Origin of the sequence: Acinetobacter higginsii (assembly GCF_000369525.1) — a bacterium.
Taxonomy (GTDB): Bacteria; Pseudomonadota; Gammaproteobacteria; order Pseudomonadales; family Moraxellaceae; genus Acinetobacter; species Acinetobacter higginsii.
The window spans coordinates 2,413,387-2,623,269 of the sequence record NZ_KB850072.1 but is presented as its reverse complement, the minus strand read 5'-3'; the positions used below and the strand labels follow the sequence as shown (position 1 = coordinate 2,623,269).

General features: G+C 41.4%; 188 protein-coding genes, 7 tRNA genes, 1 pseudogene and 1 riboswitch. Of the genes and pseudogenes, 122 read left to right on the top strand and 74 right to left on the bottom strand.

The genetic code is table 11. From position 1 onward, the window contains the following. Window positions 1-205: 205 nt before the first annotated feature. From F902_RS18470 to hisG, 5 genes are all read left to right on the top strand, one after another. Window positions 206-1,654 (top strand): RNA polymerase factor sigma-54, encoded by a 1,449-nt coding sequence (locus tag F902_RS18470; RefSeq protein WP_005205749.1) that lies wholly within the window; start codon window positions 206-208, stop codon window positions 1,652-1,654. Window positions 1,655-1,826: 172 nt separating this feature from the next. After that, complete coding sequence (gene hpf / locus F902_RS18465; protein ID WP_004655596.1) at window positions 1,827-2,168, top strand: ribosome hibernation-promoting factor, HPF/YfiA family; 342 nt, start codon at window positions 1,827-1,829, stop codon at window positions 2,166-2,168. Window positions 2,169-2,305: 137 nt separating this feature from the next. After that, entirely contained in the window at window positions 2,306-2,557 is a 252-nt protein-coding gene (ibaG, locus tag F902_RS18460) for a BolA family iron metabolism protein IbaG (protein ID WP_005151378.1), read from the top strand. A gap of 6 nt (window positions 2,558-2,563) precedes the next feature. Then, a complete protein-coding gene (gene murA / locus F902_RS18455) occupies window positions 2,564-3,823 on the top strand; it encodes a UDP-N-acetylglucosamine 1-carboxyvinyltransferase (RefSeq protein WP_004804524.1) in 1,260 nt (419 codons plus the stop codon). Beyond that, window positions 3,820-4,509: an ATP phosphoribosyltransferase gene (gene hisG / locus F902_RS18450; RefSeq protein ID WP_005151374.1), complete on the top strand. Its 690-nt coding sequence runs from the start codon at window positions 3,820-3,822 to the stop codon at window positions 4,507-4,509. Before murA ends, hisG begins: the two co-directional genes overlap by 4 nt. Window positions 4,510-4,554: 45 nt before the next feature. On the opposite strand, the gene F902_RS18445 is transcribed toward hisG, so the two are convergent. Continuing rightward, window positions 4,555-5,427 (bottom strand): sigma-70 family RNA polymerase sigma factor, encoded by an 873-nt coding sequence (locus F902_RS18445; RefSeq protein ID WP_005205748.1) that lies wholly within the window; start codon window positions 5,425-5,427, stop codon window positions 4,555-4,557. Window positions 5,428-5,432: 5 nt separating this feature from the next. Beyond that, a complete protein-coding gene (locus F902_RS18440) occupies window positions 5,433-5,864 on the bottom strand; it encodes a carboxymuconolactone decarboxylase family protein (protein ID WP_005205747.1) in 432 nt (143 codons plus the stop codon). 256 nt (window positions 5,865-6,120) lie between these two features. Here F902_RS18440 and hisD point away from each other — a divergent pair, with 256 nt between their 5' ends. Next, window positions 6,121-7,410 carry a histidinol dehydrogenase gene (hisD, locus tag F902_RS18435; protein ID WP_005205746.1) on the top strand — a complete coding sequence of 430 codons (1,290 nt, stop codon included), beginning with the start codon at window positions 6,121-6,123 and terminating at the stop codon, window positions 7,408-7,410. 62 nt (window positions 7,411-7,472) lie between these two features. Continuing rightward, entirely contained in the window at window positions 7,473-8,558 is a 1,086-nt protein-coding gene (gene hisC, locus F902_RS18430) for a histidinol-phosphate transaminase (RefSeq protein WP_005205745.1), read from the top strand. A 14-nt stretch (window positions 8,559-8,572) separates the two neighbouring features. Here hisC and F902_RS18425 read toward each other — a convergent pair whose 3' ends face one another. Continuing rightward, on the bottom strand, window positions 8,573-9,916 hold the full coding sequence (locus F902_RS18425; RefSeq protein ID WP_026057494.1) for an anthranilate synthase component I family protein: 1,344 nt from the start codon (window positions 9,914-9,916) through the stop codon (window positions 8,573-8,575). A gap of 509 nt (window positions 9,917-10,425) precedes the next feature. Between F902_RS18425 and filA the strand changes: the two genes are divergently transcribed. From filA to filF, 6 genes are all read left to right on the top strand, one after another. Continuing rightward, entirely contained in the window at window positions 10,426-11,475 is a 1,050-nt protein-coding gene (gene filA, locus F902_RS18420) for a putative pilus system protein FilA (protein ID WP_005205743.1), read from the top strand. 363 nt (window positions 11,476-11,838) lie between these two features. Then, window positions 11,839-12,672, top strand: a complete 834-nt coding sequence (gene filB, locus F902_RS18415) for a putative pilus system C39 family peptidase FilB (RefSeq protein WP_005205742.1) — start codon at window positions 11,839-11,841, stop codon at window positions 12,670-12,672. A gap of 44 nt (window positions 12,673-12,716) precedes the next feature. Continuing rightward, the gene (filC, locus tag F902_RS18410) at window positions 12,717-13,865 is read left to right on the top strand and encodes a putative pilus system protein FilC (RefSeq protein WP_005205739.1); all 1,149 of its coding nucleotides are present in this window, start codon (window positions 12,717-12,719) and stop codon (window positions 13,863-13,865) included. Between the two features lie 15 nt (window positions 13,866-13,880). Continuing rightward, a complete protein-coding gene (gene filD / locus F902_RS18405) occupies window positions 13,881-15,545 on the top strand; it encodes a putative pilus system OmpP1/FadL family transporter FilD (protein ID WP_171061074.1) in 1,665 nt (554 codons plus the stop codon). Then, window positions 15,545-16,780: a putative pilus assembly protein FilE gene (gene filE, locus F902_RS18400; protein ID WP_005205735.1), complete on the top strand. Its 1,236-nt coding sequence runs from the start codon at window positions 15,545-15,547 to the stop codon at window positions 16,778-16,780. Before filD ends, filE begins: the two co-directional genes overlap by 1 nt. A 19-nt stretch (window positions 16,781-16,799) precedes the next feature. Next, window positions 16,800-18,791, top strand: a complete 1,992-nt coding sequence (gene filF, locus F902_RS18395) for a putative pilus system protein FilF (protein WP_005205733.1) — start codon at window positions 16,800-16,802, stop codon at window positions 18,789-18,791. A 41-nt stretch (window positions 18,792-18,832) separates the two neighbouring features. Here filF and F902_RS18390 read toward each other — a convergent pair whose 3' ends face one another. Further along, complete coding sequence (locus F902_RS18390) at window positions 18,833-19,381, bottom strand: NUDIX hydrolase (RefSeq protein ID WP_005205731.1); 549 nt, start codon at window positions 19,379-19,381, stop codon at window positions 18,833-18,835. A 121-nt stretch (window positions 19,382-19,502) separates the two neighbouring features. Here F902_RS18390 and F902_RS18385 point away from each other — a divergent pair, with 121 nt between their 5' ends. From F902_RS18385 to fghA, 7 genes are all read left to right on the top strand, one after another. Next, window positions 19,503-20,117: a CoA pyrophosphatase gene (locus tag F902_RS18385; RefSeq protein ID WP_171061072.1), complete on the top strand. Its 615-nt coding sequence runs from the start codon at window positions 19,503-19,505 to the stop codon at window positions 20,115-20,117. Between the two features lie 24 nt (window positions 20,118-20,141). After that, entirely contained in the window at window positions 20,142-20,669 is a 528-nt protein-coding gene (locus F902_RS18380; protein ID WP_171061075.1) for a gamma carbonic anhydrase family protein, read from the top strand. Window positions 20,670-20,800: 131 nt separating this feature from the next. Next, window positions 20,801-21,499 (top strand): tRNA (adenosine(37)-N6)-threonylcarbamoyltransferase complex dimerization subunit type 1 TsaB, encoded by a 699-nt coding sequence (gene tsaB, locus F902_RS18375; RefSeq protein WP_005205726.1) that lies wholly within the window; start codon window positions 20,801-20,803, stop codon window positions 21,497-21,499. 8 nt (window positions 21,500-21,507) lie between these two features. Further along, complete coding sequence (locus F902_RS18370; RefSeq protein ID WP_005191372.1) at window positions 21,508-22,329, top strand: undecaprenyl-diphosphate phosphatase; 822 nt, start codon at window positions 21,508-21,510, stop codon at window positions 22,327-22,329. Further along, window positions 22,329-23,138 carry a class I SAM-dependent methyltransferase gene (locus tag F902_RS18365; protein ID WP_005205725.1) on the top strand — a complete coding sequence of 270 codons (810 nt, stop codon included), beginning with the start codon at window positions 22,329-22,331 and terminating at the stop codon, window positions 23,136-23,138. Before F902_RS18370 ends, F902_RS18365 begins: the two co-directional genes overlap by 1 nt. A 203-nt stretch (window positions 23,139-23,341) precedes the next feature. Then, on the top strand, window positions 23,342-24,787 hold the full coding sequence (locus F902_RS18360) for a C13 family peptidase (RefSeq protein ID WP_005205723.1): 1,446 nt from the start codon (window positions 23,342-23,344) through the stop codon (window positions 24,785-24,787). Then, window positions 24,756-25,595 carry an S-formylglutathione hydrolase gene (gene fghA / locus F902_RS18355; protein ID WP_005205721.1) on the top strand — a complete coding sequence of 280 codons (840 nt, stop codon included), beginning with the start codon at window positions 24,756-24,758 and terminating at the stop codon, window positions 25,593-25,595. Before F902_RS18360 ends, fghA begins: the two co-directional genes overlap by 32 nt. 89 nt (window positions 25,596-25,684) lie before the next feature. Here fghA and F902_RS18350 read toward each other — a convergent pair whose 3' ends face one another. Further along, the gene (locus tag F902_RS18350; protein ID WP_005205719.1) at window positions 25,685-26,692 is read right to left on the bottom strand and encodes an OmpA family protein; all 1,008 of its coding nucleotides are present in this window, start codon (window positions 26,690-26,692) and stop codon (window positions 25,685-25,687) included. A 117-nt stretch (window positions 26,693-26,809) separates the two neighbouring features. Beyond that, window positions 26,810-27,085 (bottom strand): DUF2218 domain-containing protein, encoded by a 276-nt coding sequence (locus tag F902_RS18345; protein ID WP_004655547.1) that lies wholly within the window; start codon window positions 27,083-27,085, stop codon window positions 26,810-26,812. A 181-nt stretch (window positions 27,086-27,266) separates the two neighbouring features. Between F902_RS18345 and rpe the strand changes: the two genes are divergently transcribed. From rpe to F902_RS18275, 14 genes are all read left to right on the top strand, one after another. Then, on the top strand, window positions 27,267-27,953 hold the full coding sequence (rpe, locus tag F902_RS18340) for a ribulose-phosphate 3-epimerase (RefSeq protein WP_005205717.1): 687 nt from the start codon (window positions 27,267-27,269) through the stop codon (window positions 27,951-27,953). A 369-nt stretch (window positions 27,954-28,322) separates the two neighbouring features. Beyond that, complete coding sequence (locus F902_RS18335; RefSeq protein ID WP_005205715.1) at window positions 28,323-28,748, top strand: hypothetical protein; 426 nt, start codon at window positions 28,323-28,325, stop codon at window positions 28,746-28,748. A gap of 70 nt (window positions 28,749-28,818) precedes the next feature. Beyond that, a complete protein-coding gene (locus tag F902_RS18330; RefSeq protein ID WP_005205713.1) occupies window positions 28,819-30,840 on the top strand; it encodes a multicopper oxidase domain-containing protein in 2,022 nt (673 codons plus the stop codon). Continuing rightward, window positions 30,827-31,729: a copper resistance protein B gene (locus F902_RS18325; protein WP_005205711.1), complete on the top strand. Its 903-nt coding sequence runs from the start codon at window positions 30,827-30,829 to the stop codon at window positions 31,727-31,729. The genes F902_RS18330 and F902_RS18325 overlap by 14 nt, the downstream gene beginning before the upstream one ends. 82 nt (window positions 31,730-31,811) lie before the next feature. Further along, window positions 31,812-32,312 carry a hypothetical protein gene (locus tag F902_RS18320; RefSeq protein WP_005205709.1) on the top strand — a complete coding sequence of 167 codons (501 nt, stop codon included), beginning with the start codon at window positions 31,812-31,814 and terminating at the stop codon, window positions 32,310-32,312. A 1-nt stretch (window position 32,313) separates the two neighbouring features. After that, entirely contained in the window at window positions 32,314-32,859 is a 546-nt protein-coding gene (locus F902_RS18315) for a hypothetical protein (RefSeq protein ID WP_005205704.1), read from the top strand. 168 nt (window positions 32,860-33,027) lie between these two features. Continuing rightward, entirely contained in the window at window positions 33,028-33,345 is a 318-nt protein-coding gene (locus F902_RS18310; protein ID WP_004655532.1) for a DMT family transporter, read from the top strand. 17 nt (window positions 33,346-33,362) lie between these two features. Continuing rightward, window positions 33,363-33,851 carry a methylated-DNA--[protein]-cysteine S-methyltransferase gene (locus F902_RS18305; protein WP_005205701.1) on the top strand — a complete coding sequence of 163 codons (489 nt, stop codon included), beginning with the start codon at window positions 33,363-33,365 and terminating at the stop codon, window positions 33,849-33,851. Window positions 33,852-34,200: 349 nt separating this feature from the next. Continuing rightward, window positions 34,201-35,421, top strand: a complete 1,221-nt coding sequence (argJ, locus tag F902_RS18300) for a bifunctional glutamate N-acetyltransferase/amino-acid acetyltransferase ArgJ (protein ID WP_005205699.1) — start codon at window positions 34,201-34,203, stop codon at window positions 35,419-35,421. 143 nt (window positions 35,422-35,564) lie between these two features. Further along, complete coding sequence (gene nadA, locus F902_RS18295) at window positions 35,565-36,629, top strand: quinolinate synthase NadA (protein WP_004655525.1); 1,065 nt, start codon at window positions 35,565-35,567, stop codon at window positions 36,627-36,629. 143 nt (window positions 36,630-36,772) lie between these two features. Then, window positions 36,773-36,849 (top strand) — tRNA-Pro (locus F902_RS18290). A gap of 68 nt (window positions 36,850-36,917) precedes the next feature. Then, window positions 36,918-36,994: transfer RNA gene (locus F902_RS18285), tRNA-Arg, on the top strand. Window positions 36,995-37,030: 36 nt separating this feature from the next. Continuing rightward, window positions 37,031-37,106, top strand: a tRNA-His gene (locus F902_RS18280). Between the two features lie 4 nt (window positions 37,107-37,110). Further along, a tRNA-Pro gene (locus F902_RS18275) sits at window positions 37,111-37,187 on the top strand. 377 nt (window positions 37,188-37,564) lie between these two features. Here F902_RS18275 and F902_RS18265 read toward each other — a convergent pair. Beyond that, window positions 37,565-38,200 carry a type VI secretion system amidase effector protein Tae4 gene (locus F902_RS18265; RefSeq protein ID WP_005205695.1) on the bottom strand — a complete coding sequence of 212 codons (636 nt, stop codon included), beginning with the start codon at window positions 38,198-38,200 and terminating at the stop codon, window positions 37,565-37,567. Continuing rightward, window positions 38,190-38,615: a PAAR domain-containing protein gene (locus F902_RS18260; RefSeq protein ID WP_241862161.1), complete on the bottom strand. Its 426-nt coding sequence runs from the start codon at window positions 38,613-38,615 to the stop codon at window positions 38,190-38,192. Before F902_RS18260 ends, F902_RS18265 begins: the two co-directional genes overlap by 11 nt. Before the next feature lie 305 nt (window positions 38,616-38,920). Between F902_RS18260 and F902_RS18255 the strand changes: the two genes are divergently transcribed. The 3 genes and pseudogenes from F902_RS18255 (at window position 38,921) to F902_RS18245 (ending at window position 41,894) form a co-directional block, all read left to right on the top strand. After that, window positions 38,921-39,388 (top strand): DMT family transporter, encoded by a 468-nt coding sequence (locus F902_RS18255; protein WP_005205692.1) that lies wholly within the window; start codon window positions 38,921-38,923, stop codon window positions 39,386-39,388. Window positions 39,389-39,471: 83 nt separating this feature from the next. Beyond that, a pseudogene (locus F902_RS18250) lies at window positions 39,472-40,108 on the top strand (nuclease-related domain-containing protein). Between the two features lie 181 nt (window positions 40,109-40,289). Then, entirely contained in the window at window positions 40,290-41,894 is a 1,605-nt protein-coding gene (locus F902_RS18245; protein ID WP_005205689.1) for a GMC family oxidoreductase, read from the top strand. 39 nt (window positions 41,895-41,933) lie between these two features. Here the strand turns inward: F902_RS18245 and ntrR are convergent, their stop codons facing one another. From ntrR to F902_RS18225, 3 genes are all read right to left on the bottom strand, one after another. After that, complete coding sequence (ntrR, locus tag F902_RS18240; protein WP_005205688.1) at window positions 41,934-42,689, bottom strand: ADPR responsive transcriptional repressor NtrR; 756 nt, start codon at window positions 42,687-42,689, stop codon at window positions 41,934-41,936. A 328-nt stretch (window positions 42,690-43,017) separates the two neighbouring features. Continuing rightward, complete coding sequence (locus F902_RS18230) at window positions 43,018-44,505, bottom strand: nicotinate phosphoribosyltransferase (RefSeq protein ID WP_005205687.1); 1,488 nt, start codon at window positions 44,503-44,505, stop codon at window positions 43,018-43,020. Between the two features lie 18 nt (window positions 44,506-44,523). Next, window positions 44,524-45,408, bottom strand: coding sequence for a phosphoribosyltransferase family protein (locus F902_RS18225; RefSeq protein WP_005205685.1), 885 nt, complete (start codon window positions 45,406-45,408; stop codon window positions 44,524-44,526). A gap of 355 nt (window positions 45,409-45,763) precedes the next feature. Between F902_RS18225 and F902_RS18220 the strand changes: the two genes are divergently transcribed. Next, window positions 45,764-46,939 carry a zinc-binding dehydrogenase gene (locus F902_RS18220; protein ID WP_005205683.1) on the top strand — a complete coding sequence of 392 codons (1,176 nt, stop codon included), beginning with the start codon at window positions 45,764-45,766 and terminating at the stop codon, window positions 46,937-46,939. 71 nt (window positions 46,940-47,010) lie between these two features. Here the strand turns inward: F902_RS18220 and F902_RS18215 are convergent, their stop codons facing one another. From F902_RS18215 to betI, 4 genes are all read right to left on the bottom strand, one after another. Further along, a complete protein-coding gene (locus F902_RS18215; protein ID WP_005205682.1) occupies window positions 47,011-47,793 on the bottom strand; it encodes a TorF family putative porin in 783 nt (260 codons plus the stop codon). A 66-nt stretch (window positions 47,794-47,859) separates the two neighbouring features. Further along, window positions 47,860-49,554 carry a choline dehydrogenase gene (betA, locus tag F902_RS18210; RefSeq protein ID WP_005205679.1) on the bottom strand — a complete coding sequence of 565 codons (1,695 nt, stop codon included), beginning with the start codon at window positions 49,552-49,554 and terminating at the stop codon, window positions 47,860-47,862. A 90-nt stretch (window positions 49,555-49,644) separates the two neighbouring features. After that, the gene (gene betB, locus F902_RS18205; protein ID WP_005205677.1) at window positions 49,645-51,117 is read right to left on the bottom strand and encodes a betaine-aldehyde dehydrogenase; all 1,473 of its coding nucleotides are present in this window, start codon (window positions 51,115-51,117) and stop codon (window positions 49,645-49,647) included. After that, window positions 51,110-51,736 carry a transcriptional regulator BetI gene (gene betI / locus F902_RS18200; protein WP_004804724.1) on the bottom strand — a complete coding sequence of 209 codons (627 nt, stop codon included), beginning with the start codon at window positions 51,734-51,736 and terminating at the stop codon, window positions 51,110-51,112. The genes betB and betI overlap by 8 nt, the downstream gene beginning before the upstream one ends. Before the next feature lie 264 nt (window positions 51,737-52,000). On the opposite strand from betI, the gene F902_RS18195 reads away from it, so the two are divergent. Both F902_RS18195 and F902_RS18190 read left to right on the top strand, forming a co-directional pair. Further along, window positions 52,001-53,611 carry a BCCT family transporter gene (locus tag F902_RS18195; RefSeq protein ID WP_005205675.1) on the top strand — a complete coding sequence of 537 codons (1,611 nt, stop codon included), beginning with the start codon at window positions 52,001-52,003 and terminating at the stop codon, window positions 53,609-53,611. Window positions 53,612-53,728: 117 nt separating this feature from the next. Further along, complete coding sequence (locus tag F902_RS18190; protein WP_005205674.1) at window positions 53,729-55,789, top strand: choline transporter; 2,061 nt, start codon at window positions 53,729-53,731, stop codon at window positions 55,787-55,789. A 50-nt stretch (window positions 55,790-55,839) separates the two neighbouring features. Here the strand turns inward: F902_RS18190 and F902_RS18185 are convergent, their stop codons facing one another. From F902_RS18185 to mqo, 3 genes are all read right to left on the bottom strand, one after another. After that, window positions 55,840-56,295, bottom strand: a complete 456-nt coding sequence (locus F902_RS18185; RefSeq protein ID WP_005205672.1) for a hypothetical protein — start codon at window positions 56,293-56,295, stop codon at window positions 55,840-55,842. A 37-nt stretch (window positions 56,296-56,332) separates the two neighbouring features. Beyond that, window positions 56,333-57,574: an MFS transporter gene (locus tag F902_RS18180; RefSeq protein WP_005205670.1), complete on the bottom strand. Its 1,242-nt coding sequence runs from the start codon at window positions 57,572-57,574 to the stop codon at window positions 56,333-56,335. Window positions 57,575-57,653: 79 nt separating this feature from the next. Further along, window positions 57,654-59,294 carry a malate dehydrogenase (quinone) gene (gene mqo / locus F902_RS18175; protein WP_005205668.1) on the bottom strand — a complete coding sequence of 547 codons (1,641 nt, stop codon included), beginning with the start codon at window positions 59,292-59,294 and terminating at the stop codon, window positions 57,654-57,656. Window positions 59,295-59,911: 617 nt separating this feature from the next. On the opposite strand from mqo, the gene F902_RS18170 reads away from it, so the two are divergent. The 4 genes from F902_RS18170 (at window position 59,912) to F902_RS18150 (ending at window position 63,727) form a co-directional block, all read left to right on the top strand. Then, window positions 59,912-60,925, top strand: a complete 1,014-nt coding sequence (locus F902_RS18170) for a DUF1852 domain-containing protein (RefSeq protein ID WP_005205667.1) — start codon at window positions 59,912-59,914, stop codon at window positions 60,923-60,925. A gap of 27 nt (window positions 60,926-60,952) precedes the next feature. Next, window positions 60,953-61,981 carry a methionine synthase gene (locus F902_RS18165; RefSeq protein WP_043540958.1) on the top strand — a complete coding sequence of 343 codons (1,029 nt, stop codon included), beginning with the start codon at window positions 60,953-60,955 and terminating at the stop codon, window positions 61,979-61,981. 87 nt (window positions 61,982-62,068) lie between these two features. After that, on the top strand, window positions 62,069-62,560 hold the full coding sequence (locus tag F902_RS18160; RefSeq protein ID WP_005205662.1) for a flavin reductase: 492 nt from the start codon (window positions 62,069-62,071) through the stop codon (window positions 62,558-62,560). A 609-nt stretch (window positions 62,561-63,169) separates the two neighbouring features. Continuing rightward, complete coding sequence (locus tag F902_RS18150) at window positions 63,170-63,727, top strand: TetR/AcrR family transcriptional regulator (protein WP_005205660.1); 558 nt, start codon at window positions 63,170-63,172, stop codon at window positions 63,725-63,727. A 79-nt stretch (window positions 63,728-63,806) separates the two neighbouring features. Here F902_RS18150 and F902_RS18145 read toward each other — a convergent pair whose 3' ends face one another. The 5 genes from F902_RS18145 to F902_RS18130 all read right to left on the bottom strand — a co-directional run bounded on the left by F902_RS18145 (window position 63,807) and on the right by F902_RS18130 (window position 72,011). Continuing rightward, window positions 63,807-64,547 (bottom strand): hypothetical protein, encoded by a 741-nt coding sequence (locus F902_RS18145; protein ID WP_005205658.1) that lies wholly within the window; start codon window positions 64,545-64,547, stop codon window positions 63,807-63,809. Window positions 64,548-64,619: 72 nt separating this feature from the next. Continuing rightward, window positions 64,620-67,316: an nSTAND1 domain-containing NTPase gene (locus F902_RS18140; RefSeq protein ID WP_005205656.1), complete on the bottom strand. Its 2,697-nt coding sequence runs from the start codon at window positions 67,314-67,316 to the stop codon at window positions 64,620-64,622. Window positions 67,317-67,524: 208 nt separating this feature from the next. Continuing rightward, on the bottom strand, window positions 67,525-68,808 hold the full coding sequence (locus F902_RS18135) for a ribonucleotide-diphosphate reductase subunit beta (protein ID WP_005205654.1): 1,284 nt from the start codon (window positions 68,806-68,808) through the stop codon (window positions 67,525-67,527). A gap of 143 nt (window positions 68,809-68,951) precedes the next feature. Next, window positions 68,952-69,083 carry a hypothetical protein gene (locus tag F902_RS22225; RefSeq protein WP_004804753.1) on the bottom strand — a complete coding sequence of 44 codons (132 nt, stop codon included), beginning with the start codon at window positions 69,081-69,083 and terminating at the stop codon, window positions 68,952-68,954. 93 nt (window positions 69,084-69,176) lie between these two features. Then, window positions 69,177-72,011 (bottom strand): ribonucleoside-diphosphate reductase subunit alpha, encoded by a 2,835-nt coding sequence (locus tag F902_RS18130; RefSeq protein ID WP_005205652.1) that lies wholly within the window; start codon window positions 72,009-72,011, stop codon window positions 69,177-69,179. A gap of 544 nt (window positions 72,012-72,555) precedes the next feature. Between F902_RS18130 and bfmR the strand changes: the two genes are divergently transcribed. Both bfmR and bfmS read left to right on the top strand, forming a co-directional pair. Next, complete coding sequence (gene bfmR / locus F902_RS18125) at window positions 72,556-73,272, top strand: response regulator transcription factor BfmR (RefSeq protein ID WP_004655457.1); 717 nt, start codon at window positions 72,556-72,558, stop codon at window positions 73,270-73,272. A 108-nt stretch (window positions 73,273-73,380) separates the two neighbouring features. Further along, on the top strand, window positions 73,381-75,021 hold the full coding sequence (gene bfmS, locus F902_RS18120) for a sensor histidine kinase BfmS (RefSeq protein ID WP_004804758.1): 1,641 nt from the start codon (window positions 73,381-73,383) through the stop codon (window positions 75,019-75,021). A 113-nt stretch (window positions 75,022-75,134) separates the two neighbouring features. Here bfmS and F902_RS18115 read toward each other — a convergent pair whose 3' ends face one another. Then, window positions 75,135-75,491, bottom strand: a complete 357-nt coding sequence (locus F902_RS18115; RefSeq protein WP_004804760.1) for a hypothetical protein — start codon at window positions 75,489-75,491, stop codon at window positions 75,135-75,137. A gap of 92 nt (window positions 75,492-75,583) precedes the next feature. After that, complete coding sequence (locus F902_RS18110; RefSeq protein ID WP_005205650.1) at window positions 75,584-77,002, bottom strand: GGDEF domain-containing protein; 1,419 nt, start codon at window positions 77,000-77,002, stop codon at window positions 75,584-75,586. A gap of 397 nt (window positions 77,003-77,399) precedes the next feature. Here F902_RS18110 and ndhC point away from each other — a divergent pair, with 397 nt between their 5' ends. From ndhC to F902_RS18030, 16 genes are all read left to right on the top strand, one after another. Further along, on the top strand, window positions 77,400-77,951 hold the full coding sequence (gene ndhC, locus F902_RS18105; RefSeq protein ID WP_004804766.1) for an NADH-quinone oxidoreductase subunit A: 552 nt from the start codon (window positions 77,400-77,402) through the stop codon (window positions 77,949-77,951). A gap of 6 nt (window positions 77,952-77,957) precedes the next feature. Next, window positions 77,958-78,635 carry a NuoB/complex I 20 kDa subunit family protein gene (locus tag F902_RS18100; RefSeq protein ID WP_004655450.1) on the top strand — a complete coding sequence of 226 codons (678 nt, stop codon included), beginning with the start codon at window positions 77,958-77,960 and terminating at the stop codon, window positions 78,633-78,635. 88 nt (window positions 78,636-78,723) lie between these two features. Then, window positions 78,724-80,511: an NADH-quinone oxidoreductase subunit C/D gene (nuoC, locus tag F902_RS18095; protein WP_004804769.1), complete on the top strand. Its 1,788-nt coding sequence runs from the start codon at window positions 78,724-78,726 to the stop codon at window positions 80,509-80,511. Between the two features lie 12 nt (window positions 80,512-80,523). Further along, window positions 80,524-81,033 (top strand): NADH-quinone oxidoreductase subunit NuoE, encoded by a 510-nt coding sequence (gene nuoE / locus F902_RS18090; RefSeq protein ID WP_004804770.1) that lies wholly within the window; start codon window positions 80,524-80,526, stop codon window positions 81,031-81,033. Further along, a complete protein-coding gene (gene nuoF, locus F902_RS18085; protein WP_004804772.1) occupies window positions 81,030-82,355 on the top strand; it encodes an NADH-quinone oxidoreductase subunit NuoF in 1,326 nt (441 codons plus the stop codon). The genes nuoE and nuoF overlap by 4 nt, the downstream gene beginning before the upstream one ends. 11 nt (window positions 82,356-82,366) lie before the next feature. Beyond that, window positions 82,367-85,051, top strand: coding sequence for an NADH-quinone oxidoreductase subunit NuoG (gene nuoG, locus F902_RS18080; RefSeq protein ID WP_005205644.1), 2,685 nt, complete (start codon window positions 82,367-82,369; stop codon window positions 85,049-85,051). 3 nt (window positions 85,052-85,054) lie between these two features. Continuing rightward, on the top strand, window positions 85,055-86,071 hold the full coding sequence (gene nuoH / locus F902_RS18075) for an NADH-quinone oxidoreductase subunit NuoH (protein ID WP_004804775.1): 1,017 nt from the start codon (window positions 85,055-85,057) through the stop codon (window positions 86,069-86,071). Window positions 86,072-86,089: 18 nt separating this feature from the next. After that, window positions 86,090-86,632: an NADH-quinone oxidoreductase subunit NuoI gene (nuoI, locus tag F902_RS18070; protein WP_004655439.1), complete on the top strand. Its 543-nt coding sequence runs from the start codon at window positions 86,090-86,092 to the stop codon at window positions 86,630-86,632. Continuing rightward, complete coding sequence (gene nuoJ, locus F902_RS18065; protein WP_171061079.1) at window positions 86,632-87,150, top strand: NADH-quinone oxidoreductase subunit J; 519 nt, start codon at window positions 86,632-86,634, stop codon at window positions 87,148-87,150. Before nuoI ends, nuoJ begins: the two co-directional genes overlap by 1 nt. Next, window positions 87,150-87,458, top strand: coding sequence for an NADH-quinone oxidoreductase subunit NuoK (gene nuoK, locus F902_RS18060; protein ID WP_004655436.1), 309 nt, complete (start codon window positions 87,150-87,152; stop codon window positions 87,456-87,458). Before nuoJ ends, nuoK begins: the two co-directional genes overlap by 1 nt. Continuing rightward, complete coding sequence (nuoL, locus tag F902_RS18055) at window positions 87,455-89,350, top strand: NADH-quinone oxidoreductase subunit L (RefSeq protein WP_005205642.1); 1,896 nt, start codon at window positions 87,455-87,457, stop codon at window positions 89,348-89,350. Before nuoK ends, nuoL begins: the two co-directional genes overlap by 4 nt. A 1-nt stretch (window position 89,351) precedes the next feature. Next, window positions 89,352-90,950: an NADH-quinone oxidoreductase subunit M gene (gene nuoM / locus F902_RS18050; protein WP_005191270.1), complete on the top strand. Its 1,599-nt coding sequence runs from the start codon at window positions 89,352-89,354 to the stop codon at window positions 90,948-90,950. Between the two features lie 3 nt (window positions 90,951-90,953). Continuing rightward, window positions 90,954-92,450 (top strand): NADH-quinone oxidoreductase subunit NuoN, encoded by a 1,497-nt coding sequence (gene nuoN, locus F902_RS18045; RefSeq protein WP_004804782.1) that lies wholly within the window; start codon window positions 90,954-90,956, stop codon window positions 92,448-92,450. A 106-nt stretch (window positions 92,451-92,556) separates the two neighbouring features. After that, window positions 92,557-93,192 carry a uracil phosphoribosyltransferase gene (upp, locus tag F902_RS18040; protein WP_017402053.1) on the top strand — a complete coding sequence of 212 codons (636 nt, stop codon included), beginning with the start codon at window positions 92,557-92,559 and terminating at the stop codon, window positions 93,190-93,192. Window positions 93,193-93,315: 123 nt separating this feature from the next. Further along, entirely contained in the window at window positions 93,316-93,606 is a 291-nt protein-coding gene (locus tag F902_RS18035; protein WP_005191262.1) for a cold shock domain-containing protein, read from the top strand. 351 nt (window positions 93,607-93,957) lie between these two features. Then, complete coding sequence (locus F902_RS18030) at window positions 93,958-96,069, top strand: TonB-dependent receptor (RefSeq protein WP_017402054.1); 2,112 nt, start codon at window positions 93,958-93,960, stop codon at window positions 96,067-96,069. Window positions 96,070-96,118: 49 nt separating this feature from the next. Here F902_RS18030 and gigC read toward each other — a convergent pair whose 3' ends face one another. Next, window positions 96,119-97,003, bottom strand: a complete 885-nt coding sequence (gene gigC, locus F902_RS18025) for a LysR family transcriptional regulator GigC (RefSeq protein WP_005205639.1) — start codon at window positions 97,001-97,003, stop codon at window positions 96,119-96,121. Window positions 97,004-97,087: 84 nt separating this feature from the next. On the opposite strand from gigC, the gene F902_RS18020 reads away from it, so the two are divergent. Then, window positions 97,088-97,849, top strand: coding sequence for a ferredoxin--NADP reductase (locus F902_RS18020; protein ID WP_005205637.1), 762 nt, complete (start codon window positions 97,088-97,090; stop codon window positions 97,847-97,849). Between the two features lie 22 nt (window positions 97,850-97,871). Here the strand turns inward: F902_RS18020 and F902_RS18015 are convergent, their stop codons facing one another. Then, window positions 97,872-98,294 (bottom strand): hypothetical protein, encoded by a 423-nt coding sequence (locus tag F902_RS18015; protein ID WP_004804795.1) that lies wholly within the window; start codon window positions 98,292-98,294, stop codon window positions 97,872-97,874. 203 nt (window positions 98,295-98,497) lie between these two features. Here F902_RS18015 and F902_RS18010 point away from each other — a divergent pair, with 203 nt between their 5' ends. From F902_RS18010 to F902_RS18000, 3 genes are all read left to right on the top strand, one after another. Beyond that, complete coding sequence (locus tag F902_RS18010; RefSeq protein WP_004804796.1) at window positions 98,498-98,698, top strand: hypothetical protein; 201 nt, start codon at window positions 98,498-98,500, stop codon at window positions 98,696-98,698. A 229-nt stretch (window positions 98,699-98,927) separates the two neighbouring features. After that, window positions 98,928-100,565, top strand: coding sequence for a mechanosensitive ion channel (locus F902_RS18005; protein ID WP_005205634.1), 1,638 nt, complete (start codon window positions 98,928-98,930; stop codon window positions 100,563-100,565). A 213-nt stretch (window positions 100,566-100,778) separates the two neighbouring features. Then, the gene (locus F902_RS18000) at window positions 100,779-100,958 is read left to right on the top strand and encodes a hypothetical protein (RefSeq protein ID WP_004804800.1); all 180 of its coding nucleotides are present in this window, start codon (window positions 100,779-100,781) and stop codon (window positions 100,956-100,958) included. Window positions 100,959-101,008: 50 nt separating this feature from the next. On the opposite strand, the gene F902_RS17995 is transcribed toward F902_RS18000, so the two are convergent. Beyond that, window positions 101,009-102,205, bottom strand: coding sequence for a BaiN/RdsA family NAD(P)/FAD-dependent oxidoreductase (locus F902_RS17995; RefSeq protein WP_005205631.1), 1,197 nt, complete (start codon window positions 102,203-102,205; stop codon window positions 101,009-101,011). 141 nt (window positions 102,206-102,346) lie between these two features. On the opposite strand from F902_RS17995, the gene F902_RS17990 reads away from it, so the two are divergent. Then, a complete protein-coding gene (locus F902_RS17990) occupies window positions 102,347-102,712 on the top strand; it encodes a DUF4870 family protein (protein WP_004804804.1) in 366 nt (121 codons plus the stop codon). Window positions 102,713-102,756: 44 nt separating this feature from the next. Here F902_RS17990 and F902_RS17985 read toward each other — a convergent pair whose 3' ends face one another. The 4 genes from F902_RS17985 to F902_RS17970 form a co-directional block, all read right to left on the bottom strand. Next, window positions 102,757-103,623: a 1-aminocyclopropane-1-carboxylate deaminase/D-cysteine desulfhydrase gene (locus F902_RS17985; RefSeq protein WP_005205629.1), complete on the bottom strand. Its 867-nt coding sequence runs from the start codon at window positions 103,621-103,623 to the stop codon at window positions 102,757-102,759. Window positions 103,624-103,689: 66 nt separating this feature from the next. Then, a complete protein-coding gene (locus F902_RS17980; RefSeq protein ID WP_005205627.1) occupies window positions 103,690-104,853 on the bottom strand; it encodes an HlyD family secretion protein in 1,164 nt (387 codons plus the stop codon). A 23-nt stretch (window positions 104,854-104,876) separates the two neighbouring features. Continuing rightward, entirely contained in the window at window positions 104,877-106,523 is a 1,647-nt protein-coding gene (locus F902_RS17975) for an MFS transporter (RefSeq protein WP_004804807.1), read from the bottom strand. A gap of 13 nt (window positions 106,524-106,536) precedes the next feature. Further along, entirely contained in the window at window positions 106,537-107,085 is a 549-nt protein-coding gene (locus F902_RS17970; protein ID WP_005205624.1) for a TetR/AcrR family transcriptional regulator, read from the bottom strand. Window positions 107,086-107,269: 184 nt separating this feature from the next. On the opposite strand from F902_RS17970, the gene F902_RS17965 reads away from it, so the two are divergent. The 4 genes from F902_RS17965 to F902_RS17950 all read left to right on the top strand — a co-directional run bounded on the left by F902_RS17965 (window position 107,270) and on the right by F902_RS17950 (window position 110,054). Next, window positions 107,270-107,947 (top strand): DUF1345 domain-containing protein, encoded by a 678-nt coding sequence (locus tag F902_RS17965; RefSeq protein ID WP_005205622.1) that lies wholly within the window; start codon window positions 107,270-107,272, stop codon window positions 107,945-107,947. Window positions 107,948-108,048: 101 nt separating this feature from the next. Continuing rightward, a complete protein-coding gene (locus tag F902_RS17960) occupies window positions 108,049-108,816 on the top strand; it encodes a class I SAM-dependent methyltransferase (RefSeq protein ID WP_005205621.1) in 768 nt (255 codons plus the stop codon). A gap of 103 nt (window positions 108,817-108,919) precedes the next feature. Beyond that, window positions 108,920-109,528 carry a hypothetical protein gene (locus F902_RS17955; RefSeq protein ID WP_005205619.1) on the top strand — a complete coding sequence of 203 codons (609 nt, stop codon included), beginning with the start codon at window positions 108,920-108,922 and terminating at the stop codon, window positions 109,526-109,528. 7 nt (window positions 109,529-109,535) lie between these two features. After that, a complete protein-coding gene (locus tag F902_RS17950; protein WP_005205618.1) occupies window positions 109,536-110,054 on the top strand; it encodes a hypothetical protein in 519 nt (172 codons plus the stop codon). Window positions 110,055-110,163: 109 nt separating this feature from the next. Here the strand turns inward: F902_RS17950 and F902_RS17945 are convergent, their stop codons facing one another. Next, entirely contained in the window at window positions 110,164-111,786 is a 1,623-nt protein-coding gene (locus tag F902_RS17945) for an oleate hydratase (protein WP_005205616.1), read from the bottom strand. Window positions 111,787-112,145: 359 nt separating this feature from the next. Here F902_RS17945 and F902_RS17940 point away from each other — a divergent pair, with 359 nt between their 5' ends. Beyond that, window positions 112,146-112,769, top strand: coding sequence for a LysE family translocator (locus F902_RS17940; RefSeq protein ID WP_005205613.1), 624 nt, complete (start codon window positions 112,146-112,148; stop codon window positions 112,767-112,769). A 61-nt stretch (window positions 112,770-112,830) separates the two neighbouring features. On the opposite strand, the gene F902_RS17935 is transcribed toward F902_RS17940, so the two are convergent. From F902_RS17935 to metG, 3 genes are all read right to left on the bottom strand, one after another. Beyond that, entirely contained in the window at window positions 112,831-113,808 is a 978-nt protein-coding gene (locus F902_RS17935; RefSeq protein ID WP_005205611.1) for an MBL fold metallo-hydrolase, read from the bottom strand. Between the two features lie 129 nt (window positions 113,809-113,937). Further along, a complete protein-coding gene (locus tag F902_RS17930; protein ID WP_005205608.1) occupies window positions 113,938-114,627 on the bottom strand; it encodes an SEL1-like repeat protein in 690 nt (229 codons plus the stop codon). A gap of 97 nt (window positions 114,628-114,724) precedes the next feature. Then, a complete protein-coding gene (metG, locus tag F902_RS17925; protein WP_005205606.1) occupies window positions 114,725-116,782 on the bottom strand; it encodes a methionine--tRNA ligase in 2,058 nt (685 codons plus the stop codon). 204 nt (window positions 116,783-116,986) lie between these two features. On the opposite strand from metG, the gene F902_RS17920 reads away from it, so the two are divergent. Beyond that, on the top strand, window positions 116,987-117,454 hold the full coding sequence (locus tag F902_RS17920; RefSeq protein WP_005205604.1) for a hypothetical protein: 468 nt from the start codon (window positions 116,987-116,989) through the stop codon (window positions 117,452-117,454). A 26-nt stretch (window positions 117,455-117,480) separates the two neighbouring features. Here F902_RS17920 and F902_RS17915 read toward each other — a convergent pair whose 3' ends face one another. Further along, window positions 117,481-117,978, bottom strand: a complete 498-nt coding sequence (locus F902_RS17915; RefSeq protein ID WP_005205601.1) for a hypothetical protein — start codon at window positions 117,976-117,978, stop codon at window positions 117,481-117,483. A 109-nt stretch (window positions 117,979-118,087) separates the two neighbouring features. Between F902_RS17915 and F902_RS17910 the strand changes: the two genes are divergently transcribed. Both F902_RS17910 and F902_RS17905 read left to right on the top strand, forming a co-directional pair. Next, window positions 118,088-118,624 carry a GNAT family N-acetyltransferase gene (locus tag F902_RS17910; protein ID WP_005205600.1) on the top strand — a complete coding sequence of 179 codons (537 nt, stop codon included), beginning with the start codon at window positions 118,088-118,090 and terminating at the stop codon, window positions 118,622-118,624. A gap of 187 nt (window positions 118,625-118,811) precedes the next feature. Then, window positions 118,812-119,261 (top strand): hypothetical protein, encoded by a 450-nt coding sequence (locus F902_RS17905; protein ID WP_005205598.1) that lies wholly within the window; start codon window positions 118,812-118,814, stop codon window positions 119,259-119,261. 95 nt (window positions 119,262-119,356) lie between these two features. Here F902_RS17905 and F902_RS17900 read toward each other — a convergent pair whose 3' ends face one another. After that, entirely contained in the window at window positions 119,357-120,037 is a 681-nt protein-coding gene (locus tag F902_RS17900; RefSeq protein WP_005205596.1) for a hypothetical protein, read from the bottom strand. Window positions 120,038-120,301: 264 nt separating this feature from the next. On the opposite strand from F902_RS17900, the gene apbC reads away from it, so the two are divergent. Together apbC and F902_RS17890 are read left to right on the top strand one after the other, a co-directional pair. Then, window positions 120,302-121,531, top strand: coding sequence for an iron-sulfur cluster carrier protein ApbC (gene apbC / locus F902_RS17895; RefSeq protein WP_005205594.1), 1,230 nt, complete (start codon window positions 120,302-120,304; stop codon window positions 121,529-121,531). Window positions 121,532-121,677: 146 nt separating this feature from the next. Next, entirely contained in the window at window positions 121,678-122,556 is an 879-nt protein-coding gene (locus tag F902_RS17890) for a 5'-methylthioadenosine/S-adenosylhomocysteine nucleosidase (RefSeq protein ID WP_005205592.1), read from the top strand. 24 nt (window positions 122,557-122,580) lie between these two features. Here F902_RS17890 and F902_RS17885 read toward each other — a convergent pair whose 3' ends face one another. After that, window positions 122,581-123,138 carry a DUF2062 domain-containing protein gene (locus F902_RS17885; RefSeq protein ID WP_017402057.1) on the bottom strand — a complete coding sequence of 186 codons (558 nt, stop codon included), beginning with the start codon at window positions 123,136-123,138 and terminating at the stop codon, window positions 122,581-122,583. 316 nt (window positions 123,139-123,454) lie between these two features. Here F902_RS17885 and F902_RS17880 point away from each other — a divergent pair, with 316 nt between their 5' ends. The 11 genes from F902_RS17880 (at window position 123,455) to F902_RS17830 (ending at window position 141,352) form a co-directional block, all read left to right on the top strand. Continuing rightward, a complete protein-coding gene (locus tag F902_RS17880) occupies window positions 123,455-124,048 on the top strand; it encodes a LysE family translocator (protein ID WP_004804846.1) in 594 nt (197 codons plus the stop codon). 106 nt (window positions 124,049-124,154) lie between these two features. Beyond that, window positions 124,155-124,724: a dCTP deaminase gene (gene dcd / locus F902_RS17875; RefSeq protein WP_003653416.1), complete on the top strand. Its 570-nt coding sequence runs from the start codon at window positions 124,155-124,157 to the stop codon at window positions 124,722-124,724. 359 nt (window positions 124,725-125,083) lie between these two features. Continuing rightward, window positions 125,084-128,062, top strand: a complete 2,979-nt coding sequence (locus F902_RS17870; protein WP_005205587.1) for a two-partner secretion domain-containing protein — start codon at window positions 125,084-125,086, stop codon at window positions 128,060-128,062. Window positions 128,063-128,148: 86 nt separating this feature from the next. Next, window positions 128,149-129,852, top strand: coding sequence for a ShlB/FhaC/HecB family hemolysin secretion/activation protein (locus F902_RS17865; protein ID WP_005205585.1), 1,704 nt, complete (start codon window positions 128,149-128,151; stop codon window positions 129,850-129,852). A 420-nt stretch (window positions 129,853-130,272) separates the two neighbouring features. After that, window positions 130,273-132,615 carry a hypothetical protein gene (locus tag F902_RS17860; protein ID WP_005205582.1) on the top strand — a complete coding sequence of 781 codons (2,343 nt, stop codon included), beginning with the start codon at window positions 130,273-130,275 and terminating at the stop codon, window positions 132,613-132,615. Between the two features lie 12 nt (window positions 132,616-132,627). Next, window positions 132,628-133,386, top strand: a complete 759-nt coding sequence (locus F902_RS17855; protein ID WP_005205580.1) for a DUF6160 family protein — start codon at window positions 132,628-132,630, stop codon at window positions 133,384-133,386. A gap of 23 nt (window positions 133,387-133,409) precedes the next feature. Continuing rightward, window positions 133,410-135,893 carry a hypothetical protein gene (locus F902_RS17850; protein ID WP_005205578.1) on the top strand — a complete coding sequence of 828 codons (2,484 nt, stop codon included), beginning with the start codon at window positions 133,410-133,412 and terminating at the stop codon, window positions 135,891-135,893. A gap of 17 nt (window positions 135,894-135,910) precedes the next feature. Next, the gene (locus tag F902_RS17845; protein WP_005205576.1) at window positions 135,911-137,740 is read left to right on the top strand and encodes a hypothetical protein; all 1,830 of its coding nucleotides are present in this window, start codon (window positions 135,911-135,913) and stop codon (window positions 137,738-137,740) included. A gap of 81 nt (window positions 137,741-137,821) precedes the next feature. Then, window positions 137,822-138,685 (top strand): hypothetical protein, encoded by an 864-nt coding sequence (locus tag F902_RS17840; protein ID WP_017402059.1) that lies wholly within the window; start codon window positions 137,822-137,824, stop codon window positions 138,683-138,685. Between the two features lie 34 nt (window positions 138,686-138,719). Beyond that, the gene (locus F902_RS17835) at window positions 138,720-140,153 is read left to right on the top strand and encodes a hypothetical protein (RefSeq protein ID WP_005205573.1); all 1,434 of its coding nucleotides are present in this window, start codon (window positions 138,720-138,722) and stop codon (window positions 140,151-140,153) included. A gap of 158 nt (window positions 140,154-140,311) precedes the next feature. Next, a complete protein-coding gene (locus F902_RS17830) occupies window positions 140,312-141,352 on the top strand; it encodes a hypothetical protein (protein WP_005205571.1) in 1,041 nt (346 codons plus the stop codon). A gap of 66 nt (window positions 141,353-141,418) precedes the next feature. Here F902_RS17830 and F902_RS17825 read toward each other — a convergent pair whose 3' ends face one another. After that, on the bottom strand, window positions 141,419-142,348 hold the full coding sequence (locus tag F902_RS17825; protein WP_005205569.1) for a tRNA dihydrouridine synthase: 930 nt from the start codon (window positions 142,346-142,348) through the stop codon (window positions 141,419-141,421). Window positions 142,349-142,427: 79 nt separating this feature from the next. Continuing rightward, window positions 142,428-143,237 (bottom strand): cytochrome C assembly family protein, encoded by an 810-nt coding sequence (locus tag F902_RS17820; RefSeq protein ID WP_005205568.1) that lies wholly within the window; start codon window positions 143,235-143,237, stop codon window positions 142,428-142,430. 147 nt (window positions 143,238-143,384) lie between these two features. On the opposite strand from F902_RS17820, the gene ffh reads away from it, so the two are divergent. Both ffh and F902_RS17810 read left to right on the top strand, forming a co-directional pair. Beyond that, entirely contained in the window at window positions 143,385-144,797 is a 1,413-nt protein-coding gene (gene ffh, locus F902_RS17815) for a signal recognition particle protein (protein WP_005205566.1), read from the top strand. Between the two features lie 160 nt (window positions 144,798-144,957). Next, window positions 144,958-145,545 (top strand): RBBP9/YdeN family alpha/beta hydrolase, encoded by a 588-nt coding sequence (locus F902_RS17810; protein ID WP_005205564.1) that lies wholly within the window; start codon window positions 144,958-144,960, stop codon window positions 145,543-145,545. Here the strand turns inward: F902_RS17810 and F902_RS17805 are convergent. Then, window positions 145,515-146,258 (bottom strand): pantothenate kinase, encoded by a 744-nt coding sequence (locus tag F902_RS17805; RefSeq protein ID WP_005205562.1) that lies wholly within the window; start codon window positions 146,256-146,258, stop codon window positions 145,515-145,517. The two genes, F902_RS17810 and F902_RS17805, sit on opposite strands and share 31 nt — an antisense overlap. A 15-nt stretch (window positions 146,259-146,273) precedes the next feature. Next, window positions 146,274-147,050 carry a biotin--[acetyl-CoA-carboxylase] ligase gene (locus tag F902_RS17800; protein ID WP_005205560.1) on the bottom strand — a complete coding sequence of 259 codons (777 nt, stop codon included), beginning with the start codon at window positions 147,048-147,050 and terminating at the stop codon, window positions 146,274-146,276. 6 nt (window positions 147,051-147,056) lie between these two features. On the opposite strand from F902_RS17800, the gene F902_RS17795 reads away from it, so the two are divergent. Beyond that, complete coding sequence (locus F902_RS17795; protein ID WP_005205558.1) at window positions 147,057-147,857, top strand: sulfite exporter TauE/SafE family protein; 801 nt, start codon at window positions 147,057-147,059, stop codon at window positions 147,855-147,857. Between the two features lie 7 nt (window positions 147,858-147,864). On the opposite strand, the gene F902_RS17790 is transcribed toward F902_RS17795, so the two are convergent. Further along, entirely contained in the window at window positions 147,865-148,407 is a 543-nt protein-coding gene (locus tag F902_RS17790) for a GTP-binding protein (RefSeq protein ID WP_005205550.1), read from the bottom strand. A gap of 14 nt (window positions 148,408-148,421) precedes the next feature. Then, window positions 148,422-149,387, bottom strand: coding sequence for a hypothetical protein (locus tag F902_RS17785; protein ID WP_005205548.1), 966 nt, complete (start codon window positions 149,385-149,387; stop codon window positions 148,422-148,424). A 352-nt stretch (window positions 149,388-149,739) separates the two neighbouring features. Between F902_RS17785 and F902_RS17780 the strand changes: the two genes are divergently transcribed. From F902_RS17780 to ligA, 4 genes are all read left to right on the top strand, one after another. Beyond that, entirely contained in the window at window positions 149,740-150,435 is a 696-nt protein-coding gene (locus F902_RS17780; protein ID WP_005205546.1) for a GntR family transcriptional regulator, read from the top strand. 10 nt (window positions 150,436-150,445) lie between these two features. Beyond that, entirely contained in the window at window positions 150,446-153,895 is a 3,450-nt protein-coding gene (smc, locus tag F902_RS17775) for a chromosome segregation protein SMC (protein WP_005205544.1), read from the top strand. 1 nt (window position 153,896) lies between these two features. Beyond that, window positions 153,897-154,901, top strand: a complete 1,005-nt coding sequence (locus tag F902_RS17770; RefSeq protein WP_005205543.1) for a cell division protein ZipA C-terminal FtsZ-binding domain-containing protein — start codon at window positions 153,897-153,899, stop codon at window positions 154,899-154,901. Window positions 154,902-154,972: 71 nt separating this feature from the next. Then, entirely contained in the window at window positions 154,973-157,000 is a 2,028-nt protein-coding gene (gene ligA / locus F902_RS17765; RefSeq protein WP_005205542.1) for an NAD-dependent DNA ligase LigA, read from the top strand. A gap of 70 nt (window positions 157,001-157,070) precedes the next feature. Here the strand turns inward: ligA and F902_RS17760 are convergent, their stop codons facing one another. Continuing rightward, window positions 157,071-158,126 carry an SDR family oxidoreductase gene (locus F902_RS17760; protein ID WP_005205541.1) on the bottom strand — a complete coding sequence of 352 codons (1,056 nt, stop codon included), beginning with the start codon at window positions 158,124-158,126 and terminating at the stop codon, window positions 157,071-157,073. A gap of 353 nt (window positions 158,127-158,479) precedes the next feature. Between F902_RS17760 and ftn the strand changes: the two genes are divergently transcribed. After that, window positions 158,480-158,944 carry a heteropolymeric bacterioferritin subunit Ftn gene (gene ftn, locus F902_RS17755; RefSeq protein WP_005205540.1) on the top strand — a complete coding sequence of 155 codons (465 nt, stop codon included), beginning with the start codon at window positions 158,480-158,482 and terminating at the stop codon, window positions 158,942-158,944. A gap of 101 nt (window positions 158,945-159,045) precedes the next feature. On the opposite strand, the gene F902_RS17750 is transcribed toward ftn, so the two are convergent. The 7 genes from F902_RS17750 to benA all read right to left on the bottom strand — a co-directional run bounded on the left by F902_RS17750 (window position 159,046) and on the right by benA (window position 167,217). After that, entirely contained in the window at window positions 159,046-160,314 is a 1,269-nt protein-coding gene (locus F902_RS17750; protein ID WP_005205539.1) for an OprD family outer membrane porin, read from the bottom strand. Between the two features lie 45 nt (window positions 160,315-160,359). Continuing rightward, window positions 160,360-161,718 carry an aromatic acid/H+ symport family MFS transporter gene (locus F902_RS17745; protein WP_005205538.1) on the bottom strand — a complete coding sequence of 453 codons (1,359 nt, stop codon included), beginning with the start codon at window positions 161,716-161,718 and terminating at the stop codon, window positions 160,360-160,362. Window positions 161,719-162,190: 472 nt separating this feature from the next. Beyond that, a complete protein-coding gene (benE, locus tag F902_RS17740; RefSeq protein WP_005205537.1) occupies window positions 162,191-163,384 on the bottom strand; it encodes a benzoate/H(+) symporter BenE in 1,194 nt (397 codons plus the stop codon). Window positions 163,385-163,440: 56 nt separating this feature from the next. Beyond that, window positions 163,441-164,226, bottom strand: a complete 786-nt coding sequence (benD, locus tag F902_RS17735; RefSeq protein WP_005205536.1) for a benzoate diol dehydrogenase BenD — start codon at window positions 164,224-164,226, stop codon at window positions 163,441-163,443. A 21-nt stretch (window positions 164,227-164,247) separates the two neighbouring features. Beyond that, the gene (gene benC / locus F902_RS17730; RefSeq protein ID WP_005205535.1) at window positions 164,248-165,264 is read right to left on the bottom strand and encodes a benzoate 1,2-dioxygenase electron transfer component BenC; all 1,017 of its coding nucleotides are present in this window, start codon (window positions 165,262-165,264) and stop codon (window positions 164,248-164,250) included. A 73-nt stretch (window positions 165,265-165,337) separates the two neighbouring features. After that, window positions 165,338-165,838 carry a benzoate 1,2-dioxygenase small subunit gene (benB, locus tag F902_RS17725; RefSeq protein WP_005205534.1) on the bottom strand — a complete coding sequence of 167 codons (501 nt, stop codon included), beginning with the start codon at window positions 165,836-165,838 and terminating at the stop codon, window positions 165,338-165,340. After that, window positions 165,835-167,217 carry a benzoate 1,2-dioxygenase large subunit gene (gene benA / locus F902_RS17720; RefSeq protein ID WP_005205531.1) on the bottom strand — a complete coding sequence of 461 codons (1,383 nt, stop codon included), beginning with the start codon at window positions 167,215-167,217 and terminating at the stop codon, window positions 165,835-165,837. The genes benB and benA overlap by 4 nt, the downstream gene beginning before the upstream one ends. A 249-nt stretch (window positions 167,218-167,466) precedes the next feature. Here benA and F902_RS17715 point away from each other — a divergent pair, with 249 nt between their 5' ends. Continuing rightward, the gene (locus F902_RS17715; RefSeq protein WP_005205529.1) at window positions 167,467-168,426 is read left to right on the top strand and encodes a LysR family transcriptional regulator; all 960 of its coding nucleotides are present in this window, start codon (window positions 167,467-167,469) and stop codon (window positions 168,424-168,426) included. A 78-nt stretch (window positions 168,427-168,504) separates the two neighbouring features. Here the strand turns inward: F902_RS17715 and F902_RS17710 are convergent, their stop codons facing one another. Then, complete coding sequence (locus F902_RS17710; RefSeq protein WP_005205526.1) at window positions 168,505-169,080, bottom strand: peroxiredoxin; 576 nt, start codon at window positions 169,078-169,080, stop codon at window positions 168,505-168,507. A gap of 134 nt (window positions 169,081-169,214) precedes the next feature. Here F902_RS17710 and F902_RS17705 point away from each other — a divergent pair, with 134 nt between their 5' ends. The 8 genes from F902_RS17705 (at window position 169,215) to F902_RS17670 (ending at window position 175,930) form a co-directional block, all read left to right on the top strand. Beyond that, a complete protein-coding gene (locus F902_RS17705) occupies window positions 169,215-169,544 on the top strand; it encodes a DUF6176 family protein (protein ID WP_005205524.1) in 330 nt (109 codons plus the stop codon). Between the two features lie 30 nt (window positions 169,545-169,574). Next, entirely contained in the window at window positions 169,575-170,309 is a 735-nt protein-coding gene (locus F902_RS17700; RefSeq protein WP_017402063.1) for an alpha/beta hydrolase family protein, read from the top strand. 330 nt (window positions 170,310-170,639) lie between these two features. Next, entirely contained in the window at window positions 170,640-171,935 is a 1,296-nt protein-coding gene (gene bioA, locus F902_RS17695; RefSeq protein WP_005205520.1) for an adenosylmethionine--8-amino-7-oxononanoate transaminase, read from the top strand. Beyond that, entirely contained in the window at window positions 171,922-173,076 is a 1,155-nt protein-coding gene (locus tag F902_RS17690) for an 8-amino-7-oxononanoate synthase (RefSeq protein WP_005205518.1), read from the top strand. The genes bioA and F902_RS17690 overlap by 14 nt, the downstream gene beginning before the upstream one ends. After that, window positions 173,073-173,882 carry a malonyl-ACP O-methyltransferase BioC gene (bioC, locus tag F902_RS17685; RefSeq protein ID WP_005205516.1) on the top strand — a complete coding sequence of 270 codons (810 nt, stop codon included), beginning with the start codon at window positions 173,073-173,075 and terminating at the stop codon, window positions 173,880-173,882. Before F902_RS17690 ends, bioC begins: the two co-directional genes overlap by 4 nt. Window positions 173,883-173,886: 4 nt before the next feature. Then, window positions 173,887-174,390, top strand: coding sequence for a hypothetical protein (locus F902_RS17680; RefSeq protein WP_005205514.1), 504 nt, complete (start codon window positions 173,887-173,889; stop codon window positions 174,388-174,390). Then, on the top strand, window positions 174,391-175,029 hold the full coding sequence (bioD, locus tag F902_RS17675) for a dethiobiotin synthase (RefSeq protein ID WP_005205513.1): 639 nt from the start codon (window positions 174,391-174,393) through the stop codon (window positions 175,027-175,029). Between the two features lie 235 nt (window positions 175,030-175,264). After that, complete coding sequence (locus F902_RS17670; RefSeq protein WP_005205512.1) at window positions 175,265-175,930, top strand: hypothetical protein; 666 nt, start codon at window positions 175,265-175,267, stop codon at window positions 175,928-175,930. Between the two features lie 73 nt (window positions 175,931-176,003). Here F902_RS17670 and F902_RS17665 read toward each other — a convergent pair whose 3' ends face one another. From F902_RS17665 to F902_RS17645, 5 genes are all read right to left on the bottom strand, one after another. Further along, the gene (locus F902_RS17665) at window positions 176,004-176,423 is read right to left on the bottom strand and encodes an ExbD/TolR family protein (protein ID WP_004804909.1); all 420 of its coding nucleotides are present in this window, start codon (window positions 176,421-176,423) and stop codon (window positions 176,004-176,006) included. Between the two features lie 14 nt (window positions 176,424-176,437). Further along, on the bottom strand, window positions 176,438-176,866 hold the full coding sequence (locus tag F902_RS17660) for an ExbD/TolR family protein (RefSeq protein WP_005205511.1): 429 nt from the start codon (window positions 176,864-176,866) through the stop codon (window positions 176,438-176,440). Window positions 176,867-176,877: 11 nt separating this feature from the next. After that, on the bottom strand, window positions 176,878-177,753 hold the full coding sequence (locus F902_RS17655; protein ID WP_005205510.1) for a MotA/TolQ/ExbB proton channel family protein: 876 nt from the start codon (window positions 177,751-177,753) through the stop codon (window positions 176,878-176,880). Between the two features lie 40 nt (window positions 177,754-177,793). Beyond that, complete coding sequence (locus F902_RS17650) at window positions 177,794-178,507, bottom strand: TonB family protein (protein ID WP_004804915.1); 714 nt, start codon at window positions 178,505-178,507, stop codon at window positions 177,794-177,796. A gap of 153 nt (window positions 178,508-178,660) precedes the next feature. Then, complete coding sequence (locus F902_RS17645) at window positions 178,661-181,345, bottom strand: TonB-dependent receptor (protein ID WP_017402065.1); 2,685 nt, start codon at window positions 181,343-181,345, stop codon at window positions 178,661-178,663. Window positions 181,346-182,004: 659 nt separating this feature from the next. Here F902_RS17645 and F902_RS17635 point away from each other — a divergent pair. Genes F902_RS17635 through F902_RS17610 form a run of 6 tightly spaced genes read left to right on the top strand, consistent with a single transcriptional unit; the run spans window position 182,005 to window position 191,513 of the window. Next, a complete protein-coding gene (locus tag F902_RS17635; RefSeq protein WP_005205508.1) occupies window positions 182,005-183,789 on the top strand; it encodes an ABC transporter substrate-binding protein in 1,785 nt (594 codons plus the stop codon). A gap of 11 nt (window positions 183,790-183,800) precedes the next feature. Beyond that, complete coding sequence (locus F902_RS17630) at window positions 183,801-185,618, top strand: ABC transporter substrate-binding protein (RefSeq protein WP_005205507.1); 1,818 nt, start codon at window positions 183,801-183,803, stop codon at window positions 185,616-185,618. A gap of 26 nt (window positions 185,619-185,644) precedes the next feature. Further along, the gene (locus tag F902_RS17625) at window positions 185,645-187,663 is read left to right on the top strand and encodes a M3 family metallopeptidase (protein WP_005205505.1); all 2,019 of its coding nucleotides are present in this window, start codon (window positions 185,645-185,647) and stop codon (window positions 187,661-187,663) included. Between the two features lie 12 nt (window positions 187,664-187,675). Then, on the top strand, window positions 187,676-188,614 hold the full coding sequence (locus F902_RS17620; protein ID WP_004804925.1) for an ABC transporter permease: 939 nt from the start codon (window positions 187,676-187,678) through the stop codon (window positions 188,612-188,614). 10 nt (window positions 188,615-188,624) lie between these two features. After that, window positions 188,625-189,767, top strand: coding sequence for an ABC transporter permease (locus F902_RS17615; protein WP_005205504.1), 1,143 nt, complete (start codon window positions 188,625-188,627; stop codon window positions 189,765-189,767). A gap of 12 nt (window positions 189,768-189,779) precedes the next feature. Next, window positions 189,780-191,513, top strand: coding sequence for an ABC transporter ATP-binding protein (locus F902_RS17610; RefSeq protein ID WP_005205503.1), 1,734 nt, complete (start codon window positions 189,780-189,782; stop codon window positions 191,511-191,513). Between the two features lie 55 nt (window positions 191,514-191,568). Here F902_RS17610 and rluB read toward each other — a convergent pair whose 3' ends face one another. Genes rluB through F902_RS17595 form a run of 3 tightly spaced genes read right to left on the bottom strand, consistent with a single transcriptional unit; the run spans window position 191,569 to window position 193,949 of the window. Beyond that, complete coding sequence (gene rluB, locus F902_RS17605) at window positions 191,569-192,516, bottom strand: 23S rRNA pseudouridine(2605) synthase RluB (RefSeq protein ID WP_004804930.1); 948 nt, start codon at window positions 192,514-192,516, stop codon at window positions 191,569-191,571. Between the two features lie 42 nt (window positions 192,517-192,558). Further along, window positions 192,559-193,158: an SMC-Scp complex subunit ScpB gene (scpB, locus tag F902_RS17600; RefSeq protein WP_005205502.1), complete on the bottom strand. Its 600-nt coding sequence runs from the start codon at window positions 193,156-193,158 to the stop codon at window positions 192,559-192,561. After that, window positions 193,155-193,949 (bottom strand): segregation and condensation protein A, encoded by a 795-nt coding sequence (locus F902_RS17595; RefSeq protein WP_004804932.1) that lies wholly within the window; start codon window positions 193,947-193,949, stop codon window positions 193,155-193,157. The genes scpB and F902_RS17595 overlap by 4 nt, the downstream gene beginning before the upstream one ends. A 246-nt stretch (window positions 193,950-194,195) precedes the next feature. Between F902_RS17595 and F902_RS17590 the strand changes: the two genes are divergently transcribed. Next, window positions 194,196-194,912, top strand: coding sequence for a GNAT family N-acetyltransferase (locus tag F902_RS17590; RefSeq protein WP_005205501.1), 717 nt, complete (start codon window positions 194,196-194,198; stop codon window positions 194,910-194,912). 191 nt (window positions 194,913-195,103) lie between these two features. Continuing rightward, a complete protein-coding gene (locus tag F902_RS17585; RefSeq protein WP_005205500.1) occupies window positions 195,104-195,610 on the top strand; it encodes a hypothetical protein in 507 nt (168 codons plus the stop codon). 105 nt (window positions 195,611-195,715) lie between these two features. On the opposite strand, the gene F902_RS17580 is transcribed toward F902_RS17585, so the two are convergent. Next, on the bottom strand, window positions 195,716-196,333 hold the full coding sequence (locus F902_RS17580) for an L-threonylcarbamoyladenylate synthase (protein WP_004804938.1): 618 nt from the start codon (window positions 196,331-196,333) through the stop codon (window positions 195,716-195,718). Window positions 196,334-196,421: 88 nt separating this feature from the next. After that, complete coding sequence (locus F902_RS17575) at window positions 196,422-197,084, bottom strand: elongation factor P hydroxylase (RefSeq protein WP_005205499.1); 663 nt, start codon at window positions 197,082-197,084, stop codon at window positions 196,422-196,424. A gap of 96 nt (window positions 197,085-197,180) precedes the next feature. Here F902_RS17575 and F902_RS17570 point away from each other — a divergent pair, with 96 nt between their 5' ends. The 6 genes from F902_RS17570 (at window position 197,181) to lysM (ending at window position 200,919) form a co-directional block, all read left to right on the top strand. Beyond that, a complete protein-coding gene (locus F902_RS17570; RefSeq protein WP_005191036.1) occupies window positions 197,181-197,741 on the top strand; it encodes a YceD family protein in 561 nt (186 codons plus the stop codon). Between the two features lie 74 nt (window positions 197,742-197,815). Then, window positions 197,816-198,001 (top strand): 50S ribosomal protein L32, encoded by a 186-nt coding sequence (rpmF, locus tag F902_RS17565; RefSeq protein WP_004638135.1) that lies wholly within the window; start codon window positions 197,816-197,818, stop codon window positions 197,999-198,001. 197 nt (window positions 198,002-198,198) lie between these two features. Then, window positions 198,199-199,185: an ACP S-malonyltransferase gene (gene fabD, locus F902_RS17560; protein ID WP_005205498.1), complete on the top strand. Its 987-nt coding sequence runs from the start codon at window positions 198,199-198,201 to the stop codon at window positions 199,183-199,185. Then, window positions 199,182-199,916 (top strand): 3-oxoacyl-ACP reductase FabG, encoded by a 735-nt coding sequence (gene fabG / locus F902_RS17555; protein WP_004804947.1) that lies wholly within the window; start codon window positions 199,182-199,184, stop codon window positions 199,914-199,916. The genes fabD and fabG overlap by 4 nt, the downstream gene beginning before the upstream one ends. A gap of 86 nt (window positions 199,917-200,002) precedes the next feature. Beyond that, window positions 200,003-200,239, top strand: a complete 237-nt coding sequence (gene acpP / locus F902_RS17550; RefSeq protein WP_004655272.1) for an acyl carrier protein — start codon at window positions 200,003-200,005, stop codon at window positions 200,237-200,239. A 206-nt stretch (window positions 200,240-200,445) separates the two neighbouring features. Then, window positions 200,446-200,919: a peptidoglycan-binding protein LysM gene (gene lysM / locus F902_RS17545; RefSeq protein ID WP_004804950.1), complete on the top strand. Its 474-nt coding sequence runs from the start codon at window positions 200,446-200,448 to the stop codon at window positions 200,917-200,919. A 68-nt stretch (window positions 200,920-200,987) separates the two neighbouring features. On the opposite strand, the gene F902_RS17540 is transcribed toward lysM, so the two are convergent. Further along, window positions 200,988-201,755 (bottom strand): hydroxymethylpyrimidine/phosphomethylpyrimidine kinase, encoded by a 768-nt coding sequence (locus F902_RS17540; RefSeq protein WP_005205495.1) that lies wholly within the window; start codon window positions 201,753-201,755, stop codon window positions 200,988-200,990. 93 nt (window positions 201,756-201,848) lie between these two features. On the opposite strand from F902_RS17540, the gene F902_RS17535 reads away from it, so the two are divergent. Continuing rightward, window positions 201,849-202,523 (top strand): HAD-IA family hydrolase, encoded by a 675-nt coding sequence (locus tag F902_RS17535; RefSeq protein WP_005205493.1) that lies wholly within the window; start codon window positions 201,849-201,851, stop codon window positions 202,521-202,523. Window positions 202,524-202,570: 47 nt separating this feature from the next. Here F902_RS17535 and ribB read toward each other — a convergent pair whose 3' ends face one another. Next, window positions 202,571-203,230 (bottom strand): 3,4-dihydroxy-2-butanone-4-phosphate synthase, encoded by a 660-nt coding sequence (ribB, locus tag F902_RS17530; RefSeq protein ID WP_005205490.1) that lies wholly within the window; start codon window positions 203,228-203,230, stop codon window positions 202,571-202,573. A 99-nt stretch (window positions 203,231-203,329) separates the two neighbouring features. Continuing rightward, window positions 203,330-203,487, bottom strand: a riboswitch (FMN riboswitch). Between the two features lie 185 nt (window positions 203,488-203,672). Between ribB and F902_RS17520 the strand changes: the two genes are divergently transcribed. Together F902_RS17520 and F902_RS17515 are read left to right on the top strand one after the other, a co-directional pair. After that, the gene (locus F902_RS17520; RefSeq protein ID WP_004804958.1) at window positions 203,673-203,897 is read left to right on the top strand and encodes a hypothetical protein; all 225 of its coding nucleotides are present in this window, start codon (window positions 203,673-203,675) and stop codon (window positions 203,895-203,897) included. A 1-nt stretch (window position 203,898) separates the two neighbouring features. Beyond that, window positions 203,899-205,071 (top strand): hypothetical protein, encoded by a 1,173-nt coding sequence (locus tag F902_RS17515; protein ID WP_005205488.1) that lies wholly within the window; start codon window positions 203,899-203,901, stop codon window positions 205,069-205,071. Here the strand turns inward: F902_RS17515 and F902_RS17510 are convergent. From F902_RS17510 to F902_RS17475, 8 genes are all read right to left on the bottom strand, one after another. Continuing rightward, complete coding sequence (locus F902_RS17510; RefSeq protein ID WP_005205487.1) at window positions 205,068-206,858, bottom strand: patatin-like phospholipase family protein; 1,791 nt, start codon at window positions 206,856-206,858, stop codon at window positions 205,068-205,070. The two genes, F902_RS17515 and F902_RS17510, sit on opposite strands and share 4 nt — an antisense overlap. Window positions 206,859-207,046: 188 nt before the next feature. After that, window positions 207,047-207,427: an aspartate 1-decarboxylase gene (gene panD / locus F902_RS17505; RefSeq protein WP_005205486.1), complete on the bottom strand. Its 381-nt coding sequence runs from the start codon at window positions 207,425-207,427 to the stop codon at window positions 207,047-207,049. A 139-nt stretch (window positions 207,428-207,566) separates the two neighbouring features. Beyond that, window positions 207,567-208,148, bottom strand: a complete 582-nt coding sequence (gene pth / locus F902_RS17500) for an aminoacyl-tRNA hydrolase (RefSeq protein WP_004804964.1) — start codon at window positions 208,146-208,148, stop codon at window positions 207,567-207,569. A 19-nt stretch (window positions 208,149-208,167) separates the two neighbouring features. Beyond that, window positions 208,168-208,464 carry a 50S ribosomal protein L25 gene (gene rplY / locus F902_RS17495; RefSeq protein ID WP_004663523.1) on the bottom strand — a complete coding sequence of 99 codons (297 nt, stop codon included), beginning with the start codon at window positions 208,462-208,464 and terminating at the stop codon, window positions 208,168-208,170. Window positions 208,465-208,561: 97 nt separating this feature from the next. Further along, complete coding sequence (locus tag F902_RS17490) at window positions 208,562-209,515, bottom strand: ribose-phosphate pyrophosphokinase (protein WP_004804966.1); 954 nt, start codon at window positions 209,513-209,515, stop codon at window positions 208,562-208,564. Between the two features lie 37 nt (window positions 209,516-209,552). After that, window positions 209,553-209,627: transfer RNA gene (locus F902_RS17485), tRNA-Gln, on the bottom strand. Between the two features lie 84 nt (window positions 209,628-209,711). Beyond that, a tRNA-Gln gene (locus F902_RS17480) sits at window positions 209,712-209,786 on the bottom strand. A gap of 18 nt (window positions 209,787-209,804) precedes the next feature. Beyond that, window positions 209,805-209,879, bottom strand: a tRNA-Gln gene (locus F902_RS17475). Window positions 209,880-209,883 lie beyond the last annotated feature (4 nt).

Sequence of the window (209,883 nt, the reverse complement as noted above, 5' to 3'; positions counted from 1 at the left end):
ATCTGAGCTAAGGCTTTTATAGAAGGTGTAAAGAAAAGTCCTTTCTGACAATTTTTGATAAATATTATAAAAGATTGGACGTGTGCTAGTTTTTTGAACAGATTAGTCAGTTGAAAAGCTTTTTCCTTGTATGCGGAAACATTGCTTTATGTTATAAATATTTTTATAGGCATGTTTTTTGCTTATTTTAATAAAAGGAAAGACTATGAAATTATCTGTTGGATTGAAAGTTGCGAACAGCTTATCGTTAACTCCTCAATTGCAGCAGGCCATACGTCTTTTACAGTTATCCAGTTTAGAACTGGAACAAGAAATTCAAATCCAGTTAGACAGTAATCCATTACTTGAAAAAATAGAAGATATGGGGACCATGGAAAGTCTTTCTTCACTAGAAGAAAAAGAGAATGGAGACTTAACCACTGAACTGAATGCTGATCATCTTCCAAATGATTTACCCGTTGATACTGAATGGGATGATATTTATACCCATCAATCTACTGCGTTGGCCTCACCAGAATATGAAGAAAGAGAAGACAATCGTCAGGTACATTTAAGCCTCAAAGAGCATATTTTAGATCAAGTCAATCTCTTGCATTTTTCAACGGTAGATAAATTGATTGCATATTGCATCGTAGACTCCCTTGATGATAAAGGATTCCTCGACGCAGAGTTGGATGACATTTTACTTGCTGTTTCCCGTCTTTTACAGGAAATGGAGAGTGAGGAAGAAGTTGAGCAAGATGAAATTATTGTTGTTTTAAAACATATTCAACGTCTTGATCCTATTGGTGTCGGTTCCAGAAATTTAGCAGAATGCTTGAAAATCCAACTTGAAACTTTTAATGAAAAAGTTCCTTATCTAGCTGAAGCTAGAAATTTATTGAAATACTATGAGTTATTGATTTCGAATGATTTGAATAAGTTGTTAAAGCAAACAGGGTTATCTAAAGAGCAATTAAAAAGTGCCGTTGATTTGTTAAAGACTTTGAAGCCTTATCCTGGGTTAGAGTTCAATCAACAAGAATCTGAATACCAAGTTCCTGATGTAGTCGTGTCGAAGAAAGATCAACATTGGCAAGTTCAGCTTAACCCTGATGTATTGCCTAAGTTACGCATTAATTCTTTTTATTCAGGCATGATTCGTAGAGCTGATCAAAGTGATGATAATGTCTATTTGCGCAATCAAATGCTGGAAGCGAAGAATTTTATCAAGAGTATTGATGAGCGTCATAAGACATTGTTGAAAGTAGCAACCTGCATTGTTGAGCATCAGAGAGCTTTTTTGGAGCAAGGCCCAGAAGCGATGAAGCCTTTAGTACTTCGTGATGTGGCAGAAGAAGTTGAATTACATGAGTCGACCGTATCTCGTGTGACAACCAATAAATATATGCTGACACCACGTGGTTTATTTGAATTGAAATACTTCTTTTCTAGTCATGTTGGAACAACAACAGGTGGTGAGGCTTCATCGACGGCAATTCGAGCCATGATTAAAAAACTCGTTTCAAGCGAGAATCCACGTAAGCCTTTGTCGGATAATGCAATTGCTGAAATGTTGAAGAATGAAGGGATTGAGGTGGCTCGACGCACGGTGGCAAAATATCGTGAATCGTTACATATTGCCTCATCTTCTGAAAGAAAAGTCTTGATCTAAATTTCAAGGTGTGACTATTCTAGGGGTTCATTATTACGGAATAATGAATTTTTTTAATGATCACTAGAGGAATCGCTGAAATGATTTAATGGATATTGAACCACTGATAATGTGCATTAAATTTGCTGAAGCGATTTTCTTGTATCCTGAGAAAAAGGTGAGGGATAGAATTATGCAAATAACGATTCGTGGGCACCATTTAACCATTACACCAGCCATTGAAGAAAATATAAAAGAAAAGTTTAGTCAAATGACCAAGCATCTAGATCAGGTCAATAGTATGCAAATCAAGCTGGCTAAAGATCATCAAATTGACAAACGTTCACACAAAGGTAGTGCAAATCATATCGCTGAAGCGATTATACGTTTGCCAGGGGTAGAACTGTTTGCACAGGCGACAGCCGATGATATGTATACTTCAATTCGAAAACTGACAGACAAATTAAAACGCCAGCTAGCAAAACATCGGAAAATTCAATGTTCGTACCAACATGAACTGGCACTTTTGAGTTAATTTTTTATTTTGTATAAGAGGCTTTTTGTGAAGCCTCTTTTTTTATTGATAAAAAAAGAAACTGCTTACTGAATTATGTGAAAAAGTTATAGTAAAATAGCTGGTTTTACACCAATGGTTGTATAAGAGGCCTTGTAATGAATAGTGAGCAGCTCACGCAAATTTTAAAAGAAGCTTTCCCTGAAGCAGAAGTAGCAGTGAGCGGTCAAGCTGGGAAATTTGACCTTCGTATTGTGGATGATCAGTTTGAAGGTAAGCGTACCGTTGCTCGTCAACAAGCCGTTTATGCACCTCTAAATTCTTATATTGCGAGTGGCGCAGTTCACGCTGTTACGATTCGCGCAATGACAAAAGACGAATGGCGCAAAGCAAGCCTTTTCGGAGCTTAAATATTAATGGATAAATTTTTAATTACGGGCGGTGTTAAGCTCGAAGGTGAAGTACGCATTTCTGGTGCTAAAAATGCTGCTTTACCTTTACTTGCAGCAATGATCCTTGCTGACTCTCCGATTAAGCTAACCAATGTACCTAATCTAAAAGATGTAAACACATTGGTTAAGTTGATTGCTGGTCTTGGTGTGACCATGAGCTATGAAGGTGAAACGGTTTGTGCTGATGCATCAACATTGGATAACCAGTTTGCACCATATGAACTCGTACGCACCATGCGTGCATCTATTTTGGTGCTTGGTCCTTTGTTAGCGCGCTATGGTAATGCAAAAGTATCATTACCAGGCGGCTGTGCAATTGGCTCACGTCCAGTCGATCAACACTTAAAAGCTTTAGAAGCTTTAGGTGCGCAGATTGAAGTTGAAAATGGCTATGTCCATGCTTCAGTTGATGGTCGTTTGAAAGGCGGTGAAGTTGTTTTTGATATGGTGACCGTTGGCGGTACCGAGAATATCTTGATGGCTGCGGCACTGGCTGAAGGTGTGACCACGATTCGTAATGCTGCTCGTGAACCTGAAATTACCGATCTTGCGCAAATGTTGATTAAGATGGGCGCTAAAATTGAAGGTTTAGATACAGATACTTTAGTTGTTACTGGTGTTGAAAGTTTGCATGGTTGTGAATATGCCGTTGTTGCAGACCGTATTGAAACAGGTTCATATTTAGCTGCCGCTGCCATTACTGGTGGACGAGTGAAGACTACCCATACTGATCCTTCATTATTAGAAGCAGTATTGGATAAGTTTGAAGAAATGGGTGCTGAAGTCACGCGTGGTGATGACTGGATTGAATTGGATATGCAGGGCAAACGTCCTAAAGCCGTGAGCTTTAGAACATTACCGCATCCAGAATTTCCAACAGACATGCAAGCGCAAATTATGGCAGTCAATGTGATTGGACGTGGCTTTGCAACGATTTCTGAAACCATTTTCGAAAACCGTTTTATGCATGTACCAGAACTTTCACGTATGGGTGCGAATATCCAAGTGGAAGGACATGATGCGGTGGTAACAGGTGTGGAAACACTTCAAGCTGCACCTGTCATGGCGACAGATTTACGTGCTTCATTTTCACTTGTTTTAGCTGCTTTGGTTGCTGAAGGTGAAACATTGGTTGACCGTATCTATCACATTGATCGTGGTTACGAACATGTGGAAGAAAAATTGCAAAGTTTAGGTGCTCAGATTAAGCGAGTAAAAGGATGAATGACTTAAGAAACGATGATCCAAATTTTGACGTAATGGGCAATTTTGATCATGGTTTAACTTTAGCACTCAGTAAAGGTCGTATCTTAAAGGAAACTTTACCCTTGCTTGAAAAGGCGGGTATTAATTTACTTGAAGATCCAGATAAATCACGCAAATTGATTTTCCCAACCACGCACAAAAAAGTTCGTATTTTGATTCTACGTGCTTCTGATGTTCCGACTTATGTTGAGAATGGTGCAGCAGACTTTGGTGTAGCGGGTAAAGATGTATTGATGGAACATGGTGCGCAACATGTTTATGAGTTGCTCGACCTAAAAATTGCCAATTGTAAGTTGATGACGGCGGGTAAAGTCGGCATGGAACGACCAAAAGGCCGTTTAAAGATCGCGACCAAATACGTTAACTTGACTCGTCAATACTATGCAAGCCTCGGTGAGCAGGTGGATGTCATTAAGCTATACGGATCAATGGAACTTGCACCTTTGGTTGGGTTGGGTGATTACATTGTTGACGTGGTTGATACAGGTAATACTTTACGTGCTAATGGCTTAGAACCATTAGAAGAAATTTGCAAAGTTTCTTCACGCTTAATCGTCAATAAGGCGAGCTTTAAGCGTAAGCAAGCGGTGTTAAATCCGATTTTGACGCAACTCGAACAAGCCATTAAAGCACGTCAAAACTAAGTTTTAGATTGAATTGAATAAAAAGGTCAGCTTCGGTTGGCCTTTTTATTTGAGTTTATCTGGATTACGTAAAGAATAAATGCTTTGCAGTTGTTGCTGATCATTGAAAGCAAAAGTAAGTACCATGACACAACAATGGTCTGAGTCATAGAGTTTAAAACCGACACTGCCATTGATATGGCACATTTCCCAAGAGAGCTCTGTCCACGCCTGAAAAAGTAAGCGTTCAAAGAAACGTAATATAGGTGGTTGGCCAATGAAAGGCTGTCGAATAGCTGAGACTTTACCACCGCCATCCGCTGCAAATTGGATCTCGTCACTAAGTAACTGTGTGAGTTGATTCAGGTCGTGTGAATGAATGGCGACCTTGAAGGCATTGAGTAAGTTGATTTGCTGCTGAGTCGGATGATTCGAGAGAACGTTCGGTTCATCCGCAATTCGTTTCCTGCTACGGGCCACCAATTGTCGACAATTACTTTGTTGTTCCCGAAGGATTTCTGAAATTTCAACATAATCAAGATTAAAAATGTCATGTAGTAAATATGCTGCACGTTCTTTAACTGAAAGCTTTTCAAGAATCAAAAGAAAAGCAGTAGAGAGGGTATAGTCGGATTCGACCGAGAATGTTTCTGTATGATGATAGGGTTCAGGTAACCATGTTCCCGTATATTCAGTTCTAGACCTGTGGTGAGCGCGGAGTAGATCAATGCAATGGCGTGTGCATACAGAGGTCAGCCAAGCTTGAGGATTGAGAATATCTTGCTTAGGTTGCTGTTGCCATTTTATAAAAATATCCTGTAAGACATCTTCAGCATCACTTGTTGTCCCTAATAGTCGATAAGCAAGACCGAACAGGAATGTTCGGCTTGTCTCAAAAATAGTTAAATCTTGTTGGCTAATCATGCCTGATGCTTTCATAGATGTTAATGCTGTGAAATTGCAATTCGATTCCACAAATTAATCATGCCAATCAGTAAAGTTAAAGCTGAAATTTGCGGCTCACTGAAATATTTTAATAGTGTTATACGGAAAGGCTCATAATCAGTGAGCGGGTGTAAAGTCGTGAGTGCTTCAACCCAAGCAAAGGCGGCTTTTTCCTGATCTGTATAATCATTGCAATGTCGCCATACCACCAAACGGTCCAAACGTGATTGTATTTCACCATCTTCCAAAGCTTCTGTGATATGCATCTTCACACAAAAAGCACAGCCATTGATTTGTGAGGCGCGTAATAGAACAAGATGATAAAGCGAGCGATCTATCAAAGCTGAATCGAGAATGTTTTGATGGACTTGATAGAGATGATGAATTGACTCTGGTAAGTGTTTTTTAGGATGAATATTGAGTGTCGTCATTATAGTGTTCCTGATTAAAATCAACGTAGGTATTCATTTGACGACTCAGCCTTTTGTTTTGTGACAAATGGAATAAAAAAAATTTAACTTTTGTTTTTGATAGCTAAATGTTTTGATTAAAAAGATAAAAGTAGAGATTGTGGATTGATCGAAGAACCTTCTCTTTCTGATTGATTTTTTTAGCCTATATTGTGCCCACAAGTACACTGAAAAAGAGTAAACTTAGCGCTCTCTTATTCGCCTTGTGGGTAAATTGATGCGACGTTTATCGACTCAGGATCAAAATTTTAAACAGACATTTGCTGAACTTTTAGCATTTGAAACGGTTAATGATCCTCAATTAATTCAAACTGTAGATCAAATTATTGCTGATGTACGTCAGCATGGTGATGATCATGTGCTTAAATTAACGCAACAGTTCGATCGACATCCAGCGCATCAATTCTCTGATTTAGAACTGACTCAAGCACAGCTCAAAACTGCATTTGATGGTTTAAGTGTTGAAATCCGTGAAGCATTAGAGCTTGCTGCAAAACGCATTCGTTCTTTCCATCAAGCACAAAAGCAGGAAGGTTGGACCTATATCGATGAGTTGGGTAATACCTTAGGTCAAAAAGTCACACCTTTGGATCGTGTAGGGATTTATGTGCCTGGCGGATTAGCCTCTTATCCATCATCGGTACTTATGAATGCTTTGCCTGCACATGTTGCAGGGGTTCCTGAAATTATTATGGTGGTTCCGGCACCAAATGGTGAGTTGAATCCATTGGTATTAGCAGCTGCCTATTTAGCTGGGGTGAGCCGAGTGTTTACCATTGGTGGTGCACAGGCCGTTGCAGCATTGGCTTATGGAACACAAACCATTCCAGCAGTAGACAAAATTACCGGACCAGGCAATCGATTTGTAGCAGCCGCAAAACGTGCGGTGTTTGGTCAAGTCGGTATCGATATGATTGCAGGCCCTTCGGAAATTCTGGTCTATGCCGAAGGTGAAAATAATGCTGAATGGCTAGCCATGGATGTCTTGTCTCAAGCTGAGCATGACACCGTTGCACAAGCGATTTTCATTACCCCAGACGAAACGCTGTTAAATGCGGTTGAAGCTGCGATTGAAAAACATTTAACTGAATTACCAAAAGCCGAAATTTCCAAAACATCGATTCAAAATCGTGGTGCATTGGTATTGGTAAAAGATCGTGCAGAAGCAATTGAATTGATTAATCAGGTGGCACCAGAGCATTTGGAACTTTGTCTTGATGATGCTGAATTGATGAGTCAGGAGATTCGTCATGCGGGTGCAATCTTTATGGGACGTTATACCCCAGAAGCCATTGGTGATTATTGTGCTGGTCCAAACCATGTCTTACCGACATCGGGTACTGCACGTTTTTCTTCACCGCTCGGTGTTTATGATTTTCAGAAACGCTCTAGCTTAATTATGTGCTCTGAAGAGGGTGTGAAGAGCTTGGCAAAAGCAGCCGATGTTCTGGCAGTGCAAGAAAATCTTGATGCCCATGCGCGCTCAGCCCGTTATCGTTACCAATAACCGATTCAAAGATTGATAGGGGCTGGTTAGCCCCTTTTTTTAGGATACATGAGAGTAGAACAATGACGTTTACAGCAGAACAAATGCGTTTTTGGAGCCCCGAGGTTCGTGAATTAGAGCCTTATGTACCCGGTGAGCAGCCTAAAATTCAAAACTTACTCAAACTCAATACCAATGAAAACCCATATCCGCCATCACCAAAAGTGGTAGAAGCAGTGCAAGCTGTTTTAGCAGATCATGCTGATGCCTTACGTCTATACCCTGACCCAGACGCGACGGCGTTAAAGCAGGCGATTGCCAAGCAGCAGCATGTTGATGTGGCTCAAGTCTTTGTCGGTAATGGGTCGGATGAGGTACTGGCACATATCTTCAAAGCTTTTTTTATCCAGAAACAACCGATTCTTTACCCAGATATTACCTATAGTTTTTATCCTGTTTATAGCCAGTTTTTTGCAACTCAAACCAAGCAGATTCCTTTGAATGAAAACTTCGAAATTGATGTATCGGATTATGCGCAGGAAAATGGCGGTATTATTATCACCAATCCGAATGCCCCAACCAGTATTGCGCTAGGCTTGGAACATATTGAACAAGTGCTTAAAGCAAATCCAGATCGTGTGGTCGTGATTGATGAAGCCTATGTTGATTTTGGTGCTGAGTCAGCAGTGCAATTGGTCAATCGCTATGAAAATTTAGTGGTTTGTCAAACGACATCTAAGTCTCGTTCACTGGCGGGCTTACGCGTTGGTTTTGCTATTGCACAAGCACATTTGGTTGCGGCACTTGAAGCTGTAAAAAATAGTTTTAACTCCTATCCAATCGATCGTTTTGCCATTGCAGCGGCCGTGGCTTCATTCGAAGATCAAGCTTATTTTGAAGCGCAATGTGCCAAAGTGATAGAGAGCCGAGAAAAATTAGTAAGTGATCTTACAGCTTTAGGCTTTGAGGTATTGCCTTCGAAAGCCAATTTTATCTTTGCCACACATCCGCAACATGATGCTGATCAGCTCGCTCAACAATTGCGTGAACAGGGGATTATTGTGCGTTATTTCAATAAGCCGCGCATTAATCAATTCTTGCGTATCACGATTGGTACAGATGAACAAAACCAGCGTTTAGTCGATACGCTTAAAACGCAAATTTTATAAATCTGTATTGACGCTTATTGTTCAGAAGTCTGCCATGTATTGAGTAAATCAAGCATGGCAGAAATTTTATCAAAGCATTCTTGATATTCTGCTTCTGCATCAGAGGCAATGGTGATGCCGCCACCCGCCCACATCGATAATTGATCTTGATATTTTTGAATACTACGAATCAAGATATTCCAGCAACCAGTACCATCGAAATTAAAATAACCTAAGCTACCACAATAGGCACCACGCGGTGCACCTTCTAATTCTTCAATGATTTGCATAGCACGAATCTTCGGTGCACCTGTGATTGAACCACCTGGTAAGGCAGACAATAACATTTGCATTGGATTGATGTCTGCTTTTAAAGTTGCCGTAATTTCGCTGACCATATGATGAACTTGATTAAAGCTTTCAATTTCAAATAATTTGGTTGTTTCAACAGAGCCTGTTTCAGCATAGACACTCAAGTCATTGCGGAGCAAATCGACAATCATGACATTCTCAGCCTGATCTTTTTCAGAGTGGCTGAGTTTATCCTTTGAGATCTGATCTTGTTGTGGATCGTCAAAACGTGGCATGGTGCCTTTGATTGGACGTGTTTTAATTTCTCGGTTGTCCTTGAATTCAATAAACAGTTCAGGAGAGCAACTGAGCAATTCAAAATCATTGATTTTGAGATAACCCGCATAGGGGGCTTGGGTGAGTTCCCATAAATCATGGGCACGACTTAATAATGAACCTTGTACATGCGCTGTAAATTCTTGAGTCAAGTTAATTTGATAACAATCCCCCGCTTTGATGTACTCTTGAACTTGGTTGAATGCAGTGAAGTACTGCTGTTTCGTCCAACGAGGGTGGCATTGCTGATTTAAAGATAGTGCATTGAGTTGTTTTGGTGTATTGATCAAATCGGAAATGTGTTGATAGATACTTTCAGCCTGAGCTTCATCACTATAAAAGTACCATTCACCTTGCTGAAACTTTAAAAAGCTGGTGTATTGACCCAAGAAAAAACTTGGCTGTGGGCATGCATCAATTGTTGTAAATTGATCTGCACTATAGTCATAACTAAAGAAGCCAATATATCCACCATAAAATCCATCAGGATGATCAGAAGAGGAGGTGCCATCAAACTGAGAGAAGTCGAGGAGAGAGCGTACTTCTGATTTGATTTGATATTGATTGAATTGTATTTGTTGAAATTGTTGAAGCTTAGATTGCTGAAAAATTAGAAACTCTTTGGGTAAAAATGCAATAACAGGTGCACCTTGGTCATGCAAATAAACTAAGCCAGTCAAATCAAACAGTCGGGACAGAAGCTCAAATGCAGAAGTGAGTTGCGTGTTAAGCTTTTGCTGAAAATAAGACATAAAACGGAAATACTGGCTATACATTTGAAGAGAGAAATTGTACTACATCCAAAAATATCAAACTGATGTTTATCCTACTGTTTGATGAAAAAACGGATGCTTTTGCGCGAAGATTGCTTAGATCAAATAAATGATGTATTTATCAGATTAGAATGAATAAAGCACTTTTGTTAACACTTCTTATCTGATTTTTGACGATGATAAATGGTCAATAGATTTAGGTTTAGATTTGATGTTCAAAAAATATAATAAAAAATCATGAATAATTACATGTTGTTGTCACGATTTTTTTGAATAGTTTGGATTGAGTGTTTTATATGCCGTTTGTCGGTTAGTGCATAAAAATCAGTTAACAGGAGTTGAACATAAAATAACAAACAGGTAATTTAGTAATTGCTAAGCGAACTACTCAAGGATTGGAAGTTCAAGTTGTCATTTAAGAATAAAACGACCGTGGACAGTTTAGAGTAGTGTAAGTCAAAAAATAAATGCTCTTGGGAGAGTGCTCAATGAAAATGTTTACTAAACTAGCTTTAGTTTCTTCAATGGCGATTAGCGCAAATGCAATGGCTATGCAGTCAATGGATGATGCTGCACTAAGCGCTGCAACAGGTCAAGATGGTATTAATCTTGGTATCGGAATTTCCAAAATTGAAATCGACAAAGTCTTAATCCATGATAATGATGGTTTAGCGACAGATGCAACAATTAGTGGTGGGGTTGCTAGCTCAACTAACCCAGCGATTGCTGGTGGTACAGCGACTGCAGGTGCGATTGTTGTAAATGATATTTCTATCTCGGCTCCAGAAGCGGTTGATGCAAATGGTGTGGGCACAGGTAGTTATGATACATCACGTATGTTGGCAACTGGCAATTTAGCAGATATTCGAATTGACTCAGATGCTGGTGCTGGTAATGGTAATACAGCATTCTTGAATATTGCTGCAAAAGTTTCAGGTTTAGATATCAGTATTGGTGAAATTGGTGTTTCTGCTTCAACAGGTGGCAATACTGGTACAGCAGGTTCTTCTGGTACAGGCATCCGTCGTGGTAATGATACTGCTAACTATAATGCAATTTTATCGGGTTTAACTTTAAAAACTGGTCAAATGAATGCTAACATCCAGTTGGGTGCAGCTCCTCAAGGTGCGATGATCGTATTAGATACCAAAATGGTTGGTGGTTTAGAAATTAAAGATCTTGGTATTCTAGATAACTCTACAAATGGTGCTACGATTGCGACAGGCGTAACGACAACTGCTGCTGGTGAAATTCGTCTTGATAGCATTAAAGTTGCTGATGCTAGTGGTACGGATCTGTCTGTAGATGCTAAAGTGAGTGTTTATGGTCCAAGCGCTGCGAATAATGGCTTCTTGAAAATTGTAACAGGCACAACTAGCCCTGGAACAGACGTTTACATTAAGGGTGTTCATTTGGGTAGTGCTGCTGCTGCATCAATTGGTGATGTCGAAGTTCAAGGTATGCGTACTTATTACAACCCAACTCATGCTTTTGGTGCTGATACTATGGGTACAGCAATTACAATTTCTGGTCACTAATCAGTTTAGTAGCCAAAACAAAAAAAGCGCTTTATGCGCTTTTTTTTTATTTAAGTAAAAATCCTGATCAATAAATTAATAAATGGGTTGCTTATCAAGACGACTTTGCAGGTTTAAGAACTTGGATTGTTATTTTTAATAGGTTATATAAGTAATTTATTGTTGTGAAAGAGTTGCATTAAAGGTGGTAATTGTTTAATTGTGGGCTTAATTATAAAAAAATAACATTCCGTCAAAAAAAACCAAAAAAAAGATGTATTTTCTTATAAAAAAAGGTATCTTCAACTTGCAAGGATGGAGTGTCTTGGACACTAAAAATAAAATGAATAAGGCAAGTGCTGCCATTGTTAGAAAAAGAGACTTATGTTAGAGATCGCTTTAGGCTCGGCATTGATGTATTACTTTACAACGCAAGCCTTTGAAATAGAAAAAAAACCAGAGGGGACTGTATTCTATACAGAAACTTTGGATTCTCGTAACCCTTCGTTCACACGGAATCATCGCGAAGCAGTGGTGATTAAGCCGGCCGTAGAGGAGCAGTTTCGTGGAATTGTTCGCCAAGCTTATGATTATAGCTGTGGTTCAGCAGCATTAACGACACTGTTAAATGGTTTTGGTGGTTTACAATTAACTGAACAACAAACAATGAGCGGTCTACTCCAATATGGAGAGTATCAGCGTATCATTGAGCGTCGAAGTTTCTCCTTATTAGATATGAAACGTTTTGTCTCCGCTCTAGGGATTAATAGTGGTGGCTATCGTGGGGAGTTTTCTGATCTTACCTCTTTGAAACAACCAGCGATTGTTCCTATTACCTATGCTGGCTTTAAACATTTTGTTGTATATAAAGCGTATAAAGATGGAAGGGTTTATGTTGCTGATCCTGCATTAGGAAATATCAGTTTCGATGAGAACCGATTTAAAGATATATGGGACAACAATACATTATTTATTGTTGATATTCCTCAGCAATATCAAAAGAGTTTGTTGGCATTACAAGATGCGGATATGCGCCATGTTGAAGATGCAACCGTAAATCGTTATGCGCTTGCTGAAATTCAATTTCCGACACAAAAACTGGAGCGCCTTGCAGATAAGGCTTCGACAATGCGTCGAGTATTAGATGCGGATCCAAGCTCAGCTACTTATAACCAACCAATTACGACCTATATGCGCTTATATTACAAGCGGAAGTAATTTAGAAAAATCAGTAAAATTAATGTAATAGGATGCAAAGTAAAATGAATCATACATGGATGAAAATGAGTGTGTTGGCCTTAAGTTTAAGTGCGATCACATCTACACTTTACGCAGCAGAACAACAACCTACCACTGAACCTGTAACCTCTGAGGCGGATCAGGTGTCGGTAGCGGATGTACAGGGGAATACGATTGCTGAAAGCCCAGCAAGCGCTGTTGTGAATAATAGCTCGGTTGTTGAGGGAAGTCAGGCTGATCAGGCTGCAAGTGCTTTACAGAAAAAAGAAAGTGATGCAACTCAAGAAACAAATTTACAAGAAGTGTTCACTTCAAATGAGCGTCAGTATTCATTAATTAAAAAAGGTATTTTTTCATCATACTATGATTTGGATTATACCTATTATCGTGATAGTCGTCTTGATTTAGCAATGAGTGATAGTAATAGTTCGCTATCAAGATTGCGTGTAGAGGAAGATGCTAACCATACTTTAACCAATACGTTTACAGTTCAATATGGCGTATTAGATAACGTGACATTATCAGCATCTGTACCTTTTGTAGCTAAAAAAGAACTTTTAAAAGATCAAACAACGGCTGGATTAGGTGATATTAATTTTGGTGCTCGTTGGGAACCATTTCCTTTAAAACAGGGCCGTTTGCCATTGGTTCTATTTGGTAGCTTATCAACTAAAACAGGTGATAGCCCATATGAGGTAGGAGTAGATGAGCTATCAACAGGTAAAGGTTATTATTCAGTTGGTGCTGGAGCAAGTACACGTAAATATATTGATCCTGTTGTATTATTTGCATCGGTTTCAACTAGTTATGGTCTAAAAGAGTCTGGACTCAATCAATTGCGCGGAAGCCGTGTTTTAGAAAGCTTTGATCCGGGCCTCAGCGGTGGATTCTCTTTTGGTTTTGCTTATTCATTTAACTATGACGTGTCATTGACCATGTCATATCAACAAAGCTTTAATACTGGAGCAAAATTCTATTTCGAGAATGATGAAAGTTATAAATCTGCTGACCAGAGTAGTGCTATGTTGTCATTTGCTTTAGGGGTGCGTGTATCGCCTGAAACCATTGTCAATGGTACTGTCGGGATCGGTTTAACGGAAGATGCGCCAGATGTATCACTAGGCTTATCTTTCCCGCTTGATATCATAGGTTTTGGTAAAAAAGCTCGTTAAGGAGATGTAATAATGGTGAAACACCTTAAATTATGTCCATTAACGATAGCAATTTTTTTTGCTGGACTATCGAGTGCTACTCATGCACAACTTGGGCAAGACTTATCAGTAGATTTACGTTCTTTGGCTTTAGGTAATGCAGTTACTGCAGATCCTCCTGGTATTAGTGCAGTTCACTTCAACCCTGCTGCACTTGCTAAACTAGACGGTTTACAAACCGATGTACAAGGGATTCTCGCTAATTTTGCAATTAAACGTGATTATTCTGCACCTGCAGGCTATAACGTTTTTGGTTATTCGGATGACCCATTGGTATGTAATGATGGGCCTGAAGTTGATGCAAATATTTGTACAGATTTTAAAGGGACGGTGAGTGGCGATGTCGAATATGCCAGTATTTATGTTCCTATTTTAAAGAAAATTGTAGATTTAGGGCCTAATTCTCCATTGGTTGCACCGACAGCAGGTATTTCTTATAAACCACCAGGCTCTAAAGTGACATATGCGACAGCAATTTATGCGCCGCTTGTTGCAGGTTTTGGTGCAGAGGATGGTAATCCAAGTAACTATATGGGGCAACAGGTTGCCTTAGAGCGTATTACCTATTTATCACCTTCATTTGGTTATCAGGTCAACGATAATTTGTACCTAGGGGCATCATTTGGAATGTCCTATCAAGCGATTGCGATGAAAACGGACTTACGTTTCCCTAATGAGTTAATTGGGGTATTACGTATGGTCGATGAAGTGGTATGCGGACCATTTAAAGAAAATGGTGACATTATTACAGATTTACTGCTATTTGGTATGTGTAATGCTAAAGAGGGGATGAATCCATTTAGTAAAGTTGGTGCCTTAGATGTATCACTTGAGCAATCATTAAGTCCAAGTTATAACCTAGGCTTGCTTTGGGAACCTACTGATGATTTTAGCTTTGGGATGGTTTATCAAAGTGAAGCGAAAATGCGTTTGCATGGGAAATACTTAATTAATGTGGCTCAGGCACCTAGAGATTTGATTGCAGGTCTTAATTCATCTGCTACGGGTCAAATTCTTGCAGCAATTTTAGGGTTTCCAAGTTATGCCCCAGCTGTAGAATCAGGTTTGTTAGCCATGGATTTTAAATATCCACAGCATTTTAAAGCTGGGATTAAGTATAAAATATTCCCTGATCTTCAAATGAATTTCGATTTGGGGTGGACTGATTTCTCGGCATGGGATAAGTTTCGTTTTGAGTTTGATCGACAAATTTCATTGTTAAAAGTTGCTAAATTATTATCTGCTGATGTAACTGATCGATCATTGTCTTTGCCATTAAAATTTCAGTCCTCTTGGCGTTGGGGAATAGGTTTTGAGTATTCTGCAACAGATCGTTTGAAGCTGCGGATGGGTTATGAACCGCGTACTAGTTCGATTCCAGATGATAAACGAAATACGATGGTACCGATTAATAATGCTCAATTATTTGGTTTGGGCCTTGGTTATCGTTTCGATCCTGATACAGATATTGATTTATCCGTTGGTTTCTTACGCAGTCGTGATGATATTCCTGCAAATACAAGTAGTCTATCCAATAAAACAGGGGTGGATAACCTGTTATTAAATCCTTATGCAGGTTTGAATGTAAAAACAAATACAAAAGTAACTTTACTTGGAATTAACTACAGAACAAGATGGTAATGCAAAAGAAAATGATCCTTCAACCAAGACTTGTAATTTCACTTATATATTTAATGATTGCAAGTACTTCGGTTGTTTACGCAGATGGTTTTTATACAATTATTGGGCCTGATGGTCGACCAATGGTTGTACCGATGAAACTTGGAAAAAAACAAGCTGAGCCTAATCAGCAGAAACAACAAGTTCGTACTGAAAAAACTGCTCAGCTAGCTCCACCTATTGATCATTCTAATCCAGTAAAGACGGTTGCTGTGCCTATTGAGCAGCAAACGGTTGAGTACACTCAACCAATTGAGCTCCCGAAAAAACAGTTCAAGACAATTAAAAACTTTGAAGTTCCTGAGGCTATAAGAGAACCAATGCCTCCTTCTATAGTGATTGATAAGCGAACAACAAAGGTTCCAGTTTTACCTGTTGAACAATCAAATGTGATTCAAGCACCTACAAGCCAGTTGAAGATAGAGAACTCAGCGACAGAAAAGAAATCAACAGCCATAGAAGAAAAGTCACAGAATCAAAGTGATTCAAATTCTTCAAATAAGGGGGAGCTATCAACTGGATTTAGTCAGGTTGATGGTGTTGATTATGTCAATAATGAATATTTAGAAAATCAAGAATTTAATCTTGATGGCAAAAAACGCTTTTATACGATACCAGACGGCACTGGGCGTACTGAAACGATAGAACGAAAAAAAGGAGTGAGCCGTTCAGTTCTTGATAAGTTGTTGAATCGTTCGCAACAGTCAGTAGCTCCAATCGCATTATCTACTACTTATGTACGTTTATCGAGTGAAGATTTAAAGGTTGCTTTTGAAAATGATCGCTGTTTTCTAGATGGCTATAAGAAATCAATCAAAACCCTTGCACTGAAAAAAGATGTTGGACTTTGGCCTAGAAAACCGTTGAAGGAAACATTCGAATACGAGTTGGTCAAACTAGATTCCTCACCTCAATATATGCAAATCGATTCGTATTCTCCTCGTAATGAAAAGCCAGTATATTATTGGCCTCTAGTCGTATTTTTAGATGAAAATGGTTGTATAGAAGAGGGAGTCAGCGGATTTAAAAATAGTGAAACTGCTGCAACAGCGTTACAACATTCAGCTATACAAGGTGTGATAAAGATACCTAAAGAGGCACGTTATATAATGATGACCCCATTAGCCTCAGCAATTGATGTTTCTGAACAAGAATTATCAAATCAAGGACAGATCAAAATTTCTGTTTTACAGTAAGCATGGATAGGATGAACCAATGATGAACAAAAAAATATTATTGCCATTTGCATTTTCAACATTGGCTATTTTTCTACATGGTTGTGGTGGTGAAAGTAGCAAAATCAATGAGGATCCAACAAAAGGTGTAACAGGCGTTACTTCAAATACCAGCTGTAGTGTGACTGCAGAGGACTGTCTACAATTTGTTTTAGATTATCCTATTTCTGGGCTAAATTTTGATTGTAGTAGCGATAAAGTTAATCACTTTGCAACAAAGTTGGACGGTAATATTGTTACGGGTGCCTGTAAATTAGGTGATAGTGTTACTTTTTATATTCAAGGTGCAGCAAGTCCTCGTAAAATTAGTTTGGGTACTATTCAACTAGATAATATTTCTAAAATTAAACTAGCACTGTTTCCGCGTATTCGAGTTATAGATTTCGCTACGGCACTCACGGGTAAACAAGCTTCATTAAATATAAATGATGAAACAATACGTGTTGCTATGGCCTTAGTGAAAATTTTCCAGAGTGCTGGTTTAGAACAAGATCATAATGTGATTGGAGATATTCAACCAACAGACATTAGTCGTGAGAAAAAGGATCAATTATCCACGATAAGTAAAGATGTCGGTGCTGCTGAATTGGCAAATGGTGAATATGCTGAAATTTTAAAACCATGGTTAGATGTAACCCCTGTTTCTGATGAGCAAGCATTTACAATGGTGACTCAGCTTCTCAATTTGAGTAATTCAGGTATTTGGCAAGCTGATGTACCAATTTATAAAGCTGGTAGTGATGGTACGGTTACCCAAACCCTTAATGGAAGTGGGGTACGACCAGATGGATTCTTTGGATGTAATAAAGCTGTCTATGCGGACTGTATGAAAGCGAGTAATACTTTACTACATTCTATGGGGAGTTTCTTTTTACTCTCGGATCGTCAAGGCTATACGCTTGGTTCTGGTCAACAATGGCGTGGTTCTGCAACTTTGGTAGGAAGTTATGTGACATTGCCGTATATTTTAACAACGAAAGTTAAGCCAAATAGAATGCAGATTAATGCACAAAATGCATGGTTTAATTCGATTAGCCAAGAAGTAAATCCAAATCAACCTTTACGCTTAAGTTTGAGTGCTAATACAACAGATGATGTATTGATTAATCAAGGTAAATTGATGAATGGCAATACAATTGCTGGTACAGAACCTGTTTATAAACAGTTGGTAAAAGCAAAGGATACAGATACCGTTGAGAGTAATCGTTTGGGGGTATGGCAACAAACGATCAGTGGCGATGCTTATAAAGGAACGATTGATATCTTTAAAGTGAATCCATCAAGTTATTTGGATAAAAATATTTTCCAGACAAAGGCAAATGTTAAGTCTGGAAAACCATATCTATTCCCTCTATATGCCACTTTAACGTTTAAATTTAATAGTAAAGATACAACTTTCCCTGCCGTTGATATTGGAATTATGATTGATGAGCAAGGTGATATTCGTACTGATATTAAAAAAGATTCTACCTCCACAGATATGTCAGGAAATTGTGCAAAAACACAGACAAATAATGCGGATGGTACAATTACAGATGAATTTGGTGAAACCCAATATCGTATTGGTACAACAGGTGCAACGCTATTTTCAACTAATGATAAGTCGATTACTGTACGTATGATTTTGTCTAATCCAAAGTTTGGATTGATTGATGGCAATATGTTTGGTTTGAACCTTACGGAAAGCACTGGTGCTAAGATTAATATTCATAATTTATTAAACGGGCAGGCAACAGGAATCAACCTAACAGATTTTTCTAATAATACCGTACCTTGGTCAAACTTTTATGCTGCAGCTCAAGCTTCATATATAGAAATATATGATAAATTAGCAGATGATACAGCACGGAATGCCTATGTGAAGCCAACGGATGAGGAACGTGCATTGGCAAAACGTGTATCTGGTACAGTAAGTATTAAAATTGCAGACCAAAAGATCCCTGCATGTAATGCCATTAAAATAAAGTCTTAAGTGAATGATTAAAAAAGACCGCAATGGCGGTCTTTTTTATTTTAACCCGTATGGTCGAGTCGTGTTCCCAGCGTTTCTAAATGGGTTGGAAAAATCCCTGTTTTACGATCCGCAAAATAATGTCGGAGTGTTTGTTCTACACTCGGAAAAGCCAATTCGGTCCAAGGAATTTCATGTTCTTCAAACAAACGGCATTCGATACTTTCTTCACCCGCACCAAATAAGCCTTGTTTTAAATGCGCTTTGAATAGGACATAGATTTGGCCAATACGTGGGATATTGTACATACAATACAGCTGTTCGATTTCTACTTCGGCCTCGGCTTCCTCACGGGTTTCACGTGCCGCACCTTGCTCCATGGTTTCAAAGAGTTCCATATAACCAGCAGGTAAGGTCCATAAACCATAACGAGGTTCGATTGCCCGACGACATAACAGCACTTTGTTATCCCAAAGGGCCAAAGCACCACAAATGACCTTGGGATTTTCATAGTGAATGTTGCCACAGTGAGTGCAGACAAGTCGTGATTTATGATCACCTACTGGAATTTTTGCTTCAGTTTGATGTCCACACGCAACGCAAAAGCTCATAATTATCATCGGCCGTAGAGATAGCTCAGCATAACTGAATTTTGATGACTTCGCATCATGATCTATGATTGCACCGAAAATTTCAGCTATGATGCTGATTAAGGAAAAAGAGAACAAAGAGATGAGTCATATGGAAGAACCATCGTTAATACAGCTTTTACAACAACGGTTGCGTTTTTCCAAACGGATCCAGCAGGCGGACGCTGCGGTTTTGATTGCAATTACCCAAGAGCCGCAACCCAAAGTTTTACTGACCCGCCGTTCAATGCAACTGTCGCAACATGCCGGGGAGGTATCATTCCCTGGTGGCAAGCGTGATCCGAGTGATACCAGTAATATCGTGGTTGCCTTACGTGAGGCACAGGAAGAAACAGCCTTAAATCCCTTTGATGTAAAGTTGTTAGGTGATTTACCGATTCAACGTGCACGAAGCGGTCTCTCGGTTAAACCGATTGTGGGATTAATCCCTGCTCAGGTCGAATTAATCGCTCAGCCAACCGAAATTGATCGAATCTTTTTTGCACCTTTACAAGAGTTGATGGATGCTCAGCCTTTGCCTTATGAAGTCCGATTGGCACGGCAGTCGCTTTATTTTCCAAGTATGCAGGTGGAAAGTGAAATTGTGTGGGGGCTGACAGCTCGGATGCTGATTTCCTTATTTCAATATGGATTGGGCTATCAAAAGAGTTGGCCATTCTTAGTGAATCCGCCTCATTTTGGTTTATCTAAATTCTAATTTTTTTAAGAGTTGTTGATCATGATGTATACCTATCAGGAATTGAGTCCAAAAGCGTTACATGAACCTTGGGATGGCTGGGTTGCTCCAACAGCAACAGTAATTGGTCAAGCAGAATTGGGTCGTCAGGTGAGTATTTGGTTTGGCGCTGTGGTTCGTGCCGATAATTGTGTGATAAGAATTGGTAATTTTTCCAATATTCAGGAAAATGCAGTATTACATACTGATGCAGGCATCGAATTGAATGTGGGTGAATATGTCACGATTGGGCATAAGGTGATGTTGCACGGTTGTACGATTGGCGATAATTCCTTAATTGGCATGAATGCTGTAATCCTCAACAATGCAGTGATTGGCAAGAATTGTATTATTGGAGCCAATGCACTGATTCCTGAAGGGAAAGTGATTCCTGACAATTCAGTCGTGATGGGATCACCGGGTAAAGTAGTGAAAACGCTGGATGAGCAGGGCGCTGCCCGATTGCGTTTAAGTGCATTGCATTATGCAGAACATTATAAAAATTTCTTAGATTTAGAGCCGTTCCAGTTTTAATCATTTCAGTGTAATCAGCCAAGTTTATGCTTGGCTTTTTTATGGCGATAAAAAGACAATAACTCGCCTATCGCGTTTGAGTGGAGTATGATACTCGACGTTTTTTATCTCTTTTTCTCTAAGGTTTTTGCATGAAGTTGCTTGCATTGGAAACTGCAAATGAGCAGTGTTCTGTTTCATTAATTGATGATACTCAAGAACTCTATTTTCAATTGGATGAGCGAACCAAGGCACAAACTCAAACCATTTTACCTTTAACGGAACAAGCCCTGTTGCAAACTGATACGCAATTGGCTGACTTAACTGCGATCGCGTTTAGTCGTGGTCCTGGTTCATTCAGTGGTGTACGCATCAATGCGGCGGTAGCACAGGCCTTAGCGTGGTCGCAAGATTTACCTGTTATTCCTGTTTCAAGTTTACAGGCTTTGGCGCAGGCGGCTTATCGTCTCAATGGCTTAGAGCAGGTGACAGCCGTTCTCGATGCGCGTATGCAAGAAGTCTATATTGCCAATTTCAGTCTAGATGAGCAGGGCATGATGCAGGCCATTGATGATGAGAAATTGTTAAGTTATGAGCAGGCCACAGCGTATTGTCAATTTACAGCGATCGGTTCGGGTTCAGAATTAATTAAGCCAACTGACATAGACTCAGAAGCGGCTTCCAATCAGCACACGTCAAATGTCAACATCAAGGCAACGGCGCAGGACATTGCAACGATTGCCCGCGTATATGCGGCACAACAAAAATGGGTCGATGCTGAATATGCGCTGCCTGTGTATTTACGTGATGATGCTTGGAAAAAAATTCCCGAACAAGGTAAAGCGAACTAAGGTTAATTATGGATCTTTTATTGCTATTTAAAGCAGCAATTATGGGGTTGGTGGAAGGGATTACCGAATTTCTACCGATTTCAAGTACAGGGCATTTGATTTTAACTGGTCAACTGTTAGATTTCTGGACTGTTGAAAAACGAGATATGTTTGCGGTGGCTGTACAGATTGGTGCAATTGCAGCCGTGATCTATGAATATTGGGGTAAATTGTGGGGTGCACTGATTGGCGCACTCACAGGACAAGAACAAGGTCGCCGTTTAAGTCTGAATCTGATTATTGCCTCGATTCCAATTGTGATTATTGGTTTGACCTTCGGCGATGTGGTTAAAGCCTATTTATTTAATGCGATTACCGTTGCGATCGCCTTGATTATCGGCGGTTTTATTATTTTATGGGCGGAACGTCGTCCACATCAGATTGTCACTCAAGAAGTGGATGATCTGAGTTTTAAGCAAGCGACTTTAATTGGTTTGATTCAGTGTCTGGCTTTGATTCCCGGAACGTCTCGTTCAGGCTCGACCATTATTGGCTCATTATTCTTAGGCGTATCACGTAAAGCGGCAGCTGAGTTTTCCTTCTTTTTAGGGATTCCAGTGCTGATGGGTGCAGGCTTACTGGATATGTACAAGATGCGTCATGAATTGCACAGTAATGATATGGCAGTGTTAGCTGTCGGTATCATTGTTGCCTTTGTTTCAGCTTTGGTGGTGATTCGCGCTTTGATTCGTTATGTATCTAAGCATGACTTCACCGCATTTGCTTACTACCGCATTGTATTTGGCTTATTTATCTTGGCAACATGGTGGACTGGTTGGGTGCATTGGTAATGCAAATGCGATGTTGGTATCCAGCGGAATGTGAGCAGCAATTTCTGCAATTGCAAACACGTTTAGCTGAGCTGAATGTACAGCTCAATGGGCAAGTTGTAGAAAAGATTAATGCACGTTTTTTACGTTTGAATCCTGACATGGTATTGATTTTGGATGAGGATGGACTCAGTCTCGCTGCCAATGGCATGAAAATGCAACCTGATTGGCGTGCTGAAATTCCTCGTCTGAAAAGAGCTAGCCTGAAATCTGAAATGATTGCCAGAGCCTGTCAGTTGGGTGAAAAGCCAACCTTAATTGATGCCACCGCAGGTTTAGGTCATGACAGTTTATTGATGGCCTATCTGGGGGCGGATGTTCGTTTAATTGAGCGCCATCCGATTCTGTTTGTGCTATTGGAATATAGCAAAGCCAACGCTGAGCAAGATCCCTTTTTACAAAGCTGTATGCAGCGGATTGAGCTGATTTATGCAGATTCCAATACCTATTTACAGCAATTAGGTCAGCAAGGCGAGCAGGTGGATGTGGTGTATTTAGATCCAATGTTCCCACAGCGTGATCAGAATCAACAAGCAGTCAAAAAACAGGCACAAGTCAAAAAACAAATGCAATTGTTGCATATGTTGTTGCCTGAAGATGGCGAGATGGATTTAGGCGATCAGCTGCTACATCTAGCGCAGAAAATTGCCAAACGTGTCATTGTGAAGCGTCCACGCCATGCCGTTTATCTGGCAGATCAAACCCCTGATCATCAATGGCTCGGTGATGCCTGCCGTTTTGATGCCTATTTTCCAAAAGGTCAAATTTGAATCAGAATTGAATGATTGTTTGGCTTGCGTCAATGCTCGGTAAAGATTTGTGATATAGTGCAAAAGCATGATTGCTAAAAAATTCTTGTCGAGCTTACACTACAGTCACGCATCGCGTCTTTTAGGAAAAGTACTGTCCATTCAATGATTAGAATGGCATATTTTCAGTTTAGGCTTGAAAAGAGAAACTCCCGAAGAATTTTATGATCGACCTCAAACCCTCTATTAATATCTGGCATGATTTTAAAAGTAACCAAATTGCTGGAATGTGGTTGTTCCTCGGGTCACGTCGCTCCTTACAGATCGTTCATCCCTCGATTACCCAACTGATTATTTGGGGAGTTCTCGGAGGATGTACCAACTCTTTATATAGCTGGTTGGTGGCTGGGCAAGTGGGAGAGTTTAACTCCCAAGGTCTGATTGGTTATGCGCTTTGGCCGTTTATTGCGCTCATTGTCGGTATTTTCCTTTCGCAACGCATGAACCAACCGCGTCTGATGCTGGTACCTGCCTTGTTATGGTTGGTGCTGGATACCAATATTCTACTGTTGCAATGCATCATTCAGTATTTGGGCTCGAACGGCTATCTCAATTTTATTCCTGACAGTATTTATAACGGCTTCCTGCCCCCCTTATTTGTTGGACTGTTTGTTTGGCAAAGTTTGGCTGTGATCTGGGTTTTTTCACGTGCCTTGAATTGGCCGTGGTGGGAACGTGCCTTGGTTTTTGTCGCAACCATTGCCACTATGGTGGTTTGGCAGCTTTCAGTGAAAGATCAGCCGATTTGGAAAGTTGAAGCAACGCCGCCAAGTTTTGCTGAAGATGCTTTCTATGCACAAAGTCATTTGTTAGATAAAGCGTTGGATCAGATTCAATATGGTGATATCGCCAAAAGTCATTGGTACTTTATGGGGGTGGCAGGTGATAGCTATGTGGATGTGTTTAAATCTGAAATTGAGCGGATAAGAGAACAGTTTGATACGCGTTTTGGCACTTTCGGGCGCTCGATTATGCTGATTAATAATCCTGCAACACGCTTAGATGTTCCCATTGCCTCTAAAACCAGTATGGAATTGGCTTTACGTCGTATTGGCCAGCAAATGAATCGGGATAGTGATGTCTTGTTTCTGTATATGACCTCACATGGTGAGCGTAATCATTTTGAAATTGAAAATGCACCTCTGGATTTAGATCAGGTTGATCCTAAATGGTTAAGAGAAACCTTGGATAAATCGGGGATTCGCTGGCGTGTGATCGTGATTTCAGCCTGTTATTCTGGTAGTTTTATTCCTGCATTACAGTCACCTGATACTTTAATTATTACCGCATCTGCTGCGGATAAAACCTCATTTGGCTGTAATAATGAAGCGGATTATACTTATTTTGGTCGAGCGTTCTTTGATTTGGCGATGCGCGAACAATATTCAATGAAAACTGCATTTGAACAGGCTAAGCAAACGGTAACCAAATGGGAAATTGCACAGGGCGTAGAACCTTCTGAGCCTCAGTGGGCGATTGGACGCAATATGGAACTGATGTTGCCACAGCTTGAGCCCTATTTATTTCCAACTCAGAATATCGCTTCAACAGATATAACCAAAACACAGGATGATGAACATGCAGCTACTGCAAAAAAACCGCTGTTTTGAGGGTGAGCAACGTATTTATCAGTTGGAATCTCAACATTTAAATGGAAGCAGTAAGGTGGGTGTTTATATGCCTCCTGCTGCTTTAGCGGGGAAGCCTTGTTCAGCTTTGTTTTATCTTGCGGGGCTGACCTGTACCGAAGAAACCTTTGCCATCAAAGCACATGCGCAACGAATGGCTGCTCGATTAAGTCTGATTTTGATTAGTCCTGATACTTCTCCGCGTGGAGATGATGTGGCTCAAGGTGATCACTGGGATATTGGCCAGGGTGCTGGCTTTTATCTCAATGCAACGCAACAGCCTTGGGCAGCGCATTATCAGATGGAGTCCTATCTGGTTGATGAACTGTATGCACATGTCTTGCAAGAATTACCTGTGATCGAAAACCAAATCGGTATTTTCGGGCATTCAATGGGTGGACATGGCGCTCTAACCTTGGCCTTTAAATACCCAGAGCAATTTAAATCGGTTTCGGCCTTTGCGCCAATTTGTGCACCGAGTCTCTGTCCTTGGGGTGAAAAGGCATTTAGCCAGTATTTAGGTCCTGATCAACAACAATGGCTCGCACATGATGCGACGGCTTTGGTTCAGCAAAAGGGCAGTGTATTTGATGAAATTTTAATTGATCAAGGCTTAGATGATCAGTTCTATGCGCAATTGAACCCTGAAAAGTTTAAGCAAGCTTGTCTGGATGCAGGGCAACACCTAACTTTACGCCAACACAAAGGCTATGATCACGGCTATTACTTCATTCAAAGTTTTATCGATGATCATTTACAGTTCCATGCGATTCAATTAGAAAAAAATTAACAACCGAAAGGTTCTACTTAGGGGCTGTTGTTTGAGCCTATAACATAAGGCATAGCTGAAATGCCAACAGCCCCTAATTTGTTAGCGCATTATAATTTTACTAATTCAACTCTTCTATTTTTTGCTTTACCAGCTTCACTCTCATTACTGGAAACCGGTTTGGTATCGCCAAAGCCTTGCGCCTTTAAACGAGATGGATCAATCCCTGCATCGGTTAATGCTTTGACAACAGTTTGTGCTCTTGCCTGAGAGAGTTTTAAATTATGTGCGGACTCACCTGAGTTATCGGTATAGCCATTAATTTCAAGTTTTAGCGCGTCATCACTTTTTAATAAGTTCAGTATTTGGGTAATTTGTTCATGTGAATCTGCTAACAGTGTGGCTTTATCTGTTTCAAAGTTAATCTGTATATCAACTTTATTATTTTGATCTAAAGCTGTTTTTAACTGGTTTGCAGACAGGGCTTGTGCGGTGATTTCTATAGGTCGGGTTTCTAAAACCAATAACCCCGCTGAGAGCCCGCTTTGAGTGATTTGAAACCAGATATCTCGGTGATTTTGATGAATCACATAGCTTTGTGTCGGATTGTTATAAATATCCCCTAATCCATCCACATAAGCTACACCATATTTTTCTGAAAGTTGGGTGCTGAGTTCTGTCGGAATTTTACTGTCTGTAATTTTTTTGCCGCCTAAGCTGCCAATAACCGCATCCAAATTACGCTGTAGCTCCAAGAAGGAGGCTTGTTTGTTATTTTCTTCAGCATCGATCCGTCCATTGAAAAGTTTACCCTCAACTTTCTCAAGTTTGTCTCCGACCCAAAACTCCATTTGAGCGAAGTTTTCAGTAGATTGATGCGCAAAATGATAGCCTTTAGGCAGTTGAATAAATGGAAAATCTCCAAGTTCAACATTCGAAATCGGAATTTGATCGATACTGAAGCTATCGGTTTTTGTTTGTACTTCAGCTGATTGATGTTCTGTAGTCGCCGCACTTGTCTCGGCTGCCTCTTGTTTTTCTGGTTTTTTACTACAACCGATGGTCGTTAGGCTGAAGATTGCAGTCATTAGCATGACGGATGAAAATTTCTTATTCATATGCTTTCCCTATTAAAGGCATACATGATATCCAAAACAAAATACTATTTTTAATTTTAAGCAGACAGATTGAATTGAAATACTGATCTGCCTGCTGATTTAACACTTTTCAGTTTTTTAACTATGCTGCCATTCAGCAACAAATTCTTGTTGTGCCATACGGTTTAAATGATCCAGTACCACCTGTTCTAGACGCGCTACATCTTCTTGTTGATTTTCAATCAGTACAGCCAAATGTTGTTCCTGTGGTGTAAGTGTAACAGTAGCCGTCGGCATAAAAATTTTTGAATGGGTTTCGGTTTCCAAGACTTCAAACTTATGTTTCCAATGGTTCAGTAAGCGCTTACTGATTCGTTTTCCTTCAGTGGTTGTGATTTGAGTCGTACTGTTCATGTTTTAGACATCCTCTTATTTCACTCCATACCATAGCAAAGCTGAGAAAAGATAAAAATAGTTCAGATGCAACGCGTTGTTGCAAGTTTGCAATGTCCTAATAATGACTTTGTAACAGACTTAAGTTCGCTAAATTTGCTATAATCCTTGCATTATTTTCTTAGAGTTTGCCAGGTCGTCCATGTCCAAGCCTTATTTAATTGCGCCTTCGATTTTATCTGCTGATTTTGCACGTTTAGGTGAAGATGTAGAGAAAGTTCTAGCTGCGGGCGCAGACGTTGTACATTTTGATGTGATGGACAACCACTATGTACCTAACCTGACTTTTGGTGCAGGGGTATGTAAGGCACTGAAAAACTATGGCATCAAAGCGCCGATTGATGTGCATCTCATGGTTTCGCCTGTTGATCGTATGATCGGTGATTTCTTGGAAGCCGGTGCAGATATTATTACCTTCCACCCAGAAGCAACGGATCATATTGATCGCTCGTTACAGTTGATTAAGGCTGGTGGCGCCAAAGCAGGTTTGGTGTTCAATCCTGCAACGCCGTTGCACTATCTTGATTATGTATTGGATAAAGTAGACCAAATTCTATTGATGAGTGTAAACCCAGGCTTTGGTGGGCAAAAATTCATTCCAATGACTTTGGAAAAGCTTCGTCAAGCACGCAAAATTATTGATGCCAGTGGTCGTGATATCCGTTTAGAAGTGGATGGCGGTGTAGGGCCGGCCAATATTCGTGAAATCGCAGAAGCAGGTGCAGATATGTTTGTTGCAGGCTCAGCAATTTTTGGTCAGCCAGACTATAAAACTGTGATTGATCAAATGCGTGCAGAGTTGGCACAAATTGGTGCAAAAGAAGTTTAGTATTTTCATTCTATTATTCACATAGTCTTGTGGATAACTTTGTTTATAACTCGGTGGATAACCGTGTTGATAACCAAGTGGATAAGATGTTGTTAAAATAAACAAAATGATTTCAGTTGTTTATATTGACAACAAAATGATGAAAAAAGGACAGTTTTCTGTCCTTTTTTTGTGCATTAACTTATTCATTTTGCTTTATTTTTGCTCATGCTTGTTGATGTGCCGTTTAGCTCGATAAAACAGCAGCTTGGAGCGGGGTTTGGGTGGGATGATCGAAATTCAAATACAAAGATGATTGTGTATAACTGCAAAAGAAATTATCCTAGGCAGATTAAGTTATTTTTTTGATGATTGGAATAAGGAACATAAGTGCAACTTCTTAAGCGATACAAACGCCTGTGGTTTGTATTCCTGATGATATTTTTCATCGGGGGAAGTGGTGTGGCTGTTGCCGCTGTTCAAGCGATTCAATCCGATCAAAATACTTCAACGGTTATGCCAAGCATGGCGTGTCACGATCAGCAAATGATGGATCAACATCATCAGATGCCAAGTTCGAAAAGTGACTCACTCAGTTCAGCACAGTGCCATGATGGGAAAATGCATAGCGATCAACATTGTCTGGACTGCAATAGTACCTCACATTGTCAAAGCATAAATCTGGGATTAGATCAAAACAGCCCAAGTTTAGCATCTTCACCATTTTTAGAGCTCAGCACACGTACCAATACGGACTATCAAGCTCGACACCTTGCTGGTTATTGGCAAGAGATTTTACGCCCTCCTAAAGCCTGATCTGTCTTTACTCGGCTCTTTCTATCCATGAACAGAGCAATTTGAAAAGTTAACAGATTAGGAAATTATCATGTCTTCAAAACTATATGCTGGTGTTGTCGCTAGCTTAAGCCTATTGTTTGCGCCTTATACTTTGGCTGCTATTAAAGAATATCATCTGAACATTAATGAAGGGATGGTGAATATCACTGGCAAGCCCGTCAAACGCATTACCGTAAACGGTAAATTTATCGCCCCGCTCTTAGAATTTGAAGAGGGTGATGAAGCGGTCATTCATGTGCATAACCAACTCAAAAATCAAGATACCTCTTTGCATTGGCATGGACTGTTGTTGCCTGGATTGATGGATGGTGTACCAGGTTTTAATGGTTTCCAAGGAATTAAGCCGAATGGCAGCTTTGAGTACCGTTTCAAAGTACGTCAAAACGGCACCTATTGGTATCACGCACATAGCAAAGGGCAGGAACAAGATGGTTTGTATGGCGCGTTGGTGATTTATCCAAAAGGCAAGCAATCTGTTGCTGCACATGAGAAAGCTGAACGTGATTATGTGGTGATGTTGTCGGATTTCCATGAAACGGAAAGTGACAAGATCATGGCGAATTTGAAAAAGTCTGCTGAATACTACCAAAACCATCGTGAAACACTGGGTGATGTCTGGAAACAAGTTAAAACGCAGGGTTTAAAAGCCACATGGCAAGACCGTTCCGCATGGAATCAGATGCGTATGGCCAAAACCGACATGGGCGATGTAGACGGCTATACCTTCTTGGTCAATGGTCAGACACCACAACAAAACTGGACCGGTGCTTTTAACGCGGGTGAAAAAGTACGTTTACGTTTTATCAATGCTTCTGCAATGTCTTTCTTTGATGTGCGTATTCCCAACTTAAAAATGACTGTGGTCAGTGCCGATGGCCAGCCCGTGAAACCTGTTCCTGTGGATGAATTCCGTATTGGAACAGCCGAAACTTATGATGTATTGGTTGAGCCCAAACAAGCCCATTATCAGATTGAAGCAGAGTCGATTGACCGTACTGGCTTTGCCATTGGCTCACTGCACAATAGCATGACGCCCAATACACAAAAGGTTCAGATCCCTAAAGCGCGTCCACGAGCTTTATTAACCATGGAAGATATGGGCATGGATCATGGTGCGCATGGTCAAATGAATATGGGCAATATGGATCATAGCCAGCATCAGATGTCGCAAGATAAGGCGAAGACTGCAACGACTTCGCAGCCTGCTATGGATCATGGTGCACATGCTCAAATGAATATGGCGAATATGGATCATAGCCAGCATCAGGTGTCGCAAGATAAAGCGAAGACTGCAACGACTTCGCAGCCTGCTATGGATCATGGTGCACATGCTCAAATGAATATGGCGGATATGGATCATAGTCAGCACCAGATGCCGCAAGACATGGCGAAGACTGCAACAACTTCGCAGTCCACTATGGATCACAGTGCACATGCTCAAATGGATATGAGCAATATGGACCATAGCCAGCATCAATCAACTGCCACTACGGACACTTCAAAGACGGATACCGTGCAGGGTTGGGCCAATGCAGCAACGCCAGCAGGTCATAAAGCGTTAAGTTATGCAGATTTGCAATCTTTAAAGCCACAACCTGAAAGCTATAGCCGTCCAGCAGAACGTGAAGTGGTAATTCGTTTGGGTGGAACCATGGAACGTTATATCTGGACCATTGATGGCAAGAAATTTAGCGATCCTGACTTTAAGCCTTTAACCGTACGTTATGGCGAGCGTATCCGACTCAAATTTGTCAATGACAGTATGATGGCGCATCCGATGCATTTACATGGCATGTTTATGCAACTGGAAAATGGTCAGGCACCTCAAGATATGCCAAATAAACATACTCTAGTCGTACCACCGGGTAAGACCGTTACGGCTTTATTGACTGCGGATGAAATCGGTGAATGGGCGATCCATTGTCATCTGTTGTATCACATGAGTGCGGGCATGATGAGTAAGTTAATTGTCGCCAATGTGGATGACAGCAAAGCAGCACAAACAACACCAGTTCAATCATCTCAAGGAGCGAGCCATGCACATCACTAAGCAATCTTCTAAGATGAAACGTTATACACAATTATTGGCGATTGGTGGCATTGTCTCTTCTTTCAGTGCATTGACCTATGCACATGAAGGACATGATCACTCGATGCAAATGGATATGTCGGCACAGCAGAACATGACAATGAATGCATCGATGCCGATGGACCATTCACAGCATCAAAGCCCAAGCATTTCCCCTCAAACGCAGAATCAAGATGGGCATGCTGACCATTATAAGGAACATGGTGGACAGATTTATCAGTCGACGCAGTTAGATACGCAATGGCTACTTGATGAAGATGGGCAGGGCACGCTCAAGTCCAAGTTAAAAACTTGGGTGGGAACTGATGAAAATAAATTATTCATCATCGCGGACTATGCCAAGGCCGAGTCAGAAAAATCGGAGCAAAGTCTGGCTGCGCTATACAGTCGGAATATTGCAGATTTCTGGGATGTACAAGCTGGGGTAAATTATCGCTATAACCCTGAACGTGAGGTGGATAAGGAACAATTTGAGGGTGTTGTTGGTTTTCACGGCATGGCGCAGTATTTCTTCGAAACCGATGCGCATCTGTATGTCGGACAAGACCAACAATGGCGCTTTGTGTTGGAAACAGAACGAGATTTGTTGCTGACTCAAAAGTTGATTCTGCAACCATATCTGGAAATGGAATGGGTACTGCGCGATGAATCCAAGTATGCTGCTAAAACAGGCCTTGCCGATGCAGAAGTGGGGGTTAAAACCCGCTATGAAATCGTCAAGAATCGAGTGATGCCTTTTATCGATGTTGGCTATGGTTATAGCAAAGGGCGTAAGGAAACCAACTGGCAAACCGCCAGTGACTCCAAAACCGGTTGGGTCTATGGTGCTGGTCTGTCGCTAAAGTTCTGATATTTTGTTTAAAATGTCATTTTTTCGAGATACTGTTGGTTTATACTGACAGTATCTTTTTTGAGTCATTCATGGTGCATAAATGGCTTTAGAACAACAAGACAATCCAATAATAGATAAACTAAACGCGTCGACTAACTTGAGAGAAAAATCTCAACGTGTGTCGGCTTCTCAGCTTGAGTTGATTCCTGCCGATGGCAGTATGAATGTGAGTTTTTACTATATCCCTCATATGAGTAGTGCTGTAGAAGAGCAGCGCGTAAGAAAAGCATTACTGCCTTTTTCAGATCAACTCATTGAACACTGTATTGATTTAGAAGCACGCCATTTAGCCCTCTATCATCAGGACTCGATTGCTGAGGTGACTGCCGCATTACAGTGTTTGAATCTCGGTGCGGAATTACAGCAAACCATGCCGCATTATGAACCGATGGAACTGGCGACCTCTAAACCACAAGTCGCTCAGAATAAAGATCAGCAGCAGGATGGAAATGCATTCAGTTTGATTCAGCAGTTCTTTTCAGCTGTTTTAGAACGATTTAGGCAATGGATAAAAGCCACACAAAATAAACAGGATCAATAACATGCCGAGATGGATGTATGGCTTGCTGGTGATTGCACTCGGTTGGATGCTGTGGACAAAATGGATTAAGCCTACACCTGATATCAGTCAGATTACGACTCAGCAAGGGGTACAAGTTGTGGCCTTAGAAAATTATGAAGGCTCATTTCGTGTACTGTCGAGAGCAGATTATCACTTAGGGCGTGAAGCTGAGTTTTCTCCTATGGATATTGCCGTAGGTTGGGGAGAAATGGCCAATCCTCAGGTCTACAAACAGCTTGATATTTCCCAAAGTAACCGCTGGTATCGTTGGTCTGTCGATCATGAGCCACCCATTCCTCTACGGCAGATTGCAACACATAGTGCCAATATGCATCTGGTCGCCGCCAATGCCACAATTGCAGCACAAATGAAAAAAATTAAACAAGATGATTTGGTGTATTTAAAAGGCTCACTGATTGAGATTCAGGCCAAAGATGGTTGGCGTTGGAAGAGTTCTTTATCTCGAGAGGATACGGGTAATGGTGCATGTGAGTTGATGCGGGTCGATCAGATTATTTGGCAGTAATGCATTTGAATAGAATGCTTATCTTTTCAATGTCTTAGTGGTTTTAGATACATAACAAATCACATGATTTTCATGTTTTACAGTACACTGCTGCACCTAGGAGGACGACCTCCCTCGAAAGAATCACGTTGGGACGACCCGACACTCGATAAAGTTGAGCGTAATAAAATGGCATGGGCAATTTTAATTTTGGCAGGTATTTTTGAAGTTATTTGGGCATATTCCATGAAAATGTCTGAAGGATTTACCAAGTTAACGCCAAGTATCGTGACCATTGTTTTCATGATTTTAAGTGTGGTATTACTTTCGATGTCGATGCGGACTTTACCACTTGGAACGGCCTATACCATCTGGACGGGAATCGGGGCAATAGGATCATTTGTTGTCGGCATTTTGATCTTGAATGAACCGATGACGGCTATGCGCATGATCGCAGCGGTATTAATTGTTTCAGGTCTTGTATTGATGAAGTTATCATCAAATTAATGATTGAGGAGAGCGTGATGCAACTGGTGTATATGTACATGGATTCTCCTGTGGGTGCATTAAAGCTGGTTGCTCATGATCAGGCGCTGGTCGCCGTGATGTGGGACAATGAAGACCATAAACGGGTGCGGCTTTCTGAGCTGATTGAAGATCGCCAGCATCCAATGCTGCATCGCGTCAAACAACAATTAGAACAATATTTTGCAGGACAACGTCAGCAGTTTGATTTACCACTTGATTTTCAAGGCACTGCATTTCAGCAACAAGTCTGGCAGGCTTTATTGAGTATTCCTTATGGGGAAACACGCAGTTATAAAGACATTGCTATTCAGTTGGGCAATGAAAAAGCGGTTCGTGCTGTTGGAGCAGCCAATGGGAAAAACCCGATTTCAATTATTGCGCCGTGTCATCGGGTGATTGGTTCGAGTGGGGCTTTGGTGGGTTTTGCAGGTGGTTTGGATAAGAAGCAGATTTTACTCAGTTTAGAGCAAAGCCAAATTCCATAATCTGTAGTGTTAATACTCGATTTTCATTTCTTTTTGGAATAAGCTACTTAACAGATATGAATCGACATATTTTATGACTTGAACCGTAACTCAGTTATTAGCGAGGCGGTGTCTTGCTTAGTGTAATTCAATATTAGGAATAACCTTCGGTTCGAGTTACTTTGGTTTCGCCCAAAGTAACCAAAGGCATTGTCATCTACAAAACCTGTTCACTTGTTGCATTTGTTTTATCTATCGCAGAAACGGGATATTACAAATACCACGCAGGTTGTAGATGACCTTTCCGAGTCTCATATATAGGGTATGTATTCATTTTCTTTTTCATAACAAATTGAATGGAAGTTTAAAAATGGCTGTTGGTGACGTAACAATGCCACTTATGCATGTGGTGCAGGGTGTAAAAATTGGCTCAACTGAGGCGTATGTACGTTATCCAAATCGACGAGATTTAGTCATTTTTGAATTTGCCGAAGGCTCAAATGTTGCAGGGGTATTTACCCAAAGCGCTTTTGCAGCTGCGCCTGTTCAATTGAGTAAAAAGCATTTAACAGAAAATACCCCACGTTACTTGATTATCAATACGGGCAATGCCAATGCTGCAACAGGAACAGTTGGTTATAAAAATGCAGAAGCGACTTGTGCCAAATTAGCTGAGTTAACCGGGGTTCAAGCCAATCAGATTTTACCGTTTTCAACTGGTGTGATTGGTGAGCAACTCCCGATTGAACGTTTAGTACAAGGCATTCAACCTGCATTAAATGATTTAAATGCAGATCGTTGGGCGGACGCGGCATCAGGCATCATGACCACAGATACCACACCAAAAGGTGCATCTGAACAGTTTGAGCTGGATGGTGTGACTTATACCATGACGGGAATCAGCAAAGGCGCTGGCATGATTCGTCCGAATATGGCGACCATGCTCAGCTTCGTTGCAACCGATGCCCCGATTAGTGCTGAATTGGTACAGCGTTTATTGCAAACTACGGTTGAGCATTCTTTTAACCGCATTACCATTGATGGTGATACCTCGACCAATGACTCTTGTATCTTTGTCGCAACGGGTCTAGCTGGTGGTGCTGAAATTCAGAGCCAAGATGATGCACGTTATCAACAAGTGCTTGATGTGCTTGCACGTATTATGAATCGTTTGGCGCAATTGATTGTGCGTGATGGTGAAGGCGCGACCAAGTTCATTACCGTTCAGGTGGAAGGCGGAGCCAATACCCAAGAATGTTGTGATGTGGCCTATAGCGTTGCTGAGTCACCGTTAATTAAAACGGCTTTATTTGCCTCAGATCCAAACTGGGGTCGTATTGTGATGGCGATTGGTAAGGCGGGTGTGCCAAACCTAGACAGTAGCAAAGTTCAAGTTTGGCTTGGTGATGTACAAATCTGCTTGGATGGTGGTGCAAACCCTGACTATACCGAAGAAGCCGGCGCAGCCGTCATGGCTGAGAAAGAAATTAGCATTCGTATTGACCTTGGTCGTGGTACAGCAAAAGATACGGTTTATACCTGTGACTTTTCTTACGACTATGTCAAAATTAATGCCGATTATCGCTCATAAATTTGCGTTATAATAAAGCCTCCACAGTGGGGCTTTTTTTATAAGCTAGTTTGTGGATGAGGTGATTTTTCCCAAATGATCACGCCATTACCCACGTTAAAAGTTTGCAGTGATGCAAGCACGCAGGATAGAGAAGACGTTTTATGAATGATGCGAATTTAATTGCGAACGAAGCCAAAAATATTGTGCAGGCGCATTTAGATCGTTTGGGCGAGCCAAAGGACAATAGCCTTAGCCCAGAAGTGAAACAAGAAAAGTTTGCCCAAATTGCAGCAGAGTTGAAAAAACGCAATGCAGTGCTTGTGGCTCACTATTACTGTGATCCGGAAGTGCAAGAGCTTGCCGAACTGACAGGTGGCTGTGTTTCTGATTCATTGGAAATGGCGCGTTTTGGTCGTGATCATCCTGCAACAACGCTTGTGGTGGCAGGCGTGAAGTTTATGGGCGAAACTTCAAAAATCTTATCCCCTGAAAAAACCGTGTTGATGCCAACCCTAGAAGCAACCTGTTCACTCGATTTGGGCTGTCCTGTCGATGAGTTCACTGCATTCTGTGATCAGCACCCTGATCATACCGTGGTGGTCTATGCCAACACCTCGGCGGCTGTGAAAGCACGTGCCGATTGGGTGGTGACTTCAAGTTGTGCGGTAGAGATCATTGAGCACTTGGACAGTTTGGGTGAAAAAATTATTTGGGCACCTGACCAGCATTTAGGTCGCTATATTCAAAAGAAAACTGGCGCTGAAATGTTGTTGTGGGATGGTGCATGTATCGTGCATGAAGAGTTCCGTGCGCGTGGTATTGCGCAAATGAAAGCACTCTATCCAGATGCTGCAGTATTGGTTCACCCTGAGTCACCTGAATCGGTGGTAGATATTGCTGATGCGGTGGGAAGTACCTCGCAATTGATTAAAGCAGCACAGACCTTGCCGCATAAACAAATGATCGTGGCAACAGATCGCGGCATTTTCTATAAAATGCAGCAAGCCGCACCAGATAAAGAATTATTTGAAGCACCAACTGCAGGTGAGGGTGCAACGTGTCGTTCATGTGCACATTGCCCGTGGATGGCAATGAACGAATTGGATGGTATTTTGCATGTATTACAGCATGCTGATCAAGAAATACACGTTGATCCAGCCCTAGCTGAACGTGCGAAATTACCCTTAGATCGAATGTTGAACTTTAGTGCTTCTTTGAAACGCTAAAATGTCTGAAAATGCTTGTTAAATATACATTTGATAAGGATTTATTAGTTTTTTGGAAAATAGGTGTTGACGTTCTAAGGCGTCGCGCCTAGAATGCACACCGTACCGCACGATGTGCGATACACTAAAAGCTGAAAAGAAATCGGAGCATAGCACAGCCTGGTAGTGCACCTGGTTTGGGACCAGGGGGTCGTAGGTTCGAATCCTACTGCTCCGACCATTTAGAATATGTTGAAAAACATAGTTTTAAATATCGGCGAAGTATCGTGATAGTATTATCATCGTTATGCGCCTGTAGCTCAGTTGGATAGAGCATCCGCCTTCTAAGCGGATGGTCACAGGTTCGAATCCTGTCAGGCGCGCCATTTGGCAGCTTGGTATATAGAATCAAAGTTTTGATGGTGGATGTAGCTCAGTTGGTAGAGCCCTGGATTGTGATTCCAGTTGTCGCGGGTTCGAATCCCGTCATTCACCCCAATTTCGGAGCATAGCACAGCCTGGTAGTGCACCTGGTTTGGGACCAGGGGGTCGTAGGTTCGAATCCTACTGCTCCGACCATCATCTTAAAAGATGAGATAAAATACCGCTAAGTTAGCGGTTTTTTTACGTCTGGATTTTTTGAAGTTAATAGCTCAAATTGAGTCCGTAGCCATAGGTCGAGGCGTACCACATTAAAAATATATGTGTAAGGAAAAATAAACTGAAATAGAAAAATAGAATTATTTTTTTTATTTTTTGAATCGCGTAGCAATAACTTAATGCAATTGTCATAAGTATTATTCCCCAAAACCAATATTTGAGTATGGAAATAAACTCGGTACTGCATCCTTCTTTGCAGGGGATTTTTCCTGTAAAAAAAATAAATGGATCATATGAAAACTGCATAATTGCTAAAATAAATATTACCCCTACAATTGGGTATAGAATTTTTTTTATCATTTGACCTCAAAGAATAATATACGTTTAGCCTTTCCATAATCTGCATAGCTATATGGGCCAAGGCTCATCCTGCTAATACCGATAGTGAAGCGCCAAAAAACTGTCCAATTATCTGTTAATTTTGATTTATTCCATAAATCGATATGTCCACCGCTCGCTGCATCTGCACTTTCATCATCGCGTTCCCAATACTCTCCGAAAAATATAATTCCTGTTTTACCTTTGATTTTTGATTGCCAATCTCTCCCTGTTATGACGATTGCAGGGCCAATACCACAAACAGGTCTTGTTTGAAGCCAGGTCGCCATTTCATTTGCTCTTGTTGCTGCCGCTTTATTGTTTAATACAATACGACCAAGTGTAGGCGCTTTCCCTTCAGGTTTAAGATTGTTCTGAGAAAAAGTAGTCATCTTTACACCTACTTTATGCAAAGTCACGCTCATTCGAATTGCACATTGATTTTCAAACCCTTTCGGGGCTTGTCCATTAATGTTATAAGGTGGAGTTTTGTCACTATAGTAATTATCCCATAACTCTTTAAAGGTAATTGGAACGATTCCCACCATACTACAAGCCGCAACAGAGCCTCGTTTGGGATTTGTTTTAACTGTTCCCGATTGATTAACTGGCATCGCCACCACGCTTGGTGAGTGCTTCTTCACCTAAATAGAGCTTATAAGAAGCATGTCCCTCTGTTTCAATCCGTGGCAGTTTCCCATCAGCGCCAATTGTGCCTTGAAAGATTTTACCGTCAGCTGTTTCAATCAAGTAGGGCATACCTTCGGCAAAACTAAACTCAGCTGCCACTTGCTCATCGAAAACTTGAGGGCTGATGGTATTGAGGAAGTTGCTAACAGCGGATGAATTATTCGCGCCTGCACCGATTCCGTTATCTCTCACCACAAGGCTTTGATTCGGGAAAAAAGTTGCACCGCAAGTGGCTTTGTCACCTGCCATAATAATTGTTCTAGTGCCTGCCATTAAAAAGCCTTTGCCTGAGGATTGAGCTGTAGCCATCACTTGGTATTTGGGGCAATAGTGCTTCATTCCTTCTACATGTGCTGGAATCCCTTCAATGAGATGTGATCTGCCTCTTGTACTATGCCACCGTGGTCTGTATGACAACCTTTGGTGATGAGTGCCTTCATTATTTTATCCAGTAAATAATATTCAGTTATTTGAAAAATTTGTTTTAATAAAACGAATAAATGGTTTCTTTACTTGGTTTGGCTATTCAAAGTAAAGTGGAATGCAAACATTGTCCTGATGAGTTAATAGGAAGTGGCTAAAATGGTGAGTTAAGCTGGGTATTTGCGATATGATTAAATCAAAATAAAAAAGAGAAAATGACCATGCAAAACCTTAGTTATGTCTTTATTAGCATATTGGGAGGTTTGATCGTTCCATTACAGCTCGCAATGGTAAATACTTTTAGAAATACAAGTGGTGCTTCTCAAATTCAATCAACTTTTGTGCTTTATATTGGTGGAGCAATTGCATCACTAATTATTGCATTAATCGTTGATGGGACTATTAAACCTCCGTTATACCAACAAACCTCATGGTGGATGTGGTTTCCAGGTTTTCTTGGCTCTCTTTATATTCTTTGTATGTTTCTTGCAGCTCCTCAAATAGGAGCAACAAATACATTGTTATGGGTTTTCTTAGGACAAATGCTCTTTGCAACGATTATTGATAGTACTGGATTTCTAGGAATGCAAATTAGAAAAATAGATGGATTAAAGCTGTTAGGTCTGTTTTTTATCCTTATGGGTGGTTTGATTCTAATTTATAATGAATATAAAAATATAAATAATTAAGTGAATATTAATAAAATATATTTTAAAATTTTAGATCTTTTTTGTTCTTAATAAATTAAATTTAAAATTACTGGGGAATGAATATGCTTTTATATTTTATGTTTTTCATTATTATTCTTTCTATTATCACTTATTTGAACTCACCATATTTTAAAGGAAGAATAGGGGAGTTGATGGTTTCGGCTCATGTAAAAAAGGGATTAGGAGAGGAGTACATGTTATTAAACAACGTGACAATCGCCTGATGGCGAGCAAGGCACAACTCAAATTGATCATATTTTAATAAGTCCTTATGGGGTTTTTATTATAGAAACGAAGAACTATACGGGGTGGATTTTTGGTGATGTTCGACAAAAACAATGGACGCAAAAGATCTATAAGAAAAGCTATAAATTTCAAAATCCTTTACATCAGAATTACAAACATAGCAAAGTGCTAGAGATGGTTCTAAATGACGTGTTAGATCCACAATATTTGCACTCGGTTATTGTTTTTACGCCTCGCAGTGAATTTAAAACAGAAATGCCTGAAAATGTGTTTCGAGGTAAGGCTTGGCTGAAATATGTGAAAAGTTTCAATGAGGAGGTGATTAGCCCCATGAAACAGAAAAGAATTCGCTATCGTATTGAAAAAGAAGTATTGGAACAATCGTGGAAAATAGATCGTCAACATGTTGAGTATCTGAAACAGAAAAAATTAGAGAAAGAGAAATTAAGTTAGCTTTTAAATAAGATTGCATTTTTACTGCAAGGGCATTGCTTGATTTGGCTATTGCGCTTTGAGGATGATCCAGTTAAGTTGCTTATATTGATATGAATTGGTTAGACAACTACAACAGTATTTAAATGCCGTGTTCGGCATAATGCTTCCACTTTTTAAAAAGAAAAAACAGAGTATAGCGATGACAGAAACAGCTTTTGATTTTGTAATTATAGGTGGTGGTTCAGCAGGATCGGTACTGGCTGGGCGATTATCAGAAAATCCAAATATTTCGGTATGTTTATTAGAAGCTGGTGGTGATGGCAACAGTTGGTTGGTGAATACACCTTCAGCAGCAGTGATTAGTATTCCGACTAAAATTAATAACTGGGCTTTAGAAACCATTCCACAAAAAGGATTGAATGGCCGAAAAGGTTATCAACCGCGAGGTAAGTGCTTAGGTGGTAGTTCTGCCATCAATGCAATGGTGTATATCCGTGGGCATCGCAGTGACTACGATCATTGGGCTGCTTTGGGTAATGCGGGATGGTCTTATGATGATGTTTTGCCATATTTTATAAAATCAGAGCATAACGAGCGTATTCGTAATGAATATCATGGGCAGCATGGTCCACTTAATGTCAGTGAATTACGTTCAGATAACCCTTATCAAAAAACTTTTGTTGAAGCTGCGAAGCAGGTGAATTATCCGCTAAATGATGACTTCAATGGCGCAGAACAAGAAGGACTTGGGGTATATCAGGTCACGCAAAAAAATGGTGAACGCTGGAGTGCTGCCCGAGGTTATTTATTTCCTCATTTAGGCCAGCGCACCAATCTACATGTGATTACCAAAGCCTTGGTGTCAAAAATTGTGATTGAAAATGGTCGTGCTGTTGGGGTCGAATATAAACACAATGGACAAAGCACGGTTGTTCGTGCCAAGAAGGAAGTCTTATTGTCAGCAGGGGCATTCCAGTCACCACAAGTCTTGATGCTATCTGGTATTGGTCCACGTCAAGAGCTTGAAAAGCACGGTATTGCTGTCGTTAAAGATTTGGCCGGTGTGGGTGAAAACCTGCATGACCATCCAGACTTTATTTTTGCTTATAAGACCAAGCAAATGGAGGGAACCTTTGGGGTGTCAGTGGGTGGAAGCCTAGATCTAGTCAAGCAGATTGGACGTTATCGTAAAGAGCGTCGCGGTTTGATCACCACCAATTTTGCTGAGTGTGGTGGTTTCTTAAAAACTCGTCCTGAGCTGGATAAGCCAAACTTACAACTGCATTTTGTGATTGCTGTGGTAGATAACCATGCGCGCACCATGCATATGGGACACGGGATTTCATGCCACGTCTGTTTGTTGAATCCGCGTGCGCGTGGTTCAGTCAAACTCAGTGGTAAACATGTGGATGATCCATTGCTGATTGACTTTAAATTCCTTGAGGATGAACAGGATCTTCAGGATATGGTCGATGGTTATAAAGTCACGCAAAAGTTAATGAACGCACCCGCTTTAAGTGAAAAAATTAAAGAGGATATGTTTACCGCCAATGTGCAGTCTGATGATGAAATTCGTGAGATTTTACGCCAACGTGTCGATACGGTGTATCACCCAGTCGGCAGTTGTAAAATGGGTGTGGATGAGATGGCCGTGGTTGATCCTGAACTGAAAGTCTATGGTATTGAGGGACTGCGAGTTATTGATGCCTCCATTATGCCAACCGTGGTGAATGGTAATACCAATGCACCGACGATTATGATTGCTGAAAAAGCGGTGGACTTAATTCGTCAAACGTGGAAGTAAACTTAAACGATCAGTAATTGGAGCTAAGCTAGAAATATCTTAGCTCTTTTCATTTTCAGCGTTGTTGCGTGGCGTTTCCAACATACGTGGAAAGGTGAAGTTATAATTTTCCAGTGCATAGCGAAACAATTGAGCAGGGCGCTTGCCGACAATTTTTTGCTGTCCCGTTTCTTCAACTGCACCTGCTTCCTGCATACGCCGTCTGAATGATTTTTTTTCTAATGTATGACCTAAAATAATTTCATAAATGGTTTGTAATTCGGTCAGGGTAAAAAGCTCAGGCATGAGACTGGCGGGTAGAGCGGTGTAACGGGTTTTATTGCCAAGGCGATCATAAGCGAGTTGGAGTAGCTGTTGATGATCAAAAGCTAAATCCAGCTGTAATGCCTGATCGATTGGAAGCCATTGACTATGCTCAGTGGTGTGACTTGCTTGAATTTCGAATTTGTCAAAATCAATCAGGGCAAAATATAAAGCGGTAATGGACCAGCCGCGTGGATCACGATGTTGATTGCCAATGGTTTCGACTTGTTCTAGGTAAGGGGAATGAATCCCTGTTTTTTCAAGTAGTTTGCGGTGGGCTGTTGCCATTAAGTCTGGGTCGGTTTTTAAATCGACAAAACCACCTGGTAGCGCCCATTTGCCTTTTTCGGGAAAGTTGGAGCGCTGAATCATTAAGACCTGTAATTGACCTTTTGCCACAGAAAAAATTGCCATATCGACTGTAAACAGTGGGGTGTCATAGTCTGTTTTTCGGTAGTGGGCAAGGTATTCCTGTTCGGACGTATAGGTCATTTGGCGTTATCTCATGGATGAGTGAGTCAAGTATAAAGGTTTTTATAGATTTGAATGTGCTGTTTATAAATGAAAAATAGTTCTGCTTGTTTCGGCATAGCAACATTCGTCATCGAGAAATCAAAACTTTTGTGTATTGGCAATTGCATACTTTTGGGGATAAGGCCTAAGCAAAAACTGTTCATTGCTGCGGTTAGTTGATGCTGCATCCTGAGCCCAGTTCAAAATAGCATTCTGAATTTCGTGCAAGATTGTTAAATGCGCGGCATCCATGCCGCCTGTCATGATGTAACGTAGATGAACTGCAAATTAGAGGTCTTGATATTGCTTAGACCAATCTCTCCCGAATTTGATCAAGCGAGCATTCTCTTAACAATTGACCATTTTCAAATACTGTTTGCAGTGCCCCCATCTTCTCCTGTTCAAAGCTTTGTTGATCAAAGAGCTCAAAACCATTTTCGGTTTGTTCAACCCGTAATAAGCCCTTGGCTGATTTCTTAACACCCGAGTCGGTCACTGGGTCTTTAAACAGTTCGCGACCGACGCCATTGACCTGTCCCCAAGTGGCTTTTACCGCAAAACCAAAGCTATCGCGAGTCAAATAGTTATAGGTATAGCTGCCAATTCCAAAAACCAGATTGTTGGAAGCAAAGCCTTTGGCTTCCAAACCGTTTAAGATATTTTGTGCACGTTCTAGGGTAATTGAGTCACCATAGATTAAGCCAACACGCTCATTTAGTACTTTATAGCCTTGCGCTGTTTCGGTACCACCAAAAATCTCCCATAAACATTGCACTGCACCTTTATAAGCGGGACTATCTCGCTCTGCATCAGGATCGCCACAGATAATTTTCACGGGATCACCTGAGTCGGGACGAAACACCACTTTGGCGAGTCCGAGGGCATTCGGTTGGCGTTTTAAAATCTCTGCTTTTAATTCCACGCTAAACTCGGTAATCACACGCCAGAAATCCCAAGTATCTGAGACGATACTGACCACACCGGTAGGATAGAGTTCACAGATCAAACGTCTAAAGGTCTCGATTTCACTTTCTTCACTGCCCATACACATTACACTGTGTTCTGTTGCAGGCACTGAAACACCGACGACACCAGTGGCGTTATAATATTCTTCAGCATAGTCAATTGATGCAACTGAATCGGTACCGATAAAACTGGTCAAGTGCCCCACGCCTGATTGGGCTGCATCATAGATCCCACTCATCCCACGGCTACTAAAATCATGGCCTTGAACAGCAACAAAGTCTAAAGGTGCACCTGTTTTTTCTGCATATTGGGTCAACAAGCGTTTGTATTCATAGGCAATGCTGGCGGTGGTACAGCTTTTCCAGAGTTCGGCACTGAGCACGGTTTCAATATAGTTGGTTAACCAAAAGAAATTCGGATCAGTATTGATGATGGTCAATACTGGTACTTTGATATTGACGCGGCTACCTTCTGGCAAGGCTTTAATTTTTAATGGTAAATAACCAAGATCGTGCAAGGCTTCGATGTGCTCGACGGGCACAGCACCTTCACCTAAAGCGTTGTCCATACGGCGTTTATAGGCTGCCACCACTTTGGCTTTAGCTTGATTGAAGAAGCCTTCATTCCAAGTTTCAATCAGAAAGTGTTTGATAAAGCCTTGCAGACCAAAGAACACAATCTTGTCATCAAAGTCAGGCAGCATTTTGGCTAAACGTGATGAACGCGGGGTAAAGTTGGCATAGACGTATTCAGTTCCCACTGGATACTGGCGACGGTGGTCTGCTTTATAGAAATCAATTGCATTGAGTGGGTTAATTTTAATACTCATTTTTATCGGCCTTTTGCTTTAATCTTGATTTTGAAAATTGATGATGTTGAGTTTGCTTGCTTCTGCTTGTGGCAGGCTATTGCTGGTAAAGAGCTGATCGACCAAGCCATCAAATACCGCGAGACCTTTGCTAAAAATGCCATGGGTGACATACAAAATAATGTTTTGGCAATTTAGGCTGCGTAGTTGTTTGGCAATACCAATAAAGGTGGCACCACCATCGCAAATATCATCGGTGATCACGGCTGTTTTTCCTGTCAAATCAGGGCTATCCACCGCCGTTGTGCTAATTTTTCCAGTGCTTGGATCGCGTTTCTTTTCACAGTGAATCACGTCAATGGTCTGTTGGCGTTGCGGATTGATGCCGTTTGCAATCGCTTGGGTGCGTTGTGTTGCGCCTGCATCAGGGCAGATCAATACCGTATTGTCGGCGCTTAAAATCTGCATCAATGCTGGGCTTTGCTGGATAATCTCAATCGGTTCGATATTGATCACCGTTTGGAAGCTGGTATTTTTGCGTAACAGCTCAAGCGTCACTGGGCTATGACAATCCCACACCACAATTTTCTGACGTTGTCCTGCAAATTTTTCGCTATTGCTATTCAATAGCTTGGTCATTAAATCTAGAGAGAAGGCCTGACCTTGTGCACAGATACGGTCTTGACGTGCATAGGGAAAATAAGGGATTTCCACCGAAAGGCGAGTGCCTTGTTGCAGTAACACATTTTCCAGTAATAGATAATCCATCACATCAGTGCTGTTTTGTAGTGAGGCTTTGATCTGCGTGTCAGCTTGTAATTGGTTCAATAACTCAGGTTGTAGTTGAATATGACGTTCACCACCTGAAAACTGCAAAAACTCGATGGGAACATTGGCTTGAGCTGTCATAAGTTGAATCGTCATTTTTAGTTTCTCTTTTATAGTGGCTTAAAGCCAGTAAATATATAGTGTCATAAAGACACTATTAAATGCAAGGTTTAAATCTGATTGTTTTAATAAAAATAGGGAAGCAATTTAGAAAAATAGATTCATCTATTTGAAGTTAAAAGAGAATAATTTTTAAACTTTTTTTGAATCAATTGAGCGATTTTAAAATACATCATTTGCTGACTTTATTACTGCGATATATTGATATTTAGGTCATAGTTTTTGACAATTATCCTTGTCAGGATTGAGTCATGTGTTGTTTGCTTGGTACAGCAACGGGTCAAAGTGCTAAAAGCGAACAATGGGAATAAAACAAAAAGGAAAGCATCCTATGAAATCTCTGATTTGTCATAACGCTGAGTTAAAACTGGAAGACAGCCTTCAATTGGTTCCTGCGAAGGGGCAAGTCTTACTTGAAGTGGTACGTTGTGGTATCTGTGGTTCTGATTTACACATGCAACATCACTGCGATCATATGCATGATTTGGCAGCGCGAGTTGGCTTTAATGGGGTGGCAAAGTCCTCGGATAAATTGGTTTTCGGGCATGAGTTCTGCGGCAAAGTCTTGGATTACGGCCCAAAAACACGCCGTAAATTGAAAGCCGATACTTTGGTTTGTGCTATGCCTTTATTAAATGTCGATCCACAAGGCTATGTGCCGACAGGGCTGTCACCGAGTGCTTCAGGTGGTTATGCAGAACAGGTCTTGGTGCAATCCAGTCTGATGTTTGAAGTGCCGAATGGTTTAGATGCGGACAGTGCCGCACTGACTGAGCCGATGGCTGTTGCGCTGCATGCAGTACGTCGTAGTCGAATCAAGAAAAATGAGCCTGCCATCGTGATTGGCTGTGGCCCTGTCGGTTTGGGTGTGATTATTATGCTCAAAGCAGCGGGTGTCAAAACCGTAGTCGCCAGTGATTTTTCACCGAATCGCCGTCGCTTGGCCGAGCAGTGTGGTGCAGATATCTTGATTGACCCTAAACAGCAATCGCCATTTAGCAGTTGGAAAGAGCTTGGCTTATTAGGCAATGTCTCAGAAGCGATTAATATGGGCATGGGGATTTTTGATAAGGTTCAGACCTACTCATTACCGTGGGTGAATGCCATGCGTGTCGGGGATAAACTCGGGTTACTGCCAAAACGTCCGGTGATTTTTGAGTGCGTGGGTGTGGCTGGGATTATGCAGCAGATCTTGGAAGGTGCACCGCTATTCTCACGTATTGTTGGGGTGGGGGTTTGTATGCAAAGTGACAAGATCGAACCTGCGTTGGCGATCAATAAAGAATTGGAAATCCAGTATGTGCTGGGTTATACCCCACTTGAGTTCCGTGACACCCTGCATATGATTGCGGAAGGTAAAGTTGATTGTTCACCATTGATCACGGGTGTGGTCGGTTTGGAAGGCGTCGGCAATGCTTTTGAGGCGCTGCGTGATCCAGAGCAACATGCCAAAATTCTGATTGATCCAAAACGTGCAGGTTCAACGATTGAACTGATCAAGCCTTAATATCCAAGATTTTAAAAAGCCGCTTGCAGTGAAGCGGCTTTTTTATGTCAGAAGACTTGATCTAGCTAGGATTAGAAACTTTTAGTCAATGACAGGGTCACAGTTGAATCAATTGGATTGGAGACTTTGGCGTTGGGATTACCATTGCTGTATTGCTGATAAAAACCGTCTTTATCCCATGCTTTGCTATAGGTCAAACTGCTTGAAAGGCTGTATGGCAGTTCTTTGTTGACAGCAAAACTGACATCTTGGAAGCTGGCTGCAGAAAAGTTTTTAATGCGTTGATTACCATAATGGGCATCGACAGACCAACCTTGCGTAATCGGTTGGTGCCAATTGACATCCAAATAGCCTGAACCACGTGAATGCTTATTGTTACCGACGCCTAAGGTATCCGAGTTATTGCCGAAATAATCTTGGGTATAGGTCATCGCATATTTAACGCTAAGCGGCCCATAGCTAATCTCAGGGATAATTTCCCCATAATCAAAACGGGTATTGCCGGTATCCGCAGTGGTTTTTGCCCCAGGATAATAGTAATAGGCGACTTTGGTACCAATAGTTAAATCACCAAAACTGCGGCTATAACCCGTATATACATCCCACTCGACCGAGGCATCACGAATAAAATGATCACTTACCGTCGATGCCCAAGTCCCTGCATAAAAACCGTTGGCATGGTTGTAATCCAGTCCACCTTGTAAGGCAGGTTTACCCCAAGTTTGTTGAAAACCGCGAGAAACGTATTGACTGGCCGCAGTGATATTGGCCGAGTAGGGTGAGGTGGTTTCAGTGGCGTGGGTGCTTTGAAAATAAAAAGCCAAAGGTGCAATTAAAAATAAGGTTTTTTTCATCATTTCTCCCTGAATGAAGTAAAACCCGAAGCTCAGCTTCGGGTATCCCCTAAAGGAATTTCTTGCTTATTGTATTGGACGTAATGGCGCTTGACGTACAGGTGCTGTACCCGCTTTGTAATAAGCCGCGTCAGAACGAGGGAGTTTTTGACCACGGATTTGATCGGCAATTTTTTCTGCGATCATAATCGTGGTGGCATTCAAGTTACCGGTAATGATCAACGGCATAATTGAGGCATCGACTACACGTAAGCCTTGTACGCCGTGAACACGACCTTGACCATCAACCACCGCCATGTCGTCTTCACCCATTTTGCAGCTACATGAAGGATGGAATGCTGTTTCCGCGTGGGTGCGTACGAATTCATCTAGTTCTGCATCCGTTTGGATATGTTTACCCGGACTGATTTCCTCACCACGATACGGATCAAGTGCAGGTTGCGCCATAATTTCACGAGTGATACGGATCGCGTCACGAAATTCACGCCAGTCTTGTTCAGTTGACATGTAGTTGAACAGAATACTTGGATGCTCAAACGGATCTTTTGATTTCAGCTTAATGCGACCACGTGACGGTGAGCGCATTGAACCGACATGCGCTTGGAAGCCATGCTCTTTTACTGCATTACTACCGTTGTAGTTAATCGCAACAGGTAAGAAGTGATACTGGATATTCGGCCAGTCAAACTCTTCCGAGCTACGGATAAAACCACCCGCTTCGAACTGGTTGCTTGCACCCACACCTGTGCCATTGAATAACCATTCAGCACCGATTGCAGGCTGGTTGTACCATTGCAAGGCAGGGTAGAGTGATACTGGTTGCTTGCATTGATATTGCAAGTACATTTCCAAGTGGTCTTGCAGGTTCTCACCCACACCCGGCAAGTCATGCACGACATCAATATCCATCGATTTCAGGAAGTTGCTTTCACCCACACCTGAGCGTTGCAAGATTTGTGGCGATGCAATCGCACCTGCACAGAGCAAGACTTCACGTTTCGCTTGTGCCTGTTTCATATTGGCTTGGTCTGCGCCAATAATATATTCCACACCCACTGCCTGTTTTTGATTAAACAAGATTTTATTGGTGGTGGCATGGGTGACGATGGTTAAATTCGGGCGACCTTTGGCCATATCTAAATAACCACGGGCAGTACTTGAGCGACGACCTTTTGGGGTCACAGTACGGTCCATTGGGCCAAAGCCTTCTTGTTGATAACCATTTAAGTCATCGGTACGTGGATAACCTGCCTGTACGCCTGCTTCAACCATGGCATGGAACAAGACATTGTTGCCATTTTTAGGGGTTGCGACGGATACAGGACCTTGGTCACCGTGGTAGTCATTACCACCGATATCACGAGTTTCAGCTTTTTTGTAGTACGGCAAGCAGTCTGCATAGGTCCAGTCTTCCAGACCTTTCATGGTTGCCCACTGATCCAGATCCATGGCATTACCACGGATATAGCACATGCCATTAATCAATGAAGAACCACCTAAGCCCTTACCACGACCACATTCCATACGGCGATTGTTCATGTGTGGTTCAGGATCGGTTTCATAGGCCCAGTTATAGCGACGGCCTTGTAAAGGAAAAGCCAAAGCGGCTGGCATTTGAGTACGGAAATCTAAACGGTAGTCTGGGCCACCGGCTTCCAAAAGTAAAACAGTCACGTCTTTGTCTTCAGTCAGACGTGTTGCGAGCACATTTCCGGCAGATCCTGCGCCAATGATAATGTAGTCATATGCTTGAGTATTCATCGTTATCCCTTTTCTATTCTTGAGGATGCCGAGGCAATCATGGGATTGCTCGGCATTGAGGATTAATTTTGAGGGTGAAAGCTGAGTGCATTAGAAAATGCTGTGATATTCACCTAACTCAACTTGAACAGATTTGATACGGGTGTAATGGCCTAAAGTGGTTAAGCCATTTTCACGGCCAACACCAGATTGCTTGTAGCCACCCACTGGCATTTCCGCAGGCGATTCGCCCCAGGTATTGATCCAGCAGATACCTGCTTCAAGTTGATGAATCATACGATGTGCTTTAGTGATGTCTTGGGTTACCACACCTGCAGCTAGGCCAAAGGTGGTGTCATTGGCACGACGGATCACTTCTTCCTCAGTTTCATAGCTGAGAATGCTCATCACTGGGCCAAAGATTTCTTCTTGTACAATCGCCATATCATCTTGGCAGTGGCTGAATACCGTCGGGAGTACATAAGCACCTTTGGCAAGATCGCCTTCAGTGGCACGGCCACCACCGATTAATAGTTTTGCACCTTGCTGTTTGCCTGACTCAATGAAAGACAATACTTTTTCCATATGCGGAAAACTGGTGAGAGGTCCGAAGTTGGTTTGCTCAGCCATCGGATCGCCGATACGGATGCGTTTTACCCGTTCTACAACCGCTGCTTCAAAATCCGCAAGCAAGGCTCTGGGTACAAACACACGGGTACCATTGGTACAGACTTGACCCGAGCTAAAGAAGTTTGCCATCACTGCGATATCCGCAGCACGGTCGAGGTTGGCATCATCACAAATAATCAGCGGTGATTTACCACCCAGCTCCATGGTCACTTCTTTCAAAGTCGAACCCGCGGCACTGGCCATCACTTTCTTGCCAGTTTCTACACCACCCGTGAACGAGATTTTTTCAATCACAGGATGCTCAGTCAGCCATTGACCGATATCACGACCCGCACCTTGGACCACGTTAAATACGCCGTCTGGTACGCCCGCTTCGGTATAGATTTCAGCAAGTTTAAATGCAGTCAGTGGGGTGGTTTCGCTTGGTTTGAAAATCATGGCATTACCCGCTGCTAGGGCAGGCGCAGATTTCCACATTGCGATTTGAATTGGATAGTTCCAAGCACCGATACCAGCCACTACACCGAGGGGTTCACGACGAGTATAAAAGAAGCTTGATTCGCGCAGTGGCACTTGCTCGCCTTGAATCGCGGTTGCAAGACCTGCGTAGTATTCGAGTACATCTGCGCCTGTTACGATATCCACAGTTGAGGTTTCGCTATAGGCTTTACCGGTATCGAGGGTTTCGAGCTGGGCAAGTTCATCATTACGTTCACGTAAGATATCAACTGCACGACGTAAGATGCGTGAACGCTCCATCGCCGTCATCGCTGCCCAGATTTTTTGGCCTTGTTGTGCGCTTTGAACAGCCGCTTCAATGTCTTGTTGTGAGGCTTGTTGAAGTGTTGCGATCACTTCACCGTTGGCAGGGTTAATGCTGTTAAATGTTTTGCCACTGGTCGCTGCGACATAACGTCCGTGGATATATAACTGGTGAACTTGTGCATCACTCATTCTGTTTCTCCTGCAAAGGCTTGTTCGCAAATTGAATTTGCGTTTTTACATAATCGTAAGCAATGGAACGGGCCAGTTGGCTGTCAAACTCGTCGTGACTACTTAAACTGCCGCGTAACCATAATCCGTCAATCAAAGCTGCTAATCCGCGAGCAGCGATGCTTGCCTGTTGTTTATCATCGACCAACATAAGAAAATAATGTTTCAAGTTGGAATACAGGCGTTGATCATTAATTCGTTGTAAACGTCCAAGTTCGGGAAGGTGCATACTGGCAGACCAAAAGTCTAACCAGACCCGCATGGCTTGTTTGTTGACCTGACTGATATCGAAGTTGGAATCAATAATGGCCTTGATCTGGCTTTCTGGATGCGTATCTGCTTCGGCTTTGTATTGGTCAGTCTTTTGACGCAAAACGTTGAGCATTTCTTGCATACAGGTATTGATCAATCCCTGTTTGTCACCGAAATAGTGGCTCACAATACCAGTCGATAGTTCGGCCTTTTTTGCAATCTGTGCAATGGTGGTATTGGATAACCCCACTTCAGAAATTACATAAAATGCGGCGCTAATAATTTCTTCACGTCGCACATGCTCTGGTTTTACTCTACGCTTTGTCATGCTTATCCATTTAAAGCCCTGCCAAGGTGCTTTTTATTCAACATTTCTCGATGTAGAGCATCATAACATTTTTTTATCATACTTTTTATTGATTGAACGTTCAATCAATAAAAAGTATAATCTGTAAAAATCAATGAATTTTTGATTGGAAAGAATAGAAGTAGCGTAATAAATCAAAGATTCTTATGGATAAGGCGATAAGCAGAATTGAACACTTATCACATTATTTTTTAAGAAAAAACACCAATTGCAAGGAGCAAGAACATGGTGTCAGAAAGTAATGAAGGGTCCCCATCTGAACCTATACGTTTAAATTTGTTTGTTTTTTGGAGCTCCGCAATCAGTATCGGCATTTTTGGCCTATTGTTTGTGTTGTTTCCACAGCGCAGTCAGTTCTGGTTAACCTATATACAAGGGCAGGCCAATCAATTGTTTGGTTGGTATTACATGCTGGTAATCGTGGTTTGTTTAGGTTTTGTTGCTTGGCTGGCCTTTTCTCGGGTTGGGCAGATTCCATTAGGCAAAGATGATGATAAACCTGAGTTTGGCTATTTGGCTTGGGTGTCGATGCTGTTTTCCGCAGGAATCGGGATTGCCTTGCTCTATTACGGTGTAGCTGAACCCGTTGACCATTTTATTCGACCGCCAGAAGGTCAGGGTGGAACCATTCAAGCCGCACGTGATGCCATGATGTATAGCTTTTTACATTGGGGCATCCATGGTTGGGTGTTGTATGCCTTATTAGGTGTGACACTCGGTTATTTTGCTTTTCGTCAGAATTTGCCATTGGCGTTGCGCTCTGCACTGTATCCAATCTTTGGTGAACGTATTCATGGTTTGATTGGTGATTTTGTTGATGGTTTTGGGATTTTGGCCACGGTCATTTCTCTGGTCACCAACCTTGGTATTGGTGCTTTGGTGCTGGTCTCGGGCGTGCATTATCTCTTACCTGAAATTCCAAACAATCAAACCACACTGATTACGGTGGTGTTGCTGATGATGTCAGTGGCGACCATTACCACCGTGGTTGGAATTGAAAAGGGCTTGGCGTGGTTGTCGCGTATTAATCTGCGTTTACTCTATGCCTTATTGTTATTTGTGTTTTTAACAGGCCCTACCAATCATTTACTCAATGGTTTGGTGCAGAACATGGGCGATTATCTCGATCATTTTCTGGCAAAAAGCTTTGATATGTATCTCTATAACAGCAAAGCAGGTGAGTGGCTAGGTTCATGGACGGTGTTCTATTGGGCATGGTGGATTGCATGGGCGCCATTCGTGGGCATGTTTATTGCGCGTATTTCCAAAGGCCGTACCATTCGCGAAGTAGTGTTGGGTGTCTGTCTGATTCCGCTCGGTTTTACCTTGGCTTGGATCTCGATTTTTGGCAACACTGCAATCTATTTTATTCTGGAACAGAAGCAAAAAATCCTCGGTGACTTGGTGCTGACAGACCCTGCTTTGTCCTTATTTAAGCTTCTCGAATTTTTACCGTTCAATCCCTATATTGCTGGGATTGTTGTTGTGATTTGTTTCGTATTGTTTTTGACCCCTGTGGGTTCTGGTACACTCATGATCGCAAATCTGTCCTCGAAAGGGGGTAGCAATGAAAGTGATTCACCGATTTGGTTGAGAATTTTCTGGTCTGTGGTGATTACCATTGTCAGTATCGGCCTGCTGTTGGCAGGGAGTTTTCACTCCATGCAAAGTGCGGTGGTGCTGTGTGGTTTACCATTCTCCGTTATTATTTTGCTCTACATGTTTGGCCTTGCCAAAGCATTAAAACAGGATCAATTCAGTCCTATACCACCGCAAGTGATAACGCAGGACACTCCGCCATCACACGTTATCACGGATAAATCAGAAACATTGTAATTCGGGCGAATGACTTTTATTTTTCATTTTTTATTCATTCAAGTCTTTTCATTGATTGAACGATGAAAAGACTTGAATGAATATTTTCTTTTTCTTCTCTAATTCCTTGAGGATTGTATGGCAACAGATAATCCAAGAGCGGTTGATGATGCTACATTAGCGAATAAAGACCATTTAAATCGTGTGGTCTTTTATGTTTCAGCTCTACTTATTTTAACATTTGCACTGGTTACGATTTTTTTTAATGACTTTGCCAACCACTTACTTAATGTGGTGCTGGCTTGGGTCAGTGATAAATTTAGCTGGTATTACCTCTTAGCCGCAACGCTGTATCTGATTTTCGTGATCTTTATTGCCTGCTCGCGTTATGGTGATATCAAACTGGGTCCGAAGCACTCCAAACCTGAATTTAGCCTACTGAGTTGGTCGGCCATGCTGTTCGCAGCAGGGATCGGCACAGACTTAATGTTCTTCTCGGTGGCTGAGCCGCTGTCTCACTATATGAATCCCCCAGTGGGCGAAGGTCAAACCTATGAAGCGGCCCGTCAAGGCATGGTCTGGACGCTGTTCCACTATGGCTTAACCGGTTGGGGCATGTATGCGCTGGTCGGGATGGCATTGGGTTATTTTAGTTATCGCTATAACCTACCTCTGACCATTCGTTCTGCTTTATACCCGATCTTTGGTAATAAAATTGATGGGCCCATCGGGCATACCGTCGATACAGCCGCCGTTATTGGGACCATCTTTGGTATTGCCACCACCTGTGGTATTGCAGTGGTGCAGATCAATTATGGCCTGCATGTGCTGTTTGACGTACCTGAAAATCTATGGATTCAGATCGCCCTGATTGGCCTTGCTGTGATTGTCACGATTATTTCGGTGACGGCAGGGGTCAATAAAGGCATTAAGGTTTTATCCGAAATCAATATTTATGCCGCGATTGGCTTGATGTTATTCGTTCTGTTCCTTGGCAATACCGAATTCCTGCTCAATGCCTTGGTACAAAACTTTGGTGACTATATCAGCCGTTTCCCAAGCTTGGCCTTGGAAAGTTTTGCCTTTGATCGACCTAAAGACTGGATGAACAGTTGGACTTTGTTCTTCTGGGCATGGTGGGTAGCATGGTCGCCATTTGTGGGGCTGTTCTTGGCACGGATTTCACGTGGTCGTACCATTCGTGAATTCGTCTGCGGCACCTTGATCATTCCTTTATTGTTCACGATTACTTGGCTGTCTATTTTCGGGAATAGCGCCTTATATAACGTGATTTTTGAAGGCAATACTGCACTGGCACAAACCGTATTGACCGATCCTGCACATGGTTTTTATGACTTGTTAGCGCAATATCCGGGCTTTGCCTTTATTGCGGGGATCGCGACCATTACCGGCTTACTGTTTTACGTGACTTCAGCCGATTCAGGCGCATTGGTACTGGGTAACTTTACCACCAAGTTTTCCAATGTTGATAATGATGCACCACGTTGGCTTCGTATCTTCTGGGCAACTGCGATTGGCTTGCTCACCGTGGCGATGCTGATGGCCAATGGGATTACCGCACTGCAAAGTGCCACGGTGATCATGGGCTTACCGTTTAGCTTTGTGATGCTGTTGGTCATGGCGGGCTTATATAAATCCTTACGCTTAGAGGATTATCGTAAAGCCAGCCGTAGCCTGAATGCTGCGCCTGTGGTCGGAAACGTCGACATCTTGAACTGGAAACAGCGTTTGTCCCGTGTCATGCATCATCCGGGCAGTAGTGAGACTCAACGCATGCTCGATAGCGTATGTAAGCCTGCAGTACAGACCGTGGCAGATGAGTTGGTCAAGCGTGGCATGAATGTCGAAGTGACGCAGGGGGAAGTTGAAGAAAGCGAGAGCCTGTATCATCTTGACCTCACTATTTATATCGAAGAAGAACATAACTTCGTGTATCAGATCTGGCCGGTACGTTATATCGCACCGACCTTTAGTGAGCGTGGTAAACGCGGTAAGCAGTTCTATTACCGTCTGGAAACTTTCTTATATGAAGGCTCTCAGGACAATGACTTGGTTGGATATACCAAAGAACAGGTGATTAATGACATCTTGGATAAGTATGAACGGCATATGACCTTCTTGCATATCAATCGCATTAGTCCCGGTAACCGTCCTTTGTATCCCGATTCACAAGATTAATTGTGGCAATAAAAAACCTCACGTCATGTGAGGTTTTTTTATGTGCTGAATTATAGGGCACCGTATTTTTGCCAAGTCTCACCTGTTTCATAAGGGGCATAATGGCTTTTCAGCTCGTGCAGAGACTGGCTTTGATAAATTGCAAAGATGATCATAATCAAAAACAGGCTGATCAACTTAATGGCGCGTTTATTTTTATATTCGCCTGAATAGAGATAGAAAATACAATAGAAGGCAATCATCAGATAGGTACAAAACAGCGAGTTAAACACTAGATAGACCAGCAATACGGCAGTGATGGCCAAGGCAATTCGATTCTTTAAGATGTTTGGACGCAAGCTCAGAATATTTAAAATTAAAAGACCGAATGAGGTCCAAAACAGATAGGCATGACCGCCAATCACCACAATATAGGTCGATTGTAGCCACAGCAGGACCAGCCATACAAAGACGGAAAAAATAATAAATTTAGAGAGGCCTGAAGACGCGGGCAAAGTGTGTTTCATATGATATTGGTTTTTTAAATAGCTGTTTGTTGGGGGATTAAAAACGAAACTTCAATAAATCTTTGGTTTTGATCTTGGTCAGTAGTACACAGAACAAAGACAGTGAACCACCAATCAACATTGCTGGCACCACGCTGAAAAAGCGTGTCATCACACTGGACTGCAATGCGCCCAGCTCATTACTGGACGTGACAAAGATGCCATTAATGGCAGCGACACGTCCAAGCATGTCTTTGGGTGGAATCAATTGCAGTATGGTTTGACGAATAATTATGTTGATGCTGTCACATGCCCCCATAATAATGAGAACTGCGATGGAAAAATAGAGGTGTCTGGTAACAGCAAATAACAAGGTGCATAGCGCAAAGCCTGTGACGGCAATCAGCATGATCTGCCACGGTCTGGATTTGGGTGGGTAACGCACCAAGATCAGCATCATGATCAAGCCACCAAATGCAGGCGCAGCACGTAATAGACCAAAACCATCGGCACCGACATGCAAAATATCTTGGGCAAAAATGGGCAGCAGCGCGATGATGCCGCCAAAGAAAACAGAGCCGAGATCGAGAAACATCGCCCAAAAAATAATTTTGGTTCTAAAAATAAATTGTAGTGCGTCTTTTAGACTCTGAGTTACCGACGCCGTTTGGATTTGTGGGAAATCGCGTTTCTGCAAGCACCACAGTGCCATACTACCGATCAGAAAAAGCGCCACAATCACGGCAAAAGTAATATCCAAATTGAGATGGGCCAACAGGAAACCGCCCATCACGGGTGCCAGTATGCCGCAAGCTTGCCAGCACATGCTGGTCCATGTCGCTGCATTGGTATACAAATGCTCGGGTACGACAAAAGGACGTAAAGAATTAAAGCAGGGACTGTATATGCCGCGAATACAGCCAAATAAAAATAGAATACTCAAGCATGAGATTAATAATAAATTTGCACTGATGGTTTGAGTGTGGAAAAGATCAAAGCTGATCCACAAAGCAATCGATAAGGGGATGGCAAAGCTAAAGCTGATCTGCAAAATACGCTGCCGATTAAAACGGTCAGCAATATAACCACCCCACAAAGAGAGGACGAGAAAGGGCAAAAAATCCATGATCCCGACCAAGCCGAGGATAAGCGGATTCTTGGTAATTTGATACAGATAATACGCGATCAGGACTTCTTGAATCAGCACCGCAAAAGTCAGGCAGCATTGATTGATGGTCAATAACGTGAAGTCACGACTGGCAAATGCAGCAAAAGCAGAATGAGGTACAGCAGAGGACATAAGGCGTAGATTTAAAACATACAAATAAAGAAAAAGGGAAGAGCTGAAACTCCTCCCTTTTCGAGATGCTTAGCGTTACTTATTGAGCAACAGCTTCAGCTTTAACAACTTTCTTAGCAGGAACTAAGTTTGCTGGAGTCGTATAGTTCAAGCCCAAAGTTGAACTTGAGTACTGACGGATTTGATCTAACAACGCTGGATCGGTTGAAAGGTCTTTACCATAAGAACGTACGATTTCATGTAACTTAGCATTCCATACACCTTTGGTTTGCTCAGGGAATGCTTTTTCAAGCAAGTTAAGCATAATGTAAGGTGATGTAGACGCACCCGGAGAAGCACCTAACAATGCAGTTACAGACTTATCTTTAGATGCAAAGATTTCTGTACCGAATTGCAATTTAGCAGGTTTGCCCGGCTCTTTTTTGATGATCTGAACGCGTTGACCACCTTGTTGTAAATGCCAGTCTTTTGGATCAGCTTCAGGGTAGTATTTTTTCAACTCATTGAAACGATCTGCATCAGACATTAACACTTGGCTTACGAGGTACTGAACAAGATCAGCATTTTGCAGACCAATTGCAGCCATAGGCAACACGTTGTTTTTGTTGGTCGATGCAAGCAAATCAAGCTGTGAACCATTTTTCAGGAACTTGTTTGAATAAGTTGCGAATGGGCCAAACAACACATATTTTTTACCGTCGATATAACGAGTATCGATATGTGGAACAGACATCGGAGGCGCGCCAAGATCAGCACGACCATACACCTTAGCAGTGTGTTTTGCCGTTACTGCTGGGTTGTCAGTTACAAGGAACTCACCACCTACAGGGAAACCAGCATATTGTTGCGCTTCTGGTAAGCCAGTCATTTGCAATAATTTAATTGCAGCACCGCCCGCACCAATAAATACAAAACGTGTTTTCACATGATCAACTTTGCCAGATTTCAAATCTTTGAAAGCCACAGACCAAGTGTTGTCATCGTTTTTGCTGATGCCTGTCACTTCAGTTGAAGTGCTGAGTTTGAAGTTTGGACTCTTTTCAAGGTTGCCAATCAACTGCTTGGTGATTGCACCGTAGTTCACGTCAGAACCAACGTCCATACGAGTTGCAGCCACTTTTTGTTGAGGATCACGACCGTCCATCACCAATGGTGCCCATTGTTGAATTTCAGCTTTGTCCTCACTCATTTTCATACCAGCGAATAACGGGTTTTGAACCATGGCAGCATAACGCTTTTCCATGAAATTCACGTTATCGCCCCATACGAAAGCAATGTGTGGTACTGGGTTAATGAAGGTCGTTGGTGTTTCGAGTACACCTTGCTTCACTTGGTATGCCCAGAACTGTTTGGCAATTTCAAACTGACCTGCCACGTTTACAGCTTTAGAAATGTCCATTTTACCGTCTTTTTCTTCGGTATAGTTCATTTCCATAAAGCCTGAGTGGCCTGTACCCGCGTTGTTAAAACCGTTTGAACTTTCTTGTGCAACAGCATCAAGACGTTCATACATGCGGATATTCCAGTCGGGTTGTAACTCGTTGAGGTAAGTACCTAAAGTGGCACTCATGATCCCGCCGCCGATGAGTACAACATCGACAGTTGGTTCGTTACTGGTGGTTTTAATTGCCTTAGACGCAACTGGTCTAAAAAGAAAGGCAATTGCAATAATAATTAATACTACGAGTAGTACTAATAAATATTTCCAAAATTTTTTCATTCAATTTACCTTAAAAATTAAATGACGCTCTATATGACAAGCGATATAGAGAGAAAGAATTTAAATGATGATACAGGCGCAATAAAGGCACATCAGTACGGCAAGGGATCGCCTTAACACTGATGTTGAAGAAGTTAGTTCATGAATTTTACTTTAATTTAGACGGTATTTTGGTTGAACTAATGTTTCAAAATGTACAAATCAAGCCGACTTTGATGATTTATTGTGTGTAAAATGTAGAAAGTTCTAGTAAATCTTAGACTTATGGTTTAGAGAGATCAGTCACTATTTGACCAAATAGGATGATTTAGATAATAACAAAATGCGCAGTTAAGCATCAATGAGTGATGTAATCGAAGAGCGCAATGCCGCTTGGTATGATTTATATGCACCCTATGTTTTCTCCAGATCAGTCCGAAATCCCCTGAGCGATATTCATCTTTCTACGGGTCATCAACCGAGGATGCTGAGCCATTTTCATCTCAGCAAATTTATTAAAGTGAATTTCATTCATTTTCGACTTAGATTAAATCATTTTTATTCAGCTAATGATTGCGGTATAAATCACTCTATACAGAAATTTAGATTTATCTCAGAAATTAGGGTGGCGGATTAAAATGAGTAGCGCATTTAATTTTACGATCAAGAGTATTCGTTTTGATGAGAACTATTACCCATCAGAAAATACCCGTATTACAACCAACTTTGCCAATTTGGCTCGTGGTCAAAGCCGCCAAGAAAATCTGCGTAATACCCTAAAAATGATCGACAATCGTTTCAATACCTTGGCGCATTGGGATAATCCAGAAGGGGATCGTTATGCGGTCGAGCTTGAGATTATTTCTGTTGAGATGAAGGTTGAAGCGGGCACTGATAGCAATGCATTGCCTTTGATTGAAATTTTAAAAACCAATATTGTCGATCAAAAAACCAATGAACGGATTGAAGGTATTGTGGGAAATAACTTCTCTTCTTATGTGCGTGATTATGATTTCAGTGTGTTATTGCTTGAGCATAATAAAAATCAGTCTGGATTTAGCACACCAGAGAACTTCGGCGACTTACATGGCAACTTGTTTAAGAGCTTTATTGAGTCAGAGACTTACAAGGCAAACTTTAAAAAACCGCCTGTGATCTGCCTCAGTGTTTCCAGCAGCAAGGTCTATCAACGTACTGAAAACCAACATCCAGTATTGGGTACGGAATATCTGCAAGATGAATATTCATTAACGGATGAGTATTTCCAGAAAATGGGCTTAAAGGTGCGTTATTTCATGCCGCCAAATAGTGTTGCGCCGTTGGCCTTCTATTTCTCTGGGGATTTGTTGGCGGATTACAGCAATCTGGAATTGATCAGCACCATCAGCACCATGGAAAGCTTCCAGAAGATTTACCGTCCTGAAATTTACAATGCCAATTCAGTGGCAGGCAAATCGTATCAACCAAGTTTGAGCAACCAAGATTATTCACTGACTCGCATTGTATATGACCGCGAAGAACGTAGTCGTTTGGCGATTGAACAAGGGAAATTTGTTGAAGAACAATTTATTAAACCTTATCGAAATATTCTGGAACAGTGGTCTGCCAGTTATGCAGCACAAAGCAACTCGCAAAAAAGTTACGCGCACTAATTTATTGAAAATATAAGGTTATTGATGATGAAAAGATTATTACCAACGTCGACTGCGGGTAGCTTACCGAAACCGTCTTGGCTAGCAGAGCCTGAAAAGCTTTGGTCACCATGGAAATTGCAAGAGCAGGGTCTGATTGAAGGTAAACAGGATGCTTTACGTTTGTCTTTGCATGAGCAGCAAGTGGCGGGCATTGATATTGTCAGTGATGGCGAGCAAACCCGTCAGCACTTTGTGACGACATTTATTGAGCATCTTACGGGTGTTGATTTTGAGAAACGTGAAACGGTGCGCATCCGTAATCGTTATGATGCTAGTGTTCCGACTGTAGTCGGTGCTGTATCTCGTCAAAAGCCTGTTTTTGTTGAAGATGCCAAGTTCTTACGTCAGCAAACCAATCAACCAATCAAATGGGCGTTGCCAGGACCAATGACCATGATTGATACATTGTATGATGCACATTATAAAAGCCGTGAAAAATTGGCATGGGAATTTGCCAAAATCCTGAATGAAGAAGCCAAAGAGTTAGAAGCGGCGGGTGTAGATATTATTCAATTCGATGAACCTGCTTTTAATGTGTTCTTTGATGAAGTAAATGACTGGGGTGTGGCGACTTTAGAGCGTGCGCTTGAAGGTTTGAAATGTGAAACTGCGGTGCACATTTGCTATGGTTACGGCATTAAAGCCAATACAGACTGGAAAAAGACCCTCGGTTCTGAATGGCGCCAATATGAAGAGGCTTTTCCAAAGCTACAACAATCAAAACTTGATATCATCTCGCTCGAATGTCACAACTCGCGTGTGCCGATGGATCTGATTGAATTGATTCGCGGTAAAAAGGTAATGGTCGGTGCGATTGACGTGGCGAGCAACACGGTTGAAACGCCAGAAGAGGTTGCCGATACCTTACGTAAAGCACTTCAGTTTGTCGATGCAGATAAGCTGTATCCATCAACCAACTGTGGTATGGCACCTTTGGCGCGTGATGTTGCGCGTGGCAAGCTGAATGCATTAAGTGCAGGTGCAGAAATTGTTCGTCAAGAACTGCAAGGCTAAAATGCACTGATGTTGTGAGGTTGAAAGGGCGAGTATGCGCGCCCTTGATACCACCGCAAAGCTCGGGTTTAATTGAGGAATAAAGTGATGGTTGAAGCAACAGATTTTAGAGATGCAATGTCTTTACTCACCAGTGCAGTTAGTGTGATTACCACCACTGGCATGTCTGGTCGTTATGGCTTTACTGCATCTGCTGTATGTAGCGTCACAGATACGCCTCCGACTTTATTGGTGTGTATGAATCGGGCATCGAGTTCACATGTGCATTTCGTCGACAATAAAATCTTAAGTGTGAATGTGTTAAGCGCAGATCATCAACATATTTCTAAAGCCTTTTCGTCTAAGTTAAGTCCAGAAGAACGTTTTAAACACGGTGCTTGGTCAGAGTTGGAAACAGGTGCGCCTGTTTTGGATGATGCCTTAGTGAATTTCGATTGCGAGATTGATCAAATTCAGGAAGTGGGAACGCATACGATTTTTATTTGTCGTATTGTGGCGGTTCAACAAAGTGGACATGATCAAAGCTTGGTTTATTTTAATCGTGCTTATCACCAAGTGGGGCAAACTGAAGTCGCTTAAAGCATGATGCTTTAAGCCGATTGGTTGATTATTAAAATACATTTATATCATAATTTAAAAATAATAAACAATATAATTCATTGAAAAATAATAATAAAATCACTTTGGCCCAAAGTGTAACGTTGACACCCTTAAACTCACCGATTATTCTTTAAGCGCTGGCCTACATCGCCAGCCGGTTTTAGCAGACCGTTTCCTAAGTACATTGAAAAAATTCGTTTTTTTGATGTAGACTTGTTCGTCCCTCTTTTGTAGCGGTAGGGCGAAAGGGGGACGCCTTCGGGCGTGCTGATTCTTAGGTTCAGTCTGCTAACCCTCTTTCTCCCTGCCACCATAATCTTTATGTCTTGGCAGCGTTCCGAATTTTGTAGGAGTTGGCCATGCACTGTATTTTTATTCTTCTTCATTAGTCTTTGACGCCGTTTGATTGCCTTTAGGCTTTTCAAGCGCTGCTTTGTCGCGACTAAAAATCATATCAACAATAAAACTTAAGATGCGCTCAGGCCGTCTTATCGGGTCTTTGCATGCCTTTTTTTGCTTATTGCAGCATAAATGGCTGCTTGATCGGGTTGAGCAACAACAAAAAAATTATTCAATCATGGAAATGATATGCCACCTTTTGCTTTGACTTATCGTGCTTTAAAAGTCTTGGATACCTCGCAAACGCTGTTTAACCAAGATGGCTTTCATCATGTTGGGGTCGACCTGATTATTGATGAGTCTAAAATTGCCAAAGGCACCTTTTATAAATACTTTCACTCCAAAGAGCATTTGGTTGAAATGACGCTAAGCTTGCAGAGAACGGCGCTGAAGAAAGCAGTCCGTTCAATTCTCTATGCCAATAAAAACCTATCGGGGCGTGAAAAACTGAAACGGATTTTCTTTCTGCATGCTGATGTAGAAGGGATGTACCATTTATTGTTTCGGGCGGTTTTTGAAATTAAAGCACGTTATCCAAAGGCGTATGAGATGGTGGTGGAGTACCGAAACTGGTTGATTCGTGAAATTTATATGTTGTTAGTCAGAATGGAGATGAGTGTTACCAAAGCAGATGCACAGATGTTTTTATTTGTGGTAGATGGGGCAATGGTGCAGTTGTTGAGTGGTCGTAAAGTGGATAAAGGGAAATTGTTGGAGGGGTGGTTGGTGGGGGGTAAAGCTATTTAAGAAAAGTTTCTTAAAATTTAATTTTTATATTTTAGAGTAAAATATATTTTTTATAATACTGAAAAACTTAAATAGTATTTTAATTTAATTGTATTATTTCTTTTTTGTTTTTTTTGAAGTTGATTACATATTCTAATATTGTAATTCTTCTCTCTAAGTCTGAAGACTTTAAGTTGGCATGAATCGAAAAGAAGTAAAGTATTATTATGCTGATGGAGAGAGTAATAATGATTTGTTGCAATGAATCTAAATTGTTAATATCGAATATTCCCTTCTCTTTCTTTAGTTGAGTTGAAATTGTCGTTAAACCTAAGAGGGTTGCTGGGAATAAACCTATTTTACTTATTTGCCCAGTAATATTGGTTGTTCTTTTATTGAAATCTCCTAATTCATGTTTTAATTCTAGTGAGGTAAGCTCTAAATGGTGGAGATCAAAGTGTATTAATTTGTTAATTACTTCTATGTCAACTTCTGTTGTTTTCTTTATTCGATTGAATATGATTTTTAAAGGGTTTTTTAATGTTTTACATATTATTTTAAGGTTTGTTAATATTCCAATAAGAGGGCTTATTATAATTAATGAAAGACCTATTGCTGCTAGAAATGCTGCGGATGCTTCTAGTGTCTCATTTTTTGATGTTAAATTTATTACTAATACAAGTGTGATTGAAAATATACAAAGTATTATCCCTGTAATTAGAGCCGATATGTCAACATTGGAGGTTTTTGGGGGGTATTTCTTTTTGAGATCCTCTTCATTTTTAGTTATCTCCTCTAAAATACTGTAGATTTTATTGCTTGTTTCTAATTTTAGATTCATGATTTTCCTTAAAATGTATTTTTGAAAAATGATAATGGAATAAGAGTGAATCTGAGTATAAAATAAATTACTTTAACTCTTATTTTCTAAATAGCTCTGTGCAAGCGAATTATATCTTAATAGGGCTCTTACATATCTCTGTCCAGATGATAGCCTCCAATCCTTATTTAGTTCTGTTGACATAGCTATTGCTAGAGAATCTAAATCCTCTGATAATGTTTGCTGTAATGTTTGTAAAAGTATAATTGTTTCTGCCTTTGAAACATAAGTGGATAGAAATGATTCGACATCTAAGTCTGAATATTTTGAAGGGAGTAATTCAATGTTTTGCCCATTTCTTGTGCATATACCAAGATTTATTAAATCTAATATAATATTCCTTAATCCTTTTTCAGAGCTGTTAATGGTTTTTTCGTTTCTTAATCTTTTAATTAGATCTATAGCATTTTCGAATGAGCTTGCTGCTAAAAATAATAAATCTCTTTTTATTAGATTTCTAGCATTTCCGAAATCTGAAGAATAATCATCTTTATTATATATTTTATAGGTTTTCCCTAAAGAACTAATTAATCCTGCATATTTTAAATAAGATAATATTCTATTAAAATATGCGTTAGGAGTGTCACCTTTGCTTTTAAAATAAATTTCATCCAAAATAGTTGTGATATCTTTTTGAGTAATATATTCTGAATCATTTGAGTTTTTTGTTAAAGATAGGCACTTTGTATAAACGAGATGTCCCAGAAGTTGATCACGTATTTTCTGAGGGAGTTCATTAACCTTACATGTTAATTTGTATGTATTGTTTTGATCTTTTTCTATTAATGAAAAAGATTGAAGATCCATTAAGATATTTTGTAAAGTTCCTTTGCTATAGGAGCTTGATTTAATCAAGTTGTCAAAAGTTGAGTTTTCAGTTTGATTAATAAGATGTATTAATTTATTTGCTATCGTAAAGTTGGCAGTTGGCATATAAGCCCATGAAATAATAGGAGCTTCATTTGTCTTTAAGTAGTCTCTAAATACATCCCAATAAACAGAAATTTTCTCTCCCGTCTTAATTAAAAGTCTATCTGATATTAGCCTTGAAACTGTACTATCTCCAAATTCCTGTGTTGTTTGATATCGATCTACAGGTGAGTTTTTGGCTACATATTTTAAACAATCAACATCGCGAGAGGGTCTTTCTAGATCTTCATCGAATAAAGTTTTAATTTGCATTTGGCTAAGTAATAAAAGCTCTTGTGAAATACCTTCATTAATTTTTTTAAAAAGATGAATACATAGTTTTTTTAATAACCATGGATATCCTTGAGCTTGTTGTATAAGTCTTCTCTTTAATGGACGAGTAATCTTTATTCCAAAGCTTTCTTCAAATGTTGCAATCATTCGGCTAGAGTCTTTCTCATCAAATAATTTTAATTTTTTTTCAGTTCTATGATCTTTAAGCTCACTCCATAGGCTGTATGCAGGGTTATCATCACCTAAGAAAATTCCATTTCTCCATGAGAATCCAACTACTAGATTACTTCTTGCAGCAGAAACATCTAGACCAAATCTTTTAAAGGCTCTAAATAATCCGAATAAATCTTCTTTCATAAAAACTTCTTCAAATTGATCGAAGAAAATAACTAGAACTTTACTATGAGAGCTTAAATATTCATTACATCTATAAAAATCATTTCCACTTAAAATTTCGTCTATATTTTCTACTTTAAAATCTATATCTAATTCTATAAAGTTTTCTTTTATAGCTGCATTAAATGCTTTGGTAACGGCCTCTGCAACAAATTTTGGCCCCCGCGCAGAGCGAATATCTACAGGAAAAAGAAAGAGTTTGTTTTTCCATTTTATATTTGTAAATCGATGTGCCAAATTGGCTACCAAAGATGATTTTCCATTACCAGAAAGTCCTGTTAATGATAAAACTCTACAATCAGTTTTATCTTCACGAACAGCTTCTAAAAAATCCCAAATTTCCTTTTGTATGTCGCCTCTACCAACAAAGTCTTGAGGTCTACATGGTTTATAATCCATAATATCATCTGCAACAATAATATTACTTATAATTTCTTTTGGTTGATGTGAAACAGTTTCTTTTTTTACCTCAATGTTCCCCTGTTTCTTTAAATCTAAGCCAATAAACTTATTTTCTTGATCTAATATTTGTTTAAGTACATCTTGACTGGCTTCATTACCTAAACTTTGATAAATAAGACTAGTAGGAGTTCCATTTTGGATTTCTTGGTAGAGCCAATGAGGTGAAATTTCTGGATGAATAAGCAGAGTCGCCGATGAAAAATTTGGTTGAATTTGAGATAGCTCTACATCTTTAATGTGACCTGAAGCAATTAATGCTGCTAAAATTTCGTTGCTATCATAAAAGGAAAAATCTGTTTTTCTTTTTTTATAAGTTTCAAGGACATCTTGAGCGTCTTTACCTAGCTTAACTGTTGAAAACAGGGCTATAGAATCAAAACCAGCTCTAAAGCTTTGGCTGAAACATAGGTCTATGATTTTAGAATCTATAGTTGCTTTTTCATTGTAAAATTTACATTCTACATAAACTGTTTTATCTGATGGGATGTGAATAGCTTGAATATCTACTTCCATACCACTTTTACGCACCTCATATCCAGTGATTTTATAAGATTGTTTTTTCAGGATCTCGGCACATAAATTTTCGAAGAATTTCCCTCTTTCAGTTGTGGAATAGTTACTTGGAACAGAAATTAGAATGAATTTATCTAAAGGAGTTATTTTATTCATATTGATTAGTACGCAGTTATTGAGATTCTTAATATCGACTTAATTTTAAAAATCAAATATAAGTCTGAATACATCCATAAATCTTTAAATTTTATCTTTTTATAAAACAAAGAAAATATACCTAAATTTTATAATTAACGACTGTCATGTTGTTACATAACAGCCGTTTTATTATTTACCACAACTCATGTGTCGTGTGGCATTCAACTTACCAGCTTAACGCACCACCAGTTTGGTAGTCTGTTACACGCGTTTCAAAGAAGTTCTTCTCTTTACGCAAGTCCATCATCTCAGACATCCAGCCAAACGGGTTGGTTACACCAGCAAACTGCTCAGGTAAACCAAGTTGTGCTAAACGACGGTTACAGATGAACTTCAAGTATTCTTCCATCATGCTTGCATTCATACCCAATACACCACGTGGCATCGTGTCACGCGCATATTCGATCTCAAGCATCGTGCCTTCAAGAATCATTTGAATCACTTCTTCTTGGAACTCAGCCGTCCACAAATGCGGGTTCTCGATCTTGATCTGGTTGATCATGTCGATACCGAAGTTCAAGTGCATAGACTCATCACGCAAGATGTACTGGAACTGCTCAGCAACACCATTCATCTTGTTACGACGACCCATACTCAAGATTTGAGTAAAGCCACAGTAGAAGAAGATCCCTTCAAGAACGCAATAGAACGCGATCAAGTTGCGCAATAAACGTTGGTCGTTTTCAGGCGTACCTGTATTGAAAGTAGGATCACTTAAAGATTGAGTGTACTTCAAGCCCCACGATGCTTTACGTGCAACAGATGGAATCTCGCGATACATGTTGAAGACTTCGCCTTCGTCCATACCCAGAGATTCGATGCAGTATTGATAAGCATGCGTGTGAATCGCTTCTTCAAATGCTTGACGCAAGATGTACTGACGGCATTCAGGGTTAGTAATGTGACGATAGATCGCCAACACCAAGTTGTTTGCAACCAATGAGTCCGCAGTCGAGAAGAAACCCAAAGAACGCATGATGATGGTACGCTCATCTTCAGTTAAGCCATTTTCAGACTTCCAAAGCGCGATATCATGGTTCATGTTGACTTCTTGCGGCATCCAGTGGTTTGCACACCCGTCAAGATACTTCTGCCAAGCCCACTCGTATTTAAACGGAACAAGCTGGTTTAAGTCAGCGCGACAGTTGATCATTGCTTTATCATCAACCTGAACACGCTGTGCACCCATCTCAAGCTCTTCCAAGCCAGGTGCAGCATCTAAATGTTCTAAGGCAGCAGATGCTCGTGCCAACGAATCGGTTGGATTTGTTGATCGCACGGTACTGGTTCCAGCGGGTTGTGCAGCAGCCACGCGCGGCGATGATTGCTCTGAATCAGATACCACTTGCGTATTAACCGTTTTTTGCGTGTCGATGGGCGCAGACTTGTGTTCAGGTGCAGTCGGTTTTTGCGAATCATCTTCAAAATCGTCCCAACTAAGGATAGACATATTCATTCTCTCTTCGTTGCTTTATATCTTTTATTTAGACATCTCAAGCAAGGAGATGTCCTACTATACGCTCAATTTGTGTAAGCAAAATTAAGTTTTATTGACTGAAATTTTAAAAAGTGACCAATGGACACCGATAATCCCTAAAACTTATTTTGCTTACGCTGTTGTTTACGTATTTTAAAAAATGCGTAAACCATTGGAATATAAAACACTAAAAAGGCACAGATCAGGACTATCACACCAAATTGATAATTATGACTGAGATGGAACATAATCTATGCCTCAATAGAAACTTCTCTTGCGGAGCTTTAGTCGCTCTTCACCTCTCCTAAAAGGAGAGGGAATTTATTGAGAGAGGTGTGAAATTACTGACAAGCTTCGCAGTCTGGGTTGTCAATTGAACAGGCCAATGGCACTGGCGCTGCTGTTGAGAAACCATCATCTTCAGTTTGAACTTCAGCTTTTTCTGCTACAACCGCTGCTGCCGCAACCACAGGCGCTTCAACCGATGCTGGTTTAACTGCATTCAGTGCACCCGTGTTAATGGTTGATTTCTCAGCCGATGTTGCACCTAAAGCTCGGAGGTAATAAGTTGTTTTAAGACCACGTAACCATGCCATCTTATACGTGATGTCAAGTTTCTTACCATTCGCGCCAGCGATGTAAAGGTTCAATGACTGTGCTTGGTCGATCCATTTTTGACGACGTGATGCAGCATCTACGATCCAGCGAGTATCCACTTCAAATGCAGTCGCGAAGATTGCTTTTAATTCTTCAGGAATACGTGCAATCTTTTGAACTGAACCTTCGAAGTGTTTTAGATCATTGACCATGACGGTATCCCAAAGACCACGTTCTTTTAATGCACGAACAAGGTAAGGGTTGATCACTGTGAATTCACCAGAAAGGTTCGATTTCACATACAAGTTCTGGAACGTTGGCTCAATTGATTGAGACACGCCACAAATGTTAGAGATGGTTGCAGTCGGTGCAATCGCCATCACATTTGAGTTACGCATACCGTCTTTTTGAACTTTGGCACGTAAAGTGTCCCAGTCTAAACGTTGAGTACGATCCACTTCGAACATACGCTCTGGGCGTGATTTCGCAACGATTTCTAAAGAGTCGATTGGCAAGATACCTTGATCCCACAATGAACCTTTAAATGTTGAGTAAGCACCACGTTCAAGCGCAAGGTTACTTGATGTTTCGATTGCGTAGTAGCTGATCACTTCCATCGATTCATCAGCGAAATCAACGGCTGCATCTGAACCATAAGCAAGATTCATTTCATACAATGCATCTTGGAAGCCCATGATCCCCATACCCACAGGGCGGTGTTTCAAGTTCGACGTTTTCGCTTGTGGTACAGCATAGTAGTTAATGTCGATTACGTTATCGAGCATACGCACCGCAGTTTTCACTGTACGAGCAAGCTTTTCACGATCTAATACGCCACCTTGAACGTGTTGTACAAGGTTGATCGAACCTAAGTTACAGACTGCGATTTCATCTTGGTTTGTGTTTAAAGTGATTTCTGTACACAAGTTAGATGAGTGAACCACGCCCACGTGTTGTTGTGGTGAACGTAAGTTACATACGTCTTTGAATGTGATCCACGGGTGACCAGTTTCGAACAACATCGAAAGCATTTTGCGCCATAAATCTTTAGCACGTACTTTCTTGTGTAGCATGTTTTGTTCTTTTGCTACAGCTTCGTAGTGTGCATAACGCTCAGCGAATTCTGCGCCAGTTAAATCATGCAGGTCTGGTGTTTCAGACGGTGTGAACAAGGTCCATTCAGCATCTTCAAACACACGTTGCATGAACAAGTCAGGAACCCAGTTCGCTGTGTTCATGTCGTGGGTACGACGACGGTCATCACCTGTGTTTTTACGTAGCTCTAGGAATTCTTCAACATCCAAGTGCCAAGTTTCAAGGTATGCACAAACTGCACCTTTACGCTTACCGCCTTGGTTTACTGCAACGGCTGTATCGTTCGCAACTTTAAGGAACGGAACCACACCTTGAGATTTACCGTTGGTGCCTTTGATATAAGAGTTCAATGCACGTACAGGTGTCCAGTCATTACCTAAACCACCCGCCCATTTTGATAGCATCGCGTTGTCACGCATTGCACCATAAATGTCATACAGGTCATCACCGATGGTGGTTAAGTAACAGCTAGATAATTGCGGACGCAATGTACCTGAGTTAAAGAGCGTTGGTGTAGAAGCCATGTAGTCGAAGCTAGACAATAAGTCATAGAACTCGATTGCACGATCTTCTCTGTTTTCTTCATTGAGCGAAAGACCCATTGATACACGCATAAAGAATAATTGTGGTAATTCAAAACGCACGCCATTTGAATGGATGAAGTAACGGTCAAATAAAGTTTGTAGACCTAAATAGGTGAATTGGTTTGAGCGTTCTGGTTTGATCGCAGCAGCCAATTTTGCAAGGTCAAAATCAAGCAAGTCTTTAGAAAGAAGATCAAGCTCAATACCTTTCTTCAAGAAGGTTTCTAAAGCATCACCTTCTAAGGTGTCTGTCGGTAGACCGAGGAACTCTAAACCTGTGCTAACGAGTTCGCTACTAAGTAAACGCGCAGTCACATAAGTATAGTTTGGCTCTTGTTCGATACGGGTACGCGTTGCCATCATCATGGTGGTCGCGATATCGCTTTCTTTTACGCCGTTATATAAGTTCTTCACCGTTTCATCAAGAATGGCTTGAACATCAATTCCCTCTAGACCTTCACTTGCAGTTTCAATGGTGGCTGTAAGCGCATCCAAATCCAATGGTTGGAGCTGACCATTGGCATCTGTAATTTGAAGGGTAGGGTGATGGTTCGCACCAGTTTGCTGACGAGCACTTGCGCGTTGGTCACGATAAATGACGTAGGCACGTGCAACTTTTTGCTCGCCTGTACGCATCAATGCCAATTCAACTTGGTCTTGAATTTCTTCGATATGAATCGTACCGCCAGAAGGCAAACGACGATTAAATGTGTTCATTACCATTTCAGTCAGTTGAGTGATACGGTCATGGATACGACTTGAGTCAGTACCTTGTTGACCTTCAACAGCTAAAAATGCTTTCCCAATCGCAACAGAAATTTTCTCGGCATTAAATGTCGCAATCTCACCGGTGCGCTTAATGACCTGAAGTTGGCCAGGAGTAGAAGTGATGATGCTCATGTCAGCATAGCTCCATTATCATCTATTTTTATGTTCATGGACCGTTTGAATCGAGCAAAAAGTATGCCACGATGTTTGAGGGATAAACACAATACTTAGTGGTTAAAGTTTATTTTCAACACAAGATACGGGATTTTTTGCAGTAGATCAATCCTTGACTTTTTACTAATTTTTTTTTCATGTGTTAACTGCTGAAATCACAGTCACATAGCATATCAAAGCCGTTAAAAAAGGCTTATAGATAACTCTGTGGATAACTCAAAAAACAGACACTTAAATTGTTTTGGGTGAATAAAGAAACAAATTGTTTAACATTGGCACAAAATCTATACTAAATATTCATCCTGTCGGAAAAAGCATAGAGAGCTGAAAAATATATTAAAATTCATAATTTTAATAAAAATATAACAAAAGGGGTTAGGCGTGTATCAGTTTGGTGAACGCCTACTTGTTTACAATGTAAACGTGTGTATATTGCAAAACATAAACCAATGTATCTGTCAGATTTCATAGATAGATTCACTCAGATTTTAGGGGCAAACAAATGAGCCAAGAAGAAAAGTTACCGAAGATTTTGATCGTAGAAGATGACGAACGCTTAGCACGTTTAACACAAGAGTATTTGATTCGTAACGGTTTAGAAGTTGGAGTCGAAACGGATGGTAATCGTGCAATTCGTCGCATTATCAGCGAGCAACCAGATTTAGTGGTTCTCGATGTGATGTTACCAGGCGCAGATGGCCTAACCGTTTGTCGTGAAGTACGTCCGCATTACCATCAACCAATTTTGATGCTTACTGCACGTACTGAAGATATGGATCAGGTTCTTGGCTTGGAAATGGGTGCAGACGATTATGTTGCGAAACCTGTTCAACCACGTGTGTTATTAGCGCGTATCCGTGCTTTATTACGCCGTACTGACAAAACAGTTGAAGATGAAGTTGCTCAACGTATCGAGTTTGATGACCTTGTGATTGATAACGGTGGTCGTTCAGTAACCTTAAATGGTGAGTTGGTCGATTTCACCAGCGCTGAATATGACTTGTTATGGTTGTTGGCTTCAAACGCTGGTCGTATCTTGTCTCGTGAAGATATCTTTGAGCGTCTTCGTGGTATTGAATACGATGGTCAAGATCGTTCGATCGATGTACGTATTTCACGTATCCGTCCAAAAATCGGTGATGACCCAGAAAATCCAAAACGTATCAAAACAGTGCGTAGTAAAGGTTATTTATTCGTTAAAGAAACCAACGGAATCTAAACTCTCTAAAGCCTCCTTTTAAAAGGGGGCTTTTCCCTTGATAGAGGAGGGACTTGTACAGCGTGGCTGTTCAGGAGAGATTTTAACTAGCTTGGAATTATTTACCCTATGGTAAGTCGAGTACTGAAAAACAGCATATTCTTGCGTATCTATGCTGGATTGGTGGTTTTGGTTGTTGTGGTTGCCGCATTTTGTTATTTGCTGGTGCAGATCATTAACTATCAACGGGCGCAAGAATATCGTGAATCTCTTACCGATGGCATTTCTTATGTCATTAGTGAAGGGGTATCTCGTCAGCCAGAAAAGCAACAAAAGTTAGATTGGATTTCCGATGCATCTGATTTGCTGGAACTACCGATCTACTATGTCGATGCTGAACGGGTAGAACTATCGCGTACCGAGAAAAAACGTATTGCTGAGCAAAAATCAGTGGTTCGTTATGATGCGAATAATGGCATTGGCTATATCATTATTGGCCTGAAAGACGACCCTAAGCATTTCCTCTATATTAAAGTCGATAAAATTGGCGAACGCCAAATGAAAGCGCTACCGATTTTTGTACTGGATTATTTGATTTTTTATCCGGGGCAGGAGCGTGAGTATTTAGACAAAATTAAAAAGCATTTCTATTACCCAATTGAAATTGCGGATATTAAAGACATTAATCTGGATTCGGAGCAGATTGGTCGTTTGCGCCAAGATCAAAGTGTGTTGCTGTATAAAGACAGTGCAACTGTGCGTGGCACCACCATTTCGATTGTTTCTCCGATGCCAAACCATCCTGCGCAAGTGCTGATTTTAGGGCCTGTTCCAATGTTTAATTGGATGCCGTTCCAGCTGTCAGCAGGGATCACCTTATTCAGCTTGTTCTTATTAAGTTTGGGTGTTTATGGCCTGATTTTACCGCTTGAGCGTAAAATTCGTCAGGTCCGTTATGCCTTGAATAAGATGAAGTCGGGTGACTTGTCATTGCGTGTACCCATTGAAGGTACTGACGAAATGGCAAATTTGGCATCCAGTTATAACAATATGTCAGATCATATTCAGCGTTTGATTGAAGCGCAGCGTGAATTGATGCGTGCGGTGTCGCATGAACTCAGAACACCTGTGGCACGGATTCGTTTTGGTATGGAGATGTTGGCTGAAGAAGATGATTATAATTATCGAATTCAGCAAGTGGACATGATTGATAAAGATATTGAAGCACTCAATACCTTGATTGATGAGATCATGACCTATGCCAAATTGGAGCAAGGTACGCCATCTCTAGACTTCGAAGACATTGTACTGGTTGAAGTATTGGATCAGGTCGCAATGGAAACGGAAGCATTGAAGACGCAAAAAGAAATTGAACTGATTGCACCGCCATTAGCCTTGAAAGTAGATGCGGAACGTCGCTATCTACACCGCGTGGTGCAAAATCTGGTCGGTAATGCAGTACGTTATTGCGATAATAAAGTCCGCATTAGTGGTGGGGTTCGTGCTGACGGTAATGCCTATGTCTGCGTCGAAGATGACGGGCCGGGGATTCCTGAACAAGAGCGCAGTCGTATTTTTGAGGCCTTCGCCCGTTTAGATGACAGTCGTACCCGTGCTTCAGGTGGTTATGGTCTAGGTCTGTCAATTGTCAGCCGTATTGCCTACTGGTTTGGTGGTACCATTCAAGTCGATCAAAGTCCAAACTTGGGCGGTGCACGCTTTATCATGACGTGGCCTGCCAAGCGTTATAAACAAGTCATTAAAAAATAAGTAGTGAAAAAGGAATGATATTTATCATTCCTTTTTTATTGATATTAATAAAAAAGCCAAAGCAAAATACTTTGGCTAAATCAGGTCTTTTGGTGACCTTGAATTATTACTATTTATTCATGAACAGATGGATCGGGTTCAATCAATGGTTTGCCTGAGCGAAGGCTCTGCAATGCATCTGCATTGAAGTCAATCAGTAGCGCATTGTTCTTAATATCGATTTTATAACCTTTGATCAGGGTTTGATCTCCATTTAAGGTTTCGACTTTATAGCCATCGGCAATATTGAGAATACTTTCTAAATTGGTTGTTGTGGCGGCAAAATCCTCTCTAAATACTTCGTAAATGTCTCTTAAATCAAAAATTGCATTATCAGCATCTGGATGTTTTCGAACATAACTTTCTATATGGCGCATCAGAAGTTGTGAAAAAAAGAAATAATCCGAAGCGTGAGTGTATTCTAGATGCATATTTTTCTCCTTTTGTTCTCATTCTAGAATACTCATCTATTCGCGCTGCTGTGTATAAAGATAATTAAAGTATTTAGCTGAATTGCAACATATTATGTCGAAATGACAACTTGGTTTCGGCCCTGCCGTTTGGCTTGATACAGCGCATCATCGGCCTGCTTAAATAATTGCTCAATGGCGTGCTGATTTTCAGGTGTGCAGATACAAATTCCAATGCTGATTTGAATGAAAAAACGTTGCTGTTGTTCATGTTCAATCGGGGTTTGGCTGATCTGTAGGCGGATTTTTTCAGCGCAGAGATAAGCTGCATCGGCATCGGTGTCGGTCATAAAGATAGCGAACTCTTCACCGCCTAAACGACCGAGCAAGTCTTGAGGGCTGAGTAGGCTCTGAATGGTGTGCACGCAGCTTTGCAAGGCACGATCACCCATCTGGTGCCCATAGCTGTCATTCACTTGTTTAAAGTGATCAATGTCGAGCATAAGAAAGGCCGTACTTTGACCAGCCTGTGTTGCTTGCTGCTGGAACAGTTGCACCGATTGTAGAAATTGGCGGCGGGTCAGGCTGGAGGTGAGTTCATCATGCGCAATGGTATGTTGCAATTCTTGGATTAGCTTGGATCTCACCATATTGATACTGGATACGGTGAGTGGGGCAATCGTCATCATAATCAGTCCAAGGCGGATTGAGATGGCATTATTTAAAAATTGCTGGGGATAAAGTAGCAGGTAGTTCTGCGAGACGTGATAGATCACAAAGGCGCAGCTGATCGAAGTAATCATTGCCACTGAAAAATGACGATAGCTCAATGCACACCAGATCAGTGCCGCAATTGGATAAAGTAGGGAACCGGGACCTGCATCATAGTAGCCAATTGCAATGGAGAAAATAACTGCAAATAGCGGTAAGCTTTCTTGTACCGTTTGAGTTTTAAACTCTTGGAGTTGCTGTTTAAATTCACTCCAAAGCGGAGCACTAATGATTGCCGGGAGCAGTAATAATGCATTTTGAATTTCCGCAGTAAACCAATAGCCAAAATCAATCCAAAATGAACCTAAAGCAAATTTGGTGTTAAATAAAGGTAGGGTGAGGGCTGCAAATAATGAGCTAGCCAAACCACCGATACAGCAAAAACTAAATAGAAATAGATAAAAATAACCATGATGCATTGAACGGATAAATGCATTAAATTTGACATATAGGGCCAATGTCGTGATGACGTAGAGTAGATTTGCTGAGGTTAGACAAATATTGAGTAAAAAAGGCGTATCTTGTGAGGTATCGGCAAGTAGATAACCCACGATTGCCCCAATAAAACTGATCGGGTGGCGTGTTTGCGGAAAACGAATCAGTAAACCGAGCAGAACCGAGTTGGCAGGCCAAAAAGAGGCAAGAAAGGTGAGGTGTCTGGTTGCGATACCGAGTAGGCAGCACAATAGAATTATCCCACTAAAAAGTAGAAATAATTGTAAAAGGGAGCGTGGTTTTAATGCTGCATAGGCTTGGGGCATGCTAACGCGGTTCTATGGGGAGACAAGGTCGCGCTATTATATAAATTTTGTTTAAATTTTCATCATAAATTTGTATCAATGCAATGATTTAGTTCGTGCTGCAATATATTGGGGCGAACCACTCAAAATTTAGATTTTTTCACGATGTAGAAAAAGAAAAAAATGATCAATATAGTCTTCTTGATTAGATAATTCGATTTTTAGGGGTGAATTAACCGTGATCTTGGTTATATCGGTAAATTTAAGGACAAAATCATCCGAAAGACTAAAGCGCTTCAACTAGCATGAGAAATTAGAAATCAGGTACAATTGGCGGGATTAATTTTGTGTTTGGTGTATTTGAAGGCCAATACATACATTCTTTGTTAAAAATAGGCCTGCCAGGAGTTATCCCCGCATGAGTGCCATTACTCCATACGAATGGGCAATAATTGCCTTCGTGATCGGCGTTACATTTCTTTGCGTTTTTATGCTCACTGTTCCCTTACTCCTAGGGGGTAAAGCATGGGGACGTGCAAAGCAAGAGCAGTTTGAATCAGGTGTAGTTGGTGCGGGCGGTGCTCGTATCCGCTTGTCAGCCAAGTTCTATTTAGTTGCAATTTTCTTTGTGGTTTTCGATCTGGAAGCCCTCTATCTCTACGCTTGGGCAACTTCAGTTCGTGAAGTCGGTTGGGTTGGTTTTGCAACGGCTGCTGTCTTTATTTTAGTTTTATTAATCGGTTTGATTTATGAGCTTTCTACAGGCGCACTTAACTGGGCACCTTCAGATCGTCGTAAAGCAGCTGGGATTAAAACCAAAATAGGTTCGCCAAATATGAACATTGCTGACATTACGCGATTCAATAATATTGAAGAGTTAGTTGTCGATCCTACTGGTCATATTCCAGCACAGTCTTCAGGTCGTGTTAAATCTAAAACACCGACTACATCATTACTTAAAAAGGAGTAAGTCGGGATGAAATATACTTTAACCCGTGCGAATCCAGATGCCGATCAATATCCATTACAAGATCGTCAAATCGTAACTGATCCACTTGAGGAAGAAGTTAATAAAAGCGTGATGATGACGCGTCTTGAAGATGTGTTGCATACAGCGGTGAACTGGGGGCGTAAAAACTCTTTGTGGCCTTTTAACTTTGGTACTTCATGCTGCTACGTTGAATATGCAACGACTTTAACGGGTGTACATGACTTGTCTCGTTTTGGTGCTGAGGTTATTCGTGCTTCACCACGTCAAGCAGATTTGATGATTGTTGCAGGGACCTGCTTTGTCAAAATGGCACCTGTAATTCAACGTTTGTATGAACAGATGCTTGAGCCTAAATGGGTGATCTCAATGGGTGCTTGTGCGAACTCTGGCGGTATGTATGACATCTACTCTGTGGTTCAAGGTGTCGATAAAATTATTCCTGTTGATGTGTACATCCCAGGTTGCCCGCCTCGTCCAGAAGCATTGATTCAAGCATTGATGTTACTTCAAGACCAAATTCAACTAGAGCGCCGTCCACTTTCAGCGGTTATTGGTGATGATCTTCAGCCTGTGTATAAGCCAAAGATGATGCCAGAACGTGACCGTAAAAATGCTGAACGTATTGCGGTGAAAAACTTACGCTCTATGGATGATATTAAATAATTTTCTCGATGAGTTTTTGACATGTCCCGTGATGGGTATGGTCATCGGAAAAATTGCCAGAATTTGTATTAAATAGGAAGCCAAGCCAATGGCTGAAACTGACATTGCTATGCCAGAATCAACACCAGTTGATTCCCGCCCTGCATTTGCAATCGTAGAAGAGCTCAAAACCAAATTTGGTGAGAACTTCTATGTGCAGACGACTTTTGAAGAGTTTCCAACAGTCTGGGTTGAGCGCGCACGCGTGCAAGAAGTCCTTATGTTCCTCCGTAAAGTGGAACGTCCTTATGTGATGTTGTTTGACTTATCAGCGGTAGATGAGCGTTTACGTGTTCACCGTGATGGTTTACCAGCATCTGACTTCACTGTGTTCTATCACTTATTATCGCTAGAGCGTAATAGTGATATTCGTATTAAAGTTGCGTTGAATGAAAATGATTTAAGCATTCCAACTGCAACCAACATTTGGCCAAATGCCAACTGGTACGAGCGTGAAGCTTACGATATGTTCGGTATCGATTTCGCAGGGCATCCAATGCTCCGTCGTATCTTGTTACCAACCTATTGGGAAGGTCACCCATTACGTAAAGAATATTCAGCGCGTGCGACAGAATATACGCCGTATATGCAAGACCAAGCAAAGCAAGATTTCGAACAAGAACACTTACGCTTTGTACCAGAAGACTGGGGTCTAAAACGCGGTAATGACGACGAAGACTTCATGTTCCTGAACTTGGGTCCTAACCATCCATCTGCACACGGTGCTTTCCGTGTGGTATTACAGTTGGACGGTGAAGAAGTGAAAGACTGTGTGCCTGATATCGGTTATCACCACCGTGGTGTGGAAAAGATGGCTGAACGTCAAACATGGCATTCATTCATTCCTTATACCGATCGTGTCGACTACCTCGGTGGTTGTGCGCAAAACATGCCATACGTGATGGCTGTTGAGCAGCTTGCTGGTATTAAAGTACCTGAGCGTGCACAAGTCATTCGTGTGATGTTGAACGAATTATTCCGTATCAATAACCACTTGTTGTTCTGTGGTACAGCGATTCAGGATGCGGGTGGTATGACTCCTGTATTCTATATGTTCGCAGACCGTCAAAAAGTCTATGACATCGTTGAAGCGATTACGGGTTACCGTATGCACCCAGCATGGTTCCGTATTGGTGGTACAGCACACGACCTTCCAAATAACTGGCAAAAACTTGTTAAAGAGTTGCTAGAGTGGATGCCGAAACGTTTGAACGAGTACTACACAGCAGCGCTTAAAAACTCAGTATTTATTGGTCGTACGCGTAACGTTGCGCAATACGATGCTAAATCTGCGTTGGCTTGGGGTGTAACGGGTACTGGTTTACGTGCGACAGGTATTGATTTTGACGTTCGTAAATATCGTCCATACAGTGGTTATGAAAACTTCGACTTTGATATTCCAGTGGAATATGAAGGCGATGCATATGCACGTGTCTTGGTTCACTTCCGTGAAATTACTGAGTCGTTGAAAATCATTCAACAGTGCTTGGATAACATGCCATCTGGTCCTTATAAAGCGGATCATCCATTGGCTGTTCCACCACCGAAAGATAAGACATTACAAGATATTGAAACCTTGATTACGCACTTCTTAAGCGTATCTTGGGGTCCAGTAATGCCTGCTGGTGAGTCATCATTTATGACGGAAGTCGTGAAAGGCGCGAGTACTTATTATTTGACTTCAGACAAGTCAACGATGAGTTACCGTACCCGTATTCGTACACCGACATTCACTCACTTACAGCAAATGCCTTCAGTGATTAACGGCAGTTTGGTTTCTGACTTGATCATTTATTTGGCGACCATTGACGTGGTTATGGCTGACGTGGATCGCTAGGGGTAAACGATTATGATGATTTTGACTGATAAAAAACCACGTGTGAATGTTGAAGGGATTTTGACTGCTGACGAAATTCATGACATTGAACATCACATTGGTCATTACCCGTACCCACGTGCAGCCTCTTTGGATGCTTTGAAGTGTGTACAGCGCCGTAATGGTTGGGTAGATGATGCACAAATGAATGCGATTGCACAGTTGTTGACGATGAGTGTGGCGGATCTTGAAGGTGTTGCAACTTTCTATAACCGTATCTACCGTCAACCGGTTGGTCGCCATGTGATTTTATTGTGTGACTCAATTGCATGCTTCTTGATGGGTGCAGAAACTTTGGCAGAAGCGTTCCAGCGCGAGTTGGGTATCCAGTACGGACAAACCACAGCAGATGGCCGTTTTACCTTGCTCCCAATTTGCTGTTTAGGCAACTGTGATAAAGGTCCAACTTTAATGATTGATGAAGATACGCACGGTCTTGTGGACGTGTCATCAGTTAAACAGTTATTGGAGAAGTATGTATGAATACTGAACCAAAACCAATTTATGGCGACGGTAATCCAGAAACGCATCCATTGACTTGGCGTTTAAGCAAACAAGAGTTTGTGCGTGCGGCAGATGAGTATGAAGCACTTGAAGGGTATGCTGGCTTTAAAAAAGCATTGAGCATGCCACCAAAAGACGTGCTTGAAGTCATTAAAGCTGCAACGGTTAAAGGTCGTGGTGGTGCAGGTTTCCCAGCGGGGATTAAATGGTCATTGATGGCGCCAAATGATGGTGGTCCACGCTATTTGATTTGTAATGCCGATGAAATGGAACCAGGTACCTTTAAAGACCGTTTGTTGATGGAAAAACTTCCGCATCAATTGATCGAAGGCATGCTGATTGCAGGTTATACCTTAGAAGCAACTCAAGGTTATATCTTCATCCGTGGTGAATATGTTGAAGCAGCCCAATACTTAAATGAAGCATTAGAGCAAATCCGTGCAAAAGGTTACTTGGGTGACAACATCCTTGGAACAGGCTGGAACTTTGATATGCATGTTCACACTGGCGCAGGTCGTTATATCTGTGGTGAAGAAACTGCATTGATCAACTCGCTTGAAGGTCGTCGTGCCAATCCGCGTACTAAGCCACCATTCCCGCAAGTTGCAGGGGCATGGGGGCGTCCAACGATTGTCAACAACGTTGAGACCTATAACAACTTGCCAGCGATTATGCTTCGTGGTCCTGAGTGGTACATCAATCTTTCTGCTGGTAAGTCGAAAGATCCGGGTACCAAGATCTATGGTGCATCAGGCAAAGTTAAATTCCCTGGTCTTTGGGAACTTCCATTTGGTACAACAGCGCGTGAAGTGATTGAAGAACATGCGGGTGGTATGCGTGATGGTCTCACTTTGAAAGCATGGTTACCAGGTGGTGCTTCGACTGACTTTTTAGCAGCTGAGCACATTGATTTGCCAATGGATTCTGAAACGATCATGAAAGCGGGTTCACGTTTAGGTACCTGTTTGTTGATGGTTGTGGATGAAACTCAATGTATGGTTTCTGCTACACGTAATTTAGAAGAGTTCTTTGCACGTGAATCATGTGGTTTCTGTACACCATGCCGTGATGGTTTACCTTGGGCAGTTAAAGCGCTTAAAGCACTGGAAGCAGGCGAAGGTAAGAAAGAAGATATCGATCACCTACAAGAACTTACTCGTAAATTGTGGATTGGTAAAACTTTCTGTGCTCACGCACCAGGTGCGATGGAGCCGCTTATGGGCGCACTTAAATATTTCCGTGGCGAGTTTGAAGCAAAGGTTAAAACCCATGCTCCTGCTCTAGACGTAGAACAAGCTTAAGGAATTCGACTATGGCTACAATTCATGTCGATGGAAAATCGTATGAAGTCAACGGCACTGAAAACTTGCTACAAGCATGTTTAAGCCTTGGCATCGACATCCCGTATTTTTGTTGGCACCCATCCTTAGGTTCTGTTGGTTCTTGTCGTCAATGTGCGGTGACTCAGTACGCAAATCCTGAGGACACACGTGGACGCTTGGTGATGTCATGTATGACACCTGCTGCCGACAATACCTATATTTCGATTGAAGACAAAGAAGCGACGGATTTCCGTGCGTCGATTGTTGAATTCTTAATGACCAACCACCCGCACGACTGTCCAGTCTGTGAAGAAGGTGGTCACTGTCATTTACAAGATATGACCGTCATGACGCAACATGACCGTCGTCGTTATCGCTTTACCAAACGTACTCACTATAACCAAGAGTTGGGTTCGTTCATTGCGCATGAGATGAACCGTTGTATCGCGTGCTACCGTTGTGTGCGTTACTACAAAGATTATGCGGGCGGTACGGACTTTGGTGTCTATGCCAATGCTTCACGTGTTTACTTTGGTCGTCCAGAATCAGGCACTTTAGAGTCTGAATTCTCTGGTAACTTGACTGAAGTTTGTCCAACGGGTGTATTCACGGATAAGACCCATTCAGCACGCTATAACCGTAAGTGGGACATGCAGTATGCGCCAAGCGTATGTCATGGCTGTTCTTCAGGTTGTAACATTTCTCCGGGGGAACGCTATGGCGAAATCCGTCGTGTTGAAAACCGTTTCAATGGTTCAGTCAACCAATACTTCCTTTGTGATAAAGGTCGTTTCGGTACGGGTTATGTGAATCGTGAAGATCGTCCACGTCAACCGCAGTTCCGCAATGGTGAAACTGTTGCGACTGTGAGTGTTGATCAGGCACTTGATCAAGTGATTACTCAACTTCAAGGCAAGAAAGTGTTAGGTATTGGTTCACCACGCGCAAGCTTGGAATCAAACTACGCACTGCGTGAATTGGTTGGACAAGACAATTACTCAACAGGTATGTCTCAAAAAGATCAAAACTTGGTTGAGTTAGCTGCATCAATCATGCAAACACAGGGTATCTATAACCCGAACATGCGTGAAATTGAAAGCTATGATGCGGTGTTGATCTTGGGTGAAGACTTAACTCAAACTGCGCCACGTATGGCATTGTCTGTTCGCCAAGCTGCGAAAAACAAAGCCAAAGAAATGGCTGCTGCGACACGTACACCAGACTGGTTAGCAGAACCTGTACAACGTATCGGTCAAGATGCAAAATCACCAATCTATATCCTTGCTGCAACACAAACGCGTTTAGCCGATGTTGCAACAGGTGAAGTGGTTGCATCTCCAAATGATATCGCACGTTTAGGTTTCGCGGTTGCTGCTGCTGTTAAAGGTGAAGCACTCTCTGGTTTAGCTGATGATGCCAAAGCATTTGCGCAAACTATTGCAGATACGTTGAAAGCGGCGAAAAAGCCATTGATTATCTCTGGTACCAGCTTACAAGATCCTGCGATCATGGAAGCTGCAGCTCAAGTTGCACAAAACTTAGGTGAACATGCAGGCTTGTCATTGACTGTTCCTGAAGTGAACTCAATGGGCTTGGCACTGTTTGGTGGCTTAAGCTTAGAACAAGCATTTGCACAAGATTATGATGCAGTGGTTGTGATTGAAAATGACTTAACTCGTCGTTTACCAGTGGGTCAAGTGAAAGCTGCATTTGACAAGGCTGAAACTGTGATCGTACTCGATCATAGCGAAACTGAAACCTTGAAACTTGCAGATATCGTACTTTCAGCAGCAAGCTTTGCTGAAGGTGACGGTACTGTGGTCAGCCAAGAAGGCCGTGCACAACGTTTCTATCAAGTGTATGACCCAAGCTACTATAAACCTGAATACGCGATCAAAGAATCATGGCGCTGGTTACATGCCATTGAGACAGGTCTCAAAGGCAAAGCAGTGGACTGGACATTACTTGATGATGTGATTGATGACATCGTGAAGAATGTTCCTGTGCTTGCTGCAATTGAAGACGTTGCACCAGATGCTGGCTATCGTATCCACGGTTTGAAAATTGCACGTGAACCACGTCGTTACTCAGGTCGTACCGCAATGCGTGCACCGTTATCGGTTCACGAACCTAAGCAACCGACGGATATCGACTCTGCATTAACGTTCTCTATGGAAGGTTATGTAGGGAATCAGACTGCATCTTCATTGGTACCTTTCGCATGGTCTGCGGGTTGGAACTCACCACAAGCTTGGAACAAATACCAAGATGAAGTGGGTGGTCACTTAAAAGGTGGTGATTCAGGTGTTCGTTTATTCGATCGTTTAGCAAAACGTCCTGCACGTAGCTATGTTGCACCTTCAGCTGTTGTTGTGAATCCTGAAAGCTTCCGCCTTGTGCCAATGCACCATATTTTTGGTTCTGGCGAATTCACCATTAAAACACCTGCGATGGAATCTCGTATTCCTGAAGCAATGTTTGCTGTGGGTGAGCAAGATGCGACACGCTTAAATGTTCAAGATGGTCAACGTATTACAGTGAAAGCGGGTGAAACGAGTATTAGCTTGCCAGTACAAGTGATCGAATATTTACCAACAGGTTATATTGGTTACCCAATTGGTTTAGCACCAACTGTTTCATTGGCAGAGCCTGTTTCTGTGGCGGTAGGAGTGTAATTCATGAATCAAGAAATTATACGTCAAACGCCACTTTGGGCTGAGAACTGGCCAATCGCTTATTCAGTGATTCAGGCGATTGTGATCTTGCTGGTGGTGGTTTTGGTTGCTGCTTTGATGTCATTTATTGAGCGTCGTCTCTTGGCATTATGGCAAGACCGTTATGGTCCAAACCGTGTCGGTCCGGGTGGTATGTTCCAGATCGTTGCCGACATGCTCAAGATCATGTTCAAAGAAGACTGGACACCAAAGTTTGCTGATAAGCTGACTTTCCGTTTAGCACCAGCAGTTGCGATGGCAACTGCGGTACTTTCATTCATGGTGATTCCAGTAAGTCCTACCCTGGGCGTTGCGGATATGAGTATCGGCCTATTGTTCTTTATGGCAATGGCGGGTATTGCAGTTTATGCAGTGTTATTTGGTGGTTGGGCGTCTAACAACAAATACTCATTACTCGGTGGTCTTCGTTCTGCTGCTCAAACCATTTCTTATGAAGTGTTCTTGGGTATCTCGTTGATGGGTGTGGTTGCGATTGCAGGTTCATTCAACCTTCGTGAAATTGTTGAAGCACAACGTGATATGTGGTTCATCATTCCTCAGTTCTTAGGTTTCTTGATCTTTGTGGTTGCGGGTGTTGCGGTCACGCACCGTCACCCATTTGACCAACCAGAAGCTGAACAAGAATTGGCTGAAGGTTACCATGTCGAATATGGTGGTATGAAGTGGGGGATGTTCTTCGTTGCGGAATACGTCAACGTTGTTTTGATCTCGGCTTTGATCGTGACTTTATTCTTCGGCGGATGGCTTGCACCATTTAACTTAGAAATTCCATTTGTTCCACCATTATTCTGGTTCGTGATTAAAACAGCATTCTTTGTAATGATGTTTGTCTTGGCGCGTGGCTCGTTAATGCGTCCACGTTATGACCAAGTGATGAACTTTGGTTGGAAAGTTTGTTTGCCATTGGCGTTGGTCAACTTGTTAGTGACTGGTGCTGTGATTCTGATGAATCAGGCCTAGGACAGCAGGGAGTACAAAATGTATAAAATTCTAGCTGGCTTTGGATCGATTGTACGTTCGTTATGGATGGTGTTCAGCCATGTAACACGTAAACGTGACACGATCTTATATCCAGAAGTACCGGGTGAACAAATTGCGCCTCCACGCTATCGCGGTCGTATCGTATTAACGCGTGATCCAGATGGTGAAGAGCGTTGTGTGGCATGTAACCTGTGTGCGGTTGCATGTCCAGTGGGCTGTATTTCATTGCAAAAAGCGGAAAAAGAAGATGGACGTTGGTATCCAGAATTTTTCCGTATTAACTTCTCTCGCTGCATTTTCTGCGGTATGTGTGAAGAAGCATGTCCAACCACAGCGATTCAGATGACACCAGATTTCGAACTTGGTGAATATGTACGTCAAGACTTGGTGTATGAGAAAGAAAACTTACTCATTTCTGGACCTGGTAAATATCCTGACTACAACTTCTATCGTGTCACTGGTATGGCTGTGAGCGGTAAAGAAAAAGGTCAAGCACAAAAAGAAAGTGCACCAGTAGATGTACGGAGCTTATTACCATGATGTGGCCATTTTATTTGATGGCACTTGTGGCCATTGTTTCGACAGTACGTGTTGTGACCAACACCAATCCTGTGCATGCATTACTTAGCTTGATCGTTTCTCTTCTTGCGGTTGCTGGCATTTTCATGATCGTGGGTGCGCCGTTTGCGGCTGCCCTTGAGATCATCGTTTATGCAGGTGCGATCATGGTCTTGTTCGTCTTCGTTGTCATGATGTTGAACCTTGGACAAGATACCATTGAACAAGAAAGCAAATGGTTGACTTCAGATGCTTGGGCTTTTCCTGCACTGATGAGCTTTTTATTGGGCTTAATCTTGGTGTGGATGCTCGGTGGTGAATACACCACGATTTCTGCGCCAATGGGTACAGAAGTTGTTGGACCTAAAGCAGTCGGTCAAGCACTATTTACTCACTATCTATTATTGGTAGAAGTTGCCGCGATGTTATTGCTTGCAGCACTTGTTGCAGCATTCCACTTAGGCAAACGTGAACCAGGTGCAGAAGAGGATAAAGAATAATGGGACACATCCCTTTAGAACATGGTTTGATCGTTGCAACCATCCTTTTTGCACTGGGTTTTTACGGTGTAATGGTGCGACGCAACCTTTTATTTATGCTAATGAGCCTTGAGGTGATGATGAATGCTGCTGCGTTGGCATTCGTCTTGGCAGGTAGTGTTTGGGCTCAGCCAGATGGACAGATCATGTTCATTTTGATCCTGACGCTTGCTGCAGCAGAGGCATGTATTGGTCTTGCGATCGTCCTTCAGTTTTATCATCGCTTCCATCACTTGGATGTGGATGCTGCTAGTGAGATGCGCGGATGAGTACATTATATTTAACCGTTTTATTTCCGCTCATTGGTTTTATCCTTTTAGCGGCAGGGCGTGACAAACTTTCTGAAAATGTAGCTGCCATTATTGGCGTCGGTTCAGTTGGTTTATCTGCGTTATTTGCTTTAATTGCCGGTCTTGCATTTACCAGCAGTGGTCAAACCGTTTTTGTTCAACACTTATGGACTTGGTTCAGTGTTGGCGGTTTTGAGCCAGGCATCAGCTTACATTTAGACGGCTTATCATTATTGATGACAGGTATGGTCACAGGTGTTGGCTTCCTGATTCACATCTTCGCATCATGGTATATGCGTGGTGAAGAAGGTTATGCGCGTTTCTTCTCTTATTTCAACCTATTCGTTGCCAGCATGTTGTTGTTGGTATTGGGCGATAACTTGGCGTTATTGTTCTTAGGTTGGGAAGGCGTAGGTCTGTGCTCTTACTTATTGATTGGTTTCTATTACTCAAACCCTGCAAATGGCTGGGCGGCAATCAAGGCATTCACCGTAACACGTGTGGGTGACGTATTCTTACTCATCGCATTGTTCTTGCTCTATCAACAATTTGGTACTTTGAATATTCAGTACATTGTTGAAAATGCAGCGACTGTCATGACACAAAGCTCATCATTGTCGATCTGGACAGCATTGATGTTGTTCTTGGGTGCAGCGGGTAAATCAGCGCAAATTCCATTACAAACTTGGTTAGCTGATGCGATGGCTGGTCCTACACCAGTGTCTGCATTGATCCATGCTGCAACAATGGTTACAGCAGGTGTGTACTTATGCTGCCGTATGTTCTCTGTGATTGAAATGGCACCAGAAGTAATGCAGTTCATCTCGATTACAGGTGCTGTGACTTTGCTGGTGGCTGGCTTTGCCGCATTGGTGCAAACCGATATCAAACGTATCTTGGCTTACTCAACCATGAGTCAGTTGGGTTATATGTTTATGGCAGTGGGTGCTGAAGCATACCAAGCTGGTTTATTCCACATGTTGGCTCACGCATTCTTCAAAGCATTATTGTTCCTTTCTTCAGGTGCCGTAATTCTTGCATGTCATCACGAACAAAACATTTTCAAAATGGGTGGATTACGTCATAAGATTCCATTCGTATTCTGGTGTTTCGTAATCGGTGGTGGCGCATTGGCAGCACTTCCAATCGTGACTGTTGGCTTCTTCTCTAAAGATGCGATCTTGGGTGCAGTATATGCACAGTCTACAATTGCAAATCTTCCACTTTACAATACGTTGTACTGGGTTGGTGTTGCGGGTGCATTCTTAACGTCTATCTATACTTTCCGTTTAATCTGGGTGGTATTCTTCGGCGAAGAGAAAACCCATGCACATGCGATTCATGGCGTCACTTACTGGGGTCCGCTTGCAATTCTTGCTGCGTTATCAACAGGTATCGGCTACTTCCTACAAGCGCCAGTTGCAAAATTATTGACTGCTGCAAGCATTCCAAGTTTTGTTGTTCCTGAGAGCTTAGAAGCTGCTGTTGCACATGCTGAACATTTAGCAAGTGGTGTTGCCCTCGCTGGTTTAGCTGTGGGTATCTTCTTGTTTGCTTTTGCATACGGTGCAGTAAAAGCTTTTGCTCAAACATCTTTGGGTTCAGGTTTAGCGCACATTTGCCGTACAGCATTTGGTTTCGATGCTTTGTATGACATCGTATTTGTAAAACCTTATTTATTGATTGCGAAAATTTTAGGTCGTGATCCAGTTGACGGTTTATGGTTAGTACTCCCTGCAATTGTGAAGGGTGGTAATAGCTTTACAAGTTCGCGTCAAACAGGTTCATTACGTGAATACGCTTCAAGCATGTCACTCGGTGTAGTGGTGTTATTGATGATCTTGATCGTGATTCAGGTTGTGGGGAAATAAAATGGAAAACAATTTAATTTTACCCGCACTGATTTTAGTTCCTTTCATTGCTGGTTTTATTTGTTGGTTAGTCGATAAATACGACCAACATTTACCGCGCTGGATTGCCTTGATTGGTATGTTGATTACCTTCGGTTTGGGCATTGCACTGTGGCAAAGTGGTACATTTAGCTACGAGTTGGGCGGTAAAGTCCCGACTTGGGCGGCTGAATTCCATCTTCCATGGATTCAGACTTTAGGCATTAGCATTCACTTAGCGGTGGATGGTTTATCTCTACTTATGGTGTTGTTGACTGCATTACTGGGTGTACTTGCAGTTGGCTGTTCATGGGGTGAGATTCAAAAGAACGTTGGTTTCTTCCATTTAAACTTACTTTGGAGTTTGGGTGGGGTCATCGGTGTATTCTTGGCGATTGACTTATTCTTGTTCTTCTTCTTCTGGGAGATGATGCTCGTACCAATCTACTTCTTGATTGCGTTATGGGGACACTCAGGGTCGAATGGTCGTTCGCGTGTTTATGCTGCAACCAAATTCTTCTTATATACTCAAATCGCTGGTTTGATCATGTTGATCGGTATCTTGGGCCTTGTGGTCTATGGATACATGATGACAGGTATGATCGGTTTCGATTACAACTATCTATTGGCTGTTGCGAACCACTTACCACCTGAAGTTGCTTATGCATTCATGCTGTGTTTCTTCATCGGTTTTGCGGTGAAATTACCAGTATTCCCATTACACGGCTGGTTGCCTGATGCGCATGCTCAAGCACCAACAGCGGGTTCTGTGGATTTAGCGGGTATTTTGATTAAAACAGCTGCGTACGGTTTGCTTCGTTTCGTAATTCCATTCTTCCCGGCTGCATCAGCACAATTTGCTGATATCGCCATTATTTTGGGTCTGATTGGTATTTTCTACGGTGCATTCTTAGCGTACCAACAAACAGATATGAAACGCTTACTTGCGTACACGTCTATTTCGCACATGGGTTTCATCTTACTTGCAATTTATGCAGGTAATATCCTGACATTCCAAGGCCTCATGATCATGATGTTGGCACATGGTTTGTCATCTGCTGCATTGTTCATTATGTCGGGTCAAGTGTACGAGCGTTTACATACACGTGATTTACGCTTGATGGGTGGTCTTCGTGGCCAGCTGCAATATTTGCCATTCTTCTTGATGTTCTTTGTTGCAGCATTGGTTGGTGTACCAGGTCTAGGTAACTTTATTGGTGAATTCCTGATCTTGATGGGTTCATTCAAAGCTTATCCAGCGTTCACGATCATTGCAGCAGTGAGCTTGGTATTTGCTGGTCTTTATGGTCTGATTCTGATTCACAAAGCATTATTTGGTGAACCAAACCCAGAGCAAAAACAGCACTATACTAGTCCGCTTAAAGATCTATCTGCACGTGAAGTCACTATTTTGATGATCTGTGCGATCGGTTTAGTTTGGTTAGGTATTTACCCGCAAACATTCTTGGATATGTCTCATTCAAGCATGCAATGGTTAGTAAATAGTTATATGCCAGTACAAGAAGTTGTCGAAACTGTTCAACAGGCTGCAACTCAACTTGAACATGTGGAGATGCAATAAATCATGAACTTCACAATTTCTTTTTCTGAGCTAATGCCACTTGCTCCCGTGATGATTGTGGCTTTGACCGCAATCGTCGTGATGTTATTAACTGCGATTAAGCGTAATCACAATCTGATTGCAACAACTTCGGTTGTGGGTTTAAACCTTGCTGCAATTTATATTGGATACACCATGTTTAGTGGGCACTTTGCACCAGTAAACGTGATGGGTATGTTCATGGTTGATCCATTTACCATGCTCTATCAATTCCTGATTCTAATTGCTGCTTTAGCGTGCTGTACTTTATCTCATGCTTATATTGAGACTTATAAGGACAACCGCGAAGAGTTGTATATCTTGTTACTGTGCTCAGTGACAGGTGCAATGTTGTTGGTTTCAAGCTCACACTATGCAGCATTCTTCATCAGCCTAGAGTTGATGTCGATTCCTGTATACGGCATGTTGGCGTATACCTATCAACGTAGTCAGTCTTTGGAAGCGGGGATTAAATACCTTGTGCTTTCAGCGACTGCTTCTGCAATGTTGCTCATGGGTATGGCTTATATCTATGCGTATACAGGTTCATTGTCATTCTATGACTCTGTTCAGGCATTGTTTACTGCAATCAAACAACCAATGGTGTTATTGGGCTTAGGTTTAATTATCTTTGCTGTTGCATTCAAACTTTCACTTGCGCCATTCCATAAATGGACGCCAGATGTGTATGCAGGTGCACCGGCACCTATGGCAACCTTCTTGGCAACGGCTGCGAAAGTTGCAACGATTGGTCTATTTGTACGTTACTTACTGACTTCTGGTGCAATCTTGGTTGAATCATTAGTGACGGTGATTACCATCATTGCGGTATTGTCGATCGTGGTGGGTAACTTACTTGCAGTTCGTCAAGTCAACTTGAAACGTATCTTGGGTTATTCATCGATTGCACACTTCGGTTATTTGTTGATTGCTTTAATCAGCATGACTTACGCAAGTCTGGGCAGCGTGACTGTTTATGTAATTACTTATGTATTGACCACAATCGGTGCATTTGGTGCGGTTGCATTAATGTCGAGCCCATATAACAACGTCGATGAAGCACAAAGCCTTGCAGACTACCGTGGTTTGTTCTGGCGCCGTCCGATCTTGACTGCAACATTAACTGTAATGATGTTGTCTTTAGCAGGTATTCCATTAACAGCAGGCTTCATTGGTAAGTTCTTGGTGGTGATGGCTGCGGTGACAACGCAACACTGGTTCTTGGCGGCAATGATTGTGGTGGGTAGTGGTATCGGTTTGTATTACTACTTACGTGTGATGGTGGTGATGTATATGACTCCACCTGATGTACCACGTATTGATGCGGATGCCCATTGGGGAAGTAAAGTCGGTGGTCTTATGGTCCTTGCTGCTGCGTTATTAGTATTGGTGATGGGTGTTTATCCAGATCCAATGATTAACTTGGCATTGAAGGCAGAGATCCTTTCTCCGTTGCACTTTATGTTGTCTCAACAACAGTAATCGTCGGATTTGTACAAAAAAGCCTCCAAAGTTGGAGGCTTTTTTATTGATGAGTAAAAAAACACTTTATAATGGAGTGAGATTAATATTACCTAGGTACTCATTCGTGTCGATTCAAGAAATCCGTCATCCGCTTATTCGCCATAAACTTGGTTTATTACGTCGTTCAGATATTAGTACCAAGAACTTCCGTGAATTAGCGCAAGAAGTCACGATGTTACTGACTTATGAAGCAACAAAGGATCTTCCTGTTGTTGATCATGAAATTGATGGGTGGGCAGGGAAAGTCTCAACTCAACGTATCGCAGGGAAGAAAATCACAATTGTTCCTATCTTGCGTGCTGGTATTGGTATGCTTGAGGGCGTTCTTAGCCTGATTCCAAGCGCGAAAGTGAGTGTTTTAGGTTTAGAGCGTGATGAAGCAACTTTAGAAGTGCGCACCTACTATAAAAAGTTGGTGCCTGATGTTGCCAATCGTTTAGCCATGATTATTGATCCAATGCTTGCAACGGGTAATTCTTTAATTGCTGCAATTGATGTATTGAAAGCAAGCGGCTGTAAAGATATTCGTGTTATGGTCTTGGTTGCTGCGCCAGAAGGTGTTGCAAAAGTAGAAGCTGCACATCCTGATGTGTTGATCTATACCGCATCAATTGACCAAGGTCTGAATGAAGAAGGTTATATTGTTCCTGGTCTGGGTGATGCTGGCGACAAGATTTTTGGTAGTGTTCAAAAAGACTGATTTTTGAAACATTCATAAAAAGAGACTTGATCTCATCCTGAAGCTGTTTTGGGGGTAGATTGAAAGTCTCTTTTTTATTTTTATATACTGTGATTATCAGATTTGCAAAGTAGGATAAATGTCATGAAGCAAGAGTTCTATCAGGGAAAAATTAAACAATATAATCCAGACAAAGGCTTTGGTTTTATTGGGACCTCTGAAGGGGATGTGTTTTTTCATATTTCCGAGTATCCAGCTGGTGGCGAACCGAAAAGAAATGAAAAAGTGAAATTTGTGGTCGTTGAAAATGACGGAAAGTACAAAGCCACAAAAATAGAGCTTGTTGATCCAAATCCAGCGAAAACCAGAAAAACTAAAATAGCGACGCACAATAATTCGATCACAACCGAACTGTTATCGAACTTCCGTCGTTAATTGGTTTTTGCTCGCTTTTCACTGTGCTTGAATTATGATGAGAAAAGAGGCTTTTAGCCTCTTTTTCTTTCTATAGGATCTAAATACTATCGCCTCTTCATTGCTCTATTGTGGCTAATCAGCTGTTGAACTAAGTCCGAGAGGCAAAGCATTTCATCGGTTATTGAGTTAAAAATAAATTATGTGAATTCTCATGATGAGATTTTTATATTCATTAAATAAATAGGTATCATTTTATTAATGATTTTTATTATCATTTGTTAATTTGTCTTATATACTGTGATCAAATTTTTATCGGGATTTGATCACTTGAAAAAGAATATATTATTTTTATCTCTCATTGCTTTACCTATGTTTGCTGTTGCTGAAGATAATACCGTTTTACCAACGATTACGGTAAAAGCTGATCAACAAGAGAGTTATGCTGCTGGTAAGCTCAAGAAAAATTCAAATTTGGGTAGCTTAGGCAATAAATCTACTATTGATACCCCGTTTTCTGTTACGACTTATTCGGATAAGTTGATTCAAGATCAGCAAGCTGCAACTGTTTCAGAAGTATTAAGAAATGATCCAAGTATTCGTGAAACAACCAATGCTGGACATTTAAATGAAAATGTTCAGATTCGTGGTTTTAGCGTTGGATTTGAAGACTATAACCTAAATGGCCTGTTTGGAATGGCGCCGACTGGGCGTATTCCTACAGATATTCTTGAGTCAGTCACTTTATTAAAAGGCCCAAATGCTTTAGTTGCTGGTATGGCACCAGCAGGTAGTGTTGGTGGCGTTGTAATGGCTCAGACTAAACGAGCCAATCGAGATTTGACTCAAGTTTCAGCGAGTTATGAAGATGGGGGATACTACAAATCAGGTTTTGATGTATCCCGTCGCTTAGGCACAAATAATGAATTTGGTATCAGAGCGAGTGGCTCATATGGTACAGGGGAACATCTCATTGATGGAATGGATGATACCAATGCAACTGGCGTACTTGCACTTGACTATACGACAGATAAATTAAAGTTAAATTTTGATGCGTATGCGATGCGAGATGATCGTGAAGGTGGTTCACCAGCAATGGTCTCAATGGGAACAATCAAACAAGTGATTGCAGCTCCTGATGGTAATAATAACTATTTTCCAAAAATTGAAGGAAAGCAGAGTAGCCAATATGCGGGACTATCTGGTGAATACAAGTTCGCTCCAGATTTAAAAGTGTTTGCAGGGGTTGGATATACTGAAAAAGAATATTCAGGCCATCTTTTTGGTACGCGAATGATTGTACAAAATGCTAAAACAGGTGCTGCAACATCTCAATATTATCGAGTAGGGACTCAGGAACACAATGTTGCTGCAAATACGGGGCTTGAAGCAAAGTTTGAAACAGGAAGTATCAAACATACTGTTGGCGTTCGAGCAGATTATTTAACGCGTAAATATTGGCAGCATTATAATAATAAAAATGCAGGATATATCCTTCCAACAACAAACTTTGATACGAATTTATACAACCCCTCATCTGATGGCGCTATGCCAACAGCATCTCCATATATTGGACCATATGCAGATAATAAATATGTGAGCTACACTTTAACTGACCAGATTTCTTTGTTGAACGATAAGTTAGAGTTCATTTTAGGCGCACGTTATCAAGAAATTGATACTAGAACTATACCTGCCTATGCCGCAAGTAGTTACAGTGACGATAAAATTTCACCTAGTCTTGCAATCATTCTAAAACCTTTTGGTGAGAATATATCTTTTTATGCAAGTTATGTTGAAGGCTTATCTGAAGGAAAATCTCTTACCGATCTAAGCTATAAAGATGATATAAACTATAATAAAACTTTTGCTCCTTACCAGACTAAACAATATGAATTGGGTGCAAAAGTTCAGCAAGGCTCATGGCTAAATACGTTGGCGATATATCAAATTGAAAAACCTGATTTGATGACAACCAAGTTTACGACCCCTGATGCAAATAAGAAAACACAAATGACTACAGACGATGCTAAAACTCGTTCACGTGGTATTGAGTGGACGTTTGCTGGCAATTTAACTCAAGATTTGAGTGTAATTGGAAATATGGCTTATATCGATGCAAAATATAAGAAAACAGCTCTGGCAACAACGACAGGCAAAACCATATATGGTATTCCCGATTTTACAGCGGGGTTGAACCTTAATTATGAAATTCCAACTCTAGATGGTTTAAGCTTAAATGCTGGGGCTACCTATGTAAGCAAGCAGTATTTAAATAGCGATAACTCTTTAGAATTGCCTGATTACACTATTTTTGACTTAGGTGCTAAGTACGCGACTAAACTTGGTGGTATAAATACAACTTTTAGAGCGAATGTTGATAACGTTGCCGATAAAAAGCACTGGGCAGGTGTATTTAACAGTGATTATGCCATTATTGGTGCAGGTCGTACCTATAAATTGGGTGTGAGTTTCGATTTCTAAATGAAAATAAAAAACGCTTCCTATTGGAAGCGTTTTTTATTGGGATGAATTAAACCTGATGTTCGCAAAATTGTAAAAAGGCTTTCAGTCCAGGTCCTTGGTACTTTTGACGATGCACGAGCATGTAGAGGGGGCGAGTTAATTGCCAGAAAGGTGTATCGATAATCACCAACTGACCTTTTTCTTGTAAAGGCTCAATCGCGAGGCGTGATACACAAGACATGCCTAAACCACCCGCCACAATTTTTAAGATCGCTTCATTATGACCCAATGTTAAACGGATATTGGCATCGGGTAAATCTTGCAAAATGGCATTATCAAACACTTCACGAGTGCCTGAGCCTTCCTCACGTAGAATCCACTCCACATCTAGAAAATCAGTTGGACTCACCGGGCGATTCAACTGTGCTAAGGGATGATCAGGCGCACAGCATACAGCTAGCTCATCATCACGCCAATGGATACATTGCAGTTGAGGTAAATGACAAGACCCTTCGATCAAGGCTAGATCTAATTGGAATTGATTGACTGCTTCAATCATTTGACGGGTATTGCCCACTTGCAGTTGCAGATGTGCTTGTGGATGACGTTGTAAAAATTCAGCCATCAAATCTGGCATTAAATAATCACTAATTGTAAGTGTTGCACCTAAGCGTAGGTCAATGCTTTGTAATTCACCCTTAGCCGCTTGTTCAAAAGAATCACAGCGACCTAAAATTTCTAAAGCTTGTGGGAGTAAAAATCTCCCCAAATCATTGAGCTGCAATCGTTTACCCAAACGATCAAAGAGTGGTGCACCGAGACCATCTTCTAAATCTGCTAAAGCCATACTTGCCGCACTTTGTGTAAGTCGGACAGCATCACTCGCTTTGGTTACCGTTCCTTCTTGAGCGACCGCCACGAAAACAGCCAACTGGCGTAATGTCATGCGCATGTTAAATAGCCTTAATGTTTTGAGTATCCATCAATTATTCGATCATGCTAACATGAGCGCACTGTTTCATGCCACGTTCTCATCATGTCAATTGAAAAATTTAGCGTAGAAAAGGTTTTATCTGTACACCGTTGGACTCATAATCTTTTTAGCTTCACCATGACCCGACCAGCTCATTTTAAATTTACCGCAGGTCAGTTCGCGCGTATTGGTTTAATGGTTGAAGGGGAGCTGGTTGTTCGTGCTTATTCAGTTGTATCTTCACCTTTTGATGAAACATTAGAATTCTTTTCAATTGTTGTGCCTGATGGTGCTTTTACCTCGAATCTACAACATCTCAAAGTCGATGATGAGTTGTATCTGGAAAAAATTTCCTATGGCTATTTAACGCTGGCGCGTTATCAACAACCTTTACCACAGGATTTATGGTTATTGGGAACAGGCACGGGGCTTGCGCCGTTTTTATCGATGTTACAAGACTTTGAAACATGGAATAAATATCAGCAGATCAATCTGGTATATAGCGTACGGACTGAATCTGAGTTGGCTTATGTCGAGCGTATTCAAGAGATTGCAGCCTTATTTGGCGAAGGGCATACGGGCTTTAAGTTCATTCCAATCATTACCCGTGATCCGAATGCAGCCCTACATGATCGTTTGCCTGTTTTAATTGGCAATGGTGAATTAGAAAAAGCAGCAGGGCTCTCTTTTAACCGAGACAGTAGTCATGTGATGTTATGTGGTAATCCACAAATGGTGGAAGATACCAAAGAAGCCCTGAAGCAACGCGGTTTAATTATGAATCGTCGTGGCGAAGGCAATATTGCCGTAGAGAATTATTGGTAGAAGAGTGCTGAATGGATATGTCTTAATGTACAAACATATCCATAAATTCACGAATTTCTTGAATGGCGGTATCGACATCCGTGGTTAACCAAGTGGGTTCAAACAAGCCAATATAATGCTCTAGGCGATCTTGCGGGACGACCAGACGGACAGGACAATCCTCTTCGAGTAACCGCCAAGGTAGAATCGGAACTTCATTATCCAAAAACGGTTGTACATTGCGAATATCGACAATCATCGCATTGATACAATCTGGCAATGGCATCACCGAAAACTCTTCTGTACGACGACGAAAGTATTCTAAATCGCCCCATTTCAGAATATAGCTCGGCTTATTGAACTCAATAATTCCAATCAAATGTTCATCGCGTGTGTGATGTAAAAAACATTGATGAGTGACATCAGTGTCTAATTCAAGAGAAACGCTTTGTTGGCTATAGGACATAAAGCAGAACGGCTGAGAAAGGAGGCGCGTATTATAGCTTATTTTAACGCATTCTAAAACCGACTATATTTTAAACAAAAAATAAATAAAAGAAAGTGGAGTTCTGCAACCAGTGCAACGATAGTCCGAAGCTTTTTCACACAATGCAACACTGGGTATTGCTAATATAAAACTTGAAAAGTAAAAGGATGAGGGCTGCTATCATGCATGATTTTAGTAAGCCACAGCCTCATGTGGCCAGCAAAGAAGAAATTACCAAAAAGAGAAGATTACCCGTTTATATTTTGATTATGGTCGGAATCTTCCTGATTGCATTACTTGTTTATATGGTTGCTGATCATTCAGCCAATCCAACTGCACAAGTGATCATGTCACATATGCAGTCGGCCATTCTGAATGCTTAAGCAAGCATATCTTTAGACCAAAACCAATTCATAATAAAGCTCATTGGTGTGAATCAATGAGCTTTTTTGCAATATTGTGAGACTTTTTTGTTGTATTAGTGATGCCATTGATTGATTGGAAAATAGACAAAAACTAAGGTGGAAGCATCCATAAATCATGTTCTTCATTGCAGAACGTTCTTAAGTGGATGTGTATCAAGATTTAAAAACACAATATAAGGATAACAACATGAATGATTTTTTTAGTGACCCCTCCAATCGTGGAGGATTTGATGCAATGTATTATTGGGATCAGTTTCATCCTATTTTTGCTGCAGTTGTCATCCTACTTGTAGGGTGGATTGTTGCTTTAGTGATTGCAGCAGGTGTTAAAAAATTACTGCAAAAGCTTGATACCAATCATAAATTGTCTTCTGCAACAGGCCGTACTCCAAATATTGAAAATCTGGTCTCTAAACTGGTGTTCTGGTTTGTGATGATTCTCGCTGTAGTTGGCGCACTCAATGTTTTAAATATCAGTGGGGTCAGTGATCCATTTAGCAATATGGTTGGTCGCGTATTGGCCTATATACCTAACTTGCTGGCAGCAGTCGCCGTGGGCTTTATTGGCTGGATTATCGCACGTCTGGTTCGTGCGGGGCTAACCAATGTACTTTCTAAAACTGAACTCGATGAGAAGCTGAGTGGCGAAGTTGGTGTCAGTTCACTCAGTAGCAATATTGGTGAAATTTTCTATTGGTTAGTGTTATTACTGTTCTTGCCTATTGTCTTATCAATTCTGGGTTTAACAGGGCTTTTAATTCCAGTACAAAACATGGTGAATGAAGCGATTGCTTATCTGCCGAACCTGTTTATTACGGCTGTGATCATTTTCGTGGGATATATTCTGGCGAAAATTGTAAGAGGCATTGTTGAAGGCTTAAGTAATAGTCTGGGTTTACAGGCGCAAGCTGAAAAAGTTGGCTTATTTAAGAACTCAAATGTTTCTAAATTCTTAGGTTCATTTGTATTTGCCATCATTATTATTACCACTTTAATTGTGGCTTTTGAAGCCTTGGGTATCCAAGCAATTTCTCAACCTGCAACCGCCATGCTCAATCAAATCATGTATGCAATTCCACAAATCATTGCAGCTGGTTTGATTTTAATTGTGGCTTATATCGTATCGCGTTTTGTGGGACGTTTAGTGGCTGAACTGATTTCTGGGGCTGGGGTGGATGAAATCCCGATGAAGCTGGATTTACAACGCTTCTTGGGACAAACCCGTGTTTCTGACGTGATCGGTTGTTTAATTGTTTTCTTTACAATGCTGTTTGCGGTTTCAGAGGCGGCCAATCGACTTGGATTAGAACAGGTCAGTGTACTGATCGCGATGTTTATCCAGTTTGGCGCCAGTATCCTACTTGGTGCGGTGATTCTAGTGATCGGTTTCTGGTTAGCCAATGTGGTCGCCAATATCGTACAACGTGGTGAATACAACAGTTCACGCTGGTTAGGCAATTTAGTCCGTATCTTAATTATGGGCTTAGTGATTGCAATGGGCTTAAAAGCCATGGGTATTGCTGACTCGATTGTGAATTTGGCTTTCGGTTTAACACTTGGTTCAGTTGCAGTCGCATTTGCATTGGCCTTTGGCCTTGGAGGACGTCAACCTGCAGAACGTTTGCTGACGGATCTTTTAGATAAAGCAAAAACTGAAGGCAATAAACCAAATCCATTACATAAGGATGAGGTTAAGCCAGTAGTTCCTGTGAGCCCAACACCAACAGCATCAACGACTCCAGTAAATCCTGTGAGTCCGACGCCAACGTCATCAGATACTCCGGCGAATCCAACACCACCAACTCCGCCGTATTCGGATGAATAGAAAAAATAATCTTTGATTTTTTTAATCAATTCGACCACTCTAAGCAGGGTGGTCGTTTTGTTTGTATCGGCGCTATTGGCTTTTGTTTTGGATTGCGATTGGATATTTTGAGTAAAGTTCGAGGGTTTAAATAACAAATTTGACCTCAAAAGCAATTCATTTATAGCTAAAGTATCAATAGTCTCTAAATAAAAAGTCTATAGGAGAATGAACATGAAGAGGCCAAATCGAGTATTCGCACCGATTATTATTGCAGGCATTACTGTAGGGTTCTTGGCGAGTGCTTATAAATTTGTTGTTGCTAAGTCAAACTCTTCTAAAGAGAGACCCATTGAAAATACACAACAAATCGCAACTTCAGAAGCAGCAAACTCTTCAGACCACCAAAACTGAAACAGATTTTATTGAACGTAGCCTGAAGTGCTGTAATTCATATGGTCATATCAGACAAATTGAGCCGCTGCCTGTGCAGAAGACCATGCCCATTGGAAGTTATAGCCACCTAAGTGTCCTGTAACATCCAGCACTTCACCAATAAAATATAAACCTTTCTGTTTTTTACTTTCCATGGTTTTGGAAGATACTTCACTGGTATCCACCCCACCGAGTGTGACTTCGGCCGTTCGATAACCTTCAGTACCGGATGGTTTTACCGTAAATGCATGCAATTGCGCTGCTATATGTTCGAGCTGTACATCACTGAGATTACCAATTGGTGTTTCACTTTGTTCTGCCCAAATCAGTTGCTGTAATTCAAGTACGATACTTTTGGCGGTAAATTCACTGATTAAGGTGCGCAGTAGAACTTTAGGCTGTGACTTTTTCTTATCTTTAAAGAATTGTGCAAAGTCTTGGCTTGGGAAGAAATCAATTTTAAAGCTTTCCCCAACATGCCAGTAGTTCGAAAGTTGCAGTGAGCTTGGACCACTGAGACCACGATGGGTAAACAGCAAAGCTTCGGTAAATTGATGACGATCATTGACTAAGGTTGCGTCTAATGCATTGCCACTCAAGCGGGTGGTGACTTCTTTAAACTGATCTGAGAAGGTGAAAGGAACCAGACCCGCACGGGTTGGATAAACATGATGACCAAACTGTTGCGCCAGTTCGTAGCCAAAGCCTGAGCCACCGAGGGTTGGAATGGATAATCCACCCGTTGCCACAACTAAGGATTCACAGTGATAAGTCCCTTGACTGGTTTCAATCATAAAACTGGAATCCGCCTGAACCTTCACTTGCTGTACTTCACAATGGGTTTGAATCTGAACACGTTTGGCTTTGTCACATTCTGCAAGTAAAAGTTCCAGAATCTCTTTAGATCCTTTGAGGGTAAATAATTGCCCGTGTTTGCGTTCTTCGTACTCGATGCCGTATTCACACACTAAGCCAATAAAGTCCCAGTTGGTATAACGGGTTAAGGCTGAGATGACGAAATGTGGATTTTCAGACAAATAATTGGCAGCTTCGACCTCTAGATTGGTAAAGTTACATTTACCACCACCTGACATCAAAATCTTTTTGCCGACTTTATTGGCTTTTTCCAAGACCACAACCGAGCGCCCACGTTTGCCTGCTTCTGCAGCCAACATCAAGCCCGATGCGCCTGCACCTAAAACAACAACATCAACTTGATGAACCATGGGGGAAATACTCAAGGGAAGAAAAGCGGGCAATTATAAAAGATTTAAAGCCTTTTGAGTATGTTGATTGTTTGATTAAAAAAGATACTTTTAAAATCAAAGCATGTTATAAAATTGGTCTCAATAAAGGGGATAACAATAATGAATGATAAGACTTTTTTAGAAGGCACTCCGCCTCATCAGCAAGATCAGCTTAGACAATATACCTTAATTGCGTATGGGCTTTATGCGGCCAGTATTTTTGTGGGATTAACCAGTATTGCTGCCATTATTATGAACTATATGAAGCGTGACGAGGTAAAAGGAACATGGTTGGCCAGTCATTTTGAGTGGCAAATCAAAACCTTTTGGATCACTCTCATTGCTGCAATCATTGGATTTATCTTGTCTTTTGTACTCATTGGCATTCCGATTCTATTTGCAGCATCAATTTGGTTTATTTATCGTATTGTCAAAGGTTTAGTGGTATTTATGGACAATAAGCCGATTGGTGATGGCTGGTTTTAAGCACTTGATTCGATCAAATAAAAAGTCACTTGCGAGTGGCTTTTTTATTTTAAGCGCCCTTGTAGTCCACCCGTATGAATCGCCAAAATACGGCTATTTTCAGGAAAATACTGCTGCTGGATTAAATCGAATAGCCCCAGCATCATCTTGGCGGTATAGACCTGTTCCAAAGGAATTGCATATTGTTGTTCGAAGTGTTGCATAAATTGCAGCAACTCAATTGTGGTTTTGGCATAACCTCCACAGCAATAGGCATCGGTTAAAGACCAATTACTTTTATTGGTCCACTGTTGAATATCCTGTTTTAGGAAGTCGCCTTTCAATGCTGAAAAGCCTAGAACCTGCTGTTGTGCAGAGCTGCTTTCAATCAAGCCAGCAATGGTGCCACCTGTTCCAACTGCACAGCAAATCACATCATAATTTTCTCGATCATCTTTGCTTAAAATTTCCTGTGTTCCTTGCAGTGCAAGTGCATTGCTGCCACCTTCTGGAATAATAAAGGCTTGAGGATATTGCTGTTGAAGTTGTTGTAAATATTCCGCTTCATGGCGCAGCCGATACTCAGCCCGACTGACAAAATGCAATTGCATACCAAAATCTTGTGCCGTCTGTAGGGTAGGGTTTAAGTCTTGAGTTGCAAGTTCTTCACCACGAATTATGCCAATGCTTTGCAAACCAAAGTGCTGTGCGGCATAGGCGGTTGCGGCAATATGATTTGAGAATGCACCGCCAAAAGTCAGGACTTGGGTCAAAGCTTGTTGTTGTGCTGCAAGCAGGTTGTATTTCAGCTTATAAAATTTATTGCCTGAAATATGCGGATGAATCAGATCCAAACGCTTAATGGTCAGTTGAACCGAACTGGGAAGTGCTAATGTTTGATAGGGGGTGGGAAAAGCAATGTGACCAAACATTTTCGAACAAGAGAAATAGATTTGATCACATTGTAAATGGATTTGATTGAGAATGTCAGTGTTGCATTAGGAGTCGGTATCTACAGAGGTAATTACCGACATCCCAGGACGTAAGTTTTCGATGCCTTTTTGATTCGGGTCGATGGCGATACGGACTGAAATACGTTGTACCACTTTGGTGAAATTACCTGTGGCATTGTCGGGTTTCAGCACGCTAAATTCTGAACCTGCGGCAGGGGAAATCTGTTCAACATGTCCTGTAAATTTCTGATGATTCATCGCATCGACGGTGAAATACGCTTTTTGCCCAATTTTCATATTGGCAATTTGGGTTTCTTTAAAGTTGGCAATCACCCACGTTTGTGTCGGAATCAAATAAAGCAATTGTGTTCCCGCTGCGACATATTGACCGACTCGTGGATTGACCTCACCCAATTGTCCATCCAGTGGTGCAACAATGGTGCTGTAGTCTTTGGTGGTATTGGCTTGGTCGAGTTGTGCTTGTGCACTATTAACTTGTGCTTTTAAGCCAGACTGCGCCACTTGCGCCGTTTTTAAAGCTTCTTGTGCCACCAAGATATTGGCTTCGGCTTGTTTTAGTAAGGCGTGATTATTCTGCGCATCTGCCGCGGCTTTATCTTGTTCAGATTTAGACGCCGCACCGCTATCGCCCAATTGTTGGTAGCGTTTTAGCTGGGCCACAGATAAATCATACTGTGCCTTGACTTGATCCAGTTTGGCTTGTGCGGCCACAACATCGGCCTGACGTTGTGCAATGGCTTGGGTTTGATTGGCGAGACTGTTTTCTGCTTGCTCAACGCCAGATGCTGCTTGCGTCACTTTTTGGTCATAGGTGGTGGCATCAATATGCATCAACACCTGACCCTGTTTGACTTGATCAAAGTCTTTGACTAAGACATCTTTGATATAGCCATTGATCTGCGAAGACAGGATGGTGGTTTTACCTTTCACATAGCTATTGTCGGTTTGTTCAACCGCCGTATGAAAGGGGCCAATCCGCCACGCCCATAAAATAATGGTGATCCCGACCAATAACACCAGCAGCATCCACCACAGGGTAGAGCGTTTGGTTTTAATGAGTTTACTGGTCGGCGGTGGTGGTGGAGGCGGCATTTGGGCGACAGTCTCAGGCGCTTTGGCTGCTTGAGCTGTCTCATTTTGCTCAGTGGTTTGAGCATTATTATTTTCAGGTTTCTCTTGTTCGGACATAAGCTTTTCTCAATCAAAAAGGACTAACTGGCTGCTTGCAGATTTTTTCGGGTTTTGTATTTATCCCGTGCATATTTAAATAGCCCCCACAGTAATAACACCACCGCAAAAATACCGTTTAATACGATTACATCGTTATAGGCCCGTACCTGAGCCTCACGGGTGACCACCTTATTCAGGTTTTGCAAGGCTTGGTTATTTTGCAAAACAGGGTCATTACTACTGACCATGGCACTATGCTGATAGGCCTGTAAACGCTGTGCCACAATTGGATTTGTCGGATCAAGATTGCTATTGATTTCGACTTTATAATCATAGGTATGGCGCTGTTGATAGGTGTTGAAAAAGGAGGAGCCGACCAAACCACCAAAATTCTGTGTGGCTGAAAACAGTACAATGAAGGTCACCACATATTGCGGGCCACGTTGCAGGGTACGCATAAAGCCCATCAGCAGCAGTGGGCCGATAAACACACCACCTGCAAAGCTGACGAGAAATTGACTGCGGTAAAAGTTGGCAGGACGCACATCACTGGTCAGGTGATAGTCCAGCGCACAAGCAATCAAAATCAGGATTTCAGCAAGGAACAAATTCAGAATCAGTCGTTCACGATGAAAGGTCAGTGCACTAAATACCGAACCTGCAATGGTGCCGCAGAAGATCACCACATACAGTGGTACAAACTGGTCGGGCCCCATGCCCATGGTCTTAAGGAAGTTGACTGCAGCATAGCTTTGTTCTGACATGAGTAAACGTAAGGCGAAGGCACTGACCACAAAACTGAGTAGATCACCTGCGGCTAACCAACGGGTCATAATCAGTGGATTGCTGCGATAGTGTTCATAAGTCAGTCCCAACACAATCAAACAAAAACCGACAATTAAGGTATAGGCCAACCAAGGACTATTGAACCACCATAAAATCGGCCCTTGGGTGAGTACGATACACAGACAGGCAAAACCGGGTGCAAGCAAGGCAAAGGTAAAGAAGTCCTGCTTCTCGAATACCTCCAAGCGTAGGCTGCGTGGCAGTTTTAACGCCACCACCATGGCAAAACAACAAATTGCCAAACCTAATTCAAAGGTATAAATCACATCCCACTGGTTGGCACTGAGCAGAAAAGGCGAGATGATCCATGCCAAAGGCAGGCCAAGTTGCTGAAAGCCGAAGGCCAGATAAATCCCTTTGGCCATATCCGCCTTACCAAAGGCTTGCATGGTGTAATACATCCCTAGAGAGCTTAAAGGCGCAGCTGCCAAACCTGCAATAAAGCGCACAAATAAGGCAACTTCATAGGTTTGAACAAAGATATGTAAAACGAGTACACCAATAAAAGCCAACAGACCAATTTCTGAAAATAAGCGTAAACCATATTGTTGGCGGGCTTTAAACAGTATCAGGTTAGAGCTGACATTGGCCATCACATAGGCCGCAGGTAGCCATGCTGCTTGCGATGGGGTGAGACCATATTCACCTTGGAAAATCGGTAAATTGGCAACGATAAACCCATTACTTAAACTGGCTGCAATACATATAAACAGACCAATAAAAAAATAGGCAAAGCGTTTTGGTCGGGCATGTGCAATTGCAGCAGGCGAGCCTGGTAAGGTTGGGCGCTCATCGGCAGACCAATCCGGAGGAGTCTCTAGATAGCGAGGGCTTTTATCCATATTATTCCTCGAACTAAACTTTAATGCCGTTTAATAATAATTCTATTGCTCGTTTGGCTAAGCGCACTTGATCAGAGGCGTGATGTCCTTGAAATGAAGAGCCCAAAATCGCTGTAATCATGGCAAAATCGTGTGGCGTTAAATCTGGACGACACAATTTGTGTTTTATGGCGCGATCAATCAAGGGTTGCAGTGCTTTATCACGCCGCTCATAAATGTTTAGCATGATTGGGTCTTGCCGATCAATAATGCGCCAGTAATCAATCAGAACCACCAGATGGGGCAATTGTTCGATATGACCCTCGATCAGACGAATAAAGCCATCATCAAAGTCTTGTAAGGCAAGCGTACGTTGTTCCAAACGTTCTATGGCACGTTCCAATAATGCTGTCATCAAGGCTTTACGATCTGCAAAATTACGGTAAAAGGTTGCACGTCCCACGCCAGCATGATCAATAATGGCTTGTAAAGGCACATGAACCCCTTGCTTGCGAAAGATTTCTTCAGCCGCATTCAGAAGTTCATCACGATTATGCGCTGCCAATTGCTGACGTTTTGCCATGATTCAAATTTCTTGGGAGATAGTGTGAATTAAACGGACATTTTTGTCCGAAGTAAATATGCTGAGAAACTTTATTTTGTTTAATTTCGGTTAAATTGCCGTTCTGAGTGATTTTTCTAAGGCCATACAGTGTTAAAAAATAAGAGTAAATTATTCATGCATAAAAAATACAAATAGGTGAACAATGCAAGGATTGATCCCGCGCTTGCTAAAAGGAATAAAGTATCGGCCATATTTGTCTGCGACTTTTTCTTTAGGACTTATGATTTATGGGGCTTTGCATCTGTTTACCCAATGGCATTGGGCAACCTGCTTACAGCTGGGTTGGAATATTGCGATTTGGCTGTATTTATTTCTGACCCTGAAAATGATGTGGCACTTGGACGCCACCCATATTTTACAACGCGCCAAGCAACAAGATGAAGGCAAGTGGATGATCTTGACCGTAGTGCTGGTTGCCATTGTAATTTGCTTTATTTCGATTGTGGTGCAATTGGGGCATGTGCCTAAAGATCAGCCGATTTTAAAAAGCGCCCTGATTTTACTGACCATCGGGACGATTTTTTCAACGTGGTTATTACTGCATACGTTATTTGCGATTCATTATGCGCATGATTACTACCTTGCCAAAAGTCGTCATCAAGAAGCAGGTTTGGATTTTCCTAAAACCGATCAACCTGATTATCTCGATTTTATCTATTTCAGTTATATCATTGGTACCTCTGCACAAACGGCTGATATCTCGATTACCAGTTCAGAGCTCCGACATCTGAATATTTTTCATTGTGTCTTGGCTTTTATTTTTAATACTGTGATCTTGGCGGTGGCGATTAATGTCGCAGCCAGTTTGATTGGGCTTTAATTGATAACTAATTTTTATTAGTTAATAAAAAATTGATCATTTTTATTTTTGGTTGAGGTTGGCTATTTTTAAAGCTAAGCCCACAGTGCAAGGATAAAAAGATGAATACCCAGCATCAAGTTAATCAACAGCAATATCAAGATAAATCCCAAGCCTATTTAAACAGCACCGTGCATGCGCAAGGTGTTGAGTTTGCAAAAATGCAGCATTTGATCCAGTCACATCAATTGAAGACCGTGTTGGACTTAGGCTGTGGCGGTGGACATGTCAGCTATCAGATCGCACCATTTACTGGTGAAGTAACTGCTTATGATTTAACGCCGTCGATGGTGGAATTGGTGGCACAACAGGCCAAGCAAAAGGGCTTGAATAATGTGATCACTCAGCAAGGCGCAGCAGAGAGTTTACCCTTTGCCGATCAACGCTTTGATTGTGTGATTACCCGCTATTCAGCACATCATTGGCACAACGTCGCGCAGGCGATGGCGGAAATTCGCCGTGTATTGGCGCCTCAAGGCAAGGTGATTATTGTCGATATTTTAGGGCACTCAAATCCAGTGATGGATACCTTCTTTCAGAGTATTGAAACCATTCGAGACCCAAGTCATGTACGCAATTATAGTTTGCAGGAATGGATGCGCTTTGCTGAATGTGCAGGTTTTAGGGTCGAGAGCGTTGAAAAGCAATATTTAGATTTAGAGTTCAAGAGTTGGACAGCGCGGATGCAAACCCCTGAATATGCGATTCAGACCATTCGTTATTTACAGAAAAAGGCATCTGATCAAACCCAGCAATATTATCGCATTCAAGCAGATGGTTCATTCAGCAGTGAGGTGTTGTATATGGTGCTTTCAACGTCATGTGGATGAGGCTAGTAATAAAACATTGAATTCCCAATCTATTCTAAGCAGAATAAGCTGTCTATTTTGTGGCACTTAGACCACGGCTTAAATCAATTGGGTATATTATAAAATGACAAGTAGATTAATTTTAGCAATCAGTTTGCTCTGTTGCAGTAGCGCGCTATGGGCTAAAGCCGAAGTTTTAGCTCAAGCGGGTGAGGTCAAAATTATTAAACGAAACTGCAATGTGAAAACCGATGCCTGTGACTATATTAAAACCTATAAAGGTCAAGACAAAGTCTTAATATCGCAATGGAATAAGACGGCAAGGGCCTATCAATTCACCCCAAAACTGATCGGTTTTCAACTCGGTGCAACTGGCAGTGCGCATATCCTTACAGTGTATGACCAAAATAATAAGCAGCAGGAATTCTTTGAGTTATTAAAAATGTCACCCAATCAAAAGTGCTTCGTGACCAAACAGCAATTGGATAAAGAACATGACAAAGTGGTGTTTTACCGACTGCCTGAACTCAAGCCTTATTTAAGCATTAGTAAAAAAGATCCAAAGTTTAGCGAGATGGAGCAGATTGGCTATTCTACCTTCTTTGACGAGAGCGATGGCTCGTTTAATTTTGGCTATGATGCGGAAGAAGACGGAGAGAAATATTTTCAGGAGATCAAAGTCGAAAATCCATGCAGTTTGAAACCTAAAATCATTAAACAAGGTGATGAGTAAAATCAAAATGATGACACAAAATAAGATGTTGAAATTGGTGCTTGCTGCTACGGTATTGGTCGCTACACAGACTGCTTTTGCTGCGGAAAGCGTCAAGAAAACACGTTATGGGCAAGTCCAAATTAAAGTCAGCCCTGAGACTGGACAAGAAACGCTATATTTTAATCATAAGATGGTACTGCCAAAAATTGAGGGCAATAACGGTCTGTCGATTGAAGGCATTTATAAATTACACATGGATGATGTGGTTTTGGTGCAAGACATTGGCGGCAGTGGTTGTCCGATTCAACTGAATTTTGTGAAAATCAGTCCAAACCAGAAAGTGACGGTTTCGCCTGTTTTTGGTTCATGTTCAGATTTAATCAAGGTTTCAGCAAAACCCAATCAAATTATCGTGAGCATGCCTGATTTTATGGTTGCACCAGAAAGTGAGGAGCAAGAACGCAAAGTTGCTCAGAAGAAAATGATTTATAGCTATGATGGAAAATTACTGAAAGAAAATGGCAAGCTGCTGCTTCAAGAATGAGCAAGCTATTCAGTAAATTCGAGTGAATTTTGCTTATAGATCTAAGGACTAATCATGTGGATGAAGTAGATCATCAAGATCTACTTCATGTTTCGTATTTCAAGATGATTTAGTGAAATACGGTTTCCAAGGCTTTTAAACCCACTTTAGGGTCGAGCAAGCCGTTATAGATTTCCGGAACTTCACGGTCTACACCTAAGAGTTGATAAATAGCGAGCATGGCGCCACGGATGGAATATTCCACGGTAAACACCACATCATCTTCCAGCTCCACAAATTGCCCCAAGAAAGCAAAATTAACGGCATTCTCTGGAATCAGTAAGGGACGGTCGCCCGCTTTACGACAAGCAAACAGGGCAGAAGCATAGGGCATCATTACGGTGCTAATGTCACTATGCGCCAGTACATGATCTAGGATATCGTCGAATCCGAGCTGATGAATTAACTCAATCACAATTTCTTGCCCAGTGGCTTCACTCATTGGTTTTTTGATGTAGTCACCGATGTGGTCAATTTCAAAGCCATAGCCCCATAGGGTAAATTTGCCTTTAGGTAGGTCAGCAAAATGTGGCTGCGCAGGCACGACGATGGATAAATGCCAGCCTGATTCAAACCAAGTCATCAGTGCACCCGTTCCTGGCTCATTGCCTGTGTATTCGATGATACGTTTGAGCAGCACATCATCATGCAGGGTCAGGGTAAAAGACTTCCATTTATGTTCGTCGATATTGCCATTAAAGGTCATTGGGCGGCCAAAATCAGGTGCTTTTTGTGCAAGGGTTTCCCATAAGCGCCAGCCATGGTCCTGTCGATCACGAATTAAGGCTGGCACATCATTTTGACCACCATAACGTGAATCGGCTGTAATCGAGCCTAAGGTAAATAAGGCGAGATCATGTTCACCTAAGATAATCTGTTCAGTCCCTTCTGAGAGATTGAGATAAAGCTTGCTTGCCTTACGTTGTTTACTTTGCTCATCTTCAATAAAATCAGCATCGGTGACATAAGTACCAAAGCGCACATCCACGCCTTGTTCGACTAACCAACGTTGTAAGGGATAAATCATCGAATCATATTGATTATATTTGGTGCGCTTAACCCCAGCCAAGGTATGAATACGAGGTAATTCCTGAATAAAGCGTAAGAAATAGCGACGTAATTCCGCGGCACTATGCCATTTCTGAAAGGCAAAGGTGGTGCGCCACATCCGCCAGAAATTGCTTTGGAAAAATGCATCATCAAAAAACTCATCAATACGACGGCTGCCAATGCGTTCTTCTTTGAGTGCTAGCAGGCGTAGCATCTGTGCACGATTTAAGGTGGATAAGCCAAGTTTTTCGGCCTCTGCAATGACATGATTAGCATCAATTAAACGGGCTCGGGCATGGGTTTTGATCTTGTCATTAAATTCACGGCATTCTTCGCGGACAGAAATGTTGGGATCTTCCAGTGAGGGGATGCTGGAAAATAGATCCCATGTGCAGAGGTAGGTTTCATCGGTCAACATTCTTCCGCCTCGAGTCACCCATGCATGGTTTGGATTGAGTGGATTATGTCCACCATCCATTGAACCGCCTGAGACTTCAAGCTCTTCTAAAATATGAATGTTTTGGGCAGGTACTTTGGCGTCACGAATGGCAAAGGCTGCCGCCGCCATACCAGCAATACCACCGCCAATAATCCACAGATGTGATTGTGAAGGGTCTAAATTTTTCAATTTTTTAGTTTGCATCTAATGTGCCTCGGTTATCGTTATTGATGAAAATGAATTTAATTCCATAAATTTATTATGGGATTTAAATGGCTACAAATAAATGAAAGTTACACTAAAATGGATGACAAATTTTGATCATAAAATTAGTTTTATAGAAAAATCGGATACTCGATCCATGATGGAGATGAATATGTTATTTTTAAGTGTTTGATATTCATTGTAAATTGAGTCTTTGCTCTAGCTTATGGTTTTCTCATCAACTTCTATTGATTAAAGCGCACAAAAATTGCTGAGATTAGTCAAAATTTTTATATCTTCTGGCGATACTTTTTCAGTAAAATTAATATTTGAAAATTATTCTAATCTAGAGGTTTCACTTGGAATCGTTATTGATTTTAGGCTCAATTGCTTTGGCTTTAATGTTGGGTGCAATTAGCCCGGGTCCTACATTTATTTATGTGGCTAAAAACTCAATTGCGATTTCTCGCAAGCATGGACTGTTTACCGCCTTGGGAACAGGCACCGGTGCAGCTTTATTTGGTTTGCTTGCTGTGATGGGATTGCAGGCAATTTTATTAGCCGTACCTTCTGCTTATATCGCACTAAAAATATTTGGTGGTCTGTACTTATTTTGGCTGGCCTATAAAATTATCAAACATGCCAAAGAACCAATGGAAGCAGTCAATGGCACTGTGAATCAGATGAGTTATGCACAAGCCTTTCGTTTAGGGCTGATTACTCAGCTCAGTAACCCGAAAATTGCGATTATCCTTGCCAGTATTTTTACCGCTTTATTACCGAAAGACATTCCAAGTTATTACTATGTGGTGTTGCCAATGTTGTGCTTCTTTATTGATGCAAGTTGGTATTCGTTGGTTGCGGTGGCATTGTCAGCCGAAGGCCCACGTAAAGTTTATCTAAAATCCAAATCGATATTTGATCGGATTGCGGGTGGTGTGATGACCTTGCTCGGATTAAAGCTGATCTTTGGCATGAAATAATAGAGCAGAAAAAGCGACCGAGAAGGTCGCTTTTTTATTGCCTAGAATCAGTATATGCGGCTTAATCTTTAAAATGCACAGGAATCCATTGATAGCTCTTTCCATCAGCAGAATAAATATGTCCAATCCCTGGGAATGGTAAATGGGGAGCAGCAATGGTTTGTCCATTTTTGGCGAAATCAGCAAATTGCTTTAAGCGTGTAGCGACGGCTTTTTTCGGGTCAATATCGTATTCAATCGCAGTTTCGGGTTGATCAAATTGCACGGTATGTGAATGCACGATATCTCCAATAAACACCACGCTTTCGCCTTTAGTTTTTAATTCATAGCTAAAGTGACCAGGCGTATGTCCCGCCGTGTTAATGACTTTAAAGCCTTGAATGTCATCACCGAGTTTATAGGTCTTAAAGCGTTGTTGGGCTTGGTACGGGGCGATGGCCTGTTTAATGTGCTTTACGGTTCCTTCATACCCCGCTTGTTTGTCTTTAGGAAGCTTAGCAGCCTGTTTTGGATCTAGCCAATAATTGGCTTCATCACTGGAAACGTACACGGTTGCATTAGGGAAGTTAGCAACGCCATCTTTACTGATGCCACAGACATGGTCGGGATGTAAATGCGTGAGTAAAATGGTATCGACCTGTTCAGGTTTATAGCCTGAGGCCTCTAGGTTTTTTAGAATCGAGCCTAAATGTGCACCAAAACAACTGGCTGCACCGCTATCGACGAGTACCAATGATTTTCCTGTATTGACGAGGAAAGCATTGATGGAGGTCTGTACGCCTTTATCTTGATCGGCATAGTATTTCTTTAAGATTTGCTGGACTTGTTGCTGAGAAATATCTTTAAACAAGCTTGGTGACATAAAGTTAGTGCCATCGAGCAGGGCGGTAATTTGTACATCACCGACTTGGTGTTGATAGTAGCCGGCAACCTGTTTTTGTTGTTCAATGATCGGCAGGGTTTTGCTGGTTTCTGCATGGCCAAGTAAAGGGAAGCTACTCAAGAATGAGATAGAAAGGAGGAGGGCTGTTTTTTTCATAGAATCATTAAATTTATTAGAGAAAAACTTTTTTACCATGAATTCAAATAAAATGGGGTGTTTGGGCGCAGAAAAAAATCCGCTTTTGTAAGCGGATTTTATGGGATGTTCTCGTCTTAGCGTATGGCCTTACTGCTGGGGGATCTTGGAAAAATCCACCATTTCAAATTCTTCAAGATCACAATTTGCCAGTGCACACTTCTGCTCAGTATAGGCCGCCTCACCTAAATTCTGTTTGGCTTTATTTGCCCAAAACTCAGCTTTTTTGGCATCTTGCTGCTCAACGGGCAGTCGAAATCCATATTCATCTGCAAGTGTCATTTGTGCAGCAACAGAACCTTGCTGTCCTGCTTTTTCGAGTAAGGGGATGTATTGTTCAGTAGTTGAATAGTATTGCGCCAGCAAATAACTTGCATAAGCATCCTTTTGATTGGAAAGCTTTTGAATTGGCTTAAGATCGATTTGTTCTTTTAGCGCTGAATCTTGTGAAAATAGAGCAAATTCTAAAAGTGCAACAGATGCAGTTGGGTCTCCTTGTTTGATATAACGATTCATTTGCTTTAAAAATAAGTTTTGTTGTTGATCGATATATTCTTTTGCCTTCTCCTCCTTATTTTCTGAAAGTAGCTGTTTTAATGTAGGATCAACTTTTATATTTGGGTTTTCGTCATCCGATTGAAATAAAGTATTGAATATTAGTTGAACTTGATCTTTAGCTTGTTGTACTTGAGGGCTAAATTGAGATTGAATTTCCTGAGCTAAAGCAATTTGAAAAGAAAAAATGCTGAAAAAGAAGACGGTGATTATTCTCTGGAACATGTTTTACCTAATGTATTTATCGTTCATTTAATATTTTGGTTGAATTATAGAAATAAAAAAAGGGCTTCCGAAGAAACCCTTACATCAGTTTTATATATTAAGACACTTTATCGCCTGGTTTAGCGCCAGATTCAGGTGAAATCACCCAAACACCTTCGCCATTACCTGCGGCAAGTACCATACCGTTAGAAATACCAAAGCGCATCTTACGTGGCGCAAGGTTAGCCACCATCACCACCAATTTGTCTTTTAGATCTTCTGGCTGATAAAACTCACGGATACCACTAAACACATTACGCGGCTCAGCTTCACCCACATCCAAAGTCAATTGAAGCAATTTATCAGAACCTTCAACGGTTGCTGCCTCAAGTACTTGAGCAACACGAAGGTCAACCTTCATAAAGTCTTCAATACCGATAATTTCAGCTTCACCTACTTTCGGCTCAGGCTTCTTCTCGGCTTTCTTTTCTTTTGTCTTCTCTGCTTTTGGCGCTTCTGCCGCCGCAGCTAAAGAATCTTTAGATGCATCGACCATTGCCGCAACAGCTTTGGCATCAACACGTTGCATCAATGGCTGGAATTGAGCAATTTCATGACCAAGCAAGATGAGCTGACGTGATGCAAAGTCGAAGCTTTCAAGTTGTAAGAAGGCTTGAACTTGAGCTGCAAGTGTTGGCAACACAGGCGCCAAGTAAATCGCAAGTTGACGGAATAGGTTAATACCCACCGAACACACATCATGAACTTGTTGTTCCTGACCTTCTTGCTTCGCAAGTGCCCATGGTTTTTTCTCATCGATATATTGATTCGCGCGGTCAGCCAACGCCATGATTTCACGGATTGCAGCTGAGAATTCACGTGCTTCATAGGCTTGTGCGATTGAATCACCCGCATCAATAAAGCTTTGCACCAGTTCAGACTCTGCACATGTATTCGACAAAGTATTATTGAAGTTGGTGTTAATGAATTTTGCACAACGGCTGGCAATATTCACCACTTTACCGACAAGGTCAGAATTCACTTTTTGAACGAAGTCATCTAGGTTTAAATCAGAATCTTCAACTTTGTCAGAAAGCTTAGACGCAAAGTAATAACGTAGATATTCAGGATTCAAATGTTCTAAATAGGTTTCAGCTTTAATGAAGGTACCACGAGATTTCGACATCTTCTGGCCATTCACCGTCAAGAAACCATTCACAAATAAACCTGATGGCGTACGGTAGTTTGCACCTTCAAGCATTGCAGGCCAGAACAGCGCATGGAAGTAAACAATGTCTTTACCAATGAAGTGATAAACTTCTTTATCGCTGTCTTTTTTCCAGAAATCGTCGAAACTTAAATCAGGACGTTTAGTCTTGATGTAGTTTTCAAAACTTGACATATAACCAATTGGTGCATCCACCCAAACATAGAAATATTTGTTTGGCGCATCTGGAATTTCAAAACCGAAATAAGGCGCATCACGCGAAATATCCCAATCCGATAAACCTGCTTCAAACCATTCGTCTAGTTTGTTAGCAATCGAAACAGGCAAACGGCCTTGGTCACGGGTCCATTTCTGTAAGTATTCTGAGAAATTCGGAAGTTTAAAGAAATAGTGATCCGATGATTTCTCAACAGGAGTCGCACCACTTAAAGTTGAACGCGGGTTTTCTAATTCAGTGGCGTTGTAGGTTGTACCGCACACTTCACAGGCATCGCCGTATTGATCTTCCGCTTTACATTTCGGGCATGTGCCTTTAATGAAACGGTCAGACAGGAACATGCCTTTTTCAGGGTCGAATAACTGCGTTACAGGACGAATCGCAATATTGCCTGCTTCACGGTTTTTGATATAAATTTCTTCTGAGCGTGCTTTGTTCTCATCGCTATTGGTTGAATCATAGTGATCGAAATGTACGCCAAAACCATCAAAGTCACGGATATGTTCTTTCTGAACATTGGCAATTTGTTGTTCTGGGCTAATCCCGTTGGCCTCAGCGCGTAGCATGATTGCTGTACCGTGAGCATCATCCGCACATACATAAGTCACATCATGGCCCATTGCACGCATCGCACGAACCCAAATATCTGCTTGGATATAACCGAGTAAGTGACCCATATGGATAGGACCATTGGCATAAGGTAGGGCATTGGTGACTAAAATTTTACGCACGGATATTGTTCTCTCATTCGTATTTGCAAGGCAGATGATTTTACATGACTTGGCCCCGACTTGCACAAGGGATTCAGTGAAATCTTTTCAAGCTGTGTTATGGGTCTATTTTCATGACTTCATGCAAGCTTCACTTGCACTTCAATCAAAACACATTTCCTTTACTGATAATGGCTGCATGCTCAATAAATAAAGGAACCAACCATGAGATCTTGGCATTTGCTTTGTGCATCTTTTTGCGCAAGTGTGGCATCGGTTTTTAGTTTTGTGATTCCCTATTGTTTGTTCTTAAACTTTCAACAAAACCATTTATTGCATGTGGTCAGCAATGCGATGCAAGTGATGCTATATCTCACTCCATTTCTGATCGTGCTTGCTTTTATCTTCTACGTTATTGTTTTATCAATATTGAAATTACCCAGCAAAATTTTTGATTTGGCGCAGTTTTTAAAAGTCAGTTTGGTCTTTTTTACGGGGTGGATGTGCTTAGTGCTGCTGATTTTATTAGAAGATCAAGTGAATGGCTTTGATTTTGAAACATTAGCCATGAGTCTTTTCATTTTTGTTGCGGTTTTGCCTGTGCTTGCATTGGGTTGTATCAGCGCCAATAGTTATTATGTGTTGATATGCAAAAAGAAGTATGGCGATTTAAATCAATTTGAGAGGATCTAGAGCAGGAGAGTATGCATCCCGAAGGATTACATACTCTGCATTTGTTTTACAGTGACGCTGTGCTTTGAATTTTTTCTTAAAGAGATAATCTTTCCTTTTGACAGGAAATGAATGTGATAGCTCTTTAAGCCGTCCGTTTTCGGATCAAGGGTAATTTCAGCAAACATTGGCGTCTGCCAAAGTTCATCACTGCCCAAGGTTCCTAACCACGCTTGTGCTTTTAGCGCCACCGTAAATTCATCTTTGAATTCAAGCTCAGTAATACTGAGTTCACTGCACCAATGTTCGGTTTTAGGAAATTCAGCTTTAGAAAATTTCCAGCAAATGGTCAGTGCCAAACTACTTTCAACAGGTGCTTTATCGTCACTTTGCTGATCAATCACTGGAATTAACTGTTCAGCAAGATCCTTTTCAAACGAAAGAATCATGTTTTGGATTCTTCTTTTACTTGAAAGAATATACTTCAAACGTTTTTCTTGGGCTTGAAGTTCCTGCTGAATTTCTAAAAGTTCATTTTCATTCATATTAGGTAATTCTGACAACGAGGTCTATGATTGAGATATTGCGGAAGTATATCTGAACTATCTCCTTATATTGTTAATAGTTTTTAATACAAATTTATTGGTTGTAAAAATGATCGAAACATCTCGACTGCGTTTAAGACAATGGCAAGCAGAGGACTATGCATCCTTTGCCGCAATGGGTACCAATCCACAGGTGATGGAATATTTTCCTAAACTCCTGACTCGAGCGGAAAGCGATGCCATGATTGATAAAATGAAATCGATTATTGAAGCACAAGGCTGGGGCTTATGGGCGGTTGAATTAAAGAACAATCAACAGTTTATTGGTTTTGTTGGTTTGCATGATCAACCGACACAATTTTCATTTTCGCCGTGTGTGGAAATTGGATGGCGACTCGATCAAGCCTATTGGGGACAAGGTTATGCACCAGAAGCTGCCCAAGCGGCACTTGCATTTGCTTTTGATCAATTGAAACTGGAGAAAGTCGTTGCATTTACCACGTTAGAAAATGCGAAGTCACAAGCTGTGATGCGAAAATTAAATATGAAAAAAGTATCGGAGTTTCAGCATCCCGCTTTAGCCTCAGAGCATCCCTTAAGCTGGCATGTGCTGTATGAGATTCTACGATCTGATTTTGTTGAATAAATGGGATGTTATTCATTTATATGATTTTTATATCTAAAAATTAAAAGCTTTATCAATCCGCAATCAATTGAATCTTCCTGTATCCCATTTGTTTCAATTTGCAGCAATGGGCAAAAAAAAACTTCAAACACGGTATAACTAAGATTGATCCAAACAATATGTTTTTTACCTATAGTGAGGAAATATCATGACAAACGAAAAACTTGATGAATTAAAAGACCAAGCAGCAGAATTGGGTAATGACTTAAAATACAAAGCAAAAGAAGCTCAGCTACAAGGTGAAAAAGCAGTGGATGACTTAAAACACTCCGCCGAGGAGCTTAAGTTAAAAGGCGAAAAAGCTCTTGATGATTTAAAGAAAGATGTCTCTGAGCAAAATGCAGAAGGTAAAGAGGCAATTTCATCTAAAGTGGATGATCTCAAAGCCAAACTTGAAGATACCCAACATGCGGTTCAAGATAAGTTTGATCACTTTAAAGAAGAAGCTGGCCATAAACTGGATGATGCCAAAGCCAAAGCCTCTGAGTTGAAAGATGAAGCTGCTGCAAAGTTTGATGATCTAAAAGCTCAAGCAAGCCATAAACTGGATGATTTAAAGAAAGCTGCAACGGATACGATCAATAAATTCAAAGGTTAAGCTTGCTAATCTCGTGATCGATTGAAGATCTTCCTCAAACATAGGCAAACTATGTTTGAGGATTTTTATTTGAATATTTTTTAAATGGGTTTCGATCAGGCCGTACAAATAAATCGTACTGGCTGATTAATAGGCATATCAATGTAGTGTTGGCGTTCGAGATCGAAAATCTTGTAAAAGGGCTGAGTACGTTTTTGATCAGGAAAAAGCTGATTCATTAATAAGTTTTCTAAGGATGGCTGAGTTTCTTGGAGGTGTATTTTTCCTTCTTTATCGATGTAGAGTTTGACATTCAACCTGAACGATTCACCCTCTAATGGAACACTTTTTTGTAAAAGCAAACAGGCCATTTCAGTTAAGGATGACGGTGCGGCAACCCGTCGAATACGTTGTATAACAGCTTGATCTTGCATGGAAATAAAATAATAGACTTGCTCATAGTTTGAGAATAGGCGTTGGTTATTGTGATCACGTTGTTCTGCCGAAGTCTCCTGAATGGGTAAATCCTCTGGCTTTATCAGTTGCGCAAGCGCTAAAGCATGCCGATTAAGTCGCTCTGAGTTGCTTGCCTTAAATAATTGAATCTTTAATCCATTTTTTTCTGGGCTGATTCTAATTGATATCTTAATTTCAGACGAAGGGGTTTGCTCTTTTTGTTTATTTACCACGATTTCTGTTTGTGGCGGCAATTGATAAACAGCACGATTCATCGATTCTTGGGCGAATAGCGGGAAGCAAGCAAATAAACTGCCAATCATCAAAGCATATCGTGTCATTGAATACTCCCAAGTGAAGCATAAACATCATGTGACTCTGCATATGATGAAAGCGTAATCCCATATTTTTCATGGTCGATATGATCAGCTTAACAAGATATCCCGTTCCTGTGAAAAGTATCAGTTGCTGAAGATTGAAATTTAAAGCAGAAAAGTTGCTATAAAAAATGAGCAATTATCTGCTTTGATATGAGCGTCAATTCTTCAATACTGCTAAACTAACCAAACTCAGTGAAATGTTGATCTGTTTTTGGAGTAAACAAAATGTCGTGGCTTTCTTCCTTAAAATCTGTTTTTTCACCAGCACAAGAAGTGAAGGAAGACGAGATTCAAACAGTTCTACAAAATTATGTACTGCCACATTCAGACAATGCGTTAAAAGAACGCATTAGCCAAGTGAATGTACAAGGCCGTATTTTACAACTTACAGTGAATACCTTTCCTGAAGAAAAAGATCATTTACAGCAGATCCATGATGAGCTGGCTGAAGCCTTGGAAAAATGCGGTATCCAAGAGTTAAATTTACATATTATCCAACAAAAACATGCGGCGCATGGTGAAGCAGGTCATAGTTGCTCATCGAAGCCAAAAGCAGAAAACAGCAATTTACCTCCTGTGATGGATGCATCACCTAAAGTAGAAGCCGATCCGAATAATCCCCCGATTCAAAAAGCTGCACCACAACAACGTGATGTGGCTGCACATCCACGTATCCAAAATGTGATTCTGGTTTCTTCGGGTAAGGGTGGTGTAGGTAAATCAACGACTACGGTCAACCTTGCACTTGCATTGCAACAACTTGGTCTAAAAGTTGGTGTGTTGGATGCCGATATTTACGGACCAAGTATCCCAACCATGTTGGGCAATGCGGGCAGAACCCCACAGATTGAAAATGAACACTTTGTACCTTTAGATGCTTACGGCATGGCGGTACTGTCGATTGGGCATTTAATTGGTGCACACAATACACCTGTGGCATGGCGTGGTCCGAAAGCAACTGGTGCGTTGATGCAGTTGTTCAATCAGACTCTATGGCCTGATCTAGATGTGCTGGTGATTGATATGCCGCCCGGTACAGGCGATATTCAGCTGACTTTGGCGCAACGTATTCCTGTGACGGGTGCAGTGATTGTCACCACGCCGCAAAATGTTGCGTTGATGGACGCAACCAAGGGTATTGAATTATTTAATAAAGTGAATATTCCAGTACTCGGTGTGATTGAGAATATGTCGACGCATATCTGTTCAAATTGTGGTCATGAAGAGCAAATTTTTGGTACAGGCGGTGGTGATCAGTTATCTGAGCAATATCATATTCCTTTGCTTGGTCATTTACCTTTAGATGCCAAAATTCGTGAACATGCAGATCAAGGCACACCAAGTGTGATCGCAAAGGATGCAGCCGCAGACAGTTATCTCAATATTGCCCAAGCCGTGTTGCAACAAATGGAGAAGTTACCCAAACGTCAGAAAGACGATAAGCGTATCTTCTAAAATGCTTAAAAACCCAGCATATCCTGCTGGGTTTTTACTATTTGATTAAAATAAGTTTTTATTTTTACGCTTTAAAAATAAATTAAAAAAATAAAAAATGGTATGTTGCTTGCTTATCACTTGTTTTGATTTTTGAGTATAGATCAATGATGCAATTTAAAAGCCTGATGGGTATTGTCAGTGTTTGTGCAGCTTTAGTTTTAAGTGGCTGTAATGGAGATAATTCTTCAAATAGTAATAACCAAGTACAGGAAAAACCAAAATTACAGCCGATTGTGATCCAAGGTGCATTACCTGTTGAATCAGAGCGAATGGCATCAAAACTAGAAAATGTCAGTGTAGAAACTATTGGTGGCTGGAAATTCTGGAAAGGCACCTATAAAGGTTATCCAATGGTGATCTCTAAAACCCGGATGGGGATGAGCAACTCGGCCGCAGCGACAGCCATTGCAATTCAGCATTATCAACCGATTGCGATTATCAATCAGGGCACCTCAGGTGGACATGATCCAGACCTCAAGGTGTTTGATATTGTATTAGGCAAATACACCACCAATATTGGTGCATTTAAAACGCCAAATAAACCGATTGGCGGTGGTTCTAATTCACTGGAGTGGAATGAAGCATTTGATGTATTGCCAGAGGACGAGTCTGATCCAGAACCGATTGCGATTCGTAAATTCGAAGGGGATAAGGAATTACTGGTCGCTGCTTATAAAGCCAAAGTGCATTACAGCAAAGGGCAAGTGGTCGAAGGCACCATCGGTTCAGCAGATACGTGGAATAATGAACTTGATCGTATCAACTTTTTCCATACCAAATACGGAACCTCTGTAGAAGAAATGGAAGCAGCATCGGTGGCTCAAATTGCGCAACAGTTCAAAGTGCCATTCCTTGGGGTGCGTATCTTATCGAATAATATTACCAATAATGGTGCTTATGACCCTGCAACAGGCGAAGCGTGTCAGGACTATGCACTTGAGGTCGCGGAGCAATATATGAAGGTGAAAGCAGAGGCTAAATAATTAATGTGATCGAGAAGAAATCATTTAGATGGTTTCTTCTCTCTGTTGTTTTTCTCGTTTTCGCCAACTGCGAATCACAATCCAGCGCCACATCAGGTGAGTCGCTAGATAAAATAAAACGGCAAATAAAACAGCTTCAATGATTAGACCTGAAACTAAAATTTTGGCCAAACTAAAATCAATATGACCATGCCCAAAGTTCTTAATCCAGTTTAAAATTTGATGCAGAACGCCAAGTAGCATCTCTTTATTTATCATATTGACGTGATAAATTTTTGTCCCAAACCAAAAGCCTAAATACAGAATTGGCACTACGGTAAAAGGATTGGTGAGCCAAGCCATACAGAGGCCAATCGGTAAATTTACTTCAAAAAATAACACCGTCAGAATAATAAACAGACTATGAAATGGAACAGGCAGAATGCCCCAGAAGGTGCCAATAAACATGGCTTTTGCAATCGAGCGACGATTCACATACCAAAGCAATGGATTTAAGGCGCGATCGCCAAAAATTTTCATCAGCTTTAAGCTCGCGACTTTCTCTGATGAAGGCAGCCACTTGTGAAAGAATTGCTTAGGCATAAATGCGGAAATAGACCCAATAGGACAGATAAACAGGAAATTGTATAGAAAATAACACGATTTACTTAGTGAAAACTTAAAATAGCGTCAGACATTATTGCACTAAAAATAAGCCCAAGATGGATAGGTTACATTTATTGTATTTTAAATAGACGCTTTTTATGCAGTGACTGTTGAGTAGAGTAGGCTTGAAATTCATAAAGTAAATATAAAACAGTTGTTTAACTTGTATTTGGTCATAACTGTTTACAGTTAATTTTTTGCTATGGCTAGGGAATTGGATTAATCTGAAACGATCTTCTAGTGAGGTCATTCAATGATTTCATGGTTCTTTATTGGTTTAGTCATTACCATTCTGTTGACGCCTGGTCCCACCAATACCTTATTGGCATCTTCGGGTATTCAAGTTGGATTACGCAAATCTTTACTCTTGATTCCAGCAGAAGCAATTGGCTATATCATCGCAATTAGTGCATGGGGCATGCTGATTGGTAAAGTCTCTACAACTTTGCCTGCATTGCCTATTTTTTTGAAATTATTAAGTGCGGGTTATATCGTCTTTCTTGCGATTAAATTATGGCGTACTGCGAACCAAGAAGTGGCTTTAAATCAACCAACGATTCGACCTAGAGAATTGTTATGCGCGACCTTGCTCAATCCTAAAGCCCTGTTATTTGCTTCAGCAATTTTTCCTGTTGCAGCATGGAAAAGCCAAGAGATTTATATGGCACATATGAGCACTTTTGTCGGCTTGATTTTGCCCATTGCATTATTCTGGATTTCAGTTGGTGCCATGTTAGCAACGAATAAAGTTGCATGGTTGTCTCAATCAAAATTACAGCGTACTGCATCTGTCGTACTTATGGCTTTTGCTATTCCAATTAGCTATTCAGCATTAATCAATTTATAACTTTGACAGCGTTATCCACATAACAGGATAGTGCTGTTGTTTTCATTGATACCATTTTACGTTAAAGTACTCGCCAATTATTAACTTCGTCTATGGATAAAAAGTCATGGCAATAAAATCTGATCGTTGGATTCGTGAAATGAGCGAAAAACACGGCATGATTGAACCTTATGCAGAGAATCAAGTTCGTTTTGATGAAAACGGAGAAAAGTTGATTTCTTATGGGGTATCGAGCTATGGCTACGATGTCCGTTGTGCGCGCGAATTTAAGGTGTTTACCAACGTTCATTCAGCGATTGTTGACCCAAAGAACTTCGATGATAAAAGCTTTATCGATATCGAATCTGATGTGTGTATTATTCCACCAAACTCATTTGCTTTAGCGCGTACCATCGAATACTTCCGTATTCCACGAAATGTTCTTACGGTTTGTTTGGGTAAATCGACTTATGCGCGTTGCGGAATCATTGTAAACGTAACGCCGTTAGAACCTGAGTGGGAAGGTCATGTTACCCTAGAGTTCTCAAATACAACCAATTTGCCAGCGCGTATTTATGCAGGTGAAGGTGTTGCACAAATGTTGTTCTTTGAAAGCGATGAAGTGTGTGAAACATCATATAAAGATCGTGGTGGTAAATACCAAGGTCAAACAGGTGTGACTTTACCGAAGACCTAATTATTAATCGTTAAAATTTTTAACCATTGATCATCGGGTCAATGGTTAATACCCTCTCAGTAAAAGTTAAATATAATGCTTATCACATCATCATAAATCGTATCGTTTTTAACGAATAATAATCCTTAAATTTTTAGTATTTCCTTATTTTTAATCAATTAGATTTATCCATCTAAATAAAATGTTCTACGTCTCGTTCTCTTTAAATTCAAGATAAGCACTCACCTGTGATTTATGCGATTGCTTGATGATGTTTTAACCATTGGTCAGGAAAATATACAAATTAATCAAATAATAAAAAAGATATGCTAAAAATAAATCGCAATTTTTTAAAATATTAAGAACAGGTGGGGATAATTGTGAATAAGATCTATCAAGTGGTATGGAATGCGACACATCTTTGCTGGCAAGCCGTGAGTGAGAAGGCCAAAGGTGGCGTTGTTGCAACGCAATCAACAACAAAAATCAAATCTAAAACCGCAGTTGCTCATACAGCAAAACTAGCAGCATTCTTTGCGGTGAATGTACTGAGTGCAAGTATTGTTTTTGCAGGACCAACAGGTGGCGTGGTGAGTTCAGGAACAGCGAGCATTTCAACCGCAGGTACCACCACCACGATTAACCAGTCCACTGCAAAAGCGGCAATTGACTGGAGCAGCTTTTCGACCAATAGCAATGAAATTGTGAATTTCGTGCAACCGAATAGCAGCTCGATTACCTTAAACCGCGTCACAGGTATCAGTGCATCCAACTTAAATGGTCAGTTAAATGCCAATGGACAAGTGTTTATTATTAACCCGAATGGGGTGTTATTTGGCAGTACCTCACAGGTCAATACCGCTGGTTTAGTGGCATCGACCTTAAACTTGAGTAATGCTGATTTTAATAACAATCTATTTAATTTTAATAATCCTACCAATAACAAAGCGGTTGAGAACCGAGGTAAAATTACTGTACCTACAGGCGGTACGGTTGCCTTAATTGCGCCAACGGTAAAACAGACAGGTACCATTAAAGCACCGCAGGGTAATGTATTATTGGCAGCAGGCGGTGATATTACCCTGAATTTAAATAATGGTAGTTTGTTGGGGTATACCATTAATCAAGGTAAAGCACAGGCCTTGATTAACTCAGGTGGAATGATTCAGGCCGATGGCGGTAAAGTGATCCTTACTGCAAAAGGGATTGATGAATTAAGTAATGCGGTGGTGAGTAGTGTTGGGGTGATCCAAGCACAAACGGTGAATAATGTCCGTGGCGTGATTGAGCTTGGCAGTGATTTAAGCAGTGGTACCGTGAATGTCAGCGGTACCTTAGATGCATCAGCTCCGAACGGAGGCAATGGTGGGCAGATTAAAACTTCTGCGGCAGAGGTTCATGTCAGTTCAGGCACCAACATTACCACTCAGCGAAATAGCACGAGCAGCTTACCGCCGACCACCAGTGGCTGGGAACTGAAAGCCAAAAATGTCGATGTCGATTTCTTTGGTGGTAGTGTCAGCAGTACCACTTTGGGTGATGCTTTAAATAAAGGCAATGTCACTTTGAATGCGATGGGTACAGCAGAAGGTCAAGGTAATATTAATATCAATGATGCAAGCAGCTGGAATGCCAATACTGCACTGACACTAACCGCAACTAAAGATATTAATTTTAATAGTGATTTGGACTTAAGTGGAGATAAAGCCAAACTTGCCATGAATTATGGAACTGGTTCGGATTACAACTTAAATAATGGCGCCAAGATTAATATGAGTGGTTCATCACCGACGTTGTTGATTAATGGAAGTTCTTACATTGTGATCAATGATCTAGGCGAAGAAGGTGATGCCAATATCAATACCTTGCAAGGGATGAACAATAACCTGACTGGGAATTATGCCTTGGGTAGCAATATTGATGCCTCAGATACGGTGAATTGGAATAACGGGAAAGGCTTTGATGCGATTGGACAATTACCAGTAAAAGTCGATGGAGGTATTCAACAAATACCTGAAGGAGGCATTCCTCCAGAAGCTCCAATTTTCCAAGGAAACTTTCATGGACTAGGGCACAAAATTGACGCTTTAACCATTAATCAACCTCGACCCAATTGGGGGCCAATCAATGATCAGGTTGCGATTCCTCAAGGATTGTTTAGCATTACTTATGGCAGTGAGTTAAGAGATGTTGGTCTTACCAATGTGTCAATCAAAGGTCATGCTTATATGGGGGCTCTCACAGGACTACATTTAAGTGGCAACATTAAAAATGCCCATAGTACTGGTAAAGTTGATGGTTTATTTTATGTTGGAGGTCTAATTGGAGCTGCAGGTGGGCAAAATATTAATAGCAATTTAGGTAAAATTAGCCAAAGTTATTCTGAGGCGGATGTGAAAGGCATTCTTGGTGCTGGCGGATTAGCAGGAGGAAGTCTATTTCCAATTTATGATAGTTATGCTACAGGCAATATTTCTTTACCTGATTTTACAATGACTGTAGAGCAAGAACAAAGTCTTGATCCTAATGGTACAGGAGGTATGGGAGCAGGAGGCTTAGTGGGTAGTGGGCAAGGTATTTATAATAGTCACGCTACGGGGAATATTTTATCTGGCGCATATGTAAATGGAAATTGGCATCCAGAACTTGGTTTTGCGGGTGCAGGTGGATTAATTGGATTCTTAGGTGCTCAGGAAAACAGCTCACACCATATTGACCAAAGCTATGCTACAGGTAAAGTTAGCGGCCTGTTTGGTTTAGGGGGATTGGTTGGTGCAACTGTTTATAGAGGTTCTGATCAAACACCACGTTTATATATCAATAATAGCTATGCCACAGGTGATGTGATTGCAAGTGATGCTGTTGAAAGCCAACATATAGGTGGTCTTGTTGGGGGAAATGCGCCAGATAATATTATCAATGCCAGTTATGCGACTGGGCGAGTGAAAGGTAATACCAACGTAGGTGGTCTAATAGGTCACAATAACGATGGTATTGTGACAAATTCTTATTCAACCAGCACTGTGGAAGGAAAGACTTCTGTCGGAGGGCTCATTGGATATAATATTGGAACGGTTGAAAATAGTTATTCAAATGGCGCTGTAACTGGGGTAAATCATGTCGGGGGGCTCATTGGAGATGACCCTTATACTAATGGTATAGTCATTAATAGCTACTGGAATACTGAAACCTCAGGTCAATCTACCAGCGCGGGTGGTATTGGAAAAACCACAGTAGAACTGCAAAAAATTCTAACCTTTTCAGGGTGGGATATTGCCGATGCTTCTGATCCAAATTCAACTTCGACATGGGTGATTGATGAAGATAATGCAACCCCATGGCTCCGTTATAATCATTAAGATTAAAAGAGATTATTAGAATATAAGACCAGAGGCTGAAGCTTCTGGTCTTAAGCAATAAGATATTGATTAAATTTAGAGAAATAATGAAATTTTATATATATAAACAAGTAGGGATGCGCAATAGAACACTCCTTCAAATAATGGGAGGGATTAGCATTTTGGTTGCTGGTTCTTCTATTGTCCGTGCAGACGTTGTGATTCCTGATAGTGGTACTATTACGAAGCAATTAGGTCCTGAACAATTCAAAGAAACACCCAAAATAGACCAACAGTACTTTGGTGCTGATTCATCGCAGCAAAATTACAGTCAAGATCAAACACCCATTTGGGTCACAAAAGTCCAGATAGAAGGGAATCAACAAATTGCTACAGCAGTTTTACATGATTTAGTCAAACCACTGGAAAATAAAAATAATGTACTGGCTGATTTACAGCTTAGCGCAGAACGAATCACCCAATACTATAAAAAACAGGGTTACTTTTTGGCGAAAGCCTATCTCCCCAAACAAAAATTAGAAAATGGAATATTGGTGATCCGAGTACTCGAAGGACAACTCGGTCAAGTTCTTTTAAATAACCAGTCTAAAATCAAAGATACAACCATTAAGCGCTTTACTGATCAAATTCCTCATCATCAGGCGTTACAACAACAGCAAAGTAATCAGACCTTGCTACTTATTTCAGACCTAGCAGGTGTAGGGCAAATTCAGGCAAACCTACAGGCAGGCGAACAGACTGGGCAAACTGATCTTGTTTTGGATATTCTAGGACAGCCAACTTGGCTTGGACGAATTGGTATTGATAATTCTGGAAGTAGTTATACAGGCAAATATCGACTTTCAAGCTATCTCGAAAGTAATAGTTTATTGGGATATGGAGAGAAGCTATCTGCTCAATTACTCGGAAGCAATCAAGACTTGGTTTCAGGTAGTTTAAATGCTCGGTTTCCTGTAACAGGAACGGGTCTATGGCTGGGCGGTGGTTATAGTAGAACTGAATATGAACTGGGTGAACAATTTAAGCAATTAGATGCTACAGGAACTTCTGAAAACTATAATGTAAACCTCATTTATCCATTGATCCGAAGTCAAAAGACGAATTTGAATTTGAAGCTGCTGGCTGAAAAAAGAAAGTTATTTGATGAAATTGCGGCCACGAATACAGAGACATCCAAACAGATAGAGGCGAGTCGGATCTCACTCAATTTTAGCCGAATGGATGATTGGGGAATTGGAGATGCCAAAGGTGGTATTAATCAATTTGAGTTGATCACGACGATTGGCAATCTGAACATACAAAGCCCATCAGCCTTAAATATAGATCGCTTATCTGCAAAGACCCAAGGGAGTTTCAATAAATATGAACTTAAGCTTTCCAGACAGCAAAGATTAACGGCATCTTCATGGTTGACCAATGAGTTATATGGACAACTTGCATCTAAGAACCTCGATTCCGCCGAGAAATTTTCCTTGAACCAAATGCGTGCTTATCCAGCAGCAGAAGGACTTGGAGATCAAGGTTGGGGGGCATCGATTAATTTTTATTATCAACTAACACCATGGCTAAATACTTATTTATTCCAAGATGTTGGACGAATGCAGCAAAACAAAAATCCATATCTTAGTGATAGAAATACTCGCAATTTGGCAAGTACAGGGATTGGTTTTGGCGGTGGCTATCAAGACTTTGATTATAATGCGACACTCGCATGGCGAAATACTTCAGCTGCGAAAAGCGACAAGGATCAGCAACCTCGATTGCAGTTTGGCATTGGGTGGCGGTTTTAGTTGCGAATTTAGCACCTGATTTTATCTGAGAAGTGTTGAGGCAGGGTTTTGCACATAGTAGTGTCAATCGTAGCTTAACTAGAGTTCAATCTGGTAATTACATTTTGCAACAATCATCTGGATTTGACAGATGCTGAAATTTTACTTTATAGGAAATTAATAAGCAGATAAAAATCATTAGTATGGAAAAGTTTAAGTGCGTTCATCTTTTCTTTCACTCATCGGAAAATACGCCGTTTACCTAAATTATTTTGCTTTTGTGTAAATTATCAGCATAATGAAGAATGAGATTATGTAGGCATATTGTCTGCCCATGAGTGAAGCGTGAATACGATTTTCCTTATAGTTTGTAGGGATTCACTCTAAAGGATGTTAGAAAAAGAATGATGATGCGGAGCATCGGGTAATAGGAAGGTCAAGATGACTAGATCAACTTCTACGGTTTTGTTTAAAAGAACTGTTTTAGCAAGTTTTATTAGCTTATGTGTAAGTCAATCTATTTTTGCACTACAAGAAATTTCTGATGATGCTTTAAGTGAAACAACAGGTGAGGGGATTGCATTCCTACCAGAAGGTTTTTCTATGCGTATGAATGGCGCAGATGATGTGAAGGATACAGGTTATCTGCGTTTGATTCCAATTGGTCCATTGCAAGGAAATAAAAGAACAGGAACTCCTGGAAATTATACTTACACACCAAACTATACTTACAATACAACCGATGGCGAAGTGTATGACGCAAATGGTGCTGTTATTAGAAAGGCGGATATCTTTTTATATGGTTTAAATTTGTCACAATCAAATGTTGCATGGGGAGCTGGAAGAACTTCAGCTAATTGGGATATGAGTTTTGGTCGTCCAATTAATAGTTGGGGAACTGCAAACAACCCTTGGATTTTTCAAACTAACACCGACAAAGTTCAACAGTTTAATGATACCGCGACAGGTCGTGATGTAACCTACTTTAATTTTGAAGCACCTTTGTATAAAACCTTAACTTCTGCAAATAATTATAATGATATTAATGCTTTGACTGATGCTGAAAAGTCAGCGTATAACTTGAGACTTAGCTTGTGGGGTGATGCATTTATGCGTGATGCCAATATTGCTGAGGGCACAAAGATTGCAGATGCTTATAATGGTTTAAGTAACCAGTTGCGTTTTAATATGGTGTGGGATGGTTTTAGTGTAAACGGTTCGAATTTTAAAATGTTTCGAACTTTAGATGGTGTTATTGGTGGAAATACAACAGCCCAAGCTGGTTTAAGTAAGGCATATAATAATACTTTGGGGATGGCCGCAACGTTACGCCTAAATTCAATGCCAACACAAGGTTCGGATTACCGTGCAATAGTCGATACAACTACAACAAGAACTTGGCAAACCTATGATGCTAGTTCGATTGGATTTAAGGCCAATGCCTTTACTGCAACAGAATTAGCGCAATTAAAAGCGGGTAATTTTAGCTCTATTGGCGGAACAAATAAGGTTGTTATTTCGGATGGAACGGGTAATGTTCCTGTCGGTACGGTGATGTGGAATGGTCCGGTAAGCTTAACAACACCTGGCACAAATAATCCAAGTGTAATCAATGTTGCAAATCCAGCAGATAATTTAGTTATTAAATCTTATGTTCCACTGGGCAACAGTCAAGGAAATGCCACAGTTGATGATGCCAGTCCACGTTTAGTCAGGGGGACAGGAGCTAATCGGATTTGGGAAAATTACCGTATTTATAAGCAATCTGATGGTTCTTCTGCTTGGTCAATCAAAGCAATTTGTGGTGCAGCAGCAGGGAATACAGGGCAATCAAGTACAACTAGTTCAAATAATCCTGGTCAATGCGTGACACAAGAAGGGTTTCGTGTTGTAACAGCAAAAGCGAGTAGTACGAATAGCTGGAAACTTCCAGACAGTGCGAAAAAAAGTATGCTCAGAATCAATGCTGAGACTGTGCTCAATGCGGCAGGTAATGATTATGTAACCAATACCCCTGCACTTGGAGGTAGTGCTCCAAGTTTTGATAGTAGTAAAGGTTTATTTATATATGGTTTAAATGCCAATATTGTTCTGGGGACATTGTATCAGCCTGTGATTTTTGATGCCAAAGGTGGAAACTTTAGTATTGAGGTAACACGTATACCAAATGATGTAGACGTTTATAGTAAAATTTATACACGCTATGATTTTGATAATGGCTTAAATGGCGCAACAATACCAGATTCAGGTGTGAGCTATTTGGGTTCAACCTGTAATATTTATCGTTGTAGTGGAGCAAATAGTGGCAATCCAAATAATATTTCATTAGGTGGTGTTAACTATCAAACCAGCGGTGCTACACATAGTAGTATTACCATTGGCTCTACGAATTATGATGCAACGAAAAACTTACTTTCGGCATACAATGGCGTAGACGCATTTGGTATTTCATTTGGTGAATTGCAAGATGCAACCAATTTAACCAGCGAAAACCAGATTGACTATATACAAACTCTTCAACGACGACGTTGTGCAAGCAGTAATTGTGCATCTGGCAATTGGAATCCATCGGGAACAGGTGCTTGGCAAAATTGGACACAGACGTCTAAAACGAATTTTACTCAAAATACCAACTCTCAAATTGTAGGTCGCCAAACCAATGTTCCAACAACATTTCCAAGTAGTTTAAGTTCAGCGCAGACAGTTGCAAATAATATGGGTTCAGCAGTAATTGATGGTTTATTGATTCAGCATTTAAAACTGACCACGACTGGTATTAATTAAGGAGCAAGTAGGATGAAAGGATATCACTCATTATTTGCTTTATGTGCACTATTACTTGCTAACCCAAGTTTTGCAGAATTAAGTGATTTAACAGATGCTGAATTACAAACGATGACGGGACAAGCTGGAGCAGATCTCAATTTAGCCTTTAACTTAAACCAAAATAAGATCACGGGAGCAGCTCCAAGCACAACCTTGTTAGCCATGTATGACCCTGCGCGTACACCTCAGTTTGACACTTCTCTGTGCCGAAAGGATGCATTAGAGTTTTGTCGTTTAGCAATTGCATTGAATAACCGTTCTGTAGATGTATCCGGTAATCCACTTGGTACCAATGCAGGGAAAAAGCAATGGATTACTTTTAAAGGGATTCAAGGCACTGTCAATATTCCAAAATTAGGAATAGATGGGGTGGATGTCTCTTATGGCAGTGTAACAAAAGCCGCTTTAATGTTTAGTTTTGATCCTAAAGTTCCCATTCAAGTGCGAAATCTTGGGTTTCAGTCACTCGCAATTGAAAACGATGCGGATGCAAATGCGGATGCAACACCAACTCCAACAGGTTCGAATACTTCAACTCGTGGTTACTTAAATAAGGGGCAATATACAGCGAGTGATGGTGCTTTTGATGCTAATAATCCTAACTATACCGAGGCTACAAGTGTAGGGCGTGAAAAGGGCTTTTTAGGTGTCAACATGAATGCCAATTTATCGATGACAGGTTCAATTAAAATGTTTAGTTGCGCTGGTGGTACACACCCTCGTTGTTAAAATAAAAATAAGGAAGCATTGAGATGAAAAGGAAGCCAACATCTACACGTCATTTTGTTTTAACAGTATTGGCAAGTAGTATTTTATTGACTCAGAGCGTATATGCTTTACAAGAATTGCAAGATAGCGATCTAAGTTTAGTGAATGCTCAGGATGGGCTATATTTGCAGACTGAATATAAGCAAATGGATTTTGATCAGCTTTATTGGCAAGACAAAGCAGGGACACCAACCGGTGAGAAGGATTTAAGAGCAACAGCCAATGGTGTGCAAGTTCGTAAAAATACGAATTATAAAGGTGGAAACTACCAACTTGGTACAAATTATAAGATTCAGTCAGGTACTACGGTCAATAATGGAAAAGCAACTGCGGGTTTGGATTTTGAAATAGAGTCATTACCTTCTACGATTTCAGTTAAAGGCTTTCAGGTCTGTAATCAAACAGCAGGAACGTGTGATAATCTTATTGGTAATGTCGCATTGCAAACAGACTCGCCACAGAATATTCGTTTTCAAACTAAAAATGGTTTATTTGACCCAAATTCTCAAGCAAGTTTGGGCCTTAACTTACGCAACCTAAATATGTACTTTGGATTGAATGACGGTGCTGCTGCGAGTAATTATTACAATCAGTTGATTTTAAAAAACTTTAATTTTAATTTCGATGGTAAGGGAGTAATTTATGTTGACCCTACAAAAGGTTTAATGTTGCAAACCAATAGTGTCAAAGACAGTGCAGGCGGTACTGTTCTTCCTGCGACGATACAGCAGTCGCCAGATGCGACACATGGCTATATTGATTTTACTCGGGTACCAATACCCAATATGAATGCAGCTCAGAGTGCTAATGCAACCTATCGAGAGCTAGATACAAATCAAGCTTCACTAACTTATAATCAAGTGATTGCAACCAGTTCTGGTTTGAATATTGAACTAATGACTAAAAAAAGGGCTTATGTTGACTCTACAAACCCTGTTTATACTTTGGCCATTGGAGCAAATGAGGCAGATGCTGCGAAAGGGCTTATTCGTGTTGGGGCGAGTGGACGGATGGTCAATAGTTATTTGCAGATTCGTGGCGTCAATGCGAGCGGACAAACAAATAATATTCTAGGTTATGCAACCAGTACTGATAATGGTGATCCATCAACGTCTACAGGTACAGATGGATCTATATTGGGTTCTACAGGAATTGGGGTTCGTTTACATGGTGAGTTTACCAGTGATGGCGATGGAATGCTTGGGACAGGTGGTAAGGCGACTACTTTAGAAATTGGTGGTGCAGGTACAAATACATTCGGCTTTGAGTTCAGTAAGTTAAGTCCACTCATTTCTAACTCGAATGAACGTGCTTATTTTGATAGTGGCAATGTCTACTTAGGACTGGCAAATACGCGTCATTTGCTTTTACCGCAAAATAGTGTGTTGAATAGTGCGCGTTTGGGTGGGGCAAGTGGTACTTTAACTACAGCTGTAGACTATAAGCAACAAATTGCAAGTAATACTACTCCAAATAGTTTAGTGGTTGCAATTCGTGGAGGTGATTTCCAAGCCGTTTCAAAACGTGGTCGTTTTACTTCAAGCAGTGGTGTTTCAACTGGAAATGCAATTGATGTCGATGCTGGAAAGGACAATACTTGGGGATTGGGTTTACCATATTATAATCTAAATAGTAATATTGCTGTGTATGCAACCAAATATTCAGGTTCAGTTTATGGTTTGGATAATACCAATAACACTGTAACGAAGTCGACTGTGAATGGGGTTGATCGTTTAGGTTTGGCACTTGGTTTAAGTGTGCAAGGGCGTAATCCAGAAGGAACAAAAACTACATCTATTATGGTGGTAGATGCGAATAATAATTATTATATTGGATTGCGCAATATAGATATGCTATTGCGTGGTTATGGCACGATGGGTTTTGAAAATGGGAATGTAAATGTATCCCTTAAAGACTTATTGATGGTGATGGCTGCAGAAATTGCTGGGGGGTATTTGCCTAGTTATAATGCCGCAGGTACACCATCATCGGGTATAAAAAATCCATTTAATACCAAAGATGATGTTTTATATGGATTAAAACTAAAAATGTTCGGTGACATGGATTTTAGTTTGGTTCCTAATAATGAAATCAATGCCAATAATCAGGCACGCTTATCTATTGTTGGGCGTTATTTGCTCAAAGACGGTGCAATTCAGTTAAGCGATCCAGTCGATGACTCCATGATTGGTTTTGATAATATTTCTGGTCTTATCCAGTTTAATAATGCTATTGCAGTGAATAAGGATAATGTTGGGTTTAATTATAGTTTTAATATTAATCCGGATCGAGAAGCATTAAATGTATTACGAGTAAGAGATATTAATTTATACCCACCAGCAAATTTAACTAATCCAACGTTAAGCCCCCCAGGACAACGTTTAGGTGAAATGGTAATGACTGGTGGGCGTATTGATGCCAGTATGGGAATAACGCCTCGAAATGGCGGCTTCACAAGACTCCCATGAGCTAAGGAAATAGAGCAATGAAAAAATATGGAATATTGGGTACTTTGACTCTAAGCATATTAGCAGTTCAGAGTTTTGCTGCCTCGAGTTTACATAGTCTAGATGATGAACAAATGCGTCAGGCAACGGGACAAGCATTGCTTTATATGGGCACGACTGCTGGAAGTAGTATCGACAGCAATTATAATTCTAAATATGGCAATATTAGCTTTTATAAAATGGGCCTACAGGCAGATTTAGAAGCCAATCTAAATATTAAAAAACTACAGTTGGGCTGTGGTGGAATCAATGGAGCCAATGGTTGTGATATTGATATTGAAAACTTGGCTTTAACAGGAGTTCCGACTTCTGTTGCATCAGATGGAACTCCAATTTGGAACTATAGTGGTACTTCTGGCGTAAATGAGCGCGCGGCAAGTAGTGCAATATTACGGAATCCTTTTATCGAATTTGCAATTAAAAATCCGCAAAGTGCATCTACTCGAGAAATGACAGGGGTACGTTTAAGTGCTGAGGGTATTAAAGGCTATATGACAGCTGGTACCAATAATGATCAACCTAATACGCCAGCTTCGCAATTAAACCAAGGTGGGATTAATACCTTTAGTGGCTATATTGTAACAGATCCAGTTGACGTCACAGCCAGTACGCAGGCCGCTAAGTTTGGTTTAACTCGAGACCAAATGATATATGCGCCAGTTTATATTAATGCCTTAGGCGTTATTTATGGATATCGCACGGCATATACCGCTGTTGATAAAATGAATCCAAGTAGTAATAACTATCAAGCTCCACCTAGCGGTGTATCGAGTTGGGGGATTAATATTGCTCAAAAAGATATCAAGTTTATCTTTCCTCAGACTGTAGTGACTGGTAATCGTATGTCTCAGCTGAATTTAAAAGTGGATAATGTCCCTGTTGGGCGAATTGCTGTAGGGGCATCAGATGGTCCGATTTATATGCAGATGGATGATAGTATTGCGAGTGTGAATAATGCTACTTTCTATATGGGGGAATCTGGTAGCCGTTCTTGGACAGTACGAGACACGAGTGACCCATGGCTAACTACGAATTCAGATGGTTTAACACCTGCGCAGAAACAACAATACAATACTACACTTCGTAATTTTGGTGTTCCTACTGGCCAAATGGGTTGTCTAAATAGTAGTAATGCTGCGAGTAATACAGCGTGTACTTTTATTGATAACTTAGCAGCGAATGTCTCGGTACAGCAAGATTTTAAACGGATGCATAACTTACCCGTGGCGAAAGCAATAAAAGATGCGAGTGGTAAAATCACAGGCTATGACTTTAATAAGGGGTTTTATCTATCGTTGCAAAAGGAGGCACTTCGTTGGCCTGGTAGTAATTCTGATGATATTGCTCAACGAGGATGGTGGATGTCATTTTCCGAACCATTGAATTTTGGTGCCTTAGAACCACAAACCAAAGTATCTATGGATGATGTATTACCTCAAGTGGCAACATTTATTAATAATTTCTTTAGTCAACAAAAAACAGACTCGGCTGGTAATCCATTATATGCAAAAAATAATTGTTCGTTTATTTGTATTGGCCAACCTGGTTGGCGTAGCCAAGATGGTGTAAATCTAGACTACCGCGAAGAGACAACGACAGCTGCAGGATCTTTTGGTCCGATTGGTAAAAATTTTATTGCTTTAAATACGGGTGATGCGTTGAATGCTTTGTTTGGCGCTCCACTATATAAATCGATTGGTATTATTGATGTAAAAGGGGTACCTGCAGTTATGGGATTGTCTGACTTGCCTTTAAGTAATTATCAGGCGGTTGTACCTAACTGTTGGGGAGGATTAAAGTTCTGTTAGGTTTAAAATTAAAGGAAGAGGCTATTAATTTAGCCTCTTCCTTTATTAATTGATTATTATCAATAGATGGTGTGTAATCGTATGTTGTGTAAGTTATTTATATTTTTTTTAACTTCTATTTTTTTTTGTTCGAACACATCGGCTGGAAATAATAAAAATGACTATAATCAGAGTATAAAGTCGTTTGAAAAATCAATTTATGGTCGGAAAGTATATGCAGATGTTGCATTTTTAGTTGGGCAAGCTGCTATTTTAATGGGAAAGCCTCCAGTTTTAATAAAGCCTTTACCCCATTATATTGAACAGTCAAATAGTTTTCCTGAATTTATTGAATACTATTTATGGACTATTCGAGATAAAAAATTAAAAGTTGAAAAATTAGATTTTTTAACTTTTAAAGATATTGCTTTTAAACCTGAGCTAGCACTTCGCTTAAATACATTTCCATTAGAGACTGAGGAATATAATAGGCAGGTAAAAAAATCATTCTTAATGATGGGCTATTCAATAACGTGTAGTGATCATTTTGATGAAAATCCGCTTATTTCTCCTCTAGATTATGGATATGTAACCACTCATCAAATTTTGGCATTAGTGATCGCCAAAGACAAAGGTTGTGTTGATAACCAACCCTATCAACAAGCTTTACCATTATTAATCAACCGTTTAAAAGCAGAGTTTGATGTTGAAACAAAGCTAAACGATCTTCAGATAGAAAGAGCAGCAATACTTGCATTGATTGGACGAGTAGATATGGTTCCTGCTGAATTTATTCAACGAATAGTTGACACTCAAAGATCAGATGGATACTGGTTGTATAATGATGAAATAACCCCACGAATTATACCAAAGGAGCATACTTCAGCTTTAGCATATTTTTTATTGGTGGCATATCGGGATAACATTTTACAAAAAAAAGAATCAAAACTGAAAAATAATGATTAAACTTAATTAGATTCTGATGTTAAGGATATATTCAGTGAACAAATCAATAATCGCTCAAACAATGATCGTTTCAGCTATGTTAGCATTAACAGGCTGCGGTGGGGGTGGCAGTTCTACTAGTCCGACGCCAACACCTACTCCGACGCCAACACCCACTCCGACGCCAACACCTACTCCGACGCCAACACCAACACCTACTCCGACGCCAACACCAACACCTACTCCGACGCCAACACCTACACAAAATTCGCCGTGTCAGGTTACTTTTGAGCAATGGAAACAACTCGCAGCAAATGATTCAGTTGAACAAGTCAACAGTAAATTAAACTGTAATGGTTTTCAGGGGGCTGTCTATGAGAGTTATCCTAATATTAAGCAAATCACCTCAATGTGGGGTACAGATCTAACGAAACCAACCATAGTTGCTTATTATGATAAAGGGAAGTTGAGTAATACGGTATATACTCCAATCAAATCAGAAACAGCTACATGTTTACCAACAAAAGAATTAAGTGATAGTCTTGCTTTTGATCAGAGTTTGAATGATGTTGAGAAAAAACTAGGTTGTAAGGGAATCTATCAATACAGCTCTAAAGAGAGTAATAATCGTATATATACTTATTATTCATGGCAAAATGTAACTAGCAAAGATAGTTTGATCGTCATTTTTGATGAGAATAATAAATTAATCGATAAGGTTTACAGAGTAGCGACGCCTGAGATTAATACATGTATTCCTGAGCGTGAAAAATGGGATAAGATTACAGTAGGGGATCAATATGATAAAGCTGCAGAAGCTTTAGGATGCGCTGGCACTTTAACACAAAGCCGAGTGGTCAATGGTGTTCCCGCAGAAGTTCGGGAGTGGGGGAAACTAGATAACTTAGCAAATCATGCAATATTATCAATCTTGAATAGTCAAATCCTTTCCAAGCAATTTATTTTTAAAGATGAAAAATCAGCTTGTGTCCCAAGTCTAGAAAAGTGGCAAGCACTCAAACTAGATTCTTCTTATGAAGATGTCAAAGCTGGAATGCAATGTGAAGGAGTCTTACAAATGTTAAGCACTACTTCAAAGGATGTTAAACAGTTACAGTCTACTTATGGCTGGAAAAACTTTTTAGCTACTAGTGATGTTGGAACGCCTACGAATCAAATTTTTCATCAACTTGTTTTTGTTGGAGATAAATTGCAAGAAAAAGTTTATACCAACAATAATCAACCTTTTTCTGAGTGTACACCAACACAACAAGGATTTGATAAAATTAAGATTGGTGAAGAATGGACAACAGCTCAAAATGCTTTTGGCTGTGCAGCCTCCTTAAGTTCAACATCTCAAAATCAAAATGCAATTGCAAAAGAGTATTCTTGGGGCCGTTTACAAGACAATACGGTGACGACCTATGCCTATGTTGTTTTAAACAATGGTGGTACGGTTGAGAATAAATTTATTCGTTTTGCTCCTTAGCTAGATTTGAGTAAAGTGTTATGACTCAATTATATGCATGATAAGTGATTGAGTCATACATGGCTTTATATCGTAGATTATCGGTTTTATCTTGTGAATTAAAAAAAATGTGCTAGTCTTTTGAGTATATTTTAAACATTTGTCTATGGATTAGGGCAATGGTAAAAAACAAAAAAATAGGATGCTTATCGCTGTTATTGTTAAGTCCATTGACGATGGCAATGCAGCCTCTAGATGATCAAAGTCTTTCAAGCACGATAGGTCAGAATGGTCTAAATATAGGCGTACAAGTTTCAAAAGTCGATTTTAATCAGATTTCGATTATTGATAGGGATGGTTTCGCGAAGAAAGGAGAGACGGCTTTACCGAAAGCTGCATTAGTGGTGGCTGCTAGTTCTGGTGGAGCCACCCCTGGTATAGATTTTGTTCAAACTTTTAATGCAAACGGCACAATACAGAATAATACTTCTGAATTATTAAATGCAATTATTGATGCTGATCGAGGAACGGGTACAAAAGGTGCTTTTGCAAATATTGCAGTGGCTTTTGGTAATAATGTAAACGGGATACGGATACGCCCGCTTTCCGTATATTTAGTACCAGATGATCCTGTTAATATTGATGCACTTTCTTCATTGAATGGTTCATCTTATGTACGAAAATCTATTTTTAGTTCTGGTACAACACTGAAACAGAATATTAAAGAACTATTAAGGACCAGTAATATTGATATTGAGTTTATTGCAAATAATAAACCCAATATGAATATCCAACTGGGAGCTGCACCTCAAGGGCATATGATTATGTTTGGCGGTGCACTTAAATCAATTTGTGGTTCAACAACAGCAAATCCTGATGGGTGTAATATTAATTTGGTTTCTGGAACAACGGGGGCCAAGTTTGATTTACAGATGACAGGAAAAGATGTGAATGGTTTTTCTTTGAATGGTTTTTATGCAGGAATTGAGAATCAAGCAATAAATGGATCAACTACGATTCCAGGTGGGGTGGTCTTTGGTAATACAGGTACATCAGATAAATTTAATTTATCTTTAAATAATGTAAAGATGGGGGATACTATTCCTGCTGCAAATTTGGACGTAAATACATTTAATGGATTGCAAAATGGTTCAATGGGGAACTGGGGAATTAAAGGAGCTTCCATTACTGATTTTAAAATGAAAGTCAGTGGGATGTAACAACTAAATTCGTTTTCCAAAGCGGCTTTTTGCCGCTTTTTTTATTGCATAGGGATAACTCTAAATTTAGCTTTGTTTTAAAAACTGGATAATCTCATCTAATTGCTTGATTTTCTTAACATGACCCCACAACGCTTGCGCTTCAGGATAAGCTTTGGTCATCATCCCTAGCCACTGCTTATAGCGTCCTACCATACCAATTTCAGTTTTATATTGACCGTTTAAGAAGCGAAGTTGTAATTCCACCAAATCATGCCAAGACAGCAATGCTTGATCCATATTTTGACGGATACAAAGTGTTAAATCTGGTGTAGTCACAGCACCGCGACCAATCATCAAATCTTGACATTGCGATTGCTCTAAGCAGGCTTTTGAATCGGCATTGTTCCAGATCTCACCGTTGGCAATCACATTAATTTTCAATGCTTCGGTAATCGGTTGGATTTTTTCCCAATAGGCAGGTGGGGTATAACCATCTGCTTTAGTGCGTGCATGTACGGTGAGCCAGCTCGCACCTGCATCTTCAATCGCATGGGCATTATCTAAGGTATGGTTTTCATCAAGATAGCCCAAGCGCATTTTGGCTGAAACAGGAATGTGTGCAGGCACTGCATCACGAACGGCTTTCACCAACAGATGTACGGTTTCAGGTTCGTCCAGTAAAACAGAACCACCACGATGACGATTCACCGTTTTCGCTGGACAACCAAAATTTAGATCGATCGCAGGTGCACCCAGTTGCACGACTTTTGCTGCATTGGCTGCTAACATCTCTGGGTTATTGCCAAGGAATTGTACATGTACAGGCGTGCCTGCTGCGGTTTTGCCGTCATTTTTGAGTTCAGGACAAAAATTATCGTAGATATGATCAGGCAAGATGCTATCGGTAATACGGATAAACTCAGTCACGCACCAATCAAAACTGCCAACATGAGTGAGCACGTCACGCATGATCGGATCAGTCAGACCTTCCATTGGGGCGAGTACAAGTTTCACGATTTATTACCTAAAGAAGCGAAAACAGCGTTATACGCATTTTCAGATAGGCTGTCTAGTTTTTATTAAAATGTAAAAACTAGCGTCCTAAAATCATTTCTAAAACGAATTTACTGCCCATAAAGCCAATGGCGAGTAGGACAAAACCAGTAATGGTAAAGCGAATGGCTTTACGACCGCGCCAGCCAAATTTGTAATGCCCGATGAGCAAAGCGCCATATAAGAACCATGAAATAATACTAAAGGCGGTTTTATGTGCCAGATGCTGAGCAAAGAAGTTATCAATGGTAAAGAAACCGAACAATAATGCGGCAGTAAGTAGACCAAATCCAGTAATAATCAAATCAAATAACAGGGACTCCATGACTTGAAATGGCGGCAGTAAGTTCACCCAGATCCGTCGTTTTTGCTTCTTTTTCAGTTCTCGATCTTGAAACCAGAGCAATACTGCATGAATGGTTGCCATGAGCAAAACAGCATAGGCCGATAATGACAGAATAATATGTAAATCTAAGCCTAAGCTATGTTGTTCAATAATTTGATTCGGTTGACTAAAGGCAAAGCCTAGAATTAAACCGAAGGCTGCGACAGGCGTACCGATTAGATTCAATGGGAGGATGGGGCGGATCAGGCTCAAAATCAAACTCAATGCCAACATCAGTCCTGAAGTAAATGACATCAGGTTAAAGACATCATAATTAACCCCAATTGGTGTCATCATGTCTTGGTAGAGCACAGTACTATGCAGTACTAACCCTAGTCCAACCATAAGACCATAACACCAAAGATTTGGACTACGTTTTGACATCAATCGAATAAACAAATACCAAAATGAACTGGTATAGGCGATGAGTGCCAAAATTGTGTAAACCAAGGGGAGACTGATCATGTCAAACCTTTTGTAGGAGGATGAATAATATTCACCATATAAGATATAAATTCGCTTCGAACTACAGTATCCTATAGCATCTTATGCATAAATTTTCTATTTTAAGAAAGATTTTTTTGCAACTAGCCATTTTAAGCGGATTTCGCAATGTTTGATACCTTAACAGAACGACTCACACAGAGTTTAAGAAATGTTACTGGCTCAGGGCAGCTGACCGAAGACAATATTAAAGATACCCTACGTGAAGTACGTATGGCACTTCTTGAAGCCGATGTGGCGTTACCTGTAACTCGTGAATTTATCGCGAAGGTTAAGGAAGAAGCGCTCGGTCAAGAGGTGATGACTCAGCTTTCCCCTGGTCAGGCATTTGTAAAGATTGTCTATGATGAACTCACCAAGATGATGGGTGAGGCCAATGAAACACTAGATTTAAGTGCAAAACCACCTGTGGTTGTCCTGCTTGCAGGTTTGCAAGGTGCGGGTAAAACTACAACTGCGGCAAAATTAGCGCGCTTCCTAAAAGAACGCCAAAAGAAAAAAGTCATGACCGTTTCTGCCGACGTGTATCGTCCAGCAGCGATCAAGCAGTTAGAAACCGTATCCAATGAAGTAGGTGTGGGTTTCATTGCTTCAGAAGCAACTGAAAAGCCAATTGATATTGTCAATCGTGCCATTGAGCAAGCAAAAATCCAGTTTGCTGATGTCTTGATTGTCGATACTGCAGGCCGTCTGCATGTCGATGAAGACATGATGGACGAGATCAAAGAATTACATGCTGCGGTCAAACCAACCGAGACCTTATTCGTTGTCGATGCGATGACGGGTCAGGATGCTGCCAATACAGCGAAGGCTTTTAATGATGCTTTGGCTTTAACCGGCGTGATCCTGACTAAAACGGATGGTGATGCACGCGGTGGTGCAGCACTTTCTGTTCGCGCCATCACAGGCAAGCCAATCAAGTTCTTGGGGATTGGTGAAAAACTAGATGCACTTGAGCCATTCCATCCAGATCGTGTAGCACAACGTATCTTGGGCATGGGTGACGTCCTTTCTTTGGTCGAAGAAGTTGAACGCAAAATCGACAAAGAAAAAGCCGAAAAAATGGCGAAAAAATTGCAGAAAGGCGGTACCTTCAACTTTGAAGATATGCTGATGCAATTTGAGCAAATGAGCAAAATGGGCGGCATGATGGGCTTCTTGGACAAGTTGCCTGGTATGAGCAATGCGGGTATTCAGGACGCGATTGAAAAAGCCAACCCTGAAAAGCAAGTCAAGCGTATGGAAGCCATTATTCAGTCGATGACGATCAAAGAGCGTCGTAATCCTGATTTAATGAATCCAAGCCGTAAAAAACGTATTGCAGCTGGCTGTGGTATGGATGTGGCTGAGGTCAATAAGTTGATCAAGCAACAAGCACAAATGGCGAAGATGATGAAGAAATTTGCGAATCCATCGGGTATGAGCAAAATGCTGAAATCATTAGGCAATATGCAAAAACAATTTGGTGGTGGTGGCGGTAATATGGGCCCTTTATTTGGCAGCAATGACCAGAAAAAGTAAGTTCTATACTTCCTAGAAAGGCGCTTGATGCGCCTTTTTTATTCTTTATAGCACATAAAATTTTGTATAAATTTAATACAAAATATCAACATTCAACTGGATTTAAAAAGCAGAAAATTAAAAATAAGTCTATGTTTTACATTGAAAAGTAGTGTTGAATATGTCACATAATTCAAAAAATAAGGTGTTTATTGTACATTGTGAGCATGCAGATCCAGAACAACATTGGTATCACTGGCTAGAACAGCAATTGAAAAGTGAAGCAGTTGCGGTTGAGCGGATTTTTCTGGCTGATGCGAGTCACCCTGAAGCGGAGATTTGGCAAACCTGTCTGGATGCACAGTTAAAAGCGCTAAATGAGCAGAGTATTGTGGTGGCACATGGTTTGTCTTGTGTTGCGGTAGCTCGATTTCTAGCAAAGAAACTGAAGCAAACTACCTTGAAAGCAGGGGTGTTTATCGCAGCTTTTAATGATCCGATTTCACGAGATTCTGAGTTCAATACCTTTATTGAACATTCAACTTTTGAGAGTGGTGTATTGCGTGCCAATATTCAAAGACGTTTGGTTTTCTTTTCCAGTAATGATCCCATTGTGCCTGTACCATTGACTTTTAAATTTTCTAATTTACTCAATGCCCAACTGATTGAGGTGGCTCAAGCTGGGCATTTTCGGGCAGAAGATGGTTTTAGTGAGTTTCCACAATTACTACAGGTACTTCAAACTTTGCTCAAAGCTGAGTTCAGTTGAACATAGTGACGTAAGCCCTTGAGCAATAAATCGGATTCAACTTGGGGCTGATAATGGCTGAGGAACTTGGCGAATAAAGTAGCATCACCGCCAGTCAAAATCAGCTTTTTAGGGGATTGCTGCATAATTTGATCAATGGTACTGATCAAGCCCAGCAAAATACCATGATGCACCGCATCCACCGTATTATGTCCAGGTTTTAAATTATCAAAGGCAGAGTCAGGAATCTTAATGCCTTTGGTATTTTGAATCAGCGAGTCTCGTTGCAGATACAAGTTGGGTAGAATATAACCACCCAGATGTTCCAATCCTTCGACTAGATCAATGGTCAGGGCAGTGCCACAGCCAATCACACAAAAGTTTGCATCTGGCTTTGCCATGGCCAAGACTTGTAACCAGCGGTCAATCCCCAGTTGACTTGGAACATCATAGCCGCACTTTAAACCCGCATATTCAGCATGGACTTTGGCAAAAATAATTGGAATATCCAAAATATCGAGAATCATGTGAATACGTTGGTTATTTTCCGAATCCAGAACCGAAGAAATCCCGACGCGACTTAAATTTTGATGGCGGAAGTGTTGGATCAAACCCAGCAATAAATCTGCAGGGGATTGCAGGTGTAATTCGGCAGCATGTTCAATGACTTGATCATGTGCGGTGATCCAATATTTTAAGCGGGTATTGCCGATATCCAGCCATAAACTTTTCATAGAATCATCATTTCCTCAAATCGAAGCGAGACGTAAACGACCTTGATAGAATTGTTGGGTTTGATCCGTTTTGATCAGTACTGCACCGTCATTGGAAATTCCTTGAAAAAGTCCCTGAACTTTACCTTGAGTATGTTCAAATTCAACCTGTTGATTCAGCCAAATTGCATGATGATTAAAACGTTCAGCTAAATTATAACTGCCGTGTTCAAACCACTGTGCTGCCTGCTGGATTGCGGTATACAGTTCAGCAATCAGGGTTAAACGATCAATGTGGGCTAAACCGAGCATTTCCAGAGAGGTGATTGGCTGATCTGCATGTTCCACAGGGGGCGTATTTAAGTTAATACCGACGCCGACAATCGCTTGATGAGGGGAAAGCGGTTCAACCAGAATTCCGCCCCATTTTCCTTGTGGACTATATAAATCATTTGGCCATTTGACTTGTAATTTTAAGCCATGCAAGCTTGGCATCTGTAGAATATTCAGAGCAACTTCAAGGGCAAGGCGACCATCCAGTGCTGTTTTGCTTTGGATCAGTGTGCTTAAATAAATGTTGCCTTCAGGAGAGGCCCATTGTCGTTGGTGTTGACCTCGACCTTGTGTTTGAAGTGCACTACATACCAATCCTGTCGTTATGCCTTTTTGCGCAATTTCACGCATATCATCATTGGTCGAGGTTGTGGTTGTTTTAAGGAGCACCACTTCTGGATATTGATTTTTTTCGTTCAATAATTGCTGAAGCTGGCGGGTTGCGAAATCATCCATCATTTTTACAAGTAGAGTGGTCATGTGTTTATGGAGTTAATCATATATTTACTGATTGGCGCAATTGCTGGATTTGCTGCGGGGTTATTTGGGGTTGGTGGTGGCTTAATTATTGTGCCGATTTTATATATTGTCTTTACCCAAATGAATTATGACCCGAATGTGATTATGCATATTGCAGTTGGAACCTCATTGGCCACTATTATTGTGACCTCGATCAGTTCGGTGATGGCACATCATAAAAAAGGGGCAGTGTTATGGCCTGTGTTCCGCAATTTAGCACCAGGCTTGGTGCTCGGTTCGTTTCTGGGGGCGGGCGTGGCCGATCTGATGTCTGGGCAGCATTTACAGTTGGTGATTGGTGTCTTCGCCGTCTGGATGGCTTACAAGATGTTTAGAGGTGCAAATGCAGTGGTTGATCCAAATCGTCATTTACCGTCAGTGCCTTTACAACTTGCCGCGGGTGGCGGCATTGGGGTGGCATCCGCGATTTTTGGCATTGGTGGTGGTAGTCTCACCGTGCCTTACTTAAATCGTCATGGCGTCGTGATGCAAAAAGCTGTTGCGACGTCAGCAGCCTGTGGTTTGCCAATTGCAGTGGCAGGTGCACTGGGCTTTATGTGGTTTGGTGCCAAAGAGCAGATTGAAGTGCCGAACACGATTGGCTATGTGCATATTTATGCATTCTTGGGGATCAGTGTGATGAGTTTTATCACCGCAAAATTTGGTGCCAAAGTCGCACATCGTTTATCGCCAGCCATGCTGAAAAAATGTTTTGCAGGCTTATTGATCGTGGTCGGTAGCTACTTTATTTATAAAGGGCTAATTTAAGCATTCGTTAGTTGGTGAGCCCATAATGTACTTCAATGGTGGCAATCAAGGTTTCGACCAGAAGAAGTACATCATCTTGCTGACGTGCATCGATAAAGAATAGTGGGTAATTCAGTTCTCTGGCTGCCAGCCAATCACGATATATGGATAAGGTGCGTTCTGGCATACGGTCAATATGGGTAATTGCAATCACAATATTATTGCCAAAGGGCTGAAACGCTTGAAGATATTGCTCTAAATCTAGTAAAGGGTTTTCAGCAGCATGGTCAATCATGACGATTGTTCCGATTGCGCCCTTACAGATCACTGCCCAAATAAAATCAAAGCGATCCTGCCCAGGCGTACCATATAAACCAACCTTAACACCATCGTCCAAGGTCAGCTCACCATAATCAATGCCAACAGTGGTCAGTAATTTGTCATGGGATTCGGTATCGGTGTTGAATGCCTCGGTACTGAGGACCTCAATTTCAGACAAGGCTTTGATCGCCGTGGATTTACCTGAACCCATGGTGCCACCGAAGACAATTTTATATTGATGTAAAATCATAGAAGTATCCTCGATTAAAAGCCTAAACGATGACGTAAGCGACCAAATAGTTTTTTCATAAAATGCTGTTCTGTTTCGCTTTGCTGAGTTTGCGAGCGATATTTTGCCTGTTGATCTTTAATCAGCGTTCCACACTGTGCGCCCAAGCATGCTGCAACAAAGTGCCTGACTTTCTGTTCGGGGAGGTTGAGTTGTTGGGCAACCTGACTGATCTGTGCACCTTGTGCAAAACAGGCTGACATCCGCAAGATATCTTGGCGATCACCTTTATTTTTGGGCTGTGGCCAGACTTGCAGATAAAAACTTGTGGCAGACGCTGGACAGAGTTCCTCAAAATCCATAGAGGTCCAAAGTAAATGCCAAAGCCATTGTTTTAAGTCTTGCTGAGCTGAATCTACGATCCAATGCAAATCATTCTGTGTGGCATAGGTATAGTTCAGGCTTGGGTCGGTTTGAAAAGAGTGAAATTCAGGATGTTGCCACAGCCATTGATTGCGTAGGTCAGCAATGGCGAGTAGTCCTTGGTTATCAAATAGCTGAATATTGCCATTCTTAGGATTTTGAATTTCTTGCAGCAGGTCTTTAATTTGTTTGCGATGAAAGATTGGCACATCTTCAGTTTCGATATTCTCTGATGCTTGATTTAAGCGTTCATCCAGATGAAGGCTCAGCCAGTGATGCAAGGAATGAAGATGGTTCAAGGGCAGAAATAAGGTGTCATCTTCGATGGCGCTATTTTTATCAGCATCATTGGCAATTTTCAGCACATTTATTTTATTGTTTTGCAGTAGGCTCTTGATATTGGGTGAGTCAAAAAATACTTGGTTAATCATGAGAATATCAAGTTGTGGCTCGGCAATATTGCTCCAATTGATTTGGATATGCTGCGGCACAGCCGTTTGAACCTGTTGTTTTAACTCATTTAAGGTTCTGAGACTGAGTCCAAAAATGGCAATATTGATGGCTTGATGAACACTCATGTTATGACTCATCTATGTATGTACTGAGCAATTCAGTAGGAGATTTAAAATGCGATACTATTAGTGAAAATATTATTTTTTGTGACATGTATCAATTAAAAAGCGATAAGAGAATGTCTTTTCAGATGTGCGGTTAAATATCAGTTGCAAGCATAAATATTTGATATTCAATATAGAAAAACTGAGTGTTTAGTACATATTGAGAATCATATTGCGATTTTTTAGCGCAATTGGCTTAAAAAGCAATAAAATTGTCAGACAATGATATAGAATTTATAGGGCGAGATCAGTTAAAACAAAAAAGCGCAAACAGCATTGAATCAATGCGTATAACAAAGATAGCGAGGGGCTCATGAATCTCGAAGAGGCTGATAGTCTTTCTGAACAGATTGCAAAGTATATTAGTGAACAAATTATTAGTGGTGAGCTGGTTGAAGGCGAACGCATTCAAGAGTTGCGCATTGCCAAAGAATTAGATGTCAGTCGAGGCTCGGTTCGTGAAGCACTGTTGTTACTGGAACGGACTTATTTAATTGAAATTTTTCCGCGTCGTGGCGCGATCGTCTCTGAAATGTCAGCGCAACAAGTCAAAGCGCTATTTGATACCAATGTGATGGTGCTTGGGCATATTGTGCAGCGGATTAGTGAAACCTGGCGAGTCAATGAAGCAGAGCAACTGCAAACTTTATTGGATCAACTGGTCGAGTTTGTTCGTGCGGGCGATATCGAAAAATTTTACGATGCGATCTTTAAATATTTGGCAGATCAGCATGAAATGGTGGCAAATCCCTATCTGATGCAGTTCTATAAAGAACTACTGCCATCATTACGCCGTAGCTATTTTTTGACCTTAAATACTTCACGTCGAGAGCTACAAGAATCGTTTACCCTGTTTAAGTTAGTGATTGATGCTATTTTGATCCGAAAATCACAACAAGCTGCTTTATTTATGGAAGATTTTTGTCGACACTTGCGCAACCTTGTGTTGGAATCTCTGACACGTATGAAACAGATTGAATTGGCTTGGGCTAGACGCTCACGCCGCTAGTTAGGGCAATATGCGTTTAAGCAGTTTAAAACTTTCAGGCTTTAAATCTTTCGCCGATAGTACAACATTACATTTTAAGGCCAATCGTACTGCGGTGGTTGGGCCGAACGGTTGTGGTAAATCAAATGTCATTGATGCGATTCGCTGGGTTATGGGCGAGTCCAACGCACGTCAATTGCGTGGTGGCAGTATGCAGGATGTCATCTTTACCGGGACAGCCAAGCGTAAACCTGTCGGGGTTGCCAGTGTAGAACTTCGTTTTGACAATACCTATGGCAAATTAGGCGGCGCTTATAATGCTTATAGCGAGCTTGCGGTGCGTCGCCAAGTCACGCGTGAAGGTAAATCTGAATATTTCTTAAATGGCACACGTTGTCGTCGTCGTGATATCACTGATATTTTCTTGGGTACAGGTTTAGGGCCGCGTTCTTATGCGGTGATTGAGCAGGGCATGATTAACCGTCTGGTCGATGCCAAGCCTGAAGAAATGCGTGTGTTTATTGAAGAAGCGGCAGGGGTGTCACGTTATCAGGCACGCCGTCGTGAAACCTTGCAGCACTTAGAGCATACTGAGCAAAATCTGGCGCGTTTAGATGATATTGCCGCTGAACTAAAATCCCAACTGAGAAGCTTAAAGCGCCAGTCTGAAGCCGCAATTCAATATAAGACCTTAGAAGGGCAGATTCGAACTTTAAAAATTGAGATTCTTTCGTTCCAAGCCAATCAAAGTCAAAAGCTACAACAAGAATATACGGTTGAAATGACCGCGCTGGGTGAAAACTTTAAGTTGGTTCGTTCAGAATCTCAAACCATTGAACACGATCTTGAAGCCACCAGTGCTTTATTCCAACGCTTAATTCAGCAGTCTTCACCCTTGCAGCATGAATGGCAACAGGCCGAGAAAAAGCTGTCTGAATTAAAAATGACCTTGGAACAAAAACAGAGTTTATTCCAGCAAAACAGTACCAGCTTGCTGCAACTTGAACAGCAGAAAGTACAAACCAAAGAGCGTCTGCAACTCTCTGAATTACAGGTTGAAACCTTAAGCACTCAATTTGATGAGCAAAATGAAAGCTTGCTTGCCTTAGAGCAGCAGACACAAACGGCTGAGCAAAATTTTACCGATGTTCAGGCACAGCACAAGCAAGCACAACAGCAATTTGATCAACTGAAAACCCAAGTCGATCAGCAACAACAGAAAAAGTTGCAGATGGCAGCGCAAATTGAGCAGTTGGGTAAGAATGTTCTGCGGATTGAGCAGCAAAAGCAGACCTTGCAAACGCAAAGCACTCAGATTCGTGCTCAGGTTCAGGATGATGAACAGGCGCAGTTAGAACAATTACAGCAGCAACTGCAACAGGAAATAATTGCGTTAGAAACCGCGATTGAGCAATTACAGCAGGATGTTCAGACACAGCAAGATCAACAACAGTTGCAGAAGGCTGATGTGCAGAGTCTGAAAACCGAGATTCAGGTTTTATTGGCTGAACAAAAGAACTTAACTCAGCTCGTCGCAAAACAAAGTCCGAAGCATGATCAAAATGCAGTTCGATTGATGCAAAGCCTACGTTTAAGTGTTCAAGCTAAAGCGCATGCAAACATTATTGAGAAGTTCTTGGCCAAGTGGCTACAAGCGCAGTTGCTTGAGAATGGGCAAGCCTTCCAAGAGGGTATCTCACGACAGTTAAAATCATCACCACAGCAGCTTGTTCAAATTGCAGAGATGACTTGTTTGAGTGATTGGATCGAAGCCCCGCAATCTTCACTCTGGGCCAATGTAGCCGTTGCAGAGAATTTAGCGATTGCGTTGGAACGTCAAGCGGATCTCCAGCACGCACAATCCATTTTAACGCTTGATGGTTATCATGTCGGCGCAGACTGGGTGATTGCGCTGCATTATGATGAAGACAGTCAAACTGCGCAGGGCATGCTCAGTCATCAAGTCCGTTTAGAGGAAATTGAACAGCAACTGGCACAGCAACAACCACAGTTGCTCGATCTTGAACATCAGTTTTCTCAACAGCAGGAAACCTTGCAACTGCAGCAACAGCGTTTGCAGCAACAACAGCAAAGTCTGAAGCAAAAGCAAAAAGAGCTGCAACAGCTGGATGTGCAAATTGCCAAACTGCAAAGTACGGCACAGGCCTTTGTGTTGCAGCAACAGCAATTGGCCGATCAACTGAAACAGCTTGATCTACAGCTTGAAGAAGATGCCATGCAGCGTGATGATCTGGAGATTGATCTGCATGCGCTTGCATTGAAATTAGAAGCAGTGTTGCCGAACTATAAAACTTTACAGTTTCAGGTTGAAAACTTGAATGAGCAGTTGGATGAGCAGCAACAACAGTTGACTCAACAGCAGCAGCAACGTGAAGCTTTACGTCGTCAAACCTCGCAAGCCAATCAGCAAATTGAATTGTTAGAGAAAGATATCTCGTTCCTGAAAACACAATATCGTCAAATCATTGAACAAATTGAGCAGGCCAAGAAGTTTGTTGATCCGATTCAACTTGAGCTGCCGAACTTGGAGTCGCAATTCCACGAGCAATTCCAGCAAACCGAAAAGCTGCAAAAAACATGGAATGAATGGCAACTTGAACTCAATCAAGTGCAAGAGAAACAGCAGCAACTGACGGAACAACGCCATCTAGCTCAACAGAAAGACGAGCAGGTGCGTGAGCAGTTGGAACAAAAGCGCTTGGCTTGGCAGGCGGCGAAATCAGATCGTGAGCATTATCTGGAACAGCTGAAAGAACTCAATGCGGAAGCTTTATCTGATCTTTCAATTGAAATTAAAGATCATCAGCAGAAACTGGAAAAAGCCCAGCAGCAATTCGAGAAAATCGGTGCAGTCAATTTGGCGGCTTCATTGGAATATGAGGAAGTGTCGCAACGTTTTGATGAGTTGAGTCACCAGATGCAGGATCTACAAAATACGGTTGATCAGCTCAAAGACGCGATGAAAAGCATTGATCAGGAAACCCGTAAACTGTTTATGACGACTTTTGATCAGGTCAATCAAGAGTTGCAACTGCTGTTTCCTAAGGTGTTTGGTGGTGGTGAAGCGACTTTAAGCCTTGAAGATGATTGGCAGTCTGGGGTCAAACTGATGGCACGCCCACCCGGCAAGCGTAACAGTTCCTTGGCCTTGCTTTCAGGTGGTGAAAAGACCCTAACCGCTTTGGCTTTGGTGTTTGCAATCTTTAGATTGAACCCTGCACCGTTCTGCGTACTGGACGAAGTTGATGCGCCACTTGATGATGCCAATGTACAACGGTATTGTAATTTGGTAAAAGAGCTTTCTGAACAAGTGCAATTCATTTACATTACACATAATAAATTGGCGATGACAATGGCAACTGATTTACTTGGAGTCACCATGCCAGAGCCAGGTACATCAAAATTAGTGACTGTCGATTTAGAACAGGCAAAAGAATACGGGTTAGTTGCGGAGTCTTAGTATGGAAATGAATACAATAATAGGCATTGTTGCCGCCGTTGCGATTATGCTCGTTGGTTTAATCATGATTTTAAGAAAACCAAAACCAGTTGAGCCGTCATTAGAAGCAGATTTACATATTAATCCTGAAAGTCAGCAACCTGTGATCCCACGTCATGTACGTGACCAGCTTTTACAAAAAGAAGTAGTGACCACAACTGAGCGTGTTGAGCCAAGTTTAAATACTGAAGCAATTGTATCGGAGCCTGTGGCAGAGCAAGCCGTTGATGCAACTAGTGTTGAAACCAAAACGACGGAAATCGAACAAACGGCTAAAGCAGATGAGGTTGTTGAAGCTGTAGTAGAAGTCGAAGCGGCTCAAAAAGATGAGACAGTCGCAGCCGAAGCAGAAACAACAGTGGTCTCTGAAAATGTAGAAGCTACAGAGAAAGCAGAGGAAAGCAAAGCGGAAACTGAGCTCAGCTTAAATCCAAATATTGAAACCGTCGCGATTGAAGAGTTTGATGGCGAAAGTAATATTCTGGATGTGCATTTACATGAACAGCAACGCTATGATGATGAGAGTGCTTTAGCAACCGCAGAGCAAATCATTGCCCTGAATGTTTATCCGAATCCACGTCGTGCCTTATCTGGCGATAAAGCACTCAAAGTATTATTGAAGTACGGTCTGCGTTTCGGTGAAATGTCGTGTTTCCATCGTTATGAAAATACCGATGAGCCAAGTGCCTTGATGTTCTCTGTGTTGCGTATGACAGATAATGGTCCTGCAGGTTTTGATTTGGAAACTTTATCGGGCGAGCAGGTGCAAGGTCTTGCATTCTTCTTGGCTTTACCAAATAGCAAAGCGGTTACAGGTTATGACATGATGACCAGTATTGCAGGCTTAATTGCACGTGAAGTCGATGGTAAGGTCTATGATGAAAACAATTTAGAGTTTACGCCGCAGTTGAAAGAGCATTGGCGTCATCATGTGATTGATTATCGTCCAAATCAAGCAACCGTCTAATGAATCTTTTATAATAAATTTAGTAAAAATTATAGGGCGGTTTTTCCGCCCTTTTATATGGTGAAATTTAAATGGAACACAACTCAGTTATTGAGCAAATGCGTCAGTTGATTCAACTGATTGCAAAACACAATCATGCTTACTATGTGATGGATCAACCCTCTATTTCTGATAGTGAATATGACCATTTATTTCATCAGCTCAAAGCTTTAGAACAACAATATCCAGAATGTATTCAGGCGGATACCCCGACCAATAAAGTCGGTGGTCAAGCGCTATCAAAATTTGAAAGTGTGACCCATGCAGTGCCGATGCTGTCATTGGGTAATGTCTTTAATCAGGAAGACCTGTTTGCTTTCGCCCGCCGTATTGATGAACGTTTACCGAATCAACAAGTCCAGTATGACGTCGAACTGAAACTCGATGGTTTAGCGATTTCACTGTGGTATGAAAATGGTGTCTTGGTTCGTGGTGTCACTCGTGGTGATGGTGAGACAGGCGAGGATATTACCCAGAATGTTAAAACCATTCGAAATTTGCCGAAAGTATTATCCAGTCAGCATCAAGCAATTCCAGAATTTTTGGAAGTTCGTGGTGAAGTATTGATGCCAAAGCAAGGCTTTGAAAAGCTCAATGCCGATCAAGAAGCTAAAGGTGACAAGACCTTTGCAAATCCACGAAATGCTGCAGCAGGAAGTCTGCGTCAGCTTGATCCAAATATTGCAGCTTCGCGTCCATTGGCGTTCTATGCCTATGGGATTGCACAGTGTGTACCGAATCATGGCCTTGAAACCATGCATGACAGCTTGCACTGGTTAACCCGATTTGGTTTTGAAATTGCTGAGCGTCAATTCCTGTGTGCTTCGATTGAAGAAGTACAACAACGCTATGAACAGATTCAACAAGAACGACCAGATCTCAAAGTTGAAATTGACGGTATGGTGATTAAGGTGGATAGCCTTAAACAGCAACAACAATTAGGTTTTTTGAGCCGTGAACCCCGTTGGGCAACGGCTTATAAATTCCCAGCACAAGCGGCACTGACCAAAGTCGAAAATATTGACTGGCAAGTGGGGCGTACTGGTACGCTTACTCCTGTCGCGCGTTTAGCACCCGTCTTTGTTGGTGGGGTAACCGTATCTAATGTGACCTTGCATAACATTGGTGAAATTCATCGTTTAGATGTACGTGTAGGCGATACCGTGAGTGTTTACCGTACCGGTGATGTGATTCCAAAAGTTGAGAAAGTTTGGGCTGAGTTCCGACCTGCTGAAGCGGAGATGGTGCATCTTCCGACTAATTGTCCAGTCTGTGAATCACCTGTGGTGATGCCAGAAGGTGAGGCCTTGGCACGTTGTTCAGGTGGTTTGTATTGTGCGGCACAACGGATTGAAGCCATTCGTCACTTTGTTTCACGTAAAGCACTGGATATTGAGGGCTTGGGCGATCGTTGGGTCGAGTCACTGTTACACCTCGATCTACTCAAAGATGTGGCTGATATTTATCATTTGCATGAGCATCGTGACACCTTATTGACCATCGAAAAAATGGGTGAGAAATCAGTTCAGAACTTGATTGATGCGATTGAAGCGAGCAAGAAAACCACTTTGGCGCGTTTTATCTATGCCTTGGGGATTCGTGGTGTTGGTGAAACCACAGCACGTATGTTGGCCAATACCTTCCAGACGCTTGAAGCGTTGAAAGCTGCGGATATTGAAGCCCTCAAGAAAACCCCTGATGTCGGTGATATTACTGCAGAATGGATTGCCGACTTTTTCCAAGCACCGCATAACATCGAAGTGTTGGATCGTTTGATGGCAGCAGGCATTCATTGGGATGCACCGACTGCACCAACGCGTCAGCCTTTGAATGGTGAGAGTTGGGTGGTCACAGGTACATTGGAAAGTATGGGGCGTGACGAAGCAACGCAGAAACTTCAAGCCTTGGGTGCGCGTGTCAGTGGTAGTGTGTCTAGTAAAACCAAATGTGTGGTTGCTGGTGAGAAAGCAGGTAGTAAGCTGGATAAAGCGCAAAAACTTGAAATTCGAGTGTTGAATGAGCAAGAGTTTTTAGAGTTTTTGCAGCAGTATGAAGTCTGATTCTCTATCTAAATTTTGAGTCAACACGAACTGATAAAAAAGGCGGCATTTATGCCGCCTTTTTCTGATATTAAATATATTTTTTCACAATGCCATCATCCAGCAATTGCTGGAAATGCTCACAGACACTCTCACGCACATCGCGATATTCAATGCCGAGTTCTTTGACGCTACGTTGCGCATTAAAATAGATTGGATAACCCATATTTAATTTTACAAACTCACGTGAATGACCGAGGATTGGCGCCACAAAAGCAAAAGCGGTCTTTGGCACAGTAAAGTGTGGGAATGGGAATTTATAACCAAACTTTTGTGTGAGTGCTTTGCCCATATCCAATAAGCTGAGTGTGCCACCACAAATAATATAACGGCCTTGTGCTTTTGGATTCAGTGCTGCCGCCACATGTGCATCAGCAACATCACGTACATCGACAATACCATTCCACATCGGCGGTACACCAAATAAGGTGGTGCCATTACCAAACTGTTGTAATACTTCAATACTACCTGACTGGCTCGCATCGGTGAGGGAAGGCCCCATCACTAAGGCGGGGTTAATACAGACTAAATCCCAACGGTTCTGTTGTTCAGCCATTTCCCATGCTTTGCGCTCAGCAGCAACTTTTGAATAGGGGTAGGGTTGATGGGTTTCACTACTGGTATTGTTCCAGTGGCTCTCATCGAACTCATTGTCGGCGGTATTTTGAATCTCAACTGCATCGCCATAGGTCGATGCAATGCTTGACGTCAGCACCACACGTTTGACCGACTCAGTGCGATTGACGCTGTCTAATACGTTTTCTGTGCCTTTCACCGCAGGCTCAATAATGTCTTTGACTGCATCTTTATAATTGGTCACCACAAATGGGGATGCGGTATGAATCACGATTTCACAATCTTTCATTGCATCATCAAATGAACGTGGTTCAAGTAAATCTGCTTTAAAAAATTCAATCTTCCCAGAAGATTGATCTGCCAGATCATATAAATGCTGAATCTTATTCTTCTTCGATGGGTCACGCACTGTAGCATGAACCGTATAACCTTGATTCAACAGACGTTCAATAATCCAGCCTGCAATATAACCCGTCGCGCCAGTGACCAAAATTGGTTTGCTTTTATCCATTGTGGTTTCCACATTATGTTTTTGTGATTGCTGTTATTTACCGAATTTTGCTCAAACAAACAACAGCTGAGCAGTCATTTTTTATGATTTTTTGATCAAAACATCAGCGGAATAAGAAGCATTGCTAATGGTTACAAAAAATCAAACAAATGATTTTCAATAGGATTATCTCTTTTTAAAGTGATAAATGATATGCAAAGGCTTATTTTATTTAGATAAATTGAGCTAATTAGAACTGTAAATGCGTATGTTTCTCATTTTAATTTTATAAAAATCATAAACTTACACACTTTTGTTTTTGCAATTCTATTGTAACTTGGCCATAATATTGTCATTCGATAGGAGTAAGTATTATGCGTGGCAATCCAGAAGTCATCGACTATTTAAATATGCTCATTGGCGGTGAATTGGCTGCTCGTGATCAATATTTAATTCATTCAAGAATGTACGAAGATTGGGGTTTGAGCAAAATCTACGAGCGTATTGATCATGAAATGCAAGAAGAAGCATCTCATGCTGATTCAATCATTCGTCGTGTGTTGTTCTTAGGTGCTCAACCGAACATGAATCGTGAAGATATTAATGTCGGCAACGATGTTGTCAGTTGCTTAAAAGCGGATTTGGCACTTGAATACCATGTGCGTGAAAAATTGGCAGTGGGTATTAAGCTGTGTGAAGAAAAAGGCGACTATATTAGCCGTGATATGTTGCGTCAGCAGCTTTCTGATACAGAAGAAGATCATACCTATTGGTTAGAAAAGCAATTACGTTTAATTGAATTGATTGGTTTGCAGAATTATATTCAGTCACAAATTTAATTGATCTGATTGAAGGTGTGAGACATAAAAAGAGAACTTCAAATGAAGTTCTCTTTTTTGTTTTAGGGGTTAAATTGTTTAGTTAACTGACAGACTAAGACTTAGAATTTTTTACTGTAGTTCACGAATAAACGGTCTTCGCCAAAGTCATTGCCGTGTTTCACATCATAGTCAATGCGGATATATTGCAGCGCAAAGCCTTTGAGATAAGGTTGTTGAAAAGCATAGTTCACAATAATATTGGACTCGGTTTCATGATTTTTGTCACCATTGGCTGTCTTAAAGTCATGACCATAGACATATTTCAGCATCGCATTTAGCCCAGGTATATAGTCCTTAAAATCATAGCCATACATCAAGTGATAAGACTTTTCATTCTTTTTGAAGAAACCTGTGGCATTCCAGTTGATAAAATAGGTTTCAGGCAGGAAACCATCAGGTAAAGGATAAGCAGACTCTCCGATAATCTGTTGATAACCCAAACCAAAAGACTGATTCTTCACTTTTAGCATTTCCAGAATTCCGATATTTTGCGCATCAATATCAAAGTTGCTACCGTCATTTTTGGCATTGAAATATTTAAACTTGGAATTCAGGGTGAAGTCGGGTTGTTTCCAGGTATGCTCTAGCCCCACATAGTGTTTATTGTAGAGGTCTTCTAAATTGCCGAAGTAGTATTCTGCCTTCAATGATGGCGTGAGCTGATAGCGCAGATCCAGATAATTTAAACCATCCGAGTAAACGGTTTTGCCATTCGCAGTAAAAGAAAATTTCTTAAAATCTTCTTCATTACGCGGTGACACTTTGGTCACTCGGCCTATTTCGGCATAGAGCTGATCAGAAAGTTGTGACTTTAAGTTGGTGCCCCAATACGATGCCAATAACTGACGACTGGCATCTACCGCCGTCACAGGAAGATCCAGCCAGAGTTCACCGACACTGAGCAGTGTTTTGTCATAGCCCAGTTTGAGGGTCGCGCCATATTTTAAATAGTCAGAGGCTTGTGATTGGGTTTGGGGATCAAAGGGCAACACCGTATCTGCGACATGCTTATCTTTGCTTAAACGTACCGCATATTGCACCGAAGCATCCGCCCCGATGGTGATTGCTTTGTCTGCGATTTGTAGGGGTGTATCCTGCATATTTGATTTGTAGAATAAAGATGCCGCTTGAGACCAGCTACCGGTATCTTTAAGGCTTGGATTGTCATAGTCACGATTAATATAAGCATTTTTAAGTGTGAATTTCCATTGATCTTGAGTTAGTTGAGCTGTCTCCGCAGCAAAAGCAACTGAGCTAGACCAGCCACCCATTGCCAATAGGGTTGCAACCGTTAAACGCGTAGGGCAGAAGCGCTGTAATAATTTCATAATCCATATCCGAAGTCAGTGCGCCAGTCCTCGGCGCACATGGTTTTATTGCTGAGATAGTGAAGATTGTGGGTTAAAGCTTGTCGCAGGTTGAGCCGCAACCGAGACTTTTAAATTCACCAAGAAAATGGCGAGTGCCGCGATAATGCCGGGAATCGCGATGGCGAGAAAATTCATTTGATGAGGCAATTCAAAGGTGAGTAAAGCACCAGTTAGGACAGGGCCGATGATGGCACCGATTCGGCCAATACCCGAAGCCCATCCCATCCCAGTTGAACGTACTGCGGTTGGGTAGAATTGCGCCACAAAGGTATAGAGTAGAATCTGTGAGCCAATCGTGGCTGCACCTGCGATCGCAATCAGGCTGTACAAAATAAATTGTGGGCTATTGAAACCAAGTAAGATTAGGGCAGCAGCACCAATCACAAACATGCTGGTAATCACGGGTTTTAAGTGGAATCTATCCGCTAATGCACCACCGCCAATCGCGCCAACCATACCTCCAATGTTCAGTGCAAACAGGAATAGCATACTGGCACCTAGAGAATAACCCGCCTGTAACATCAGTTTTGGTAACCAACTACCTAATGCATAGACCATCAACAGACACATAAAGAAGGCTACCCAAAACATAAAGGTGCTGAAACTACGACCTTGTTGGAATAGGGCGCGAACGGGCGCATCAGTCGTGGTAGTTTCATTTAGAACCAGTTCAGAATGATTGCTTAATTCAGTTTCGGGTGCGATTTTACTGACAATCATTTTGGCTTGATCGTGATGATTCGATTTCACTAAGAAAGCCAGTGATTCAGGCAGAAATTTCCAGATCACAGGCAACAGTAACAGCGGAATGCCCGCAATTAAAAACATGATCTGCCAACCCATATCTTTGACTAACCATGCACCCAGTAAGGCAGAACTCATCCCGCCTATGGCATAGCCACTAAACATCAGTGCGACTAAGGTACTGCGGATTTTTTTCGGCGCATATTCAGTCATCAGAGCCACGACATTCGGCATTACACCACCAATGCCAAGCCCTGCGATAAATCGTAAAATGGCAAATTCAGTGGGGCTTTTCGCAAAAGCACCCAAGAAGGTAAAGCCACTAAATAAAGTGACACAGATCATAATGGTTTTTTTACGCCCCAGTTTGTCTGAAAGCGTGCCAAAAATCATGGCACCAAACATCATCCCGAACAAAGCTGCGCTGGCAAGCAATCCCGCTTGCACTGCAGTCAGTGACCATTGCTGCATCAACAAGGGTAGAGCTACCCCGTAAATCACCAGATCATAACCGTCAAAAATAATAATGATGAGACACCAGATTAATACTTTCCAGTGGAATGCCGTAAAACGGGCTTTATCAATAATGTCATTAATATTGACCTTATGTGTATCCATTGCTTCACCTCCAATTTGTGAAGTACCGAGTTATTTTTTATTAAGCTATTTTGTTATTGGGTGAGAGTCAAAAACCTAATTGATATATCTTTATGTCTTTAAGGTATTGTGACTTTATTTGATTAATATATTGAAATTTATGAATTTATTGTTTTTTTGGTTTAATTTGTTTTTAAATATGGGTGAAATATTAAATGGTGAGAATTTTAACTATTTTATGATGTTTAAGTCTTATTTTTATAATTGAAAAATCATTAAATAAACTTATGGTGTGATTAAAATAAGTCAGGATATTTTATTTTACCTCTTGGTTAAAATAATGATGAGCATTTAATTAAGTTGAGTGAGGGGGGATACTTTAAAGTGAGATTTTGGGAATTGCCTTACTGAATTTTGATCGCTTAGCTTTAGGGGCAAAGTAGTCTGTTATTCGACAGCAAGGCGGAGAGTCGAGGGAGTTGTTCTCTTTTTATTAAGCGGATTGTGTTGCTGTGCGTTGAGTGAGAATGAAATGAGCAATCACCCCAATACAAATGCCCCAAAACACCGAACTTAATCCTAAAAAATGCATACCAGAAGCAGTTGCTAGAAAGGTAATCAGTGCGGCATCGCGCTGTTGGTCATTTTTCATAGCAACGGCAATATTGGTGGAAATTGCACCTAGCAAAGCCAAGCCTGCTAACGCAGCAACCAATTCTTTCGGCAGTAAGTTAAACAGCATCACAATACTGCCCGCAAACAGTCCGCCCAGAATATAAAAAATTCCATTGGCAATCCCTGCGATATAGCGTTTTTCTTTCAGTTCATGTGCATCTTTGCCCATACATAACGCTGCTGTAATGGATGCGAGGACGATAGTAATACCGCCAACACAAGCCACAGCGAGAGAGGCAATACTGGTAGCACTGATAATCGGTTTGGCAGGCGTGTCATAGCCACTCAGTTTCATAATCGCCATACCCGGCAAGAACTGACCTGTCAGACTCACGAGGATTAAGGGCAGCGCTAGATTTAAGGTCGAACTCCATGTCCATTCAGGGCTGATCCATTGTGGAATCGCTAGATGAAAACTGAGCTCCACAGGATTCATTTTTCCCAAGAATAAACTGAGTGAAATACCCGCTGCCAATACCCAGATCATGGTATAGCGCGGCATCAGTCGTTTAGCGACCAGAAACACAATCAACATGCTAAACACAATCAGCGGCATGCGATCTGTGGCGGTAAACAGGTTAATGCCAAATTGAAACAAGATGCCTGCCATCATGCCAGCAGCAACATCTTGCGGAATCCATTTCAGTAGTTTGTCGAAACAGCCTGTAATCCCAATGAGAAAAATCACGATGGCAGAGGTGATATAGGCAGCGACCGCCTCATTCAGAGAAATGTCGGGAAATAAGGTGACCAATAAGGCCGTTCCTGGGGCAGACCAAGCAGTAATGACGGGAGTTTTATATTTAATGGAGAGATAAATCCCAGCAACTGCCGCACCGATGGAAATGCCCCAAATCCATGACACCATCATCTCTGTTGAGACATGGGCACGTTGCGCTGCCTGAAAGAAAATAATCAGTGGTCCTGAATAGGAAATCAGCACTGCAAGAAAACCCGCAACCGTGGCTGAAATGGACCAATCTTGTTTTAATGTTTTGAATAGTGTCGACATTCGCTGATGGCCTCCATGCACATCCTGTACTTTATCTGAAATGCAAAAGATCAGGCTTAACCCTGATCTCCACCTCCCACGGGAATGACGCTGCCCGTGATATAGGAGGCATCATCAGATGCAACAAAGACAATCGCTTTGACTTGTTCCTCAATATTGCCATAGCGTCCCATAAAGGTACGGTCTATGGTTTGATCGACGACCTGCTGCATCCAGTCTTTTTCATTTTGACTGAGTGGGTTGCTATTACGCGGTACTTTGCGAGGTGGGGCTTCGGTGCCGCCTGTGGCAATGGCATTGACGCGAATTCCATCTTTGGCATGTTCAAAGGCCAGCGATGCCGTCAGTGCATTAACGCCACCTTTGGCGGCAGAGTAGGGAATACGGTTAATCCCGCGAGTCGCAATCGATGAAACATTGACGATCACACCTGCCTGTTGCTGAATCATTGCAGGCAAGACCGCTCGGCAGCACCATAAAGTTGGAAACAACGAGCGATTCACTTCCTTGATAATTTCCTGTTCAGAGAATTCCTGAAAAGGTTTCATCCAGATTGCACCACCAACATTGTTGATCAGCACATCGACCCGGCCAAAATGTTCAATGGCTCTGCTAACGACGCTTTGTGCACCTGCAAAGCATTCCAGATCGGCTTGAATCGTAATGGCCTCAGCCCCTAAGGCTTTGACTTCAGCCAACACATCCTGCACATAATCAGAACGATCAGCCAAGACCAGTTGCGCACCTTCAGATGCGAGTTGTAACGCAACTCCACGACCAATGCCCTGAGCACTACCTGTGACAATTACCACTTTATGCTTAAATCTTTGAGTTTGAGACATAGCTTGATTTTCCTGTGGCTATTAATTCGCAGAGAACTTTTCGAACAGGAAGTTGGCTGGTTTGATCTGTTCTGTATCTAACCAGCCACGGACGGCTTCGACCATCGGTACAGGACCGCACAGATAAATATCGACATCGCCGCTATTGAGCCATTCAGATTCGATATGACCTGTGACATAGCCTTTACGCGCATGCTGGCTGTCAGGATGAGCAACCACAGTCCGATATTCAAACCAAGGGAATTGCGCCTGTAATTCTGCTAATTTCTCCAAAGCCACCAGATCAAAGTCGTTGGTCACGCCAAAGACTAAGCGTACAGGTTGGGTTGAACCTTTTTCTTCAAGTACCTGCAACATCGACATAAAAGGAGCAATGCCTGTTCCACCTGCAAGCATCAGCACAGGACGAGTGACATTACGCAGATAGAAACTGCCGAATGGACCTGTGAAGCTCATCTTGTCGCCTGCCTGCGCGGCCTTGCTTAAGAAATCGCTCATTTTGCCATTTGGGACATTACGCACCACAAAACCTGTTAAGCGATTGCCCGGCTTTGAGCTAAATGAATATGAACGGGTTTCACCTGTTTCAGGAATAGCGACATTGACATACTGCCCTGCAAGAAAATGAATATCGGGTTGCCCTTCATCCAGTTGAATATCAAAAGTAATGGTTGAGTCGGAAAGATTTTCGACCCGAGCCAATGTGCCTTGGAAAGAATGAATTTCGGTTTTACAAACATCAGATGACGCCTGAATTTGGAATACTGCATCTGAGCTTGGACGACATTGGCACGCCAAAATATAACCTTGCTCTGCTTCTTCTGGGGTGAGGGCATCTTCGATATAGCTTTCTTCTGGCATGTCATAACTGCCAGATTCGCAGAATGCACGGCAAGTACCACAGGCACCGTCACGGCAATCCAACGGGATATTAATTTTTTGGCGATAGGCTGCATCGGACAGGGTTTCACCTTGAGCAACACTGATAAAACGTGTCACACCATCTTCAAATTGAAGTGCTACATTGTGGTTTGACATGAGACGTATCCTACAAAATAATTTAAATTTGGGGCCCCAACCAACAGTCCATTTGGCTGAGGCGACCTATTTTTTACAGGTGGTAGATATCAATCACTTGATTAATATAGTCATTTTTAAGCACCACATATTTGCTCAGGATTTTTGCTTCATCACCCGAACAATCAATCACATAACGTGACATGCCAAAGTAGCTATAGGTGGTTTTGTAGCGGAAGCTCAAGGTATTCCAGTTGAAGCGAACCGTGAGTTTATCGCCGTCGCGTTCAATCACTTCAATATTGGCAATATTGTGGCAAGTACGGGTATCAGGCATGGTGGCAGAAGAGCGTTCGGTTTTGATTCGGAACACACGATCTTCTAAACCTTGGCGATCTGGATAATAAATCAGGGAAATTTCAGACTGTGGATCTTCGGTGAGCTGATCATTGTCATCCCACGCTGGCATCCAAAAACTGGCTTCAGGCGCATAGCAACTCAGCCAATCATCCCATTGTTCATCATCTAAAAAGCGTGCTTCGCGATAGAGGAATTGGGCAATATTTTCCAAGCTGCTTTTATCTTGAATACTCATGCGTTTTCTCCTTGAGCAGCAATTTGCTTCTCAGCGACAATGGCGTGTTTCATGGTATGCAACCAGTACTGATGTTGTGCCAGATAGAGGCCTTCATCTTCGGTTTTAATTCCGCTTAACATCGGTTTAAGCCCAATTTCATTGGCTGCATCATCAGGGCCATAAATCCAGTGCTTTGAACCACGACACATGTCATTCCATTCCAGCGCGATACCTGCATAACCAGCCTGACAAGCACGGAACTCTTCTAGGTCATCGGGTGTGGCCATGCCTGAGGCATTAAAGAAATCTTCATATTGACGAATACGACGCGCACGCGCTTCTGGGGCTTCCCCTTTCGGTGCAATACAGTAAATTGTCACTTCAGTCCGATCGACCGAAATAGGACGTAACACCCGAATTTGCGAGCCGAACTGATCCATTAAATACACATTTGGATAGAGGCACAGATTACGCGAGCGTTCGATCATCCATTTCGACATGGCTGCACCATATTTCTCGGTATATTCATCTGCTTTCGGGAAGTTTGGGCGATCTTCTGGATTGGCCCATTGCGTCCATAGCAACATATGACCATTTTCAAAACCATAAGAACCACCGCCTTGCTTGCCCCAAGAACCTGCGCTCATGGCACGAATATTATCGGCTGCCTGTGTTTCTTTACGGTGTTGTGTGGTTGCGGCATAGTTCCAGTGCACCGCTGAAACGTGATAACCATCAGCCCCATTTTCAGCCGTGAGTTTCCAATTTCCTTCATAGGTATAAGAGGAGGTACCGCGCAGAACTTCTAAACCATGCTCGGATTGATCAACAATCATGTCGATGATTTTACTGGTTTCACCCAAGAATTCTTCAAGTGAAGGCACATCTTGATTGAGACTGCCAAACAAGAAACCTTTGTAATTCTCAAAACGAGCGACTTTTTTCAGATCATGTGAACCGTCTTGGTTAAAGCAATCCGAATAACCTGCTTCACTTGGGTCTTTAACTTTGAGGAGTTTGCCTGAGTTGTTAAAGGTCCAACCGTGGAAAGGACAGGTATAGGTGGCCTTGTTACCGCGTTTATGACGACAGAGTTGGGCACCACGATGCGAACAAGCATTGATCATGGCATTCAGTTCGCCGTTACGGTTACGGGCGATAATGACAGGTTGACGACCAATATGCGTGGTGTAGAAATCGTTGTTATTGGGGATTTGGCTTTCATGTGCAAGATACACCCAATTGCCTTCGAAAATGTATTTCATTTCAAGGTCAAATAGGGCTTGATCGGTAAATACTGAGCGATGCAGTTTAAATTCACCTGTGTCGATATTATCGACCAGTAATTCATCAATGCGGTCAAGATGGCTGGTATTGATTACAGGAATACGTGGCATGTCCGTTCTCCGACTTTCCAAAACTGTGGAAGTCATCGAGTTGCGCTAAAAGCGTCTCGATATCCTAATAAGTTGAATGTGGCGAGTGTTGTGGCTTGAACCGATAAGGATGAATGTGGGCAGCTGGAATTTAGCGGAAGCGACTCATAACTTCATCGGTTTATCTCTTGTCTATACCTTAAAAGAATGAGTAAACTCTGTCTAAGACCGAATTTATATTTTTATATATCTTAAAGGTATGGAAACCTCATGGAATTACGTCATTTACGGTATTTTGTTGCGGTTGTTGAAGAACAGAGCTTCACCAAGGCCGCAGAAAAACTATTTATTGCTCAACCACCTTTGAGTCGGCAGATTCAAAATTTGGAAAGTGAGTTGGGTATTCAACTGTTTGAGCGAGGCAGTCGGCCTCTACAAACCACACCTGCGGGACATTTCTTTTATCAGCATGCGATTAAACTTTTGTCTAATGCCGAAGAAATTAAAAGTATGGCGAAACGGATTGGGCTGATTGAACGCAGTGTCACCATCGGTTTTGTCGGTTCGCTGCTTTATGGTCTATTGCCACGGATCATCTATTTATTCAGACAACAGCAGCCACATCTCAATATTCAACTGGTTGAAATGAGTACCACCGAGCAGTTGCAAGCCTTAAAAGAAGGTCGAATTGATGTGGGCTTTGGACGTTTGCGGATTAGTGATCCTGCGGTCAGACGGATTTTATTGCGCAAGGAGCGTTTGGTTGTGGCGGCGCATACCAGCCATCCGATTGCACAGCGGACAGAAGGGGTCTATCTGGCAGATCTGATTGATGAAAAGATGTTTATGTATCCGACTTCACCGAAACCGAATTTTTCGACTCAACTGCTGAATATTTTTGCCGAGCATAGTTTAGTGCCGAAAAATATGCATGAAGTGCGGGAAATTCAATTGGCTTTGGGTCTGGTCGCTGCAGGTGAAGGCTTGTGCGTGATTCCTGCCAGTGCCGATACCATTCGTTTTCCACATCTCAATTACATTCCGATTCTGGACAATGGTGCGGTTAGCCCAATCTTTCTGACTGCACGGGCAATGGATCGTAGTGAAGACCTACAGCTGTTATTTGATTGTGTTTATCAGGTCTATGATCTGGAAGGCATTCCGTATCAACGTACCGTGTTTACACTGGATCAGAACCCGATTGATGATTCCAATGGCATTGATTATTAAACATGTATAAAAATGCCTAGTCTTTAAAAAACTAGGCAGATGATCAATCCAGAAATTGACTCGAGATATTTGAAGCGATTATTTGCTTTGTAAGGTTTTTAAATCTTTCAACACTTGATCGGCATGAGTTTGAGTATTCACGCTGGTGTAGTGATACATCACCGCGCCTTGAGGATTAATCAAAAAACTCTCACGTTTGGCAATTTTAGTAATACCCAAGTTTCGTACGATGCCAAATTTAGTGGCTAGTTCGCCCTGATCATCTGCAAGAATTGGGAACGGTAGGCCAAGTTTCTCTGAGAATTTTTGATGTGATGCAACATCATCCAGACTTACACCCAGTACCACAGCATTTGATTTGGTAAATTGTGGATACAGAGATTTAAATTGATTAGCTTCTTGGGTACAGCCTGCGGTGTTGTCTTTAGGATAGAAATAAAGTACCACCCATTTGCCTTTATATTGATTTAAGGTATGCCATTTGCCAGTTTGATCTTGCAGTTTAAAGTCTGGTGCAGATTGCCCAACCCATTCTTTTTGAGCGGTATCTTGCTTTGAAAATAAGGTACTTTGTGCGCTACTAAGTGTTGGTGAGCTGATTAAAAAAAGTGAACTACATAAAACGAGAACTTTGGACTTTATCGTATTCATCATGTTGATCTCAAAGTGTAATAGCAGCTACTTTAGCAAATTTAGAGATTGGATGTGGTAGAAAATTCTTTACAGGGTTTTGCTCTGCTTTATATATTTCAATTGAATAGCGATTTAGAAAAAGAAAAGGAAAATCAATGGATGTTGGTGCAGTTCTGATTAAATTAAAAGCAAATAGGCAGGCTGAGGTCGAGGCTTGGCAGCGAGAAATTCAACAACGCAAAGTAGAAGCCATTCAAACACTTCAAGCAGAAGGGGTAACCGTTGAATCTTGGTTTCAACTTGAATTGAATGGCGATCATTATTTGCTCGCCTATATGCGTGCCAAAGATATTGCTCATGCTCAGCAGGTGGCGAGAAATAGTTGCTTGGATATTGATCAAGTTCATCGACAGTTCAAGCAACATTGGGAGCAAGTGATTCCAGCGCAGCTTTTGGTAGATTTGGAAAATAATGAGGAGTGTTAATCAGGGTATACTGCATTGAAGTTTTTGGAAATGAGCAAGCACGTGACCTATAAGATTCTACTTATCACGGGATGGGGCGGTGGTGCCGAATTATTAAAACCTTTACATGAGACTTTAGAACAAAAGGGACATATTGTTGAGCGGCTTAATATCTTTAATGCGCTGAATGATGAGATATTGCAACAGCATGTTGAACTTGCAGTGAAGTTTGATGTGATCATTGGATGGTCGCTTGGTGGACAACTGGCAACCTTATTGGTCGATCAAATTCAACAACAATATGCTGAACCGAAAGTTTTAATTACTTTAGCGTCGAATCCATGTTTTGTGGCTCAAGCAGATTGGACGACTGCCATGCCTGTTGAAACCTTTATGCAATTTAAACAATCATTTGAACAGGATGCGATTAGTACTTTAAAGCGTTTTGGTTTGTTGGTGTGTCAGGGTGCAAGTTCAGCAAAGAAAGATTTCGTAGCTATGCAGAAATTGATTCGTCCACAACCGATTGCATTGCTTCGGGACGGATTACAGTTGTTGGAGCAATTAAACTTGGTTGAGTTGTATAAAAATTATCAGGGTAGGCAATTGCATGTCTTTGCAGAGCATGATGCTTTAGTTCCTTACCAAGTTGTGCAAAAAATTAAAGATTTAGCTGCAAAGAATTTGTCTGTGGTTTCTGTGGAAGGGGCTTCACACGGTTTTCCGTGCTTTATGGTTGAGCAGACTGTGCAAATAATTGAAGATTTTATTCAACAGACGGTTTAATCTTGCTTGAATTGAAAGTTCTCGCAATATATTTTAGATTTTGACACGTTTAAGATGTTCACAAGTTCTTCTGTATGAATTTTCCAAAAAATTGATACTCGGTAAGGTCATCCACAACCTGCGTGGTTATCGTAAAAGTGATGAAGATGGATGAGTAGATATATTTGGATGGGATCAAGAAGTGAACAGGTTTTGTGGATGACAAATGGTTTTGCCTACTTTTCCCGAAAGAAAAGTAGGTCCAGCTGAAGGCTTATCCTAAAATTGGGTGAGTACTCGGAATGACACTGTACAGCACATCATTAAATATTGAATTTATAGAGGTAAAGGATGACAGACCCATTTGATTTAGAACATATATGGCATCCCTATACTTCGATGTTAAATCCATTGCCAACCTTTAAAGTCAAACGTGCTTATGGCGCAACCATCGAACTGGAAGATGGTCGAGCTTTGGTTGATGGCATGTCGTCATGGTGGTGTGCGATTCATGGTTATAACCATCCTGAACTCAACCAAGCGGTTACAGATCAATTGCAGAACATGGCGCATATCATGTTTGGCGGTCTGACCCACGAACCTGCAATTGAATTAGGCAAATTATTATTAAAAATTACGCCGCCGAGTTTAGACAAGATTTTCTACGCAGACTCAGGTTCGGTTGCCGTAGAAGTAGCGTTAAAAATGGCAGTTCAATATTGGGCTGCATTAAACAAACCAGAAAAAACTAATTTTATTACCACCCGTTCTGGCTATCATGGCGATACCTGGAATGCGATGTCTGTCTGTGACCCAGTCACGGGGATGCATCAAATTTTTGGTACAAGTTTACCGAATCGAATTTTTGTACCCGCGCCACAAAGCCGTTTTGATGGCGAATGGAATCCGCAAGATATTCAGCAACTCAAACTGCAGATTGAACAACATCATCACAGTATTGCCGCACTGATTATCGAGCCGATTGTACAAGGCGCAGGCGGCATGCGTTTTTATCATCCTGAATATTTACGTCAGGCCAAAGCGTTATGTGAGCAATACAATTTATTGCTGATCTTTGATGAGATTGCCACGGGTTTTGGACGTACAGGCAAAATGTTTGCATGGGAACACGCGCAGGTCGAACCCGATATTATGTGTATTGGTAAGGGCTTAACCGGCGGTTATATGACACTGTCAGCAACTTTGACCACTAAGCAAGTGGCTGAAAGCATTAGTCGTGGTGAAGCAGGCGTGTTTATGCATGGCCCAACCTTTATGGCGAATCCACTGGCCTGTGCGGTTGCTTTAAGAAGCACCCAATTATTGGTAGAACAGGATTGGCAAGCCAATATTCAACGAATTGAAAAAATTCTGACTGAACAGTTAAATGATTTAGCCCAGCTCGATCACGTTGCTGATGTACGGGTTTTAGGGGCGATTGGTGTGGTTGAATTAACCACCAATGTTGATATGAAAACCTTACAGCAACAGTTTGTTGAACGGGGTATTTGGGTACGACCATTTGGAAAATTGGTCTATGTGATGCCGCCGTATGTGATCACAGATGACGAACTCCATTATTTATTAGCACAGATGAGTGAAGTGGTGAAAAATATGCAGGGAGTAAATAGCAATGTCCTTGCTTGATCATTATGCCGAGCAGCTTGACTTACTTAAACAACAGGGTAATTTCCGTCAATTCACTGCAAATGAGCAATCTGGACGGTGGATTACCATTCAAGATCGAACTATGTTGAATCTCGCATCCAACGACTATTTAGGTTTGGCCGCTGATTTAAGTTTAAGAGAAGAATTTCTTGATACGTTGCATATCGAACGAGCACTCTTTAGTTCATCTTCTTCACGTTTGCTTACGGGTAATTTTGCAGAATATGAACAATTTGAAAATAGCCTAAGCAAAGCCTTTGGTCGCGCTGCCTTACTCTTTAATAGTGGCTACCACATGAATATCGGTATTTTGCCAGCCTTGTGTGATAGCAAAACCGTGATTCTGGCCGATAAACTGGTACATGCCAGTATGATTGATGGCATTCGACTTTCGACTGCTCAATATGTACGTTATCGCCATAATGATTTGCAGCATCTGGAACAGTTATTGCAAAAGTATCATCAAGATGAGCAAGTTGAACGCATTATTGTGGTGACCGAAAGTATTTTTAGTATGGATGGGGACGAGACGGATTTAGCTGCATTGGCGCAGTTAAAGCAACGCTTTGCCAAAACCATGTTGTATGTCGATGAAGCACATGCGATTGGCGTCAGGGGGGAGCAAGGTCTGGGTTGTGCTGAACAATATGGGGTTTTGGATCAGATTGATTTCTTGGTGGGTACCTTTGGTAAAGCAATTGCCTCGGTAGGCGGCTATATCATTTGTGATTCAATCATTCGTGATTATCTAATCAATAAAATGCGCCCATTGATTTTTAGTACAGCTTTGCCTCCAATCTCGATGGCATGGTCAGATTTTATTTTTAATAAAGTGCTGAGCATGCAGCAACAGCGTCAGCATCTGGCTGAGATCAGTCAATATTTACAACAGGCTGTGATTGGAAAAGGTTTCTCGAGCCCATCCAGCAGTCATATCATTCCGATTATCTTGGGTGAAAGCCAAGCTGCGATTGAAAAAGCACGCTATGTACAACAACAAGGTTTTTATGCCATGCCAGTACGCCCACCAACAGTGCCACAGAATAGTTCACGCCTGCGTATTTCATTAACTTCTTTGGTGCAAAAAAATGAATTGGAACAATTGGTGGAGTGTTTGTGAGCATCAATAAAGCACTGGTGGCCCAACGTTTTGCCAAAGCAGGGCAAAGCTATGTCGAGCATGCTGTGGTACAGAAACAGATTAGTGCGCAGTTATTTGAATACCTTAAAGAGTATTGTCCGCAAAACTTGGATTCAGTCCTAGAGATTGGCTGCGGTTCAGGCAATCTCACCTATTTATGTGAGTCTTATTTTCAGGTTGAGCAACTGTTCTTAAATGATCTATATGCAGATGTCGATCAGCATTTTTCAAATTTTAAATCCCCTCTAAATCTCCCCTTTGTTAAGGGGAGACCTAAGGTTGATTGGTTGATCGGTGATATTGAGCAACTGATGTTACCGCAATGTTTGGATGCAGTGATTTCCAGTTCAGCATTACAGTGGATGATTGACCTACCTGCTTTATTGCAGCGAATTTATGCGGCATTAAAACCCAATGCATTTTTCGGTTTTTCTACTTTTGGGCCTGACAATTTGACTGAAATTAAGCAGTTAACAGGACAAGGTTTAACTTATGTTGACTTAGAATCTTTAAAGCGACAGCTTGAACAGCAAGGCTTTGAAATTCTATTGATACATCAAGATCATAAGCAGGTTTATTTTGATCATCCAAAATCTGTATTGCAGCATTTAAAAGCCACAGGCGTGACCGCAACAGCTCAATCACATCGTTGGACCAAGCAATCCTTGCAGCAGTTTTATTTAGATTATCAACAGTTTTATGATAAGCAGGGTTTTCGTCTGACTTACCATCCGATTTATGTGATTGCACGGAGAGCGAAATCTTTATCCTTAGGAGATGAGTAAAATCATGTCAGATCGGTTAACACCCAGAAATAATATCGTGCATGGTTATTTTGCATTAACCATAAGTTTAATTTTTCTGATGTTTTCTGCTTTTCCTTGGGTACTAGTTTGCTTGATTTTGGGTGCTTTACTAATTGGCTTGGGATATGTACGGGTTTGGAAAAAAGATCGAATCCCCAATCCTGTTATAGAGGGAGCGGTTTTGCTGATAATTCTGTTCTCTTTTTGGTCAACGAGTTTGATAACAGATTATATTAATAAAAATGCGCCGCGAAAGACGATCTGTGGTTGGGCTAAAAACATTGAAAAGCCAGGCAGAAGTAGTGGTCGGTTTTTATTGGTGAATGACGAAACGAGCCAATCGTTTTCCTATACTCACCAGATGCAAATACAACCAATGAGTGAAATGTGTCTCGAGTATTCTTTAAATGAGCATTTTGGAGACTATCCTTATATTCATGAAATTTACCCGAGAAAGTCGGATGATTCAGGAAAGGAAATTAAGTAAATGAGTCGTATTTATTTTGTCAGTGGTATTGATACTGAAATTGGTAAAACTTATGCCACAGGTTATCTCGCCAAGCTTTGGACCAAACAGGGACAGCGTGTCATTACCCAAAAATTAGTACAAACGGGGAATGTAGATATCTCCGAAGATATCGAAAAGCATCGTGAAATTATGGGCAGTGGCTGGTTTCAGGAAGATCATGAAAAGCTGACCATGCCTGAAATTTTTACTTATCCTGCTTCGCCGCATTTAGCCACACGTTTGGATGGGCGCGATCTGGATTTTGCCAAGATCGAAGCGGCGACTAAAGAATTGGCGCAGCGCTTTGAGGTGGTACTATTAGAAGGGGCCGGTGGTTTGATGGTGCCTTTAACCACAGAACTGCTGACGATTGATTATATCGCACAGCATCAATTTCCTGTGATTTTGGTTACTTCTGGGCGTTTAGGAAGTATTAATCATACTTTGTTGAGTTTAGAGGCTTTAAAGCAGCGTGGTTTGAGTTTGCATGCTTTGGTGTATAACTTAAGGGATGAGTCGAAAGATCCACTTATTTCGAAAGATACCGCAGATTATTTAAAAGCTTATTTGGCAAAGCATTTTCCAGAAGCAGAATGGGTTGAGTTGGAAAAATTCTAATTTAATTCATTAAATTTAGAATCTTATTCAATAGGGTGAACCACAGCGTCTTCCCGAGTTTTCTCAAATGAATACCACATTGTCTTACTTTTCAGGGATGAAAAGTAACAAAAATCCTTTGTAGGGCTGACGGTATATCCTTATACCGCAGCCCTACGGGCGGCATCCATGCCGCCGTCACGATAGCTAATAGATTTTGGAAGCCATTTAACTAATAAATTTAAGGTGACTAACAATGAATAAAAAGAATTTTATTTTTATAACCCTCTGCCTGTTAGGTCTAATCTCGACTACTCATGCTGCTGTACCTCCAGATAAAACCATTATCAGTTGGATCACTAACTTACAAGATTCAAATGCCAATCCACCCCAAGCCATTCAGATCGATTCTACCGAAGCAGTAAAACTGATCTCAGGAGAAGAAGCCTATTTATCGGGTGTGAGTTTTGAAAATGCAGGACGTAATTTTTGGGCTGGCTATGTGTTAACCCGTCCAAAATTAAAGCAGGCGCGAATCCTAAAAGAGTTTGGCGGTCAATCAAATAGCTTTAAAGTGCATCCAACTGTTTATAAAGGTAAACCGATTCAACTGATCGAAATTGAGAGCGCAGGTTCAGGACAGGGCACAGTCGAGTCGAGTAAAAGCCTAGTTTATTTCACTCAGTGGACCAGCAAACTGATTGCAGAGGTAGAGGAGTCTTCATATGATGGCCGCTATGATGACAAATTAGGGGCAGAAGATTGTCGTACTGGCCGAGATAATTCAGGCTATTTAAATGTGATGCCTTATTCCCCTTATGTCATTCGAACCACCGTGACAGGTGATGCTTGTAGTAACAAACCACAAGGCTATAAAGTGAGCAGTAAACTTATTCCGATCGTGATCAGTGAAATAAAATAAAAAAAGCTAACAAGCGAACTTGTTAGCGCAGGAGTAATGTTTAGTTATTTTATTAATTTTTTGTTTTTATTCTTTAGTTATTACTGACGATACCGATTTTGGTGACATTGCTCTGTTGAGCGAGTGCCATCACCATCGCGATATTCTTATATTCAGCCTGAGCATCAGGCTTAAACTTAATCTGATCCTGATCAGCTTTTTGAGCAACCGAATCAAACAGGGCTTTTAAGGCTGAACGATCAGCAACCGCTTGATCATTCCAAAAAATATGCCCTTGCGCATCAACCCGTAAATTAATAGTTTCGGGTGGCTTCTGATCTGTTGGCGGTGGTGGTGTACCATTTGGCAAATTAATGTTAATGGCGTTGTTTGGAATTGGGATGGTGATAATAAACATAATCAGCAGCACCAACATGACATCAATCAGCGGTGTCATGTTGACGTCGAGCATCACATCTTCTTCATCATTTTTTGAACCCACATTCATACCCATGTGTGATTCTCCTATTATGGTGTAAAAGCAGGGGGAGTCGTAACAAAAGCGATTTTGCCAATCCCTGCTTGCTGTGTTGTGCTGATCACCTGATCTATCGCTTCATAATGTGTTTGTTGATCGCCACGAATATGAACCTCAGGCTGTGGACGTTTTTGTGCTTCGGCCTGTAAACGAGCAAGTAAGGTTTCCTTATTTGCAACATGTTGTTCATTCCAGAAAATATCCCCCGTTTTATTGACGGAAAGCTGAATATTTTGTGGGGTGGTGGCATAAGGTGTATTTTTTTCTTCAGGTAGTTTTACCGGAACAGTGTGTGTGACTACTGGAACTGTGATTAAAAAGATAATCAGCAGCACCAGCATGATGTCGACCAGTGGGGTGGTATTAATTGTTCCGATCACATCATCGTCACTTTGATCTGAATTAATCATCATGCCCATAATGGTGTTCCTTATTTAGAATCACGGTTTGGGTGATTACTGTTTAAGTCACCGCTGAGGAGTACGGCATGTAGGTCTGAACCAAATGAACGGACATTGTCCATGACCGCTTTATTGCGGCGTGTTAACCAGTTATAACCAAGTACAGCAGGAACCGCGACTGCAAGACCAATTGCGGTCATAATCAGTGCTTCACCCACAGGTCCAGCAACTTTATCAATTGATGCTTGGCCTGAAATACCGATTGCAGTAAGCGCGTGATAAATCCCCCAAACTGTTCCAAATAAGCCGACAAATGGTGCGGTTGAACCCACAGTGGCAAGGAAGGCTAGGCCATTACTGAGATGACTTTGCACTTTTTCGATTGCACGTTGAATTGAGATTGTTACCCATGTGTTGAAATCAATACGTTCTAATAAGGTGCCATCGTGATGTTTGGTTGAGCGAATGCCTTTTTCAGCAATATAACGGTAGCTACTATTGCTATTTAAACTTTCTGCAGCGCTATTTAAAGACTCCGCTTCCCAAAAATGGCGTTCAGCTTCTGTGCCATGGTGTTTGATCTTACTTTGTTGGAACACTTTCGACAGAATGATGTACCACGTTCCAATCGACATCAGTACCAAAATAAATAACGTCGATTTTGCGACCAAGTCACCTTCGCGCCAAAGGGCTTCTAAGCCATAAGGGTTATGTACTTTCTCAACAGTTGCAGGTAAGGGCGGCGGGGTTGGTGCTGCTTGTGCTGCGGCATCAGTCGCTACCGTCGTTACGGCTGTGGTTTGCGTGGTTTCATCCGCCCATACGGTTGCAACTGGAAGTAAGGTCGTACCTGCGATGAGGCCAATTGCTGCGATTCGAGAAATACGTTTTGCTGTGTTTGTCATCTTTAAATTCTCCAAAAACTTGTTTGTTTAATGTATTTAATTAGGAAATCGTGAATGGATATTCGATTTCGTACCATTCTTGTTGTGGTACACCGTCTTTCATTGCAGGTTTAAATGTGCACAGGCTATAGGCTTTGACAGCTGCTTTATCTAGGCTTTTACTACCACTCGATTTTTTAACTTTTGAGTCGATCACTTTGCCTGAACCATCAACCAGCACACGAATACGCACTGTACCTTCTTCTTCATTCATCAAGGCTTCACGAGGGTATTCTGGTTTTTGACATCCCGCTTCTCCTTCAGAAACACCGCGTGAAATTCCTGCGGGTTTTGCTGGAGTCGCAGGTGCGGCTGGCGCTGTTGGAGCAGCAACAGGGCTCGGACTTGCTGCAGCAGGCGTAGGTGTTGGTGTCGCAACAGCCGTTTTGGTCGGTTGAGCAGGTGCTGGTTTTTGCACAGGTGTGACTTTCTCCACCTGTTTAGGTGGGTCAGGCATCTTGGCCACTTTTTCGACCATTTTCGGTGGCTCGGGTGGCTTTTCTTTAGGTTTTGGTTCCTCTGGTTTTGGAGGCGGTGGTGGTTTGATGTCCTGAATAATCTGTAGTTCTACAGGCTTATCGACAGGCTTGCTAAAGTCGGTCGCTAAACTTGTCATCAGAATATAGGCGATAATGAGATGTAGAAATAACACCAGACCAATACCGACAAGGCGTTTGGCTGGTTGATTTTCACTCTCAGAAAAGGGGATGCCCATAAATACTCCTGAAATTGTAATCAGTAATTCATATCCATTAGGGGCGGCTTATATCGATTTAGACTGACAACAACCGCTTGGAATGTGATGAAACAGAGGATTACGGTGAATCACTACGACAGAACAATATTCATGCCGTAGTGATGAAACGCATTAAAATTTATAGGTACCGCGAACGAAATAGCTACGACCAACAGCATCTGCATAACGCGGGTCATAACCCATTTGGAAGTTATCGACGACATTTGAAGCCGGTGGTTCAGCATCAAACATATTTTTAAGACCAAGTGTGAGTTCTAGGTTCTTGAAACCTTTATAAGTGCCTGAAAGGTTATAAGTGGTATAGTCGCCTACAGAATGGTCTTGCCCATTAGAGTTTTGGTCTTTATAACCTTTAGAGAAGTTTTGCTGTAAGTTGAGTGCCCAGTTCTCATAGCGCCAATCTAAATTAGCTGTATGTTTCCAGCGTAAAACGATTGCCTGATAATCCAAGCCTGCATAGCTTCCAGCAACACCAACCCATGGCATGCCTTTGTTTTCTTGGTATTGGTAATCTGTTACATAAGTACCATCAATACTGAGACCAAATTGGCCTGTGCTGGTCATTGGAGAGCGCCAAGCTGCACCGACATCAAATCCTGAGGTTTTGATACCACCTAAATTTTGATTGGTTGTATTGATATAGTTCAGCGAGCCATCTGCATTACGGATGAATTTATCTGCATACTTCACAGGGTCAGCAAAAATGGCAGTCTCTGAAATGGTGGTAATCTGATTTTTGACTTTGATATCGAAATAATCGAGCGTGAAGACCAAGTTTTTGATGGGCTCAAATACCATACCAGCGGTAAATGAATCTGATTTTTCAGGCTCTAGGTTTTGGTTACCACCATTTTGTCGATCAAATTGCATACCACAGTCACGTGCAGGTAATGCACCCGCTGCTGGAACACCACCAGGGCAAAGTAGCGGATCATTATACGTTGCAGCTGTATTGGTGACGGATTTAGGTGAATGCATTTCTTGTAATGTCGGTGCTCTAAAACCTTTGGTATAGCTTGTTCTAAACATTAACTGTTTGATTGGTTCCCAACGAAGGGAGAATTTGGGATTAAAGGTATCACCAAAATCACTGTAATCATCATATCGAGCTGCAAGCTGAGCTTCTAAAGTTTTATGCAAAGGGATATGTAATTCTGTGAAAACAGCTTTGATATTGCGTGAACCTTCATTTACGGGTTCATTTGGATCGACTCCTGTACTTGGTGCAACACTTGCAATTTCAGCCAGTGTCTTCGATTGCCAATCATCACGGCGATAACTTGCACCAACAGCAAAACCGACATCACCAGCTGGTAATGTATAGATCGGGCGGCTTGCAGTGAAATCGACTGTAGTTGAGTCTAATTTGGCATCTAGATATTTACCTTTAACGCTTAAGCCATTCCATACATCACTATCGGCTGAGCTTTGTGCACCAAAGGGATTGAGAGTGCCATCTAATAATGCTGCAGCGGTTTTATTGTAATTAAGGTAACCATTTAAAACGTTATCTGCAGCATTACTACGGGCATAGGTTAGGCCAGTATTAATATCCCAACCATACGCATCACCTTCAAGACCAGCAAAAATCCGGTGTGAATCATTCACGCTATTGCTGATACGATTACCTGCTTGTGAACGTAAATATAATTCTAGTGGGCCACTGACATTATCCATGGCAGGTGTAATACCATTCCCAGGATAATATTTGCTTGATGGGTTCATCGGTAAGTCAAAAAATACGTCAGGCGCAACGGATGTAGTCACTTCACTACGTGCGTAAACGTACTCACCAATCGCATTGAAATGATCATTAATTTTTGCGGTTACACGACCCATGACAGAAACGTCTTCTGTTTTAGGAATAATGCCAATCACAGCTTGACTGTTATAACGGCAGGTCACTCCATCATTACTGAAGAATAGCGGATTATCGCCACATCCTGTTTTGGCATAAGGACTGCCGAATGTACCTGTCTCTGTATCGTATAAATTTGCAGGGAAAGAACCACTACTGGTTCGATTGACACCTAATTCGGGTAATACACCCCCACGACGGCTGACCTTGCGGTCTTTTGCCATGACTTCATCACCACGTCGATAATCAACAACCCCGAAAACATTGAATCCATTTTCTTCTAAATCACCATAACCACCAAAAATGGAATAGTTTTGTTGCTCGCCACCTGTTTGTTCTGGTTTTTGATAGTCGGCACTGAAATTTAAACCGCTAAATTGTTTTTTAGTAATAAAGTTGACTACACCGCCAATCGCATCGGTACCATAGATCGCTGATGCACCATCTTTCAGCACTTCAATACGATCAAGCATAGCCAGTGGAATGATATTTAAATTGGTCACACCGCTGTCATAGGCATTGGCTGCCAAACGACGACCATTGAGCAAAACCAAGGTCTTGTTGGCACCAATTCCCCTTAAATTTGCAGCAGATCCCTGTGTTTTACTGGTTCCTACATTTGAAGCCGTGACAAAATTTGATTGATTGGCTGTAATTTTTGAGAGTGCTTCTTCGGTTGTTGTGACCCCTTGTTTTAGAATTTCATCCACTTTGACGATGGTAATCGGTGAAGCACTCTGTGCTGCAACGCCTTTGATGGATGAACCTGTAACAGCAACTTTTACGACTTTGGCTGCTTTTTCCTCGGAAGGCGATTCGGCCTCAGCAGCATGAGCCATGGTTAAACACAGCATACTTAAACTGAGCGTACTGAGTTTAAGCATCGTTTTGCTCGCTTTTGGCAGAGCACTTGGTTGAGCGAAGTTGGCTTTTTTCATTGATTATTTAACCCCTAAATGGATTGCCACTCTAAAAATTCAATAAATCCGTTTTAGCAAGAGCTGTGCCAAACCCTATTTTTAGATTTCGCTTAATGTAGAATAAAATGTGTAAAAGTGTTTTAGTTTTTATATATAAGCTTTTCATATTTTTACTAAATATTAAAAATATTGAAATAATTTTAAATGTGGATTGGTTAACATAAAGTTCCAAATAAGGTATGTTTTTGTAATGCATTAAAATGAATCATAAAGTTTTATTTTTGCTTTTTTGTGGTGCAAATCATCTTTTGTTGTTATAAAACATATGGTTTATTATTTTTATTTCATTGAAATGGAAAATAATATATAAAAATATGATTTGGCATAAAGTTACTTTTATTTAAGATGCGTGAAAACTAGATCTGCTAAGAATACGTTTTGATTAAAAAATAAACATAATTTTTTTATTTGAAAAGTGGCATGAAATTAGCAAGGTAATTTTCGATCTTTAAGGGGTTTTTCTTTTAACTTAATTTTTCCAACTGGTAAAACATCATTAAATAAATGATTTTTTAATAAAAAGTTGGAATGAGACACGCTGAAAGGGAAACGGTTGTAGTGTTGAATGCTATGCAAAAGTCTAGTATTTATTAAAAAACGATGATGTGAGCACTGATTTGAAGTCAACTTTTTTTACGGTCACTGTATTATCAACCGTTATTGCATTTATGCCGATGGGGTATGCAAAAACACCTGCTCAGGCAGATAAAGTACTCCGTGTTGCTTTTGAAGCCCCAGATGATGGTTTTGATATGGTTAAAACTTTTAATTTTTACAGCGGAAATGTCGCCGATGTAATTTTTGAAAGATTGCTTCAATACGATTATCTCGCTAACCCAGTAAAATTGGTTCCATCAACAGCAGAAAGCCTACCTGTGATTGAAAAAAATGGTCAGATTTATATATTTAAAATAAAACCAGGGATTTATTTTACCGATGATCCTGCGTTTAAAGGTAAACGCAGAGAGCTGGTTGCAGAGGATTATGTCTATTCCATTAAGCGGATATTAGATCCTAAAAATCATGCCTCAGCATTTTCTTTTATTGATAATAAAATTGTGGGTGCAAATGCACTGGTGGACCAAGCCAAAAAAACGGGCACATTTAACTATGATGCCAAGATTGACGGCGTTAAAGCACTGGATAAATATACGATTCAATTTACCCTGACGCAACCTGATTATAATTTCCCTTATATTTTGGCCTATAGCACCTTTGGTGCGACTGCACGGGAAGTGGTTGAATACTATAAAGATCGATTAGCCATGCATCCTGTGGGAACAGGGCCTTATATGCTGAGCAAATATGTACCCCGCAGCAAGATCGAATTAGTTGCAAATCCTGATTATCGCGGTTTTGTCTGGAATTTTAAATCGACAGGTACGGCGTGGGATAACCAGCTGGTTAAAGAAATGAGTGGCAAGCAAATGCCGCAAATTGGCAAAGTCAATATCAGCATTATCGAAGAAGAACAATCACGTTGGCTCGCTTTTCAGTCCAAACAACTGGATTTTGATAAGGTCACTTCAAGTGCAATTCCTAAAGTACTTGATCAAAATAATCAGTTAAAAGCAGAAATGCAAAAGCAGGGTATACGTTTGTATGCCAATAAAGAGGCAGAGATCACCTATTCAATGTTGAATATGCGTGATCCTGTTGTTGGTGGGAATAGCCTCGATAAAATTGCGTTAAGACGTGCCATCGCTATGTCTTTTAATGTCAATGAATATATTCGTATCTTAAGAAAAGGTCAGGCGGTTAAGGCTGAAATGCTGGTACCTGCAGGCATTAATGGTCATAACCCGAATTATCGCAGTAGCATTGGTTACAATCCTGCTTTAGCCAATAAATTATTGGATCATTTCGGCTATAAAAAAGGTCCAGATGGCTATCGTAATCTGCCCAATGGCAAGCCTTTAACCTTAAAAATAAATACCGAGAGTGGTACAGCTTCCGTGATGTATTCTGAATTGTGGAAGAAAAATCTAGATGCAATCGGGGTTCGGGCAGACTTTAAAGTCAGTAATTTTGCCGATAACTTAAAAGCCGCAACCCAGTGTCAATACATGATGTGGAGTGGCGCATGGCATGCGGATTATCCAGAGGGTGAAAATTTCACGCAATTGCTTTATGGTCCGAATGTGGGTCGTGGTAATCAATCCTGTTATCAGTCAGCTGCTTATGACAATTTATATAAACAGGCGATGCAGCAAGCCCCTGAAAAACGTATGCCATTCTATGAAAAAATGAGTCGCCAAATTGAAGCAGATGGAACGTGGATTTTACAAGATACACGGATTCGGAACTGGTTGATTCAACCTGAGGTGCAGGGATTTAAAGCTCATCCAATTATGAATACCAACTGGCAATACTTAGATATTGTTTCACCAAATCAAAAATAAGTGATGTGTTTATGATGAAGCAAAATTTTAAACTTTCGATGCAACGGACTAGTCTGGCGCTGTTATTGGGGACAACATTAAGTCTAGGGGTAACGATTACAGAAGCGAAAAGCCCTGCCGATCCAAAAAAAGTCTTACGTTATGCCTTTCCAGTGGCGGAAACGGGATTTGATCCCGTAGCGACACAAGACCTGTATTCGGCTCATGTCTTATATTCTATTTTTGAAACGCTCTATACCTACGATTATTTAGCTTCGCCTGCCAAGTTGGTGCCAAAAACGGCAGTGGCATTACCTGAAGTGAGTGCGGATGGGTTGACCTATACCATTCGGATTCAGAAAGGGATTTATTTCACACCTGATCCTGCATTTAAAGGCAAGTCACGTGAACTCACCGCTGCTGATTATGCGTATTCATTTAAACGCTTACTTGATCCAAATCTGCATTCTCCTAACAGCTGGTTATTTGAAGATAAAATTGTGGGCATTGAACCGCTTATTCAACAAGCCAGTAAAACAGGAAAGTTTAATTATGATCAGCCGATCGCGGGACTACAAACGCCTGATCGTTATACTTTGGTGATTCGTTTAAAAGAACCGAATCATAATTTTCCGATGCTATTGGCGCATCAACCCACGGGTGCAGTGGCACGTGAAGTGATTGAAAAATATCGTGATAAGGCGGGCTATGTAATGGGACGTCCTGTAGGAACAGGTCCTTATATGCTGTCACATTGGACACCAGGTTCACGGATTATATTGAAGGCAAATCCAGATTATCGTGGTTTTACATGGGACTTTAAGGCCAGCACTCCTGAAGATCAAAAAATCGTACAACAGATGCAAGGCAAAAAAATGCCACAAATCGGTGTGGTCGATATTCAAGTCATTGAAGAATCACAATCGGGTTGGCTGTCATTCCAAAAAGATGGTTTGGACTTATTTACACTCGATGGTGAATTACCTGCACAGGCTTTGCAATCTGATGGTTCATTAAAACCTGAACTTGCCAAGAAGGGCATTCAATTGTCTCGTATCTCAGATCCTTCGATTGATTATTTGTATTGGAATATCCAAAACCCCGTAGTAGGTGGTTTTAGTAAAGATAAGATTGCATTGCGTCGCGCGATGTCTATGGCAGTTTCTAAAGAAAAATTTATCACGGTCTTGGCCAAAGGCAATGCCAAAAAATTAGAATCACCGATTCCATATGGTGTCGCAGGGCATGATCCAAATTATAAAAGCAGTATTCCTTATTCTGTAAAAGCAGCCAATTTGCTATTGGATCGCTACAACTACAAAGTAGGTAAGGATGGTTGGCGAACTTTACCTGATGGAAAGCCTTTAGTGATTGAGTTTATGCCATCGACCAGCAGTGCACGAAGTATGCAAATGGCCGAGTTACTCAAGAAAGATTTAACCAATATTAAAATTAATATGGTGTCGAAGCCTGTTCCTTTCGCGGAAGGTTTAAAAGCGGAGAAACAATGTAAAACCATGTTTAAGGCTTCGGCTTGGATTGCAGATTATCCTGACGCAGATAATTTTGTGCAGTTGTTTTATGGCAAAAATATTCATGCAACCAATCATACCTGCTTCAAATTACCCGAATATGACCGTCTCTATGAGCAATCATTGAGACTTGAGGATGGCCCTGAGCGCGATATGCTGTATCGCAAAATGTCACGGTTGTTAGAGTTTTATTCGCCCGTACAATTTATGTCGACCCGTTACCGCACCGTGGTCGCGCAACCGCGTGTGATTGGTTATAAAAAACACCCTGTTCTGCCAGCAGAATGGATGTATATCGATATTCAAGACAAGAAATAACAAACAGATTAAATTGGAGAAAGCGCATGGCGAAAAGAATATTGAAGTTGTCGACACTGGGACTGTTATCGATGGCGGTCACGGGGATGAGTCAAGGCATTTGGGCTGAAAGCACACGAACCACGTTACCGATTTTAAAAAGCAGTGAAAGTGCACAATGGTGCGATGCTAATTTACAGACTTTAAAGCAGCGTATTTCTCAACTGGAAAAACAAAGCATTAAACCGCAATCCGATGCTGCACCTGTGTTGGCAGAGTGGGATCAATTAATGGCAACTTTCGAGAATTTTGCTGGGCCGATTAGCCTGTATAGCAATGTTGATCCAGATGCTAAATTACGCCAAGCCGCTGAAGATTGCGAAGTTAAGTTGAATCAACTACAAACCGAAATTTATCAGAATCCGAAGTTATACCAACGTTTTAAAAACACCAAAGCCAACGATGCAATCGATACTAAGTACCGCCAAGATATTCTTGATGCCTTTGAAGATACAGGGGTACAACTTTCACCCGAAAAAAGAGCACGGGTCAAAACAATTTTTGATGAGTTGACCAAACTTTCGCAAGAATTCTCCCGCAATATTCGTGATAATCCAGAAAAATTAGAATTTACGCCTGCCGAGCTAAAAGGCTTACCAGATAGTTATATTTCAGGCCTAAAGAAAAATGACAAAGGCAATTATTTATTAGGGTTTGAATATCCAGAGTACCAACCGTTTATGGAGTTGGCCGACAGTGATGATGCACGCAAACGTTATCAAACTGCATTTACACGTCGTGGTACAGAAAAGAACTTAGTCTTGCTTAAACAGATTATTGACTTACGTTATGAATTGGCGCAACTGTTTGGTCAGCCAAGCTATGCCGATTGGGCGCTAAAAAAACGTATGGCGAAAACGCCAAAAACGGTTAACACCTTTTTGGCCGATGTACACAACGTTGTTGCACCACTTGAGCAAAAAGAAGTGGAGGAGTTACGTGCATTTAAAGCCAAAACCTTGAACACAACTGTAGAAAAAGCTGAAATTAACCGTTGGAATGTGAACTATTGGAGTGAAAAACTCCGTAAAGACAAATACCAGATAGACCAAGAAAAACTGCGTGATTATTTCCCGACCTTAGCGGCACAAAAGTGGTTATTTGCGATTTCATCTGATCTTTATGGGATTGAATTTAAGCCAGCCAAAGTTGATGCTTGGCAAGACGAGGTGGAGTATTACGATGTCACTGACAAAAAAACAGGTGAAGTTCTTGGTGGCCTATACATGGATAAATTCCCACGTGAAGGCAAGTATGGGCATGCAGCGGTCTGGGGTGTATATGGCGGCAGTACACTGAGCAAGCGTAAACCAATTTCAGTGTTGGTCACTAACTTTAACCGCAAAGGTTTAAATAGTGATGAGCTGGAAACCTTTGTACATGAGTTTGGTCATGCCCTACATGGCATTTTATCGAAAACCCGCTATTCAGGTCAGTCGGGTACATCGGTAGAGCGCGACTTTGTCGAAGCACCATCACAAATGTATGAAGAGTGGGCGCGTCGTAAAGAAACCTTGTCTAAAGTGGCCGATTATTGTAATCCAGCTTGTCCACGCGTAGACGATGCCCTAATTGCACGCCTTAAATCGGTACACAATTATGGACGTGGTTTGCGTTATGCACGTCAAACCTTATATGCACAATATGACATGGCTTTACACGGTGCGGATGCGCTGAAAGTACAGCCGATGGATGTCTGGAAAAAAATGGAATCGGCAACCGCTTTGGGTTATGTACCGAACACCGAGTTCCCTGGTCAGTTTGGCCATCTGATGGGTTATCAAGCGGGTTATTATGGCTATATGTGGTCTGAAGTCTTAGCCTTAGATATGTTGTCGGCTTTTGGCGATAACCTGAATAATCCAGAAGTGGGACAACGCTACCGTCAGGCGATTTTGTCACAAGGTAGTCAAAAGAATGCAGCGAAACTGGTTAAAGACTTCTTAGGCAGAGAGCCCGATAACAAAGCCTTCTTTAATGAAATTACAGGTCAACGGGTCAAATAAGGATTTGCCATTATGCTTGCTTATGTCGTGCGTAGACTATGGCAAATGATCCCGACCATGTTGGGTGTCATTTTGCTAATCTTCTTCTTGTTTAACTGGGTGGGGGGAGATCCTGCATATATCTTGGCAGGAAAAATGTCCAACCCTGAGCAAATTGAAAACATCCGTAAACAGTTGGGGGTTGATCAACCTTATTATGTGCAGCTGTGGATTTTTATTAAACAGATTCTGACTTTTGATTATGGTGCCAGTTGGAGTACAGGCGAATCTGTTTCGCAGATTATTTTGACCCGACTAGGCCCATCACTGACCTTATTGATTCCATTGACCATTTTACAAACCGTGATTTCAATCATCTTGGCATTGGCGGTTGCATCGGTTCGTGGTTCATTGACCGATCGTATGGTGATGATGCTGTGTACCATTGGCATGTCGATCAGTATCTTGGTATATATCATCATCTTCCAATATGTTTTGGCCTATCAGTTAAGTTGGTTCCCAGTACAAGGCTGGAGTGATAGTTTTAGTCAAAATTTATTCCATTATGCTCTGTTGCCGATCTTAATCATGTTGGTGGTGAGTATTGCCCCAACACTACGTTTGTATCGAAGCTTCGTCTTAGACGAAATTAACCAAGATTATGTGCGGACTGCGCGTGCCAAAGGCGTAGGTGAGTCTCGGGTACTCGGTGTGCATGTATTGCGTAATGCCTCGATTCCGATTGTCACTGAAGTGATGGCTAGTCTGCCTGCCTTATTGATTGGTGCTTTCCTGATTGAACGTTTCTTTGGTATTCCGGGCATAGGTCGGGAAATTATTATTGCGGTTGAACGCAGTGATTTTCCTGTGATTAAAGCCATCACCGTATATATCGCTGCAGTCACCATGATTTTTAACTTGATCGCCGATCTGATTTATAAGCTCCTCGATCCTCGTGTGCAGTTGAAATAGGAGGATGACGATGCTCAGTACAATTTTTAAAAGCAAAGCTGCCTCGAATGAATCTTCTGCGTCAACAGGATTGTGGCATTTGGCCTTGAATCGATTGAAGTCAGATCGAATCGCCGTGGTGTCTTTTTTGGTGGTGTTATTTTATTTCATCCTGCTCGCTTTATCGATGACAGGGGTAATAGCCTCTAATTGGAATAAAGAAGTTGCAGTCAGTTATGCACCACCCACTTTCTTGGGTGCGGATACAGAGTCAGATCAAATTAAGGCAACTACAGAAAACACAGCAACTTTGCCTGAAAATCCTGTTGATCCTCTGAAAGACGTGATTCAGCAGCTGAATGCGGAAATTCAAGCTGAACAGCAAGGTGGCTCAGTCATTGATAATTATGGCGTGGTTGATCCTTTGGCTGAGGATATGCAGCAGATTGATCAGCAACTCGGTGGGCATTTACTCGATCAAAAGCAAGAGCTCAAAACTACTTTGCCTTTTGGGGCGGATAAGTGGGGACAAGATGTGTTGCTAAAAACCATCAAAGGTGCTGAAACTTCAATTCTGGTCGGTTTATTGTCTGCGCTATTGGCGGTGGTGATTGGTACTTTTTTGGGTGCAATTGCAGGTTATTTTGGTGGCTGGGTTGATGATGTTTTGAACTGGTTCTATAACATTTTTACCTCGATTCCTTATCTGTTGTTGGTGTTGGCCATTGCGGCTGTCCTGCAACAAAAAGGCATTCTGTCGATTGTGTTGATCTTGGGTTTAACTGGTTGGACGGGGGTGTTCCGTCTGATTCGTGCCGAATATATGAAACATAAATCGCGCGAATATGTTCTGGCAGCCAAAGCCATTGGAGTGAGTCATCTACGTCGTATGTTTGTACATATCTTCCCAAACGTGAGTCATATTGCCTTGGTACAGATTTCGATTTTGGTGGTGTCATTTATTAAATCCGAAGTCATTCTGAGCTTCCTTGGTTTTGGTGTGCCTGTCGGCGTAGTGTCTTGGGGCAGTATGTTGAATGAAGCGCAAAGTGAGCTGATCTTAGGTAAATGGTGGCAATTGGCTGCTGCATCTATCGCAATGGCGGTGTTAGTCACTGCATTCTCGATGTTTACAGATGCCTTACGTGATGCTTTAGATCCTAAGTTGAAATAGCGGAGAGACAAAATGCAATATCAGAATGAAACAACGCTATTACGTGTCGATGATCTCCGTGTCAGCTTTAAGGGTGAAAATAAGCAGTGGATTGAAACAGTCAAAGGGATTTCATTTTCAATTCCTAAAAATAAAACTGTAGCACTGGTTGGTGAGTCGGGCAGTGGTAAATCGGTCACTTCCCTAGCGGTGATGGGGCTGTTGCCAAAAGGGCAAAGTCAAATTGCCGAACAGAGTCAAATTTGCTTTGAAGGTAAAGATTTACTCAATTTATCGGCCAAAGAGATTCGCAAAATTTGTGGTAAAGACATTGCCATGATTTTTCAGGAACCGATGTCCTCGTTGAATCCTGTCTTTACCGTGGGAGATCAAATTGCTGAGGTGTTATGTATTCATTTGGGCATGGGACGTAAGCAGGCCAGAGCACGGGTACTTGAATTACTGAAAGAAGTCGGTATTCCTGCACCAGAAACCAAGATCGATGCTTATCCGAGTCAGCTTTCAGGTGGGCAACAGCAACGGGTGATGATTGCGATGGCAATTGCCTGTGAGCCGAAGTTACTGATTGCGGATGAACCAACAACAGCCTTAGATGTCACCATCCAAAAGCAGATCATTGATTTGTTGGAGTCATTACGACAACGCCATGAAATGTCGATGCTGTTTATTACTCATGATTTAGCCTTGGTGGGTGAAATCGCAGATGAAGTGATCGTGATGCGTCATGGTGAGATTCGGGAAAGTGGTCCAGTTGAACAGGTGCTGGAACAACCACAAGATGTGTATACCCGTGCTTTGCTGCATTGTCGTCCACAGTTGGCGACTCGTCCATACCGTTTGCCTGTGACCAGTGATTTTATGCAGCAGGACGAAAATGGACAACTGATCGAAGCCACCAATCTGTCTGATTTAAACCTGAAACAACGTGTCCGTGGTCTGACTGGCGATGAGCCGATTGTGCTCGATGTAAAAGATCTGAAAAAGTCATTTTATAGTCGTAAGGGTTTGTGGGGACAAGAAGAATTTCAAGCGGTTAAAGGTGTCTCTTTTCAATTGGCCAAAGGTAAAACCTTGGGCCTAGTTGGCGAGTCGGGTTCAGGTAAAACCACGATTGGTCTGTTATTGATGCGCTTACATGAAGCCACAGGCGGGGAAGCCTTGATTGGTGGAAAAGATATTCTGGCCATGAGTGAGAAAGAGTTTTGTCAGTACCAGCGCAAAATTCAAATCATTTTCCAGAACCCCTATGCTTCACTTAATCCACGCTTTACCATCGGGCAGATTTTATTGGAACCGATGCGGATTCATGGCATAGGTCAGAATGATGCTGTGCGCAAAAAGATGGCATTGGAGCTGTTAGAGCGAGTCAGTTTGCCTGTTCAAGCCTATGACCGTTACCCACATGAGTTTTCTGGTGGTCAACGACAGCGGATTGCGATCGCACGTTGTTTAACCTTGAAACCTGAGATTTTAATCTGCGATGAGTCTGTTTCTGCATTGGATGTTTCGGTACAGGCGCAGGTGTTGAATTTGTTGCAGGATTTACAGGACGAGTTTGGTCTGAGTTATATTTTTATTTCGCATGACTTATCTGTTGTGAAATACATTTCTGATCAAGTCATGGTCATGAATCATGGCGAATTAGTTGAAATTGCTAACTCGGACGAACTGTATTTACATCCACAGCATGAATATACCAAAAAACTGCTGAATGCGATCCCGCAAGGCATTGTTCAGCATAGTTAAAGCCAATAAAAAAACGCTCTTATTAGAGCGTTTTTTTATTTTTTAGGATCAAGAATTAGAACTTCTTAAAGCCTTTGTTGAAACCAATGGTTTTACGACCATTGTTATTATTGGCATTGCCACTAGGACGTTGTTGCTGTGACTGATCTTGTTCATCATCACGACGTTGTTGACGCAAGTAACCACCACGACGTGCTGCCATCGGCTTTTCAGACATACGTTCAGTACGACGTTTTGCCATACCAAATAGACCTGTACCTTGACGTGGTTTTAATTCCACTGATTTTGCCAAGTTATCGATATCGCTTTTATCCAATTCCATCCAACGACCTGTACGTAACTCGCGTGGCAAAATGACAGTGCCGTAACGAGTACGCAATAAGCGGCTGACTTTTAAGCTTTGTGATTCAAAGATACGACGGACTTCACGGTTACGACCTTCTTTAACCACCACTTGATACCAACGGTTAATACCATCGCCACCAATTTCTGAGAATGATTCAAACTTGGCTGGACCATCTTCAAGCTCAACACCTTTCAGCATATTATTGCGAATTTGTGGGGTTACTTCGCCCATCACGCGAACAGCATATTCACGCTCAACTTCGTTTGAAGGGTGCATTAAACGGTTGGCAAGTTCACCATCATTGGTGAATAACAATAAGCCAGTACTGTTAATATCCAGACGACCCACCATGACCCAACGGTCGTTGGCAATTTGAGGCAAATGATCAAATACCGTAGGGCGCTTTTCAGGGTCATTACGTGAACAGATTTCACCTTCTGGTTTATAGTAAATTAATACGCGGCGGCGAATTTCATCTTCAATTTGGAATTGTACTTTACGACCATCGATACGAAGTTCATCACCTGGTTCGATACGTTCGCCAACTTGGGCAATCTGACCATTGATACTGACACGACCAGCAGCAATGACTTCCTCCATATAGCGACGCGAGCCTAACCCGACTCTCGCTAAAACCTTTTGTAATTTTTCACTCATGACAGCACAACCTTAGACATAATGATCAACAGTTCACCTTTCTCAGGACTTCGGCGCATGTGCGTCGAGTGTCATGAATGCTTCCTTGGCGTTCTGCAGGGGAGGCAATTGACCTAGCGAAGCTAAACCAAATGCATTTAAAAATTGGGGCGTTGTGACTAACAACGCAGGTCTTCCGGGTAAATCTCTGAAACCAGATTCTTTAATCCAGTTCCAGTCAAAAAGCGTTCTTAAATTCTGGCTATTGTTGGATACACCACGAATCTGCTCAATATCGGCACGTGTGACAGGTTGATGGTAAGCAATCACTGCGACAGTTTCGAGTAAAGAGGGTGACAACTTGGTTGGGCGCTCTGGCCAAACCTGTGCAATAACATTTCGATATTTGGCACGTACTTGAAATCGAAAACCTTGCGCAGTTTCAATTAATTCGATTGAACGGCCATGCTGTAACATCGCCAGTTGCTGTAAAAATGTGCGTAATTGCTGCTTATTATATTGGTTTTGAAAAGCTTCTTTTAGACGTGCAAGAGAGACTGGTGAGTCACTGGCGAATAAAATCGCTTCAAGTTGCAATAAAACCTCATGATGAATGTCCTCAAACGACATACCTTCATTTTGCTCAAATTGATCTAAACTCATGCAGCAACTCCTTGAATGGTTAAAGGAGCTTCAATACCTGTATGGATAATCTGAATTCTTTGCTGACGTGTCAGTTCAAGCACCGCCATAAAAGTGACCACCATCCCCATACGACCTTGCATGGGATTTAATAATTCAATAAAACTCAATGCCTCACCTGACGCAAGTTGGCTTTCAATAAAGGCTATACGTTCTTCCAATAATACAGGCTCTTGTGCCACAACATGAGTGATGGGCTCAGGGCGGTTGAATACGCAAAATAAAGCATCATGCAAGGCTTCAACATCATAGCCTTCATAAATAGGGGCAATGTGACCAATACTCACGTTAGCACTAAACGTATCGCGTTCGAAGATTGGCATCTGTCCCAATCGTTCCGCAGCTTGCTTTATACGTAGATAGGTTTCTAAACGGTCAATTAACTCTTGTTTTGGATCTTTTTCAAATTGATCAACAGCGACTGGTTTCGGGAGCAGTAAACGCGATTTCAAATCTGCGAGTAATGCTGCCATGACCATATAATCAGCCGTGAGCTCAATATTCAGTGATTTCATACTATCCATATAGGACAGATATTGAGTGGCAATCGGAGAAATATCGACCTGTAATAAATCAAAGCCATTTTTTTGAATCAGGTAAATCAGAAAGTCTAACGGGCCTTCAAATTGTTCCAGTAAGATTTCAAACGCGGCGGGCGGTATATATAAATCTTCAGGTATGACTTCCTGCCACTCGTCAAGCACGCGAATGGAAGGAGTGGACTCCAAAGTTTGGGGGAGAATTTGGTTCATTACCGTTATAAGCCACGCGAATTTTCAAAAGCATGAAAGATATAATTTTTTGTGCAAAGAGAGGCACATGCTACCAAGAGCAGCTCTATTCTAATCGAAATTGCCAATTTAATAAATTACCTACTTACAAAAACCTTAAAGTTCTCAGGGTATTTTCTGTATTTATGCAAGATTCCATAGGTCATAGAAAAAACTTATGCTTAAATTAGCAACGGAAATCATTCTTTCTTTCAATTATAAATCATCATGAAACATTATTTAAAAACACAACAGAACCAGTTTGGGCAAACCGTAGGCTTTGCCATTGATCATCAACCCAATCAACCGATTAAGCATAATTTAGATGGGCAATCTGTCAAATTGATTCATATTGCTGGTGAAATTTCTGATCAGGCTGCGAATCAAATTTGGGATGCTGTTGCAACGGAAAAGGATGCGGCTTGCTGGACGTATTTGCCTTATGCCGCGCCGCAAAGCCAATTTTTGTTAAAACAGGATTTGCAAAATTTATTTGGTTTTAAAGGCTCAACTCATTTTTTAATTGAAATTGATGGCGAGGTCCAAGGTTGGATTGCTTTGTTAAATCCAAGGCTGGAACAGGGCGCGATCGAAATAGGCAATGTTTACTTTTCCCATCGAATGAAAAAGTCCAAAGCCTCAACGGAGGTAATCTTCTTACTGTTACAACGATGCTTTGCCCATGGCTTTAGGCGTGTAGAGTGGAAATGTGATGATTGTAATGCACCGTCTAAAGCCGCAGCCTTACGTTTTGGTTTTCAGTATGAAGGTTTATTTCGTCAAGATCGGATGACTAAAGGGCATAACCGTAATACAGCATGGTTTTCAATCATTGATGAAGAATGGCCTGATTTAGAAAAAATCTATCAACAATGGCTCAGTCCAGATAATTTTGATGCACAGGGTTTTCAAAAACAGCGATTGTCTGACTTTTTTGAAGGCTAATGAGCGATTATTAAAATTCGCTTATGCCTTTTTTAAATAATTCATTATAAAGCAACCATTGATTTTCTAGTCATCGGAAAGTAAGGTTTTTTGATTTATTTTGTTGAATTTAATAAATATTTATAAATAATAGCTCGATTATTAAATGAGTGAGAACTCATAGACTATAAAATTAAATAATGAGGGCTAATATGAATATTAAATTTGTTGCAACGGGCCTAATAATTATTGGTGCTCTATTTTGGGGGACTGAGATATATTGGGCTAAGCAGTTTGAACAGCAGGCCAGAGACCATTTCAAAAGTATGGCTTTTGTACAGCAAATGAATGAGGCTATGCGTCGAGCGGGCTACCCGATTAAAGTGGATGCACTCAATCAATACCCTCATATTTTAGTTTATGTCACTTTAACTGAACCAATGACAGAAAACGTAAATAGAGATGATCTAAGAGGGGAAATGGAAAAAGCACATCATCAAATGACATGCGGTTATTTTGATTATATTCAGGAAAAAGAAGCCAGCGACAAATATAAAGATATTGGCAAAGGGGTTGTGAAAGTTATAGAAGAGGATCAGCCAGCCACAACTTATTTTTTTAAAACTTATGATGGCAATGTGTTGTATGAAAAAAAACAGATACTTTCAGAGTGTTCAGCGTTTTTTAAACTAAAGCAAAGTATCGGATATATCTCTTGATTTAAATACCTTGATCATAATTAAAAGACCATACCTAGCCTTTTTGTTGAAGGCATTTAGCAGCTTACGATTCTTTCTGAATCTAAGCTGCATTTTATACAACATTTACTCAAAAGCACTGACATCACCGACACCACGACGTACGACTTCAGGGTTTTCTCCAGATAAATCCACGATACTGGTGGTGGATAAGGTTCCGAATCCACTATCGATAAACACATCAATACGTTTACCCAACTGGTTTTCAATATCAAATGGATCATCCAACGGATCTTTTTGATCAGGCAAAATCAAGGTACTGGTTAACAATGGTTCACCAAGTTCTTTTAATAAAGCCTGTGCAACGGGATTACTTGGAATACGTAGACCAATGGTTTTTTTCTTCGGATGCATTAAACGTTTTGGTACTTCGCTGGTCGCGGGTAAAATAAAAGTCGTAACCGCTGGTGTATTATTTTTTAATAGACGATACATCGCGTTATCGACTTTGGCATAGGTCGCAATATCAGATAAATCACAACACATAATCGCATACTGGTGCTTTGGTCCCAGACCACGAATTTGTGCAATCCGTTCCATTGCGCTTTTATTTCCGATTTGACAACCGATCGCGTACGCAGCATCTGTTGGATAGACCACAACATCACCAGCACGAATACGTTCTACTGCTTGTGTAATTAAGCGAGCCTGTGGATTTTCAGGATGAATATGTAAATGCAACATTATTTTAACTCCCTGATTTATACGGCTAAATTCAGTATGAAACTTGTTAGGGGCATGTTGCAAGTCTTAGATGTGATAATTTTGTCATTTAATCAAGGTATTCACGTTTAAATTCATCGAGTTGTAATGGTGTTCCATTGCGGGTAGACACGCAGATGTAATGAATGAAATGTGCGGCATCGCGGGGTAATTTTGCTTCCCCAGAAAAATAACGTTGTACTTGCGCAAAGACATGATCTTTAAATTGATCTCCATTACCGCCATCGCCTGTTAAGTTATCCAGTGACACACGAAATTTCCGACCAAAGGCAGTCGCAAATAGCCATTCTATGGCTTGAGGTTTAATTTCAACTTGTTCAAACAGGGCCTGTTGTTCTGAACTTCGCCCATCAGGTGCATACCAATAGCCAAGGTCGGAAAGTAGGCGGCGTTGCTCACCAGCAATGCTCCAATGGCTGATTTCATGTAGAGCACTATTGAAGAAACCATGGGCAAATTGGATCTTTGCAGGCTGCTCAGAAGTGGCTGGGAAATATTCTGGTTCAAAATCACCTTTAACAAGTGTGACATTATGGTGGGAAAACCAGTGATTAAAGTGTAAAATAAGCCAATCGACCTGTTCTGGTTCTGTTGTTAACTTTTGCCAAGATGAACGTTGCACTTGATCTAGCGCTAACACAGGAACAGAGGTTGAATGGGTGCTAACAAGTAATGAAGATGTTACTTCAAGTTGCGGCTGCAACAGGTACATTGCTTAATTTACCCCGAGTTCTGTCTAAAGAAGTACAAAATTGTATCTTAATCTTTGACAGAGTACCGATGAATTTGTAGAATTGCCGCCTTAATTATGTCAGCAAATACTTTTCCAAGCCAAATCGAGCCATTTAAATGGGCTGAACAGGGCTTTACATGGTCAGGAACACTGCCATTGTCTCGCTTTGCTCGTATTGCTCGAGAAGCTGTTGGTTCAATTGATGATCAATTGATCAACATAGACTGTAAGCTATCAATGGATATCTATCATCGTATTGTATGGTTAGATGGACATACTGAAGCAAAAGTTCCAATGGTATGCCAACGTTGTTTGGAAGCCGTTGAAATTGAATTGGTTTCAGACTTTCATTTAGCTTTGATTGATGATGAGTCACTGATAGAGCGATTGGATGAGGATGCTGATTTCATCGTTCTAGGTGAAAGTGAATCTTCAAAAAAAGGTGATTATGATGCACCTGCAGTGATAGATTTACTCGCACTACTAGAAGATGAGCTGTTATTGTTGGTGCCTTTATCTCCTAAGCATGATGCTTGTGAGCATAAGCATCAACCTACCACTCCAGATGTTGTCGAAGAGAAACGGGATAATCCGTTTGATGTTTTGGCAGGTCTGAAGGGTAAACTTAACTCATAATTTATGTTATAATGTTGAGTTAAGACAACTGAATTTGTTCTGATCCATTTTTTCGATCTTTGTAAGGAGCCATCATGGCCGTTCAGCAAAACCGTAAAAGTCGCTCTCGCCGTGACATGCGCCGTTCACATGACGCTTTAACCGAGAATGCATTATCTGTAGACCAAACTACTGGTGAAACTCATCGTCGTCACCACGTGACTAAAGACGGTATTTACCGTGGTCGTCAATTATTCGCTAAAGCAGCTGATGCTGAATAATTGAACTATATGCATTAAGCGTTAGCTTAAAGTATAGAAAAAATGGGAGCGAAAGCTCCCTTTTTTGTTGTTTTTCGCAATTATAAAAAGAATTAATCAGTGTTAAATTGCCGCATCGCTAAAGAGTCTATTGTCATTCTCATGTAGAATTATGAGTATTGATAAAATTGGCGGTAGACTAATTTAAGGATTTTTATATGTCGACTAAACGACTTGAGCAGGCTGCTCAAGCAACAAAAACAGCATTTGTTTTTCCTGGTCAGGGTTCTCAAAAAGCAGGTATGCTGGCTGAACTTGCAGAGCAGTTTAGTGTCGTTCAAGATACATTTGCTGAGGCATCAGCTGCACTAGGTTTTGACCTTTGGCAGATTGCCCAAACGGGTGAAGGCTTGGACCAAACTGAAAATACCCAACCTGTGTTACTGACCGCAAGTATCGCGCTATGGCGTGTATGGTTAGAGCTGGGTGGTATTGTGCCGAAATACTTGGCTGGACACTCTTTGGGAGAATACAGTGCGCTTGTTGCAGCGGAAGCAATGAGCTTGGCTGATGCAGTTAAACTGGTTCATTTACGTGGCAAACTGATGCAGAGTGCTGTTCCTTCAGGTGAAGGTGCAATGGCTGCAATTCTCGGTTTGGCTGATGAGAAAGTGGTCGAGCTTTGTCAAAATGCTTCTGCTACAGGTCAAGGTTCAGTTGAAGCCGCAAATTATAATGCGCAAGGCCAAGTCGTAATCGCTGGTAGTGCAGCATTGGTTCAGCAGGTAATGGCAGAAGCAAAAGAACAATCAGGGAAAGCAATTGCATTGCCTGTTTCTGTTCCATCTCATTGCACATTAATGAAACCAGCGGCGGAAAAGTTTGCCGAAGCTTTGGAACAAACTGCCATTGAGCTACCATGCCTTCCTGTAATACAAAATGTCAACGCGGAAATCGCGACAGATGTTGCTCAATTACGTCAGGCGTTAACCGCTCAATTGTACCAATCAGTACAATGGACGCGTACGATGCAATATCTGCAAGATCAGGGTATCCAGTACGTGGTTGAATGTGGCCCGGGTACGGTACTGAGTAATCTTGCTAAGCGATTACCGAACATAGAAAAAGCATTTGCCCTTGATAGCAAAGCACGTATGGAAGATGCCCTAAACGCAGTGTTAGTGGCAGAAGGAAAAATTGCATGACACAACAACGAAAAGTTGCGTTAGTGACAGGAGCAAGCCGAGGCATTGGCGCAGCAATTGCACAGCAACTCATTCAAGACGGTTTTTTTGTGGTTGGTACCGCAACTTCTGAAGCAGGCGCGCAAAAGCTGACAGAAAGCTTTGCTGAACATGGGACAGGTGCTGTACTTGATGTTCGCAATGGCGAAGCGATTGATGCACTGGTTTCAGACATCGAGCAAAAATATGGCTCAGTGTTGATTTTGGTCAACAATGCAGGCATTACCAAAGACAACTTGCTGCTGCGTATGTCAGAAGATGATTGGGACGATATTCTCAATATTCATCTAAAAGCGGTTTATCGTTTGTCTAAGCGTGTATTGAAAGGTATGACCAAAGCACGTTTTGGCCGCATTATTAATATTAGTTCAGTGGTTGCACATTTTGCCAACCCTGGGCAAGCGAACTACTCGGCAGCAAAAGCAGGGATTGAAGCATTCAGTCGTAGTTTAGCCAAAGAGATGGGTAGTCGTCAGATTACAGTGAACAGTGTTGCACCTGGTTTCATTGCCACTGAAATGACTGATCAGTTAAGCGAAGATATTCGTAAAAAAATGACTGATCAAGTAGCTTTAAATCGTCTAGGTGAACCTCAAGATATTGCAAATGCAGTGAGTTTCTTGGCGAGCGATAAGGCTAGTTACATTACTGGTACAGTTTTACACGTAAATGGTGGTCTATACATGGCCTAAGTGGCGATGTATAAACTTTTAAAAAATCTTATATTCAATTAAACTAGTGGCAAATTAAAACGCCACAAGCAATGAGGAGAATTCCTGTGAGCGATATCGAACAACGCATCAAACAAGCAGTAGCTGAACAATTAGGTATGCGTGCTGAAGAGATTAAAAACGAAGCATCTTTCATGGATGACTTAGGTGCTGACTCTTTAGATTTGGTTGAACTTGTAATGTCTTTTGAAAATGATTTTGACATCACGATTCCAGATGAAGATTCAAATGAAATCACAACTGTTCAATCTGCAATCGATTACGTAACTAAAAAACTTGGTTAATCATCTTGCATGATCAAAAGCCACCGCAAGGTGGCTTTTTTGTGTTTGTATGTTTTGCAACAGAATGTTTTTCATTAAGTTCTAATGAATATACATATATTTACAAGACCGCGTTAAATTGAAACTCGAGTGTTTTATTTTTTCTGTATAACTAGATGTAGGTCTATTTTGACTATTATGCATTAATAATTACAGAGGAAATAACAATGGGTCTTTTTGATTTTGTTAAAGGTATTGGTAAGAAAAATACAGCACCAGCTGAACCGCAAGCTGCACCAGCAACGCCAGCTGAACCATCAGCTCAAGAGATTGCGAATAAATTATTAGGTTTGATTAAAAGTTTAGGTCTTCCGATTGATGGTTTATCGGTCACATATAATGGCAATACCGATACAGCAACCATTAAAGGGCAGGTTAAAACCCAAGCAGATAAAGAAAAGATCGTACTTGCTGTCGGAAACATTGATCATGTTGCACAAGTTGATGATCAACTTACCGTGGAAACACCTGAGCCAGAAAGTAAGTTTTATACCGTGAAATCAGGAGACAATCTGTCTAAGATTTCAAAAGAGTATTATGGTGATCCAAACCAGTACAATAAAATTTTTGAAGCAAATCGTCCATTACTCAAAAATGCAGATGATATTTTCCCTGGTCAAGTACTCCGTATTCCACAGTAATTGATCCGAAATAAAAAAAGGCGCGAGATGCGCCTTTTTTATTAAAGATTCATTTGTTCAGGGATGCTTTAAAAGCGTTTTGGAATCTTTTGCCCATTCGGTACTGGTATTTCCGCATGTTTTAACACGCCAAATAACCATGTTTCCGCATGTTGAACCGCAATTTTAAGCGAATCACCGAGTGCTAAACGTCCTGCAATAAAGCTTGCCAATGAACAACCTGAACCGTGGTATTGACCTTCTAAGCGTGGGCAGCGGCTTTCTGCAAGCATTTTGCCATCAGCATAGAGCACGTTGCGGATATGATCAGGCGTATCTTCGTGCCCACCTTTGACCAATACTGCTTTTGCACCCATTTCAAACAGTTTATGTGTGGCCTGTTCAATATCATCAAGACCTGTTAAGGCTCTTAACTCAACCGTATTGGGGGTAATCACCGTTGCTAAAGGAATCAACTCCACGAAGGCTTTGACTAATGTCGCTTGGTCACCCAATGAACCGCCGCTATTTGCCACTAAAACGGGATCTAGGACATATAAATAATCTGGATGTTCTCGTAAAAACTCGGCTAATGCAGCAATATTTTCGGTCGTGCCTAACATGCCTGACTTTACACATTTAATTGGTAAATCACCCACCACCGCATTTGCTTGTGCGAGTAATAATGCTTTTGGCGTTGCTTCAAAACCAAATACTTGCTGTGAGTTTTGAATCGTCAGCGCGGTACATGCAATAGCCGCATGCGCACCACTTTGCCCAATTGCTTCAATATCTGCCTGTAGGCCAGCACCACCAGATGGATCTAGCCCTGAAAAACAAAGTACGGTTGGACGCACTGCAATTTCCTTTTATTCTGCAATCTACTGTAGTATAGGGAAGTTTCGAGAAACTCTCGACTGTGTTGTGTAAGACTGTAAGAGATTGAGCGAATGACGATCAAAAATATTCTCATTGATTTAGATGGAACCTTAACCGATCCTAAAACTGGAATTCATGGTTCAATTCGTTTTGCGCTAGAAAAATTAGGTCAGCCCGTAGCTGATGAGGTCGATCTAGACTGGACTATTGGCCCACCTTTAAAAGCATCTCTGGCAAAATTACTGAATACTCAAGATGATGATCTGGCTGAGCAGGCATTGCTGGCTTATCGTGAGCGTTTCTCAGTGACTGGTTTATTTGAAAATGAAGTATATCCATCGGTCGTTGAGACTTTGCAGCAATTGCAATCACAAGGCTATGCTTTGTTTTTGGCAACAGCAAAGCCTACAGTTTATGCGAAGCAAATTTTGATTCATTTTGATCTAGCTCGATATTTTACCGAAATGTATGGCAGTGAATTGACTGGTGAGAGAACCAATAAGGCGGATTTAATCGCTTATATTCTGGAACAACAGCAGTTAGATGCACGGCAATGTATTATGGTGGGTGATCGTCAATACGACATCATCGGTGCGCGTGCCAATGGCATTGAAACCATTGCTGTGAATTATGGTTATGGCACGGCAGAAGAGTTGGCTCAAGCACAACCTGTGACCCAAATTTCGCAATTTAGTCAGTTGATTGAAGCTGTTGCTGAATTGAACGCCGAGCGAAAAGTTTCATAAAACGAATTGTAAAAAGCCTCGATGATTCGAGGCTTTTTTATCTCTAATTAGACATTGTGTTTTAAGCGGTATTGCACCAGTTCTTCAATGCTAATCACAGTTAAACCATGGGTTTGTGCATAAGCAAGCACTTGAATACCAGAAGCCATAGAGCCATCAGGATTGGTCAATTCACACAATACCCCAGATGGTTTTAAACCTGCTAGACGTGCTAAATCAATTGTACCTTCCGTGTGACCACGACGGCTTAACACACCGCCTTCACGCGCACGTAAAGGAAATACATGACCTGGACGGCTTAAGTCACTCGCTACTGCGCCATCTTTGGTTGCAGCTAAAACAGTGGTGACACGGTCTTTGGCAGACACGCCTGTGGTTACACCTTGTGCCGCTTCAATCGTTACTGTAAATGCTGTTTTAAATTGGCTGGAATTGTCGACGACCATGGGTGGAAGTTCTAAATGATCAGCTAAGGCTTCTGTTAAGCATAAGCAAACAATACCTGAACCATCACGAATCATTTGCGCCATGGTTTCGACAGTTAAAGTTTCAGCAGCAATAATCAAGTCAGCTTCGTTTTCACGATCAAAATCATCCATCACCAATACAGGTTTGCCTTGGCGGATATCTTCTAAAGCTTGTTGAATACGTTGTTCAGCAGGGGAAAGGGCTGAAAAGAAAAGTTCGGGTTGGATTAAACTAGACATAATGAAACGCTCTCGTAAATTGGATACGGTTGAACATTTCAGGACTGATGTAAAAAATAAGCGTGCACAAAAACAACGCAAAAAAGCGTGTTTCAGTGGTTTCGTCTTCTTTCATCCGGACTATACCGTCGGCTTTGGTCTCTCACCAAATCTGCGAGTATATAAAAATATATACAGGCTCGTGGGCTGATTAGGTCATTTGATTAGAATGCCTAACTTACCACCGGTGGGGAATTACACCCCGCCCTGAAGCGATGTGCCTTGATTATAGCCAGATTTTTATGAGAAAAGGCAACTTTTTATAGAATGAATCGTTCTATAAAAATGAAAAAAATTGCTGGGAAGTAGCTCTAGTTTTTCTATCGATCTGTGAAACTGGCAATGGATTTAAATTGAGCATACACTCAAAAGATAAAACAACAATAATTCAGGGAGTCGATAAATGGAGCAAGCAGATAAGACAGAATTAGAACGATTGGCACAACAATTACGTCGGCCTGTGATGAGTCTTCAGCCATTTTCACAACTTTCTAATCATGATTTGGCTTGGCTCAATCAACAATTACAACAGGCCATCAAAAATGAAGATCAGAAAATGAATCGTAGTGTGTACCAAACACCTTTTTTCCTTCGTTGGCTGTTTCGAAAAAATAAAATGAGGGAATAGCATGACTCGATTGGCAGTACAGGCAGAGCTGATTAAGCTCGCTCGCATTTTGCAGGTATCAGAGCAAGAATTAGAGTTTATGCAGTCTTTGGCCCCTGAAAACCTTAGACAGTTTCGGTTTGCGATATTAGAACGACTACAAAATCGGCAGAAAAAGCGTTTCCGTTACCTAGCAGCCTGGGTGAGTTGGTTACCACGTTGGGTGAGTGTTTTTATGGTTAAACACTTTTTAGAACCCTTTATTGTCGCCCAGATTGCAGTGTATTTATCTACAGAAAATTCTTATCGAATAGCGAAGCATTTACCTGCAAAAACCATAGCTGCAATTGCTGTTTATTTAGATCCTCGATTGGCAAGAGAACTACTTGGTTATCTTACTACACATCAAATTACCGACATTACTCAAGTTCTACTAGAGCAGCGGGACTTTGTGACAATTGGTCGTTTTGTCAGTATGTTGTCAGATGCGGTATTACAAGATGTGGCGCAAGTGGTCGAGAGTGAAAGTGATCTGTTAGAAATAGCTTTTTATATTGAGTCCCGAGAGCAAATCGATCATCTGGTGCATGTTTTGCCCAAGCAGCGCATTGAGCAAGCCTTATTGATTGTGGGTGATCCAGCCCAGCGACTGGTATGGCCTAAAGTTTTGGCTTTAATGAGTTATATCAGTTATGGTCTGAAACAGGAACTGGGTGATTTAGCGGTTCAGCAAGGGGAATCCGTTGTGAATGCGATTATTCAAGCCACACAGGAAGACCAATTGTGGGAAGACATGTTGCCTGTCGTGGCCTGTTTGTCGGCGCAAGCACAGAGCTTTGTTGCTAATTTACCGACATTAAGAAGAGTAGAGATTATTCGGAGTATTGTAGAGGCGGCTGATCGTTGTGATTTATGGACGGATATGTTGGTCATTGTGAATTATATGCAAGATGAGGCAAGGGAGGTTGTTGCCACGGCGATTGCCCAAATTGATGAGCAGGTCCTGCATCATATTGCCTATGCATCATTATTACGCTCACAATGGGAAGTTACTTTCGATATTATGCGACGTATGCCAATCGACAAGCAGCAGCTATGTCATCGTATTCTAGATGGTTATATGCAGCAATTAGATCCAGAAACTTATCAATATTTAGATGGGCTATTGGATCGTTATCAGATTCATTCGGCTTAAGCACTAGGCAACGTTTCTCGAATTGGCAATAAGGTTTCTAGAGCATGCTCATAGCCGCGTTCGATTAGTTCATCTAATTTATGCCAGTCAAACATACCGATACCTTCAATGGGCATGCGAATATGTAAATTTGCACGCTCAATGGCCGCGGTCTGAATCATGGTATCGCTGGCGAGGGTTGCCGTCCGCATTAAGATTTCTGCCAGTCTTGGCGCATGAAGCAGTTTATCTTTAATGATTTTATTCCAGTTGAGTAAGGCACTTTGATCAGGTTCATCCAAGCCAATACCAGGTACTCGAATATCATCATGCAGACTCACATTACTGGCAATAATGGTACCTCTTTCTAAGTTTTGCATAACATCTGTGGGGAGATTGTTAATTACACCGCCATCACAGAGCAGGTTTTCATGCCAAGCCACGGGAGGTGCCACACCAGGTACACTCATACTGGTGCCGACCCAAGTCGCAAGTTCACCTTGATCATGAATCACGGCTTGACCTGTCGTAAGGTTGGTTGAAATACAGTAATAGGTCTGTCTGAGCTCTTCAATTCTGCGACTTCCAAAGATGGCCTGTAATCGGGTATGGAAACGTTGCCCACGAATCAGTGAAACGCGAGGCATGGTGTAATCATTGAGGTAATTTCGTGCGACAAAAGTTTCATAAGCAATATGGGTCATTTCCACACTATCAAAACCACAGGCGACTAGCGCCGCCACAAATGCCCCCATACTGGTGCCCCCAACAATATCAATCGGGATATGTAGTTGTTCAAGCGCACGAATTAAACCAATATGGGCAAAGCCACGTGCACCACCACCACCAAGTACCAAGCCAACGCCTTGGCTGGAGATCTGACGAGCGACGGCGCAGATATCGGCCTGTGCCCATGGGTGAATAAAGTAGTGGGCGCGGGCATGATAGAGCTGTTTCCAAATCAATGTATGCGGAGATGGGTCTCCTTCGGAACGCAGTAAAACCAATTCAATTGGACTTTGCCAATCATGCTGATTCAATACATCCGATAGTCTGGTTTGAGTGGGTGTTTGGTTGGCCTCCGCCAAAATCAATATTCGATCAGCTTGATGTAAACAGCGTTTCGACCATTCATCATCACTGCAATCCGCAGCATAGAGTACATAACAGTGTTTTTCCTCTAAATTGGCCAGCCATTGGCGTAGTTTTAAATCTTCACTACTGTAATCTAATGGGGTTTGGCTAAAACCTACCCCAAATAACGCATCAATATGTGCAGCAGTGACTAAACGAACTTGAGGCCAACGTTGTAAGTGCTCGGTCAGTTTTTCTGCCAGATGTGTGGCAGGGATATGTGCGGATACAGGAATTACTGAAAGTGTACGACTGTGTCCCATTGCATGACAATGTTGTAATTCGGGTTGCGAGCGGTGAATGATGAGTCGAGATAAAGCAAATAACACTTTGGGGTGTTGGTGAATGAAATCTAGAAATTGTTGTTGTGGAATACCGAGTAGAGCAGTGTCACGGACTGCATTGACTGTACCTTGATGAGGTTGATTGGAAATGACACCTGTTTCGCCAACAATATCATGGCGACCAAAATACGTCAGTAAGCCTGCCGAAGTGGTCAATTTGACCCGACCATAAGCAACAATATACACATAATCGGCAATATCATGTGCACAATAAAGCTGCTGTCCTGTTTGTAAATGACGAATATGACAGTGAGGCACCAAGCTTTCTAGGGTGGTGTGATCGGAATCAGCAAAGAGGCTAACTTTGCTAAGAAGATGAGTAATATCCATATTGTTCAAATTATCATTATTGTCTTCTTATTGAACAAATTTTGGTGCTATTTTACAAGTTTGCTTGCGTAAAACTTGGCCTTATTTTTCAGTGTTTTTGTATTTTGCCCTAGAGGATGAATGGGCTGTGTTTGTGCAATAAAAAAGCCAGTTCATATTGACTGGCTTTTTGAGAATCTTTATAGGTCTTATGCAATTTGTACAGGAATACAGTTTGCAGTGTGGTTCACTGTATTGTCTGGGTTTGCATAAACTAAACGTGGTTTGTGAAGATTGGCTTCGACTTCAGTAAAGTCACCGAAAGTCGCAATAATCACTAAATCACCAACATCAGCTTGATGGGCTGCGCCACCATTCACTGAAATAATACCTGAGTCATCTTCACCACGGATTGCATAGGTGGTGAAACGTTTGCCGTTAGTGACGTTCCATATGTGGATTTCTTCGTATTCACGAATCCCTGCTAAGTCCATTAATACGCCATCAATTGCACAAGAACCTTCATAATGAAGCTCTGCATGAGTCACAACTGCACGGTGAATTTTACATTTTAATAAACGAGATAGCATGGCTAGCGTCTCCTGAGTAAGACCTAAGATGATTATCTTATGGTTGACTTGTCACGTTTTCCGCGGGCTATAGGCGGTTTGATGCGCATTTTGCGCTTAAAAATGCAATATGGCAAGCGGGATTGATCAACAATTCAGTTTAAGCGGGTTTGTAAGCGTTAATTTGATTCATTGCCTGTGACACTTGTCCATCAACAAGCATTTTCACTTGAGATAGGGCATGGTCAATGGCTGCATCCATTAAGCCTTGTTCACTGCTAGGCGCTTTACCAAGCACATGACCAGAAACGCGTTCTTTGGCACCCGGATGACCAATTCCAATACGTAGACGATGGAAATTAGCACCGATATGCGGGACGATATCGCGGAGACCATTATGTCCACCGTGTCCGCCACCTGTTTTCAAACGAATAATGCCAGGATTCATATCCAGTTCATCATGCGCAATCAGGATTGCTTCAGGTGCAACTTGATAAAATTTAGCGAAAGGGACAACACTTTGACCAGAACGGTTCATAAAAGTGGTAGGAAGTAATAAACGGACATCATGACCTTCGATTTGGCCACGACCACTGTATCCATGAAACTTTGGATCAGCTTTTAAAGAAATGCCATAACGATCTGCAAGCTGTTCAACGAACCAGAAACCTGCATTATGGCGGGTTTGGGCATATTCCTTTCCAGGATTGCCCAAACCAACAATTAGCGAAATATTTGACACTAATTTACGCCTTTAACACTTATGCGCGTTTGAAGTCAGCGTGCATAGGCGTGTTTTTAGCAGGGTGGCGTTGTAACGCTTGGATTTTAACGTTTTCAACTTTGTCACCGATTTTGATTTCGATAACTTCTTCGAAGAAAGCGTTGTTTTCTAAAGCTTTAACGATTTCACGAAGCTCTAAAGTAACGGCTACAGGCTCAGCGCTACCACCATAGATGATTGCTGGGATTTGAGCAGCGTGGCGAAGGCGGCGGCTCGAACCTTTCCCTTGTTGTGCTACTTCACGTGCTTGAGCGTTTAATACGAAGTTTGCCATGGGCATATCCTCATTGAGTTTGAGTAACTAAACTTGCGACCAGTTTAGTGATAGAAAAACCCTAGCGAGCTAGGGTTTAAGAAAAAAAGCTGGGCTATTATAGATAACTATCGAACATTGCGCTAATAGATTCTTCGTTATTGATACGACGAATTGTTTCAGCAACCATGCTAGCAACAGAAACTTGGCGAATTTTACCTAAGCTTAGTGCTTCATCTGAAAGAGGAATTGTGTCAGTAACAACAAGTTCATCAATGACAGAGTTACGAAGGTTATCAATGGCTTTGCCAGATAAAACAGGGTGAGTTGCATAAGCAACAACACGACGAGCACCAAATTGTTTTAGTGCATCGGCCGCTTTGCAAAGCGTACCTGCTGTATCTACCATGTCATCGACGATCACACAGTCGCGATCTTTAACATCACCAATCAAATGCATCACTTGTGATTCATTTGCTTTTTGACGACGTTTATCAATGATAGCCAAATCGATATCACCCATTTGTTTAGCAACAGCACGGGCACGAACCACACCACCAACGTCAGGCGAAACAACCACAAGATTGTGGTGTTGTTGCTGGCGTAGGTCAGCGAGTAATGCTGGCGTACCGTAGATGTTATCAACTGGGATATCGAAGAAACCTTGAATTTGGTCTGCGTGCAAGTCAATCATTACTACACGGTCAATACCAACAGTTGTCAGCATGTCTGCAACAACTTTCGCAGTAATCGGTACACGAGCAGAGCGTGGACGACGATCTTGGCGAGCATAACCAAAGTAAGGAATGACAGCAGTGATACGACCAGCACTTGCACGACGCAAAGCATCAGCCATCACCAAGATTTCCATTAGGTTATCATTGGTAGGGGCACAAGTAGACTGGACGACAAAAACGTCTTTACCACGAACATTCTCAGTAATTTCAACTGAAATTTCACCATCAGAGAACTTGCTAACAGAAGCAGCACCTAAAGGAATATGTAAATGGCTTACGACTTTTTGAGCGAAATGTGGATGAGCACTTCCACTAAAAACGACAAGATTGGGCATGAAGCACCCTTGGCGGTTGGCTTATAATGAATTTGGATGGCAGGGGCGGCTGGATTCGAACCAACGGATGCCGAGATCAAAACCCGGTGCCTTACCACTTGGCGACGCCCCTAATGCGGCAGAACTTTAAAGGTTTTAAAAGATAATGTCAATATATTTGAGCAAATATCAATATAAAACAAGTCTGTCTAAGATATGGCAGGGGCGGCTGGATTCGAACCAACGGATGCCGAGATCAAAACCCGGTGCCTTACCACTTGGCGACGCCCCTAAATTCGATACTATGTAATGGCAGGGGCGGCTGGATTCGAACCAACGGATGCCGAGATCAAAACCCGGTGCCTTACCACTTGGCGACGCCCCTAAAT

Excerpts from the sequence above, each read along its gene's own strand:
- F902_RS18470 (WP_005205749.1), top strand. The coding sequence starts at position 206 with ATGAAATTATCTGTTGGATTGAAAGTTGCGAACAGCTTATCGTTAACT.
- hpf (WP_004655596.1), top strand. The coding sequence starts at position 1,827 with ATGCAAATAACGATTCGTGGGCACCATTTAACCATTACACCAGCCATT.
- ibaG (WP_005151378.1), top strand. The coding sequence starts at position 2,306 with ATGAATAGTGAGCAGCTCACGCAAATTTTAAAAGAAGCTTTCCCTGAA.
- murA (WP_004804524.1), top strand. The coding sequence starts at position 2,564 with ATGGATAAATTTTTAATTACGGGCGGTGTTAAGCTCGAAGGTGAAGTA.
- hisG (WP_005151374.1), top strand. The coding sequence starts at position 3,820 with ATGAATGACTTAAGAAACGATGATCCAAATTTTGACGTAATGGGCAAT.
- F902_RS18445 (WP_005205748.1), bottom strand. The coding sequence starts at position 5,427 with ATGAAAGCATCAGGCATGATTAGCCAACAAGATTTAACTATTTTTGAG.
- F902_RS18440 (WP_005205747.1), bottom strand. The coding sequence starts at position 5,864 with ATGACGACACTCAATATTCATCCTAAAAAACACTTACCAGAGTCAATT.
- hisD (WP_005205746.1), top strand. The coding sequence starts at position 6,121 with ATGCGACGTTTATCGACTCAGGATCAAAATTTTAAACAGACATTTGCT.
- hisC (WP_005205745.1), top strand. The coding sequence starts at position 7,473 with ATGACGTTTACAGCAGAACAAATGCGTTTTTGGAGCCCCGAGGTTCGT.
- F902_RS18425 (WP_026057494.1), bottom strand. The coding sequence starts at position 9,916 with ATGTCTTATTTTCAGCAAAAGCTTAACACGCAACTCACTTCTGCATTT.
- filA (WP_005205743.1), top strand. The coding sequence starts at position 10,426 with ATGAAAATGTTTACTAAACTAGCTTTAGTTTCTTCAATGGCGATTAGC.
- filB (WP_005205742.1), top strand. The coding sequence starts at position 11,839 with ATGTTAGAGATCGCTTTAGGCTCGGCATTGATGTATTACTTTACAACG.
- filC (WP_005205739.1), top strand. The coding sequence starts at position 12,717 with ATGAATCATACATGGATGAAAATGAGTGTGTTGGCCTTAAGTTTAAGT.
- filE (WP_005205735.1), top strand. The coding sequence starts at position 15,545 with ATGCAAAAGAAAATGATCCTTCAACCAAGACTTGTAATTTCACTTATA.
- filF (WP_005205733.1), top strand. The coding sequence starts at position 16,800 with ATGATGAACAAAAAAATATTATTGCCATTTGCATTTTCAACATTGGCT.
- F902_RS18390 (WP_005205731.1), bottom strand. The coding sequence starts at position 19,381 with ATGAGCTTTTGCGTTGCGTGTGGACATCAAACTGAAGCAAAAATTCCA.
- F902_RS18385 (WP_171061072.1), top strand. The coding sequence starts at position 19,503 with ATGAGTCATATGGAAGAACCATCGTTAATACAGCTTTTACAACAACGG.
- F902_RS18380 (WP_171061075.1), top strand. The coding sequence starts at position 20,142 with ATGTATACCTATCAGGAATTGAGTCCAAAAGCGTTACATGAACCTTGG.
- tsaB (WP_005205726.1), top strand. The coding sequence starts at position 20,801 with ATGAAGTTGCTTGCATTGGAAACTGCAAATGAGCAGTGTTCTGTTTCA.
- F902_RS18370 (WP_005191372.1), top strand. The coding sequence starts at position 21,508 with ATGGATCTTTTATTGCTATTTAAAGCAGCAATTATGGGGTTGGTGGAA.
- F902_RS18365 (WP_005205725.1), top strand. The coding sequence starts at position 22,329 with ATGCAAATGCGATGTTGGTATCCAGCGGAATGTGAGCAGCAATTTCTG.
- F902_RS18360 (WP_005205723.1), top strand. The coding sequence starts at position 23,342 with ATGATCGACCTCAAACCCTCTATTAATATCTGGCATGATTTTAAAAGT.
- fghA (WP_005205721.1), top strand. The coding sequence starts at position 24,756 with ATGCAGCTACTGCAAAAAAACCGCTGTTTTGAGGGTGAGCAACGTATT.
- F902_RS18350 (WP_005205719.1), bottom strand. The coding sequence starts at position 26,692 with ATGAATAAGAAATTTTCATCCGTCATGCTAATGACTGCAATCTTCAGC.
- F902_RS18345 (WP_004655547.1), bottom strand. The coding sequence starts at position 27,085 with ATGAACAGTACGACTCAAATCACAACCACTGAAGGAAAACGAATCAGT.
- rpe (WP_005205717.1), top strand. The coding sequence starts at position 27,267 with ATGTCCAAGCCTTATTTAATTGCGCCTTCGATTTTATCTGCTGATTTT.
- F902_RS18330 (WP_005205713.1), top strand. The coding sequence starts at position 28,819 with ATGTCTTCAAAACTATATGCTGGTGTTGTCGCTAGCTTAAGCCTATTG.
- F902_RS18325 (WP_005205711.1), top strand. The coding sequence starts at position 30,827 with ATGCACATCACTAAGCAATCTTCTAAGATGAAACGTTATACACAATTA.
- F902_RS18320 (WP_005205709.1), top strand. The coding sequence starts at position 31,812 with ATGGCTTTAGAACAACAAGACAATCCAATAATAGATAAACTAAACGCG.
- F902_RS18315 (WP_005205704.1), top strand. The coding sequence starts at position 32,314 with ATGCCGAGATGGATGTATGGCTTGCTGGTGATTGCACTCGGTTGGATG.
- F902_RS18310 (WP_004655532.1), top strand. The coding sequence starts at position 33,028 with ATGGCATGGGCAATTTTAATTTTGGCAGGTATTTTTGAAGTTATTTGG.
- F902_RS18305 (WP_005205701.1), top strand. The coding sequence starts at position 33,363 with ATGCAACTGGTGTATATGTACATGGATTCTCCTGTGGGTGCATTAAAG.
- argJ (WP_005205699.1), top strand. The coding sequence starts at position 34,201 with ATGGCTGTTGGTGACGTAACAATGCCACTTATGCATGTGGTGCAGGGT.
- nadA (WP_004655525.1), top strand. The coding sequence starts at position 35,565 with ATGAATGATGCGAATTTAATTGCGAACGAAGCCAAAAATATTGTGCAG.
- F902_RS18265 (WP_005205695.1), bottom strand. The coding sequence starts at position 38,200 with ATGCCAGTTAATCAATCGGGAACAGTTAAAACAAATCCCAAACGAGGC.
- F902_RS18260 (WP_241862161.1), bottom strand. The coding sequence starts at position 38,615 with ATGAAGCACTATTGCCCCAAATACCAAGTGATGGCTACAGCTCAATCC.
- F902_RS18255 (WP_005205692.1), top strand. The coding sequence starts at position 38,921 with ATGCAAAACCTTAGTTATGTCTTTATTAGCATATTGGGAGGTTTGATC.
- F902_RS18245 (WP_005205689.1), top strand. The coding sequence starts at position 40,290 with ATGACAGAAACAGCTTTTGATTTTGTAATTATAGGTGGTGGTTCAGCA.
- ntrR (WP_005205688.1), bottom strand. The coding sequence starts at position 42,689 with ATGACCTATACGTCCGAACAGGAATACCTTGCCCACTACCGAAAAACA.
- F902_RS18230 (WP_005205687.1), bottom strand. The coding sequence starts at position 44,505 with ATGAGTATTAAAATTAACCCACTCAATGCAATTGATTTCTATAAAGCA.
- F902_RS18225 (WP_005205685.1), bottom strand. The coding sequence starts at position 45,408 with ATGACGATTCAACTTATGACAGCTCAAGCCAATGTTCCCATCGAGTTT.
- F902_RS18220 (WP_005205683.1), top strand. The coding sequence starts at position 45,764 with ATGAAATCTCTGATTTGTCATAACGCTGAGTTAAAACTGGAAGACAGC.
- F902_RS18215 (WP_005205682.1), bottom strand. The coding sequence starts at position 47,793 with ATGAAAAAAACCTTATTTTTAATTGCACCTTTGGCTTTTTATTTTCAA.
- betA (WP_005205679.1), bottom strand. The coding sequence starts at position 49,554 with ATGAATACTCAAGCATATGACTACATTATCATTGGCGCAGGATCTGCC.
- betB (WP_005205677.1), bottom strand. The coding sequence starts at position 51,117 with ATGAGTGATGCACAAGTTCACCAGTTATATATCCACGGACGTTATGTC.
- betI (WP_004804724.1), bottom strand. The coding sequence starts at position 51,736 with ATGACAAAGCGTAGAGTAAAACCAGAGCATGTGCGACGTGAAGAAATT.
- F902_RS18195 (WP_005205675.1), top strand. The coding sequence starts at position 52,001 with ATGGTGTCAGAAAGTAATGAAGGGTCCCCATCTGAACCTATACGTTTA.
- F902_RS18190 (WP_005205674.1), top strand. The coding sequence starts at position 53,729 with ATGGCAACAGATAATCCAAGAGCGGTTGATGATGCTACATTAGCGAAT.
- F902_RS18185 (WP_005205672.1), bottom strand. The coding sequence starts at position 56,295 with ATGAAACACACTTTGCCCGCGTCTTCAGGCCTCTCTAAATTTATTATT.
- F902_RS18180 (WP_005205670.1), bottom strand. The coding sequence starts at position 57,574 with ATGTCCTCTGCTGTACCTCATTCTGCTTTTGCTGCATTTGCCAGTCGT.
- mqo (WP_005205668.1), bottom strand. The coding sequence starts at position 59,294 with ATGAAAAAATTTTGGAAATATTTATTAGTACTACTCGTAGTATTAATT.
- F902_RS18170 (WP_005205667.1), top strand. The coding sequence starts at position 59,912 with ATGAGTAGCGCATTTAATTTTACGATCAAGAGTATTCGTTTTGATGAG.
- F902_RS18165 (WP_043540958.1), top strand. The coding sequence starts at position 60,953 with ATGAAAAGATTATTACCAACGTCGACTGCGGGTAGCTTACCGAAACCG.
- F902_RS18160 (WP_005205662.1), top strand. The coding sequence starts at position 62,069 with ATGGTTGAAGCAACAGATTTTAGAGATGCAATGTCTTTACTCACCAGT.
- F902_RS18150 (WP_005205660.1), top strand. The coding sequence starts at position 63,170 with ATGCCACCTTTTGCTTTGACTTATCGTGCTTTAAAAGTCTTGGATACC.
- F902_RS18145 (WP_005205658.1), bottom strand. The coding sequence starts at position 64,547 with ATGAATCTAAAATTAGAAACAAGCAATAAAATCTACAGTATTTTAGAG.
- F902_RS18140 (WP_005205656.1), bottom strand. The coding sequence starts at position 67,316 with ATGAATAAAATAACTCCTTTAGATAAATTCATTCTAATTTCTGTTCCA.
- F902_RS18135 (WP_005205654.1), bottom strand. The coding sequence starts at position 68,808 with ATGTCTATCCTTAGTTGGGACGATTTTGAAGATGATTCGCAAAAACCG.
- F902_RS22225 (WP_004804753.1), bottom strand. The coding sequence starts at position 69,083 with ATGTTCCATCTCAGTCATAATTATCAATTTGGTGTGATAGTCCTGATC.
- F902_RS18130 (WP_005205652.1), bottom strand. The coding sequence starts at position 72,011 with ATGAGCATCATCACTTCTACTCCTGGCCAACTTCAGGTCATTAAGCGC.
- bfmR (WP_004655457.1), top strand. The coding sequence starts at position 72,556 with ATGAGCCAAGAAGAAAAGTTACCGAAGATTTTGATCGTAGAAGATGAC.
- bfmS (WP_004804758.1), top strand. The coding sequence starts at position 73,381 with ATGGTAAGTCGAGTACTGAAAAACAGCATATTCTTGCGTATCTATGCT.
- F902_RS18115 (WP_004804760.1), bottom strand. The coding sequence starts at position 75,491 with ATGCATCTAGAATACACTCACGCTTCGGATTATTTCTTTTTTTCACAA.
- F902_RS18110 (WP_005205650.1), bottom strand. The coding sequence starts at position 77,002 with ATGCCCCAAGCCTATGCAGCATTAAAACCACGCTCCCTTTTACAATTA.
- ndhC (WP_004804766.1), top strand. The coding sequence starts at position 77,400 with ATGAGTGCCATTACTCCATACGAATGGGCAATAATTGCCTTCGTGATC.
- F902_RS18100 (WP_004655450.1), top strand. The coding sequence starts at position 77,958 with ATGAAATATACTTTAACCCGTGCGAATCCAGATGCCGATCAATATCCA.
- nuoC (WP_004804769.1), top strand. The coding sequence starts at position 78,724 with ATGGCTGAAACTGACATTGCTATGCCAGAATCAACACCAGTTGATTCC.
- nuoE (WP_004804770.1), top strand. The coding sequence starts at position 80,524 with ATGATGATTTTGACTGATAAAAAACCACGTGTGAATGTTGAAGGGATT.
- nuoF (WP_004804772.1), top strand. The coding sequence starts at position 81,030 with ATGAATACTGAACCAAAACCAATTTATGGCGACGGTAATCCAGAAACG.
- nuoG (WP_005205644.1), top strand. The coding sequence starts at position 82,367 with ATGGCTACAATTCATGTCGATGGAAAATCGTATGAAGTCAACGGCACT.
- nuoH (WP_004804775.1), top strand. The coding sequence starts at position 85,055 with ATGAATCAAGAAATTATACGTCAAACGCCACTTTGGGCTGAGAACTGG.
- nuoI (WP_004655439.1), top strand. The coding sequence starts at position 86,090 with ATGTATAAAATTCTAGCTGGCTTTGGATCGATTGTACGTTCGTTATGG.
- nuoJ (WP_171061079.1), top strand. The coding sequence starts at position 86,632 with ATGTGGCCATTTTATTTGATGGCACTTGTGGCCATTGTTTCGACAGTA.
- nuoK (WP_004655436.1), top strand. The coding sequence starts at position 87,150 with ATGGGACACATCCCTTTAGAACATGGTTTGATCGTTGCAACCATCCTT.
- nuoL (WP_005205642.1), top strand. The coding sequence starts at position 87,455 with ATGAGTACATTATATTTAACCGTTTTATTTCCGCTCATTGGTTTTATC.
- nuoM (WP_005191270.1), top strand. The coding sequence starts at position 89,352 with ATGGAAAACAATTTAATTTTACCCGCACTGATTTTAGTTCCTTTCATT.
- nuoN (WP_004804782.1), top strand. The coding sequence starts at position 90,954 with ATGAACTTCACAATTTCTTTTTCTGAGCTAATGCCACTTGCTCCCGTG.
- F902_RS18035 (WP_005191262.1), top strand. The coding sequence starts at position 93,316 with ATGAAGCAAGAGTTCTATCAGGGAAAAATTAAACAATATAATCCAGAC.
- F902_RS18030 (WP_017402054.1), top strand. The coding sequence starts at position 93,958 with ATGTTTGCTGTTGCTGAAGATAATACCGTTTTACCAACGATTACGGTA.
- gigC (WP_005205639.1), bottom strand. The coding sequence starts at position 97,003 with ATGCGCATGACATTACGCCAGTTGGCTGTTTTCGTGGCGGTCGCTCAA.
- F902_RS18020 (WP_005205637.1), top strand. The coding sequence starts at position 97,088 with ATGTCAATTGAAAAATTTAGCGTAGAAAAGGTTTTATCTGTACACCGT.
- F902_RS18015 (WP_004804795.1), bottom strand. The coding sequence starts at position 98,294 with ATGTCCTATAGCCAACAAAGCGTTTCTCTTGAATTAGACACTGATGTC.
- F902_RS18010 (WP_004804796.1), top strand. The coding sequence starts at position 98,498 with ATGCATGATTTTAGTAAGCCACAGCCTCATGTGGCCAGCAAAGAAGAA.
- F902_RS18005 (WP_005205634.1), top strand. The coding sequence starts at position 98,928 with ATGAATGATTTTTTTAGTGACCCCTCCAATCGTGGAGGATTTGATGCA.
- F902_RS18000 (WP_004804800.1), top strand. The coding sequence starts at position 100,779 with ATGAAGAGGCCAAATCGAGTATTCGCACCGATTATTATTGCAGGCATT.
- F902_RS17995 (WP_005205631.1), bottom strand. The coding sequence starts at position 102,205 with ATGGTTCATCAAGTTGATGTTGTTGTTTTAGGTGCAGGCGCATCGGGC.
- F902_RS17990 (WP_004804804.1), top strand. The coding sequence starts at position 102,347 with ATGAATGATAAGACTTTTTTAGAAGGCACTCCGCCTCATCAGCAAGAT.
- F902_RS17985 (WP_005205629.1), bottom strand. The coding sequence starts at position 103,623 with ATGTTTGGTCACATTGCTTTTCCCACCCCCTATCAAACATTAGCACTT.
- F902_RS17980 (WP_005205627.1), bottom strand. The coding sequence starts at position 104,853 with ATGTCCGAACAAGAGAAACCTGAAAATAATAATGCTCAAACCACTGAG.
- F902_RS17975 (WP_004804807.1), bottom strand. The coding sequence starts at position 106,523 with ATGGATAAAAGCCCTCGCTATCTAGAGACTCCTCCGGATTGGTCTGCC.
- F902_RS17970 (WP_005205624.1), bottom strand. The coding sequence starts at position 107,085 with ATGGCAAAACGTCAGCAATTGGCAGCGCATAATCGTGATGAACTTCTG.
- F902_RS17965 (WP_005205622.1), top strand. The coding sequence starts at position 107,270 with ATGCAAGGATTGATCCCGCGCTTGCTAAAAGGAATAAAGTATCGGCCA.
- F902_RS17960 (WP_005205621.1), top strand. The coding sequence starts at position 108,049 with ATGAATACCCAGCATCAAGTTAATCAACAGCAATATCAAGATAAATCC.
- F902_RS17955 (WP_005205619.1), top strand. The coding sequence starts at position 108,920 with ATGACAAGTAGATTAATTTTAGCAATCAGTTTGCTCTGTTGCAGTAGC.
- F902_RS17950 (WP_005205618.1), top strand. The coding sequence starts at position 109,536 with ATGATGACACAAAATAAGATGTTGAAATTGGTGCTTGCTGCTACGGTA.
- F902_RS17945 (WP_005205616.1), bottom strand. The coding sequence starts at position 111,786 with ATGCAAACTAAAAAATTGAAAAATTTAGACCCTTCACAATCACATCTG.
- F902_RS17935 (WP_005205611.1), bottom strand. The coding sequence starts at position 113,808 with ATGAAAAAAACAGCCCTCCTCCTTTCTATCTCATTCTTGAGTAGCTTC.
- F902_RS17930 (WP_005205608.1), bottom strand. The coding sequence starts at position 114,627 with ATGTTCCAGAGAATAATCACCGTCTTCTTTTTCAGCATTTTTTCTTTT.
- F902_RS17920 (WP_005205604.1), top strand. The coding sequence starts at position 116,987 with ATGAGATCTTGGCATTTGCTTTGTGCATCTTTTTGCGCAAGTGTGGCA.
- F902_RS17915 (WP_005205601.1), bottom strand. The coding sequence starts at position 117,978 with ATGAATGAAAATGAACTTTTAGAAATTCAGCAGGAACTTCAAGCCCAA.
- F902_RS17910 (WP_005205600.1), top strand. The coding sequence starts at position 118,088 with ATGATCGAAACATCTCGACTGCGTTTAAGACAATGGCAAGCAGAGGAC.
- F902_RS17905 (WP_005205598.1), top strand. The coding sequence starts at position 118,812 with ATGACAAACGAAAAACTTGATGAATTAAAAGACCAAGCAGCAGAATTG.
- F902_RS17900 (WP_005205596.1), bottom strand. The coding sequence starts at position 120,037 with ATGACACGATATGCTTTGATGATTGGCAGTTTATTTGCTTGCTTCCCG.
- apbC (WP_005205594.1), top strand. The coding sequence starts at position 120,302 with ATGTCGTGGCTTTCTTCCTTAAAATCTGTTTTTTCACCAGCACAAGAA.
- F902_RS17890 (WP_005205592.1), top strand. The coding sequence starts at position 121,678 with ATGATGCAATTTAAAAGCCTGATGGGTATTGTCAGTGTTTGTGCAGCT.
- F902_RS17885 (WP_017402057.1), bottom strand. The coding sequence starts at position 123,138 with ATGCCTAAGCAATTCTTTCACAAGTGGCTGCCTTCATCAGAGAAAGTC.
- F902_RS17880 (WP_004804846.1), top strand. The coding sequence starts at position 123,455 with ATGATTTCATGGTTCTTTATTGGTTTAGTCATTACCATTCTGTTGACG.
- dcd (WP_003653416.1), top strand. The coding sequence starts at position 124,155 with ATGGCAATAAAATCTGATCGTTGGATTCGTGAAATGAGCGAAAAACAC.
- F902_RS17865 (WP_005205585.1), top strand. The coding sequence starts at position 128,149 with ATGAAATTTTATATATATAAACAAGTAGGGATGCGCAATAGAACACTC.
- F902_RS17860 (WP_005205582.1), top strand. The coding sequence starts at position 130,273 with ATGACTAGATCAACTTCTACGGTTTTGTTTAAAAGAACTGTTTTAGCA.
- F902_RS17855 (WP_005205580.1), top strand. The coding sequence starts at position 132,628 with ATGAAAGGATATCACTCATTATTTGCTTTATGTGCACTATTACTTGCT.
- F902_RS17850 (WP_005205578.1), top strand. The coding sequence starts at position 133,410 with ATGAAAAGGAAGCCAACATCTACACGTCATTTTGTTTTAACAGTATTG.
- F902_RS17845 (WP_005205576.1), top strand. The coding sequence starts at position 135,911 with ATGAAAAAATATGGAATATTGGGTACTTTGACTCTAAGCATATTAGCA.
- F902_RS17840 (WP_017402059.1), top strand. The coding sequence starts at position 137,822 with ATGTTGTGTAAGTTATTTATATTTTTTTTAACTTCTATTTTTTTTTGT.
- F902_RS17830 (WP_005205571.1), top strand. The coding sequence starts at position 140,312 with ATGGTAAAAAACAAAAAAATAGGATGCTTATCGCTGTTATTGTTAAGT.
- F902_RS17820 (WP_005205568.1), bottom strand. The coding sequence starts at position 143,237 with ATGATCAGTCTCCCCTTGGTTTACACAATTTTGGCACTCATCGCCTAT.
- ffh (WP_005205566.1), top strand. The coding sequence starts at position 143,385 with ATGTTTGATACCTTAACAGAACGACTCACACAGAGTTTAAGAAATGTT.
- F902_RS17810 (WP_005205564.1), top strand. The coding sequence starts at position 144,958 with ATGTCACATAATTCAAAAAATAAGGTGTTTATTGTACATTGTGAGCAT.
- F902_RS17805 (WP_005205562.1), bottom strand. The coding sequence starts at position 146,258 with ATGAAAAGTTTATGGCTGGATATCGGCAATACCCGCTTAAAATATTGG.
- F902_RS17800 (WP_005205560.1), bottom strand. The coding sequence starts at position 147,050 with ATGACCACTCTACTTGTAAAAATGATGGATGATTTCGCAACCCGCCAG.
- F902_RS17795 (WP_005205558.1), top strand. The coding sequence starts at position 147,057 with ATGGAGTTAATCATATATTTACTGATTGGCGCAATTGCTGGATTTGCT.
- F902_RS17790 (WP_005205550.1), bottom strand. The coding sequence starts at position 148,407 with ATGATTTTACATCAATATAAAATTGTCTTCGGTGGCACCATGGGTTCA.
- F902_RS17785 (WP_005205548.1), bottom strand. The coding sequence starts at position 149,387 with ATGAGTGTTCATCAAGCCATCAATATTGCCATTTTTGGACTCAGTCTC.
- F902_RS17780 (WP_005205546.1), top strand. The coding sequence starts at position 149,740 with ATGAATCTCGAAGAGGCTGATAGTCTTTCTGAACAGATTGCAAAGTAT.
- smc (WP_005205544.1), top strand. The coding sequence starts at position 150,446 with ATGCGTTTAAGCAGTTTAAAACTTTCAGGCTTTAAATCTTTCGCCGAT.
- F902_RS17770 (WP_005205543.1), top strand. The coding sequence starts at position 153,897 with ATGGAAATGAATACAATAATAGGCATTGTTGCCGCCGTTGCGATTATG.
- ligA (WP_005205542.1), top strand. The coding sequence starts at position 154,973 with ATGGAACACAACTCAGTTATTGAGCAAATGCGTCAGTTGATTCAACTG.
- F902_RS17760 (WP_005205541.1), bottom strand. The coding sequence starts at position 158,126 with ATGGATAAAAGCAAACCAATTTTGGTCACTGGCGCGACGGGTTATATT.
- ftn (WP_005205540.1), top strand. The coding sequence starts at position 158,480 with ATGCGTGGCAATCCAGAAGTCATCGACTATTTAAATATGCTCATTGGC.
- F902_RS17750 (WP_005205539.1), bottom strand. The coding sequence starts at position 160,314 with ATGAAATTATTACAGCGCTTCTGCCCTACGCGTTTAACGGTTGCAACC.
- F902_RS17745 (WP_005205538.1), bottom strand. The coding sequence starts at position 161,718 with ATGGATACACATAAGGTCAATATTAATGACATTATTGATAAAGCCCGT.
- benE (WP_005205537.1), bottom strand. The coding sequence starts at position 163,384 with ATGTCGACACTATTCAAAACATTAAAACAAGATTGGTCCATTTCAGCC.
- benD (WP_005205536.1), bottom strand. The coding sequence starts at position 164,226 with ATGTCTCAAACTCAAAGATTTAAGCATAAAGTGGTAATTGTCACAGGT.
- benC (WP_005205535.1), bottom strand. The coding sequence starts at position 165,264 with ATGTCAAACCACAATGTAGCACTTCAATTTGAAGATGGTGTGACACGT.
- benB (WP_005205534.1), bottom strand. The coding sequence starts at position 165,838 with ATGAGTATTCAAGATAAAAGCAGCTTGGAAAATATTGCCCAATTCCTC.
- benA (WP_005205531.1), bottom strand. The coding sequence starts at position 167,217 with ATGCCACGTATTCCTGTAATCAATACCAGCCATCTTGACCGCATTGAT.
- F902_RS17715 (WP_005205529.1), top strand. The coding sequence starts at position 167,467 with ATGGAATTACGTCATTTACGGTATTTTGTTGCGGTTGTTGAAGAACAG.
- F902_RS17710 (WP_005205526.1), bottom strand. The coding sequence starts at position 169,080 with ATGATGAATACGATAAAGTCCAAAGTTCTCGTTTTATGTAGTTCACTT.
- F902_RS17705 (WP_005205524.1), top strand. The coding sequence starts at position 169,215 with ATGGATGTTGGTGCAGTTCTGATTAAATTAAAAGCAAATAGGCAGGCT.
- F902_RS17700 (WP_017402063.1), top strand. The coding sequence starts at position 169,575 with ATGAGCAAGCACGTGACCTATAAGATTCTACTTATCACGGGATGGGGC.
- bioA (WP_005205520.1), top strand. The coding sequence starts at position 170,640 with ATGACAGACCCATTTGATTTAGAACATATATGGCATCCCTATACTTCG.
- F902_RS17690 (WP_005205518.1), top strand. The coding sequence starts at position 171,922 with ATGTCCTTGCTTGATCATTATGCCGAGCAGCTTGACTTACTTAAACAA.
- F902_RS17680 (WP_005205514.1), top strand. The coding sequence starts at position 173,887 with ATGTCAGATCGGTTAACACCCAGAAATAATATCGTGCATGGTTATTTT.
- bioD (WP_005205513.1), top strand. The coding sequence starts at position 174,391 with ATGAGTCGTATTTATTTTGTCAGTGGTATTGATACTGAAATTGGTAAA.
- F902_RS17670 (WP_005205512.1), top strand. The coding sequence starts at position 175,265 with ATGAATAAAAAGAATTTTATTTTTATAACCCTCTGCCTGTTAGGTCTA.
- F902_RS17665 (WP_004804909.1), bottom strand. The coding sequence starts at position 176,423 with ATGGGTATGAATGTGGGTTCAAAAAATGATGAAGAAGATGTGATGCTC.
- F902_RS17660 (WP_005205511.1), bottom strand. The coding sequence starts at position 176,866 with ATGGGCATGATGATTAATTCAGATCAAAGTGACGATGATGTGATCGGA.
- F902_RS17655 (WP_005205510.1), bottom strand. The coding sequence starts at position 177,753 with ATGACAAACACAGCAAAACGTATTTCTCGAATCGCAGCAATTGGCCTC.
- F902_RS17650 (WP_004804915.1), bottom strand. The coding sequence starts at position 178,507 with ATGGGCATCCCCTTTTCTGAGAGTGAAAATCAACCAGCCAAACGCCTT.
- F902_RS17645 (WP_017402065.1), bottom strand. The coding sequence starts at position 181,345 with ATGAAAAAAGCCAACTTCGCTCAACCAAGTGCTCTGCCAAAAGCGAGC.
- F902_RS17630 (WP_005205507.1), top strand. The coding sequence starts at position 183,801 with ATGATGAAGCAAAATTTTAAACTTTCGATGCAACGGACTAGTCTGGCG.
- F902_RS17625 (WP_005205505.1), top strand. The coding sequence starts at position 185,645 with ATGGCGAAAAGAATATTGAAGTTGTCGACACTGGGACTGTTATCGATG.
- F902_RS17620 (WP_004804925.1), top strand. The coding sequence starts at position 187,676 with ATGCTTGCTTATGTCGTGCGTAGACTATGGCAAATGATCCCGACCATG.
- F902_RS17615 (WP_005205504.1), top strand. The coding sequence starts at position 188,625 with ATGCTCAGTACAATTTTTAAAAGCAAAGCTGCCTCGAATGAATCTTCT.
- F902_RS17610 (WP_005205503.1), top strand. The coding sequence starts at position 189,780 with ATGCAATATCAGAATGAAACAACGCTATTACGTGTCGATGATCTCCGT.
- rluB (WP_004804930.1), bottom strand. The coding sequence starts at position 192,516 with ATGAGTGAAAAATTACAAAAGGTTTTAGCGAGAGTCGGGTTAGGCTCG.
- scpB (WP_005205502.1), bottom strand. The coding sequence starts at position 193,158 with ATGAGTTTAGATCAATTTGAGCAAAATGAAGGTATGTCGTTTGAGGAC.
- F902_RS17595 (WP_004804932.1), bottom strand. The coding sequence starts at position 193,949 with ATGAACCAAATTCTCCCCCAAACTTTGGAGTCCACTCCTTCCATTCGC.
- F902_RS17590 (WP_005205501.1), top strand. The coding sequence starts at position 194,196 with ATGAAACATTATTTAAAAACACAACAGAACCAGTTTGGGCAAACCGTA.
- F902_RS17585 (WP_005205500.1), top strand. The coding sequence starts at position 195,104 with ATGAATATTAAATTTGTTGCAACGGGCCTAATAATTATTGGTGCTCTA.
- F902_RS17580 (WP_004804938.1), bottom strand. The coding sequence starts at position 196,333 with ATGTTGCATTTACATATTCATCCTGAAAATCCACAGGCTCGCTTAATT.
- F902_RS17575 (WP_005205499.1), bottom strand. The coding sequence starts at position 197,084 with ATGTACCTGTTGCAGCCGCAACTTGAAGTAACATCTTCATTACTTGTT.
- F902_RS17570 (WP_005191036.1), top strand. The coding sequence starts at position 197,181 with ATGTCAGCAAATACTTTTCCAAGCCAAATCGAGCCATTTAAATGGGCT.
- rpmF (WP_004638135.1), top strand. The coding sequence starts at position 197,816 with ATGGCCGTTCAGCAAAACCGTAAAAGTCGCTCTCGCCGTGACATGCGC.
- fabD (WP_005205498.1), top strand. The coding sequence starts at position 198,199 with ATGTCGACTAAACGACTTGAGCAGGCTGCTCAAGCAACAAAAACAGCA.
- fabG (WP_004804947.1), top strand. The coding sequence starts at position 199,182 with ATGACACAACAACGAAAAGTTGCGTTAGTGACAGGAGCAAGCCGAGGC.
- lysM (WP_004804950.1), top strand. The coding sequence starts at position 200,446 with ATGGGTCTTTTTGATTTTGTTAAAGGTATTGGTAAGAAAAATACAGCA.
- F902_RS17535 (WP_005205493.1), top strand. The coding sequence starts at position 201,849 with ATGACGATCAAAAATATTCTCATTGATTTAGATGGAACCTTAACCGAT.
- ribB (WP_005205490.1), bottom strand. The coding sequence starts at position 203,230 with ATGTCTAGTTTAATCCAACCCGAACTTTTCTTTTCAGCCCTTTCCCCT.
- F902_RS17520 (WP_004804958.1), top strand. The coding sequence starts at position 203,673 with ATGGAGCAAGCAGATAAGACAGAATTAGAACGATTGGCACAACAATTA.
- F902_RS17515 (WP_005205488.1), top strand. The coding sequence starts at position 203,899 with ATGACTCGATTGGCAGTACAGGCAGAGCTGATTAAGCTCGCTCGCATT.
- F902_RS17510 (WP_005205487.1), bottom strand. The coding sequence starts at position 206,858 with ATGGATATTACTCATCTTCTTAGCAAAGTTAGCCTCTTTGCTGATTCC.
- panD (WP_005205486.1), bottom strand. The coding sequence starts at position 207,427 with ATGCTATCTCGTTTATTAAAATGTAAAATTCACCGTGCAGTTGTGACT.
- rplY (WP_004663523.1), bottom strand. The coding sequence starts at position 208,464 with ATGGCAAACTTCGTATTAAACGCTCAAGCACGTGAAGTAGCACAACAA.
- F902_RS17490 (WP_004804966.1), bottom strand. The coding sequence starts at position 209,515 with ATGCCCAATCTTGTCGTTTTTAGTGGAAGTGCTCATCCACATTTCGCT.